Source organism: Jatrophihabitans sp., assembly GCA_036399055.1.
Classification (GTDB): domain Bacteria; phylum Actinomycetota; class Actinomycetes; order Mycobacteriales; family Jatrophihabitantaceae; genus Jatrophihabitans_A.
The window spans coordinates 115,344-297,237 of the sequence record DASWNX010000030.1 but is presented as its reverse complement, the minus strand read 5'-3'; the positions used below and the strand labels follow the sequence as shown (position 1 = coordinate 297,237).

Below are 181,894 nucleotides of genomic sequence, written 5' to 3'. Positions count from 1 at the left end.
GCGGCCGATCGACCTTGACCAGTCGATCGGCCGCGGTTCCCATCTCAGGGGCCCGTTCGTCGCCATGACAGACCGCCGGGCCACATGAACAGCAGTCAGAACTACTATCGTGTTTGCGTGAGAGGTTGGTGCCGTCGGCGCCGAAGCGGCCACCACCGGCGTCGGGCGGTGGCTCTCGTTGCTGGCTGTGGCTGAGGGCGGATGCTTGACTCATCAAGGGTCTGATCGCTGGGGCCGCTGGCGTCGGGATGCGCGTAGTCGGCGGCGTAGGCGTTGGAGCCGTAGAGCAGCCGCGCGAACTGCTCGTTTTGTTTCCGCTCGGCCTGCGAGGTGGGAGGCAGGGGCAGATGTAGCGCCGTGTACAACGTGAATCTGTTGAGGTCAGTGACCGCCATGACGGCGGCCCCCAGGCTCGCAGCGGACGTGACCGCGCCCCGGTAGGCCAAGTACGCGGCGCTGTAGGGCACAAGCGCGACCAGCAGCCACAGCCCATAGGGCCACAACAGCACGGCAGATACGAGGGTAGCGATCACAGAACTCACCGAGACACGTGCAGCAAGCTCCATTCCCTGCCGTTGGTCTCGCAGATAGACGACATGCGCTGGGTCCGCGACCAAGCCGATGTGAGTGGCCAGCTCAAGACCCGATAGGCCGTACGCGGCACCAGCGGCGAGCTCGTGCCGGCGAAGGATGTTGCCCAGGCGGGTCGGCATCACCGCTGCTGGCTCGGACGGGTATTGGTTACGGACACGCTGGTGCCCGGCCAACTCAAGCGCACTCCGAACCAGCACTGCGCGTTCGCGCTGCGGTCCGTACAGCAGCGTGTTGTTACGCACTACCGGCTCGGCCGACGTTTTGCGAAGGATCACAGTAGCTGCGTCGACCGCCTTACCATACCTAGCCAGTTCGCCGGAGATCTTTCGAGCCGCGAGCGCACGCCCGAGGCGCGTTCCCGTCCAGTAGCCCTCCATCACTTGGATCATCGAAAACTGCAGGGGATGCAGCAGCAACGCCAGTACGATTGCAGCTGCGGCGACCGCCGCCGCGTGACCGGGGTGGTCGACGAAGCTGTCAGCGGCCATTGACATGCTGGGAGCGCGCCCCGGGAGGCCGCTGACCAGCAGCCCGTACACCCACGCCGCCAGTACCAGTGACGGGACGACGCTTACCAGCCCGAAGTACCGGCCGATACTCTGGCCGGTTCCGAGCGTCAGGTCTGACGGGACAACGCTCGCCATGCTGTCACCATCCGGGATTCGCCGGCGGGAGGACTACGTGCAGCCCTACGACGCACTCCCAGTCACCGGCGACATTGCGCGTGGCCTGCTCCGTGGGGTGAAGTGAGCACATCAGCTTCTCGCCGGCCCAGTAACCATCGACCGGCTTGGCGGTCTCGGCGAGCGGGCGGTCACCAGGCAGCTTGAGCGAGGGATCTTGAGTCACTGAGCAACCCCTCCCCGTATCAAGGCCTAGTCAAGGTTCAGAGTAGGCGCGCCGAAGGTGCTCGTCGATACCCGGCGAGCCGTCCCGCGCCCTCCAGCGCGGTGGACCACGATGTGACGCATGAGTGACGAGCGGCATGGCGCGCGACCGCCTCGCCGCTTGCCCACATGGGCGCTTCCGGCAGTTGCGGTGGTGCTCGTGGCAGCAATCGGTCAAGCCGCTGGCCCGCGTGCCGCCGCCGCAGTGGTCGCCGTAGGGATGACGGTCGCGGCTTCGACGGCGTTGCGGATTTCGCTCTCGGGCTCGAAGTGGGCGCCAGTCGCACCGTTCGGCGGTGCAGCGGTCGGTGTGCTATTGCTCGCCGGTTTGTGGTGGCAAGCGTCCGAGAGCAACAGCAAGACACCCGCGTCTGCTCCCTCGCGCTCTGGTTCGGCCAGTGCGAAGGCGAGCGCCTCATCCGAGTCGGCATTACCGTCCGCCACCCCGGTCACCTCCCAGCCCACTAGGTCCGGCGCATTGCCGGTGTCATTCCGTGGACAGCGCGTCAGCGAGCAGGCGCTCGCTAATCAGGTACTACGGGGCGCTGACTTTGTCGACGCTGACCTGTCCGGACGTGATCTGACCGGACTCGATCTGCGAGCTGCTGACCTCACTGGAGCGCTGCTTATCAATGCCAACCTGACCGGTGCGCAGCTGTACGGGGCGACCTTGCGCGGTGCGGACCTCACGCACAGCTGCCTGGACCGAACCGATCTCACCGGTGCCGATCTAGCTGGAGTCGACGCGACTAACGCCTGGACGGCAACGGCCATCACGACTCCCACCGAAGTCACTCAAGCGAAGCACTGGCCTGCGCGCGGTGACCGGTCTGCATGTCCGTAACTTTTATGTGGCTAACCAATCGTTATATACCTGCACTGGTGCTTGCAGTTCGGCATTTAGACAATGCCGGGACGGAGCCTTGGCTCCAGGCATTACACGCAAGTCCCGCCCGCGTTTACAGGATAGATAGACGGGTTTGATCCGAATCGGAGAAGTTATGCTTTCCTGGAGAACATCAGCCGTTACGGGCTTCGCCACGTTCAGCTTTTTGGCTCTCGGAGCGAGCTTACTGGCGTCCCCAGCGGGAGCGGACGAGCCACAGTCCATCAGTTCCGACCCAACGGTGGTGACCGCATCGACACAGACGATCATCGTCGGTGAACCTAATCTCGTCGTAGTCGTAAACGGTAAAAGGATTTCTGCGATGCCGTTTCGGATACGGTTGATAGGTCAGGCTTCGCCGTTCGCCTACAGCCTCGACATCACCCGCCAGGTCCAATACGGCGACACGTGGACCGGCTTGTCACTCGGACGCCCAGCCAATAACGCCGACCGGTCGCTGTCGGCCATTGGCGTCAACGACCCCCTCATCGCCGGACTCATCGCGCGAGGCAACCGAGGCTCCGACCAGCAAGTGCTGTACGCCGAGACAAACTTTGAACTTGCTGCCAGGCAGATAGCCATCTGGAAATACACTAATAACCTGCCACTTGTCCCGCAGGTCGTCCCCAACGCCAGCTTGCTCGCCCGAGCGCAGCAACTCGCCGACGGCGCCTCCAACACCAACCTTCGCATACCACTCCAACCGGCGCACTACTCGATCGGAGTCTTCGTCCGCGAGACCACCGGTAACACGGTGCGCCTGGCGATCACTCTCGGCGTCGATCAGAACACGTCTCTCTCCACGCCGGCAACAATCGACCTCGAGATCGATGGCAAGCCCTGCGCTCCCAAGCCCGGCCGCCAACAGAACAAGACACATACCGACCTCTGCGAGGTCAGGACTCGAGGTCACACCCGACTCGAGCAACTCCAGGACGGCACCTACCGCATCGCCGAACAGACGGACTACGCCGAAGCCACTCACTCAACCCAGATCGCCGACGTAGATCTGCCTCGCAACACCAAGGTGGTTTCCCTGTCTGCGAACTGGGTCAACGTCACCTCCCAACCCGGTCTGGTAATGGCAGGCAACGGAGCCGCACCACCCCTGGTCACGGCAGAGAAGGCCACCATGAACTTCACAGTCAGGACTGAGCTCGACCCGGACACCTTCACTGGACCGACACAGTTGCTAAATAAGGCAGGCACTTCAGCGCTCACCCACGTCCCCACCTGGGCCATCCTCCCCGTGTTGGTCGCCGCCCTATACCTCCTCGCCCGGGCCGGCCGAGGCGTCGACCGCCTACTCATCAGCACCTGGAGGAAAATTCGGAGAAGCCGAACGCCGCCATCGTCAGGCCCACGACGATCATCGTCGAAGCCGCAACTGACCACGCCGCCCTCGCTACCCTCGACCTACCGGCGTAAGCGCCGGTCAGCATCGACGTCCTACAGTCGGCAGCTCCAGCGCAACCGAATCCCGCCGCTGTGATAGCTGCTGTGAGCTCACCCAGCCCTGACTCACCGCGGCAGCGACCGCCGGGTGGCGGGCTAGGTGATGTCGAGGTATTCCTCGTAAGCCGTACGGGTCTGAGTGCCCGGACCGGGTACAGCCCGCCAGCGCTCGGTGCCGTTGCGGCGGCCGTGTACGCCCGGTCACGAGGATGGATGTGAGAGCGCGGAAACGGCTGATCTGCTCTATAGCCTGCAGGGCACAGACCGGGTGGCAGCTCGGCAAGTCGGCCCGGCCGGGTCACCATCTGGCTGAGGGATAGGCCATCAGTGTCAGCAGAAGAATAGCTCGGCGGTCGCGGCTGGATCACCGGTGAGGAGCAGTTCAGCGCGGTTGATGACGAGACGCTGCCCTGCTCTGACGCCGGACTCACGGGCCTGCTCGGCCAGTCGGCGTTGAACAGTGGTGTCGCCGGCCGTCAGGGCCAGGCCGAGCTGGCCAAAGGCTGCCTGCAGCGGATAAGCCGACGAGGCCAGCATGGTGAAAAGTTCCCTGGCCCGCGCAGTGTCGCGGGTATGGATCCGCGCGAACTCCGCCTCCTCAAGCATGAGCAGTTGATCGGTGAACGGGTGTCCGCGGGTGTAATAGGTGACGTCAGCCGCAGAGGTCATCTGCTCACGAACCGCTCGGACGGCGGCGGCGAAGCCGGCGTCATCACCGGCGCGACGAGCCACGGTCGGCAGCACCATGTGGGCGCTGACGATGCCATCGACGAGAGCCTCGGCTGCGAAGCCGCGGACGGCGCGCTCGACGTAGCGGCGACTCTGGTCGACGTCCCCGCGCCTGACGAGCAGCGCCGACTGGATGAAATCGGCCCAGGCCACCCATCGGCTGGCCGCAAGCGGAGCATGGGGTCGCAGGTGGTTTTCCAGCGCCTCCCAGGCCTCGTCGGCGCGGTCGGCCCAGGTGAGGGCCTGGCACTCCTGGTAGGCCGCGTGGGCGATGCGAACGAGGTGATGCTCGGTGAGGGCGCGCTCGTAGGCACGCCGGGCGGTGGCCGCGGCGGCGTCGAGGGAGCCCGCCACCCGCAGCGATTCGGCGCGCAGGATGGCGTAGGTCGACACGGCGTCGCCCGATAGTGAGGAGGTTGCCTTGATGACGCGGGCGTGGTCCCCGACACGCGACAGCACAGTGAGCCGCTTGCGCTCGGCCCGCTCGCGAGCGCCCCGCGACCGCCCGGTCAGCGGCGGGATGAGCACGCCGGCCCGCAGGACACGGGCGACGGGTCGGCCGCCGTGGTTGAGCAGGTGATTGCCGAGAGCCAGGGCTGCGGCACGCGCTTGCCTGGGCGAGCGCAGCAGCTCTTCGTACTGCTGGCGTCCCCGGCGATAGGCCCCGAGCGTTCCCAAGACCGCGGTCCGCGCCCAGCGCAGATCTCCGGGCAGTCGGGTGTGCGGGAGGGCGTCGACGCGATCGGCGAAAAGGCCCCGCGCGCCAGCAGCATCCGGTTCGCCGAGCAAGCCCGTGTCGCGACACCAGACGAGGAAGTCCCAACACGGATTCGGCCAGGCAGCTGAATCGACGCTCGGCGGAGGCGCCGCAGGCCCCGGCAGCTCGAGGGCGCCCCGCGCGACGGTCTGCGGGATCAGTGATTCCTTGAAAGCGCGGTCGGCGCCCGGCAGGTCGAACCAGACCAGGCGCCGGACCCCACCGAGGATGCCGTCCCAATACGGGTGAAAGTCGAGGTCCCGACCGCTGTAGCCGAGGAAGACGGCAGTGTCGATGTCGTCGAGATCGCGACGCAGCTGCGCGAGCCAGCCCTCGTCCAGGCCGCGGACGACCTGCTCGGTGGTCGCGATCAGGTCGCCGCCGAGAGAACCGTGCGGCTTCATGACCTGGGCGCGTCCCGGCGCTGCCGGCCAGGCGCAGGCGCTCAGCGCGGGATCCACCGCGCGCTCGATGTTGTGGTCGTAGTTGACGGTCCAGACTCGCGCTCCTGCCAGCGCTAGTTCGGCGAGCGCGGTGTGCGCGGCGTTCGGCCGCACCGCGCCGAGGATGTCGGCCAGCCACGACGTCAGCGGAAAGCCGGCCGCTGAAAGCGCGTGGAGGAACGGTTCCGGGAAAAGCCCTTCGGCTGTTGCGACCTCGATCGTGACATCGTCGTTGGCGGTGTTCGGCGGCCGGACGAACTCTGCCAGATCGAGGCCGATCAGGATCTCATCCCGGATTTGATTGAAGGTCGGCAGGCTGGTCGGGGCCGGGAACGACAAGCCCGCGCCAGCGAAGACGAAGAGCCGCTCGGGATCCACCAATCACCCCCTCCTGCGGACGCCGTACGTGCCGCATAGCGTCATCACCAGGATCTCATCCAGTTAACGCCAACGAGCCCATCGGCGGAGAGCGGTGCCTGAACCTAGCTCGCCACGGATCACCTCTGACTGTGCCCCCGGCCGGGCGCCTAGCGTCTGGCACTCGCGGGTAGCGGGGGCGTCGCGGTGCGGTGCGGTGGGCGGAGCCTCAAGCGGTAGGAGGCTGCTGTTGGCCACCTCGCACGGGAGAGCTACAGGTATGGCCTCAGGCGGCGAGCAGGACACATGATGTGGGGCCCGAAAACCAACGGAGGACGACTACATGTTGTGCTGAAGATGGGTGGAGCTGAGGGGACTCGAACCCCTGACCCCCACACTGCCAGTGTGGTGCGCTACCAGCTGCGCCACAGCCCCTAACCAAACGACCCGCCCTGGTACGGCGAGCCGAGAAGTGAGTTTACACAGGGCCTAAGGCCGCCCAGCGCCGGCCCTTGAGAGGCGCGCCGCCAGCCCACAGGCGCCGACGCCCCCTTCTGACTCAGACATTCACACGCCTGCGCTGGCCAAGGCCTATGGCTCACGACGACAACCACGCCGGAAGCCAGCCGACGATCTTGAAAGCGACCCATCCGCCACGCCGAGAACCCCCGGATTTCCTGACTTGCAGCCCTCTCGGCCATACTTGGGGCGAGCCGCACCGGCCTCGCGCCGCCAACGCAAGCAACACCGCGCGGCGAGGACACTCATAAGGGAGACATTCGTGAACCGCAAGGAACTGGTGACCGCGGTCGCCGAGCACGCCGATCTCGAGCAGAAGACCGTCGACGCAGTGCTGCGCAGCCTGCAGTCCACCCTGGAAGGCGCCGTCGCCAAGGGCGACAAGGTCAGCGTCCCCGGCTTCTTCGCCGTCTCGGTCGGCAAGCGCGCCGCCCGCGAAGGACGCAACCCGGCCACCGGCGAGACCATCCAGATCGCCGCCGCCAACACGGTCAAGTTCACCGCCGGCAGCGCTCTGAAGGACGCCGCCAACAAGTAAGCATCCGGCCCACCAGTCAGCCACGCGGACTAACGCCGAACGGCTCAACAGCGCCCTGGTGGGCCACCCGAAAGCTCACGAAGAGGGCCGGCGCCCACAGGCGCCGGCCCTCTTCGCTGTCCCTGCCCAAACTGTCCCAGACCAGCAGCCCAGCCAGCAGACCAGCCCGGACAGAAGCCCCGCTAGTTGCTCGACGTCGGGCTGGCCGACCCGGTGGGAACCGGCGCCGACCTGCTGGGCGTCACCGTCGCGCTGCGGCTCGGAACCGGACTGCTCGAAGAACCGCTCGACGGCGCCCGTGACGAGCCGCTGGGCGTGGCGGTCGGCGACGGCGCCGCGGTGGACTTGGCCTTGGCCAGCGCCGAGGCGATCGCGGAGTCGACCTCGGCCACCGTCACCGATGTGTCGCCGTTGTCGTTGAGCCGCTTGCCGTCGACGAACACCGTCGGGAAGGTGTTGACGCCCCGCTTGGACGCCGCGTCGGTGACGCCTGCCACCAGCTCCTTGTGCTGGTTGGAGGTCACGCAGGTGGAGAAGGTGGCGCTGGTGATGCCCGCTTCCTTGCCCCAGGCGACCAGCTGGGAGTCCGGCTTGCCCTTGCCCGGGGCCGGCTGGTTGCCCTGCCCCGAGGCGTTCTTGCCGAACAGGATGTCGTGGAACTTCCCGAAGGCTTCGGGGCTCTGGTCGGCGGCGCAGTAACCGGCGTTGGCCGCCCGCGAGGAGTAGTCGCCGTTGGACTCGGAGTCCAGGAACGACACCATGTGGTAGTTGACCTTGACCGTGGTGGCCTTGACCTTGGCGGCGAGGTCCTTGGCCAGCCCGCTCTGCTGCACGTCGGCGCAGTCCGGGCACCCGAAGTCCTCGTAGAGGTCGACCAGCACCGGCGCCTGCTGGTTGCCGACCCGCACCCCGGTCGCGCTGGTGGCGTTGGCCGTATTGGCCTCAGAGCTGACCTCGGCGCGGCTGCCCTGCACGCCGGCCCCGATGATGGTGATCAGCAGCAGCAGCGCCAGGGTCCCGGCGGCGGTGTAGCGCTGCTTGTAGCGCAGCTCGGCCTCGGCGGCGGCCACCGCGGACCGGTGCCTGCGGATGTTCTTCTCGCTCCTGCGCTGCTTGGGGCTGAGGTCGGGCACCCGCTCGGAGTCGATGATCGCCTTGTCCAGGGACCACCTGGTCAGCGGCCACCGGATCAGGTACGCCGACAGCGCCAGCATCCCCAGGGCGCGCAGGATGTCCAGGGTGTAGGACGTCGAGGCCGAGGGCCCGCCGCCGCCGCCGAAGCAGTTGCACTCGACGTCCAGGCCCCGAGCGGCCGCCTGGAGGGTGACGATCAGGAACAGCGTCAGCAGCGTCGCGCTGAGGATCGCGGCGTAGCGGGTGAGCAGTCCGATCAGCAACAGGGCCGCCAGCACCAGCTCCAGCGTCGGCAGGCCGTAGCCGATCCCCCGGCTCAGCCACTCCGGGGTGGCGTCGTAGGCCCGCACCACCTGGACGAAGCGGCGCGGGTCACCGATCTTTGCCAGCGCGGCCCACGCCCAGAGCGCCGCGAGCAGCACCCGGACCACCAGGCCGGCCACGCTGGATTGATCTCGCCGGGTGGACAGCGCTGGGAACCTCACGTCGTAGAACCCCTTACTTGGCTTCAGCCACCAATGGCAGGTCATGGGCTAGCTGCGCGGCCCCGTTGGTGCTCTGCAGGAACGCCACTCGCGCGTAGTCGTCCGTACCATAGAGCAGCACTTGGGCGGAATGCGTCTGACCCTCGTCTTCGGCGAGCGTCACCCGGGCAGCCACCTGCGCGGCGTCGATCGCCGACTGCGTCCCCCGCAGGCCGATGAACTTGTTCGGCAGGCCGACGTCGAACTTGGTCAGGTAGTTCCTGATCACCGCCGCGCTGTCGCGCTTGACGTCGGTCGTCACGAACACCATCTGGGTCTGGGCCCGGACCGCCGCCGGCACCTGGCGCAGCCCGTTGGCGATGTCGGCCAAGGTGGTCGGGCAGACGTCGGGGCAGTGAGTGAAGCCGAAGAACAGCAGGGTCGGCTTGCCGGCCGTCTCGGCGCCGAACTTGAACTCCCGTCCCGCGGTGTCGGTGAGGGTGAACTGCGGGCGCGGGCGCGGCGGCGTCAGCTCAAGGCCCTGATAGGCGCCGCCGGTGTGGCCGATGAGCTCGCTGGGCGCCGGCTTGGCGGCGCTGCTGGAACCTCCCGGCCCGCTCGATCCGCAGCCCGCCGTCAGCAGGACGGCAAGCAGGGCGCTGACCAGGACGCCCCCAGCGCCGCTCCCTCGGGCGCCGCTCCCTCGGGTGCCGCTCCATCGGGCGCCGCTCCACCGGGCGCCGCGCGAGCGGCTCATCGAGGCGCCTGCGCGGTCGGCGCCGGCGCGGTCACCGCGATGACCGGGGCGGTCAGCAGCAGTTGCCCCGACTTGGCGAAAGTCAGCTGGAAATTGACGCTCTGACCGGCCTTGAGCGGGCCGTAGAGCTTTTCGATCATGACGTGTCCCTTACCGGGTGAGAGGGTGACGCTGCCACGCGCCGGAATGGTCAACGCGGCGCTCTGCCGCATCGAGTCGGTGTGCAGGGTGGTCAGCGCGCCGGCGCCGGACGTGACCGCCGTCAGCGACTCCGCGGCGTCCGTGGTGTTGGAGAGCGTGAAGTACGCCGCCGCGTTGATCCCGTTGGCCGGCTCTCGGACGTAGGCGCCGCTGACCACGATCGGCCCCTGCGACCCCTGCGACGCGGCGGCGTCAGCGGCGGTCGCCGTCGGCTCGGTGCCGCGAGCCAGCCCGGCCAGCCCGGTCACGGTCAGCAGGATCGCCGCGATCAACGACAACGGAAAACGCTTCACAAGAACCATGATCCCTCAGCCCGGGCAACGCCGTGCCATCGGAGCCGTCCGGCCATCAGGACACCTCGACCTTGGCCACCGCGACGGTCGAGTCGAACTCGGAGGTGCGGATGGTCAGGCTCAGCTCCCAGACGCCGGCGGCCGGAAGCAGCACGGCGGTCGAGGTGTAGTTGCCGGCTCCGGCCGCCTGCAATCGCACCGGGATCGGCCCGAGCTGCTTGGCCGGCAGGCTGGCGGTGGCGGTGACGCCGGTCGCGGGCGGGCCCCCGTTGAGCCGCACCGTGATTCGGACGTTGCCGTGCACTCCCGGCTCGACGTCGACCAGCGCCTGGGTCTGGGCGCTCACCTGGACGGTGGCGTGCCGCGGCTTGCTCTGCTCGGCTGCCAACGCCACCTTCCCCGGCGGCTGCGAGATCAGCACCGCGGTCGCGGCGAGCACCAGGGCGCCGATCGCCACCTCGCTCAGCAGCGTCCGTCTCAACCCCCGCAGCGACCCCGGCCCTGCCTCGGACGGCTCGAACGCCGGCCTCACCTCGGACGCCGGCTCAGACGCCGGCCCTGCCTCGGACGGCGACCCCGGCCCTGCCTCGGACGCCGCCCTTCGCTGGACCGCCCGCCGGGCCAGGTAACCCAGCCCGAGCACTCCCCCGAACAGCGCCACCTTGACCAGCACCAGCTGGCCGTACCGGGTGCCGGTGATCGCCTCGATCGCCCCCACCTCTCGCCACGCCTGAAGCGTGCCGGTCACCGCCAGGGTGGCGATGCAGACCAGCGCGACCTTGGAGAAGACCGGCAGAGCGGCCGACAGCTGCGCCCGATCGGCGTCGCGGTCGGCCTGCTCGCCACCGCCGCGACCGAGCCCGGCCACCAGTAGCGCCACCACGCCGCCCAGCCAGACGATCATGGCACTCAAGTGCAGGGCGTCCACCAGCACCCACAGCTCGTGCGGGCTGGACGACTGGGCGTGCCCGGTCGCGGCGAACGTGATCAGAACGCCGAACCCGAGACCGACCGCTGCCCCGGGGCTCCAGCTGGGCACTTCCCACGCACCGCCGCCGGCCAGCGCACCGCCACCGGCCAGCGCACCGCCGCCGACCAGCGCATCGTCAGGCCCCAGGTCATCGTCAGGCCCCAGGTCATCGGCCGGCACGTCGCCGCCGGCCCGCTCCTTCTCACTGAACAGCACCGTGAGCACTATCCCCAGGATGCCCAGCAGCAGCACCCGCAGCGACAGGAATTGGCCGACTTCACTGTGCAGGCTGGCGTCGAGCAGGGTGAGGTCGCCCACGCTGGCCAGCCCGGTCCCGGCGGCGTAGGGCCCCTCCAACAGGTACTCGGTGATCGCGCCGAGGCCGGCCAGGCTCCAGCCCGTCCACACCAGCGCGCGGATCGAGCGGCGGCGCCGGCCGGCCGGCCACAGCGAGAACACCAGCCAGCTGCCGCCGGCCATCCCCACCCCGGCGAAGCTGAGCCAGTGGCTGAGCGCCCGGCCGGTCTGCACCGCCGGGTCGACCGGGGCCGAAGCGGACGCCTCACCGCCGGCGCCCAGCGGGCCGTCGCCCACCACGTACCGGATGACACCCGCCACCGGGTGCGAGTCGGCCGAGGTCACCCGGTAGCTGGCCAGGTAGCTGCCCTCGCCCAGACCGGGCTGCAGCGGCGCCGAGACCGAGCTGCCCACCCCGCCGGGATGGCCGGCGGAGCCGCTGTCGACCCGCCGCCCGGTCGAGTCGGTCACCCTCAGGTAGCCCAACTCCAACCCGACCTGCTCGTTGAACCGCAGCGTCACCGCCGTCGGCGACTGGGTGAGCCTGCTGCCGTTGGCCGGATCAGAGCTCACCAGCACGGTGTGCGCCGAGGCGGGCGCGGCCCACAGCGCGCTCAGGACTGCCAGGGCCAGCACTGCCAGCAGAGCGGGCAGCAGACGCCTCACGCGGCCCCCCGGTGCCGCCACGGCAGCGAGCGGGACGAGCTGTGGCCATCGGCGCGGGTCGCCGGCCGGCCAGGGCCGGGCACTCGTTCGGCACGCGCCAGCGCGGCCACCAGCAGCAGGCCGAGCACCACCCCGGCATGGCTGCCCAGCCGGGCGCCGGTGACCGCCCCGCTCAGCAGGTCCGGCACCGACAGCACCGCCAGCACCGTCACGAACACCAGCAGGATCGGAGTGGTGCCGCCTGCCCGGGCCGGGCGCAGCGCCACCGCCAGCAGCGCGGCGCCGACCGCGACGTTCCAGGCCGCGCTCTCGTGCGCCTGGTGCGCGCCGCCCAGGTGCATCGCGGCCATGCCGATGCTCTCGCCCCACACCGCCGGCGCCGAGAGCGCCAGTTGCAGGCCGGCCAGCAGCACCAGCCCGACCTGAAGCGCGCGCCGGCGACGCCACAGCCGGGCGGCCGGCAGCCTGGCGTCGGGCAGGATCAGCTCGCTCAGATCCGGTGGGGTGTCGCCGGACACGCGCAGCAACCGCCCCGCGCGGGTAGCGGCCTCCAGCCAGGTAGAGCACTCCTGGCAACGCGCCAGATGCTCGTCCAGCACTACGCTCGGCATGTCGGTGACCTCACCGTCCAGTCGTGCCGAGGCGGCTTCTCGGTAAGGCGCACAGCTCATGCCCACCTCAGTCGGGTGCAATGGCTGTTCAGTTCCCTGCCTGTGGCCCCGGTCACGCGCGCAGGACGTCAGCGTCGACAGAGTTCACTGCCAGCGCGTCGGGTCACGCACGCAGAAGGAGAGCCGGTGCCACCGCCAGAGCAGGACCTCGACGCGATCACGCTGTCAGCGCTGCGGGCTCGCGCCGGTGACTCCGAGGCCGCCACCGCGTTCGTGCGGGCCTGCCAGGGCGATGTCTGGCGGCTTTGCGCGCATCTGGGCAGCCCCCGCGACGCCGAGGACCTGACCCAGGAGACCTTCGCCCGCGCGTTCAGCTCGCTGCACCGCTTCGCCGGCCGGTCCTCAGCACGCACCTGGTTGCTCTCGATCGCCCGGCGGGTCTGCGCCGACGCCATCCGCACTCGCCGGCCATGCACCCCGGTCGCTGAGTTGGAGCCGCCCGGACGCGGCGCTGACCCGGCCGAGACGGTGAGCCTGCGCATGCTGCTCGACAGCCTCGACCCACCGTTCCGCGAGGCCTTCACGCTGACCCAGGTGCTCGGGCTGAGCTACGCCGAGGCTGCCGAGGTGGTCGGCTGCCCGGTGGGCACAATCAGGTCCCGGGTGGCCCGCGCCCGCGACGCGCTGGTGGCCGGCCTGGGTGAGAGCGGCAGCCGGGCCGCCCGCGGCGCCGGCTGAGCGGCTCAGCCCAGGCGTGCGCGGACCTCGGCATGGGCCCGGCGTTCGGCGACGAACGAGGCGAACGGGACCGTGCCGGCCAGCATCACCAGGCCCAGCTTGAGCCAGGCCCAGCGCAGCCGGATGCCGAGGTCCAGAGCCGTCACCAGATACGCCATGAACAGAAAGCCGTGCGCGGTGCCGATCAGCGAGACCGGTCCCTCGTTGTCGGCCAGGTACTTCATCGGCAGGGCCAGGAAGACCAGCAGGATGAGCAGCACGCCGGTGAGGAAGGCCAGGATCCGGTAACGCAGGAACGCCCCGGACAGACCGCGCTGGCCGGCGGTCGTAGTGGTGCTGGTGCCCGTCACTCGGCAGCCTCTCGGTCGGCGGCGCTCAGTCGCGCCAGGTAGGCGTTGAGTCTGCGCCGCTCCGGATCGGTCTCAAGCTCGGGGCTGGGCAGCGACGGCGGGGTGTAGGCCCGATACCGGGTGGCCGGCTCGGCGGCCCGCGGCTGCTGAGCCCCGGCTGCACCGCCGTCTGCGTCCTGAGCGCCGCCGCTCTGAACCTCGCCGCTTTGAGCCTCGCCGCTTTGAGCCCCGCCGCCCTGAGCGCCGCCGTCGGGCGTCCGGGCGTCGCGCGCCTTGGCGTGCCGGTCCGGCCGCAGGTGGTCGTTGACGATGCGGAACCACATCAGCACGGTGAAGCCGACGAAGGCCCACCACTGCAGGGCGTAGGCGTAGTTGCGCAGGTCGTCGCCGCGCCGGACGGCGGCGCGCCATTGCCAGAGCCCGAGCCAGATCATCCCGGCGCACACCGCGATCGTGACGGCGTGCAGCAGCAGCCACTTGGCGTGCAGCAGCGTCAACTTGCTCGGGCGTCCGGACACGCCATCACGGTACGTGCTGGCGAAGCAGGCGAGCCAGGGCGCTCGGCAGGCTTCAGCGGTCTTGATCGGACCGGGGTCCTCGGGGCTTCCAGGCATACAGCTCCAGGGCGATGTTGTCCGGGTCGCGGAACTCCAGGATGTGGGCTACCCCGATGTCCTTGACTCCGGCGTGCGCCACCCCCATCTCCTCCAGCGACCGGGCAAAGCCCTCCAGGTCGCTGAGGCCCTCCACCAGAAAGCTGAGGTGGTCCAGCCCCACCCGGCTCTCGTCGAACCGGTCGCCGGCCGGCGCGCCCGGACGGAGTCCGAACAGGGCCGTTCCGACCCGGTAGATCACGCCGCCGTAGAGGAAGCTCAGCCGCTCGAGGGTCGCCTCGTCGGCGCCTTCGGGCGCCTCCAGGGCGACCGGCATCCCGAACACCTGCTCGTAGAAGGCCCGGGACCGTCCGATGTCAGTCACGGTCAGACGGACGTGGGAGTAGGCGGTCGTGATGGACATCTGGTGATCATGTCATCGCCGCGACGGCACGGGGGCTGGATCACGCGGGCTGGATTCAGCCCTGGCGGGCGCCGGCAGACGTGCGCTGCCGGGCGGGCGGCTGGCAGGCTTGTCGAATGGACCCGGTGATCGTGATCGGCGCGGGAATCGCCGGCATCTCGTGCGCCCGGGCGCTTGCCGACGCCGGCCTGGCGACGCTGGTGCTCGAGCGCGATCAGCGCCCGGGCGGGCGGATGGCCAGCGCTGAGTGCGCCGGGCGCCCGGTCGACACCGGCGCCTCGTACTTCACGGTCTCCGACGACCGATTCGAGGCGGTGGTGCGGGACTGGCAGCGGCGCGGCCTGGCCCGGCCCTGGACCGACACCTTCGAGGTCTACGCCGACCGGACCTGGCGTCGCAGCAGCGGCCCGCTGCGCTGGGCCGCCGACGCCGGTCTGCAGACGCTGGTGCAGGACCTGGCTGACACCGCGGACGTGCGGGTCGAGCGGACCGAGGCCCGGCTGGTGTCCCCCGGTGGCTCGGGACGGCTGGCGGTGGACGGCCGGCCAGCGGCCGCGGTGGTGCTGGCGATGCCTGACGCGCAGGCCAGGGCGATCCTGCACCCGGATCTGGCCGCCGAGCGGGCCGGGCTGCACGCGCGGTTCGAGCCGGTGCTGGCGCTCAGCGCGGGCTGGCCGGAGCGGAGCTGGGCCCAGCTGGACGGCGTCTTCGTCAACGGCGACGAGCGGCTGTCCTGGATCGCCGACGACGGCAGCCGGCGCGGTGACGGGGCGCCGGTGCTGGTCGCCCATTCCACCCCGTCCTGGGCGGCGAGTCAGCTCGAGCAGCCAGGCCGGCCCGCGCAGTCCGACCAGTCCGCCGAACCAGCCGGGGCCGCCGAGGCCGCCGAGGCCGCCGAGGCCGCCGAGGCCGCCGGGGCCGCCGGGGCCGCCGAGGCGATGCTGCAGGCGCTGAGCGAGGTGCTCGGAATCACCACGCCCCCGTCCTGGACGCGCCTGGACCAGTGGCTGCACGGCAAACCAGCCGCTGGACGGGCGGCCTGCTTTCAGCTGTGGCCGAGCCTGGTCGGCGTCTGCGGCGACAGCTGGTCGCAGCGGCCGCGGGTGGAGGCTGCGTTCCTGTCCGGCCTGCGGCTCGGCGAGGCGTTGGCAGCCCGGCTGCCACGGTGAGGCGCCGGGCGCTGAGGCTGGGAACCGGGGGTGAGGTGACACTCCTTGTCCGGAGTTGGCATGATGGTCACATGCTTCTGGTACGCGCGCTCGCCCGTCCTCTGCTCGCCGCCTCCTTCGTCACCGGTGGCGTCAGCACCCTGCGTAAGCCGGCCCGAGGGGTGGCCGCCGCCGACCGGGTGGTGGCTCCTCTGATCAGCCGGGTGCCGCAGCTGTCCAACACCGAGCAGGTGGTCAAGATCGACGCCGCCGCCAAGGTGGTCGCCGGCGCCATGTTCGCCACCGGCAGGCTCCCTCGCCTGTCGGCTGCCGTGCTGGCCGCCAGCCTGGTGCCGACCACGATCGCCGATCACCCGTTCTGGGAGGAGCGCGACCCGATCCGGCGCACCCAGCAGAGACACCAGTTCATGAAGAGCGCCGGGCTGCTCGGTGGGCTGCTGCTCGCTGCCGTCGACACCGAAGGCCGGCCCTCGCTGGGTTGGTGGGCCCGACGCACCCCGCAGGTTCTCGGCCACGCCGCCACCGGCCTGCGTCGCGACACCGAGCTCGCCCTGCAGTCGGCGAGCCACACGCTGCGGGACAAACTGCCGGTCTGAGGTCGCGCTAGCCGCGGCACGCCTCTCCGCTTTGTCGGTTCACCGGCGGAGTAAGGTGACCACTAGGTTAAAAAAACCTACCCTTCTCGGCAGTACATTCCAGTGAATCCTCCTGGGCCGTGCCAAATGAATGAGGATCCGTGACCAACACTGCCGTCCCACCTGTCGTCAGCGCGATCTCATGACCGCGGGACAGACACTGCAGGACCTCGTCGAGGCGTTCACCAGCCTTGAGCCGCACCTGCTGGAACCGGGCCCCACCGACGACGTGCTGCAGACCATCACCAGCAAGGGCGTGCGAGTGGTCCCAGGCGCGGAGCATTCGGCGATCACCCGCGGCCGGCCAGGGAACTTCAAGACGGTGGCGGCGACCAGCGACCTGCCTTTGAAGGTTGACTCCATCCAGTACGAGTTCGGCTACGGTCCCTGCGTCGACGCGATCATCGACAACACCACCTACGTCACCGGCGACCTCCCCAGCGAGGAACGCTGGCCCGGCTTCGGCAAACGTGCCGCCGAGGAACTCGGTGTGATCAGCATGCTGTCGTTCCGGATGTTCCTGGAAGACGACGACCTGATCGCGGGCCTCAATTTCTATTCCAGCAAGCCGGACGCCTTCGATGAGCACGCCCAGACGATCGGTTTGCTGCTGGCCACCCACGGCGCGCTGGCCCTGTCTGCGCTGCGCCGCGGCGAGACGGCCGCCCACCTGGCCCGGGCCCTGTCCAGCAACCGCGAGATCGGCGTGGCGATGGGCGTGTTGATGGCACAGCACAAGATCAGCCGGGACCAGGCCTTCGACCTGCTGCGCATCACCAGCCAGCACACCCACCGCAAACTATCCGACATCGCCACCGACGTCGCCGACACCGGCACCCTGGAACTGCCCCGACTCCAGTAAGCCGCCCCCCGGCTGCAGTAGGCCGCCCCCCGGCTGCCCGACGTCGGCTGGGTCCCGGTCTCAGGAAGTGCGGCGGCGCAGGGTCGCCGCGCCGAGGGCCAGCGCGGCCAGGACGCAGCCGATCACCACGGCGATATCGCGCAACAGCACGAAGTCCACGACGCCTTGCCGGACCCGGGTCATCCCCTCGACCGCGTAGGACAGCGGCATCGCGTTGCTGATCCAGCGCAGCACGTCCAGCATGTGCGAGCGGGGTGTCAGCAGCCCGCACAGCAAGAACTGCGGCAGGACCACGGCCGGCAGGAATTGCACGGCCTGGAACTCGGTCGCGGCGAAAGCGCTGACCAGCAGTCCCAGCGCCATGCCCAGCAGCGCGCTGGCCAACGCCAGCGCCAGGACCCAACCGAGCCCGGCGGGGGCGTCCAGGCCCAGCCAGCCGAAGGCGATCAGCGAGACGACCCCGACTTGGACGACGGTGGCCACCGCGAAGGCAGCCGCGTAGCGATCAACAGGTCCAGCTTGGCCAACCGGGTGGTGAACAGCCGCTCCAGGGTTCCGCTGGTCCGTTCGCGCAGCATCGCCACCGAGGTCACCAGGAACATCGTCGTGAACGGGAAGATGCCCAGCAGCGACAGGCCGATGCTGTCGAAGGTGCGCGGTGAGCCGTCGTAGACGTAGCGCAGCAGGATCATCAGGACGCTGGGCGCCACGACCAGCAGGGCGAGGGTGCGGTGGTCACCCCGCAACTGCCGTAGCACCCGGCGGGCGGTGGCCGCGGCCACTGCCGGGTTCATGAGAGCTGCCCAGGTTGGGACACCAGCCGCAGAAATGCCTCTTCGAGGTCCTGCGCACCGGTCTGGCGCCGAACGGCGGCCGGTGTGTCGTCGGCGTAGAGGCGCCCGTCGCGCAACAGCAGCAACCGATCGCATCTGGCCGCCTCGTCCATCACATGGCTGCTCACCAGGACGGTGCTGCCGCTGCCGGCCAGGTCGTGGAACAGCTTCCACAGATCCCGTCGAAGCGCCGGGTCCAAGCCCACGGTCGGCTCGTCGAGCACCAGCAACGCCGGTGACCCGACCAGCGCGCACGCCAGCGACACCCGGGCCCGCTGACCGCCGGACAGCTGATCCACCCGGTCGCCGGCCCGATCGGTGAGATCGACCGAGGCCAGCACCTCATCGATCCGGTCCGCGCCCGCGGTCAGCGCGGCGAAGTAGCGAAGGTTGTCGTGCACCGACAGGTCGGCGTACACCGACGGCGCCTGCGTCATGTACCCGATCCTGGTGCGCAAACCCCGATCGCGGCCGGCATTCCCAGCACCGTCACCCTGCCGGAGCGCACCTTCTGCACGCCCACGATGCTGCGCAGCAGGGTGGTCTTGCCGCCACCGCTGGGTCCGAGCAGGCCGCTGACCTGACCGGCCGGCACGGCGCAACTCAGTCCGAAGAGCACCTGACGCCGGCCCCGGAACACGACCAGGTCCTCGACGGCGACCGCGGCCTCAGCCATGCGCGGTTCCCGGACTCGACACGGACTCGCCCCTTGCACGCCGTAGGTCAGGCCCTGGTCAGCCGGTCCAGCACCGCGGCGGTGACGACCCCGTAGGCCAGATGCGGCACGGCGTCGGCTGCCCAGTCCGCGGCCGACCAGGACCGTGGATCGGTGACTCCCAGGATGGTCATCGGAGCGTTTCCCGCGACCAGGGCGCCGGCCGCGGCGGCGGCCGTGCCGGCGACCAGGCTCGGCCGCCAGCCTGCCGCTCGGGCCAGGCCGAGCAGCGCGCCCACTCCCACGCCGGCGGCGAGTCCCAGCAGCGGGCCCAGCCCTGCCACCCGGTTGGCGCGGGCGTCGCCGTCTCCGGGAATGCTCACGTGCGCCCGCGTCGCCAGCGCCTGGACGCTGTCCTCGGGAGTGCTGCTGGTCGGACGTCCGCGGATCGCCATGTCGAGATAGGTGACGGTGTTCAAAGTGGTGGTCCCAGCGGCGCCAGCGGCAGCGCCGAGGAGCAGACCGGTCGGCAGCTTCATGCATTGACGCTATCCACCGACGTGGACGGCGGCAACCAGCCGCGACCCCGGCGTCGAGCAGGCGGGCGCGGGCAAGGTTGCGCTCGCCCACCGTGGGGAGTAAGCCTAGAGGCCTGTTTCGGCGATAAGAGCCCAAGAAGCGTTCTCGCGTCCGCCGAGTGCACTCGCCGAGAAGCCGCGAGCTGACCTGAGTCCGGACGTCCGCGCACGTTCTGGACCACGCCCTCCGCCGGAGAACCCCATGGCGCTGTCGGAAGAAGAGAACTCCCAGCTGGCCGAAACAGAGCAGGAGCTGGCCGCCGACCGGATGCTGAGCTGGCTGTTCACAGCGGCGTTCACACCGCTCACGCCGGACCAGCCCGCACCGGGCCCGGCGCGGCGGATGCTGTGCTCTCGACCACCGCGTCGACGCCGCTGACCCCGGGGCACACCGCAGCCGTCGGCGACCGGCCGCGGCGGCCGGCGCCGATGGTGCTTGAGGTGGCCCGGCTCTGCTCGCCGAGGACCGGCTCTGGCGGTTCAGCCCGTGTAGTGGTGGCCGACCGCGGTCAGCGCCTTGTCGACGGCGGCCAGTCCCTCGCGCATCTCCGTGTCGGTGATGGTGCACGGCGGCACCACGTGCAGCCGGTGGTAGTTGGTGAAGGGCAGCACGCCATTGGCCTTGAGGGCACCGACCAGCTCTGACATCGCCGGCGAGCTGCCGCCGTAGGGGGCCAGCGGCTCGCGGGTGGCCCGGTCGGTGACCAGGTCCAGCGCCCAGAACACCCCGAGCCCGCGCACCTCACCGATCATCGGATGCCGCTCGGCCAGCTCACGCAGTCCCGGGCCGAGCACCTGCTCGCCGATCCGGGCCGCGTTCTCGACGATGCGCTCCTCGGTCATCGCGGCCATGCTGGCCACCGCGGCCGCGCACGCCAGCGGATGCCCTGAGTAGGTCAGACCGCCGGGAAAGGCCCGCTCGTCGAAGGTCCGGCAGATCTCGGAGGAGATGATCACGCCGCCCAGCGGGACGTAGCCGGAGTTCACACCCTTGGCGAAGGTGATCAGATCCGGCGTGACGTCGTAGTTGTCGACGGCGAACCACCTGCCGGTCCGGCCGAAGCCGCACATCACCTCGTCGGCGATGTAGACGATGCCGAACCGGTCGCACAGCTCGCGCACGCCCTGCAGGTAGCCCGGCGGCGGCGGCATGATGCCCGCGGTGCCGGGGACGGTCTCCAGGATGATCGCGGCGATGGTGGCCGGCCCCTCGAAGCCGATCACCTGCTCCAGGTGCTCCAGCGCGCGCTCGCACTCCTCGGCCTCGGTGCTGGCGTGGAAGGCCGAGCGGTACAGGAACGGGCCGAAGAAGTGCACCGCGCCGCTGGCGCCGAGGTCGTTGGGCCAGCGCCGCGGGTCACCGGTCAGGTTCACCGCGGTCTGGGTGCCGCCGTGATAGCTGCGATAGGTCGAGAGCACCTTGTTGCGTCCGGTGTGCAGCCGGGCCATCCGCACGGCGTACTCCACCGCTTCGGCGCCGGCGTTGGTGAAGAACACCTTCGCCATGTTCTGCGGCGCCCGCTCGATGATCATCTTGGCTGCCTCGCCGCGAGCGGCGTTGGCGTGCTGCGGAGCGACCGTGCACAGCAGGTCGGCCTGCTCCTTGATCGCGGCGACCACCTTGGGGTGCTGATGGCCGATGTTGGTGTTCACCAGTTGCGAGCTCAGGTCCAGCAACCGGTTGCCGTCGCCGTCGGTGACGTAACTGCCGGCCGCCTCGGTGATCACCAGCGGCTTCAGGGCTGCCTGCGCTGACCAGGAGTGGAAAACGTACTGTCGATCGAGTGCGAAGGTGGTCTCGGCGGTCATGTCGGATTCCTGTCTGGCGCTACGCCTTATAGGTTGCGGCGGCGATCGTCTGACTGCAGCGGACGCGCCACCCCACGTTCGGTGATCGTAGAGAGTTTGCCGGCGGTGGCGTCAAGGAGGCAGCCGCGCCACCGCGCTGCCACTGCCCTGATCGCGACGACTGAGCACCTGAACGCGACGACTAAGCACCTGAACGCAACGACTGAGCACCTGATCGGAACGGCTGAACCCCTTGATCGCGACGACTCCACAGCGGCCCGGCCGGCTCCGCCGGGCTCGGACAGCCACCTCGCTGGTCTTCGCCTTCAACGGCCTGCTGTTCGCCGCCTGGGTGCCGCACATCCCCGAGGTCAAGCACCAGCTGGGCCTGAGCGACGCCTCCCTGGGCCTGGCGCTGCTGGGCCCGGCCGTCGGCTCGGTCATCTCGATGCCGGTGATCGGGCGGGCCACCACCCGGTACGGCAGCGGCAAGGTCACCGCGGTGCTGGCCTTCGCCACCTACCTGGCCATCAGCGGCCCCGGGCTGGCGCGCGACCTGCCCGAGCTGTTCGCGGCGCTGGTGCTCTGGGGAGTCGTCACCGGCGGACTGGACGTGGCGATGAACTCCCAGGCCGTCCAGATCGAGACCAGCTACCAGCGCCCGATCATGTCCAGCTTCCACGCCTACTGGAGCATCGGCACGGTGCTGGGCACGGTGCTGGGCAGCCTCGGCGCCGGCATCGGGCTGTCGCTGGCCGGCCAGCAGGCGGGGCTGGCGGTGCTGCTGGCGCTGGTCACCGGCTGGTGCGTGCGCCAGTTCATCGGCGATCACCCGCCGCAGGAGTACCAGGGCGGCAAGCGGGTCTTCCAGTGGCGGTTGGTGCTGCTGGGCCTGGCCGGGGTCTGCGCGCTGCTGGCCGAGGGCAGCGCCGCGGACTGGTCGCCGGTGTACCTGCGCGATGACCTGCAGGTCTCGCCGGGCCAGGCCGGCATCGCCTTCGGCGCGTTCACGGTGATGATGACCGTCGGCCGGCTGACCGGGGACCGGCTGGTGCTGGCGCTGGGCCGGTCCAGGAGCCTCAGCCTGCTGGCCGGCATCGGCGCGGCGGGCATGAGCGCCGGCCTGATCAGCGACACCCTGATCGGCTCGTCCATCGGCTTCGCCTGCCTGGGGCTGGGCCTGTCGGTGATGGTCCCGGTGATCTTCTCCACCGCCGCCGACGGGCCGGGAGCGGCCGGGCCGAAGCTGGCGCTGGTGTCCAGCTTCAGCTACCTCGGCTTCTTGCTCGGACCGGCCTCGCTGGGTCCGCTGGCCCACGCCACCTCGGTGCATGTGGCGCTCTGGGTGCTGCCGAGCTTCGCCGCGCTGGCGGGCGTGCTGGGCGTGATCGCGGTCCGGATGACGGCCCGCCTCTCCGCTGCCGCCGCCTCGGAGGCATTGTGCGGCCCGAATCCGCGCTCGTGAGTGCTTGAACCGCGGATTCAGGCCGCACAATGCCGACCTGGGCACAATGCCAACCCGGGCACAATGCCAACCCGGGCCGGCGGGCCAGCTCAGGCCCGGTACTCCTTGAGCAGGCCGCGGCTGATGATGGTCTTCTGGATCTCTGAGGTGCCCTCGCCGATCAACAGGAACGGCGCCTCGCGCATCAGCCGCTCGATCTCGTACTCCTTGGAGTAGCCGTAGCCGCCGTGGATCCGGAAGGACTCCTGGGTCACCTCGGCGCAGTACTCGCTCGCCAGCAGCTTGGCCATACCGGCCTCGACGTCGTTGCGCTGGCCGGCGTCCTTCAGCCTGGCCGCGTTGACCATCAGCAGGTGGGCGGCCTCGACCTTGGTGCCCATCTCGGCCAGCTTGAAGGCGATCGCCTGGTGCTCGGCGATCTTCTTGCCGAAGCTCTTGCGCTGCTGGGCGTAGTCGATGGCCAGCTCGAAGGCCCGGATCGAGATGCCGCAGGCCCGGGCGGCGACGTTGACCCGGCCGACCTCGACGCCGTCCATCATCTGGTAGAAGCCCTGGCCCCGCTTGTCCGGCCCGCCCAGCACGTCCTCGGCGGCCACCGCGACGTTGTCCATGATCATCTCGGTGGTCTCGACGCCCTTGTAGCCCATCTTCTCCAGCTTGCCGGGGATCCGCAGGCCAGGCCGGGTCTCACCGAAGCCCGGCTCCTTCTCGATGAGGAAGGTGGTCATGTTGCGGTAGACCGAGCTCTCCGGGTCCCCCGCCGAGACGTCGTCCTTGACCAGCGTCGCCACCACCCTGGACCGGGCGCCGTTGGTCAGCCACATCTTCTGCCCGTTCAGGCGGAAGCCGTCCCCCTCGGCAGTGGCCCGGGACTTGATGGCGGCCACGTCGGACCCGACGTCCGGCTCGGACATCGAGAACGCGCCGCGCACCTCGCCGGCGGCCATCTTGGGCAGCAGCCGCTGCTTCTGCTCGTCGGTGCCGTGCCGCATCAGCATGTAGGCCACGATGAAGTGGGTGTTGATGACGCCCGAGACACTCATCCAGCCGCGGGCGATCTGCTCCACGACCAGGGCGTAGGTGAGCAGCGACTCGCCCAGGCCGCCGTACTCCTCGGGGATCGTCAGCCCGAACAGCCCCATCTCAGCCATTCCCTTGACGATCTGCTCGGGGTACTCGTCGGCGTGCTCGAGGTCGTGGACGTTGGGCAGGATCTCCTTGTCGACGAAGCCGCGGACGGTCGACAGGATCTCCTTCTGGAGGTCGCTGAGACCGGCGGTCTGAGCAAGACGAGCCATGGCGATACCTCTTTCGACGACAAGCACGGGTCCAGCGGGCGGAACTGCTTCGGGTGGCTCAGCTCTGCGGCGGGGTGAAGGCCGAGGTCCGCGACATCCCGGCGGCCCGGCCCTTGGCCGCGATCACCAGGGCCATCTTGCGCGAGGCCTCATCGATCATCTCGTCCCCGATCATGGCCGAGCCCTTCAGGCCCCCGGCTTCGGAGGTGTAGTAGTCGTAGGCGTCCAGGATCAGCTCGGCGTGGTCGTAGTCGTCCTGGCTGGGCGCGAAGATCTCGTTGGCGGCGTCGATCTGACCCGGGTGCAGCACCCACTTGCCGTCGAAGCCGAGGGCGGCCGAGCGTCCTGCCACCCGCCGGAACCCCTCGACATCGCGGATCTGCAGGTACGGGCCGTCGATGGCCTGCAGGTCATGGGCCCGGGCCGCCATCAGGATCGACATCAGGATGTGGTGGTAGGCGTCGCCCACGTCGTAGCCGGGCGGCTGCTCTCCGACCACCAGTGAGCGCATGTTGATCGAGGCCATGAAATCGGCCGGTCCGAAGATCAGCGTCTGAATCCGCGGCGAGGCCTGGGCGATCTCATCGATGGCCAGCAGGCCGCGGGCGTTCTCCAGCTGGGCCTCGATGCCGATCCGGCCGACCGGCAGGCCGACGGTCTTCTCGATCTGGGTCAGCATCACATCGAGCCACTGCACCTGGGCCGCGCTCTGCACCTTGGGCAGCATGATCGCGTCCAGGTTGGCGCCGGCGCCCTCGACCACCTCGATCACGTCGCGGTAGGTCCAGTGGGTGGTCAGGTCGTTGACCCGCACCACCCGCAGCTTGTCGCCCCAGCCGCCCTCGTTCAGGGCCGCCACGATGTTCTTGCGGGCGCCGGGCTTGGCCAGCGGCGCGCAGGCGTCCTCGAGGTCGAGGAAGACCTGGTCGGCCGGCAGGCCCTTGGCCTTCTCCAGGAAGCGCGGGTTGGAACCGGGCACTGCCAGGCAGGACCGGCGCGGGCGCAGCGGTTGAGGCTGAGTGGCAGGCGGCGAGTCGGAAGCGGTCATAGCTGCTGAGAATGCCACCGGCGGCGGCGACCGTGCCGGGCGATGTTCGCGGTGTCACACCCCTTGTGGAGTCTCGCAACAGACATCCGCTGGATATCGCTTAGTTATCGCATTATTTGTATATTAATGACGAATCATACTTTTACTCCTATAAGGAGCCACCATGAAGCTTGGCGCCCGTCCCCGGATCGCGCTCGCGACAACCGTCCTCGCCCTCAGCACTCTGATGGGGCCGGCCACCTCGGCGGGTGCGGCTTATCCGATCTGCGAACCGGATCACTGCGACATGCTGATGGAGTTTTACTCCGACGCCACCTACACCGTCCGGGTCGGTGAATACGGCTCGGAGGTGTGCGGGTACATCGAGTGGGGTTACCGCACTCAGTACGCCAAGGGCTTCCGCAGATACTGCTAGGCCAGGCCTCGCGCCGGCTTCAGTCCAGGTCGGGCACAGGCTCGGAGAGGCGATCACGAGCCCGCACCACCACGACCAAGCCGGCCAGCAACAGCACCAGCCCGGGGATCGCGCTGAGCGGCGGCCACTGGCCCAGCCAGAGCCCGGCGATCAGCGCCGCTCCGGGAACCTCGATCAGGATGCTCAGGCTGACGAACGTGGCGCTGACCGAGCGCAGCACCACGTTGAACAGGCTGTGCCCGAGCAGTTGGGCGCAACCGGTCACGGCCAGGATCAGCAGCCAGGCCTCGCCCGAGTAGCCACTGAGCGGCTGGCGGGCCGCGAGGCAGACCCCCAGCAGGACCAGCGCGCACACGCTGTAGCAGATGGTGGTGTAGGCCACGGTCGACATCTGCCGGCGGGCGCTGGCGCCGGTCGTGACGTAGGCGGCCGCGAAGACCCCGCCCAGCAACGCCAGCCCGTCGCCGGCCAGCGCCCGCGCTGAGACCCCGAAGTCCGCTCCGGCGATCAGGGCGGTGCCGGCAATCGCCAGTGCCATGCCCAGCCAGGCGATCCGGGGCAGCCGGCGGCCGGCCATCGCGGCTATCAGCCCGGTGAACACCGCCTGGGTGGCGCCCAGGGCGGTGGCCGAGGCGACCGAGGTCAACTTCACCGACGGCACCCAGGCGCCGAAGTGCAGCGCCAGGAACACCCCGGCGAGCGAGGCCTCGGCCCAGCCCCGCCGGCCCAGGGCGGCGAACTCGGCCCGGTGCGCCACGGCGAGGTAGGCGCCGGTGCTGCCGGCGCCGAGGGCGTTGCGCCAGAACGCGATGGCCAGCGCGGGCGCCGCGGTGGCGGCCATGATCGGCCCGGATGCCGACACCCCCGCCAGCGCTATCGCCAGCAGCCCGGCGTCGCGGGCCGGCGGCAGTGTCAGCGACTCCGAAGACTGCTCGATTCGCGACACCCGACCATCCTGTCAGTGAGGGATATGGCGGCCTGCTGGCCACTAAGCTTTGCCGCGTGAGCACCGCGACCCGCGTCTTCGTGGCCAGGCTGGCCGGCCTGGGGGTCTATGACCCCAACGGCGACCAGCTCGGCCGGGTCCGCGACGCGGTGGCGACCCTGCGGGTCGGGCGTCAGCCGCCGCGCATCCTCGGCCTGGTGGTCGAGGTGCAGCACCGGCGCCGGATCTTCGTGCCGATGGGCCGGGTCACCAGGATCGAGCCGGAGGCGGTGGTGCTGACCACCGGCAGCGTCAACATCAAGCGCTTCGAGCAGCGGCCGAACGAGCTGCTGGTGCTGGGCGAGGTGCTGGACCGGACCGTCGTGCGGATCGAGGACGGCGCCCGGATGGTGGTGGTCGACGCGGCCATGGAGCAGAACCGCCCCAAGGACTGGGTGATCACCAGGCTGGCGGTCCGCTCGGTCACCAGCAAGCTCGGACGGCGCCGAGCGGTGCTGCAGCAGATCGACTGGAACGACGTGGACGGGCTGTCGGCGACCGAGAAGGGCCAGGGCGCGGACTCGCTGCTGGCGGTGCTGGCCGGGCTGCGACCGGCCGACCTGGCCGCCCAGCTGCAGGGCATGCCGGACAAGCGGCAACAGGAAGTGGCCGAAGCCCTCAATGACGAGCGGCTGGCCGACGTGATGGAGGAGCTGCCCGAAGAGGACCAGATCAACATCATCAGCGGGCTGAGCGACGAGCGCGCCGCCGACGTCCTGGAGAAGATGAACGACGACGACGCCGCCGACCTGCTGCGCGAGTTGCCCACCGACGAGCAGGAACGCCTGCTGGAGATCATGGAGCCGGAAGAGGCCGCTCCGGTCCGCCGGTTGATGACCTACGGCGAGTACACCGCCGGCGGCATGATGACCTCGGAGCCGGTGGTGCTGCTGCCCGACGCCACCGTCGCCGAGGCGCTGGCCAGGTTGCGCAATCCCGATCTCTCGCCGGCGCTGGCAGCCCAGGTGTATGTGGTCCGCCCGCCCCAGGCCACCCCGACCGGCCGCTTCCTCGGTGTGGCGCATTTTCAGCGGCTGCTGCGCGAGCCGCCGTCCTCGCTGGTGTCGGGAATGCTCGATGACGTCATCGACCCGCTGACGCCGGAGTCCACGCTGCAGGAGGTGACCCGGCACCTGGCGACCTACAACCTGGTCGCGGTGCCGGTGGTCGATGAGAACGACCGGCTGCTGGGCGCGGTCAGCGTCGACGACGTGATCGACCACCTGCTGCCCGAGGACTGGCGTGATCGCGACGAGCTGCCCGCTGACGCGGCCGTCACCCGCCGGAGGGCTGAGTGAGCGCCAGCGTGAGCGCTCACGCCCAGGGCGGCTCGCTGCCGGGTGAGAGTCGCCGCCAGCGTCGGCGCGAGTCCCGGTGACCGAGCCTCGTCGCCGGCTGGATCAGCCGAAGACACCTCGCGGCCTGCGCGCGCCCAAGTTCAGCGCCGACGCGGTGGGCACGGCGGCCGAAGGCATCGCCCGGTTCTTCGGCACCGCCCGCTACCTCGCCATCCAGACGTTCCTGGTGATCTGCTGGATCATCTTCAACGTCCTCGCGATGGGGGTCTGGAAGTTCGACCCGTACCCCTTCATCCTGCTGAACCTGGCCTTCTCCACCCAGGCCGCCTACGCCGCGCCGCTGATCCTGCTGGCCCAGAACCGGCAGGCTGACCGGGACCGGATTCAGGCCGACGCCGACCGCAGGCGCGACCAGCGCGCGATCGCCGACGCCGAGTACCTCGCGCGCGAGATCGCCGCGATCCGGATCGCGCTCGGCGACGTGGCCACCCGCGACTACCTGCGCTCAGAGCTGACCCGGCTCGAACGCGGCCTGGCTGAGGACCGGGACGGCTGAGCCGGCCCGGCAGGCGCGGCCACGAGCTAGCGTCCGCTCCTGGAGGGCATCGGGTCGAGCTTGACCATGAGGGCGTGCAGCTGCCGCAGCTCGAGGTCGGACAGCCGATCCAGCACCAGCTCCGCCACCCCGGCCAGATGCACCTTCGACGCGTCGCGCAGCGCGTCGCGGCCCTTGCCGGTCAGCACCGTGTACATGCCCCGGGCGTCCTCGGGATCGGGCTGGCGCTGCACCAGGCCTTCTTTCTGCAGCCGGTCGACCAACCGGGTCAGGCCGCTGCGCGAGAGCAGCACCGCCTCGGCCAGCTCCGACATCCGCAACCTGTTGCCAGGGGCCTCGGCAAGCTGGAGCAGCACGTCATAACTGCCCATTGCGATCTTGCCGTGGACGTGCAGCTGATGCTCGAGCTCGCGCCACAGGTGGTTGTGGGTCCGTAGGAGACTGCGCCACGCCGCCAACCGCCAGTCGTCTGCGCGCGGCGGCGCGGGAGCGGTCACCGGCGCCTCGGCGCCGTCATCGGAAGCGGACATCACCACACACATCGTAGTGACGCCGAGCACCGCCGTAGGATCTTTGGTGTGTCTATTAATGAGGTAGGGCCGGACCCGAGCACCTTGCAAGCGGCGATCACAGCGGCGCTGGCCGGCGTGGAGGATCCCGAGATCCACAAGCCGATCACCGAGCTGGGCATGGTGGAGCGGGTCAGCGTCGCCGCGGACGGCTCGACCAGCGTCCGGGTGCTGCTGACGGTCGCCGGCTGCCCGATGCGCGAGAAGCTCACGACCGATGTCACCGCCGCGGTGTCGGCGGTGCCCGGGGTGTCCTCGGTGGCCGTGGAGCTGGGCGTCATGAACGACGCGCAGCGCACCGACCTGCGCACCAAGCTGCGCGGCGACAACCCGGTGAACGAGATCCCGTTCGCCCAGCCCGGCTCGCGCACCCGGGTGTACGCCGTCGCCTCGGGCAAGGGCGGGGTCGGCAAGAGCTCTGTCACGGTGAACCTGGCGGTGGCGCTGACCCAACGAGGCCTCCGGGTGGGCGTGCTCGACGCCGACATCTACGGCTTCTCGGTGCCCCGGATGCTGGGCGTGACGGGCAAGCCGACCCAGGTCGAGAAGATGATCATGCCGCCGCAGGCGCACGGGGTGAAGGTGATCTCGATCGGCATGTTCACCCCTGGCAACACCGCGGTGGTGTGGCGCGGGCCGATGCTGCACCGGGCCCTGCAGCAGTTCCTGGCCGACGTGTACTGGGGCGAGCTGGACGTGCTGCTGATGGACCTGCCGCCCGGGACCGGTGACATCGCGATCTCGCTGGCTCAGCTGGTGCCCTCCGCCGAGCTGCTGGTGGTCACCACTCCGCAGCTGGCCGCCCGGGAGGTGGCCGAGCGGGCCGGCTCGATCGCCCTGCAGACCCACCAGCAGATCGTCGGCGTGGTGGAGAACATGAGCTGGCTGGACCTGCCCGACGGCAGCCGGCTGGAGCTGTTCGGCGCCGGCGGCGGCCAGGCCGTCGCCGATTCGCTGACCGAGTCGACCGGCACCAAAGTCGGCCTGCTTGGCCAGGTGCCGATCGAGGTGGCCATCCGCGAGGGTGGCGATGACGGCACTCCGATCGTGCTCTCGCAGCCGGACTCGGCGTCGAGTCGGGCTTTCGGCATGATCGCCGACACCCTGGCCGGCCGGCAGCTCAGTTTGGTGGGACGCCCGCTCGGGCTGTCGGTGGCCGCTCGCTGAAGCCTCGGCGCCGACTCCCGTCGCGGTCCGGCGAAGCGCTCAGGTGGCTTCGGGGTCGACCGGAGGCCGCTCGCCCAGGGCCAGCGGCTGGTCCGCCGGCAGCGCCTGCGGTGGCGCGGGCTTGCTGAGGTCGATCATGGGCGACGGCCTGACCGGCTCGTCCTCGCCGCGCAGCGCCCGCTGGATCGACTCCCGTGGGTTGAGCGAGCTGAAGTCCTCGTCACCGAGCAGGGCGTTCTTGATCGCGGTGCGGGGGTTCAGCGATGACAGGTCGAAGTCGGCGAAGTCCGGCCCGAGTTCGGAGTTCAGCTGCGTGCGCGCGCCCTGGGCGACGTCGCGCAGGCTCCGCAGCATGCGCGCGGCGTCCCTGGCCAACTCGGGCAGCCGATCAGGCCCGAACACGATCAGCGCGATAGCCGCGAGCACCACGAACTCGAGCGGGCCGATGTTGAACACAAACCCAGCGTAGCCGGGCTCAGCTGCTACCGAGGATTACCTTGGCCTGACCGGTCACGCCGTCGCGCACATAACGCAGCGTCACGGTGGCCCCCGGCTTGGACTCGGCGACCGCGACCGTCAGCGCGTCGCCGGAGTCGATCAGGTTGTCTCCGAACAAGGTCACCACGTCACCCTCCTTCAGCCCGGCCTTGGCGGCCGGGCCGTCGGGGACGACCTGCACGAGGTAGGCGCCGTCCCGGGTGCCGTCGGTGACGCTGCGGCTGCTGGCCCCGAGGTCGGCGTGACGGACCTTGCCGGTCTGGATCAGCTCCTCGGCGATCGAGCGGGCGGTGTTCACCGGAATCGCGAAGCCGACCCCGATATTGCCGCTCTGGCTGCTGGATTGGCCCACTGAGGCGATGGCGGTGTTGATGCCGACGACCGCCCCGGCGGCGTCGACCAGCGCGCCGCCGGAGTTGCCCGGGTTGATGGAGGCGTCGGTCTGCACCGCGTCGATCACCGCGTCGGGCTCGCCGTTCTCACCGGGCAGCCGGAGCGGCCGGTTCAGGGCCGAGACGATTCCGGCGGTGACCGTGCCTCGCAGCCCCAGCGGATCGCCGATGGCGACCACCGGATCGCCGACCGCCAGGCTGTCCGAGTCGCCCAGGGTCGCCACCGTGAGGTCGGTCTTGGCGACCTTGATCACGGCCAGATCGTTGCGAGGATCGGTTCCGACCACCTTGGCCGGGCTTGAGGAACGGTCGGCGAACACCACCCGGATCGTCGGAGTGGCGGCAAAGGCGATCACGTGGTTGTTGGTGAGGATGTAGCCGCCCTTGTCGATGATCACCCCCGACCCGGAGCCGGCGGCGTCGGCGGAGCGGACGTCGATGGACACCACGGCCGGGCTCACCCGCTTGGCGATGTCAGCCACCGAGCCGGCCGGACGGTTGGCGGGCTGGTCGGTCTTGGCCAGCTTGACGTTGGGATCGGTCAGCACGGCATTGGCCCGGTCAGACAGCCAGTACCCCACCCCGCCGCCGATCAGCCCGGCGACCAGCCCGGCCACCAGCACCATCGCCAACGCTGACAACCCGAACCGGGCGCGCTTGCCCGGCGACGCCGAGGCGGCCGCGGTCGGTTCGGGGTCCTCGACGGCATCGGACATGCCGATGACCTCGTCATCGGCGTACACCGGCGGCCCGGCGATCCAGTACGGCGACTGCGGGTCACGCCAGGGATCGGTCGCGGCATCGGGCTTCCACCAGGGTGAGCCCGGCCCAGGCATGGAGGGAGCGAGCCGGTCACCGGGCGCCGGTGCGAACGACCCGGCGCCCGCGAAGGCCTGCGCGAGCTCGGCGGGAACCGGTCGGCGCGCCGGGTTGTCGTGCCGGGCCGGCAACCGGTCCCCCGGCGCCGGGGCGAAGGCCGCGCCCGAGCCCGCCGGCGCGCTGAAGGCCTCACGGTCAGTCGCCGACACCTGCGGCCCGGGGGTGGGCTGCTCAGCCGTCTCCGGCGCGGGCGGTTGGAACGATCCCTGGGCGCCGGCGGGGCGGGCGAAAGGCGACGAGTCGGCTTTCTCGCTTCTAGAGTCGCTCACATGCCCTCCCTCCGTCTGGCGCTGCCCGGTGACCTCGCCGCACCGGAAAGTGGATTGAACGTCTGAGTCTGCCTGAGCGGCGCGGTCCGGGCCAAGCGCAGGGCGCCCGCGCCTGGATTCGGCCGGGCCCGCCGGGCAGCCTGGGCTCGCGGCCACAACCGGTGAGCCCTTAGGGCGTCGCCACCGGCGCACCGGCCATCGTCGGCGCGAAGGCTGCCGAAGGCCGCTCGTCGCTCGACCACGCCGCGGACCGGTTCGGCCCGGCAGCAGCCGAGGCCGAGGGCGAGGGCGCAACGGCGGACGGCGGCGCCACAGTCACCGAAGTCACCCGCTGCGGGCCCGGACGAGCCGGTCGATCGGCGATCGGGCTGGCCGTGCTTGCTGTGCTTGCTGTGCTTGCCGTGCTTGCTGTGCTTGCTGTGCTCGCTGTGGGTCGGCTGCGGACGCCGCCCAGCGCCGCCACGCCGCCCAGCGGGCTGGACGCCGCTTTCTGGCCAGTCAACGAGCCGGCCACATTGGCCGCGCCGGCCGGCGCCTGCCGGTCAGCGACGGCGGCCAGCGTCGAGACCTGCCCGCCGAAGGTGCCTGCCGCGACCACCGCGGCGGCCGAGGCCAGCACGGTCACCGGCAGCGCGCCTCGGCGGCGCGGGTGCCGGACCGGCTGGTGGGCAGCCGTGTCGGCCTGCTCACCCGAGAAGGGCGCGCCGGCTTGAGCGTCACGGGCCTGCGCGTCACGGGCCTGAGCGTCCCGGGCCTGGGCGTCCCGGGCTTTGCGCATGTCGTAGGCGATGAACATCGCGGTGCCGTCAGCGTCAAGCACCGTCGGCAACCCACCGCGCGACGGCGGTGGCAGCGGGGTGGACATCGGCAGCCCCGCCAGCCGATCGAGCAGGCCGGACGGCAACGCCGGAGCCTGGGCGGCTCGCAGCATCATCGCCGTCTCCCGCTGGCCCCGAACGGCGTCGGCGCACTCGACGCACTCGGCGCAATGCCGCTGCGCCCGGCTCGCCGCCGCCGCCGACAGCACGCCGTCGGCGAAAGCCGCGACAGCGTCCTCGGACAGGTGCGGCAGGCGAAACACCGGGCTGGTCATTTACGCGTTCACCACTGCCTTTTCCAGACCGGGCTCATCCGGCCGGCCGGCCGGCGCGCGGTGGGCCAGAGCCTCACGCAGCAGCACCCGGCCGCGGTGAATGCGGGAACGGACCGTCCCGACCTTGATGTCGAGGGTGAGGGCGATCTCTTCGTAGGTCAGGCCCTCAAGGTCGCAGAGCACCACGGCGGCCCGGAAGTCGGCCGGCAACGCGTCGAGCGCGCGCTGGATCTCAGGGTCGAGGTTGTTCTGCTCGTAGGCTCGCTCTGGCCCGGGCTCGTCGGAGGCCAGCCGTTCAGAGGCGTCCTCGGCCAGGGCGTCGAACCGGATCTTCTGCCGGCGGCGCACCATGTCCAGGAACAGGTTGGTGGTGATCCGGTGCAGCCAGCCCTCGAACGTGCCGGGGGTGTAGTCGGCCAGCGAGCGGAACACCCGGACGAAGGTCTCCTGGGTCAGGTCCTCGGCATCGGAGCGGTTGCCCGAGAGCCGGTAGGCCAATCGGTACACCCGGTCGGCGTGCTGGCGCACGATGTCGTCCCAGGACGGCGCGATCCAGTCTGACGGTTGCACGGCATGCGAGGATTCCGTGGTCGCCGGCGGCGTGACCGCCCGCTGCCCACCCATCGAACTAGCCACACCGAGGTTCAGCGTGGACATCGAGCGATCACCCATTTCCAAGTGGCGTCCCGCGGTTCTGGCGGGAACCACATAAGCCTTGCAGCCGTGGCTGTGTATTGCCTAAACGTCTCACTGAGCTTTGACGTTCCCGACGCCCGGCAAGCCTTTGCCCGCTCCGATGTCTAGGCTCCAGCCGTGCACACCTATACCGACCTGAGCGCGGCCCTGTCCCGATCACTGGCCGATCTGTGCCTGGCGCGGTTGGCGATGCAGGCGCCGCTGGACCTCTCGCTCACCCCTGACCAGCTGGGCGAGGCCGCCGGAGTGACCGTCACCGAGACCGGCCTTGGCGCCGAGGAGGCGCTGCGGCTCTGGGAGCACGTGCTGGCCCCGGCCTGCCTGTCGGTGGACCATCCGCGCTACCTGTCCTTCATTCCCGGCGCGCCGACCAAGGCTGCCGCCGCCTTCGACATGCTGGTCGGCGCCTCCAGCGTCTACGCCGGCACGTGGCTGGAGGGCTCGGGCGCGGTGTACGTGGAGAACCAGGCGCTGCGCTGGATCGCTGACCTGGTGGGCCTGCCCGAAGGCGCCGGCGGGGTGTTCGTGCAGGGCGGCACGATCGGCAACCTGTCTGCCCTGGTGGCCGCCCGCGAGGCCGCCAAGCACAAGCGGCAGGGCCCGCCCCCGGCCCGGTGGTCAGTGCTGGTCAGTGACGAGACGCACTCCTCGGTCAAGCACTCGCTGCAGGTGGTGATGGACGTCGGCGTCGTCAAGGTGCCCGGTGACGAGCGCGGACGGATGACCGGGGCCGCCATCAGGGCCCGGCTGGCCGAGCTGTCCGAGGCCGAGATCGACGGGATCTTCGCCGTCGTGGGCACCGCCGGCACCACCAACGCCGGCGTCGTGGACGACCTGGCCGGAATCGCCGACGTCGCCCGGGAACAGGACTGGTGGTTTCACATCGACGGCGCCTACGGCGGCGCCGGGCTGGCCGCGCCGTCGGTGCGGGGGCTGTTCGCCGGCGCCGAGCACGCCGACTCCTTCATCGTCGATCCGCACAAGTGGCTGTTCGCCCCGTATGACTGCTGCGCGCTGATCTACCGGGACCCGGTGCTCGCCCGCGCCGCGCACACCCAGAAGGCCGGCTACCTCGACCCGGTCACGGTGGAGGGCGAATGGAATCCCAGTGACTTCTCGGTGCAGCTGACCCGGCGAGCCCGCGGCCTGCCGTTCTGGTTCTCGCTGGCCGTGCACGGCACGGCCGCCTACACCGAGGCCGTCGAGCAGACGCTGCGGGTGGCCCGGGCCGGTCAGGCGCTGATCGAGGCGGCCGAGCACGTCCGGCTGCTGGTGGAGCCGGACCTGACGGTGCTGATCTTCGAGCGGATCGGCTGGCAGGCCGAGGACTACACCCTCTGGACGGCGCGCATGCTCGCCGCCGGCTTCGCCTTCGTGACCCCGACCCGGCACGAGGGACAGGTCTGCACCCGGTTTGCCATCGTCAACCCCGAGACCACGGTCAACGACCTGGTCATGATCCTCGATTCGATGAAATAGCCGCACGGGCCGAATAGCCCTGCCCCGCCCGGCCCGGTCGGGTAAGCAGCGGGTCCGGTGCTCGGTAGAGTCTGAAGCCATGGCCGACGCGTATCTCAACTCATCCAGCCTCGCCTACGCCGAGAACTTCCTGGCCGAGGACGAAGTCACCGCGGCTGCCCGCGCCCGGGGCGCGGAAATGGGCTGCACCCCGATCGGCCGGGCCGGCGGGGCGACCCTGCGGCTGCTGGCCACCCTGGTCAGCGCCAAGTCGGTGGTCGAGGTCGGCACCGGCGCCGGCGTCTCGGGGCTGTGGCTGCTCGCCGGAATGCGCCCGGACGGGGTGCTCACCACGGTTGACACCGAGCCCGAGCACCAGCGGGCCGCCCGGCAGGCCTTCGGCGAGGCAGGCATCGGCACCACCCGGTACCGGCTGATCAACGGCGCGGCGGCCGAGGTGCTGCCCCGGCTCAATGACAGCTCCTACGACCTGGTGTTCGTAGACGCCGACAAGACCGGCTACAGCGAGTATTTCGAGCAGGGCGTCCGGCTGCTGCGCAGCGGCGGCGTGCTGGCCTTCGACAACGCGCTCTGGGGTGACCGGGTGGCCGATCCGAACGCCCGCGACGCCGAGACGGTCGCGCTGCGCGAGCTCGGCCGGACGCTACGGGAGGACACCCGGCTGGTGCCGGCGCTGCTGCCGGTGGGCGACGGGCTGCTGGTGGCCGCCAAGCGCTGACCGCGCCCTCGCTGGCTGGCCGCCTCGTCGGGCTCAGCCGGTGGACTTGACCAGCTCGTCCAACGCCGCCCGGATGATCGGCCGGTCCTGGCTCGAGCTACGGGTCAGCGCCAGCAGCCGCCGGCTCATGCTCGGCTGGGCCAGGGGCCTGATCTGGACCTCGGCCACCTTGTCAGCCACCGCCAGCCGAGGCAGCACGGCGATGCCATGCCCAGCCGCGACCGCCCGCACCAGCAGCAGCATGTCATCGGTCTCCCAGCGGACCCGAGGCTCGAAGCCTTCGGCGCGGCAGGCGAAGCGGACCGCCTGACCACAGGCTGCGTCCAGTGGCGGCATCACCCAGTTCGCGTCCGACAGCTCCGAGAGCTTCAGCTCTGCCTGCCCCGGCAACGCGCCTGCCGCGGTGACCACCACCAACGGCTCGGTGCACAGATCGGTGGCCATCAGGTAGTCGGGCACCGCGACCGGCACCCCGTCGTAGAAGTCCACCACGGCGATGTCGAAGTCGCCGTTGAGCAGCTGGTCGATGCTGCGTGCCGGCTCGGTCACGGTGACGGTCAGCTCCAGGGCGGCATGCTCGGTCGTCAGCCGAATCGCGGCCTCGCTGACCAGAGCGGCCGCGGCCGAGGCCACGGTGCCTATCCGCACGTGCCCGGACAGCTCGCCGGTCAGCCGGTCCAGGTCCGCCCGGGCCTCCTCCAGCACCTGCAGGATCGACCGGGCCCGCACCACCAGCGTCTGCCCCGCCCCGGTGAGCAGCACCCCGCGCGGCGAGCGGTCCAGCAGGGCCGTGCCGGCCTCCCGCTCGAGGATGCTCAGCTGCTGGGACACCGCCGACGGCGTCAGCCCGACCTCCCGGGCCGCGGCGGCGATGGAACCGCGTAGGGCGACCTCGTGCAGCAGGCGCAACCTGCCGACGTCCAGGGGTGTGTCCACCTTCGCCGGCCATCCTCTACGCTGGAGCCATCATCATTTTCTCTAATGACGATTCTGAGACTAACGTAAGCATAGCTGCGGTGCTGTAGACGCCCGCCTCAGATCACCCGCCCTGGTCGGCGAACCCGGACCGGCGCCGACGGAAGGATGTGCACATGCAACGCTCGATCAACGAGGTTCGAGTGGTCGGACTCGGCAAGGTCGGCGAACTGGTCGCCATCCTGCTGTCGGACGCCGGCTTCACCGTCACCGCCTATGACACCCGGCCCCGCAGTGACCTGCCCTTCACCTGCAAGGAGCTCGACGTCCGCGACGGCGCCGGGTTGCGGGCCGCGCTGACCGGCGCCGACGCCGTGGTGTCCTGCCTGCCGTACAGCCTCAACCTCGGAGTCGCCGAGGCGGCCCACGACACCGGCGTGCACTACTTCGACCTCACCGAGGACGTTCCGACCACCAACCGGGTGATGGAGCTGTCCACCCAGGCGCCGCGCGCGGTCTACGCCCCCCAGTGCGGCCTGGCCCCCGGCCTGATCGGCATCGTCGGCTCCTGGCTGGCCAAGCAGTTCGACGACATCCGATCCATCGAGCTGAAGGTCGGCGCGCTGCCCCGGCACCCGGCCGGCCTGCTCGGCTACGCCTTCAACTGGTCCCCCGAGGGCGTGGTGAACGAGTACCTCAACGACTGCGAGGTGCTGCGCGCCGGCCACCGTCAGATGGTGCCGGCGATGACCGAGAACGAGCGGGTGGTGATCGGCGGCATCGAGCTGGAGGCCTCGCTGACCTCGGGCGGGCTGGGCACCATGTGCGACACCTACGCCGGCCGGGTGCAACGGCTGGACTACAAGACCATGCGCTACCCAGGCCACTTCGAGCTCATGCGCTTTTTCTTCGACGAGCTGGGGCTGCGCCAGCGCCGTGAGCTGGCCGGCCAGATCCTGGTCGAGGCCAAGCCGCCGGTCGATGACGACGTGGTCTACCTGCATGCCGCCGTCGAGGGCCGGGCCGAGACCGCCGGCGGCCAGCTGTACCGCAAGCAGTACGTCCGGGCATACCAGCCGCTGACCATCGACGGCCGGACCTGGCGCGCCATCTCCTGGACCACGGCCGCCTCGGCGGCCGCGGTCGTCGAGCTGGTCGCCGACGGCCGGCTCCGGCAGACCGGCTTCGTGAAACAGGAAGACATCTCTTTCGCCGACCTGCTGTCCACCAAGAGCGGCGCCCTGTTCGGCGACCTCGGAAAGGTCTGACAATGACTGCCATGATCTCCCACGACGACCTGGTCCAGCGCACCGCCGGCATCCTGTCCCGGCTGGGCGTCGGCGATCCCTTCACCGCCGACGGCGATCTCAGCTGCCGCTCGCCGATCACCGGTGGCGAGCTGGGCCGGCTGCGCTCGCACAGCGTCGACGAGGTCGACGGCATCGTCGGCCAGGCCCAGCAGGCCTTCGAGCAGTGGCGGGTGACGCCGGCGCCGGTCCGCGGCCGGCTGGTCCGCGAGCTGGGCGAGCTGCTGCGCGAGCACAAGCAGGACCTCGGCGCGCTGGTGTCCATCGAAGCCGGCAAGATCGTCTCCGAAGGCCTCGGCGAGGTCCAGGAGATGATCGACATCTGTGACCTGGCCCTCGGGTTGTCCAGGCAGCTGTTCGGCAACACCATCGCCACCGAGCGCCCGGGCCACCGGATGATGGAGCAGTGGCACCCGCTCGGCGTGGTCGGCGTCGTCTCGGCGTTCAACTTCCCGGTCGCGGTGTGGTCGTGGAACTCGGCCCTGGCGCTGGTCTGCGGCGACCCGGTGGTCTGGAAGCCGTCGGAAAAGACCCCGCTCACCGCGCTGGCCTGCCTCGCTCTGGCCACCGAAGCCGCCCGCCGGGTCGGCGCTCCGCAGGCTCTGTGCCAGCTGCTCCTGGGCGGTCCGGACATCGGCCAGGCGCTGGTGGACGACTCTCGGGTGGCGCTGGTCTCAGTGACAGGCTCGACCCGGATGGGCCGGGCCGTCGCGCCCCGGGTGGCCAGCCGCTTCGGCCGGCTGCTGCTCGAACTCGGTGGCAACAACGCCGCCATCGTGGCCCCCAGCGCCGACCTCGACATGGCCGTCCGGGCCATCGTGTTCTCGGCCGCGGGCACCGCCGGGCAGCGCTGCACCAGCCTGCGCCGGGTGATCGCGCACTCCTCGATCGCCGATCAGCTGGTGGAGGCCCTCAAGAAGGCCTACGCCACCCTGCCGATCGGCTCGCCGCTGGAGGACGCCACCCTGGTGGGCCCGCTGATCGACGGCGCGGCCTACGAGGGCTTTGACAAGGCCATCGCCGCGGCGCAGGCCGACGGCGGCGAGCTGCTCGTCGGCGGTGAGCGGGTGAGCCTGGGCGAGGGTGAGCAGGCCCAGCAGTCCTTCTACGTGCGACCTGCGATCATGAGAATGCCCCGGCAGAGCGACATCGTGAAGCACGAGACGTTCGCACCGCTGCTGTACGTGCTCAGCTACGACAGCTTCGACGAGGCGATCGCGATGCAGAACGACGTCGCTCAGGGGCTGTCCTCCTCGGTGTTCACCCTCGACGTCCGCGAGGCCGAGCTCTTCCTCGCCGCGGCCGGTTCTGACTGCGGCATCGCCAATGTCAACATCGGCCCGTCCGGCGCCGAGATCGGCGGCGCGTTCGGGGGCGAGAAGGAGACCGGGGGCGGTCGGGAGTCCGGCTCGGACTCCTGGAAGGCTTACATGCGCCGCGCCACCAACACCATCAACTACTCAACCGAATTGCCGCTGGCACAAGGCGTCCAATTCGGCTGAGTCCGCGCAGCCGGGCCGGCTGGTCACCGCCCGGTTGCTGTCGAGGGCCGGTATGCCCCTTGAGCTGTACCAGCTCAGGGGCATACCGGTCTGGACAGGCCACGCTGTCAGGCCAGCCCGACCCGGCGGGCCGCAAGCTCGATCCGGTCATCCGGCGCCACCGCGGCCAGCCTGAGGTAGCCGGTGGACGCCGATCCGTAGAACTCCCCCGGCGAGGCGACGATGCCGGCCCGCTCGGCCAGCATCCTGGTCGCCGCCCAGGCGTCTCCGTCCGGCGCCTCCAGCCAGAGGTAGAACCCGCCGTCCGGCATCTTGGCCGGTAGCCCGAGGGCGGCCAGCACCTGGCACAGACGCGTCATCCGCCGCCAGTACCGCTGGCGCTGCGCCTCGACGTGCTCGTCGTCGGCCAGGGCGACCGTGGCGGCGTGCTGCACCGGACCTGGCGCCATCAGGCCGGCGTGCTTGCGCGCCTCGCGCAGGTAGTGCACCAGCTCGGGGTCACCGGCGTAGAAGCCGATCCGGGCGCCGGCGAAGTTGTCCCGCTTGGACAGCGAGTGCAACGCCAGCACCCCGGCGGTTCCGCTGGTGAGGATCGTGCTGGGCGGCTGGCTGTAGCTGAACTCGGCGTAGCACTCATCCGACAGGACCGGGACTTCCCGGTCGCGCCCCCAGCCGGCGACCTCGGCCAGGTCCGACAGCTCACCGGTCGGGTTGTTGGGCGAGTTCACCCACAGGCACAGCGCCCGGGCGGCGTCGGCGTCGGCGATCTCACCCAGGTGCTGGTAGGGCACCGCCCGCACGCCGGACAGGATGGCGCCCATCTCATAGGTCGGGTAGCTGATCGCCGGATACAGCACGGTGTCCTTGTCCGGCGTGCGCAGCTTGAGGAACTGCGGCGCCGAGGCGACGAACTCCTTGGTCCCCACACAGGCCGCCACCTCGGCGTCAGGGTCCACCGTCGCCCCCAGCCGGCGTGAGATCCAGTCTGCGGCGGCACTGCGCAGCGCCGCGGTGCCGATCGAGGGCGGGTAGCCCTCGGCGCGGCCGGGCGCGGCCAGCGCGGCGATCACCTCCGGCGGCGGCGAGTCGCACGGGGTGCCGACGGACAGGTCGATCTGGCCGCCCTCGAGCCGGTCGGCGATCGCCTTGATCTCGCCGAGGCGCTCATAGGGGTAGGGCGGTGGGACGAAACCACTCGTCATCGCTGTGTCCTATCGGGGGTCGGCTGTCAGGGCGGGTTCTCGCGGGGCTGTCAGGGGACGGGCTCGGTGTGCGGGCTGTCGGTGTGCGGGCTGTCGGTGTGCGGGCTGTCAGGGGACGGGCTCGGTGTGCGGGCTGTCGGTGCGCGGGCTGTCGGGCAACTCGCGGGCCAGCAGCTGCGCCAGGTGCAGGCCGCTGCGCTGGCTGAGCTGGTCGAGCTGGGTGCGGCAGGAGAACCCGTCGGCCAGCACCACGGTATCGGGCCCGGCGCCGCGCACCGCGGGCAACAGCGCCTGCTCAGCGACCGCCACCGACACCTCGTAATGGCCGCGCTCGACGCCGAAGTTACCGGCCAGGCCACAGCAGCCGCCGACCGTCTGCAGCTGGGCGCCGGCCCCGGTCAACAACGCGGAGTCGGCGCCGAAGCCCAGCACGGCGTGCTGATGGCAGTGCGGCTGCACGACGGCCTCGACACCCGCCAGCGACGGCGGGCGCCAGCCGCGCTCGGTGAGCAACTCAGCCAGCGTCCGGGTCTGGGCCCGCACTTGCCGGGCCCGGTCATCGTCGGGCAACAGCTCGAGGGCATCCGCCCGCAGCACCGCGGTGCAGGAGGGCTCCAGGCCCACCACCGGCATGCCCTGCGCCAGAGCGGGCGCCAGCGCGTCGAAGGTCCGGCGCAGCTGCTTGCGCGCCCCGTCGAGCTGGCCGGTCGAGATCCAGGTGAGGCCGCAGCAGACCTGAGAGTCCGCGATCCGCACCGAACAGCCGGCGGCCTCCAGCACCTCGACAGCGGCTTGGCCGACCTCTGGTGAGAACGCGTTGGTGAAGGTGTCGACGAAGAGCAGCACCGGATCACCCGGCGCCACCGGATGCTCGGCGAACCAGTCGCGAAACGACCGCGGTGCGAAGGCCGGCAGTGGCCGGCGCTGGTCGATGCCGCCGACCCGCTTGGCCAGCGCCGCCAGCGCTCGGGGTCGCAGCGCGGCGTTGGCCAGCCTCGGGGCACGGGTGGCCAGCCGGCTCCAGCGCGGCAGCTGTCCCAGCAGGTAGTGCGCGGCCGGCCGGAGCCGGCGGCGGTAGCGCTGAAACAGCAGCTCGGCCTTGTAGGTGGCCATGTCCACCCCGGCCGGGCAGTCCGAGCTGCAGCCCTTGCACGCCAGGCACAGATCCAGCGCCTGCAGCAGCTCAGGCGACTGCCAGCCTTCGGTGAGCAGCTCGCCGTTGGCCAGCTCCTGCAGCACCCGGGCCCGCCCCCGGGTCGAGTGGGTCTCATCCAGCGTCGCCAGGTAGGACGGGCACATCACGCCGCCGGCGCCGGTCAGGTCGGCACGGCACTTGCCGACCCCGACGCAGCGGTGCACCGCTGTGCTGAACGAGCCCCCGTCGTGCGGGTAGCTGAACCCGAGCGCCCGGCCGCCCGAGCCGGTCAGCGCGCGGGCCAGCGGCAGCCGCAGGTCCGCCTCGACCGGCGCCGGGTCCACGATCACGCCCGGGTTGAGGACGTTGGCCGGGTCGAAGATCGCCTTGACCGAGGCGAACAGCCCGATCGCCTCGGCGGAGTACATCGCCGGCAACAGCTCGCCGCGGGCCCGGCCGTCACCGTGCTCCCCCGACATCGAGCCGCCGTGCGCAGCCACCAGGGTGGCCGCCTCCAGCAGGAACTGCCGGAACGCGGGCGGCCGGTCGGCCAGCGGGAAGTCCAGCCGGACGTGCACGCAGCCGTCGCCGAAGTGGCCGTAGGCCAAGCCGTCGATCCGGTGCCGCTCCAGCAGGGCGAAGAACTCTCGCAGGTAGGCGCCGAGGCGTTCCGGCGGCACCGCCGCGTCCTCCCAGCCCGGCCAGGCCGGCGCGTTGTCCGGGGTCCGCCCGCCCAATCCGGCGCCGTCCTCACGGATGCGCCAGAGCCGGCGGGCGTGCTCGCCGGTCACCACCGCCGACGCCGCCGGGTCCGCGGCCCGCACGACCTGCTCGGCCGCGGCGACCGCCTCAGCCAGGCTCTGGCCGCCGGTCTCGACGAACAGCCAGCCACCGCCCTCGGGCAGCGGCGGGACCGCGCCCGGGCCTCGCCGGCTGCGCAGCACCTCGACCAGCCGGGCGTCCATGCCTTCCAGCGCCAATGGCCGATGCGGCAGCACCGTCGGCACCGCGTCGGCGGCGGCCGCCATGTCGGGATAGGCCAGCACGGCCAGCGCGGTGGCCGGGGCCAGCTCGACCAGGCTGACGGTCGCCGACGTGCTGATCGCCAGGGTGCCCTCGGTGCCGGCCAGGAACCGGGCCAGGCTGCCGCCGTTTTCAGGCAGCAGGTGCTCCATGGAGTAACCCGAGATCTGGCGCCCGAACCGGCCGAACTCGGTGCGGATGACGCCCAGGTTCGCCTGGACCAGGGCCGCCAGCCGGGCGCCGAGCGGGTCGGCCATCGCGGCCAGCGAGCCGGTCCGCAGGCTGCGCCCGTCGGCCAGCAGCAGCGACAGCGATTCGACGTTGTCGGCGGTGCGGCCGTAGGCCAGCGCGCGCGGCCCGCAGGCGTTGTTGGCGATCATCCCCCCGATCGTGCAGCGGGCCTGGGTGGAGGGGTCGGGGCCGAAGCGCAGCCGGTGCGTGGCCGCGGCCCGCTGCAGCTCGGACAGGATCAGGCCGGGTTCCACGGTGGCGGTGCGGGCCTCGGGGTCCAGGGAGATCAGCCGGTTGAGGTGCCTGGAGAAGTCCAGCACCATGCCCGCCCCGACGGCGTTGCCGGCGCAGGAGGTGCCACCGCCGCGAGCAGTCAGCGGCGTGCCGGTGCGCCCGGCCACCTGCAGCGCCAGCGCCACCTCGTCGGCGTGCCTGGGAAACACCACCACCTGGGGAACCACCCGGTAGTTGGAGGCGTCGGTGGAGTACTCCGCGCGCCGACGGCTACCGGCGTCGACCTCGCCGACACCGGCTCGGCGTAGCTCGGCTGCCAGCGTCTCGGGGTTCACGCCGTCAATCTTGTCTTACCGCCGGGCAGGTTGGCGCCTGGCGGGGCCACCGGCGCCGAAAGCGGGGCGGCCTCGCTCACCGGCGGTACTCGCGCGGATCGGTGGCGGCCATGGTGGCCGAGACGTTGGCCTGGTTGAAACCCTTGAAGCCCGACCGTCGTGCCAGGTTCTCCAGATGCGAGCCGGCGGCGCCGTTTTCGGCGATCTCGGCCGCCCGCCGCGGTTCCAGCTGGCCGGCGGTCACCAGCGCGTCCAGCCGCGCGGCCGGCACCGGCCACCAGTCCGCCTCGGTGAACGCCTGTCGCAGGTAGGGGTAGTCGGAGAACGGCCGCATCGAGGGCTGGCCCAGCTCGGCCAGCGACGTGGTCAGCTCATCGAAGGAGAACTGGCCCTCCAGGTGGTGCATGCCCGCCGCCAGCAGCGACTCACCATGCAGCGCGCACCACATCCCCACCGTGCCGTGCCGGCCGGTCTCGGCGAGCTCGACCTGCGAGAAGTCGAGGTCGACCTCGCCGGCCAGCAGGTCCACGTCGGCGAAGATCACCCCGCCGCAACCGGGGTGCTCCAGCACCTGGGCGCCCCACCCGGCCTGCGCGCCGGCGTAGAACCGCTCGCGCGAGCCGAATCCGAGCAGGGTCAGAAACTCGATCAGCGGCGCGAAGGCCGCCCGGGACGAACGGAAGGTGTGGTGGTCGTTGTTGCCCCAGCCGAGGCCGAGCCGGTCCTGGCGGGCGTGCTGCAGGGCGCCGGCGGTGTTGTGCCGCTGCCAGTAGCCGCGCTCCTGTTGCAGGAAGTAGGACGCCGCCAGGTCTAGCCCGACCAGCTCGACCGCCGCCCTGGCCGCCGGCAACTGGGCGCGTACCCCGGCCGGGCCGCTCAGCGTCCGGGGGCGCTCGGCGAGCAGCTGCCAGGCCTGGCTGGCGGCGCTGGCCTGGCTCGGCTGAAAGGTCTGCGGCCTGTTGCCGGCTGCCCACGAGCGCCGTTCCACACCGGCCAGCACCACCCCGTTCTGCTCGGCGAGCACCACCCGGCGAAAACCGGCCAGCGGCGACCCCTCGAGCTGCGCGGCGCTGGCGCCGGTCTCGCGGGCGTGACTGGCGGCCAGGGCTGCGATGTCATCGACGCGCAGCGCCAGCTCGTAGTGCTCGGCCGGGACAACGGCGGGCAACTGCGCCCCGGCGTGGCGCCACAGCCCGGCGTGGTCGGTGGGCTGGTAACCGACTGCGGCCAGCTCATCGACCGTCACCGGCCCGGTGACCGAGTCCAGCCAGTCCTGCGCTCGGGTGGCCGTCTGGGCGGCCAGTCGCCTGGTGAACGCGGCCAACTCGGCGCTCTTGCCGATCGCCTCGGCGACCAGCCTGTCGACCAGCGCCTCGGCCTGCGGATGCAACTGCCACTCGTACTCGCTCATAAGGCCATTCTCGCCGAATCGAAGCGTGCAGCCCAGGTAAGCACTACGAATGATTGTCGGCCTTAGCTTAAGAAGAAGTTAGGGTGTTCGCCCGCGACTGGGGCGGGCGCGCGCCGGCTCTGCAAGCCCTTCGGGCCATCGGCGGCTGCCTCCTGCCGGCGAGCCGAGACAGAGCATGTGGCGAGAAGGCCCTGACGGCCCGGCGACGGAGACTTCCGGGGTCGCCACAGGCCACCGCGGTGGCTCGTCGCCGAAGAACGGAGTGAGGCATGTACCGCCAGGTGCTGGACCCGGTCGCCGGGTCACTGAGCTGGAGCGCGCTGCTGGCCAGCCTGCCGATCCTCGCGCTGTTCACGCTGCTCGGCCTCGTGCGTGCCAAGGCCTGGGTGGCCGCCGCCGGCGGGCTCGCGGTGGCCCTGCTGGTGGCGATCGCGGCGTATGAGATGCCGGTCGACCAGGCGTTGCTGACCGCCACGCAGGGCGGCGCCTTCGGTCTGTTCCCACTCGCGTGGACGTTCACCACCGCGATCTGGATCTACACGATGACCGTCGGCACCGGCCACTTCGACGTGCTGCGGCGATCGTTCGCGCAGGTCAGCGATGACCGGCGGATCCAGGCGATCGTCATCGCGTTCTGCTTCGGCTCGCTGCTTGAGGCGCTCGCCGGGCAAGGCACGCCGGTCGCGATCACCAGCGTCATGCTGCTCGCGGTGGGGTTCCGGCCGGTGCTGGCGGCAAGCACGGCCCTGGTGGCCAACACCGTGCCCGCCGCGTTCGGCCCGCTCGGGCTGCCGATCACCACGCTGGCGAAGGTGACCGGCCTGCCGGCAGACGACCTCGGGGCGATGGCCGGGCGGCAGGTGCCCATCCTCGCCGTGGCGATCCCGCTGCTGGTGGTCCTGATCGTGGACGGCCGCCGGGGCGTGCGCGAGCAGTGGTGGCCGGCCCTGGCCTGTGGGCTGTCCTTCGGGTTCGCGCAGTTCGCCACCTCCAACTACCTGGCGGTCGCGCTGGCCGACATCGTCGCCGCCCTGGTCAGCGTGGGCGTGGTGACGCTGCTGGTGCGCCGGCGACCGGCGATCAGGCACGCCGCGGCGCCGGCCCTGGTCGGCCGGGGCGGCTCTGTCGGCGGCTCTGTCGGCGGCTCCGTCGGCGACTCAGCGGTCGACGGCTTAGGGATCGGCGGCCCGGCGGTCGACGCGGCAGCTCCCGACAGCCGTGCCGACGTCCTGCGCGCCTACGCGCCGTACGCGGCGATTGTCGCGATCTTCACCTTGTCGCAATGGGGGCCCGTCACCCGGGCCCTGGACTCGGCCACCGCGACGTTCGGCTGGCCGGGCCTGCACCTGCTGACTCTGGCGGGCAAGCCGTCGTCGCTGTCCACCTACAAGCTCAACCTGCTCTTGGCGCCCGGCTCGCTGCTGTTCCTGGCGGGGCTGATCACGATGGCGGTGCTGCGGGTCAGCCCCGCGCAGGCCGTGCGGGCCTACGGCCGAGCCGTGCTGCAGCTGCGCTGGGCGATTCTCACGGTGACCGGCCTGCTGGCGCTGTCCTTTGTGATGAACGCCAGTGGCCAGGCCGCGACCCTGGGCCATTGGATGTCCGGCGCGGGCGGGTTGTTCGCGGTGCTGTCACCGATCCTCGGCTGGCTCGGCGTGGCCCTGACCGGCTCGGACACCTCGTCGAACTCGCTGTTCGGCGCGCTGCAGGTCTCGGCTGCCGGGCAGACCGGGCTCGACCCGACGCTGCTGGCGGCCGCGAACGCCTCAGGCGGCGTGGTCGGCAAGATGATCTCGCTGCAGAACCTGACCATCTCCGCCGGCGCCGTCGGGCTCGTGGGGCGCGAAGGCGACCTGTTCCGTCGGATGTTCGGCTGGAGCCTGGTGCTGCTGTCAGGGATGTGCCTGATCGTGGGGCTGCAGGCGACGCCGGTGCTGTCCTGGATGACGCCGTGACCCAGCGGCGCCGATGCGCCAGCCGTCCGATAGCCCGCCGCCGATAAGCCCGCCGCCGATAAGCTCGCCGTCCGATAAGCCCGCCGTCCGATAGCCCGCCGTCCGATAGCCCGCCGCAGCCTAAGCTTCGCTGATGCTCGCTCCGCATCAGCTGCACACCCTGCGCACCGTGCTGGCCACTGGCTCCTACGCCGGCGCGGCCGCCGAGTTGCGTTACACGCCCTCCGCGGTCTCCCAGCAGATGTCGGCGCTGGAGAAGGCCACCGGCCTGGTCCTGTTCGAGCGCGGCGCGCAGAGCGTCCGGCCGACCGCGCACGCCCACCTGCTGGCCGAGCGGGCCGCCGACGTGCTGGCGATGCTGGCCGGCCTGGACCGCGAGGTGGCCGCGATCGCCCGGGGCGAGGCCGGCCAGTTGCGGATCGGCAGTTTTCCGACCGCCTCGGCCAGGCTGCTGCCGGCCGCGTTGGCCGCCCTGCGACAGCAGCGTCCAGGTGTCGAGATCGAGGTGGACGAGGGCGAGCTGGACGCGCTGCTGCCCCGGTTGCTGTCCGGCGAGCTCGACCTGGCGTTGGCCTATCGCTATGACACCGTGCCGCCCGGCTGGCCCGCCCGGCTGGCCGAGACCGAGGTGCTGCGCGAGCCGCTGTACCTGCTGCTGCCGGCCGGGCATCGGCTGGCCGGCGCTCCGTTGCGGTTGGCCGCGTTGGCGGCCGAGCGCTGGGTGGCCCCGCTGGCCGGCTCACCGGGCGCGCTGAACCTGGACCGGTTGGCGGCCCGAGCCGGCTTCGTGCCGCGAGTCAGCTTTCGCAGCAACGACTACTCGGTGGTGCGGGGCCTGGTCGGGGCAGGCCTGGGGGTCGCCCTGGTTCCGGGCCTGGGCGTCAGCGACACCGACGGCGTGCTGCCGACCCCGCTGCTGGGACGCTCACCGCGGCGTGCCGTGCTGGCCTTGCACCGGCCGGCGGCGCACAACAGCTTGATCGCCGCGGCTCTGAGCGCGATCCGGGCCACCGCCCGGACGCTGGACTGAGCGCGCCCAGCCAGCTCCGCCGGCGCGGCAGCGTCTCAGCTGCTGAAGCAGGCCGGCGGCGGAACGCCGTCCAGGCCCAGCGCCACCGCCGCCCGGGCGGCGACCGGCCCGACGAGGTTGCCGGTGCCGTTGTAGCCACCGCAGGCGATGACTCCGGGTCGGGCCTCGGTCACCAGCGGGCGGGCGTCTTCGGTGTAGCCGACCGAGGCGGCCCACCGGTGGCTGACCCGGACCGGGGCGCCGGCGAACCGGGCCGCGGCCTGCTCGATCCAGGCCTGCACCCCGGCTGTCGGGCTCGTCCGCGTCGTCCACTCCTGATCGAGGAACCGGTCCCGGCCACCGCCGACGAACAGCCGGCCGGCCTGGTCCTGCTGGGCGTAGTCATAACCCCACCGGCCGTACACCGGGCAGGGCAACCGCCCCGGCGCCACCGGCTCGGTGGCCAGCATCTGCAGCCGCGCGGTCCGCACCCGGCCGGCCAGCTCGGGCAGCAGCACCTCCAGCCGGCCGTCGACGGCGACCACCACCAACCCCGCTGACACCGCGCCGGCGGCGGTCTGCACCCGGCCGGCGCTGATCGCGGTGACCGGGCTGTTCTCGAACAGCCGGGCTCGGCCGGGATCGCCGCCGTACAGCGTGGCCAGCCCCAACGCCCGGCGGGCCGGGTTCATCGCCGCGTCGTCGGGCAGGAACAACCCGGCGCCGAGTTCGCCGTCATAGCGGCGCACCGCGATGCCGTGCTCGCGCAGCACCTCGTGCTGCTCGTGGCAATCGGCCAGCTCCGCCTGCCGGTCAGCCTCTTCGAGCTCGTCCGCCGGCTCGCCCGGCAACCCGGCGATCCGCAGCGAACCGACCTGGCGGACCACCTCCGGACCCAGCAGCCGGGCCAGCTCGGCGATCTCGTCGAGGGTCTGGCGGTAGAGCTCCAGGGCGGCGGCCAGGCCCCAGCCGGCGCCGGCGTGGTGAACGCTGATGGCCGGGCCGCCGAGCAGGAACCCGCCGTTGCGCCCGGCCGCGCCCGCGGCCACCCGGCCGGCGTCCACGCCCACCACCGACAGCCCCCGGCGCAGCACCTCGCCGACCGCGGCCAACCCGCTGCCGCCGAGCCCCACCACGCACACGTCGGCCCGCAGGTCACCGCTCAGCGCCGGCAGTCCCGGCCAGCCGGCGACCCCGGGGTCAGCGTCCCAACCCACCTCGCTCATGGACGCAAAGCCCGGCCCAACCGGCGGGCAGGCGTGCTCACAGCACCTTGGACAGGAACGCCTTGGTCCGGTCGTGCTGCGGATTGGCCAGCACCTCGCGGGGGTTGCCCGACTCGACCACGACTCCAGCGTCCATGAACACCAGCTGGTCGGCGACCTCCCGGGCGAAGCCCATCTCGTGGGTGACCACGATCATGGTCATGCCGCCGCGGGCCAGCTCCTTCATCACGTCCAGGACCTCGCCGACCAGCTCCGGGTCCAGCGCCGAGGTCGGCTCGTCGAACAGCATGAGCTTCGGGTCCATCGCCAGCGCCCGGGCGATGGCGACCCGTTGCTGCTGCCCGCCGGACAGCTGGGCGGGGTAGGCCTTCTCCTTCTCCGAGAGCCCGACCTGGGCCAGCAACTCCCGAGCCCGCTCGACGGCCACCGCCTTCTTCTGCTTCTTCACCCGGATCGGCGCCTCGGTGATGTTCTCCAGCGCCGTCAGGTGCGGAAAGAGGTTGAACCGCTGAAAGACCATTCCGATGTCGCGGCGCTGACGGGCCGCGTCCCTGGCCGGCATCTCATGCAGCTTGCCGCCGCGTTCGTGGTAGCCGACCAGCTCACCGTCGACCCAGAGCCGGCCGGCAGTGACCTGCTCCAGGTGGTTGATGCAGCGCAGAAAGGTGGACTTGCCCGAGCCCGACGGCCCGACCAGGCACATCACCTCGCCCCGCTCGACGGTCAAGGAGATGCCCTTGAGCACCTGCAGCGCGCCGAAGGACTTGCACACCGACTCGCTGCGCACCATGGGCCGGCTCATCCGAGGCGCCCGTGCTGGTCGCCGACGCCCTGGGCGTTGGCCAGCGCTTGCAGTTGCCTGACCGACATCTTGCGCGAGGCCCCCCGGGCGAAGTGACGCTCCAGATAGAACTGACCGACCATCAGGATCGAGGTGAAGAACAGGTACCAGATCGAGGCCACCAGCAGCATCGGGATCGGGTTGAAGGTCTCCACCGACAGGTCGCGGGTGCGGCTGTAGAGCTCCTTGGTGTAGGGCACCGCGGTGACCAGCGAGGTGGTCTTGAGCATCGAGATCAGCTCGTTGCCGGTCGGCGGGATGATCACCCGCATCGCCTGCGGCAGCACGATCCGCCTCGTCGACTGCCCCCACGACATGCCCAACGCCCGGGCTGCCTCGTCCTGCCCCTCGTCCACGCTGGTGATGCCGGCCCGGACGATCTCGGCCATGTAGGCCGCCTCGTTGAGAGCCAGCCCGATCACGGCCAGCCAGTAGTAGGTGAAGAAGCTCTGGGTCTGGACGTGGGCGAACTGGTGCACGAACGGGATGCCGAGGTCGATCTCGGGGTAGATGACGACCAACAGCCCCCAGAACACCAGCTGCACGTACACCGGGGTGCCCCGGAAGACCCAGAGATAGCCGAAGCTCACCCACTTCAGGATCGGGTTCGGCGACAGCCGCATCACCGCGAGCACGACTCCGAGCAGGATCGCGAAGAACATCGCCAGCGCGGTCAGCGACAGCGTGATCATCGCCGCCTGGCTGACCCGCTCGTCGAACAGGTACTGCCCGACGGTCGACCAGTCATAGGCCGAGTTGGTCGCCGCGCCGTAGAGGAACAGGCCCAGCAGCAGGACCACCAGCACGGCCGCGACCCACCGGCCCGGTCGCCGCAGCGGCACCGCCTGGATCAACTCAGGGCTGCTCCCAGCGGCGCCGGCGGCCTTCCCGGCGTCAGGGTGTGAGACAGACACGGCTCAGCTCTGGGCGCCGTTGACGGTCGCCTGTGTGAGACCACCGGCGCCGACCCCCCACTTGTCCAGGACCTGCTTGTAGGTGCCGTCGTCGATCATCGACTGGACGGCCTTCTGCAGCGCCTGCTTCAGGGTGCCGGCGTCCTTGGCCACCACGAAGCCGTACGGCGCGGCGCCGTAGATCTCGCCGGCCAACGCCAGCTTGCCGTTGGACTGCTTGACCGCGTACTGGGTGATCGGCGAGTCGGCGGCGAAGGCCTCGGCCTGGCCGAGGATCACTGCCTGGTTCACCGCGTCCTGGCTGTCGATCTTGACGATCGTGATCGCCTTCTTGCCCGCCGCGGTGCAGGCCTTGCTCCTGGCCGGCAGGTCGTCGGTCTCCTGGGTGGTGCTGGTCTGCACGGCGATCTTCATGCCACAGGCGTTGTCCGGGTCGACGGTCTTGCCCGCCGGTGCGGCCCACTGGGTGCCGGCGCTGTAGTAGTTGACGAAGTCGACCTGGGCCTCGCGGGTCTTGTTGTCGGTGAAGGAGGACATCCCGATGTTGAACTTGCCGCCCTTGACCGAGGGGATGATGTTGTCGAAGCCAGACTCCTGCAGGACCGGCGTCACGCCGAGCTTGGTCGCCATCGCGTTGAGCAGGTCGACCTCCCAGCCGACGATCTTGCCGGACGGGTCCTTGTACTCGTTCGGCGCGTAGGGCACGTTGATGCCGACGATGAGCTTGCCCGAGGACTTGAGCGAGGCAGGCAGCAGATCTGCCGCGGCCTGGTCCTTGCTGACGGCGCCGACAGTCGCCGACGTGGTCGGCGTGCTGGACTTGGGCTCATTCTTCGCGCACCCGGCCAGGGCCAGCGAGCCGGTGACGGCGAGTCCGGCGAAGACGACGATGGAACGACGCATTCTCACTTCTCTCTTCGATACGCATTCACGGGCATGGTTGGCGCGACTCTAAGGCAGCGCTCTGGCACGCCAGAGGGAACCCTCTGCTACGAAACTCAAACGTGACCGGGCTCGCGTCATTTATCGTCTAAGCCGGTTTTGCCGCCGGCTCAGGCGCTCCGCATTCAGAAGCCCGCCCGCTCAGCCTTGCCGAGCACCACCACGCCGCTTTCGGACACGTGGTAACGGCTGCGGTCGGATTCGAGGTCGACACCGATGTGGGCGCCGGGAGCGATCACCACGTTCTTGTCCAGGATCGCCCGGCGCACCACGGCACCCTCGCCGATCACCACGTTGTCCATGATCACCGACCCCTCGACGTAGGCGCCGTTGCGGATCTTGACGTTGGGCGACACCACGCTGCTGCGCACCGTGGAGCCGGAGATGATCGCCCCGGCGCCGACGATCGACTCCTGGGCCAGGCCGCCGTCGACGAACTTGGCCGGCGGCAACTGCTCGTGAAAGGTGTAGATCGGCCAGGCCGAGTTGTAGAGGTTGAAGATCGGGTGGACGCTGACCAGGTCCATGTTCGCGTCGTAGTAGGCGTCCATGGTCCCGACGTCGCGCCAGTAGCCGCGGTCGCGCTCCTCCGAGCCCGGGATGTCGTTGTCGTCGAAGTCATAGACCGACGCCCGGCCGCGTTCGACCATCCACGGCATGATCGAGCCGCCCATGTCGTGCACCGAGGTCGGGTCCTCGGCGTCGGCCCGCAGCGCCTCGACCAGCGCCTCGGTGGTGAAGATGTAGTTGCCCATCGAGGCGTAGCTGACGTCGGGGTCGTTGGGCAGGCCCGGCGGGTCGGCCGGCTTCTCCAGGAACTGCAGCACCTTGCCGTTGACGTCGGCGTCGATCACGCCGAACTGGTCGGCCTGGTCGCGCGGCACCCGGATGCCGGCCACGGTGACCCCGCAGCCGGAGTCGATGTGCCGCTCCAGCATCTGCTTGGGATCCATCCGGTACACGTGGTCGGCGCCGAACACCGCGATGTGCGTGGGCTTGTCGTCGGTGATCAGGTTCATCGACTGCAGGATCGCGTCGGCGCTGCCGGTGTACCAGCGCGGGCCCAGCCGCTGCTGAGCCGGCACCGGAGTCACGTAGTTACCGAGTAACTGCGACATCCGCCAGGTCTGGGTGATGTGCCGGTCCAGCGAGTGCGACTTGTACTGGGTCAACACGCAGATCCGCAGGAAGCCCGCGTTCACCATGTTGGACAGCACGAAGTCGACCAGCCGGTAATTACCCCCGAAGGGCACTGCCGGCTTTGCCCGGTCCGCGGTGAGGGGCCACAGCCGCTTTCCCTCACCACCAGCCAGGACGATGCCGAGTACCCGGACGCCAGCAGCCATATCGTCACCCTAGCGGGATTGACAGCCGTGTCACACCTGCTGTTCCGGGGGGCTGTCCGCGGCGATAGCGTGCTAAGCATGCGCGCAGCACTGATCAGCCGGGAGTACCCGCCCGAGGTCTACGGCGGGGCAGGGGTCCACATCGAGTTCCTGGCGCGCGAGTTGCGCAAGCTGATCGAGGTGGAGGTGCACTGCTTCGGCGCCGAGCGCGACGAGCCCGGCGTGCACGCCTATCGGACGCCGCCCGGCCTGGCCGCGGCCAACCCGGCGCTGGCCACCCTGGGCGTCGACCTCGAGATCGCGGCGGGTCTGATGTCTGACGGCGCGCCAGTCGCGGACCTGGTGCACTCGCACACCTGGTACGCCAACCTCGCCGGTCACCTGGCCTCGATGATGTACGACATCCCCCACGTGGTGACCGCGCACTCGCTGGAGCCGCTGCGGCCGTGGAAGGCCGAGCAGCTCGGCGGCGGTTACCGCATCTCATCCTGGGCCGAGCGCAGCGCCTATGAAGCGGCCGCGGCGGTGGTGGCGGTCAGCAACGGGATGCGCGCTGACATCCTCGCCGCCTACCCCGCGCTGGAGTCCTCACGGGTGCACGTGATCCCGAACGGAATCGACACCGAGCTCTACGCGCCGGTGCCCGCGCGCGACGTGCTACGGCACTACGGGCTGGACCCCGACCGCCCGATCGCGCTGTTCGTCGGCCGGATCACCCGGCAGAAGGGCGTCGGGCATCTGGTCGCGGCCGCCGCCGACTTCACCCCGGGCGTGCAGCTCGCGCTGTGCGCCGGCGCCCCGGACACCCCTGAGCTCGCCGCCGAGATCACCGAGGCCGTCCACCGGTTGCAGGCCGGCCGCAAGGGCGTCGTCTGGATCCAGGAGATGCTGCCGCGCGAGCAACTGCTGCAACTGCTCAGCGCCGCCGACCTGTTCCTGTGCCCGTCGATCTACGAGCCGCAGGGCATCGTCAACCTCGAGGCGATGGCGTGCGAGACCGCGGTGGTGGCCTCCCGGGTCGGCGGCATCCCCGACGTGGTGGTCGAGGGCGAGACCGGCCTGCTGGTGGACTACGCCGCGGACCCGAAGGAGTTCGAGGCCGGCTTCGCCGCGGCCGTCAACGAGCTGCTCGCCGACTCAGGGCGGTTGCAGTCGATGGGACTGGCCGGCCGGGAGCGCGCGGTCACCCAGTACGGCTGGGACGCCATCGCCGCCCGCACGGTGCGGTTGTACCAGTCGTTGCGCTGAGCTCCTCGGCTGGCCTGGCTCAGCCGGGTGAGCCGGCCGCGGTCCCTAAGCCGGCCATGGTGTCTGAGCCGGCCATGGTGTCCAGGTAGTGAGCCAGCAGCCGGGCGCCGAACCCGGTGGCGCCGTGGGACAGCACCGGCCCGTCAGCGGCGGCCCTCGCCGGCCCGGCGATGTCCAGGTGCGCCCAGGCGACGTCACCGACGAACGGCTGCAGGAACAGCGCCGCCGTGATCGCCCCCGGGGTGCCGGGATCGTTGCGCGCGTCGGCCACCGGGGACTCCAGCTGCTTGACGTAGTGATGCTCCAGCGGCATCCGCCAGATCGGCTCTCCGGAGTCCGCGCTGGCCTGTTCCAGCTGGGCGGCGAGGGCGTCGTCGTTGGCGAAGTAGGCGCCGATCTCCATTCCGAGCGCCACTCTGGCGGCGCCGGTCAGGGTGGCGACGTCGATCAGCACGTCCGGCTTGAGCCGCTTGACCGCATAACCGAGCGCGTCGGCCAGGATCAACCGGCCCTCGGCGTCGGTGTTGCCGACCTCGGTGGTGCGTCCACCGAAGTGGGTGATCACGTCCGAAGGCCGCGTCGCGGTCCCCGACACGGCGTTCTCGGCGGCCGGCACCAGGACGGTCACCGAGATCGCCAGCTTGCGCATCGCCGCGTACTGGACCGCGGCGAGCACCGCCGCTCCCCCGCACATGTCGGTGTGCATGGTGCGCATGCCGTCGCCCAGTTTGAGGTTCAGGCCGCCGGTGTCGAAGGTGATCCCCTTGCCGACGAGCACCACGTGCGGCAACCGGGCGGCGCCGCTCTTTCGCCGCGGCCGGTAGGTCACCTCGATCAGTCGCGGGCCGGCTGCCGAGCCGCCGCCGACGGCGAGAACGCCGCCGAAGCCCTGCGCGGTCAACCACGCCTCGTCGTGCACGCTCACCTTGCAGCCGGCGGGGGTCAGCTGCTGCTCGGCCAGCTCGCCCATCCGGGCGGGGGTCAGTTCGTTGGGCGGGGCGTTGCCCAGGTCGCGAGCCCAACCGGCGGCGTCAGCGGCCTCGTCACCGGCGTCCAGGCCGGCCCGGTCCAGCGTGCCGACCAGATTCAGCTGATGCAGGGCGTCCTCTGCGTCGGAGGCCTTGCTGTACTGGTAGCCGCCGAGCACCAGCCCCTCAGCCAGCGCCCGGCTCTGCCGCCGGCTCGGGGCGTGGATGGCCACCGCCACGCTGCGCGACTCGGGCAGTCGCTCGATCCGCCGGCCCAGCGCGACCGCCGCCACCCGCAGGTCTTCGGGGCTGGCGTCACCGAGGCCGACGATCAGGACGGTGGCCGGGACCGCCCCGGGCAGGGTCACCGTGTGCAAGGCGCCGGCCTCAGCGTCGGGCTCCTCGGCCGAGACGTACAGCGCGCAGGCCTCGGCGGCGGCCACCGGCAGCACCTCGGTGGAAATCTCCTCCAGCTGCAGCTCTGATCCGATCAAGCCGAGGGCCACCACGTCAGCAGCCGTGTGACGCTCGGGTATCTGCAGCAGGATCACAGCGGACCTTCTTCAAGCTCAGGACTGGCGCGAGAGTCACGCGCCAGCCGACAGACGGGCTTACCGGGTGTTCGGGCTTGCGGGGTGTTCGGGCTTGCGGGGTGTTCGGGCCTGCAGGGTGTTCGGCGAGGCATAGCGCGGCCCCAGCCACGGCCCGTGCGGGTGTGCGCACAGGACTGGACTGGGGCCGATAGGCGCCCGCTAACCTACGGCCGCTGACAACGCCTGTGACAGCGCGCTTGCCTCATCAGCAGAAAGCTCGACGACGAGACGACCGCCGCCTTCCAGCGGGACGCGCATCACCAAGCCACGACCCTCCTTGGTGACTTCCAGCGGACCATCACCCGTCCGCGGCTTCATCGCCGCCATCCGTGCCTCCTATGCGATAAGAACTGCACCATCACGTCAGCCGATCAGCGTTCGACCGGGCAGTGTGCTCCCATTGTCTCGCATCGCCGGTGATGCGACCAAAGCGGCCCGGTTCAAAGCCGCGCCGGGCACCGATGTCCTAGGCTGCTGCCATGGCTGACGTGCTGCTGATCGACCGCGCCGACGGTGTGGCGACCCTGACGATGAACCGCCCCGAGTCGATGAACTCGCTGTCGACCGAGCTCAAGGACGCGCTGGTCCAAGCGCTGGCAGATGTCGGAACAGACGACACCGTGCGGGCCGTGGTGCTGACCGGGAGCGGTCGCGGATTCTGCGTCGGCCAGGACCTCAGTGAGCACATCCAGCTGCTGGAGGCCGGAGACCCGGCTCCGCTGCGCACCGTGGTGGAGCACTACAACCCGATCGCGCTGTCACTGGCTCAGATGCCCAAGCCGGTCATCGCGGCAGTGAACGGCACGGCCGCCGGCGCCGGCGCCTCGTTCAGCTTCGCCTGCGACTTCCGCATCGTCGCCGAAGAGGCCAAGTTCCTGCTGGCCTTCGCCAATGTCGGGCTGGCCCTAGACAGCGGCGCCTCCTGGACGCTGCCCCGGCTGATCGGCGCGGGCCGGGCCCTGGAGCTGGCCCTGCTGGCACAGCCCATCACCGCCGAGACGGCTCAGCGCTACGGGCTGGTGACCCAGCTGGTGCCCGCTGAGCAGGTGCTGCCCACCGCCCAGGAGCTGGCCGCCCGGCTGGCTGCCGGGCCGACCGTGGCCTACGCCGGCATCAAGAACGCCATCCACCACGCCGCGACAGCCACGCTGGAGCAGGCGCTGGAGAACGAGGCCATCCTGCAGACCGCCGCCGGCGCCACTGCCGATCACCGGGCGGCCGTGGCGGCCTTCGTCAAGAAGGAGAAGCCGGTCTTCCGCGGTCGCTGAGCCCGCGAGCCGCACGGCTGGGGCCCGATTCCTCAGGTGGTCGCTCGCCAGCAGTAGGCCACGTGGTCATCGACCATGCCGGTGGCCTGCATCAGCGCGTAGGCGGTGGTCGGCCCGACGAAGGCGAACCCGCGTCGCTTGAGCTCCTTGGCCATCGCCTTGGACTCCGGCGTCCACGCCAGCACGTCGGTGAGCAACGCCGGACGCTGATGCTCGGCCGGGGCGAAGGACCACAGCAGCTCGGTCAGGCCCTCGGGGACGCTGTCGAGAATGGCCCGGGCGTTGTTCATCGCCGCGTCGACCTTGGCCCGGTTGCGGACGATGCCCGCGTCGGCCAGCAGCCGCTGCCGGTCGGCCTCGCCGAAACCGGCCACGGTGGTGATGTCGAAGCCGGCGAAGGCGGCGCGGAAGTTCTCGCGCTTGCGCAGGATCGTCAGCCAGGACAGCCCGGACTGGAACGCCTCCAGGGTCATCCGCTCGAACAGCGCGTTGTCACCGCGCACCGGCACGCCCCACTCGGTGTCGTGATAGATCGCGTAGTCCGGCGTGCTGTCGCCCCACTCGCACCGGCGTAAGCCGGCCGCGCCCGGGTCACCGTCGATCCGGTGAGGTTCGGTCATTCGGGCCCTTGCGAGCGCTCGGGTTCGGGGCGGTCCTCTACGGGTCGGGCCTCGACCGGTCGCGACTCGGGTCGGACGCCTACGGGTCGGGCCTCGACAGGTCGCGATTCAGGCCGGGCCTCGACGGGTCGGGCCTCGACGGGCCGCGACTCGGGCTGGGCCTCGACGGCCGGCCGGCCGGCGCCGCCGGCGGCCTGGGAGCGCAGCCGGGCGATCTCCTCATCGCGCACCACGATCTCGGCGGCCAGCCGGTCGATCAGGTCGTCGGTCTCGGCGAAGCGGTAGCCGCGCACCCCGACCGGGATGCGCACCCGATCCAGGTCGGATCGAACCATCCGCCGGTCGGCCGGCAGCTCGAAGGGCCGGTTGTCACGCTGCGGGGGCAGTGACAGCCCGCGGGGCAGCAGCGCCACCACGCCGTAGAACAGCAGCGCCGCCACCACCAGGGCCAGCAACAGGTAGCCGAGCAGCAACATGGTCAAATCCTGGCACGCCGGGCTGACAACCGTCGACACGCCCCTGGCGCCGCGGCGCCCGGGCCACCGGGCGTCGCGCGCTCAGATCAGCGCGAAGGCCGCGTCCACCCGACTCACCCGGTGCAGCCGCTGCCAGGCGGCCGGACGGACGAAGCCGCGCTCGGTCATCGATTCGAGGAACTGCCAGAGCGGGGCGTAGAAGCCGTCCGGGTCCAGCACGATCACCGGTTTCGGATGCATGCCCAGCGAGCCCGCCGTCCAGACCTCGAAGAACTCCTCCAGGGTGCCGATGCCTCCGGGCAGCACCAGGAAGGCGTCGGCGTGGGCGTCCATCAGTGCCTTGCGCTCGCGCATGGTGTCGACCACCAGCAACTCGTCGGAGTCGGTGTCGGCCACCTCGTAGTCGACCAGGTGCTGCGGAATGACTCCCAACGTGCGAGCGCCGTGCGCCCGCGCCTGGGCGGCCACCTGGCCCATCATCGAGACCCGGCCACCGCCTGAGACCAGCCGGTGCCCGCCGTCGCCGATCCGGGCGCCCACCTCGGCCGCCAGCCGCAGGTAGGACTGGTCGATGCCGTCGGCGGAGGCGCAGAAGACGCAGATCGAGGCCATCGGCTACCGCGGCCCGGCGGCTGGGCCCATAGCGCCGCCGGAGCCGCTACTGGGCATCGCCTGCGCCGGCAGAGCGCGACTCGGCGTGCGCGGCGTCCTCGGTCAGCTCCTGCGCCGAGCGGTGCGCGTCGGCCTCGACGATGATCGACACCGCCTCCTCGACGTCGGAGGTGACCCGGATCAGCTCCAGGTCCGCGGCCCCGATCTTGGCCTCGGGCAGCATCGTGCCCCTGATCCAGTCCAGCAGCCCGGACCAGTACTGCTCGCCGAACAGGATCACCGGAAACCGGGTCACCTTGCGGGTCTGCACCAGGGTCAGCGCCTCGAACAGCTCGTCCAGGGTGCCGAACCCGCCCGGCAGGATCACGAACGCCTGCGCGTACTTGACGAACATCGTCTTGCGCGCGAAGAAGTACCGGAAGGTCAGCCCGATGTCGACCCAGTCGTTGAGCCGCTGCTCGAAGGGCAGCTCGATGCCCAGGCCCACCGAGGTGCCGCCGGCCTCGGAGGCGCCGCGGTTGGCGGCCTCCATGGCGCCCGGGCCGCCGCCGGTGATCACCGCGTAGCCGGCCCGGCTCAGCGCCGCGCCCAGCTGCCGGGCCTGCTGGTACTCCGGGTGCTCGGCGTCGGTGCGGGCCGAGCCGAACACCGAGACCGCCGGTCCGAGCTCGGCGAGCAGGCCGAAGCCCTCGACGAACTCAGACTGGATGCGCAGCACCCGCCACGGGTCGGTGTGCAGCCAGTCGGTCGGTCCGCCGGAGTCCAACAGCCGCTGGTCGGTGGTCGCGGCGTCGGCCTCGACCTGGCGGCGTCGGAACACCACCGGTCCGCGGTGCCGCTCGGCCGGCAGCTTGCCCTCAGGACGTCCATTGGTCATGGCGTCACCCTAGTTCGTGGCCGCGGCAGGCGGACCGCCCAGAAAGCCCACCAGCAGTCGCTCGCAGCGCTCCAGCTGCGCCAGCTCCACCGACTCATCGGCCCGGTGCGCGAGGTTGGGGTCACCGGGGCTGAAGTTCAGCGCCGGAATGCCCAGCGCGCTGAACCGGGCGACGTCGGTCCAGCCGAGCTTGGCGGCCACCTCGCCGCCCAACGCGGCCACCGCCCGCCGCGCCAGTGGCTGGTCCAGCCCTGGGCGGGCGGCCGGCGCCGAGTCCAGCACGCTCAGCTCGAAGCCCTCGAACACCGAACGCAGGTGCTGCTCGGCCTCGGCTTCGGACCGGTCCGGCGCGAAACGGTAGTTGACGGTTACCAGGCAGCTGTCCGGGATCACGTTGCTGGCCACCCCGCCCTCGATGAGCACCGCGTTCAGCCCCTCCCGGTAGGTCAGCCCCTCGACCTCGACCTCCCGGGCGCGGTAGTCGGCCAGCCGCTGCAGGATCGGCGTCACCAGGTGAATGGCGTTGACTCCCAGCCAGGACCGCGCGCTGTGCGCCCGCCGGCCGGCGGTGCTCAGCTGGACGCGCATGGTGCCCTGGCAGCCGCCTTCGACGGTCCCGTTCGTCGGCTCCAGCAGGATGGCCAGGTCGGCTTGCAGCAGCTCCGGGTGCTCGGCGGCGACCCGGTTCAAGCCGTTGCGGGCAGCCGCCACCTCCTCGCAGTCATAGAACAGCCAGGTCAGGTCGACGGCCGGCTCCAGCGCCCCGACGCCGACGAGTTCGAGCACCCGCAGCTGCAGCGCCACGCCGGACTTCATATCCGAGGCGCCGCAGCCGTGCAGCCTGCCCTCGGCCAGCCGCGAGGGCAGGTTGCCCGCGATCGGCACCGTGTCCAGGTGCCCGGCCAGCACCACCCGCTCGGCAAGCCCCAGCTCGGTCCGCACGATCACCACATTGCCCAGCCGCAGCACCGACAGCCGGTCATGGCGGCGGACCGCGGCCTCCACCGCGTCGGCGATCCGGGCCTCGTCACCGGACACCGACTCGATGTCGACCAGGTCGGCGGTGAGCTGGGCCGCCGTCCGGCTCAGTTCCAAGACGGCGGGCCCGGGTGGCTGGATCGGAGTTGTCGTCACGGCCAGCAGGTTAGTCGCCAGGAAGGATCGGTGAAGGTTGACTAGGGTGTCGGCGTGACCCCCAGCTCTGAGAGCCAGCTCAGCGACCCCTCCGACACCGGCCTCGCCCACGGCTTCGGCCTGGCCAGCATCGCCGCCGACGGCGCCGTCCTCGACGTCTACTACCCCAGCCCGGCCCTCGGGCCTGCGGCGCCTGACGCAGTCGCCCCCGCCGAGCTGTCGGCGTTGACCGGGGTCGACGAGCTGCGCGGGGTGCGGACGGAGGTGCTGTCCAGGGTGCTGGAACTGGCGGCCGAGCCGGTTGACGCGGCCGACGTCTACCTGCGCCTGCACCTGCTCTCGCACCGCCTGGTCGCCCCCCACGGGGTGAACCTCAGCGGTGTCTTCGGGGTGCTGAACAACGTGGTGTGGACCAACCACGGGCCGTGCGCGGTCGCCGGCTTCGAGCAGGTGCGGACCAGGCTGCGCGCCCGCGGCCCGGTCACCGTCTACGGCGTCGACAAGTTCCCGCGGATGGTGGACTACGTCGTGCCCGCCGGAGTGCGGATCGCCGACGCCGACCGGGTGCGCCTGGGCGCGCACCTGGCCGCCGGCACCACCGTGATGCACGAAGGCTTCGTCAACTACAACGCCGGCACGCTCGGCGCCTCGATGGTCGAAGGCCGGATCTCGGCCGGGGTGGTCGTCGGGGACGGCTCGGACGTCGGCGGCGGCGCCTCGATCATGGGCACCCTGTCCGGCGGCGGCAAGGAGGTGGTCTCGGTCGGCCGGCGCTGCCTGATCGGGGCCAACGCCGGCATCGGGATCTCCCTGGGCGACGACTGCGTGGTGGCCGCCGGAACCTATGTCACGGCCGGCTCCAAAGTGGTGCTGCCGGACGGAACTGTTCGCAAGGCCGCGGAGTTGTCTGGGCAGGCCGGGCTGCAGTTCTGGCAGAACACGGTGACAGGGGCCCTGGAGGTGCGCCAGCGCACCGGCGCCGGGGTCGCGCTGAACACCGACCTGCACGCCAACTGAGCCGGGGACGAGATCGGACGGGACGTAAGCGGTGGCGGGTCGAACGCGGCGCGGCGGCATCGCCCTGCTGGTGGTGGTGATCGTGCTGGGCGCGTTGGCCTTCGGCGCCCGGACGCTCTGGCGAGCCGCTCAGTCGGTGGTCAAGCCTGACGGCTGCGACGTGGGCAGCTACTTCCTGGAGCTGGAGCAGGCCCAGGTCGCCTCGGCCATCGTCGGGGTGGTGCTCAAGCGTGAGTTGCCCAAACGCGCGGCGGTGCTGACCATCGGCGGCGCCTTGCAGGAGTCCAAGCTGCGCAACATCCCGGCCGGGCAGGGTGACCGCGATTCGGTGGGCATCCTGCAGCAACGGCCCTCACAGGGCTGGGGCACCGCTGAGCAGATCGCCGACGTCCGCTACGCGACCGGGAAATTCCTGGACGCTTTGGTGCGGGTGCCTGGCTGGCAGGACGGCTCGCTGGCCACCGTGGTGCAGACCGTGCAGATCTCGGCCGACGGCTCGGCCTACGCCCGGCACGAGGACCAGGCGCAGGCGATCACCGACGCGCTGGTCGGCGACACCCCGGCCGGGGTGTCATGCCGCTTCGACAAGCCCGACCGCTCGGCGAAGCCCGCCGCTGTCGCGGCCGCGCTGACTCGCGACCTCCCGGTCAGCGCCCCCACGGTGGCGGGCAAGACCGTCACCGTCACCGACGCCGGGTGGGCCACCGTGGCATGGTTCGTCTGCAACGCCGACCGGCTGGGCGTGGAGTCGGTGCGCCACGAGGGCAAGCGGTGGAGCTATTCCGAGGGCTGGAAGGACGACGCCGCGGCGAGCGGCTCAGCCGTGGTCGCCACGCTGGCGCACTGAGGCGCCGCCGCGGCTGCGGCCAGCGGTCCTAGTGGTCGCCGGCCTGAGGTGGCAGAGCCATGATGAAGGCCGGGTCCGCTGCGGTCTTGCCGACCTTGGACGCGCCGCCCGGCGAGCCGAGCTCGTCGAAGAAGTCGACATTGGCCTGGGTGTACTGACGCCACTTCTCGGGCACGTCGTCCTCGTAGAAGATCGCCTCGACCGGGCACACCGGCTCGCACGCGCCGCAGTCGACGCACTCGTCCGGATGGATGTAGAGCATCCGGCTGCCTTCATAGATGCAGTCGACCGGGCATTCTTCGATGCACGCCTTGTCCAGCACATCAACGCAGGGTTCGGCGATCACGTAGGTCACTGGAGGGTCCTCCCGGTACGGGTTAGCGCTGGTCCAAAGGGGTGCATCGTCACCACCGGTGCATAGTATGCCGGTCATGCTGTCTACCGAGCTCGTGGGGCGGCGGATTGTCCTGCGTTATCGGCGTCATGACGGAATACTCCCCCCGCTTTCAGACGTGGTCGGCGAGTTGACGTCCCTGACGCCCACCACCGCCGTCGTGGCAGGCCCGAACGGCCCGGTCACCGTTGATCGAGCCGCGATCGTGGCCGCCCGGCCGGTGGCCCCGCACCGGCGCCAGATCCTGGAGCTCGAACGCATCGCGCGCCGGGGCTGGCGAGCGGCTGAGGTGGAGGAGTTTGACGGCTGGCTGCTGCACGCCGACCAGGGTTGGACCAGCCGGGCGAACTCGGTGCTGCCGCTGACCACCCCACGCCGGCCGCTTTCGGAGCTGCTGGCCGCGGCGGACCGGTTCTACGCCGAGCGCGGGCTGCCGGTGCAGATCCAGTTGCCGCTGCCGGCGCGGGGGCTGCTCGACGCCGAGCTGGCGGGCCGGTGCTGGAGTCTGCGACGGCCTGCGGTGATGCTGAGCTCGCCGATCAGCGGCTTGCCCGAGGTCCTGGTCAGCGACGAGCCGGTGCGGCTGGACCCGGTCCCGTCCACGGCCTGGCTGGACGGTTATCACCATCGCGGCGACCCGCTGCCCGAGCACGCGGTGCGGCTGCTGACCCGCCACGACCAGGTCCGGTTCGCCTCGCTCAGCCGGAACGGCTCGGTGGTCGGGGTCGCCCGGGCGACGGTGGACGAAGGCTGGCTGGGGGTGAGCGCCGTCGAGGTGGCCGCCGGCCACCGCCGCTCGGGCGTGGCCAGCACGCTGATGCGGGCACTGGCGGACTGGGGCCGCGGCCAGGCAGCGACCCGGTGCTATCTGCAGGTCGAGGCCGACAACTCAGGGGCGCTGGCGTTCTACCAGCGGTTGGGCTTCATCTCCCACCATCGTTATCACTACCGGATCGCGCCAGCCGCGAGCTGAGCCAGCGACCGGTCCAGGCCCCGGGCCGGTTGGCCAGCCAGATGGTGGCCAGGCCGGCAAGCGTGCCCAAGCCGAGCAGCGAGTACGAGGTGATCGCCGTGTCGCCGGCCGGCAGCAGCACGTCACCCTCCGGTGTGGCGCTGGCCAGCAGGAAGGTGGTCACCAACCAGCCGGCCACCGGCGGCACCGCGGACACCATCGTGTCGGTCAGGCCGCGTGAGATCGCCGGCAACGCCACGTTGCTGAGCACCGCCAGCGCCGGCGCCAACGGGATCAGCGTCTGCCCGAGCCGGCTGGGCACCAGCAACACCTCGATGGTGGCGGTCATCGCGCCGGCCGCGGCGAACAGCAGGTATCCCAACGCCAGGAGGCCGGGGTGCGGCCGGGCTTGCGCCGAGCCAGTCGCGCCACCTGTCACGCCGACCCGGTCGCCGCGACTCACGCGGCGACCCGACATGCGGCGGCCCGGCTCACGCGGCGACCCCGGCTCATCCGGCGACCGGGCCGGAGGGCTCATCGAGGTCACGGCGAGCCCGGCTCATCCGGCGACCGGGCCCGAGGGCTCGTCGTGGTCTGCGGCGACCCCGGCGAAGAGGTCGGTCTCGCGGCCCTGGGCATCGCGCTGGCCGGCCGGGCTGCCATAGGCCAGCCGGAAGTACTCGGTGCTCATCGACACCTGGCCCAGGTTGTTCGACAGCGCGAAGAACGGCCCGCGCACCGTGACCTGGGTCCGATGGGCTGCCAGTGCCCGGAGCTTGGCGTCGGCCTGCTTCTCGGCGGCGACAGCGGTGGTGACCAGTTCGTCGTCGCAGACGAAAGACAGGTCCTCCGCCGAGTCGGCGGCGGCGAATCCGACCTCCGCGCCGGCCGCCCGCAAGGCCCGCAGCCCGGCGGCCATCTCCGACCGGGGCAGCGCCGTCCAGTACAGCTTCGAGAGCTGCCAGGTGGCTCCCCGGGCGGCGAAGCCAGGATCGGCGGCCGCGGCCGCCGCGGCGGTGGCAACCCGGTGGGCCATGATGTGGTCGGGATGGCCGTAGCCGCCGAAGTCGTCATAGGTGATCAGCACCTGCGGCCGCACCTGGCGGATCACCTCGACCAGCGCCGTGAGCGCCGCCGCGAACACCGTGGGGTCGGTGTCGGCTCGCCAGAACGCCCGGGGCTTGCCGTTGGCCGGATCCCCCATCATGCCGCTGTCACGAAAGCGGCCGGCGCCGCCCAGGAACCGGTGGTCTGTGACCCCCAGCTCAGCCATGGCGGCGGACAGCTCAGCGATGCGCCAGCCGCCGAGCTGGTCGGCATGACCGGCTGCCAGCAGTGCCAGCTCGGGCGTCAGCACCTCGCCCTCCTCGCCGAGAGTGCAGGTCACCAGCGTGACCTGCGCCCCTGACGCGGCGTAGTGGGCCATGGTGGCCCCGGTGGTGATGGTCTCGTCGTCGGGGTGAGCGTGCACCAGCAGCAACCGGCGAGCGGGCAGCCGCCGGTCGATGGACTGCTCGGACTCTTCGATCACCACTCCCAACCTAGCGACACCGCCCGGACCGGCTCAGCACCCGCCGGTCGCGCGTCAGAGCGCGGTGGCGCCGCCGGCCTCGGGCTGCTCGCCGGCGCTGATCCCCAGATCCTCGCCGGAGGCGATATCGGCCCGCGCCTCCGGGAAGTGGCAGGCCACGAACTGCATGGGCGCCTTGGCCTCCAGCGCCGGGACATCGGTGCGGCAGCGCTCCCGGTCGGTCTCGGACAGGACCGCGCGGTACTTGGGGCAGCGGGTGTGGAACACGCAGCCTGAGGGCGGGTTGATCGGGCTGGGCAGGTCGCCGACCAGCAGGATCCGCTCGCGCCGGCCCTCCTTCTTCGGGTCCGGCACCGGCACCGCCGACATCAGCGAGTGCGTGTACGGGTGCATCGGAGTGGAGTAGAGGGTGTCGCGCGGGGCCAGCTCCATGACCTTGCCCAGGTACATCACCGCGACCCGGTCAGCGATGTGGCGCACCACCGACAGATCGTGGGCGACGAAGATGTAGGCCAGCTTGTACTCGTTCTGCAGGTCCTCGAGCAGGTTGACCACCTGCGCCTGGATTGAGACGTCGAGTGCCGAGACCGGCTCGTCGCAGACGATCAGCTTCGGACGCAGGGCCACCGCCCGGGCGATGCCGATGCGTTGCCGCTGGCCGCCGGAGAACTCGTGCGGATAGCGGTTGTAGTGCTCGGGGTTCAGGCCGACCCGTTCCATCAGGCTCTGGACCTCGGCCTTGACGCCCCGCTCGGTCTTGGTTTTCTGGATCAGGAAGGGCGCCCCGACGATCGTGCCGATGGTGTGGCGGGGATTGAGCGAGGAGTAGGGGTCCTGAAAGATCATCTGGATGTCGGTCCGCAGAGTGCGCATCTCACCACGCTTGAGCTTGGCGATGTCGCGACCGCCGAAGTAGATCTCACCCGCCGTGGGGTCCAGCAGCTTGGTCACGACCCGGCCGGTGGTGGACTTGCCGCAGCCGGATTCGCCGACCAGGCCCAGCGTCTCACCAGCCCGAACCGCGAAAGACACCCCGTCCACGGCCTTGACCGCGCCGACCTGACGCTGGATCAAGATGCCCTGCTTGATCGGAAAGTGCTTGGTCAGGTTGTTGACCCGCAGTAGGGCGTCGGAGTCATCGGCCGCAGGCTCGAGAGGGCCGCCGGTCGCGGTGTCGGAACTGGTAGCTGTGCTCATGTGTTGTGAGGTCTCCTCGTCGGCTTACAGCGTGGGCTGAATCTCGTCGGCCCACAGCCGACGGCGCTCGTCCGGCTCGATGTGGCAGCGCAACGCGTGTCCCGGCGAGCCACCCGAGGTGGGCAGCAACTCCGGGCGGTCGGTGAAGCAGCGGCGGCCCGGCACGTGATCGGTGTATCCGCAGCGGGGGTTGAACACGCACCCCTTGGGCACCTGGATCAGCGAGGGCGGCTGGCCGGGAATCGGCTGCAGGCGCTCCTGCCGGGTGCGGTCCATCCGAGGCATCGAGGTCAGCAGGCCCCACGCGTAGGGCATCTCCGGCTCGTAGAACAAGTCGTTCACCGACCCGGTCTCCACGCACTGGCCGCCGTACATCACCACGACCTGGTCACAGGTCTCAGCCACCACCCCGAGGTCGTGGGTGATCAGGATGATCGCGGAGTTGAACTCCTTCTGCAGGTCCTTCATCAGATCCAGGATCTGGGCCTGCACCGTGACGTCCAGCGCGGTGGTCGGCTCGTCTGCGATCAGCAGTTTCGGATCGCACACCAGGGCCATCGCGATCATGGCCCGCTGCCGCATGCCGCCGGAGAACTGGTGCGGGTAGTCGCTGAAGCGCTTGTCGGGGTTGGGAATGCCCACCCGGTCGAGCATCTCGATGGTGCGCTTCTTCGCCAAGGCCTTGGACACCTTGTTGTGCACCAGGTAGGCCTCGGCGATCTGGGAGCCGACCCGGTAGAAGGGGTGCATCGCCGACAGCGGGTCCTGGAAGATCATCGCCATCTTGTCGCCGCGCAGCGAGCGCATCTGCTCCTCGGAGGCGCCTACCAACTCGGTGCCGTCCAGCCAGATCTCTCCGGTGACGCGGGCTTGCGATCCCTTGTGCAGCCCCAGGATCGCCTGCGAGGTGACCGACTTGCCGGAGCCGGACTCACCGACGATGCCCATGATCTCGCCGCGTCGGACGTCGAAGGACAGGCCGTCGACGCCCTTGACCAGGCCGTCCGCGGTGGGGAAGTGAACCCGGAGGTCGCGAACGGAGAGAAACGCGTCACCGACCCCGGGCTTTTCAAGTCGGACGGCAGCGGGCTGGGCAGTCACTGAGTGGGTCTCCGGTCTCTAGCTGTAACTCACGCGCGGATCGACGAAGGCGTAGCCGATGTCGACGAGGATGTTGGCCACCACGACAGCGAACGTGGCGACGATGGTCACCCCGAGGATCACCGGCAGATCCTGGCTGTTGATCGCCCGGATGCTGATCAGGCCGAGGCCGGGAAGGTTGAACACCGATTCGGTGATCACCGCGTTGCCGATGAGCTGGCCGAGGTCGAGGCCGAAGATCGTCACGATGGGGGTCAACGCAGCGCGCAGGCCGTGCTTGACGACCACGGTGCGCCGGGCCAGACCCTTGGCCCGGGCGGTGCGGATGTAGTCCTCGCTCATCGTCTCGAGCATGTTGGCCCGGGTCAGCCTGGCGTAGAGCGCGGCGAAGATGAAGGCCAGCGCGAGCCAGGGCAGGATCATCGACCGCAGCCACTGTTCAGGGTCGGAGGTGATCGAGGCGTAGTTGGTGTTGGGAAGCAGGGCCAGCTTGTACTTGAAGACCAGCAGCAGGATCGGCCCGGTGAAGAAGATCGGCAGCGACACCGCCGCCAGCGCCAGCGTCATCGCGCTGCGGTCGAACAACGATCCCCGCTTGAGGGCCGAGATCGAGCCGATGGTCAGGCCGCCGACCAGCCAGAGGACAGCAGCGCCGCCGGCGATGCTGAGCTCGACCGGCAAGGCCCTCATGATCATCGTGGTGACCGGCAGCTGTTGCCGGAAGGAGTAACCCAGGCAGGGGGCCGCGCACTCCACGGTCGCGCCGGTGTCATCTCCGAGGGTGCGGCCGAACAGGATGCCGCCGCCCCAGTTGAAGTACTGCTTCCAGAGCGGAAGGTCGAACCCGAAGCGATGTTCGATCAGCTTCTGGCCCGCCTCCGTGGGTGGGATCTTGCCGACGTAGAAGAGCGCGGGTGACACGTTGGCGATCTTGGGGCCCACCTGGAAGATGAAGAACGTGACGAAGCTCGTCACCAGGAGAACCAAGACGCCGCCGAGCGAACGGCGAATGATGTATCTGATCATCGTGTTTGCGTGTCCGTGGCCGGCCCGGATTCACCCGGGCCGGCCACAGACACTGCCACCTCTCTAGTCAGCTGAGGAACTCACCAGTACTGCGCTTACTTGCCGTCGTTGACACCGATGTTGACGAAGTCGTAGTACGAGCCAAGCGCGAAGTTGTTACGCACGTTGGTCAACCGCGGGTTGCGGTAGTACAGCGTCTTGTCGTAGATGAACGGCAGGTCGACAGCGTTGGCCATGACCTGAGCGTCGAGCTGCTTGAACAGGTCGTCGTGCCGGCCGGTGGTCTTTGACGCCTCAGCGAGCAGGGCGTCGATCTTCGGGTCCTTCAGCACGGTGTAGTTGCCACCACCGGGCGGGGCGTAGCTGGCCACGATCGAGGTCCAGAAGCCGCCACCGGTCGGGTAGTCAGCACCCCAGCCTGCCTGCGCCATGCCGATGCCGACGCTCTTGACCGTCTCGGGCTTGCCGATGTAGCCACCGTAGTAACCGGACTGAGCGTGCACAGCCGCGGCCAACTTGATGCCGACCCGGGCCAAGGCGGACTGGGCTGCGGTGAAGACCGCCGGGCCCTTGCCTGCGTTGACGTAGGCCATCTTGGTGCTGAAGCCGTTCGGCTTGCCGCACGCCGTCAGCTCTTCCTTGGCCTTGACGAGGTCACCGGTGTTGTCCGGGCCGGTGGGGTACGGGTTGGCCTTCGGGTCGTGACCGGGAACGGTCGGCTGCGCCATCGTGTGAGCGATGTCGCCACCGTATGTGCCACCACGGGCACGCTGAAGGTCGACCTTGTTGATCGCGTAGAAGATCGCCCGGCGGCAGTGGACGTCGGGGATCGTGGCCGGGAAGACCGAGAAGTAACGGACGTAGGAGGACACCGGGTTGTCGGCGTTCTTCTTCAGATCCGGGTTGTTGATGTTGTTGGTCTGGAACGCGGTCTGCACGCCACCGTCAGTCTGGGCGTCGGCGGTGCCGGCTTCCAGCTGCTTGTCGTTGTCATCGGCGTTGGTGCTGATGTTCAACGTGATCTTGTCGACGAGCGGGGTGCGGATCTTGTCCGTGGCCTGGTCGAACTGGTCGTTGCGGACCCAGACGATCTTCTGCTCCGGGGTGTAGGAGGAGAACTTGTACGGGCCGTTGGACAGCGGCTTGAGGGTGTACTTCGAGCCGGCGTTGGCGCCGTTCTCCGTCAGCGGAACCGGGGCAGAGGCCGGCAGCGACATCAGGAAGTCGAAGTCCGGAGTCGACGTCTGGAGCTTGAAGCTGATGGTGTTGTCGTCCGGGGTGGTGATGCTCGCCAGGTCCTTGCCCTTGTCCTTGTACGGACCGGCGTACTCCGGGTTGCCTTCCTTGTCGCACTTGGAGAGCAGGCACAGGTAGTAGGAGGCCGGACCAAAGCTGAAGAGGTCCGTCGCGAAGACGCGCTGGATGCCGTACTTGACCTGCTTGCTGGTGACGGGGGTGCCGTCTTCCCACTTGACGCCGGTCTTGAGCTTGTAGGTCCACTCGGTGAAGTCGGCGTTGTGCTCGCCGAGCCCAGCCGCCAGGTCAGGCTCGATCTTGACGTTGTTCGCGCCCGGCGTGGAGGCGTAACCCACCAGGGTCCGGGTGAACAGCCGCTGCATGTTCCAGCACCAGCCGTAGTAGGTGTTCGCCGGGTCCCATGAGTCACAGTCGCCGGTGGCGACCAGGTTCAGGCTGCCGCCCTTCTTGTCCGACATGTTGACAAAGCCGATGGTCGCCGCGTTGAACGCCGGCGCCAACGACTGGTTGCTGCCGTCGGCGTTACTGGCACTCGCTTGAGGCGACTTGTCGTCGCTGCTGCTGCCACCGCTTCCACACGCGGTCAGCACCATTGTCGCGGCGGCGGTCAGCCCGACCGCCGTCGCGACTTTTCTGTTTCGTTGCATTGGTTCTCTCACCCTCCTAGGCGATCGGAACTACCTGCCGGCCCAGACCGCGGCCGACCCGGCTGATGCCGGTTAAAACCCCCCGCTCGCACGAGGGCCACTTGGGTGTTGACGTCAAGGGTCAACGGGTCGACTTCGGGTCCAGCGCGTCGCGCAACCCGTCGCCGAAAAGATTGAAGGACAGCACGGTCAGGAACAGCGCCATACCGGGCCACACCAAGAACATCGGGTCATTCTGGAAGAAGATGCCGGCGGTGTTGAGCGTGTTGCCCCAGGACGGTGTCGGCGGCTGGACGCCGACGCCGAGGTAGGACAGACCGGCCTCACCCAGGATGTAGCTGGGAATGGTCAGCGTCACCCAGACCAGCACCGGGCCCATCAGGTTGGGCAGGATCTCGCGGGTGATGATCCGCCAGTCACTGGCGCCCAGGCTGCGGGCGGCGTCGACGAACTCCTTCTCGCGCAGTGACAGCACCTGGCCGCGCACGATCCGGGCCAGGTAGGCGAAGCCGAAGAAGCCCAGCACGAAGATCAGCACCGCGAAGTTCAGGGTCTGGCCCTTCATGCCCAGGAACGACGGTGACATGGCGAAGATCGACATCAACGCGATGGCGAACAGCAGGACCGGAAAGGCCAGCAGCACGTCGAGGAGCCGGGACACCACCGCGTCGACCGAACCGCGGTAGTAGCCGGAGACGATGCCCACGGTCAGGCCGATGAGCAGCGACACCGCCATGGCCGACACCGAGATCATCAGCGAGGTGCGCGCGCCGGCGATGAGGCGGGCCAGGATGTCCAGGCCGTCGACCGGCTGGATGCCCAGCCAGTGGTCGGCGGAGGCGCCGCTGAAGCGGCCGTACGGCATGGTCGTGTCGCCGCTGGTCAGGTTGGTGTTGCGCTCACTGGGCTGGTTGCCCAACAGGTTGTTGAGCTGGGAGGCGAAGACGGCCACCAGGGTGACGAGGATGATGCCGAAGCCGCCGGCCATGGCGACCTTGTCGTGCTTGAGCCGGCGCCAGGCGATCTGGCGCAGCGAGCGGCCCTGGATGGCCTGCTCGTCCGCTGGGGTCTCTAAGGAGGTAGCGGCGACTTCGAGCTCACCGGATTGGGGCATCGACATCGGGCGGCAGACCTCCTTCAAGTCGCGAGGCCTGCGGTTTGCAGATCTCGCCAGCCGGGAACGTTAGGCGTTCCGGATAACGCGCGAGCAACAAGTGCAACCCGTCGGACAGATCGTGACCTAAGGGTGACCCACGGTTGGGGACCTTAGCCGACTGCTCAGGGCCGTCACGGACCAAGGCGGAGGTCTGCGTCAATCGTTATCGCAGACCCCCGCCTGTGGGCCTGACTCGCGCGCGGCCGGGCCGGCGCGAGCCATGTACGCCTACTTCTGGTGTCGCTTCACTTCTGGTGTCGCTTCACTACTGGTGTCGCTGTGGGACTTACTTCTTGAAACCGATGTTCTCGTAGACCGGGTCGGCGAAGCCGAAGGACCCGAAGTTCACCAGGGTGGACTTCGTGGCGACCAGGCCCGGACGCTGGTAGAGCGGCACCGAGTGCCCGACCTTCCAGATCTCCTCGTCGATCTTGTAGGTCAGGTCGATGGCCTTCTGCGGGTCGAGCTCGGAGACGGCCTGCTTGTAGAGCGCGTCGATCTCCGGGCTACCGATCTTGGCGTAGTTCTGGTCGCCGGTGGAGGTGTAGATCGACTGTGCCGAGGACACCGGGAACGGGGTGCCGATCCAGCTGAAGATCGTCAGGTCGAACTTGCCCACCAGGACGTAGTCGGAGAAGAACGGATCCGAGGGCACCGACTTGATGGTGACCTTGATACCGGCGTTCTTCAGCGCCTTCTGCTGCAGGGCGGCCTCGTCGGCCGAGGTCTTGATGCCGTTCGGAATGACGAAGCTCAGGTTCAGCGGCTTGCCGCTCTTGGCGTAGATGCCGTCCGCGCCCTTGGTGAAGCCGGCCGACTCGAGCAGCGAGCCTGCCTTGGCGATGTCCTGCTTGCAGAACTCACCGCAGGTCGCCTTGTACTGCGCCTGGTTGTTCATCCAGATGTGGCTGTCCAGCACGGTGGCCGGCCAGTCGAGCGGGCTCAGCATGGTCTTGGCGTCACCGGCCCGGTCGATCGCCAGCTGCACGGCCTGGCGAACCTTGACGTCGGCCAGCGGGCCGCTGCTGCCGATGTCGATGTGGCGCCAGTTGGGACCGCCGGCCTTGTGGATGGTCACGCCGGGAGTCGCCTTGACGGTGGCGTAGGTCGCCACGCTGGAGGCGATGTCGACGAAGTCGATCTGGTCGGACTGCAGCGCCTTGGCCTCTGCGGCCTGGTCCAGGGCGATGAACTGCATCTTGTCAAGCTTCGGGGCCTTGCCCCACCACTTGTCATTGTGGACGAGGGTGATCGTCTTGGCGGTCTTGTCCAGCGAGCTGACCTTGAACGGGCCGCCCGAGACGGTCGGGCCGTTGACCCACGAGGTGTTGAACGACGCGGGGCTGGCGGTCAAGGGGGCCGGCAGCAAGGGGCTGAACAGGGCCTTCCAGTCCGGGTACGGGGTCTTGTAGACCACCTTGACGTCCTGGTCGGTCGCGCCCTTCTCTACGCTGGCGATCTGCTCCATGCCGTTGCTGGAGGCGATCTTGTAAGCCTTGTTGGTCGCGTTGGTGGCGGCCCAGAGGCCGGCGAACTCCTTGTAGGTGATGGGGGTGCCGTCGCTCCACACAGCCTTGGGGTTGATGTGGTACTCGATGGTCTGCGGGTTGGTCGAGGTCTGCTCGGCCTTGTCGACCACGTCGGTGTTCAGGATCGGCTTGCCGCCGGCGTCGAAGTGCCAGACGATCGGCAGGGTCGCGTCCATGAGGTCGTTGGTGTCGGCCTCGTTGCCGTCGAGGTGGCTGACGTTGAAGTTGGCGGGGTAGGAGTTGATCGGCCAGCGCAAGGTGCCGCCGGCGGGCACCTCGTCGTAGGGCATCGGGTTGATGTCGTTGAGGTTCGCAGCCGCTTGGGCCTTCTTGTCTGAGCCGTTGTTGTTGTTGCTATCGCCGCCCGAATCGTTCGAGCCGCCGCAGGCCGTTAGGGCGAGGGACGCCGCGACTACCGTCGCGAGCCCTACCTTGCCAAACACCCTCACACTGTCCTCCTCAGGAGTATGTAGAACTTGCTGCACGGGGGATTACTAAGCAGCCAAAAATGACGCGTTGACATGTACTTGCTACGCACTCGCAGCGCTCGCGGCTAGAGTCGTTGCCGAATCGGTACCGATCGGATAGGAAACCGAACCCTGGAAAACACTGCTGACACGCGGCAGTGGTGTCACACGACCTGGCGGACCTTGGCGAAATGACAGGCCGCCCGATGGTCGCCGCCAAGCTCGTAGAGCCCAGGGTCCACGCCCTTGCAGGTGGCGCGTTCCTCGGCGTTGAGCTGCTCGGCGAAGACGAAGCAGCGGCTTGAGAACCGGCATCCGCTGGGCACGTCGGCGGGGCTCGGCAGGTCGCCGGTGAGCAGGATTCGCTTGCGGCCCCGCTCCTTGACCGGGTCCGGCAACGGGATCGCCGACAGCAGCGCCTGGGTGTAGGGGTGCGAGGGCGCGGCGAAGATCTCGCGGGTGACGCCGATCTCGACGATCCGGCCCAGGTACATCACCGCCACCCGGTCGGCGATATGGCGAACCACCGACAGGTCGTGGGCCACGAACAGGTAGCTCAACCCCATCTTGACCTTGAGCTCGTCCAGCAGGTTGATGACGCCGGCCTGGATCGAGACGTCCAGCGCCGAGACCGGCTCGTCCAGCACGATCACCTTGGGGTCCAGGGCCAGCGCCCGGGCGATGCCGATCCGTTGCCGCTGGCCACCGGAGAACTCGGCCGGGTACCGGCTGGCATGCTCGGGCGAGAGCCCGACCATCTTCAGCAGCTCCGCGCTGCGGGCCTTGATCTTGTCCTCGGGGACCTTCTGCACCCACATCGGCTCGGCGAGGATGTCACCGATCGGCATCCGCGGATCCAACGAGGCCATCGGGTCCTGGAAGACGATGGACAGCTCGGCGCGCATCTTGCGGCGTTCAGCGCCCTTGAGGTTGTCGGTCTGCTTGCCCAGCACCACGATCTTGCCCTGCTGCGGCTTGAGCAGGTTCATGATCTCCATGATGGTGGTGGTCTTGCCGCACCCTGACTCGCCCACCAGACCCAGGGTCTCCCCCTGCCTGATCTCCAGGGACACCCCGTCCACCGCCCGCACGCTGCCGATCGTCCGGCGGATCACCGCGCCCTTGCGGATCGGGAATGCCCGGTGCAGGTCATCCAGCGTCAGCACCACCTCCCGGTCCTCGCGCGCCGAGGGCAGGGAGGCGTCCTCGACCGGCAGCTCCGGGCGCTCGAACACGTCAGCGGCGCTCCACTGGCGTTGGGCGATCTCCAGGCTTCGGTGGCAGGCGGCCTGATGGACCGGCCGGTCGGTCTCGGCCAGCGGCGGCTCGGTGGTACGGCACAGCTCGACCGAGATGGGGCACCGTGGCTCGAACGGGCACCCGGTGGGCAGGTTCACCAGCGAGGGCGGAGTGCCCTCGATCGGGATCAGCGGCTCCTTCTCCTCCACGTCCATCCGCGGGATGGAGCCCAGCAGGCCCATGGTGTAGGGCATCCGCGGGTGGTAGAAGACGTCATCGACACTGGCCAGCTCGACTGCCTTGCCGGCGTACATCACCATCACCCGGTCGGCGAAGCCGGCGACCACTCCGAGGTCGTGGGTGATCAGCACGGTGGCCGCGTTGGTGACCTCCTTGGCCTTGCGCAGCACGTCGAGGATCTGGGCCTGGATCGTGACGTCCAGCGCGGTCGTCGGCTCGTCGGCGATGATGAGGTCGGGGTCGTTGGCGATGGCCATCGCGATCATCGCGCGCTGGCGCATGCCGCCGGAGAACTCGTGCGGAAACGAGCTCGCCCGCAGCCGCGCGTTCGGGATGCCCACCAGGTCCAGCAGCTCCACGGCCCGCGCGTGGGCCTGGGACTTGGACACGTCCTGGTGGATGCGCACCGCCTCGGCGATCTGGTCACCGATCGTGTAGACCGGCGTCAAAGCCGACAGCGGGTCCTGGAACACCATCGAGATGCCCGAGCCACGAAGCTTGGACAGCCTCTTGTCGCCGAGGCCGAGCAGCTCGGTGCCCTGGAACTTGATCGAGCCGGTGACGGCGGCGTTGGCCGGGAGCAGGCCCATCACGGCCAGCGAGCTGACCGACTTGCCGGAGCCGGACTCTCCCACGATCGCCAGCGTCTCACCCGCCTGCACCGTGTAGGAGACGCCGCGGACGGCCCGGACCGGGCCGGCCTCGCTGCCGAAGCTGACGGTGAGGTCTGAGACCTGCAAGAGGGGGGCTTTGGCGAGAGTCACAGTCTGCTCGATCCTGATGATGGGTCGATGGCGTCGCGAAGGGCATCACCGATGACGCTCACGCAGAGCACCGTGAGCACCAGCAGTCCGGCGCCGAACATGAACACGTGGGGGTAGGTGGTGGCCAGCGGCTGGGCGTCGCTGAGCACGGTCCCGAGCGAGACGTCCGGCGGCTGCACGCCGAAGCCGAAGAAGCTCAGGCCGGTCTCGGCCAGGATGGTGCCGCCGACGTTGATGGTGACGTCGACGATGAGCAGGGAGGCCATGTTGGGCAGCAGGTGCCGGCGGATGATGGTCAGCGGCGGCACCCCCATGAACCTGGCGGCGTGCACGTAGTCGCGTTCGCGCAGGCTCATCGCCATGCCCCGGACCACCCGGCCGGTGACCATCCAGCCGAAGAGCGAGAGCAGCAGCACCAGCCACAGCCAGCTCTTGCCGGACAGCACCGGGCTCAGGATCGCCAGGATCAGGAACCCGGGCAACACCAGCAGCAGGTCGATGATCCACACCACTGTCATATCGATGTACTTGCCGAAGTAACCGGCCAGCGAGCCGGCGATGGCGGCGATGGTGGTGGTCACCAGGGCTGCCACCAGGCCGATCACCAACGACTTCTGCAGGCCCTTCAGGGTGCGGGCGTAGACGTCGCGCCCGACCTCGTCGACGCCGAAGAAGTGGGTGCCGCCCGGGCTGGCGAGGATGCCGGCCTGGTCGAAGTCGTCGAACTTCCACTGCGTGAAGTAGGGGCCGACGTAGGCCAGCAGGAAGATGAGCACGAGCACCAGCAACGCTGCCAGCCCCGACTTCTGCCGGAGGAACCTCTTCAGGATCAGCCGGCCACGGGTCAGGGACTCGTTGCCCTCCACATGCTGGTTGGTGGCGTCAGGGTCTGAGGACGCCGGTGGGGCGACCTCGAAGATCTCCTGCGGTGACATCGACATCTACGCACCTCCTACTTGGACCGGACGCGCGGATCGAGGGCCGCGTAGAGGATGTCGGCCAGCAGGCCGGAGAACAGCACGAGCACCGCCGTGAAGCAGGCGACCGCCGCGACCGCGTTCACGTCGTGCGACTGCACCGAGCTGATCAGGTACTCCCCCATCCCGTGCCAGCCGAACAGCTTCTCGGTGAAGGTCGCGCCGGTGAGCAGCAGCCCGAAGGAGTACGCGAAGAAGGTCACGATCGGGATCAGGGCGGTCCGCACGCCGTGCTTGAACAGCGCCTGTTGCCGGGTGAGCCCCTTGGCCCGGGCGGTTCGCAGGAAGTCGCTGCCCAGCACGTCGAGCATCGCGCTGCGCTGGTACCTGCTGAAGAAGGAGATGCCGAAGCCAGCCAGCACCATGGTCGGCATCACCAGGCGTCTGGCGCGGTCGGTCCAGTACTCCAGCCCCTCGAGGTTGGAGTTGTACTCGCCGGTGGCGGGGAACAGCGGACCGCCCTGGTGGTAGATCCACACGAAGATGGTCTGGACGACGACGATCACCACGACGGTCGGCGAGGCCAGCAAAATGTAAGAGGCCACCGTCGAGCCGATGTCCACCGGTTTTCGTTGCCGGACCGCGCCCAGCACCCCGACCAGGACCCCGCCGACCGCCCCGAAGACGGTGCCCAGCAGCAACAGCCGCAGGCTCACCCCTGCTCTGCGCTTGATCTCGTCGACGACCTGGGTCTCACCGACGATCTGCTTGCCGAAGTCGCCCTGCACCACACCGCTGATCCAGGTGCCGTAACGCTTGAGCACCGGCGTGGTGGGGTCGGCGTTGCGCTCCTGCAGGGTCGAGCGCAGCGACGCCTCCGAGATGGGCGGGTTGCGGCCCTCGTAACGCGCCCGTGGATCCAGGGTGAGTGAACCGAGGATGTAGGCCAGGCTAGTCGCGATGAACACCAGCACCAGGTAGTTCACGAACCGGCGAGCAATGAACTTCAACATCTGTCCACCCCTGAGCGGGTATCAATTCCATCTAGGGCACGCACGGCGCGCACCGCCGCACTGCAAGCGCCGCCGACTGTAGTCGACATCTATAACCGTCCTGTCACGTCAGTCACGTATCTACGGTTTGTCGTGACCCACTCCAAGTCGGCCAGCTCAGCGGCTTCGGCCCAGCGAACCTGGCGGTGCTCCAGAGCCGTCGGTTGCGGCGACCCCGGCGCGAGGGCGGCTTCAAAGAGGATGAACAAGGCGCCGTCGTCCAGCGACTGCCGCCCGATCTCCTGGCCGATCACAACCTGGCAGCCTAACTCTTCTCCGCATTCGCGGACCAAGGCGGCTCGGGCCGTCTCACCCCGCTCGACCTTGCCTCCTGGGAACTCCCACTGCCCGGCAAGAGCCGGCGGGTGCGCACGCTGAGCGATGAGCAGCCTGGACCCGCAGATCAGCGCCGCCGCCACCACCGTCCGCCGGTGCGCCTGCTGTTCGATGGCGCGCAGCGTCCGCTCCAGGGCGTCCAGCACTCCGGCACGGCGCCGGCGGTCCCACCACGGCAACCGGGCCTCCAAGGTGAGCAGGGTGCCCGCTGACAGCTCGGCGATCGAGGCGCTGACCCGGGCGGGCAGTCGTGCCGTCAGCCGGCGCACCTCGTCAGCGTCAGCGTCGATAAGCTCGGCCACCCGCAGGACCCGGCCCGCGGCCGGAGCCCGGCGCCGTCTCACCAAGCGCGCGCCGCCGCTGCGCTCGACGGCGCCTGAGCCCTCGCCTGCCTGGTCACCGGCGGTCGGCCAGGAACGGAAAGCGCTCGCGGACCTGCCGCACCTGCGCCGGGTCCACGTCGACCATCAGCACGGTCTCGGCGCGGCTGGCCTCGACGAGGGCCTGGCCCATCGGATCGATGATCGCCGAGTCACCCAGGTAATTCAGCTTGTCGGCCTGACCCACCCGGTTGCAGCCCAGCACGTAGGCCTGGTTCTCGATGGCCCGGGCCCGCAGCAGCGTCCGCCAGTGCTCGCGGCGCGGCTCCGGCCAGTTCGCCAGCACGATGTAGAGATCGGTGTCATCGGCCACTGCCCAGAACTCGTCGGCGAACCGGAGGTCGTAGCAGATGAAGACGCTGACACGCAGTCCTTCGACGTCGACGGTCAGGAAATCCTTGCCGGCCCGGTAGTGCTCGTGCTCGCCGGCATAGGTGAACGGATGCATCTTGTCGTAGCGAAAGACCTCGCCCTCAGGCCCGGCGAGGACCGCGACGTTGGCAGCCAGAGTGTCACCCTCAGGCCCGGCCCACTGGGCGATCGAGCCGATCAGCCACGTGTTGTGCCGCTGGGCCTGCTCGATGAGAAAGCGCTCGTTGGGCCCACCGGGCTGCTCAGCGACACGCTCCTGCCGCATCGAGAAGCCGGTGGCATACATCTCCGACACCGCGATCAGCCGGGCGCCGCCGGAGGCGGCCTGCGCGATCAGCGGTTCGAGCCGGGCCTGGGTGGCTGGGCCGTCTTCCCAGACGATGTCGTGTTGGATCGCGGCAACCATCATCGGACCATCATCCCCGATCCTGTCCCTGACAGCCGAGCCAATCTGGCGACGGCTTTCACCACCCGCTAGGGGTAGAACGAATCGTATATAAGGGAATCGAAGCCGGGTAGGCAGAGGTCATTTCGACGTGCCTTGCCGTGCCCAGAAATTACATGTAATCATGTAATTCCAGATGGGCGGTAATCAGGAGGCGTCATGAGTTCAGATGAAGAAGAGGCTCGCAGGACAGGATTTGAGGGCGCGGGACCCGAGGCCGGGGGGCCGGGGTTCGGCCGCGGCCGGCGCGGGCCACGGCGTGGCGGCGGTGGCTCCGCCCGGCCCGGGGGATGGCAGCAAGCCGAGTTGCCGCCTGCCGATGACGCGGCAGGCTGGTTCACCGGCCGGTTGCCCTCGGACTGGTTCGTCGGCGCGGCCTCGGTCAGCGTGGACCGTGAGGAGATCATCGTGACCGGCGAGCTGCCGCCGGTCAGCGCCGAGGCGTCGCAGGCCCAGAGCGCCGCCGCAGCGGCCGGCCGGATCAGCCGGTTCCGGGAGGACACCCGAGCCGAACGGATGAAGATCGCGGCTGAGGCAGAGGCCCGCTATGGCCGCAAGGTCGCGTGGGGGGCTCAGCTCGGTGACACCCGGGTGCTGTTCACCCATCTGTCGATTCCGGTGATGACCCGATTGCGCCAGCCTGAACGCCAGGTGCTCGACACCCTGGTCGACGCCGGCGTCGCCCGGTCGAGATCAGAGGCGTTGTCCTGGGCGGTGAGCCTGGTCGGCCAGCACGCCGACGAATGGCTCGCCAGTCTGCGCCAGGCGATGTCCGAGGTGGACAAGCTCCGCGCTCAAGGCCCTGACCTCTAGCCTGCCAGCCCGGCGACTGATCGAACTCGCCGACGGCAGCAGCGAGTCCCCGCTGGAGACGATCAGCCGGCTGGGGATGAGCGCATGGGGCGAGTTGCCGCGCACTCAGGCCGAGTTGTTCTCCACCGACGGCCGCTTTCTGACCCGCGTCGACTTCTACTGGCCGGACCTCGGGGTAGTGGGCGAGGCGGACGGTCGCGAGAAGTACACCGATCAGGAGCTCTGGCGAGAGAAACGCCGGCAGGAGGCTCTGACTGATCGCGGAGTGGTCCTCGCCCGCTGGGGATGGTCTGAAGCCCGTCGTCCGGCTCTCTTACGGGCGACTCTGCTCAGGGCCTTTCACCGGGCCGGCCAGCTCCGGTCAGCCGGTATCCCCGCGAACGTTTGTGCGGCCTGAATCCGCGGCGTTGAGCACGGGATCCGCGGTTTCAGGCCGCACAATGGCCAACAGCGGCGGCTACTGGCCGGCTTTGAAGCGGTTGCCGCGCTGACGCTGGCGTTCCTGCTGGGACAGGATCACCTTTCGTATCCGCACCGTCTCCGGGGTGACCTCGACGCACTCGTCCTCGCGGCAGAACTCCAGGGACTGCTCCAGCGACAGCCGGCGCGGCGGCACCAGGTGCTGGAACTCATCCGAGGACGACTGGCGCATGTTGGTGAGCTTCTTCTCCTTGGTGATGTTGACGTCCATGTCGTCGGAGCGGGAGTTCTCCCCGACCAGCATGCCCTCGTACACCTCAGTGGTCGGCTCGACGAACAGCGTGCCGCGCTCCTGCAGGTTGATCATGGCGAACGGGGTGGCGACCCCGGCCCGGTCGGCCACCAGCGAGCCCGAGCCGCGAGTGCGCAGCTCACCGAACCACGGCTCGTACTTCTCGAAGACGTGGTGCACTATGCCGGTGCCGCGGGTGTCGGTGAGGAACTCGGTGCGGAAGCCGATCAGCCCCCGCGAGGGCACCAGGAACTCCATCCGCACCCAGCCGGTGCCGTGGTTGGTCATGGTCTCCATGCGGCCCTTGCGCACCGCCAGCAGCTGGGTGATGGCGCCCAGGTACTCCTCCGGAGCGTCCACCGTCAGCCGCTCGACCGGCTCGTGCACCTTGCCGTTGATGACCTTGGTGACCACCTGGGGCTTGCCGACGGTCAGCTCGAAGCCCTCCCGGCGCATCTGCTCCACCAGGATGGCCAGCGCCAGCTCGCCGCGTCCCTGCACCTCCCAGGCGTCCGGGCGCTCGGTCGGCAGGATCCGCAGCGAGACGTTGCCGACCAGCTCGCGGTCCAGCCGGTCCTTGACCAGCCGGGCGGTGACCTTCGACCCCTTGACCCGGCCGGCCAGCGGCGAGGTGTTGGTGCCGATGGTCATCGAGATGGCGGGCTCGTCGACGGTGATCAGCGGCAGCGGAACCGGGTCCTCCAGATCCGCCAGGGTGTCACCGATCATGATCTCGGGAATGCCGGCGATCGCGATGATGTCCCCGGGCCCCGCGCTCTCGGCCGGCTTGCGCTCCAGCGCCTCGGTCATCAGCAACTCGGTGATCTTGACCTGCTGGATGGTGCCGTCATGGCGGCACCAGGCCACCTGCTGACCCTTGCGGATGGTGCCCTGGAACACCCGGCACAGCGCGATCCGGCCCAGGAACGGCGAGGCGTCGAGGTTGGTGACGTGCGCCTGCAGCGGGGCCCCGGCCCGGTAGGCCGGGGCGGGGATGGTGTTGAGGATGGTGGAGAACAGCGGCTGGAGGTCGTCGGACTTGGGCACCGTGCCGTCCTCCGGCCGGTCCAGTGAAGCCTTGCCGTCCCGAGCGCAGGCGTAGACGATCGGAAAGTCGATCTGGTCCTCGGTCGCGTCGAGATCCAGGAACAGCTCGTAGGTCTCGTCGATCACCTCGGCGATCCGGCTGTCCGGACGGTCCACCTTGTTGATCACCAGGATCACCGGCAGCTTGGCGTCCAGTGCCTTGCGCAGCACGAACCGGGTCTGCGGCAACGGGCCCTCGGAGGCGTCGACCAGCAGCACGATGCCGTCCACCATGGACAGGCCGCGCTCCACCTCGCCACCGAAGTCGGCGTGGCCAGGGGTGTCGATGATGTTGATGATCATCTTCTCGCCCTCGGGCGAGACGTAGTTCACCGCGGTGTTCTTCGCGAGGATCGTGATGCCCTTCTCGCGCTCGAGGTCGTTGGAGTCCATCGCCCGCTCGTCGATGTGCTCGTGCGCCCCGAAGGCGCCGGACTGCCACAACATCGCATCGACCAGAGTGGTCTTGCCGTGGTCGACGTGGGCGACGATCGCGACGTTGCGGATCGAGGAACGGATGGTGTCGTTGCCGATTTGGGCAGCGCTGTGGTCGGACATGACTCTTCTCTCGTCAGCAGCGATTGCTCCGCGCGGCGGGCTTGTCCCGATCCGCGACCGCGATCGCGGCGCCTTGCGCGGCGGCACCGCTCGTGCCGCCGTCCAGTCGTGCAGGGTGCAGGTGTGTCAGGGTGCGTTGTCTCTAGTGTCGCCGATCCCGTCGGGCCCCGCGTACCAAGGAGGCCACCAGACCCAGATAGGTCACAGCTCCTAGAGCCGCGATCACCGACGGCGTCGGATCCCAGTGGCCGGGCAGGGCCGTCACCTCGACACTGTTGCGGTCGTGCACCACCCGGTGGACATCCTCGGAGTGCCAGCGCGGGTCGCCGAGCAGCGGCAGGTTCTTGATGCTGCCGTCGTCACTGGTGAACAGCCCGCCAAAGGAGCAGATTCCCTGGCTGCAGGTACGCGGGCTGACCACGAAACTGCCCCTGATCCCGGTGGGCCGGTCTCCGACATGGCTGGCGACATTGAACGCGGCCAGCGCGATGGCGGCCAGGCACACCGCCGGGAACACCACCCAGAACAGCCAACCGGCGATCCGCCGCGCGCCGGGAAACGACATGGCCACCAGCTCGCCGGAGGCCTCGGCGAGTTGGCTGGCGGTCCCGGGTGGCCTGCTCGGGTCGAGGGACTGGTCGGCGGACATCAACGCTCATCATCACATCTGTTCCGGCGCGGCAGTCACCGCAGTCACCGGAGACATCGGTGACTAGCTGTGCGAACCGCGGCCGGCAGCCGGTGATGAGCCGGTGCGGCCCGCGGACCGGGCAGGCCTGGCGTCGGGACGGCCGGACTCGAAACGGGGCTTGCCGTGCGGTGAACGCTCCCGGCCGGACCCCGAGGCGCCGGGCCGATCGCGCCAGGGCCGGTCAGACCGCTCGGACCGGTTGACCTCGCGGCGGCTGGGCGCAGGCGGGACCACCGGCACTCCGGACGGCTCACGGGCGCCGGTCAGGGCCCGCATCGCGGAGTCGCCAGGCAGCATGTCGCGCTGCTCAGGCTGCACGCCGGCGCCGGCCATCAGCGACCGGACAGCGCGCTCGTCGCTCGGCGTGGCAATGCTCACCACCAGGCCTGACTCACCGGCCCGGGCGGTCCGTCCGGAGCGGTGCAGGTAGTCCTTGGAGTCCGCCGGCGGGTCGACGTGCAGCACCAGCGACACACCGTCGACGTGGATGCCCCGGGCTGCCACGTCGGTGGCCACCAGCGCGCTCACCGAGCCGTTCTTGAAGCCGTTCAAAGCCTGGGTGCGCTGGATCTGGCTACGGCCGCCGTGCAGCGCGTTGGCCGCGACACCGGCCCGGTTCAGGTTGTCGGCCAGCCGCTCAGCGCCGAACTTGGTGCGCACGAACAGGATGGTGCGCCCCTCACGGGCTGCGATCTGGGTGATCAGCTGCCACTTGTGACCAGCCGGGACGCGGAACACGTGGTGATCCATGGTGTCGATAGTGGCGTGCGGTGAGGCAAGGGCCTTGATCGCCGGATCGGTCAGGTACTCGGTGACCAGGCTGGCGACGTCGCCGTCCAGGGTGGCCGAGAACAGCAGCCGCTGGCCACCGGCCGGAGTCTGGTCCAGCAGTTGCCGCACGACCGGCAGGAAGCCCAGGTCAGCCATGTGGTCGGCCTCGTCCAGCACGGTCACCTGCACGTCGGACAGGTCGCACGCCCGGCGCTCGATCAGGTCGACCAGCCGGCCCGGGGTGGCCACCACGATGTCGGTGCCGCGAATCAGGCCCTGCATCTGCTTCTGGATCGGCAGGCCGCCGGCGACCAGCCGCAGCGACAGGTCACGAGCCTGGGCCAGCGGCGCCAGGCTGTCGCAGACCTGCATGGCCAACTCGCGGGTGGGGACGAGCACCAGACCGCGCGGGCGGCGCGGGCGGGCCTTCTCGCCTTCCAGCCGGGCGATCATGGGCAGCCCGAAGGCCAGGGTCTTGCCTGCGCCGGTGGCGGCCCGGCCGAGCACGTCACGGCCGGTCAGCGCGTCCGGGATGGTGGCGGCCTGAACCGGGAACGGGGTGGTGATGCCGGCCCGGCCCAGCGCCTGGGTCAGCGAGGCGGGCAGGCCGAGTTCGGCGAAGCTGGGCAGGTTGTCGAGATCCAGAACCGTCAGCGGCAGATCGTCGAAGGGGCCGCGCCGGGGGGACTTGGCCGAGCTGGCGCGGTTCTTGGAGCTGCTGTAGGAACGGCCACGCGAGCTGGAGTTGGCGTCGCGGTAGCCGCCGCTGGCGCCGGTCGAACGGTAGGAGGAATTGCGGGAGGCAGCGGCAGGCCGCTGGGCATACGAGGTCACGAAGAATTTCCCGTCGAGACTTATAGCACGTCTCGGCGATATACCTGGCGCGGGAGAAACCTGCGCGGCCATCCGTGAAACGAGCCCAGCGCGCTTCTCTTAGGCGAAGCCGCGCCGACATGAATAGTGCCAGTCTAGCCGCCCGCAAGCGTTTGCCTTACCACCTGGCTACGGCCGCGGCGGCAGCTCCGGCGCTCGGCGGGAGGGACGCTGGGCCAGGTCCGGTCGCGGCGGGGCAGGCCGGCGCTCGAGTTCTGCCAGCAGGTACTCGATGCCGGCCTCCAGCTGCGGGTCCACCCCCTGAGCCCAGGCGTGCGGTGGCAGCTCCACCACCATGTCGGGGTCCACGCCGTGGTTCTCCACGCCCCAGCCGTAGTTCTCAAACCAGAAGGCGGCGCGCGGCTGGGTCACCTCGGTTCCGTCGACCAGCCGGTAACGGCCGTCCATGCCGATTACCCCGCCCCAGGTACGGGTACCGATCACCGGCCCGAGCTTCATGGCCTGGAAGGCGGCGTTGACGATGTCGCCGTCGGAGCCGGCCACCTGGTTGGCCAACGACGCCAGCGGCCCGCGAGGCGCACTGGAGGGATAGGAGCCGGTGGGATAGTGCCGCACGGTGACCCAAGCCATCACTCGCCGGGCCAATTTCTCGATGACCAGCTCGGAGGTATGGCCGCCGCTGTTGTCGCGGGTGTCGACCAGGAGCGCGTCCCGGGCCATCTCGACCTGGAGATCCCGGTGGAAGGCAGCCCAGCCGCTGGACATCATGTCCGGAACGTGCACGTAACCGATCCGGCCGTCACTGGCCCGGTGCACCGCGGCCCGCCGGCTGGCGACCCAGTCCAGGTAGCGCAGTTCGACGTCGCCGGCCAGCGGTCGCAGCACCACCGACCGCTCGAGGCCATCGCGGGACAGCCGCAACTCCACCGGCTTGTCGGCCGTGCCGCGCAGCAACTCGGCCGGGCCGGCGGGACCGACCGGCCGGCCGTTGACGGCAAGGATCAGCTCCCCGGCCCGGGCAGCCACGCCGGGTGCGCTCAGCGGTGAGCGTGCCGCGCGCGAGGAGTTGTCCCCGGCGATGATCCGGGCGATCCGCCAGCGGCCCCGCTCATCGCGGTCGAGGTCCGCGCCGAGAAACGCCGGAGCCAGCATGGGGTCGGGGAGACTGGCCGCCGGCCGTTCATAGGCGTGCGACGCGCCGGTCTCGCCGTTGATCTCCCACAGCAGGTCCGACAGGTCGTCGCGGCTGCCAAGCCGATCCACCAATGGCCGGTACTTCTGGACTTGGGCGTCCCAGTCGACGCCGGCCATGTCCTCGACCCAGTAGTGATCGCGCATCAAGCGGGCGGTCTCGTCCACCATCTGACGCCACTCGGCCGGCGGGTCGACGCTCAGCCGGATCCGGTCCAGGTCGATCGACACCGTGTCCTCACCGCCCTCGGCGGGTTTGCGATCGGCGGGGACCAGGTTGAGGGCCTGGCCGTCGCGCACGACGAGTTTGGCGCCGTTCGCCGAGACCGCGAAGTCGTCGATCCGGGCGGCCAGTTCGATCCGCTTGCGCTTGCCGAAGTCCCAGCGCTGCAGCGACGGGCGGATGTCGTCCTCGGGGTTGCGCGACTCGCCGAGTTCGCCGGCGACCGGGCTGTCGGTCCAGATCAGACCATCCTTGGCCGGCCGCAGGTCGGCCAACCGCCCGGCCGCGACCGGAAACGCCACGATGCGCTCGGCGAGGCCGTCCAGTTCGACAGTGATCGGTGCGACGGCGCTGCCGGGGTCGGCGCCGTTCTCGGGGGCGCCGTTCTCGGCGGCGCCGTTCTGGGGGGCCGGCGCCTCGCCCGCCTCGTCGGGGGCCTGACCCTGCAACTCGGGGTCAAACGGCGACGGGGTGGCCGCGGCAAGCGTGAGCAGGTACGGCCTGATGGCCAGCGGAAACGCCAGGTCGAAGACGTGGGCGTCATAGACTGGGTCGAATGTGCGTGCCGACAGGAAGGCCAGGTACTTGCCGTCCAGGCTGAAGACTGGATCGGTGTCACGGAACCGGTTCGAGGTGACGGCGGTGATCTGCCCACTGGCCAGTTCGACCAGCCGGATGCTGCGCAACTTCTCACCGTCACCGGTCGGCCCGGCCGCGGAGTAGGCCAACCAGCGGGAGTCCGGTGAGAATGCCAGATGGCTGGGGTCGCCGTCGGGGTTGGCCTCGAGTTCGGTGATCGTGCCCTCAGCCGTCGTGATCGCCAGCAGCCGGCCGTCGTGAGTGGCGGCCGCCAGGGTGGCGCCGCTGGGGCTGGCCACCAGTTCCAGCACCCGGCCCAGCCTGCCCGCTCCGAACCGGCGGGTCTGGCCTTCGAGGGTGGCGATCTCGATCGCGTCCTCGCCCTCGGCGTCGCTGATGTAGGCCACCGAAGGCTGGCCGCCGTCCTGGGCTGCCAGCACCACCGGCAGCCGGTGCCGGACGCCGGGTTCGGCGGCCAGTGCCCTCGCGGGCCCGTTGCGGTGGGTCAGCCAGACGATATTGCCCCGGATCTCGATCGCGCTGGCCCGGCCGGTGACATCGACGTCGAGGTCACCGAGATGCTCGGCGGCTTTGACCGCAGTGACGGCTCGCAGTGCCCGGCTGCTGGCCAGCGCGATATCGAGCCGGCGGGGTTGGGAGTCGGGCGCCAGCGAATCGAGCAGCCAGACCTGGCCGGCGTGCTGGTAGACCAGCCGGCTGCCGTCGCCGCTGAGCTGCCTGGCGTAATAGCTGTCGTGGTCGGTGTGCCGGCGCAGGTCCGAGCCGTCAGCGGCCACCGAGTACACGTTGCCGTGGCCCTCGAAGTCGGCCAGAAAGGCCAGCCGGTCCCCGGTCCAGGTGGGCGCGGTCTTGGGACCGGCCAGTTCGGCCAGCAGCTCGGCGAACTGGCCGTCGCCGCGGGCGTCGAGCCAGAACCGGCCGGCCATGCCGCCTCGATAGCGTTTCCAGTGCGCGGGTTCGCGCATGTGCGCCGACCCCACCACCACTGCCGGATCACCGATGGCCACCGAACTCACGGGGCCGTACGGCAGCCGCTGCGGCGCCGGGTCGGCGCCATCGGTGACGTCGATGGCGTAAGCCCAGGTGAAACTGCGAAACGGCTGCGAGCCGGCGGAGGAGACCAGCACCCGGCCGTCCGGGCCGAAGCCGAGCAGGGTGGTGCTGGAGTGGCCGAAGAAAGTCAGCTGCCGGGACGCGCCTCCGGCCACCGGCATCAGGAAGACCTCGGGCTCGCCGTGGCGGCGTGAGGTCCAGGCCAGCATCGTGCCGTCGGCCGACAGCCTCGGCCGTGCCACCGGCTTGGCCTCGGCGGTCAGGCGCCGGGCCTGGCCACCGTCGGCGCCCGCCAACCAGACGTCGTTCTCGGCGACGAAGGCGAGCTGATCACCGCTGATGTGCGGAAAGCGCAGGTACCCCGGGGTGGCAGTCATGATGCTGACCCTAATGAGGACCGGTGACAGGACGCCAGGCAATCGGACCCCGCTCCGTCTGGCATCGGCAGAGCACGCGAAGTAGGGCACGGGCCCGGGAGGAACTACGGTCGCAAGGGTGAGGAACTTCGATCCGCAGTCGTGGCTGGCAGTCGCGTTGGAGGAGGCCAGACTCGGCCTGGCCGAGGGCGGCATCCCCATCGGCGCCGCCCTGTACGGCGCCGAGGGCCAATTGCTCGGGCGCGGGCGCAACCGCCGGGTGCAGGACGATGACCCGTCGACGCACGGTGAGACGGCGGCCTTTCGCAACGCCGGGCGGCAGCCGTCCTATCGCGGCGCGACGATGGTCAGCACCCTGTCGCCATGCTGGTACTGCAGCGGGCTGATCCGCCAGTTCGGCATATCCCGGCTGGTGATCGGCGAGGCCCGGACGTTCTACGGAGGCCACGACTGGCTTGCTGAGCACGGGGTCGGAGTGCTGGTGCTCGACAATGCAGACTGCGTCGAGCTGATGACCGAGTTCATCGCCGCCCGGCCGGAGCTCTGGCACGAAGACATCGGCCTCGACTCGGCCCGTTGAACGGGGGCCAGCGATCAGTGGCCCAGTAGCATGCTGGCAGGGGGCGCCGGTCGTGAATGAGGCAGAGTTGGAAGCGGTGAATGACAAGCGACCGCGCACACCCCAGATCTCGGCGATCCGGCTGATCCTCGGAGTCTTCATCGCGCTGGCCACCCTGACCGGGCGGCTGCCGCCACGCCCGCTGGTGGTGCTCGTGGCCTTCATCGTCGTGGGCGCGTGGTTCTGGAAGGCCCCGCCCTTTGATGTCGGTCCCCGGGTCGGGCTGGTCAACGGCTTCGTGCCGGCCACCATGGTCCGGACGATGACCGCCGTCCGCGAAGTCGGCGCCTGGTCGGCCGGTTTCGGCGTGTGGGGAGTCATCTCAGGCGCGCTGGTGGCGCTGATGCGCACCGGCGAGCCGGTCGTCGAGAATTGCCGGATGGGCGCGCTGTGGGGCCTGCTCGGCGGCGCCCTGGTCGGGGCGATCGTCTGGGCCGGGCAGCAGGCCGCTCGCGACGTGGAGACCCTGCGGGCGGCTCAGGACCCGCGGGTCGGGCCAGACCCGCGGGCGGCTCAAGACCCGCGGGCGGCTCAGGACCCGCGGGTCGGGCAGGGCCAGCGGGCCGGCCAGGACTTCTGGGCCGGGCAGGACCCCCGGGCCGGCCAGGACTTCTGGGCCAGTCAGGACCCTCGGGCCAACCAGGACGACTGAGCATCAGCCATCCCTGACAGCGCAAGCTAGTCCGCGGCCTCGTCCTGGAACGGCCTGACCTCGACCGGCGACTGACAGGCCTTGGTCGCGCCGGCCGCCCAGGCCAACGCCGCGTCGAGGTCGGGAGCCTTGATGACCCAGAAGCCACCGAGCTGCTCCTTGGCCTCGGCGAACGGGCCGTCGGTGGTCAGCAACTCACCGTCCTGCATCCGCACCACGGTGGCGGTGTCGGCAGGGTGCAGACCCCCGCCGAATACCCACGCGCCCTCGGCCTGCATCTTGGCGTTGAACGCGTCGACATCGGCGTACATCTGCTCGATGGTCTCCGAGGACGGCATCTCCGCGCCCTCGACCATGTGCACCGACAACATGTACTGCTTCATCGCATTCTCCTCTGAGCAGGGATCGAACCCTTATCCGATCCTCCACCTAGACAACGAACGCGCCAAGACCGAATCGACACCCGAGGACGACATTTTCCGTGGCTGCTCGCAGAGCAGCCTCGGCTACTGCTCAGGCCGCTGAGCGGTCGGTCAGCGAGCGGTTGAGTCGGTTAGCGAATGGGGTGTGAGAAGTCGGTCACTGAGCGGCTTGGTACTGCTCCAGAACGCTGGCGCTGATGCGCCCGCGGTCAGACACCGCAATCCCATTCTCAGCTGCCCAGGCGCGCACCGCGGCCAGGTCGACCGAGCCTGACCTGCGGCCGCGGCCACGGCTGGTCGCAGCGTTGCGGGTGCTGCGACTGCCGACCGTTCTACCTGCGTCGATATACGGCTTCAACGCCTTTTCCAGCGCCGTCCGGCTCTTCTTGCTCAAATCAATCTCGAAGCTGCGCCCGTCAAAGCTGAAGGTCACCGTCTCAGCGTTGGGTGAGCCGTCAAGGTCGTCTGTGGTTACTACTGTCTTTGCCATGGACGCATCGTCCATCATGATCAAGTGCGCAGTCAAACCAGAGAAGCGACTTTCTTTAAACCCCTGGGGCTATTTGGGCGTTTAACCCAAAAACAACAGCTATTAAAGATAGTTCGTCCATGCTTCTCCCCCGTGCACTTCCCGCTGAGCCGCCAGGCACGAGCGAGGATCACCCTCGCTCACCACGGGAAACGACGTCAGCCATCGCCTAAGATCGCTACCGCCTCGCTGGAAGCGACATACCCCCGCCTAGCCAGGACCTCGACACGATGTTGTATACAGCGTGCGTCGCTGACGAAAACGACGGGACTCAGTGCGCCACTTCGGGGTCCCAGGACACAGAGAAAAGTGGCCGGACATCCTGCAAAGCCGACGGCCGCGGCATCGTTGAGCGCGCGATTATCCGGTCCCAGCTAACAGCGCGCCGGTGCGTCAAACCGGCGGTGTCGCGCGGCGCGAAAGTATAAGGGCCCATCACCTGACCGATGAGCAGCGACTGGCCGCCTGATATCAGCACACCGATGTCATCACCGGTGTGAACGGCTTCGACGAAATCGGCAAGCGCTCGCAACGCCCGGGACGGGCGCCGTGACGGGTTGGTCTGCAATTCACGCAGCGCGGCCAGGTCACCTGCCGAGGCGTCAGCCGGCACGTCGGCGGCCGGTCCGAATCCGATCGCGCCGGTGAGCACCGCTCTGCCCAGAGCGTTCTCTGACTCCGGACGCAGCACCCAAAGAAAGCGGTGAGAATGCGGGTTGGAGACGGTGGTGATCGAATCCTGCTCAGGCCAGAAGTAATCCAAACCCTCAGGGCTATCAGGAAACAACGGCCGGTAGAACTCCGGGTCTTTGGCGATGAGCTGACTGCGGTGTGAGCGATGCAATCGCTCGTCACCCAACCAGCTCGGCAGCAGTGAGTCCCGCTGCAGGTCCGCCTGGCTGAGCTCGCGAACCCACGGCGCGAACTCCGCTATCTGATCAGCGGTCGAGTCACCGTGGCCGCGGCCGGTCCACACCCGCACGCAGTCCAGGCCGTAGCGCACCAGAGCCGGAGTGCGCCCGCGCCACATCCGCACCACCGGATGGCTCTGCCAGCCGTAGTCGGGCAGTTCCAAGGCTCGCAGGATCTGCAAGGTCTCGACCCGCTGCTTGCCCAATCGCTGCCTGTCCAGCACCTGGGCCGAGGCGAGAAAGCTCGGATAGGGCAAGAACGTCTGCATCTATCCAGGGTGCCTGATCCGCTGTGCGGCGTCCGCCTCGCCGAGGCCGGGCTGGCGTCGGTGGACGAGCGGGGCAGTACCTGCTGCTACGCCAAGAAGAACAAGTTCGCGCGACCTCCTGCGGAGCAGGGACCGGCGCGTTGGGTCCCGACCGGGCAGCTGTGGGGATCGGGGTGTCGTGAGATGTCACAGGGGCGAGCGCATCACAGTGGGCTGCTGCGCCAATGTGGTCGCTGCCGCTGTGACGCGGCACATCTCGTGCTCTACTGTGACCGCCGTCTCAAACCGAGGCGTCGCAGGCTCGACTGACCAGGAGACATCGTGAATGACTCGGCGCTCATCTCCATCGGGCTGCCGGTGGCCCTGGCCATCATCATGTTCGGGCTGGGCCTGTCCCTGACGCTCGGTGATTTCGCGCGGATAGCACGAAGCCCCCGCGCGGTTGTGGTGGCGCTAGCCCTCCAGATGCTCGTCCTCCCGTCGATCGCCTTCGCCCTCATCACCGTGTTCGACCTCGAGCCGCTGCTCGCCGTAGGCATCATGCTTCTGGCCGCCTCGCCTGGCGGCACCACCGCCAACCTGTTGAGCCACCTATTTCGAGGTGACGTCGCGCTCAACGTCACCTTGACCGCCATCAACTCCGTCCTGGCGGCTGTCACCATCCCGCTGATCACCAACTTCGCGATCGACCACTTCGGCGCCGAAGGCACGCTCGGCCTCCAGGTCGGCAAGGTTGTCCAGGTCATCGCCATCGTCTTGGTCCCCGTAGCACTCGGGATGCTGGTCCGGCGTCGGTCGGCTGCCTTCGCCGCCCGCGCCGACCGACCCGTGCGCGTGTTCTCCATCACCGTGCTCGCCATCGTCTCCGTCGGCGCGATCCTCGGAGAGCGGGACAACCTCCTCGACTACCTGCGCGACGTCGGCATCGTCGTCGCCATCTTCTGCCTGTGCAGCCTCACCTTGGGCTACGCCGGCGCACGACTCTTCCGGCTCACCCGCGCCCAAGCCATCGCAACCTCCATGGAGGTCGGTGTCCACAACACCACCGTGGCTCTCACCATCGCACTCAGCGTCCTGGACAACACCCAGGTCGCGATCCCCAGCGCCGTCTACAGCATCGTCATGTACGTTCTGGCTGGCAGCTTTGGCTACGCGATCACTCGTTCCTGGCCCCAGGAGAAGGCGGAGTCTCCGGCGCACGCCACCGTCTGATCCGTCGCCGGCGCCTGCTCCGGGCAGCAGCAGGCCGCCGAACGTGAGGGCGTACGCCGTGTGCACCCACGAGGCCGCGCCGATCGACATGTCGAGGTCGTCCCGGATCGACGACACGCCGGTGAAGACGATTGAATTGTCAATGATGATCATGGCGTAGGCGACAAGCACGATCGCGAGCAGCGCGTTCGGGGCGAGGGACCTTCGCTGTCTTGAGGGGCAAGGTGCTACTGACGGTGGTCACGAGGTCGCCCGCGGGCCGGCCGTGCGCTCGACGCGAAAGCCGGCGCCGTACATGAGTGCTGCGAGCACGATATGCCTTTCGCAGATTGGGGTAGCCAGGAGTTCCACCCGTTGGGCGGCGTACGACGTCCGCTTCCACCGCACCGGCCGTAAGCAGCTTCACCACCCCGTGGTCTCCGATGTGGACCTGTCCTACGAGGCATTCGAGTTGCCCGCCGAGCCCGGTCTCACCATGCTCGTCTACACAGGCTCGTCTACACAGGCTCGTCTACACAGCCGAGCCCGCCTCTGCCACCCAGGGCGCCCTCAACCTGCTAGCCAGCTGGGCCGCCAAACACGAGCAGTCCGCCGCGGCCGAGCCGGCGTCCGAAGTCCGCACCACCTGACACCGCAGCACTGACCGGTAGGCACGCCCCGATCTGCGCACCGGGACGCGGCGTGATGACGGCATCGAGGGCGCCGCGCTCATCGGCCGGTCCCTAGTCAGTCGGGAGGCGCCAGCACGTGCCGCACCGTAGCCGCGAGTCGTTTCGCCTTGGCCTTGCGTGCAGCCACCGCGGGCACCTCTATCGTCCTGTCGGGCGTCTTGATGGCCAACATGCGGAAGATCCGCGACTCCATTCCCCCGTAAAGCAGGCCGGTGTAAGGCGCCGTCATCACTCCGAGCACCTGATCCCGTTGCAATCGACGGGTTCTCACCCAACCTCGAAGCAGCACCTCAGAGTCCGTCACGACGACGCCGACCCTGACACCGCGGATAGCCAGGAGGATGGGGGCCAGGACAACGCCGAACTCCTGCCATGCCGGTTCGTCGACAGTCCCTATTGAGTCCAGGATTGCGCCGAGGGAAATCGCCGCGAGCACGAGTAGATATGCGATATTCCAGTACACGAGCACGGGGTTGTAGACCCGCACACGCGGGGACGCTGTCGGCTTACCTGGACGAAACCTCAACACGACGGCAAAGTATCGCACTGGCCACAGAGTGCGCCCGCTGACAGTAGAGCGCCGCACGCGCCTAGACGTTGAAGCGGAACTCCACCACGTCGCCGTCGGCCATCACGTAGTCCTTGCCCTCGATGCGCACCTTGCCCCGCGCCTTTGCCTCGGCCATCGAGCCGGCCGAGACCAGCTCGTCGAAGGACACCACCTCGGCCTTGATGAACCCTCTCTCGAAGTCAGTGTGAATGACCCCGGCAGCCTGCGGCGCGGTCGCGCCCTTGGGAATCGTCCAGGCGCGCGACTCTTTCGGCCCGGCTGTCAGATAGGTCTGCAGGCCGAGGGTGGCAAAGCCCAGCCGGGCCAGCTGGTCCAGGCCGGACTCCTCCACGCCCATCGACTGCAGCAGCTCCAGCGCCTCGTCAGGCTCCAACTCGGTGAACTCGGCCTCGGTCTTGGCGTCGAGGAACACCGCGTCGGCCGGCGCCACCAGCTCGCGAAGGGAGGTGAGGAACTCGGTGTTGGCCAGCTCGCCCGGATCGACGTTGAACACGTACAGGAATGGCTTGGCGGTCATCAGGTGCAGCTCGCGCAGCGGCTGCAGGTCAAGGCCGGCGGCGAACACCGTGCGGCCGGCGTCGAGCACCGCCTGCGCCTCTTTCACCGCCGCCACCACGGGCAGCTTGTCCTTGGCGGTCCGGGCCTCCTTCTCCAGCCGCGGCAACGCCTTCTCCAGGGTCTGCAGGTCGGCCAGGATCAGCTCGGTGTTGATCGTCTCGATGTCGTCGGCGGGCGAGACCTTGCCGTCGACGTGCACCACGTCGGGATCGGTGAAAGCCCGGATCACCTGGCAGATCGCGTCGGCCTCGCGGATGTTGGCCAGGAACTTGTTGCCCAGCCCCGCGCCTTCGGAGGCGCCCCGGACAATGCCGGCGATGTCGACGAAACTCACGGTGGCAGGCAGGATCTTGGCCGAGCCGTGGATCTTGGCCAGCACCTCCAGCCGCTCGTCGGGCACGCCGACCACGCCGACGTTCGGCTCGATGGTGGCGAACGGGTAGTTCGCGGCCAGCACGTTGTTGCGGGTCAGCGCGTTGAACAGGGTGGACTTGCCGACGTTGGGAAGTCCGACGATGCCGATAGTGAGGGCCACGGACGCGCAGTCTACGGCGTGTCGCTCCCCCGCCCGGACGCCGCCGGAGGGCATCAGCCGGCATCGGCGGCGACCGGCGACCGGCTTCGGTCTGCTGGAGCCGTCCGGCGCGTCCTTGGGCGGAACTGTCAGAGGCAGGGATCAGCATGAGCCCATGACCGCACTCGCCTTCCTGCTGCTCGGCCTGCTGCTCGGGTCGGTGTCCGGCGCGGCCGCCGGCTTCTGGTACGGCCGGGCCCGAGGAGCCATGTCGGAGTTGTCACAGGCCCGCCTGGACGCCGACCGCGGCGCGGCGGCCGGTGACCTCGCCGAGCGCCAGCGCTCGATCGAGACGCTGGTCAGCCCGATCAGGGACGCCCTGGAACGGGTGCAGGCCCAATTGCACAGCGCCGAGCGTGACCGGCTCAGCGCCACCTCCGCGCTTGACGAGCACCTGTCCGCGATGCGGTTGTCCGCTGACGGCCTGCGCACCGAGACCACCCAGTTGGTGAACGCTCTTCGAGCGCCGCAGGTCCGCGGCCGGTGGGGTGAGCTGCAGCTGGAACGGGCGGTCGAGATCGCCGGGCTGGTCGAGCACGTCGACTACCTGGTCCAACCGACCTCGCCCGGCACGCCGGACAACGACGGCGCGCTGCGGCCTGACCTGGTCGTCAAACTGGTCGGCGGCAAGCACATCGTGGTCGACTCCAAGGTCGCCTTCGCCGGCTACCTCGAAGCGATGGAGGCCCGCGATGAGTTCACCAGGGCGGCTCGGCTCAAAGCCCATGCCCGGCAGCTGCGCCGGCACATCGACGACCTGGGCGCCAAGGCCTACTGGAGCCGGTTCAGCCCCTCGCCCGAGTTCGTGGTGTGCTTCGTGCCGGCGGACGCCTTTCTGGACGCCGCGCTGCGGGAGGACCCGGCGCTGCTGGAGCACGCTTTCAGCCGCAACGTCATCCTCGCCACGCCGACCACCCTGGTCGCCCTGCTGCGCACCGTCGGTCACACCTGGCGCCAGCAGTCGCTGGCCCGCAACACCGCCGAGGTCAGCCAGCTCGGTCGCGAGCTCTACCAGCGGCTGGCCGGCATGGGCTCGCACCTGGACAAGCTGGGGCGCTCACTCAACGCCGCGGTGGGCAGCTTCAACGCCACCGTCGGAGCCTTGGAGGGCCGGGTGCTGGTGAGCGCCCGCCGGCTGGCGGACTTATCGGTCATAGATCCCGCGGCTGACGGCGAGCTCCTTGAGACCGAGCAGATCCTGGCCGTGACCCGAACGCTGAGCGCGGAGGAGTTGATAAGCCGGAGTTCATGAGCGCGGTACCGTAAGTCCCCGTGCCATCTGCGAACGGAGCCACTTACGTGCCGGACCAGCCAGAGGCGTCTTCCCGCGTCGCCGGCCAGCGTCCGTATCACGAGGCTTCACATGCCTCCTCGCTGACCGGCGGGTCCGCTGCTAAGAGCCGGCTGCCTCAGCGCGGCCGGCGCGAGTCCGGCCTGCCAGGGTGGCTCGCGGTCCTGCTGCTGATCGGCATCGCCGGGGTCGGCGGGCTGATCGACTCGGTCAGCGGCACCGCCATCAGGGGCGCGTTCAACTACAGCCTGGTACTCGCCTCGCTGGTCGCGATAGTGCTGGTGCGGCGCAGCAAGATGTTCAACGTCGTGATCGCGCCGCCGCTGGTGTACTTCGTCGCCTCGGCCGGATTGCTCTACGTGCGCACTGGCGGCCTGCAGAACCGGGGCAAGCTGATCGACGCGGCCACCAACTGGGTCGTCTACGGATTTCCGGCCATCGCCGGGGCCACCGCGGTCGTGCTGGTGGTCGCCGGCATCCGGTTGATGGTCCGGCGCTAGTCCAGGCTCCGGCGCCAGCCCCGGGCGTGCCCAGCTACTTCTTGGCGGCCAGCTTCAGGTCCCGGCGCAACTCCTGGGGCAGGGCGAACACCAGCCGTTCCTCGGTGTGGGCGACCTCCTCCAGATCGCTCCAGCCTCGCGCCGCCAGCCACTGGGCCACCTCGCGCACCAGCACCTCGGGCACCGACGCCCCAGAGGACAGCCCCACGTTGTTCACACCCACCAGCCACTCAGGGCGGATCTCCTCCGCGCTGTCGACCAGGTAGGCCTGCCGGGCGCCCGCCGCCAGGGCGACCTCGACCATCCGCACCGAGTTCGACGAGTTGGCCGAGCCGACCACCAGGAACAGCTCCACCTGCGGCGCGATCACCTTCACCGCGGCCTGCCGGTTCTGGGTGGCGTAGCAGATGTCGTCACTGGGCGGCGCCTGCAGCAGCGGGAACTTCTCCTGCAGGGCTGCCACCGTCTCCAGCGTCTCATCCACCGACAGCGTGGTCTGAGAAAGCCAGACCACCCGCTCCGGGTCGCGCACCTCGACGCCGGCGACGTCCGCCGGACCGTCCACCAGGGTGATGTTCTCCGGCGCCTGACCGGTGGTTCCGACCACCTCTTCGTGGCCCTCGTGCCCGATCAGCACGATGTCGTAGTCCTCGGCGGCGAAGCGGCGAGCCTCGTGATGGACCTTGGTCACCAGCGGACAGGTGGCGTCTATGGCCCGCAGGTTTCGGCTGGCCGCCTCGGCGTGCACTTCGGGCGCCACCCCGTGGGCGGAGAACACCACGACCGAGCCCTCGGGAACCTCGTCTGTCTCCTCGACGAAGACCGCCCCGCGAGCTTCCAGCGAGCGCACCACGTACAGGTTGTGCACGATCTGCTTGCGGACGTACACCGGCGCGCCGTAGTGGTCCAGGGCCTGCTCCACCGTCTGAACCGCCCGGTCGACCCCCGCGCAGTACCCACGCGGTTTGGCCAGCAGGACCCGCTTGGCGGGCACGGACGCGGAGTCAGCCTCAGACATGGGGGCAATCTTACGTGCCGGCGGCGCCGTTTCTTCTCCGTTCGGCGGAGCTCGGCCAGAGAGTCGGGTGGGCACGCTCGCATACCGTCGGGCGTTGGTGGCAGGCTGGGGGCATGCCGAATATCCCGACTCCGATCAGAGCCGCCCTTGGCCTCGCCGCCACCGCCGTGGACGAGGCTCGCAAACTCCCTGAGACGCTGCCGCAGGCTGTCACCTCAGTCCCGTTGATGGCGGTGTCGACCGCTATGCAGGCGTCGATGAAGGTGCAGCAGCACCTGGCCATGCTGGCCGCCCGCGGAGACGAAGTCCTCAGCCAGCTTCGGGGCAGCTCTGCCGAACCGCCCAGTTGGGCCACCTTCGACGACTCCCCCGCCGACAGCGTCGGCGGCCCGGCCGGCGACGCGCAGTCGGCAAAGGCCGCCTTCGACCTGATCGACTACGACAACACCGGCTTCGCCGAGGGCTCGGAGGACGACGCGGGCCAGGGTCGCTGGGATGCCGTCGGAGTGGGCGGCGCCCAGACGCTGCCCGACCTGGTGGCCGACACCGGTGTGGCGTCGCCAGGCGGCGCAGGCGACGTCTCGGCCACACCGCCGAGCGCTGCCGGGCCCACCCCGCCGGCCGCTGGCCTGGCCGAGGCAGTGTCCGCGCCTGAGCCGTCGCCGGCCAAGGCGGGCGGCGTCTCTGCCCCAGCCAAGGCAGGCGCTAAAAAGACCGCGGCCAAGGCGGGTCCGACCCAGGCCAGCCCGGCCAAGGCGGGCCCGGCAAAGGCGGGTCCGGCCAAGGCGGGCCCGGCCAAGGCGGGCCCGGCCAAGGCGGGTCCGGCCAAGGCGGGCCCGGCCAAGGCCACCAAGCGGGCAGCGCGCAAGGAGCCTGACCACGAGCCGCTCGAAGTGGCGGCGAAGAAGGCCAAACCGTCCGCGACGCCGAATCCGGCGACGATGGCTGCTGAGATCTTGCAGGCGCACGAAGCCGCTGCCGACGACGAGTGAGCAAGCTGGAGTCCAGCCCTGAGGCGCCGTTGCCGTTACGGCGGGTCAGCCAGGCCATCTCGGACTGGGTCGGCCGGCTGGGCGAGGTATGGGTCGAGGGCCAGGTCGCTCAGTTCGTCCGCCGGCCCGGGGTGGCCACCTACTTCCTGACGCTGCGCGATGTCGATGCCAACATCTCCATCCAGGTGACCTGTCACCGTTCGGTGCTGGTGGAGCCGCTGGCCGAGGGCACCCGGGTGGTCATGCGGGCCCGGCCGGACTTCTACGCAGAGCGCGGCGCGTTGAGCCTGCGGGCGACCGAGGTCCGGCAGGTCGGCCTGGGTGAGCTGCTGGCCCGCATCGAGCGGTTGAAGCAGCTGCTGGCGGCCGAAGGCCTGTTCGCGGCGAGCCGCAAGCAGCGGTTGCCGTTCCTGCCCCGGACGATCGGGCTGATCACCGGACGGGCCAGCGCCGCCGAACGTGACGTGGTGGAGAACACCCTGCGCCGGTTGCCGGGCGCGGTGTTCGCCATCGAGAACACCGCCACCCAAGGCAGCACCGCGGTCTCGGAGATCATCGCCGCCCTGCGGCGCCTGGACGCCCGTCCCGATGTGGACGTGATCGTGATCGCCCGGGGCGGGGGCAGCGTGGAGGACCTGCTGCCGTTCTCCAACGAGGGCCTGCTGCGGGCGGTGTCGCAGCTGCGCACACCGGTGGTCAGCGCCATCGGCCACGAGACCGACCAGCCGTTGCTGGACCTGGTCGCTGACCTCGCGGTCTCGACGCCGACGGACGCCGCCAAGCGGATCGTGCCCGACCTGCTGGCCGAGCTTCATCAGATCGCCGACGCGCGGGCCCGGTTGCGGGCCAGCGTGCACCGCCGGCTCGACACCGAGGGCCAGTTGATGGCCGGCCTGCCGCAACGGCTGCGTCAGGGGCTGAGCCGGCGGATCTCGACCGGCGTCGAGGAGTGCGAGCGTGCCGTGCACCGCAACCGCAGCGCGCTGTCCGGACTGCTGCAGCTGGCCGAGGCAGACACCGCGCAGTTGCTGGCCCGGGTGGTGAGCCTGTCACCGCAAGCGGTGCTCAACCGCGGCTACGCCGTGCTGTGGAACTCCGGCGGTGAGCTGGTGCGGGCCGCCAGCCAGACCTCGCCTGGGGAGCTGCTGCAGGTCCGGGTCGCTGACGGCGAGTTCTCGGTCTCGGTCACCAGCGGCGGCTAGCCTTGCCTGCGATGAGCGAGAACCCCGAACCAGAGATCAGCTACGAGACGGCCCGCGCCGAGCTGCGCGACATCGTGCAGGCGCTGGAGAGCGGCGGGCAGCCGCTGGAGGAGTCGTTGTCGTTATGGCAGCGCGGCGAGGAGCTCGCCGGCATCTGCCAGCGCTGGCTCGACGGCGCCCGGGCCCGGCTGGACGCGGCCATCGCGGCCAGCGACGACCACGGCTGATCCCTGCCTGCCAGCAGGGTGTGACGCGCGACCGGCCAGCAGGGTGTGACGCGCGACCGGCCGGCAGGGTCTCATCCCCACGGCTGACGCGCCGGGTCAGCGCAGCGAGCCGGCCAACTCGGCCAGTTCCGGCTGCTCGGCGCTGCCCGTGACGATCACGGTCACCTTGCCGAAGGTGTGCCGCAGCACTCGCCGTCCGTTGGCGGTCCGGTACTGCTGCCAGCTGGCGCCCTCGATGGTGCTCGCGCCGTCAGCGGTCAGCGGTCCGTAGTGAGCAGCCACCGCGTCGGGGGCGTCGGCGCTCTGGAACAGCTCGGCGTACCGGCCGGCCGGGCTGACATAGCCGATCCGAAAGCTCGCGGGCTTGGCCGGGCCGGCCGGCGTCAACTCTGTCGACGTCGGTCGCCAGCGCTCGCCCAGCCCGCTGGGCGCCAGCACCTGCGCGCCCGTCTGCTGCCGAGCCGCCGCGATCGCCGGCGCGGGGTCGATGACGCGCACCCCGTCCGAGCCCTGCTCCTGCGGCCAGTTGACCACCACCAGCAGGCCGGCGATCACCAGCAGCGGGATCAGCGCCCGCCAGAGGTTGGCCGTGGTGCGCAGTCGTTGCCGTTCGGCCGAGTTCAGCGGGCGGGTCACCCCTCCATGGTCACCGGTGCTCTGATCGGGGCGCCAACCGGGTCGCCCACCTCACCCCGCCCGGGCCGGGTGGGCGCCTGTCGAGCCGAGCCGCGCCGCCGTCTCAGATGGGGCGGGCATCCGATGCCGGGTACTAAGGTCTGCATCAGTGAGCCCACCGCTGCCGCGGACGTCGAGAAAGGCCAGCCGAATGACTGCCCCCGCACCGTCCGAGCCCGCATCGTCTGAGTCCAGGCCCGACTCTGCCGGCATGGTCCCGCCCGAACTGGCCGTCAGCCGCCAGGCGCCGGACCGCAACCTCGCGCTGGAGTTGGTCCGGGTCACCGAGGCCGCCGCGATGGCCGCGGCTCGCTGGGTCGGGCGCGGGGACAAGAACGGTGGGGACGGCGCGGCCGTCGACGCGATGCGCACCCTGATCGGCACCGTCTCGATGGACGGCGTGGTCGTCATCGGCGAGGGTGAGAAGGACCAGGCCCCGATGCTCTACAACGGCGAGCGGGTGGGCAACGGCGCCGGCCCGGAGTGCGACGTGGCGGTCGACCCGATCGATGGGACGACCCTGATGGCCAAGGGGATGCCGAACGCGATCGCGGTGATCGCGGTGGCCGAGCGCGGCTCGATGTTCGACCCGTCCGCGGTGTTCTACATGGAGAAGATCGCCACCGGCCCCGAGGCCGCTGACGTCATCGACATCACCGCGCCGGTGGAGGTGAACATCGCCCGGGTCGCCAAGGCCAAGGGCGGCAAGCCCGAGGACGTCACGGTGGTGATCCTGGACCGGCCCCGGCACGCGGACCTGGTGGCAGCCGTGCGGGCCGCCGGCGCCCGGATCAAGTTCATCACCGACGGCGACGTGGCCGGCGCCATCATGGCGGCCCGGGCGGGCACCGGCGTGGACCTGCTGCTGGGCATCGGCGGCACCCCCGAGGGCATCATCGCCGCTGCCGCGATCAGCTGCATGGGCGGCGCGATCCAGGGCCGGCTCTGGCCGCAGAGCCCTGAGGAGCGCGAGAAGGCCCAGGACGCCGGCCATGACCTGTCCCGGGTGCTCACCACCACCGACCTGGTGGCCGGCGAGGACGTCTTCTTCTGCGCCACCGGCATCACCGACGGCGATCTGGTGGCCGGGGTGCGCTATGACCGCGGCGCGGTGGCCACCTCGTCGATCGTGATGCGCTCGAAGTCCGGCACCATCCGGGTGGTGGAGTCGCTGCACCAGCTGTCCAAGCTCCGCGCCTACGCCTCGGTGGACTTCGACCGCAACTAAGCCGCCCACCCCTCTTTCGGCGTCCAGCGGCTCACAGAAAGAAGGAATCATGCTCTGCGTCACCATGAACGACATTCCCGGCTGGGAGATCCAGCGCGTCTGCGGCGAGGTGTTCGGGGTGACCGTGCGCTCGCGCAACGCCTTCTCCCAGATGGGCGCCGGCTTCAAGTCCCTGGTGGGCGGGGAGTTGCAGGGCATGACCCGCAACGTGCTGCAGAGCCGCAACGAGGCGATGACCCGGCTCTTCGCCGAAGCGCAGGCTCGCGGCGGCAACGCCCTGGTCGCGATGCGCTTTGACACCACCGAGCTCGGTGGCAACTGGAGTGAGATCTGCGCCTACGCGACTGCCGTGGTGGCGGTTCCGGTGACCGAGGCCGCCAAGCAGACCGCCTTGCAGCTGGGCTACGGGCAGCCGGGCGGCAACGCCCCCGGTCAGCCGGGGGGCCCGGGTCAGGCAGGACCCGGCCAGGCAGGACCCGGCCAGGCAGGACCCGGCCAGGCCCAGCCGGCCGGTCAGCCGCCGGCGCAGCAGGGCTGGGGTCAGCCTCCGGCCGGTCCGTGACCGCCGAAGAGGGTTAGTCCTGCCACAGCCACCGGCTTGCTGTCGGCCCGGCTGGATAGGCTCTGCGCAAGAGAAGCTGTCACCGCAGTGACGCCCACACCGCAGGGGAGCATCGCCGAAGATGTCCGAGCAGCCCAACCCGAAATCGAGCCCGCAGCCCGCGGCCGCCGCCACCGCGAACCCGCCACCGCAATCCCAGGACTCCTACCGGATCGAGAAGGACTCGATGGGCGAGGTCCGGGTGCCGGCCCAGGCCAGGTGGCGCGCCCAGACCCAGCGGGCGGTGCAGAACTTCCCGATCTCAGGCCAGCCGATCGAGCGTGAGCTGATCGCCGGGCTGGCGTTGATCAAGGGGGCCGGCGCCCGGGTGCGAGCCACCCGAGGCCTGCTTGACCCGGCCAAGGCCGAGGCCATCGCCGCTGCCGCCGCCGAGGTGGCCCGGGGCGACTGGGACGCCGAGTTCCCGATCGACGTCTTTCAGACCGGGTCCGGCACCTCCTCGAACATGAACGCCAACGAGGTGCTGGCCTCGCTGGCCGCTGAGAAGCTCGGTCAGGGCGCGAGCGTGCACCCCAATGACGACGTCAACGACCCGCTGTCCTCCAACGACCAGTTCCCCTCCGCGATCCACGTCGCCGCGACCAAGGGCGTGGTCGGGGACCTGATCCCGGCGCTGGAGCACCTCGCTGCCGCGCTCGAGGCCAAGGCCGCCGAGTTCGCCACCGTGGTCAAGTCCGGCCGGACCCACCTGATGGACGCCACCCCGGTGACGCTGGGCCAGGAGTTCGCCGGTTACGCCGCGCAGGTCCGCTACGGCATCGAGCGGTCGCGGGCGTGCCTGCCCCGCGTCGCCGAGCTGCCGTTGGGCGGCACCGCGGTGGGCACCGGCATCAACGCCCCCGCCGGTTTCGCCGCCGAGGTCATCGCCCTGATCGCCGCCGAGACCGGCTTGCCGCTGACCGAGGCGCGCGACCACTTCGAGGCCCAGGGCGCGCGGGACGGGTTGGTCGAGCTGTCCGGCGCGCTGCGCACCATCGCGGTCAGCCTGAACAAGGTCAGCAACGACATCCGGTGGATGGGCTCGGGCCCCCGGACCGGGCTCACCGAGCTGTTCCTGCCCGACCTGCAGCCCGGCTCCTCGATCATGCCCGGCAAGGTCAACCCGGTGCTGTGCGAGGCGGTCTGCCAGGTCGCGGCCCAGGTCATCGGCAACGACGCGGCGGTGGCCTTCGCAGGCGCGTCGGGCAACTTCGAGCTGAACGTGATGCTGCCGGTGATGGCACGCAACGTGCTCGAGTCGATCCGGCTGATCGCCAACGTCAGCACGGTGTTCGCCGACAAGTGCGTGGCCGGCATCGAGGCCAACGTCGAGCGCTGCCGTGAGTACGCCGAGTCCTCCCCCTCCATCGTCACGCCGCTCAACCACTACGTCGGCTACGACGAGGCGGCCAAGATCGCCAAGCAGTCCCTCGCCGAGCGCAAGACCATTCGCCAGGTCGTGATCGAGCGTGGTCATGTCGAGTCGGGGGCGATCACCGAGGACAAGCTCGACGAGGTGCTCGACGTGCTGTCGATGACCCGCCCCGCCGGCTAGTCCGCAGCGGTCAGGCAGGAGCCCGCATGCACGTCTACGACGGCATCGATGACCGGCTGGCGCAGTGGCTGACGAGCCAGCCGGTCTTCTTCGTGGGCACCGCGCCCTTGGGCGGCGACGGGCACGTCAACGTCTCACCCAAGGGCATGGCCGGCACCTTCGCCGTCTTCGACCGGCGTCGGGTCGGCTACCTGGATTACTACGGCTCGGGCTCAGAGACCATCGCCCACCTGCGTGAGAACGGCCGGATCACGCTGATGTTCGCTGCCTTCGACGGCCGGCCCACCATCGTCCGCCTCTACGGCAAGGGCCGGATCGTGCTGACCCAGGATGAGGAATTCCAGTCGCTGCGGACGGCCTTTCCCAAGCAGCGGGTGGTCGCCCAACGCGCCATCGTGATGGTGGAGCTGGACCGGGTCAGCGACTCCTGCGGTTACGCGGTGCCCCGGATGGACTTCGTCGCCGACCGCACGGTGCTGGATCTGCGCCAGGAGAAGAAAGGCCCCGTGCCCTACCGGGCCTATCCCGAGACCAAGAACGCGCAGTCGATCGACGGCCTGCCCGCGCTGGAAGACCTCGTCGAACGGACCCGACCGCCAGGCTGAGTGGCCCGTCCGCACAGCGGCTGAGACCTAGAGGCTGACGTCCTCCAGCAGCTCGGTTACCAGCGCGGCGATCGGCGAGCGCTCGGACCGGGTCAGCGTGACGTGGGCGAACAGCGGGTGCCCGCGCAGCGCCTCGATCACCGCCGCCACCCCGTCGTGCCGGCCGACCCGCAGGTTGTCCCGCTGCGCGACGTCGTGGGTGAGCACCACCCGCGAGCCCTGCCCGATCCGCGACAGCACCGTCAGCAGCACGTTGCGCTCCAGCGACTGCGCCTCGTCGACGATCACGAAGGAGTCGTGCAGGGAACGGCCGCGGATGTGGGTCAACGGCAGCACCTCGATCATGGCGCGGTCCAGCACCTCTTCCAGGACGTCCTTGCTGACCAGCGCGCCCAGGGTGTCGAACACCGCCTGCGCCCACGGCGCCATCTTCTCGTTCTCGCTGCCTGGCAGGTAGCCCAGATCCTGGCCGCCGACGGCGTACAGCGGCCGGAACACGACCACCTTCTTGTGCGCCCGCCGCTCCATCACCGCGTCCAGCCCCGCGCACAGCGCCAGCGCCGACTTGCCGGTGCCGGCCCGGCCACCGAGGGACACGATGCCGATCTCGGGGTCGAGCAGCAGGTCCAGCGCGATCCGCTGCTCGGCCGAGCGGCCCCGCAGCCCGAAGGCCTCCCGGTCACCGCGCACCAGCTTCAGCTGCTTGTCAGCGGTGACCCGGGCCAGCGCCGAGCCCCGCGCCGAGTGCAGCACCAGGCCGGTGTGGCAGGGCAGCTCGGCGACCCGCAGCAGCTCGTCATTCTCAGCCGCGTCGACCGGGTCGGCGCTGTAGAGCGAGTCGATGACGGCAGTGGACACCTCGATCTCGGCCATTCCGGTCCAGCCCGAGTCCACACCCGGATGCACCCGGTACTCATCGGCCGGCAACCCCACGGCGGCGGCCTTGACCCGCAACGGCATGTCCTTGGACACCAGCACGACGTCGCGGCCCTCCTTGGCCAGGTTCAACGCCACTGCCAGGATCCGCGAGTCGTTGCTCTCCACCCGGAATCCGGCCGGTAGCAGGCCCAGGTCGGAGTGGTTCAGCTCGACGTGCAGGGTGCCGCCGTCCTCGCCGACGGGCACCGGGGCATCGAGTCGGCCGTGCTTGATCCGTAGGTCGTCCAGGGCGCGCAGCGTCTCACGGGCGAACCAGCCCAGCTCCGGATGGTGGCGCTTGCCCTCGAGCTCGCCGATCACCACCAGCGGCAGGACGACCTCGTGCTCGGCGAAGCGGGCCAGCGCTCCGGGATCCGACAGCAGCACCGAGGTGTCCAGGACGAAGGTCTTGACGGCGGGGCCGGCCGGCCCGGTGGCGGTGGTGGCGCGAGCGTGGGTCACATGGGGCTCCTGGGCGCTGCGGCGTCGTAACGAACGCGACACCGTGGACAGGCGTGGCACCAGCGCCTGCCGCTGACGAGGGTTCCGGTCATCCCCCATGATACGGGGGTGATGCCGGCCCCCCGCTGGCTTTTCACCACCTTCAAGGGACCTCCCGGGCGCCGGCCCGAAGGGCCGAACACCTGCTGCGGACGCTACGGCCGCCACTGGCCCCGGGCCTCGCGCCACGCCGTAGCTAGCTGGGCTTCGGGTTGGCCAGCTGAGCATGGGGGGCGGCGCTGCCTCAATTGCCGAGGCGGCGCTGCCTCAATTGCCGAAGCGGCGCTGCCGTTCGGAGAAGTCGCGCAGCGCGCGAAGGAAGTCGGTCTTGCGGAAGTCGGGCCAGAGGGCGTCGCAGAAGTAGAACTCAGAATGCGCCGACTGCCACAGCAGGAATCCGGACAGCCGCTGCTCCCCCGAGGTCCTGATCACCAGGTCGGGGTCGGGCTGGCCCTTGGTGTAGAGGTGCTCGGCGATGTGCTCGACGTCGATGATCTCGGCCAACTCCTCGATGGAGGTGCCGGCCTGCGCCTGGGAGTGCAGCAGCGAGCGGACCGCGTCGGCGATCTCGCGCCGGCCGCCGTAGCCGACTGCCAGGTTGACCATCATGCCGGTCTTGCCGGCCGAGCGTTCGGCGGCGGTCTTGAGCGCCTGCGCGGTGCTGGCCGGCAGGGTGTCCAGAGCGCCCACGACGTTGAGCTGCCAGGGCTGGTCGGCGGCGGCCAACTCGTCGGCGACGTTGGCGATGATGCGCAGCAGCGGGCCGACCTCGGCCGGGTCGCGGTGCAGGTTGTCGGTGGACAGCAGCCACAGCGTGACGTGCTTGACCCCGGCCTCGGCGCACCAGGTCAGCAGGTTGTCGATGTGGCTGGCGCCCACCACGTGGCCGGCGTTGTCCTCGAGCCCGGCGGCCCGAGCCCAGCGCCGGTTGCCGTCGAGCATCACCGCCACGTGGCGAGGAACCGGACGTCCGGCCAGCGCTTTCAGCAGCCGTCGCTCGTAGATCGAGTAGAGGCCGCCACGGACATTCACGACTTGGAAGCCTAGCCCTGTACATGCGGCATGGGTCACCAACTCGCGCGCGCTTCAGACTGCGGCCCGCCTCCGCCTCGCACGCCCGTTCCCAGGTGCGGAGCATGTGCCAGTCAGAATTCCGACCACGTTCTGTAATCGACTAATGACTAGATTGCGTCTTGTGTGGTTTTCGTGAGATGTCCATACTTAACGCACGGGGGAAGCACGAAAGCACGAAAGCACGGGGGAAGCAGTACCAGCAGGGGACGCAGTACCAGCAGGGGGACGCAGTAAAGGCAGTACCAGCAGGGGACGCAGTAAAGGCAGTACCAGCAGGGGACGCAGTACCAGCAAGAACGCAGTAGCACGGGGGCTTGGGATGCTCCGCAGGTGCCGGACGGGACTCCGGCATCTGCGGAGCACCTTTGTATGTGGGGCCCTTTCTCGAGATGGGAGCGCCTTCTCTCCAACACCCGGGTGAGCGGCTAGCGGCTGATCTCCGGGCCATGGTGATCGGGACGCTGATCCACCACCGATTTCCCATCCACTGATAAGTGGTCACCGACCGCGTGATCGTCAGCCAGATAATCGTCGGCCACCTCATCGCCGCCGGAGTCATCGCCGCCGGAGTCATCGGCAGCCGGCTCCCGGTCGAAGATCAACCAGTAGCCGGCGACGACCAGGCACAGCACGCCGAGGATCAGATCGGTCGGCTCGTCGGTCGAGCGGTACTGAAACCCGAAGGCCACCGTGGCGGCCAGGGCGAAGCCGCCTACCAGCCACCGAAAACCGGGCGGCTGGTTTCTCATCATGGGTTCAGGTTAGGCGCTGGACCGGACTGCTCATTCCAGTGCCGCCAGCAGCTCTGCCACGGTGGTGACCGGACGGTCGCACACGAAGCCACGGCACACGTAGGCAGCCGGCTCGCCGGCGACCAGCGGGCGGTTGGCCAGCAGCGGCAGGCCCGGCGCGTCGGGCTTGCCGAAGGCCAGCACCAGCCCCGGCGAGGTGCTGTTGCGGGCGGCCGTCAGCAGGCCGTGGGCGACTGGGCCCGATCCCACGATCGCCACCTGCGACGGCCCGGCGCAAGCCGCCTCAGCCACTGCCAGACTCCAGCCTGCGAACCGGGGCTCGCGCACCGCCAGCTCACCGGCAGCGGCCAGCGCAGTCTCGGCGGCCTCCCGGTGCCGGGTCGAACCGGTGAGGGCGGCGTAGCTGAGCAGGGCGCCGGCCAATGCCGACTGGCCGGACGGCGAGGCGTTGTCAGAGGCGTCCCGGGGCCGGCTGAACAGCGCCTCGGCGTCGTCGGCGGTGTCGTAGAACCCGCCTTCTGCGTCAACGAACCGGGTCAGCGCCACTTCCAGCAACTCCCCGGCCGACTCCAGCCAGCGAGGATCGGCGGTTGCCTGATGCAGGGCCAGCAGCCCCTCGGCCAGGTCGCCGTAGTCCTCAGCGACTCCCATCGCGGCGCTGATCACACCGTCCCTCGACGATCGGTGCAACCGGCCCTCGACCAGGTGGCGTCGCAGCAGGAAATCCGCGCACTCCTGGGCCGCGCCCAGGTAGGCAGGCTGTTCCAGCAACACCCCTGCCTCGGCCAGCGCGGCGATGGCCAGGCCGTTCCAGGCGGTGATCGCCTTGTCGTCGCGGGCCGGTTGCGGGCGCTGATCGCGAGCTGCCAGCAGCCGGGCGCGGATTCCGGACCACCAGGCGCGGTCGCGCGGATCAGCCCGCAGCCGCAGCGTCGAACTACCCAACTCGAAGGTGCCCTGAGCGGTGACGCCGAGCAGGCTGGCAGCGGCCGCGCCGTCGGCCTCACCGAGCACCTCGGTCAGCTGCTCGGGCGTCCAGGCGTAGGTCAGGCCCTCGACGCCCTCGGTGTCGGCGTCCAGCGCCGAGGCGAAGGCGCCCTCGGAGGTGCGCAGGTCGCGCAGCAGGAACTGCGCGGTCTCATGGACGACCCGCTCAGCCAGCGGTGACCGGGTGGCTCGCCACAGGTGCAGGTAGACCCGCAGCAGCTGGGCGTTGTCGTACAGCATCTTCTCAAAGTGCGGCACGATCCATTCGGCGTCGACGGAGTAGCGGGCGAAGCCGCCGGCCAGCTGGTCATAGATGCCCCCGCGCGCCATCGCCTCGCAGGTGCCCGTGACCTGCTCCAGCGACTGCGCCTCGCCGGTGCGGGCGTGATGGCGTAGCAGGAACTCCAGGACCATCGACGGCGGGAACTTCGGCGCCGAGCCGTACCCGCCGTTGGCGTGGTCATAGTGCTGGGCCAGCCGGGACGCGGCCTGATCCAGCTCCGCCGGCCCCAAGGTCTGCGGAGCGCCGGACACCAGCGCCGTCTGCAGCGCCTGCACGATCCGGCCGCTGGTCGCCAGCACCTCGTCCTGCCGCTCGGTCCAGGCCTCGGTGACCGCGTCCAGCAGCCGCAGGAAGCCCTCCTTGGGGAAGTAGGTCCCGCAGAAGAACGGCTCGCCGGACGGGGTCAGCAGGCAGGTCATCGGCCAGCCGCCGTGCCCGGTCATCGCCGCCGTGGCGGCCATGTAGATGGCATCGATGTCCGGCCGCTCCTCGCGGTCGACCTTGATCGACACGAACCGCTCGTTGAGCGCCCCCGCCACCTCGGCGTCCTCGAAGGACTCGTGCGCCATCACATGGCACCAATGGCACGCGGCGTAGCCGACGCTCAGCAGCACCGGGACGTTGCGGCGGCGAGCTTCGGCGAAGGCCTCCTCGCACCAGGGCCACCAGTCGACCGGGTTGCCGGCGTGTTGAGCGAGATATGGGCTTGTGGCATCAGCCAGCCGGTTGGTCACGTCTACTCCCTTGGCGCCGGTTGATACGGGGCCCGCTCCACGCTATGCCAGCCGAGGGCCAGTCCCAACCCGACAGCCCGTCGGATCAGCGCGCGGCAGGCGATCAGCGGGCGCTGTTCAGCCCAACCGCGCCTGGGCGCCCCAGCTGCCGGACCACGCCACTCCCGGTTCCAGCACGATCAGATCCGCGCCGGAGTTGAACGCGTCGGGGGCGCAGGTCATCGCCTCGACGGCGAGGCTGCGGCGAAGGCGGTCCGAGCCAGGCTCGAAGTAGTCCGAGGTGTAGACCTGCCACCAGGTGAAGTCCGCCTCGGCCCAGATCGTCAGAGCGGCCCCTTGGCTGGACAGCACGGCCCTGCTGGTCGCCTCGAAGTCCGGGCTCACCGCGGTGAACGCGGTGTCCAGGCGCAGCCCGCGCAGGGACCGCGGCTCGGTGAAGTCCCACTGCGTCCCGCTCGTCTGGCGCAGCGCCACCGGCGCCAGGTTCGAGTCGGTCTCCAGCCACTGCCCGGCCGGGAGCTGCAGCTCGAGGTCGTCCACCCGGGCGTCGGGCAGCCGGAAGAACGGGTGGGTCGCCACCCCGAACGGAGCAGGCTCGTCACCGGTGTTCAGCGCGCCGAGCCGGCACCGCAGGCCCTCAGCCGACAGCGACCAGGTCACGGTGACCCGCAGCTGGAAGGGGTAACCGGCGCTGGGCGCGATCGGCACGCTGAGCGTGACCGCGTCGGCCTGAACCTCCTCCGGCTGCCACAGCACGTCACTGACCAGGCCGTGCAGTGCCGAGCCGGTGGCCGGCTCGCTGATCGGCAGCTGGTGCTGCCGGCCCCGCCAGGTCCACCGGCCGTTCGGGATCCGGTTGGGCCAGGGCGCCAGGACGGCGCCGTTGAAGGCCGGCGGCCGCTCGTCGTCGGCGAACCCGTCCACCAGGTCGAGGCCGTCCACCAAGTAGCTCTGCAACGCGCCGCCCCGCTGGACGACCGAGGCTCGTTGGGCGCCGTGCTCGAGGTCCCATCGCTGACCGTTGACCGTCATGGCGCGGCGTTTCCTCTCATCGGATGGAGCCAGCTCATCAGGTGGAGTCCTCGAAGGGACTCCACTGACGTCAAACCTAGGCGACGCAGGCGATCGCGCCGCCGGTGACCGTGGCATCGGTGACCGTGGCGCCGGTGACCATGGCGCCGGCGGCCACGACGCCGGTGACCGTGACGCCGGCGGCCCGCGACGTCGGCGGCCTGCTTTGACAGGATGGGCCGGTGCCGCACCCGCTCGAGTCCGCCGACGGGCTGCTGGCCGAGCTGCGCCGCCGGGGCCAGGCCCGGGGCGGGCCTCTCGCGCTCAGCCTGGCGCCCGAGCGAGGCGTGGGAATCGCCGAGCCGACCGGCGGGCAGTGGGCGGTGGCGACCCCGGCGCCGGCCGCCGTGGTGGCCAGGCTGGAGCAGGAGTTCCGGCCGCGCTGGGTGTGGTGGTCCCAGCAGACCCCGATCGAGCTCACCCGCGCCGGCGTCCGGGTGGCGACCTGCTGGGACCTGGTCGCGGTGCACCGGCTGATCTTCGGCGGCTGGGACAGCGACCCGGCGCTGATCTGGGCCGCCCTGCATGATCTGGACCCGGCCTCGACGCCGGGCACCGGCCAGCTCGACCTGTTCGGCGACGCCGGCGACGAGGGTGATGACCCGGAGGAGCCGGTGCGGCCCGATGAGCACCTGCGACCTGAGTGGTCAGGCGGCGGCTGGGCGCGCAGCCCGGCCCGGCTGGCCCGGTGGGCCCAGACAGCGCTGCGGGCCAGCGAGCTGCAACGCCAACGGCTGGCCGCGGCGCCGGCCGCCGGAGACGTGCTGGCCACCGCGCGCTCGGAGTCCGCCGCCGAGCTGCTGTGCGCCGAGCTGACCGTCGACGGCCTGCCGATCGACCTCGCCCGCGCCGAGCAGATCATCGCCTCGTTCGCCGGCCCTCGACCGCGCGACGCCGCCGAGGCCGGCTTGCTGCGCGAGCGCCGGGACAGCGCGGTGCTGCGGCTGCTGCCCAACCCCGACGGGATCGACCTGCGCAACCCGGCGCAGGTCCGCCTCATGCTGGCCCGGGTCGGCATCGACGTTCCCGACACCCGGTCCTGGCGGCTGGAGAGATTCCTGGGCGCCCATCCGGTGGTCGAGGCCCTGCTGGCCTGGCGCAAGGCAGAGCGGATCACCACCACCTTCGGTTACGACTGGCTGGCCCGCAACGTCGGCTCGGACGCCCGGCTGCGGGGCGCCTGGAGCGGTTCGGACGGCGCCGCCGGGCGGATGACGGCTCAGGCGGGGCTGCACAACATGCCTGCCGACCTGCGGCCGGCGGTGGCCGCGACCACCGGCCAGATCTTCGTCCGGGCCGATCTCGGTCAGATCGAGCCCCGGGTGCTCGCCGCGGTCTCCGGTGACCGGGCACTGGCCAAGGCGACCCAGGACGACGACCTGTACGCGCCGGTGGCCAGCCGGCTGGGCGTGGACCGGCCGGTCGCCAAGGTGGCCGTGCTGGCGGCGATGTACGGCCAGACCTCCGGCGCCGCCGGCCAGGCGCTGCGGGGCCTGGAGTCGGCGTACCCGGTGGCGATGCGCTACCTGCGCGAGGCCTATGACGCCGGACGCGCCGGGCGAGCGGTGCGCACCTACGGCGGCCGGCTGGTGCGGATGTGGCCGACCCCGCCTGACCTCGACCCCGACCAGGAGCGGGCCGCCGTCGCCAGCCGTGGACGCTACGCCCGCAACGCGGTGATCCAGGGCGCGGCGGCTGAGCTCTTCAAGGCCTGGGCGGTCACCGTCCGGGCTCGCGGGCTGCCCTGGCAGGCCCAGGTGGTGCTCTGCCTGCACGACGAGTTGCTGGTGCAGGCGCCTGCCGAGCACGGGCCGGCGGTGCGGGGGTTGCTCACCGACTGCCTGCAGGAGGCGGCGGCGCGGTGGGCGCCGGATGACTCGGTGCGCTTCGTCGCCGACGTCAGCGTGATCGGTCGCTGGTCCGAGGCCAAGGACTGACCGACCCTCACCGCATTGTGCGGCCTGAATCCGCGGACTTGTCGCTTCCGATCGCGGATTCAGGCCGCACAAAGCCAATGGAGGCAGGGGCCTGCTCAGGTGGCGGCGATGAAGTCCGACACCACTTGCGTGAACCGCTGCGCCGAGTGGTGGTGCGGCTGGTGGCTGGCGCCGGGAAAGACCTCCAGCGTGCTGTTGCGCAGGTGCGCGTGGGTCTCGTGCGCGTGCGCCACCGGCACCACCGGGTCCCGCTCGGACCAGATGATCAGAGTCGGCAGGTCCAGCCGGACGTCCTCGGACTCCAGCAGCGAACCGCGTTGCCCGAACGGGTCGATCGCCATCTTCAGGGTCTGGAAGAACGCCGTCCGGGCCGGCGGTGAGGCCAGCCCGCGGCCGGCCCGGCCGAGGTTGGCGACCACATCGGGGCTCAGCCGCAGCGAGCGGTGCAGCCGTGGCCGGCGGTAGAGGGCCGCGGTGCGCTGGTTGACCACGAATCGCACCAGGCTGTGCGCGCCGGGCAGCGTGGCGGCCCGCAGCACCGGATGCACCCGGCGTCCCAGGCCGCCGGCTGAGACCAGCACCAGCCGCCGGACCAGCTCGGGCCGCTCATGAGCCAGCTGCATCGCCACCGCGCCGCCGAACGAGTGCCCCACCACGGTCACCTCCCGCGCGTCCAACTCGGTCAGCAGGGCCGCCATGCTGTCGGCGAAGTCGGCGAGCTGATAGCCGTCCTCGGGCTTGTCGGAGTCGCCATGGCCGAGCAGGTCCGGCGCCAGCACCCGGTGGCCACGCTCGGCCAGCTGCTGGGCGGCGCGGGAGAAGGTGGTGCTGTCGGAGACCATTCCGTGGATCAGCAGCACCACCGGCGCGTCGAGGGGGCCCAGATCCTGGTAGGACAGCAGCCTGCCCTGGTGCTCGATCACACCACGGGGGGCCACCGGCTCATGATGCCTCATCCCGCCCTACCCTGAGCCCATGCCCAGCCAGTCGAATCCAGCCACCGCAGCCGCCCCAGCCCGAGCCGGGTACGCCGGGATGCTGGCCCGCGCGTTCCGGGTGACGGCGATCGCCGAGGCGATGTCCTGGCTGCTGCTGATCGTGGCGACGATTGTGAAGTACAGCGCCGACGCCCCGCAGGGCGTGCACGTGCTGGGACCGATCCACGGGGCGCTGTTCACCGGCTACGTGCTGCTGGCCCTGGTGGTGGCCTACCAGGTGCGCTGGAAGGCCCGGACGCTGCTGATCGTGCTGGCCGAGTCGGTGTTGCCGGGCGGCGGCTTCCTGGCGGCCCGCCGGCCGGAGCTGAACCCGCCGCGAGCTCGCTGACCAGCAGCCTGAGCGGCAGGCGCGGTTCAGGGGTGGATCAGCAGGTCGACTGCCAGGAACTGCTCCGGGGTGGCCTGCAGCACCCTGAGGCGCGGGTCTCCGACGGCCAGGAAGGGCGGAGTGCGCAACGGCGCCAGCGGCGCCAGCCGGGGATCGGACAGGGCGGCCTCGACCGCGGCCTTGTCGCCGCCGCAGATCAGCGCGGCCAGCCGGCCGGCCTCGGGCAGCAGGATCCGCACGGCCACCTCGGCCGCTTCGGCGAAGGCATGCCGGGCCTGATTGGCCCGCCGCCGGGCATAGCGCTGCTGTGACCAGCCACCGGCTTTGGTGGTCCCCTGGACGTAGCCCGAACCGACCTTGGACGACACCAGCGTGGTCCCGTCGAACACGCCGGCCGCGTAACCGCCCCGGCGCACCAGCAGCACGCCGATCCGGCGAGGCTGGTTCAGGTGCAGCTGCAGCGAGGTCAGCGGCCGTGACGCGGTGGGCAGCCAGGGCCGAAACGGCACTCCGATCCACACTGTCGAGCCGTCGGCGGCGCTGACCACCACCTGCTCCGGCGAGACGTCGTCGGGGGTCAGCCGGGTCTGCAGGCCGCCGTGCCGGTCGGCGAAGTTGTCCAGCCACTTCGGCAGTCGGGCGGCCGGCACCGTCAGCCGGCGGGCGTCCCGCGGCGCCGGGACCTCTCCAGCGGCCGGCTCAGGCGGTGACACGCTCGATCACCAGCGGCCCGGCGACGAGGTCGGCGGCGTCGCCGATGTCGAAGCCGCCCTCCAGCGCCTGCAGGGCCCGCTCGAACCGGGTCGGGTCGTCGGTGTGCAGCTCCAGCAGCGGTTGCCCGGCCCGCACCGGGTCCCCGGGCTTGGCCAGCAGCACCACGCCCGCCCCGGCCGACACCGGGTCCTCCTTGCGGGCGCGGCCGGCGCCCAGCCGCCAGGCCGCGACACCGACCGCGTAGGCGTCCAGCCGGGTGAGCACCCCGGTGGCCGGGGCGGTGAGCACCTGCTTCTCAGCGGCCACCGGCAGCTCGGCGTCCGGGTCACCGCCCTGAGCGGCGATCATCGCCCGCCACACGTCCATCGCCCGGCCGTCGGCCAGCGCCTCGGCAGGATCGACGCCGGTGATGCCGGCGCCGGCGAGCATCTCCAGCGCCAGTGCCACCGTCAGCTCCACCACGTCGGCAGGTCCGCCACCGGCGAGGACCTCTACCGACTCCCGCACCTCCAGGGCGTTACCGGCGGTCAGCCCGAGCGGCGTGCTCATGTCGGTGAGCAGGGCGACGGTGTGGGTGCCGGCCGCCGTGCCCAGCGCCACCATTGTCTCGGCGAGCCTGCGGGCGTCCTGCGCGTTCTTCATGAACGCCCCGGTGCCGACCTTGACATCGAGCACCAGAGCCGCGGACCCCTCGGCGATCTTCTTGCTCATGATCGAGCTGGCGATCAGCGGAATCGCCTCGACGGTGCCGGTCACGTCGCGCAGGGCGTAGAGCTTCTTGTCAGCCGGCGCCAGCTCATCACCGGCCGCGCAGATCACCGCGCCGACCGAGTCGAGCTGGGCCATGAACTCGGCGTTGGACAGCTTGGCCCGCCAGCCGGGGATCGACTCCAGCTTGTCCAGGGTGCCGCCGGTGTGACCGAGGCCGCGCCCGGACAGCTGTGGCACCGCCGCGCCCAGCGATGCCACCAGCGGCGCCAGCGGCAGGGTGATCTTGTCGCCGACGCCGCCGGTCGAGTGCTTGTCGGTGGTCGGGCGCCGCACCGCCGACAGGTCCAGCCGCTGGCCGGAGGCGATCATCGCCTCGGTCCAGCGGGCCAGCTCGTCTGCCTCCATGCCGTTGAGCAGGATCGCCATCGCCAGCGCCGCCATCTGCTCCTCGGCCACCACGCCCCGGGTGTAGGCGTCGATCACCCAGTCGATCTCAGCGTCGGGAATCCGGCCCCGATCGCGTTTGGCGCGGATCACGCTGACGGCGTCGAAAGGCTCGGGGTGGCTCGATGACATGGCAAGAGCCTCTCACGCAAGAAGCACCGGCAGTGACGTCACTCCGCGGATCACGAACTCCTCGCGACGCAGGCCCCCGAGGTCCCCGGTGGCCGGGCGCAGTCCGGGAAACCGCCGCAGCAGCGTGCGCAACGAGGTCTGCAGCTCGACCCGGGCCAGCGGCGCGCCGACGCAGAAATGGATGCCGGCGCCGAAGCCCAGGTGCGGGTTGTCGACCCGGCCGACGTCCAGGCGGTCGGGCTGGTCGAACACCGCCGGGTCCCGATTCGCCGAGCCGAGCAGGGCCGCGATCTTCTCACCGGCCCGGACCGTGACCTCGCCGATCGGGGTGTCGCTGACCGCGGTGCGCTCGAACAGCTGCAGCGGCGAGTCGAAGCGGATCAGCTCCTCCACTCCCCTGCCCACCAGCGACGCGCCGGCGGTCTCGGCGGCCACCAGCCGCTGCCACTGGTCGGGATTGCCGAACAGCGCCAGCACGCCGTTGCCGACCACGTTCACGCTGGCCTCGTGCCCGGCGTTGAGCAGCAGCGTGCAGGTGGTGACCAGCTCGTCCTCGCTCAGCCGGCCCCCGGCCGCATCGGTCTCGGCGATCAGCGAGCTGATCAGGTCGGCCGCGGGCCGGCGACGGCGCTGTCGCACCAGCTCGCGCAGATAGGCCGTGAAGTCGCTGGCCGCCGCCTCGGCGGCCTCGCGCTGCGCGGGGCTGACCTGGTACTCGTACATCTTCACGATCGCGTTGGACCAGGGCCGCAGCAGCTGCCGGTCGGGCTCGGGAACGCCCAGCAGCTCGGCGATCACCTCAACCGGCAGCGGCTCGGCGAAGCCGGCGATCAGATCGACGGCCGAGCCGTCCCGGCCGGCCTGGGCGAGCCGATCGGCCAGGCCGTCGGCCAGCGCCGCCACCCTCGGGCGCAACCGCTCGACGTGGCCGCGCGCGAAGGCGGCCGCCACCAGCCTGCGCAGCCTGGTGTGCGTCGGCGGCTCGTTCTCCAGCATCGAGTGGCGGTGGATCAGCTCGAAGCCGGGCATCGGCTGCTCTGGCCAGCGCGGCGTCCAGATCCGGCCCAGGCTGCGGCTGCGCAGCACCGCGTTGGCCTGGGCGTGCCCGAAGGCGAGCCACATGCCGGTCTGCTCATGCCACTGGACGCCGGCCCTGGCGCGCGCCGCGGCGAAGTGCGGGTAGGGGTCCTCGATGACCTCGGCCGAGCTGAACGCCAGCCGGCTGATCACCGTCGGGCTGCTCATCCTCAGCCTGACTCGGGGGCGGCCGCCTTGTTCGCCGTCGCGGCGAGGTCGTTCGGGCCGAAGGCGTCGGGCAGCAGGCCGGCCACCGGAATCGGCCCGCCGTCGGCGGCGACCAGCATCTCCGGGCCGCCGTGCTCGAACAGCAACTGCCGGCAGCGCCCGCACGGCATCAGCAGGGCGCCCTGGCCGTCGACGCACACCATCGCGACCAACCGGCCGCCGCCACTGGCGGTCAGGGCCGACACCAGGCCGCACTCGGCGCACAGCCCCAGCCCGTAGGAGGCGTTCTCGACATTGCAACCGGTCACCAGCCGGCCGTCGTCGACCAGCGCGGCGGCGCCGACCGGAAACCGCGAGTACGGCGCGTAGGCCCGGCCCATCACGGCCACCGCCTCGCGGCGCAGGGCGTCCCAGTCGATCTCGGGCGTCTGTCCGACGGCCTGCGGCGAAGTCATGACTCCTCGCCCTTGCGGTAGACCTTGCCGTCGGCCTTGGGCATTCGCAGCCGTTGGGATGCCAGGCCCAGCACCAGGATGGTCACCACGTAAGGGGTGGCGCCGACGAGTTCCTCGGGCACCTGCTCGGTGTCGAGGTACCACAGCACCGCCAGCGCGGCGATCACCACGGCGACCGCCGCGATGGCCCGCTGGCCGCTGCGCCATTGCCAGAGGGCCACCAGCGCCAGCGCGATCGCCATCAGCAGCAGCAGCGGGTGCACCGCCGCGGAGCTGCGCAACTGGATCGCGTCGGTGTAGCCGAACAGACCGGCGCCGCCTGCCAGCGCGCCGGGCCGCCAGTTGCCGAAGATCAGCGCGGCCAGGCCGATGAAGCCGCGGCCGCCGGTCTGGCCCTCGCGGAACTGGTGGGCCGAGATGGCCAGCGCCGCCCCGCCCAACCCCGCCATCGCGCCGGAGACGATCACCGCGATGTACTTGTACTTGTAGACGTTGACCCCCAGGGACTCCGCCGCGTACGGCGCCTCGCCACACGAGCGCAGCCGCAGGCCGAAGGCGGTTCGCCACAGGATCCAGGCCGAGGCCGCCACCACCAGCACGGCCAGCACGGTGATCAGCGACAGCCCGGTGGTCAGCCCACGCAGCACCCCGGCCAGGTCCGACACCGCGAACCAGCGGTTGTCCTCGACGGTGCGCAGCCAGTCCGAGGAGGGCAGGGTGATCGACGGGGCGTCGCCCAGCGGCGGCGACTGCTTCTGGCCGCCGCCGGGGTAGTTGGCGAAGGTGACCTTGGTCAGGTACAGCGTGAGCCCCGGAGCGATGATGTTGATCGCGACCCCGGAGATGATGTGGTCGACGCCGAAGGTCACGGTGGCCACCGCGTGCACCAGGCCGCCGACCGCGCCGAGCAGGGTGCCGAACAGCAGGCCGGCCCAGACGCCGTGGTTCCAGCCGAGGTAGGCGCACCCCCAGGTGCCCAGGATCATCATGCCTTCCAGGCCGATGTTCACCACGCCGGCACGTTCGGCCCACAGGCCGCCGAGGCCGGCCAGGCCGATCGGCACCGCGGCCGCCAAGCCCGCGGCGACGGTGCCGCTGCTGGTCAGGTCATAGCCGTCGGTGAGGGTGCGCACCGCCGACAGCACCAGGAAGGCGCCCAGGGCGAAGACGATCAGCAGCGCCGGCGACAGCCGGGAGGCCCGCCTGCGCGCCTCGGGAGTGGCGGTCAACGCCGTCGCCGCGCTCATGTCGACACCGTGTGGGCGGCCGGGGCGGCCGCCAGCTGGGCGGCGACGTCCTTCTGCTGAAGCACCAGCCGGTACCTGCGCACCAACTCGTAGGCGATGACGACCGACAGCAGGATCACCCCTTGCATGATCGCGGCGATCTCACGTGGCACGCCGATGAAGTCCAACTGGTTGGCGGACTTGCCGAGGAAGGACCACAGCACCGCGGCCAGCGCCATCCCGACTGGTGAGTTGCGGCCCAGCAACGCGATCGCGATGCCGGCGAAGCCCAGCCCGGACTGCGCGGTCTGACTGAAGGTGTGGGTCTGGCCGAGTATCTCCGGCAGGCCGACCAGGCCGGCCACGCCGCCTGACATCAGCATCGCCACCAGCGTCATCCGCTTGACGTTGACCCCGCTGGCCACCGCTGCCTGCTCGTTCAGGCCGGTCGCCTTGATCCGGAAGCCGAACCGGGTGCGGCTGGCGATGAACCAGTACGCCACCCCCACCACCACGACCACGAAGATGAACCCGAAGATCTTGGCCTGGGTCCCGGCGTAGCTGATGCCGGGCACCTGGCCGGACGCTCCGATCGGCTTGGTCCGGATGTTGTTGCCGCTGGTCTCACCCAGCTTGTGCAGCAGATAGGAGCCCAGGAACACCGCGATGGCGTTCAGCATGATCGTCGAGATCACCTCGCTGACCCCGCGGGTCACCTTCAGCACCCCGGCGATGCCGGCCCAGGCGGCGCCGACCAGCACCGCGACCAGCACCTCTACCACCAGGTGGAACGGCCCCCCGCCGCTCATCTGGCCGCCGACGTAGGCCGCCCCCAGCGCCGCCAGGCTGTACTGGCCTTCGACGCCGATGTTGAACAGGTTCATCCGGAACCCGATCGAGACCGCCAGCGCCGACAGGTAGTAGACCATCGCCTGGTTCACCATGTCGACGAACGAGGTGGGCCGACCGGCCTGCTTGAGCATGGTCTGGAACACCGTCGACGGGCTGTGATCGCCCAGGCTCAGGATCACCGAGCTGGCCAGCACCGCGAACAGCACCGCTCCGACCGGCGCGGCCAGGGCGAGCAGCACCGAGCGCAGCGGATAACGCTGCCGCAGCCGGTCGAGCAGGCTGACCGAGGCGAGTGGGGTGCTCATGCGGCGCCGGCTCCGGTCATCGCCGCGCCGAGGTCCTCGGCGGTGACGGTCGCCGGGTCAGCGGCGCCGACAAAGGCGCCGCGCAGGATCACTTGGATCGAGTCGGACATGCCGATCAGCTCCTCCAGGTCTGCCGAGATGAGCAGGACGGCCAATCCCGCCGCGCGGGCCTTGCGGACGTGCTCCCAGATCGCGGCCTGCGCTCCGACGTCCACGCCGCGGGTGGGTTGAGAGGCGATCAGCAGCGCGGGGTTGCCCGACAGCTCCCGGCCCACGATCAGCTTCTGCTGGTTGCCCCCGGACAGGGCCAGCGCCGGAACGTCGATGCCGGGCGTCCGGACGTCGAACTCGGCGACGATCCGCTCGGTGTCCCGGCGGGCCCCGGCCCGGTCGATGAGCGGGCCTTTGATGTTGGGCGGCGAGTCCGAGTGGCCCAGCACCCGGTTCTCCCAGAGCGGCGCCTCGAGCAGCAGGCCCTGCCGGTGCCGGTCCTCGGGGATGTAGCTGATGCCGGCCACCCGGCGGGCCCGGGTGGAGGCCGAGGTGATGTCCTGGCCCTTGAGGGTGACGGCTCCGGCGCTGATCGAGCGGATCCCCATCAGCGCCTGGACCAGCTCGCTCTGGCCGTTGCCCTCGACTCCGGCGATGCCGTAGATCTCACCGGCGTGGATGTCGAAGGAGACGTCGTCGAGCACCTTGCGCCCGCCGTCGTCGGTCACGGTCAGGCCCCTGACCGAGAGCACCGTCTGCTCCGAGACGGTGTCTGAGCGGGTCTCGGGGCTGGGCAGCTCCGAGCCGACCATCAGCTGGGCCAGTTGCCGCGGGGTGATCGAGCGCGGGTTGGCGGTGCCCACGGTGCGGCCCCGCCGGATCACGGTGATGTCGTCGGCGACCTGGATCACCTCGTCCAATTTGTGCGAGATGAACAGGATGGTCAGCCCCTCGCTCTTGAGCTCGCGCAGGTTCTCAAAGAGCTCCTCGACCTCGTGGGGCACCAGCACCGCGGTCGGCTCGTCCAGGATCAGCAGCCGGGCGCCGCGGTAGAGCACCTTGGCGATCTCCACGCGCTGGCGGTCGCCGACGCCGAGGTGCTCCACCAGCATGTCCGGCTCGAGGTCCAGGCCGTAGGTCTGGCTCAGCTCGGTGATGCGACGGCGGGCGGCGCCGAAGTTCAGCGCGCCGCGCGCGGTCGGCTCGCTGCCCAGCACGATGTTCTCCAGGACGGTGAAGTTGTCGGCGAGCATGAAGTGCTGGTGCACCATGCCGATGCCGGCGGCGATCGCGTCCGAGGGCGAGGAGAAAGCCACCGGCTTGCCGTTGATCCGGATCTCGCCCTCGTCCGGGCGCTGCATGCCGTAGAGCATCTTCATCAGGGTGGACTTGCCGGCGCCGTTCTCACCGACGATCGCGTGCACCGTGCCACGCCGCACCGCGATGTTGACGTCGGCGTTGGCGACCACGCCGGGAAAGCGCTTGGTGATGCCCACCACTTCGATGGCGAGCTCAGAGCCTGCCTCGGGCTCAGCGGTCACCGACTGGACTGGCTGGGGCATCTCCGACCTCCTGGCGCTGGACCGCTGCCCGTGATGGGTCAAGCCTGACGGCGACGGGCCCGAGGTGACGTTAGCGAGTCACCTCGGGCCCGGGACAACCGCGGGAGTCCGGTTCGCTGTTACGCGGCCTGGACGCCCGACTGCGGAGCTGGCTACTTGGTGGGAACCGTGATGCTGCCGTCGATGATCTTGGCCTTGAACTCGTCGACCTTGGCCTTGATGTCATCGATCTTGCCGCCCGAGAGCGAGTAGTCCACGCCGCCGGCCTTCAGGTCGAAGACGGTGTTGCCGGCCTTGAAGCTGCCGTCGGCCACGGACTCGATGAACTTGCTGACGGACACGTCCACCCGCTTGAGCATCGAGGAGATGACGACGTCCTTCACATCGTCGGCTGCCGACTGGTACTGGTCGGAGTCGGTGCCGATGGCCAGCGCGTTCTTGGCCTTGGCGGCCTTGAACACGCCGCTGCCCGAACCGCCGGCCGCGGCGAAGATGACGTCGGCGCCCGCGTCGTAGATGCCGTTGGCGGCGGTCTCACCCTTGGTCGGGTCGTTGAAGCCGCCGAAGTCCGGCGGCTGCGTCAGGTACTTGCTCTCAAGCTTGACCGACGGGTCCGCGGCCTTTGCCCCGGCCTCGAAGCCGACCTGGAACTTCTGGATCAGCGAGACGTTCACGCCGCCGATGAAGCCGACGTGGTGCTTCTTGCTCTTGAGCGCGGCGATGGCGCCGACGAGGAACGAGCCCTGCTCCTCGGCGAAGGTCAGGTTGGCCAGGTTGGGAGCTTGAACCGACTGGTCGTCAACGATGGCGAACTTGACGTTCGGGTACTTGGGCACCACGGCCTTGATGGCGTTGGCGTAGGCGAAGCCCACCGCGAGGATGGTGTTGAAACCGTTGTCGGCGAGCTGGGACAGCCGGGCTTCCTTGTCGGCCTCGGCCTCACCCTGCGTGGCCTCGATCTCCTTGACGTCGCTGTCGTCGAGGTTGTACTTCTTCTTGGCCTCGTCCAGGCCGGCCGCGGCGGAGTCGTTGAAGGACTTGTCGCCCCGACCGCCGATGTCGTACGCCAGGCCGATCTTGAGATCGCTGCCGGCTGCGGAGCTCGAGCTGGGCGAACCCGCTGAACCCGACGCCTGGGGCGGGGTGGTCTCGGTATCGCTGCCACACGCGGTCAGCAGCATCGCAGACGCGGCGACGCCGGCGATCGCGGCCACCCGATATGAACTGAGTCGGCGCAAGACACTCTCCTCAATGAAATGATGGGACGGCAGGCACAGCGCCTCCGACCGGCGCAACGGTAGCCGGTCGTGATATCGACGCCGGACCTGCCGAGCTTGTTGTCACCACATTGTTGTGCGGTGCGGCCTAGCGACGCTGCGCCACGGCCGCGGAAGGCGTGCGACGGGGCCTGTCGGACCTGCCCTCGCCCGGCGCTGGGGACGCTGTCCGGCGGGTCACAAACGGCCCGGAAAAGTCGGCGGTGACTGCCGCCGCGACTACGCTCGATCATGTCGATCGGCTGGAAGTCGCGGCACGCGCCACGCCGCGGCCCAGGTCAGGCCAGCGCCAGAGCCAGGCAGCGGTGAGCTGCCGGCGAGTCAGTGAGGAGACCGGGTGTCGACTGGGACCACCGCCCGCCCCACGAGCAACAGGATCAAACTCGGCGGCACGCTCTACCGCGGCCGAGAGGGCATGTGGTCGTGGGTGGCGCACCGGATCAGCGGCGTTCTGACGTTTTTCTTCCTATTCGCCCACGTCCTGGACACCGCGCTGATCCGGGTGTCGCCCGAGTCATACGACACCGTCATCGACACCTACAAGAACCCGTTCGTCAACCTCATGGAGATCGGGCTGGTCGGCGCGGTGCTCTTTCACGCGCTCAACGGCCTGCGCGTCATCGCAGTCGACTTCTGGAGCCGGGGCCCTCGGCTGCAGCGTCAGATGCTGTGGGCCATCGTCGGAGTGTGGATCGCCGTGATGGCGCCCGGCGCGTTCTTCATGTTCAAGCACTCCTTCCAGGCCCTGTTCGGAGCGAGCTGATGAGCGCCGCCGGGCAGCTGCGCATCGACTCGCCCCGCACTCCCCAGCGCCGGCTGCGCGGGCGTGCCAACACCGAGCTGTACGCCTGGCTGTTCATGCGGGTGTCCGGGGTCCTGCTGGTGGTGCTGGTGCTGGGGCACCTGTTCATCATGAACATCCTCGACGGCGGGGTGCAGCGGATCAACTTCGCTTTCGTGGCCGGCCGCTGGGCTTCGCCGTTCTGGCAGGTGTGGGACCTGCTGATGCTCTGGCTGGCGCAGCTGCACGGCGCCAACGGCCTGCGCACGGTGATCAACGACTACACCCGTAAGGACGCGACCCGGTTGGGGTTGAAGATTGCGCTCTACACCGCTTCGGCGCTGGTCATCGCGCTGGGCACGCTGGTGATCTTCACCTTCGACCCGAACATCACCTAGCCGAGCGCTCGCGCGAAGAGCAGAGGGACTGCGAGTGAGGATCGCAGTGAGCGCAGCGAACGAGGACCGGAGCGAGCGCGGCGATGAGCGCTCGCGCGAAGAGCAGAGGATTAGACAGTGCAGACGCACAAGTACGACGTGGTGATCGTGGGCGCCGGCGGCGCCGGCATGCGGGCTGCGCTGGAGTCCTCCAACCGGACCCGGACCGCCGTCCTGACCAAGCTGTACCCCACCCGGTCGCACACCGGGGCGGCTCAGGGCGGGATGTGCGCCGCGCTGGCCAACGTCGAGGAGGACAACTGGGAATGGCACACCTTCGACACCGTCAAGGGCGGTGACTACCTCGTCGACCAGGACGCCGCCGAGGTGATGTGCCGCGAGGCGATCGACGCCGTGCTGGACCTGGAGAAGATGGGCCTACCTTTCAACCGGACTCCGGCTGGGCGGATAGACCAGCGCCGATTCGGCGGGCACACCCGCAATCACGGCGAGGCGCCCGTCCGGCGCTCGTGTTACGCCGCCGACCGGACCGGTCACATGATCCTGCAGACGCTGTACCAGAACTGCGTCAAGCAGGGTGTCGAGTTCTTCAACGAGTTCTACGTCCTGGACCTGCTGCTGAGCAAGCGCGCCAACGGCGTCGAGGTGGCCTCGGGAGTGGTCGCCTACGAGCTGGCCACCGGCGAGATCCACGTGTTCAACGCCAAGTCGGTGGTGCTTGCCACCGGCGGCTTCGGCAAGGTCTTCAAGACCACCTCGAACGCCCACACCCTGACCGGCGACGGCATGGGCGTGGTGTGGCGTAAGGGATTGCCTTTGGAAGACATGGAGTTCTTCCAGTTCCACCCGACCGGCCTGGCCGGACTGGGCATCCTGCTGTCCGAGGCGGCCCGAGGCGAAGGCGCGATCCTGCGCAACAGCGAGGGCGAACGGTTCATGGAGCGCTACGCGCCCACCATCAAGGACCTGGCCCCGCGTGACATCGTGGCCCGTTCGATGGCCAACGAGGTGCGCGAGGGCCGGGGCGCCGGGCCGCACAAGGACTACGTGCTGCTCGACCTGACCCACCTGCCGCGGGAGCAGATCGACGCCAAGCTGCCCGACATCACCGAGTTCGCCCGCACCTACCTCGGCGTCGAGCCCTACACCGAGCCGGTTCCGGTTTATCCGACAGCTCATTACGCGATGGGCGGAGTGCCGACCAACGTCGAGGCCGAGGTGCTGCGCAACAACACCGACGTGGTGCCGGGCCTCTACGCCGCCGGCGAGGTGGCCTGCGTGTCGGTGCACGGCTCGAACCGGCTGGGCACGAACTCGCTGCTGGACATCAACGTCTTCGGCCGCCGGGCCGGCATCGCGGCCGCTGAGCACGCGCTCGGCGCCGAGCTGCCCGACCTGCCGGCAGGCGCCCACACGCACGTCACCACGCTGGTGCAGCGGTTGCTGACCTCCTCCGGAAGCGAGCGGGTCAGCGTCATCCGTGGCGAGCTGCAGGCCACCATGGACCGCAACGCCCAGGTGTTTCGCACCGAGGAGTCCCTCGCCGAGGCGCAGGCCGACATCGTCAAGCTCAAGGAGCGCTACGCCGACGTCGCCATCTCCGACAAGGGCAAACGCTACAACTCCGACCTGCTGGAAGCGGTCGAGCTGGGTTTCCTGCTCGACCTGGCCGAGGTCCTGGTGGTCAGCGCCCGCAACCGCAAGGAGTCCCGTGGCGGCCATGCCCGTGAGGACTACCTGGAGCGCGACGATGAGAACTACATGCGGCACACCATGGCCTACCGCCAGGACGACGGCTCCATCACGCTGGACTGGAAGCCGGTGGTGCAAACCCGGTACCAGCCGATGGCCCGCAAGTACTGACTCACCCCGCTGCCGAGAGAGCTGATCCCTTATGACCCCTGTAACCGAACGCCGCTCCGCCGCCGTCGAGGCGCCGCAGGCGCGCACCGTCGAGGTCAAGATCCGCCGGTACAACCCAGAGGTCTCTGACGAGGTCAGCTGGGTGACCTACCAGGTGCAGGCGTACCCCACTGACCGGGTGCTCAACCTGCTGATGAAGATCAAGGACGAGCAGGACGGCACGCTGACCTTCCGCCGGTCCTGTGCGCACGGGGTGTGCGGCTCGGACGCGATGCGGATCAACGGCGTCAACCGGCTGGCCTGCAAGGTGCTGATGAAGGACATGCCGGCCAAGATCACCATCGAGCCGATCAAGGGGCTGCCGGTCGAGAAGGACCTGGTCGTCGACATGGAGCCGTTCTTCGAGGCTTATCGCGCGGTCAAGCCGTTCCTGATCACCGGCGGCAACCCGCCGACCAAGGAGTGGTTGCAGTCCCAGGCCGACCGCGACCGCTACGACGACACCACCAAGTGCATCCTGTGCGCCGCCTGCACGACGTCCTGCCCGGTGTTCTGGACCGACGGCTCGTACTTCGGGCCGGCCGCGATCGTGAACGCGCACCGGTTCATCTTCGACTCCCGGGACCAGGGCGCTGAGGAACGGCTGGAGATCCTCAACGACCGCGAAGGCGTCTGGCGCTGCCGGACCACCTTCAACTGCACCGAGGCCTGCCCCCGCGGCATCCAGATCACCAAGGCGATCTCCGAAGTCAAGCAGGCGCTGCTGTTCCGCCGCGTCTGAGCCCTCACGCGTCCGGTCGCCTCACCGCGAGGCTGGGTCTCGCGCGGCGGCTGACACCCGCGCGTCATGCCCCTCGCGTCATGCTGACAGGTGGCTATCACGACCGCAGGGCATGACGCGCGGCGGCTTATAGCCACAACGCTCGTCGGAGCTGGCGGGCGACAGTCGCTTCCTCCGTTCGTAGGACGAAGCTAGGGAAGCGCAGGATCATGGTGTCATCAAGCACCAGCTCGTTCTGCCGCTGTTGATCTGCCCACCAGTGCTGAGGACGCAGATGCAGCGCGCCGTCAACCTCGACTCCGATCAGCCTGCCGTCCCGCCGCCGCCACGAGGCGTCCAGGTATCGCCGCCTGCCCATGCCGTCCAGGCGTACCGCCTGCTTGATCGGAGCAGGTAACCGGTGTCGGCGGCAGAGTGCGGCGAAGTCGAGCTCACTCAATGCCTGCGATCCGCCGGCGATGTCGCCCAGCGCTGCCCTCAGGCTCGGTCGGTGCCTGGTGCAATGCGGTGACTGAACCGCCCGCAGCAGCGCCGGCGCGTCAGCCAGCCGCTGCTGCACGGCTGCGGCCATCAGTCCACAGGCAGGCCTCGGACTGTCGAAGTCGCGAGCCGCGATGACCAGAGCCAACGGAAGGGCTTGACATCGATAGGCCGTCGCATCTCCGGCGACCTGCCACAACCTCGTCCGGTGCAGCCGGATGGGCAGGCCCGCGACGTCCGGCGCGGTGGCGCCAGCCGGGGCAAGCACGTCGACCCAGTTCCTCACCCACCCGCGCAGACCCAGGTGCTCGGCCGCCGTGAAGCCGGTCAGCATCGCCCGTGGGCCGACGTTGATCAATGCCGCATCCCACAGTTGGCGTCTGGGCAACGGACCGTTGTGCAGCACCACCGCCCGACCGCACAGCTGCCAGCGGCCCGCCGCCAGCTGGGCCCGTAACCGGTTCTGGCTCACGCCGGAGGCGTACAGCGCCGAACGGGACATGACGGCCCTCGGTGTCCAAACGCCAGGGTTGGTCTCCGCACGGCTTGGCATGGCAGCAGCATGCGGCTCCGTGCCGCCCTAGACACCGGTTCGGCGCTCTTCTGTGGACGGGCTTGGCCGCTGTGGACGGACTGCCCTCGGCGTCAAGCGTCATGCTCTGCGGTGGTCATCACCACCGCAGAGCATGACGCGCGGTGATGCTCGACCTCGGCGGACGTCATGACCGGCATGCCGCAGGAGGCGGGCCAGGACGCCCGGGTCCCTCGCCTCGATGTCACCGGCACGACCGCGGAGCCAGGCGCCATCACCGTCACGACCGCGGCGCCAGACGCCAGGCGCCATCACCGTCACGACCGCGGCGCCAGGCGCCATTGCGCTACCACGCCATCGCGCGACAATCCATTCACGGGTCAGCAAAGACACGCGCAATTCGGGTCACACGCGAGGAAGGATATCCAGATGTCTGACACCGAGCAGGTTCAAGCGGTCCGCGACTACTACCTGCACGACAACGACGGTGAACCCAGCATTTATCACATCTGGGAGAAGGGCGCGGGACGGGGCGACGTGACCACCCCGGCCACGTCCAGCGCTCCTTACCAGCAGTTCATGGCCGAAACGCTCCGCCGGTTGCTCGCTGAGAGCCCGGACCCCGGGCTCCTGAGCGTCGGGTGCGGGAACGCGATGATCGAGGCCGGGATCGCGGCCGACGGCTTCCGGGTGCTCGGGGTGGACGCGCTGGAGCAGGCGGTCGAACTGGCAACGGCCAAGGGCGTCGACGCGGTGTGCGCCGACGTCCTCGACTGGACGCCGCCCCCCGGCCCGTGGACCGTGCTCTACGCCGACGGCAGCCCTGGCCACCTCTACGATCCTGGGACCGGCTTGCAGTCCCTTCTCGAGCGCTTCAAGTCCTGGCTGCCCGAGGGTGGCGCGCTGGTCCTGTCCAATGACCCGCCGCGCACCGACGCCGAGGTGCAGGAGAATCCAAAGGTGCCGGGGTACTTCTGGTTCTCTCAGGCCTACCTGCGCCAGCAGGTCCAGACGTGCGGGTTCCGCGACGTCACCAGCACCGCCTTCACCTACCAGAAGCCGCTGTCGGGCCCGCGCGACCGCATCATCGTCACGGCCCACGCCTGACCCGGCCAGCCTGGCGTCCTGGGGCTCACTGAGCCAGCGTCATGCTCTGCGGTGGTCATGACCACCGCAGAGCATGACGCGCGGGGAAGGACGCGCGGGAAGGACGCGCGCGGAAGGACGCGCGCGGAAGGACGCGCGGGAAAGGACGCGCGGGAAAGGACGCGCGCGGAAGGACGCGCGCGGGGAAGGACGCGCGCGAGAAGGCTCAGGAGGCGCGGGGGGTCAGCGGCGTCAGCGGGACGATGTCGACCGCGCCGAGCCGGGCGGCGTCGGCGGTGGCGTCGTCGGGCTGCTCCTGGGACTCCCGCTCAGCGGCGACCCTGGCCAGGTAATGCTCGACCTCGGTGGCGATGTGCGCCTTGTCCCAGCCGAGGTGGGCGGCCATCAGCTTGGCCGCCACCGGCGCGGCCGACACCCCCCGGTCCCAGGCCTCGATCGAAGCCCGGGTTCGCCGGGCCAGCACGTCGTCCAGGTGCCGGGCGCCCTCGTGCGTCACGGCGTAGACCACCTCGGCGCGCAGGTAGTCATCGACTCCGGGCAGCGGCTCGGCCAGCGACGGGTCCGCGGCGATCAGGTCGAGCACCTCGTGTATCAGGCTGCCGTAGCGTCCGAGCAGGTGGTCGATGCGCACCACGTGCAGGCCGGATCGGGCGGCCAGTTGATGACGCTGGTTACGCACCCCCTCCCAGCCTTCGGCGCCGACCAGCGGGATCTTCTCGGTGACCGAGTCCGGCACTCTGCCGTCCATCCCACGGACCGCCTCGTCGACGGCGTCGCGGCCCATCACCCGGTAGGTGGTGTACTTGCCGCCGGCGATCACCACCAGCCCGGGCACCGGATGCCCGACCACGTGCTCACGGGACAGCTTCGAGGTTGACTCCGACTCGCCGGACAGCAGCGGTCGCAGCCCGGCGTAGACGCCCTCGACGTCGGCCCGCGACAGCGGTGAGGACAGCACCGAGTTGACCTGGTCCAGCAAGTAGTCGATGTCACGCGCGCTGGCCGCCGGGTGCGCCAGGTCGAGGTTCCAATCCGTGTCGGTGGTGCCGATGATCCAGTGCCGGCCCCACGGGATCACGAACAGCACGCTGGTCTCGGTGCGCAGGATGATCCCGGTGCTCGACTGCAGCCGGTCCCTGGGCACCACCAGGTGCACGCCCTTGGAGGCCCTGACCTGGAACTGGCCGCGGGTGTCGGCCAGCTGCTGGGTCTCATCGGTCCAGACCCCGGTGGCGTTGATCACCTGCTTGGCCCGGACGTCGAACTCCTCACCGGTCTCCAGGTCCACCACCCGGGCGCCGGTGACCCGCCCGCCCTGGTGGCAGAAGTCCAGGACCCGGGTGCGGTTGGCCGCCAGCGCGCCGAAGGCCACCGCCGTCCGCACCACCGTCATGGTGTGCCGAGCGTCGTCGACCTGGGCGTCCCAGTACTGCACCGCCCCGGTGAGCGAGTCCGGCGACAGGCAGGGCGCCTCCCGCAGCGCCCGGCGCTTGCTCAGATGCCGGTGGTGCGGCAGCCCGCGGGAGCTGCCGCCGGCGGTGCCCATCGTGTCGTAGAGCAGCACGCCCGCCCCGACGTAGGGCCGTTCCCACACCCGGTGAGTGAGCGGGTAGAGGAACGGCACCGGCCGGATCAGGTGCGGCGCGATGTGCTGGGTGAGCAGGCCGCGTTCATGCAACGCCTCGCGCACCAGGCCGAAGTCCAGCATCTCCAGGTAGCGGAGGCCGCCGTGAATCAGCTTGCTGGAGCGGCTGGACGTGCCGCTGGCCCAGTCGCGCGCCTCCACGATCGCCGTCGACAGGCCACGGGTCACCGCGTCCAGGGCGGCGCCGGCGCCCACCACACCGCCTCCGACGATCAGCACGTCGAGCTCGGGAGCCTCGCGCATGGCGGCCAGGGCCTCGTCGCGATTGGCCGGTGACATGGCGTTGGCGGTCATTGACTGCCTTTCTTTGCAACGTCCGGGACAGGGCCTTCAGTCGACGTCGACCCAGTCCAGTGTGCGCTCGATGGCTTTCTTCCAGCCGGCGTAGCCGCCGGCGCGCTGCTCGTCGGTCCACTCCGGGGACCAGCGCTGGGACTCATTCCAGTTCTCCCGAAGTTCATCGGTGTCCTTCCAGAATCCGACGGCCAGCCCCGCCGCGTAGGCGGCGCCGAGCGCGGTCGTCTCGGCCACTACCGGACGGCTGACCGGAACCCCGAGGATGTCAGCCTGCATCTGCATGCACAGGTTGTTGGCCGTCACTCCCCCGTCCACCTTCAGCACCTCGAGGGTGACGCCGGAATCCTGCGCCATCGCTTCGATCACGTCTCGGCTCTGGTAGCAGATCGATTCCAGGGTAGCTCGCGCCAGATGGGCGTTGGTGTTGAAGCGCGACAGCCCGACGATCGCGCCCCGGGCGTCGGAGCGCCAGTACGGCGCGAACAGCCCTGAGAAGGCCGGGACGAAGTACATGCCGCCGTTGTCGGTGACCTGGCGGGCCAGGGCCTCGACCTCGCTGGCGCCGGAGATAATGCCGAGCTGGTCGCGCAGCCACTGCACGGCCGAACCGGTGACCGCGATGGAGCCTTCCAGGGCGTAGACCGGCTTGTCTTGGCCGAACTGGTAACACACCGTGGTGAGCAGGCCGTTCTCGCTGCGGACCAGCTCCTCACCGGTGTTGAGCAGCATGAAGTTGCCGGTGCCGTAGGTGTTCTTGGCCTCGCCGGGAGCGAAGCAGACCTGGCCGACGGTGGCGGCCTGCTGGTCGCCGAGGTCACCGGTCAGCGCAATGCCCGCCGCGCCGGGAACGCTGATCTCGCCGTAGCCGGCCGGGTCCGAGGACGGCCGGATCTCGGGCAGCATCGAGCGCGGTATGTCGAAGAACGACAGCAGCTCATCGTCCCAGTCCAGCGTCTGCAGATTCATCAGCATCGTCCGGCTGGCGTTGGTGACGTCGGTGACGTGCACCCCGCCGCGGGTTCCACCGGTCAGGTTCCATATCAGCCAGCTGTCGGTGTTGCCGAACACCGCGTCACCTGCCTCGGCGGCAGCCCGGACACCGTCGACGTTCTCCAGAATCCACTGCACCTTGCCTGCCGAGAAGTAGGTCGCCGGCGGCAGGCCGGCCTTGGCCCGGATCACCTCGCCCTTGCCTTCGCGTTCCAGGGCCGAGGCGATCCGGTCGGTGCGGGTGTCCTGCCAGACGATGGCGTTGTAGTAGGGCCGTCCGGTCTTGCGGTTCCAGACCACCGCGGTCTCGCGCTGGTTGGTGATCCCCAGCGCGGCGAAGTCCGAGGTCGACAGTCCCGCCGCGTTGATCGCGGTCTGCAACACCGCGCTGCTGCGCTCCCAGATCTCGACCGGGTTGTGCTCCACCCAGCCGGCCTGCGGCAGGATCTGGGAGTGCTCGAGCTGGTGCTTGCCTCGCTCGTTGCCGTCATGGTCGAAGATCATGAAGCGGGTGCTGGTGGTTCCCTGGTCGATAGCTCCGACGAAGTCGGCCATGTGGATCTCCTTTGGACGGGACGAATCCTGCTGGGCTGCGGCTGGCAGGCTGCTCTGCTGAGCGGGCTGCGGGGAAAGTGGTTCAGGACTCGTTGGCGGCGATCTGCTCCTCGGTCGGCAGGTGCTTGGCGATCAGGGCGCGGTACATGCCGCCGCCCACCACCGCGCCGATAAGCGGCCCGACTATCGGCACACAGAAGAACAAGTTGCCGTACTGGTCCCTGAACGCGGTGCCGTAACCGGTGACGAACGAGGCCAGCCGCGGTCCGAAGTCGCGGGCCGGGTTGATCGCGTAGCCGGCGTTGGTTCCCCAGGCCATGCCGATCCCGACCACCAGCAACCCGATCAGAAACGGCGCCAGGTTGGCCAGCGGGGACTGGTTGCGGGCATCGGTGAGCGCGAAGACGACGAACACCAGGATTGCGGTGCCGATGATCTGATCACGCAGCGCGCCGTACTCGCTGACAGGCAGGACGCCGTTGCCGGGCAGCGTGGAGAAGACCCCCTGGGTCTTGAGAGTGTGCCCGGGGTCGGCCTTGGCCAGCACCTCGGTGTAGTTCCACCGCACCAGGATCGCGGCCGCGAAGGCGCCGGCGGTCTGGGCCAGCGAGTAGGGCAGCACCTTGCGCCAGGAGAAGCCGGAAAACACCGCCAGCGCGACCGAGATCGCCGGATTGAGGTGCGCACCGCTGACCTTGCCCGCGACGTAGATGCCCAGCGTCACGCCCAGCCCCCAGGCCCAGGCGATGCTGTCGTGATCGCCGATTCCAGCGCCGGCGACCTGGGCCACCACACCGAGTCCGAACAGGATCAGGATGAAGGTGCCGCAGAACTCGGCCAGCAGCTCACCTTGCAGCCCGGGCACGAACGGCTTGATGGCGCCCCGGGCGTCATCGGTGCGACCCGCCCGCACCTCGTCGGCTCGGGTTTGCCTCCTGCCATCGGTGGTCTCGGCCATGGATGGACTCCTTGTCCCAGTCGCCTTGATAAGCCGGTGAGTCAAATGGTGCAACTAGGATAATCTTCTCAGGCCGGTCGGCTCGGCGATAGGGCTACTCGATGACTGCGCCCGACCAGTGCCGGCCGCCGGCCAGGCCTCGCCGCGGCGCGGCGCGACGGTTTCGGCTCACCGGGAAGTTCGGCTGGAGTCAGGGCGGCCCGCCGCCTCGGTGACCGGTCGGCGAGCCGCCTGCCAGCCGCGGACTCCCAGCCACCCGATGGCCGCGCCCAGCGCCAGCGACACCACGGTCAGCGCCAGGTGCACCAGGAAGAACCCGGTGGGACCGTCCTGCCAGGAACGCTCGTCCTGCCAGACGTTCTTCAGAAAGGTGGGCCAGATGATCCAGGACCACACTCCGAAGCCGATCAGCAATCCCGACACCCGCCTGCTCAGCCGCATACCGCCATTATCTTCCCCGCCCTGGCCGGGTTGAGCTCGGCTCGTCGTTGACTGGTAGGGGCCTGGGCTGGGTAGCCTGAGCCGGTGCCAGCTCAGCAGGTCCCGAGCCGCCGAGCGGCCGGACTGGCGCTCGCGGTGATCACCTCGCTGGCGCTGCTGACCGGCCCCAGCGACGCCCTGGCCGCCTCACCGGCGGCGCCCAAGCCCACCTCGGGCGGTAGCTCCCCGAGCACTCCGGACCCGCACCCGCCGGCCGGCGGCTGGGCGCCCGACGGCGTGGCGCCGGGCGGGCCGCACCTGACCAGCCGCGGTCTGGTGGCGCCGCCCGGCGCGCCCGCGTTGCCCAGAGGCATCCGGGCGCGCGGCTGGATCCTGGCCGACCTGGACTCCGGCGCCGTGCTGGCCGCCCGCGACCCGCACGGGCGTTACCAGCCGGCCAGCATCCTCAAGGTGCTGACCGCGCTCAGCGTCGCCCCGAACCTGCCGGGCCGGCGGGTGGTGACAGTCTCACCGCAAGCCGCTGTGGCCGAGGGCTCGGCGGTCGGTCTGCTGGCCGGCGCCAGGTACTCGGTCGACCAGCTGTTCTCCGCGCTGTTCCTGATCTCGGCCAACGACGCCGCCATCGCCCTGGCCCAGGCCAATGGCGGGGTGGCTCGCACCGTGGCCAGCATGAACGCCTACGCGGCCAAGCTGGGCGCCTACGACACCGTCGTCCAGACCCCCTCGGGCCTTGACGGCTGGCAGCAGCTCACCTCTGCCTATGACATGGCGCTGGTGTTGCGCGCCTTCGTCAACCAGCCTCGGCTGGTGGCCTACAGCCGGCTGCCCAGCGCCGGCTTTCCGCCGCGAGCCAGCAAGCACGGCCGGGTAGGGCCCTACCAGTTCGACAACCACTCCCAGGACTTTCTGAGCACGGTGCCCGGCGCCCTGGTCGTGAAGACCGGGTACACCGACGCCGCCCGGCACACCTACCTCGCCGCCGCCCAGCGGCACGGCCGCCGACTCGGGGTGATCCTGCTGCGCAGCGAGCGGCATCCGGTGGAGCAGTTCCGCCAGGCCGGGGCGCTGCTGGACTGGGGTTATGCGTTGAAGTCGACGGTGGAGCCGGTGGGCATGCTGGCCGGACCGGTTCGGGCCGGACCGCCGGCCCGCGATGCCGCTTCGACCGTCTCGACCCCGGTCACCTCCCAGGCTCTGGCCGAGCCCGCGGCGCCACGCGGCGGCCTGCGCTGGGCACTCGCCGCGCTGGCGCCCGTCAGCGCGCTGATCGGCGCCGTGCTGTGGCTCGGTGGCGCCACCTCTGCACGGCGGCGAGCGATCCGGCGCCAAGCGCGGCGCCGGCGCTGAGCAGGCCTGCCGCCACGGCCCCCGGTGACACCGCCCCGCCCGGTGACACCGCCCCGCCCGGGAGCACCGCCCCAGCCGGGAGCACCGCCCCAGCCGACGCTGGCCGGGTGACGGCGCCCGCGCTGGGCAGTCCGGGGCCCTGCACCGGGGCGGTCAGCGACTGCTCGGTGATCGCCGGACCGGGCTGGATGACCGCCGCCCAGGCCACGCAGTACAGCAGGTAGCGCGACACCAGGTCGATCCAGACCAGCACTCCGACCACCGGGCCGATCACAGCGGCGGCCGGTGACTGGGTGATCCGGGCGATGTAGAACGTGCCGAGGAGTTTCAGCGCCTCGAAGCCCACCGCGGCAAGCAGGGTGGCTCGGACCGCGGTCCGTCGCGAGACCTTGATGTCGGGCAGCCGGATCATCAGCCAACCGAAGATCACCACGCTCCCGGCGATGCCGAGCACGATGCCCAGCAGCCAGCTCGCGGTGCCCGCGCCGGTCACATCGTCAAGTCCGAGGACGCGCAGCACGAGGCCGCTGGCAGCGGTGCCGCCGGCGGTCAGACCGACCGAGATCACGACGCCGAGGCCGAGGCCGAGCAGCACCAGCGCGTCGGCGGCCTTGCTGGCCAGGAAGGAGCGCTTGCGGATCGGGATGCCCCAGACGGTGTCGATGGCGCCCCGCAGGTTGTCGATCCAGCCGAGGCCGGTCAGCGCCACGCCGGCCAGGCCCAGGATCCCGACCCCGGCCCGCTTGTCGATGGCGCCCTGGATGACCTGGCCGACGGTCTCGCCGAAACTGCCCGGCAGGCTCGTGCTGATCTGGTCGAACAGCTCTTTCTGCAGCTGCGGCTGGGAGGCCAGCACGAACGCGGCGACCGACACCCCGAGCAGGACCAGCGGGAACAGCGCCAGGAAGCTGAAGTAGGTGATCGCCGCGGCGAGGTGGTCGCCGCGGTGGCCCTTGTAGTGCTGGTAGGCCTGCGCCACGTGCGCCACCGCGGGCCTGGCCTGTGTGAGCGCCTGCCAGCGCATGGCAGCGCCTGAGCGGAGCCGGCCCCACGCCGCCTTGAGCGGCACGGCTCAGAAGCCTGTCAGGACATACTCACGATGCGGGCGCCAGGTGCCGTCGGAGTCCTGGGCGTACAGCGTGAAGCCCTCGATCTTGAACTGGGCGACGAAGTCACGCAAACCCTCGTAGGCCTGGTCCAGGTCCTCATCGGCGACGTCGTGTCCCACCGTGACATGCGGGTGGTAGGGAAACTCCACCTCGCGCATGATCGGGTCCCGGCGCACCGCTCGTTCCAGAAGCTCGCACTGGCCGATGCCGGCAGAGACCTGGACGAACACCACCTGGGACACCGGCCGGAACGTGCCGGTGCCCGAAAGCCTCATCGTGAACGGCGCCACCGCGTTGGCGGCCTCGGCCAGGTGCTTCTCGACCAGATCGAGCTGGTCGGCCTCGACCTCGGTGGGCGGGAGCAGGGTCACGTGCGGCGGGATCTTGTCGGCTTCAGGGTCGCCGATGCGGCGGCGCCAGCCGCCCAGCACGGCGGCGTGCGGCTCGGGTATCGCCAGCGCGACGCCCACCTTGATTCGGTTTCCCATTGGGCTCAGCCTACGACAGCCGGCAGGAACCCGACCTTGGCATAGGCGTCGGCCACAGTCGCGCCGGCCACCGACTGCGCCTTCTCCGCGCCTCGGGCCAGAATCCGATCCAATTCGGCCACGTCGCCCAGCAGTTCTCTGGTCCGGAGACCGAACGGCTGGGCGAAAGCGATCACCGCCTCGGTCACGGCGGTCTTGAGATGGCCGTAGCCCTGACCGGAGAACTCCAGCGCGACCTGCTCGGCCGTCCGGTCGGTGAACGCGCCGAGGATGCCGAGCAAGTTCGAGACGCCGGGCTTAGCCTCCGGGTCGTACCGGATCTCGTTGTCCAGGTCGGTCACGGCGCGCTTGATCTTCTTCGTGATCGTGGCCGTGTCGTCGGAAAGGTAGATGGTGCCGGCTTCCGGCCGAGACTTCGACATCTTCGCGCTCGGGTCCTGCAGGTCCAGGATCTTGGCCGCCGCCTTCGGGATGAAGGCCTCGGGCACCACGAAGGTCTGGCCGTAGCGGGTGTTGAACCGCTGGGCGAGGTTGCGGGTGAGCTCCAGGTGCTGGCGCTGGTCCTCGCCGATCGGCACCTGGTCGGCCTGGTAGAGCAGGATGTCGGCGGCCTGCAGGATCGGGTAGGTGAACAGCCCGACTCCCTGCCGGTCGGCGCCGGCCTTGGCCGACTTGTCCTTGAACTGCGTCATCCGGCTGGCCTCGCCGAAGCCGGTCAGGCACTCCAGCACCCAGGACAGCTGCGGATGCGCCGGGACGTGGGACTGGACGAACAGCGCGCATCGATCAGGGTCCAGCCCGGCGGCCAGCAGCTGGGCGGCCACGATCCGGGTCCGCTGGCGCAGCGCGGCGGGCTCGGGCGGGTCCAGGGTGATCGCGTGCAGGTCCACCACGCAGTAGTAGGCGTCGAAGCCGTCCTGCATCTGAACCCAGTTCTGCACCGCGCCGAGGTAGTTGCCCAGCTGCATGGACTCGCCGGTCGGCTGGATGCCGGACAGGACCCGCGGTTGGTTGCTCACGAAATCAGATCATTCCACTCGGGCGGGCACGCTCAGCACCCGGCTGGCCGACCGGTCACGGCGCGCAGCTGCTGAGGCTCGGTGAGGCGGTCGGACCGGACGATGTCGAGCCGGACGTTGTCGAGCCGGACGATGTCGAGCCGGACGTTGTCGAGCCGGACGTTGTCGAGCCGGAGGCCACCGCCTGGGCGGTGGCGGACTGCGTCCTGCTGCCGGTCGCTGAGCCGCTGGGCGCGGCGTCACTGGGCGTGGCGCTGGGCGTGGACGTGGACGTGCCGGTCCGAGGCTTAGCCGTCTGGGGGCTGGCTGCGGCCCTCGCCGAGGACTCAGTGGCGCTGCTGGAGGAGCCGCTCGGCGACGGGCTGGCCGACGGGCAACTGGAGGCGGTGGGGGTGGCGGTGACCGGCGCCGAGGACTCAGCCGCGCTGGAGCTGGCCGAGGACGAGGGGGCCGGCCGCGAAGTCGACGAGGCCGCCGTCGGGCCGGCGCTGGGCAGCTTGCTGGGCTTGGCCGCCGGCTTCGGCGGCCGGCTCGACAGCGGCGGGCGCACCCGGTTGACGTCGCTGATCACCGGCAGCGGGCTGTCGGGCAGCGCCGAGACGCCGTCGCGGTAGGCCGCGCCCCAGGCCAGCACGGTCGCCAGGTAGGGCGCGGAGTAGTTGTAGCTCAGCACCGCGGCCCGCATACCGGCGGCAGTGGCCAGATCGCGGCCGTCGGCGCAGAGATAGCGGCCGGCGGCCAGGGTCGCGTCGAAGATGTTGTTGGGGTCTGTCTTGGCGTCGGCGTTGCCGTCGGCGCCCCAGCGCGCCCAGGTGGTGGGGATGAACTGCATCGGCCCGACCGCCCGGTCATAGACGGTGTCGCCGTCGTGCTTGCCGTGATCGGTGTCGGTGATGATCGCGTCGCCGACGATCCCGCCGTTCAGGCGCGGCCCCAGGATCCGGCCGCGCGTGGTGCCGTCGGCGATCACCCGGCCGGACTCGGCGTGACCGGACTCGGTGCGCCCGATGCCCGCCAGCAGCCACCAGGGCAGCTTGCAGGACGGCTGCTCGACCTTGAGCCGGTCGGCAGCCAGGTGATAGGCCCGCAGCACCATCACCGGGATGCCGAGTGCCCCGACCGCTCCGGCCGGGCCGGCCGCGCTCGCCTCGACCGACAGCGGGCTGACTTCGCCGCCGGCCGGCGTGGCTTTGGCGATCCGGGACGGCCGGATCGGCAGCGGCCCGCTCCACAGAGCCGGCGCCGCCGGCTCGGGCGCGCTGATGGCTTCGGCCGGGCCGGGTGTGCTCACAGCCGCCATCGCGACTGCCCCCGCGCTGTCCCTGGAGGGGTCCAGCGTCGGCCCGCAGACCATGGCCAGGGCCGCAAGCGCGGCCGCACTGGTGACGGCTCGGGTGAGGGACAGCTTCAGACGCGCCCGGCGAGGGGCGTACCGCGGTTGTGACACAGAAAAATCCTCATCAAGGACGCTGGCTTAGCTGCTTTTTCAGACTATCCAGTACTCATCATCGGCCGGGTCGGGCCAGTTCACCAGCGAAAACGACCTGTCAATTTCTATGCTAGTGACCGATTTCAGCGCCGCGCCGCTCAGCCGGCCGCCGCCGCGGCCGCTTCGGACTCGGGCAACGGCTCGACCCGCAGCCGCGACGCGCGCCGGCCCTCGATCTCGAGCACCTCGACCAGGTGCTCGTGGATCTCGACCCGGTCACCGACCTGGGGCAGCTTGCCCAGCCGCGCCATCAGGAATCCGCCGGCCGTCTCGTAGGGCCCTTCGGGCAGCTCGAAGCCGGCGTACTCGGCGAACTCGTCGAGGTTGCACCGGCCATCGACCTCGACGACCCCGCCGGTCAGCTGTCGGGATGTGGAGTCCTCGGAGTCGTACTCGTCACGGATGTCGCCGATGATCTCCTCGATCAGATCCTCCAGCGTGACGATGCCGTCGGTGCCGCCGTACTCGTCGACCACGATCGCCATGTGGTGGCCCTCGCGACGCATCTCGCTCAGCGCGGCCAGCACCTTCTTGGAGCCGGGCAGCACCTTGACCTCGCGGACCAGGTCACCGACCACCAGCGACCGGTCGGTCGAGGGGTCCACGCCCGGGGCCCCCATGATCAGGTCCCTGATGTGGACGAAGCCGAGCACGTCGTCGTTGCTCTCACCGATCACCGGGTAGCGCGAGTGCGGCGAGTCACCGGCCAGCTTGACGGCCCGGCTGACGGTCAGGCCGGCCTCCAGGAAGAGCACCTCGGTGCGCGAGATCATCACCTCGCTCACCGAGCGCTCGCCGGCGGCGAAGACGTCGTCGATCAGCCGCCGCTCGTCGGTGGACAGCGACTCGTGCGCGGCCACCAGGCCACGCAACTCCTCCTCGCTGATGCTCTCGCGATTGGCGTGCGGGTCACCGCCCAGCACCCGGACCACCAGGTCGGTGGACTTGGACAGCAGCCAGATCAGCGGTCGGAACACGCTGGCCATCCGGTCCAGGGTGGGCCCGAACAGCAGCGCGGCGCCCTCGGGACGCTGCAGCGCCAGCCGCTTGGGCGCCAGCTCGCCGATGACCAGGGTGACGAACGTGATGATCATGGTGACCCCGACGATGCCCACGAACCCGGCCAGCGTCTCGCCGACGCCGTTGCGGGTCAGGCTGTCCTTGACCGACTCCGACAGCGTCACCGCGCCGAAGGCCGAGGACAGCAGCGCGGTCGAGGTGACCCCGATCTGGACGGAGGCCAGGAACCGGTTCGGGTCAGCCAGCAGCTTGGCGACCGCCTGGCCCCGACGGCCGCTCTCGGCCATCGTGCGGGCCTGGCCCTCGCGCAGCGACACCAGCGCAATCTCGGCGGCCACGAACAGGGCCTCGATCACGATCAGGGCCAGCACTATGCAGACATTGAGCACGGTGCCGTTCATGACGTGGTCCGCTCCTCTTGTTCCACCTGCGCATCGCCGCGGGCGAGCGCTTCTCGCCCGGCAACTTCTGCGAGTGTAAGGTCGACCGCCACGGCGCCAGACAACGGCGACCAGACAACCGAACATGAGAGCCCAGCCACCATGCGCGTACTCGTGACCGGCGGTGCCGGCTACATCGGAAGCGTCGTCACCGCCGAGCTGCTCGAGGCCGGCCATCAGGTCACCGTGCTGGACGACCTCTCCACCGGCCATGCCGACGCGGTCCCGGCCGGGGCCGATTTCGTCCAAGCGAGCATCACCGAAGCCGACCCGGTGCTGGCGGCTGGGCGGTTCGACGCGGTGGTGCACTTCGCGGCCAAGTCGCTGGTGCCCGAGTCGATGACCGCCCCGCAGCTGTACTGGCAGAACAACACCGTCGGCAGCCTCGCGCTGCTGGAGTCGATGCGCCGCCACGACGTCCGGAGGATCGTGTTCTCCTCCACCGCGGCCACCTACGGCGAGCCGGACACGGTGCCGATCCTGGAGTCCTCCCCCACCCGGCCGACCAACCCCTACGGCGCCAGCAAGCTCGCGGTGGACCACCTGCTGACCAGCTACGCCCGAGCGCACCGGTTCTCCGCGGTCAGCCTGCGCTACTTCAACGTCGCCGGAGCCAGGATCACCCCGCAGGGCTCGCTCGGCGAGCGGCATGCCACCGAGACCCACCTGATCCCGATCGCGCTGCAGGTCGCGGCCGGCCAGCGGGAGCAGCTGCTGGTCAACGGGGTGCACTACCCGACCGCGGACGGCTCCTGCGTCCGCGACTACATCCACGTCCTGGACCTGGCCGACGCCCACCTGCGCGCGCTGGAGCTCGCCAGTCGCGAGCCGGCCGGCGACGGCGGCGGCGGCGGCAGTCATCTGATCTGCAACCTCGGCTCGGGCTCGGGCTCCTCGGTGCGCGAGGTGATCGAGTCGGTGCGACGGATCACCGGGCGCCCGACGCCGGCGGTGGACGCGCCCAACCGCCCCGGCGACCCTGCGGTGCTGATCGCCTCCAACGACAAGGCCGCGGCAGTCCTGGGCTGGCGGCCCACCCGGGACCTGGACCAGATGGTCTCCGACGCCTGGGACTTCTTCCAGCAGCTGCGCCCCGAGCTCACCGATCCGAGAGGTGATGGCGATGTCTAGCACGTCCGAGTCCCCTGCTGTCGAGCAGACAGCCGAGCTGGTCGAGTGCGCCTGGCGCGCGCCCGGCCGGGTCAACCTGATCGGCGAGCACACCGATTACAACGAGGGCTTCTGCCTGCCGATGGCGATTCCGCAGGGCTGCACCGCCACGGTGTCCCCGCTGGCCGAACCGGTGCTGGAGATCATCTCCGTCCAGCGCGAGGCCCCGGTGGAGCTCGCCCTGGACGAGCTGGCGCCGGGCGCGCTGGCCGAAGAGGACCAGTGGGCCGGCTATGCCGCCGGGGTGGCCTGGGCGCTGCGCGAGCGCGGCCACCAGGTGCCGGGGTTGTCGATCACGGTCGACGGCGACGTTCCCTCCGGGGCAGGGTTGTCCTCCTCGGCGGCGCTGGAGTGCTCGGTCGCCGGGGCGCTCAACGACCACCTGGGGCTGGGCCTGGAGCCCTCGGAGCTGGTGGCGGTGGCCAGGCAGGCCGAGAACGACTTCGTCGGCGCCCCGACGGGTGGCATGGACCAACTCGCCTCGATCTTCGGCGAGCGCGGCCGGGTGCTGCTGTGCGACATGCGGACCCTGGCCGTCGAGCCGGTGCCCTTCGACCTGGAGGCGGCTGGGCTCACCCTGCTGGTGATCGACACCAAAGCCCCGCATCAGCTCACCGACGGCCCGTACGGCGAGCGCCGCGAGGCCTGCGCGCAGGCCGCCCGGCTGCTCGGCGTGCCCGCCCTGCGGGATCTGAGCTTAGAAGAGCTCAGCGACGCGATGGACCGGTTGTCGGATGAGACGCTGCGCAAGCGGGCCCGGCACGTGATCACCGAGAACGACCGGACGCTGGCCTGCGCCGACCTGCTGCGCACCGGTCAGCTACGCCAGATCGGGCCGTTGCTGACCGCCTCGCACGCCAGCATGCGCGACGACTTCGAGATCACGGTGCCCGAGGTGGATCTGGCGGTGGAGGTGCTGCTGGCCTTCGGCGCCTTCGGCGCCCGGATGACCGGCGGCGGCTTCGGCGGTTGCGTGATCGGGCTGATGGAGCCGGCTCAGGCCCGGGCGGCCTCGCTGGCGGTGGTGGCCGCGTTCGCGGGGCGCGATTACCCCGAACCCGTCAGCTTCACGGTGACGGCGGCGGTCGGGGCGCATCGGCTCGATTAGTGGCGCTCGTGTGATTTTATCCGCCGCACCGGCAGCGTGCTTGACAGCGGCGGTTACGTTCCGCTGAATGGCGGGTACCGGTGAGTAGCTGACCAGCCTCACGCGAAACCCTCAGCCAGGAGGCACCATGCCAGCGACCCCTTTCCCTTTCCTTCAGCATTCAGGCGAAGGAGGTCCGAGCCGGCGGACGTTGCTCAAGGGCTTCGGCGTGGCGACCGCGGGGATCGCGGCCGCGCCGCTGCTGGCAGCCTGCACCGGTGGGGACAAGCCGTCCTCGGGCGGCAGCGGGGCGACGGCGTCGAAGTCGACCAGCGTCGGCTCCGGCAGCTCCGACGATGTCCCCAAGCGGGCCTACCAGGCGGTCTTCGACGCCTTCAGCAAGCAGTCCGGCGCCACGGTCAAGGTCAACACCGTGCCGCACAACGACTTCCAGAACAACATCAACTCCTACCTCAACGGCAGCCCTGACGACACCTTCACCTGGTTCGCCGGCTATCGGATGCGCTACTACGCGGGCAAGGGCCTGGCCGCGCCGATCGACGACGTCTGGGAGAAGATCGGCGGCAACTTCTCCGAGGCGCTGGCCAACGCCTCGACCGGCGAGGACGGCAAGAAGTACTTCGTCCCCAACTACAACTACCCGTGGGGTTTCTTCTACCGCAAGAGCCTCTGGGACGCCAAGGGCTACCAGGTTCCGGCCACCTTCGACGAGCTCAAGGCGCTCTGCGTCCGGATGCAGAAGGACGGCTTGATTCCGATCGGCTTCGCCGACAAGGACGGCTGGCCGGCGATGGGCACCTTCGACTACCTCAACATGCGCACCAATGGCTACCAGTTCCACATGGACCTGTGCGCCCACAAGGAGTCCTGGGACCAGCCGAAGGTCAAGGACGTCTTCGACTACTGGAAGGCGCTGCTGCCCTATCAGGACAAGGCGGCGCTCGGCGCCACCTGGCAGGAGGCGGCCACCGCGCTGGGCAAGAAGAAGTCCGGCATGTACCTGCTCGGCTCGTTCGTGACCCAGCAGTTCACCGACAAGGCCGTGCTCGCCGACATCGACTTCTTTCCGTTCCCCAGCATGGCGGTCGAGGGCACCGACGCCATCGAGGCGCCGATCGACGGCCTGATGCTGACCAAGCGGGGCGGGGGCAACCAGACCGCCAAGGACCTGCTGGCCTACCTCGGAACCGCCGAAGGCCAGGACGTCTACGCCTCGATCGACACCTCCAACCTGCAGACCGCCAAGGGCGCCGACACCTCCAAGTACACCCCGTTGAACAAGAAATGCGCCGACGCGATCGCCAACGCCAAGCACATCAGCCAGTTCTTCGACCGGGACGCGCTGCCGGCGATGGCCAACAACGTGCTGCTGCCGGCCCTGCAGGGCTTTCTGAAGAACGGCGACATCGACATCAAGGGTCTTGAGGCGCAGGCCAAGAGTCTGTACGCGGCCCAGTAGCCGTGACCGATCTGCCGCTGGTCGCCGCGCCGCCCACGACCGCTCCGGCGCCCTCGCCGACGGTCGCGGGCCGGCGCCGTCGGGTGCGCCGGCTGTCGGGCCGGGACAAACTGGTGCTCGGCGTCATGGTCGGCGTGCCGACCTTGCTGCAGGCGGTGCTGATCTGGATTCCCACGCTGCTGTCGGTCTATCTGTCCTTCACCCGATGGGACGGCCTGGCGCTGTCTGACATCCGTCCCGCCGGCCTGGCGAACTACCGCTACGTCACCCAGGACTACCCGCCGTTCTGGCTGGCCGTGCGGCACAACGTCATCTGGCTGCTGTTCCTGGCAGTGGTGGCCACTCCGCTGGGCCTGCTGCTGGCGGTGCTGCTGGACCAGCGGATCCGCGGCAGCCGGCTCTACCAGAGCATCTTCTTCACGCCGGTGATGCTCTCGCTGGTGCTGGTCGGGATCATCTGGCAGTTGATGTACCAGCGCAATGACGGCCTGGTCAATCACCTGCTGGGCACCGCCGGGACCTCGGGCGCGGTGGACTGGTTCGGCGATTCCAGCGTCAACCTGTGGGCGGCGCTGGTGGCCGCCACCTGGCGGCATGCCGGCTACATCATGGTGCTCTACCTGGCCGGGCTCAAAGGGGTCGACCCGTCGTTGAAGGAGGCCGCCGCCATCGACGGCGCCTCGGCCAGGCAAACCTTCTTCCAGGTGGTGTTCCCGGCGATGCGCCCCATCAACATCGTGGTGGTGGTCATCACCGTCATCGAGGCGCTGCGGGCCTTCGACATCGTCTACGTCATCAACCGAGGCACCAACGGCCTGGAGCTGATCAGCGCGCTGGTCATCCAGAACCTGGTCGGCGAGGGCCAGGTGATCGGGGTCGGCTCGGCGCTGGCGGTCCTGTTGCTGGTGATCTCGCTGGCGCCGATCGTCTTCTACCTGGTCCGGACGTTCCGCGGGGCGCAGCGGTGAGCGCCGCCGTCAACGAGCCCGCTCTGGACGCGGGCCGGACCCGGCGGGCCCGGGGCCCGCGCCACCCCGGCACTCACCTGTTCCTCATCGCGATGTCGGTGCTGTGGCTGATCCCCCTGTTGTGGACGGTCTTCACCGCGCTGCGGCCCAAGGCGGCCGTCGACGCGCACGGCTACTGGAGCCTGCGGGGCAGCTTCAACCTCGACAACTTCAGCACCGCCTGGGAGCGGGCCGGCCTGCAGACCTACTTCGTGAACTCCCTGATCATCACGGTGCCGGCGGTGCTGCTGACGATCATGCTCGCCTCGATGATGGCCTTCGCCGTGAGCCGGTTCCGGTGGCGCTTCAACGTCACCCTGCTGATCATGTTCACCGCCGGCAACCTGCTGCCGCCGCAGGTGCTGGCCGCTCCGCTCTACGCGATGTTCAAGCACACCACGCTGCCCTACTCGATCAGTGACTCGGGCAGCCTGCTCAACACCTACTACGGCGTGATCGCCGTGGACGTGGCGTTCCAGGTCGGCTTCTGCACCTTCGTGCTGTCCAACTACATGAAGGCGCTGCCGGAGGACCTCACCGAGGCGGCGCTGGTCGACGGCGCCAGTGTCTGGCGGCAGTACCGCGCCATCATCCTGCCGCTGTGCCGGCCGGCGCTGGCGGCGCTTGGCACTCTGGAAGTCATCTGGATCTACAACGACTTCTTCTGGCCACTGCTGTTCATCCAGAGCGGCGACCGGCTGCCGATCACCACCGGCATCAAGAACCTGCAGGGTGACTTCCTCTCCGACTACAACCTGATCGCCGCCGGCGCCACGATCACTGTCATACCGACCCTGGTGGTGTATCTGTTGTTGCAACGGCAGTTCATCGCCGGACTGACGCTCGGCGCGAGCAAGGGCTGAGAAGCTGCCCGCTTCGCCTCGTGCCTGGTGGAAAGGATTGCCCTGTGGCGCTCAACGGCATCGGACAGGTCACGGCGGGGCTGTCGGCTGACGGCCGTCCGGCGCTGGCCTTCGGCGGTGACTACAACCCGGAGCAGTGGCCCGAAGCGATGTGGGCTGAGGACGTCGCCCTGATGCGCGAAGCCGGTGTGAACCTGGTCAGCGTCGCGATCTTCAGCTGGGCGCTGCTGGAACCGGCCGAGGGCCGCTACGAGTTCGGGTGGCTGGACCGCGTGCTGGAGCTGCTGCACAGCAACGGGATCCGGGTGGACCTGGCCAATGCCAGCGCCTCGCCACCGCCCTGGTTCTCCCACCGCTATCCCCAGTCGTTGCCGGTGACCGCCGAGGGGGTGCGGCTCAGCTACGGCTCCCGGCAGGCGTTCTGCCCGTCCAGCCCGGACTACCGGCGGGCTGCCGGCGCGCTGACCCGTGCGCTGGCAGAGCGCTACGGCCAGCACCCGGCGGTGCTGATGTGGCACGTGCACAACGAGTACGGCTGCCACAACGCCCACTGCTACTGCGACGTCTCAGCCGTGGCGTTCCGGGACTGGCTGCGGCAGCGCTACAGCACCCTGGACGAGCTCAACGACGCCTGGGGCACCGCCTTCTGGTCCCAGCGCTATTCGGACTGGAACCAGATCCTGCCGCCGCGGCGGTCGGGAACCTGGGTCAACCCCACCCAGCAGCTGGACTTCTGGCGCTTCTCCTCCGACGAGCTGCTGGAGTGCTTCAAGGCCGAGGCGGCCATCCTGCGAGCGCACTCCGACCGGCCCGTCACCACCAACTTCATGTCCTTCTTCAAGCCGCTGGACTACTTCCAGTGGGCGCGCGAGCTGGACCTGGTCTCCAACGACCACTACCTGATCGTCGATGACCCCGATCCGGCCGAGGAGCTGTCGATGGCCGCGGACCTGATGCGAGGCCTGGCCGGCGGCTCGCCCTGGCTGCTGATGGAGCACTCCACCTCGGCGGTCAACTGGCAACCCCGCAACCGGGCCAAGGCGCCGGGTGAGATGACGCGCAACTCGCTGCAGCACATCGCCCGGGGCTCGGACGGGGCGCTGTTCTTCCAGTGGCGGGCCTCGGCGGCAGGCGCGGAGAAATACCACTCCGCCCTCGTGCCGCACGCCGGCCGGGACTCCCGGCGCTGGGCTGAGGTCCTCGAGCTCGGCGGCGTCCTGGCCCGCCTGGGCGAGCTGGCCGGCAGCGTGGTGGAGCCGGCCGAGGTGGCGATCCTGCACGACTGGCAGTCGCGCTGGGCCGCCGAGCTCGACTCCCACCCGTCGGTGGACCTCAGCCCGATGGCCGGCGCCCGGCAGCTGTACTCAGCGCTGTGGCGATCAGGGGTGCGCTGTGACTTCACGCACCCCCGCGCGGACTTCAGTGGCTACCGGGTGCTGCTGGCGCCGCACCTGTACCTGCTCTCAGCCGAGCACGCGCGGGCGTTGACCGCCTTCGTCGAGGCCGGCGGCACCGTGCTGGTCACCTACTTCTCCGGCATCGTCGACGAGCGTGACCACCTTCACCTGGGCGGTTACCCCGGCGCGCTGCGCGAGCTGCTCGGCATCCGGATGGAGGAGTTCTACCCGTTGCTGGCGGGGGAATCAGCGCCGCTGACCGAGTACGGCAGCGGCGCGATCTGGTCTGAGCTCGGCCGGACCGAAGGCGCTGAGCAGCTGGCCGGCTACGCCGAGGGCCCGGTGGCCGGCTCGCCGGCGATCACCCGTCACAGCGTCGGCGCGGGTCAGGCCTGGTACCTGGGCACCACGCTGTCCGACGACCACCTCGGCGACCTGCTGTCGGAGATACTGGCCCAGGCCGGCGTGCGAGCGCTGCTGCCGGGCCTGCCGCCGGGAGTCGAGGTGGTGGTGCGCCGGGCGGCCACGGGCGCCCGGTTCACCTTCGTGCTCAACCACACCGGCGAACCGGTGTCGGTCGAGCTCGACGGGACCGAACTGGTGACAGGCGAGGAGGCGAGCCGGGCGTTGCTGGTGCCGGCCGGAGCTGTGCGGGTCGTCCGTGGCGGCTGAGTCGTTGCGCGATTCTGTCGGTGACCGCTTGTAACTTTCTTCGTATGCGGTTCCTGCACACCTCCGACTGGCATCTGGGCCGCACGCTGCACGGCGTCGACCTGCTCGATGCCCAGGCAGACGTGCTGAACCAGATCTGCCGGCTGGTGGCCGAGCCACCCGACGGCGTGCCGGTCGAGGCGGTGCTGATCGCCGGAGACGTCTATGACCGAGCGGTGCCGCCGGTCGAGGCGGTCGCGTTGTTCGCCAGCACGCTGGCCGAGTTGATCAAGCACAGCACGGTGATCGTCACGGCCGGCAACCACGACTCGGCGATCCGGCTGGGTTTCGGCGCCGAGCTGTTCACCGAGCGGCTGCGGGTGCGCACCGACCTGGCGTCGATCGGCTCGCCGGTGCTGCTGTCCGACCAGGATGGCGAGGTGGCCGTCTACCCGCTGCCCTACCTTGATCCCGACGCCGCCCGGGTGGCGCTGGCGCCGCCGGGCCACCCGCTGGAGCGCTCACACCAGGCCGTCATGACGGCCGCGATGCGACGGGTCCGCAACGACCTGGCCAGCCGGCCGTCGACCACCCGGTCGGTCGTCCTCGCGCACGCTTTCGTGGTCGGTGGCCAGCCGAGTGAGAGCGAGCGCTCGATCGTGGTCGGCGGCGTCGACAGCGTCGCGGCCGGCGCCTTCGACGGCGTGGACTACGTCGCGCTCGGTCATCTGCACGGCGCCCAGCAGCCGCGCGGCTCCTCCGGCGTCCTGCTGCGCTACTCCGGCTCGCCGTTGCGGTACTCCTTCTCCGAGGCCGGCCACACCAAGTCGGTCTCGTTGGTGGACCTGCGACCGGGCGAGCCGGTCCGGGTCACCGCGGCGCCGCTGCGCCAACCCCGCGCGATGGCGGAGCTGGCCGGCGAGCTGGCCGAATTGCTGGACGATGACCGCCATGTCGAGGACTGGGTGCAGGTGACGGTCACCGACCGGTCCCGGCCTGACCGGTTGTTCGACCGGGTGAAGTCCCACTTCCCGCATGTCCTGCAGGTGCTGCACTCCCCGGCCGGCGCCCGGCCGGGCAGCGACCACGCCCCGGCGACCGCGCTCGCCGTGACCCCCCGCCAGCTCGGCGCGGACTTCATCTCCCACGTCACCGGGCTCGAGGCGTCAGCCGGCGAACTCGAGCTGTTCGAGCTGGCCTACCAGAGCGCCCACGCTGGCCAGTCGCACTCGGGCGGTGGGTGATGCGACTGCACCGGCTCGCCATGACCGCGATCGGCCCGTTCAACACCCGGGTCGAGATCGACTTCAGCCGGTTCGGCGACAGCGGGCTGTTCCTGCTCGAAGGCCCGACCGGCTCGGGCAAGACCACCGTGCTCGACGGGATCAGCTTCGCCCTGTACGGCAAGCTCGCCCAGAGGTCAGCGACCGCCGAGCGGTTGAAGTCCCATCACGCGCCGGCCGACGCCGAGCCGGTGGTGGAGTTGATCTTCGAGACCCAGAGCGGGCTGTACCGCATCCGGCGCACTCCGAGTCATCAGCGCCCGAAGAAGCGCGGCGCCGGCAGCACCCCGGTGCACATGAGCGTCAAACTCTGGCGGCTGGGCTCACTGGACCAACCTGACGGCGGCGTGCTGCTGTCGGCCAACCTCGGCGACGCCGAAGACGAGATCACCCGCGCGGTGGGCCTGACCCATGCCCAGTTCGTGCAGACCGTGCTGCTGCCGCAGGGCGAGTTCGCGAACTTCCTGCAGGCCAGCACCAACGACAAACGCGCCTTGCTGCAAAGGCTGTTCGGAACCGAGTCGCTGGCCCGCGCCCAGGACGCGCTGGTCGAGGGCCGTCGTGCGGCCGAGCAGCGCCGCGCGGCGGCTGCCGCGACGATGGACAAGGCAGTCCACGCGCTCGCTGGCGCCACCGGCCTGGCCGAGGACCTGCTGGGCGAGCTGGCCGGTCACTGCCAGGGCGGTGACTGCGCTGCTGTCACCAGCCTGCTGGACGGGGTGCGCGAGAGTCTGCGAGAGACCGTGTCAGCCGCCACCGAACGGCAGGCCGACGCGACCGCGGCGCGGTCGCGGTCCTCGGCCAGGCTTCAGCAGGCTCAGGACCTGGCTGCCCGGCGAGCGCTGCGCGAGCGGCTGCGGGCCGAGCAGCAGCGGCTGCTGGCCGGCGGCGGTGAGCACCAGGCCGCTTGCGCCGAGCTGGCCGCGGCCGAACGCGCGCTGCTGGTGCTGCCCGCCGCCGAGGCGCTGGCCATCGCCGGCAACCGGTTCGAGCAGGCCGAGCAGGCGGTCACCGCCGCGCGGGCCAAGCTCGCGCCAGCCCTGCGCCAGCTGCCGGAGTCCGGCCTGCGCGCCGCCGCCGCCAGCGCTCAGACCAGGTTGGGCGAGCTGGCCGAGGGGCTTCGCCGCGAACGCCGGCTGGCAGCCTCGCGAGCCGACTACTCCCGGCTCGAGCAGCAGCTCGCAGCGCAGCTCGAACACCGCCAGCAGACAGCGGCACGGCTGGGCGACCTGCCCGCCCGGCAGGCCCGGCTGACCGAGGACCGCAACCAGGCCGCGGTGGCGGCCAACCGGCTGGCCGACCTGAGCGCCGAGCGCGACCGGGCCCAGACCCGGTTGCTCGCCGCCCGGCAGGCGGTGGCCGCGGCGAAGCTGGCGGCTGAGAACCAGCAGCTGGCTCAGGAGCTCTTCGACGCCGCCGAGGGCCAGCGCGCGCGGCTGGACACCCTGCAGGTCAGCTGGCGGGCCAGCATCGCCAGCGAGCTGGGAATGGCTCTGCAGAGCGGTCAGGAGTGCGTCGTGTGCGGCTCGGTCGAGCACCCCCGACCGGCGCGCCCCGCCCACGGCCATGTCAGTCGGGAGCAGGTCAACTCCGCCGAGGACGAGCTGCGCCGGTTGAACACCGAGGTCGAGACCCGCCGCGCCGAACTGGCCGAGCAGCGAGCCGAGCTGGTCGAGCTGCAGATCAGGGCAGAGCAACTCAGCCCAGAGCGCGCGAAGGCCAAACTCGACCAGGCCACCGCGGGGCTGGCAGCAGCCCAGGCCGCCGCTGATCGGCAGCGGGGCCTGCATCAGGAGCTGGCCGAGATCGCCGCCCAGCTCACCGCGCTGACCGAGCAGCTTCAGCAGGCGGCGGTGGCCGAGACCAAGCTCACCGAGCGCCGCGACGCGCTGTCGGCCAGCATCGCCGAGGACGACCTGGCAGTCGCCGAGGCCCGGAACGGCCATCCCAGCGTGGCCGACCAGGTCGCGGCGCTGAGCGCCGAGGTGGCGCTGCTCGACGACGCGGCCGCCGCCAGCTCGGCCGCGGCCACCGCCCTGGACGTTGAGGCCGAGGCCCGTGAGCGATTTCAGACCGCGCTGGCCGCCGCCGAGTTCGACGAGCTGGCCGCCTGGGAACGGGCCCGGCGCAGCAGCTCCGAGCTGGCCGAGCTGCGAGCGCGGATCCGCGGCTACCAGCAGCGGCTCGACGAGGTCGGCGGGCAGCTGTCCGCCGCTGAGCTCATCGACCCGCGGCTCGACGAGCCGCCGGCTGACCTCAGCGAGCTCAGTGAGCAAGCACGGTTGGCAGAGGCGGCCGAGACAGCAGCCGCCGCCGAGCACGGCGCCGCCGCCAGCAGGCTCGCCGAGGCCCTCAGACACGCCGAACGGCTCGAGGCCTCGGTCCGGCGCGGCGCCCGGGTGCTGGCTGAGACCGCCGCGGCCATCCGGGTCGGCAACCTCGTGGCCGGGCTCGGCGACAACCAGCTGAAGATGGAGCTCACGACCTACGTGCTGGTGCGCCGGTTCGCCGAGATCGTCAGCGCCGCCAACTCGCAGTTACACCGGATCTCCGGCGGCCGCTACGAGCTGGAGCACACCACGGCACGCACCGGAAACTCCCGCTCGGGCCTGGGCCTGCGAATCCTGGACCTGCACACCGGGCGGGCCCGCGACCCCGGCACCCTGTCCGGCGGCGAGACGTTCTACGTGTCGCTGGCGCTGGCGCTGGGGCTGGCCGACATCGTGCGTGCCGAGTCCGGCGGCGTGGACCTGGGGACGCTCCTGATCGACGAGGGTTTCGGCAGCCTGGACCCGGACGTGCTGGACCAGGTGCTGGCAGTGCTCGACAGCTTGCGTGAGGGCGGCCGCGCGGTGGGGGTGGTCAGCCACGTCGAAGAAGTCAAGCGCCGGATCGCCGACCAGATCCAGGTGCGGCCCAACCCCGACGGCTCATCCCGGCTGCTCAGCACTGTCGGCTGAGCGGCCGCCTCAGCGCGTGTCGGGCTCGGCCGGTCCAGGGCGCCAGCCGAAGACCGGCTGCCGGCGGGCCAGGAACGCCCGCGGCCCCTCGACGCCGTCGGGACTGAGCCGCCAACTAGCCGCCCAGCGGTCGAACGCGGCGTCGGCGTCGCCGCCGTCGGCGATCAGGTTGACCAGCTCCTTGCCGGCGAACTGCGTCATCGGCGCCAGCGGCAGGATCGCGGTCACCAGCTCGGCCACCGCCGCGTCGAGCTCGCCCGGTTCGACCACCTGCTCGACCAGCCCGATCCGCAGCGCCTGCGCCGCGTCGATCGCCTGCGCGGTGAAGATCAGCCGCTTGGCCGCCGCCGGGCCGACCAGTTCGACCAGCGCGCGGGTGGAGCCGACCGAATAGATCACCCCCAGCCTGGCCGGCGGCACGGCGAAGCTGGCGCTGCTGTCGGCGACCCGCAGGTCGCACGCCACCGCGATCTGGTTGCCTCCCCCGAAGCAGTGCCCGCTGATCTTGGCGATGCTCGGCATCGCCAGGTCGCGCAGCGCGCGCTCGGCCGTCTCCACGACCTGCTTCAACACCGCCTCGTCCTCAGACAGCGAGCTGATGTCGGCGCCGGCGCAGAAGGACGGCCCGACGCCGGTCACCACCAGCACCCGCAGCCGAGGGTCGGCGTCCAGCTCGGCGCAGATCTCGGCCAGCTCTCGCCACATCGCCACCGTCAGAGCGTTGCGCTTGGCCGGCCGGTTGATGCTCAGCGTCGCGACCGGCCCGTCGATGGACACCAGCAGATCCTGACCCGGCCGGCTCATCTGGCTCCTCGGCGTCTTCGGCGGCCTCTCAGCCCGCTCATCTCAACCGGCCCGCCGCACCTCAAGCAGGGGCCGGCTCGCGGTGCTGGCTAGGCCATCGCCTTCTTGAGGTTCTCGTCGATCGCGGCGAGGAAGTCCTCGGTGGTCAGCCACGGGGTGTCCTTGGAGATCAGCAGCGCGAGGTCCTTGGTCATCTGGCCGGACTCGACAGTCTCGACGCAGACCCGCTCCAGCGTCTCGGCGAAGGCGGTCACCTCAGGGGTGTTGTCCAGCTTGCCGCGGTGGGCCAAGCCCCGCGTCCAGGCGAAGATCGAGGCGATCGGGTTGGTCGAGGTGGGCTGGCCCTTCTGGTGCTGGCGGTAGTGCCGGGTCACCGTGCCGTGCGCCGCCTCGGCCTCGACGGTCTTGCCGTCCGGAGTGGCCAGCACCGAGGTCATCAGGCCGAGCGAGCCGAAGCCCTGCGCGACGATGTCGGACTGCACGTCGCCGTCGTAGTTCTTGCACGCCCAGACATAGCCGCCCTCCCACTTCAGCGCGGCCGCGACCATGTCGTCGATGAGCCGGTGCTCGTAGGTCAGGCCCGCGGCCTCGAAGTCGGCCTTGAACTCGGACTCGAAGATCTCGGCGAAGATGTCCTTGAACCGGCCGTCGTACTTCTTCAGGATGGTGTTCTTGGTCGACAGGTACACCGGGTAGTTGCGCTGCAGGCCGTAGTTCAGCGAGGCCCGCGCGAAGTCGCGGATGGACTCGTCCAGGTTGTACATCGCCAGCGCGACGCCGCCGCCGGGGAACTCGAAGACGTTCAGCTCGGTCGGCTCACCGCCGTCCTTGGGCGTGAAGGTCAGCGTCAGGGTGCCCTCGCCGGGAACGACCAGGTCAGTGGCCCGGTACTGGTCTCCGAAGGCGTGGCGGCCGACCACGATGGGCTTGGTCCAGCCCGGCACCAGCCGGGGCACGTTGGACATGATGATCGGCTCGCGGAAGATCACGCCGCCCAGGATGTTGCGGATGGTGCCGTTGGGCGAGCGCCACATCTGCTTGAGGCCGAACTCCTCGACCCGGGCCTCGTCGGGGGTGATGGTGGCGCACTTGACGCCGACCCCGTGCCGCTTGATCGCCTCGGCCGCTTCGATGGTGACCTGGTCGTCGGTGGCGTCGCGGTGCTCGATGCCGAGGTCGTAGTAATCGAGGTTGACATCCAGGTACGGATGGATCAGCCGGTCCTTGATGAACTGCCAGATGATCCTGGTCATCTCATCGCCGTCCAGCTCGACGACGGTACCTACCACCTTGATCTTCGACATCGATCGCCTCTCGAGTGTGCGGGCGCCCGCACCGGGAGACCCCGGTGGCGCTGCTTGTGACCGAAGTTTAGGCGATCGGCCCGCTCCTCAATCCGGCCACCGGCCCTGAGGCGGCGCCGGGCAGCTTGGCCACCGTCCGAACCGGGCACTAGGTTGCCAATCATGACTTCCCCCTCCGCGACCGGCGCTCCGACCGCCGACGGTAAAGCTCGTGCCCGCACTGACGTGGACGCACTCGCCGAACGTCACCTCGACGCCCAACTCGAGCTCGACCCGCTGGCGGCCACCTTCATCGGCGCGCCGGGCTTCGACGACCGGATGCCCGACCTGTCCCCAGCGGGGCTGCAGGCCAGGGCCGAGCTGAACCAGCGGACCCTGCGCGAGCTGAGCCAGGCCAGCCCGGTGGACGACACCGACAAGGTGACCATCGCCGCGATGACCGAACGGCTGGAGGTCGAGAAGGACCTGCACGAGCTCGGGATGCCTTTGTGGGAGCTGAACAACATCGCCAGCCCGGTGCAGAACCTGCGCGACGTCTTCGACCTCATGCCGACCGGCTCTGCCGAGGAATGGTCACAGATCGCCACCCGGCTCAGTGCCCTGCCGGCCGCGATCGAGGGTTACCTGGAGTCGCTGCGGCTGGCCGCCAGCCGCGGTGACGTCGCGCCGCGCCGGCAGGTCCAGGCCTGCATCACCCAATGCGAAGGCAACCTCGGCGCCGACAGCTTCTTCACCGGCTTCGTCGCCGGCGCGGCAGAGGGCCCGACGCCCATTCCGCAGGCGCTGCAGGCCGACCTGGACCGGGGCGCGCACGCCGCCCAGGCCGGTTACCAGCGGCTGCGCGACTTTCTCGCCGACGAGCTGCTCGAGCAGGCGCCGACCGCCGACGCCATCGGCGCGGAGCGTTACGCGGTGCTCTCACGCCAGTTCCTGGGCGCGTCGGTCGACCTGGAGGAGACCTACGCCTGGGGTCTGGCGGAGGTGGCCCGGATCCAAGGGCTGATGGTCGAGACCGCCGACCAGATCAAGTCCGGCGCCACGGTGGCCGAGGCGATCGCCATCCTGGACGCCGACCCGGTCCGCAAGCTGCGCGGCACCGACCAGCTGCAGGCCTGGATGCAGGAACGCTCCGACGCCGCGATCGAGGCCCTGGCCGGCAGCCACTTCGAGATCTCCGAGCAGCTGCGCCGGCTGGAATGCCGGATCGCGCCCACCCACACCGGCGTCATCTACTACTCCGGTCCCTCCGAGGACTTCTCCCGTCCCGGCCGGATGTGGTGGTCGGTGCCGCCCGGCGTCACCGAGTTCGCCACCTGGCGGGAGCTGACCACCGTCTATCACGAGGGGGTGCCGGGCCATCATCTGCAGATCGCCCGGGCGGTGGAGGTCAAGGACCTGCTCAACCGCTGGCGCCGGCTGGCGTCCTGGGTGTCCGGGCACGGCGAGGGCTGGGCGCTGTACGCCGAGTGGCTGATGGCTGACCTGGGCTTCATGGACGACCCTGGCAACCGGTTGGGGCTGCTGGACGGCCAGTCACTGCGGGCGGCCCGGGTGGTGATCGACATCGGCGTGCACTGCGACCTGCCGGCGCCGGCAGAGGTCGGTGGCGGTTCGTGGACCTATGACAAGGCGTGGCAGTTCCTGAACAGTCACGCCAACATGGCGCCGGAGTTCCTGCGCTACGAGCTGGAGCGTTACCTGGGCTGGCCGGGACAGGCGCCGTCGTACAAGATCGGCGAGCGGCTCTGGCTGCAGCTGCGCGATGAGACCCGCGCCCGTGAAGGCGCGGACTTCGACCTCAAGGCCTTCCACCGCCGGGCGCTGGATCTGGGCGGCCTGGGCCTGGACATCCTGCGCCAGGCGGTGCTCAAGGAGCTGTGAGCTAGTTTCCGGCCGTTGTGGCAGCTGCTGTCGGCCGGCGAATGGACACCACAAACGAAGAGGCCCGCCGGAGGAATTCCTCCGGCGGGCCTCTTCGGTCAGGCTAGGCGGCGGGGACTCAGATCAGGCCCAGTTCGGTGACGGCGTCGCGCTCACTGACCAGCTCGGCGACCGAGGCGTCGATCCGTGACCGGGAGAACTCGTCGATCTCGATGCCCTGCACGATCTGCCAGCTGCCGTTCACCGAGACAGCGGGGAAGCCGGCGATCAGGCCTTCGGGAATGCCGTACGAGCCGTCGGAGACCATGCCCACCGAGGTCCAGTCTCCCTCGGCGGTGCCGTTGACCCAGTCATAGACGTGGTCGATCGCCGCGTTGGCAGCCGAGGCGGCCGAGCTGGCGCCGCGGGCTTCGATGATCGCCGCGCCGCGCTTGGCGACCGTCGGGATGAACTGGCTCTCTATCCAGGCCTGGTCTGCCACCAATTCGGCGGCGTTCTTTCCGGCCACCTCGGCCTGCCGGATGTCGGGGTACTGGGTCGCCGAGTGGTTGCCCCAGACCGTGAGCTTGCGGATCTCGCCCACCGAGCTGCCGGTCTTCTTCGCCAGCTGGCTCAGCGCCCGGTTGTGATCCAGGCGCATCATCGCGGTGAAGCGGTCCTTGCCGACGTCCGGCGCGTGCGAGGCGGCGATCAGGGCGTTGGTGTTCGCGGGGTTTCCCACCACCAGCACCCGGACGTCGGAGGCGGCGCCGGCGTTGATGGCCTCACCCTGGGGCTTGAAGATCCCACCGTTGGCCGTGAGCAGGTCGCCGCGCTCCATGCCGGCGGTGCGCGGCCGCGCGCCGACCAGCAGGGCCACGTTCACGCCGTCGAAAGCGGTGCGGGGGTCATCGGTGATGTCGATGCCGGCCAGCAGCGGAAAGGCGCAGTCATCGAGCTCCATCGCGGTGCCCTCGGCAGCCTTGAGCGCCGGGGCGATCTCGAGCAGGCGGAGCCGCACCGGCACGTCAGGACCGAGCAGTTGCCCGGCCGCGATCCGGAACAGCAGGCTGTAGCCGATCTGACCGGCGGCGCCGGTGACGGTCACATTCACGGGAGTTTTCGTCATGGCCGCGACCTTACCGCGCGAGCTGTGGGCGGTTGTCGCGAGCCGTCGGCGCCACGTCAGCGCTGGGGCAGCGCCACCGCGACCGCGAAGGTGAACACGGCCAGACCCCAGTAACACGCGACGTCGAAGGCCCTTCGGCGCACCCGAAGCAGGCCGGCCTGCTCGTTGGTCAGGATCAGCCGGAAGAAGCCGGCCACCAGCATTCCGACGGTCAGGCCGCCGACCGCGCGCAGCCAGTGCTGGGGCGCCAGCGCCACCGACAGCACGGCGATCAGCTCGATGAGCAGCACCAGCGCGAACGGGATCTCTTTGAGATCCCGGCCGGTGAACCAACTTCTCAGCACCCCGGCGCTCAGCTCGCGGCCAGCCGCTCGGCGGCAGTCACCACATTGCCCAGCAGCATCGCCCGGGTCATCGGACCGACCCCACCCGGGTTCGGGGCCAGATAGCCGGCCACCTCGGCCACCTCGGCTGCCACGTCACCGGCGATCTTGCCGTCCACCCGGCTGACGCCGACGTCCAGGACGGCAGCCCCGGGCTTGACCATCTCAGCGGTGATCAGGCCGGGCACCCCAGCGGCTGCGACGACGATGTCGGCCTGGCGCACCTGCGCGGCGAGATCGGTGGTGCCGGTGTGGCACAGCGTCACTGTGGCGTTCTCCGAGCGGCGGGTCAGCAGCAGGCCCAACGGCCGGCCCACCGTCAGGCCCCGGCCGATGACCACCGCGTGCGCGCCTGCGATCGGCACGTCATAGCGGCGCAGCAGCTCGATGACGCCCAGCGGGGTGCACGGCAACGGGCCCGGCTGGCCGAGCACCAGCGAGCCGAGGTTGAGCGGGTGCAACCCGTCCACGTCCTTGTCCGGATCGACCCGGCTGAGGATCGCGAACTCGTCGAGCCCGGTGGGCTGCTGGATCAGGAACGCGGTGCAGGACGGATCGGCGTTGAGCTCATCCACCACGGCCAGCACCTCGGCCAGGCCGGCAGTCGCGGGCAGCTCGCGCTGGATGCTGGCGATCCCGATCTCGGCGCAGTCGCGGTGCTTGGCTGAGACGTACCACCTGCTGCCCGGATTATCGCCGACCAGCACCGTCCCCAGGCCCGGCACGACGCCACGCTCGGCGAGCGCGGCGATGCGTTGCTGGAGCTCGGCCTTGATGCTCGCCAGGGTCGCCTTGCCGTCCAGGATCGTCGCCGTCACCTGGCACATCTTGCCAGCCCGCCAGGCGGGAGGGTCTCAGCCGATCCGGACTCCGAGGTACTGGGCGAAGGCCAGGGCCTGCTCGACCTCGACCCGGGCGCCGGTGAGGTCGACGATCCTGGGGTCCAGCCCCTCGATCATCGCCCCGCGCAGATCGGCGTCACGCAACGACGCCTGCCCCCAGCGCAGGCCGCGCAGGTCGGCCCGGCGCAGCACGCAGCGGTCCAGCTTGGCGCCGGTGAGGTTGGCGTCCACCAGCTTGACGTCGCTGAAGTCGAGCTCGCGCAGGTCCGCGCCACCCAGTGACACCGCGGTCCAGTCGCCGCCGGCGACGGTGGCCGAGCGCAGCGGCGCGTCGGCGAAGACCGAACCGGTCAGCTTGCACTCGATCAGGCTGGCGCCGTTGAACCGGGTCCGGTCGAACGAGCACGCCACGAAGGCGGTGCGCAGGTGCGAGGAGCCGTTGAGCTCGGCCCGGTCGAAGCTGCAGTCGGTGAAGCTGCAGGCCTCGGTGCTGAGCTCGTCCAGAGACGCCTCGTCGAACCGGCACCGGGTGAACCGCAGTCGCCGCAGCGACAGCTCCCGCAGGTCGGTGCCGACGAAGTCCTCGTCGGCGATCTCCGGCCCGCCGGCCAGCACCTCGGCGAACCAGGCCGGCAGCGGGTGATCGCCACGCTCACTCATCGCCATCAGTGCGCGAAGTGCCGGGTGCCGGTGAAGTACATGGTCAGGCCGGCGGCCTCGGCGGCGGCGATCACCTCGGCGTCCCGGATGGAGCCGCCGGGCTGCGCCACCGCCCGGACGCCGGCGTCGATCAGCACCTGCAAGCCGTCGGGAAACGGGAAGAAGGCGTCCGAGGCGCCATAGCTGCCAGCGGCCCGCTCAGCCGCTCGGGCCACCGCCAGCCGAGCGGAGTCCACCCGGTTGACCTGACCCATCCCCACCCCCACCGTGGCGCGGTTGCTGGCCAGCAGGATGGCGTTGGACTTCACGGCGCGCACCGCGCGCCAGGCGAACTCCAGCTCAGCCAGCTCGGCCTGCTCTAACGCCGTCCCGCAGGCCAGGGTCCAGCCGGCCGGCTCGTCGCCGGGGGCGTCCAGGGCGTCGGCGTCCTGCATCAGCACCCCGCCGGAGATGGGCCGGGGCTCGACGCCGCGTGGCCGCGGGCCGGGCACCATCAGCAGCCGCAGGCTCTTCTTGGCCGTGAGCACCTCCAGCGCCTCCGGCTCGAAGGCCGGCGCCAGGATCACCTCGGTGAAGACGTCGGCGACCTGCGCGGCCAGCGCCGCGGTGACCGGGCGGTTGACGGCGATCACCCCGCCATAGGCCGACACCGGGTCACAGGCGTGCGCCAGCGCGTGCGCCTCGGCGATGTCAGCCCCGAGGGCGATGCCGCACGGGTTGGCGTGCTTGACGATCGCCGCGCAGGGCTCGTCGAAGTCGAAGGCTGCCCGGTAGGCGGCGTCACCGTCGACGTAGTTGTTGAAGCTCATCGCCTTGCCGTGCAACTGCTCGGCCTGCGCGATGCCCGGCTCGGCGCCCTGCTGGATGTAGAGCGCGGCCCGCTGGTGCGGGTTCTCGCCATAGCGCAGCACCTCGGCTCGCTCCAGGGCCACCCCGACGTAGGGCGACCAGCAGGACGACTCGGCGTGCGGCGACTCGGCGGCGGCCTCGGCCAGCACGGCCTGCCCGCCGAACCAGTTGGCGACCGCGGCGTCGTAGGCGGCGGTGTGGGCGTAGGCGCGCCCGGCCAGCCGCTGCCGACTCGCCTGGTCGAAGCCGCCCGCCGCCACCGCGGCCAGCACGTCGGGGTAGCCGGTCGGGTCGACCACCACCGCGACCGAGCCGTGGTTCTTCGCCGCGGCTCGCACCATCGCCGGGCCGCCGATGTCGATCTGCTCGACGATCTCAGCCGCGGACGCCCCCGAGGCGACCGTCTCGCGGAACGGATAGAGGTTCACCACCACCAGCTGAAAAGTGTCGATGCCCAGTTCTCGCACGGTGGACAGGTGCTCAGGGTTGCCCTGGTCGGCCAGCAGGCCGGCGTGCACGTGCGGGTGCAGCGTCTTCACCCGGCCACCGAGGATCTCGGGAAAGCCGGTCACCGAGTCGACCGTGGTCACCGGTATGCCCAGCTCGGCGACCCGGGCGGCTGTCGAGCCGGTCGAGACGATCTCGACGCCGGAGGAGTGCAGTCCCCGCGCCAGCTCGGCCAAACCGGCCTTGTCATACACGCTGACCAGCGCGCGGCGAACGGGAATTCGGGTCATGACTTCGGCTCCTCGGTGCTCTTCGGTACGCCTCGATCAAGGCACAGCTGGCGGATCGTGTCCAGGAACAAGGGCTTCTCGGCGAGCTGGATGCGTTGTCGCAAGGTGTCTACGGTGTCCCCGTCGCACACCGGCACCGCCGCCTGAGCCAGGATCGGGCCGGTGTCGAGGCCCGCGTCGACCCGGTGCACGGTGACGCCGGTGATCTTGACCCCGTGCGCCAGCGCGTCGGCGACCGCGTGCCCGCCCGGAAAGGAGGGCAGCAGCGACGGATGGGTGTTGATCACCTCGAACCGGTTGACGATGGCCGGGGCCAGCACCCGCATGAAGCCGGCCAGCAGCACCAGGTCGGGCTGGTGAGCGGCGATCGCCTCAGCGAGGGCGGCGTTCCAGTCGTCGCGGTCGGCGTAGTCGGCAAGCGGCGCCGCGAAGGTCGGCACCCCGGCCTCAGCCGCGCGCCGCATCGCCGGGCAGCCGGGCCGGTCGGTGCCGGCGGCCACCACCCGAGCGCCGAAACCGGGGTCGGCGGCAGCGTCGAGCACCGCCTGCAGAGTGCTTCCCGAGCCGGATGCGAGAACGACTAGCCGGACGGTCACGCGGCTACCCTACTGGGACCGCCAGCCCGCTCCGCGCGCTGCTAGCTGGCGTTGCGCGAGCGCGCCGCCGGCTGAGCGGCCGCCCCCGGCTGCTGCGTGCGAGCCTGCTCGGCGTCCTCGGCCGGCTCGGTGTCCGGCGCGGATCTCAGCAGGTAGAGGCCCGGGCCACCCTGCTCGGCGAACCGGTCGCGCAGCGCCTGCACTCCGCACCAGAACGCGGCCGCCAGCAGCACCAGCGACGCGACGGACAGGCCGACGGCCCACCACGCCGCTCCCACGCCCCGCAGGGCGCCGCGGCCCAGGTCACCGGCGGCCAGCCCGGTCAGCGCCGCCAGCAGCGCGCCGACCAGCCCCGCCACTGCCGCGCAGTCGATCAGCCGGTGACGCCACGCAGTCCCCGGCTGGGCTGCCTGCGCTTGCGGCACGGTGCGCAGCACCGCCCAGCCGGCCAGCAGGGCCATTGCCAGGATCGCCAGCGAGCCGGCCAGCGCCGCCGACCGCTCGAGCGGCAGGCCGGCCAGCAACGGGAACACCGGCAACCGGCCGGAGCTGACCTCGAAGGCGGACACCGACGTGTGGGCGCCGAGGTCGAAGCCGGGGCCGGTCAGGTAGCTGACGCCGGCCAGCGTCGCATTCGGCGTGGCCGAGATCGCCAGCAGCGCGACCGGCAGACCCGCCGCTCCCGGCGCGAGCTGGCGTTGCAGTGCCACAGCCTCGGAGAAGTGCACGAGCAGCATGCCGGCCGACAACAGCGCGCCGGCCAGCAGGTAACCGGCTGCCACCAGGGCCGCCGCCCGCGACACCTGCTGCCATCGAGTCGGGAGCCGGGACCACAGGTGCTCAGCAGACCGGGCGCCACCGCCGACGACCAGCGTGAACAGCAGCGCCGCGATCGTGCTGCGCGAGACCGGCGCGTAGGTGCTGCCCAGCCGCGACCAGCCGGCCAGCACCGCCGAGGCCAGCGTGTAGCCGAGTGCCAGGCCGGCGAACCCGGACCAGGAGTCCTGGCGTCGGGCGTGGACGGCCACCAGCCAGCCCAGCAACCCGGTCACCAGCAGCGGCGCCAGCGTGACCTGGGCGCCCGCCAGCACCACGCCGCCGTGCGCGCCCGCCAGCACCGTCAACGCCGCGGCCTTCAACGCCGAGATCGCCGGAGTGGTGTCAGCGCCCGGCATCAACCAGGCCGCGAACGTGGCCAGGGAGCAGGAGCCCACGGCGATCAGCAGCAGGCCCACCCCGGCGACCACGCCATGGCGAAATCGGGTCAGCCAGCCAGGCGGGTGCTGCCGATCGGTGGAGCTCACCCCTGCAGGCTCGCAAAGCGGGTCCCGATGTCAGACCAGGCGCGCCGGGTGTGGCGACTATCGCCCGTCCAGCCGGCTGGAACTGACTGCACGGTGACTGCAGCTGCGGGCCACGGCTAACGGCACGCGGTCACCGTGGTGACTGCGGCCACTGCCCTGATTGATCTGACGGTGGCTGACCGGGCTGCTGGCCCCACTGGCCCGGCTGCGGCTGACCCGGCTGGCCCTGCTGCGGCTGGCCCGGCCGACCTTGCGGACCCGACTGCGGCTGACCCGGCTGGCCCTGCTGCGGCTGACCCTGCTGCGGACTCTGCTGCGGCTGACCCGAGGGCGGCTGGCCCCATCCGGGCTGACCGTAGGGCGTCGGCGGACCGTATGCGGGTTGGCCGGGCGCCGGCTGGGCATACCCGGCGCGACCGTAGCTGGGTTGGCCATAACCCGGCCGGCCGTAACCGGGTTGCCCGTAGGCCGGCTGCCCATAGGCCGGCTGCCCATAAGCCGGTTGGCCGTAAGCGGGCTGGCCGTAAGCCGGTTGCCCATACGGCAGCTGCCCATAACCGGGCTGGCCGTAACCGGGTTGGGCGTACACCGGCTGGCCGTAGCCCGGGTTCGCCTGACCGGCTGCCACGTAGTCCGCGGCCGCCTGCTGGGCCTGCAGGGCCCGCACCCGATCGGCGCGCACCGACTTGCCGCTGCCGCGCACCCAACCGAACACCAGCGCGACCCCCTGAGCGGCCGCGGTCAACAGGCCTGCCACCGCACCTGCCTGAACTGTGGCGCTGTCAGGTTTGGCGATGATGCCGCCGAGCACGATGATCGCGGCGGCGCCGGCCAGCATCGCGGCCACCGGCGGCGTCTCCGGCTGGTGCGCCCGGCCCGCCAGCATCTGGTTCACGCTCAAGGCGCTGGCTGCCAGCACCAGGGCGATACCTGCCGCACCGGCGCCGCAGTAGAAGCCCGACAGCCCGCCGGCAGAGTCACCGACGGTCCCAAACCAGCTCAGAAACCCCCAGAGCACCATCGGGGCGCCGAGCGCCGCGCCCACCACGTCCCAGGGCCGGGCCCGCACCAGGGCGCCGGCGGCGAGCTGATCGAGGGAGTTCATGTCCTGAATCTAGGCGATGACGCGCCGCGGCGGCCGGGAGCTCTGGCGTCGGCTCAGGAGCCGAGCAGCTCCCGCATCAGCCGCGCGGCCTCGCTCGGGGTCTTGCCGACCCGGACGCCGGCTGCTTCCAGCGCGTCCTTCTTGGCAAGAGCGGTGCCCGACGAACCGGAGACGATCGCTCCGGCGTGGCCCATCGTCTTGCCCTCGGGCGCGGTGAAGCCGGCGACGTAGCCCACCACCGGCTTGGTGATGTGCTCGGAGATGTAGGCGGCCGCCCGCTCCTCGGCGTCGCCGCCGATCTCGCCGATCATCACGATGGCTTCGGTGTCGGGGTCGTCCTGGAACGCCTGCAGGCAGTCGATGTGGGTGGTGCCGATCACCGGGTCGCCACCGATGCCGACCGCCGAGGAGAAGCCGATGTCGCGCAGCTCGAACATCATCTGGTAGGTCAGCGTGCCGGACTTGGACACCAGGCCGATCCGTCCCGGACCGGTGATGTTGGCGGGGATGATGCCGGCGTTGGACTTGCCGGGGCTGATCAGGCCCGGGCAGTTCGGGCCGATGATCCGGGTCTTCTGACCCTTGCTGACGTTGTAGGCCCACGCCGAGGTGGAATCGTGCACCGGCACGCCCTCGGTGATCACCACGCACAGGCCGATGCCCGCGTCGATGGCCTCGATGATGGCGTCCTTGGTGAAGGCCGGAGGCACGAACAGCACCGTGACGTCGGCGCCGGTCTTGGCCATCGCGTCGGCGACCGAGCCGAACACCGGCACGTCGGCGCCGTCGACGTCCACGGTCGAGCCGGCCTTGCGGGGGTTCACCCCGCCGACGATGTCGGTGCCCGAGGCGAGCATCCGGCGGGTGTGCTTCATCCCCTCCGAGCCGGTCATGCCCTGGACGATGACCTTGGAATCCGCGGTGAGAAAGATGGCCATGACTCAGGCTCCTCTACTTGGCACTGTGTGCGAGCTGGGCGGCCTTGTCAGCGCCGTCGTCCATGGTGTCTGCCAGCGTGACCAGCGGGTGGGCGGCCTGGGCCAGGATCCGCCGGCCCTCCTCCACGTTGTTGCCGTCCAGCCGGACGACCAGCGGCTTGGTCGCCGAGCCGCCCAGCATGCCCAGCGCCGCCACGATGCCGTTGGCGACCGCGTCGCAGGAGGTGATGCCGCCGAAGACGTTGACGAACACCGACCGGACCGCCTGGTCGCCCAGGATGATCTCCAGCCCGTTGGCCATCACCTCGGCCGACGCGCCGCCGCCGATGTCGAGGAAGTTGGCGGGCTTGACGCCGCCGTGCGACTCGCCCGCATAGGCCACCACGTCCAGGGTGGACATCACCAGGCCGGCGCCGTTGCCGATGATGCCGACCTCGCCGTCGAGCTTGACGTAGTTGAGGCCCTTCTCCTTGGCCTTGGCCTCCAGCGGGTCGGCGGCCGTGACGTCCTCGAGGTCGGCGTTGCCGGCCTGCCTGAAGTCGGCGTTCTCGTCGAGGGAGACCTTGCCGTCCAGCGCCACCACCTCGCGCTCGCCAGAGGCAGCCTTCACCAGGGCCAACGGGTTGATCTCCACCAGCGTCGCGTCCCGGGCCACGAAGGTCTGCCAGAGCTTCACCACGGTGTCGGCGGTGGAATCGATCACCTCGGCCGGAAAGTTCGCCTGGGTCAGGATCTCGGTGGCCTTGGCCTGGTCGACTCCGACCATCGCGTCGATCGGCACCCGGGCCAGCGCCTCGGGCCGCTCGACGGCCAGCTCCTCGATGTCCATGCCGCCCTCGGCCGAGGCCATCGCCAGGAAGGTGCGGTTGGACCGGTCGAGCAGGAAGGAGAAGTAGTACTCGGCTTCGATCTGCGCGCCGGGGTCGATCAGCACCCGGTGCACGGTGTGGCCCTTGATGTCCATGCCGAGAATCGCCCGGGCAGCCTCTTCGGCCTCATCCGGGGTCTTGGCCAGCTTCACGCCGCCGGCCTTGCCGCGGCCACCGGTCTTGACCTGGGCCTTGACCACCACCACGCCGCCGATTCGCTCGGCTACCTCACGGGCCTGCTCAGGGGTGTCAGCGGTCTCACCCAGACCGACCGGCACACCGTGCGCGGCGAACAGCTGCTTCGCCTGGTACTCGAACAGATCCACGAGATCTTTTCCGTCCTCTTCGACGTGCGGGCCCGGTTCCGGCGCCTTAGCCAGGCTAGACCGTCAGCCGGAGCGCCCCTAACGTCGCGGACGTGATCTTCGCCAACTACCCGACGCCGGCGCCGACGTTCTCGCGGACCCAGTTGACGATCTCCTCCATGGTCGCGCCCGGAGTGAACACCTTCGCCACCCCGAGCCGGTCCAGCTCGGGCAGGTCGGCTTCGGGGATGATGCCGCCGCCGAAGACCACTACGTCGGTGACCTCGCGCTCGGCCAGCAGCTCGGTCAGCCGGCGGAACAGCGTCATGTGCGCGCCGGAGAGCACCGACAACCCGACGCAGTCGGCGTCTTCCTGGATCACCGTCTCCACGATCTGCTCCGGCGTCTGGTGCAGACCGGTGTAAATGACCTCCATACCGGCGTCGCGCAACGCCCGGGCCACCACTTTGGCGCCTCGGTCGTGTCCGTCCAGGCCTGGCTTGGCCACGACTACCCGGATCCGCTCACCCATGTCCCACTCCTGATCTCGTCCGCGCCCCTGCACCGCTTCTTCTTACGACCTCTTCGCGTTCTTCCGTGCGACCTCTTCGCGCGCGCTCTTTCTCGCGCGCCCCTCTTCTGAGCGTGGCTTCCCGCGGCCAACCCTTACGGAGGGTATGCCCACCACCGCACGGCCAGCGCCACGCCGGACATTTCTTCTCGCAACTCTCATCGCGACGACTCGAACGTTGTGTAAGACTCGTTAACAACCAGTACTCAGTGTGCCTTGAGAGCGGTCTTTTTCAGAGCGGGTTGCCTCCAGAGCAGGATTATGCCGATGTCGGTCCGGGGTTGGGTGTCGCGGAGCCCTGCGCTGCTCCGGCGGACTCCGGTGACCCTGGCCAACGGCGCGTTGGCCGCCGGCCAGGAGCTGGTCTGGATGGCCGCGCACGCGCTGACCTACCCAGTGGGGCTGCTGGCCGAGCAGGCCGCGATGGAGGACTCCCGCTACCGGATCGACACCCTGTCGCCGCTCACCCGGGGCCTGATCCTGGCCGACATCACCGCCTCCGGGCGTCCGGTGCTGCTGGTGCACGGCATCGGCGACAACCGCTCGGCCTTCACCATCTTGCGGCGGACCCTGCGCAGGCGCGGGTTCGGCAGGATCGTCACCGTCAACTACTCGCCGCTGACCTCCGATGTCCGCAAGGCGGCCGCGGACCTGGCCCGGCACGTGGAGCGGGTCTGCCAGCAGTCCGGCTATGAGCAGGTGTTCCTGGTCGGGCACTCCCTCGGCGGCATCATCGCCCGTTACTACGTGCAATGCCTGGCTGGTGACGCCCGGGTCAGCACCCTGGTCACCCTCGGCTCGCCGCACGCCGGCAGCCAGCTGGCGCGGATCGCCCCCCTGCTGGTCGGCCGGCAGCTGCGGCCCAACAGCGAGCTGATGCGTGAGCTCGCCGGCCCGGCACGCTGCAGCACCAGGTTCGTGGCGATCTACTCCGACCGGGACGAGGTGGTGGTGCCCAACCGCAGCGCCCGGCTGGAGCACCCGGATCTGCTCGTCACCGCGCTGCAGGTGCACGGGGTGGGGCACCTGTCGCTGTTGGTGAACAGCACGGTGGCGCACGCCGTGGCAGCCGCCCTGACCACCGAGGCAGGGTTGGCGCCCGAGCGGGCGCCCCAACCCGCGGACGGCTCGCCGGTGCCTGCCGGCTGAGTTGCTAGGGGCAGGAGCGGTAGGTTACGGTCGTTCGCATCCCCTTAACATCACGTCGCGTGCACACCACTTCGACTGTGGGATGACATATGCGTATGCGCATTCGTGCGCACACTAGGCAGAACGACTGAAAGGCGCGGGAGAAGCTCAGTGGGACGGCACAGCGCGCCCCGCTCGACCGCACCGCTGACCTCCGCAGAACCACCAGTCAGGACCGGTCCGCGGCATGCCCGGCAGGTGACGCCGCGCCAGCCCGTGGCCCGCCTGCTGCGCACCGGCCTGGGCGGCTCCGCGCTCGCCCGCACGGTCCCCCACCGCGCCGCCCATCACCGCCCCGCCCACCACCAGGCCGGGCTCACCCGCCAGACGCCGCCTGACCGGGCGCCTCTGTGGCGGCGCTCTCCGGCAGTGCCGGCCGCGGTGGCAGTGCTCGCGGTGTGGAGCGGCGCCAACCTCCCGCACATGCTGAGCCCCGGGCCCACCGCAACGCAGGCCGCCCAGGCGGCCAGCTCCGAGACCGACCACAGCATCCTGGCCGCCGGCGGGGCCCTCGGCGTCGGTGGCGCCCTGGCCGCCGCGAGCGTGCCCGACACCAGCGTCCCCGAGGCCTCTGACGCCACCACGGCGACCGCGGCCAGGCTGGCCGCCGACAGCCGGGTCTCCCGCTCCGCCCGGACGCTGCCGAGGGCAGGCAGCGCCGCTTCCAAAGCCCCGGCACGCCGGGCCGCCGTGGTGAAGCCCGCTCCCAAACCCGTCAAGCCCGCCATCAGCCGTTGGGTGCGGCCCAGCGCCGGCGGGCAGTCCTCCTGTTTCTGCATGCGCTGGGGCAGGATGCACAACGGCATCGACCTGGCCGGCCCGAACGGCTCACCGATCGTGGCGGTGGGCGACGGCGTGGTGGCCGAAGCCGGCCCGGCTGCCGGCTACGGGATGTGGGTGGCGATCAGGCACTCCAACGGTGACTACAGCATCTACGGCCACATGTACCAGGTCTACGTCACGGTAGGCCAGCACGTCCGGGCCGGCCATCACATCGCCGACATCGGGTCCAACGGCCACTCCACCGGCCCGCACCTGCATTTCGAGATCACCAGAGGCAGCCCCACCGGCGTCCACCTCGATCCAGCCGCCTGGCTCAGGGACCGAGGGGTCGAGGTCGGCCCGTACAACCCGAACGCCTGAGAGTCGCACTCAGCTGCATCGGCGATACTGCCAAGGCAGCAGCCGGTGACACCTGCCGAGCACGACACAGAGGGGCCAGGCGATGACCAGTTCCAGCGTGGTCCGGCGCCGGCCGCTACGCCAGCTCGAGCTGCCCGAGGCCATCGTCGCGCAGGGTCGGCGCGCGATCGCGATGCGGTGGATGCTCTCGCGCGCGATGACGATGGCGATCCTGGTGTTCGGGCACGAGAGCGACGTCACCGGCGACGTGAAGTACTACGCGCGCAGCCTGCACCAGCTTTTCCAGGGCGGTGGCCTGCGCGACACCCTGCAGGAGTACCCGCTGCCGGTGTTCCTGGTGATCCTTCCCCAGTTCCTGCTGGGATTTCTCAATCAGGTCGCCTTCAGCATCCTGTTCGCGCTGTCCATGCTGGCCGTGGACGCGGTGTTCACCGGTTTCCTGTGGCGCGGTGACGGCCGGCGGCGCGGTGACGCGACCAACCTGTGGCTGTGGTTCGTTCCGGCGATCGGGCCGCTGGCCTACTTCCGCTTCGACCTGGTGCCCGCCGTGCTGGCCGGCGGCGCGGTGCTGGCCGCGATCCGCCGGCCCGCGGTGGCCGGCGCGCTGACCGCGTTCGGCGCCGCCCTGAAGCTGTGGCCGGTGGTGATGCTGCCGACCTTCCTGATCCGGCGAGGAGACCGGCGGCAGGTGCTGGCCGGCTTCTTCGGCACGGCGGTGCTGATCGGCGGCCTGGCCCTGGCGCTCGGCGGCCTCAGCCGGACCCTGTCGCCGCTGCGCTGGCAGTCCGCTCGCGGCCTGCAGATCGAGTCGGTCGCCGCCACCCCCCTGATGCTGGCCAGGATGGTGGACCCGGTCGGCACCTGGGACGTGCGGCTGTCGCCGTACAAGGCCTTCGAGATCTTCGGCCCCGGCGTGCACCTGGCCAGCCAGCTGACCAACGTGCTGACGGTGCTGGGCGGGCTGTTGCTGATGACGCTCTGGTGGCGGGCGCTCTCGGCCGCGGCGCCCTCGGCTGAGACGCTGGGCTGGATCTTCCTGGCGACCACGCTGATCGTCACGGTCACCAACAAGACCCTGAGCCCGCAGTACCTGCTGTGGCTGGGCGGGCCGGCGGCCGCGCTGGCTGTCCGGTCGCCGGCCAACCCGGCGGTGCGCACCTTCGCCCGGGTGCTGCTGGTCACCGCGGTGGCCACCCAGCTGGTCTTTCCGGTCGGCTACAACGCGCTGCTCAAGACCCATTCGAATATGTGGCTGGTGACACTGGACCTGGCGCTGCGCAACCTGCTGCTGCTGTGGCTGACCTGGTACGCGGTGCGCCAGGTGTGGACGCAGACCCGGCGGCGGCGGTGACCTCACTCGCTGAGGCGGCCCGGTCGGCGCGATCCCGGCTGGCCACGCACTGGCCGGTCACGCTGCTGACCGCAGTGCTGTTCGTGGCCTACAGCGGATACGCGCTGACCCGGCAGGCCACGTACCTGACCGCCGGCTATGACCTGGGGATCTTCGACCAGGCGGTGCGCGACTACGCCCGCTTCCAGGCGCCAGAGGTGCCGCTCAAGGGCGCCGACTACAACATCCTGGCCGACCACTTCCACCCGATCATCGCCCTGGCCGCGCCGCTGTACTGGATCTGGGACAGCCCGAACGTCCTGCTGCTGCTGCAGGTGGCGCTGATCGCCGCCTCGGTTCCGGTGGTCTACTCCTTCGCCTTGCGCCGGATGTCGCGGGGCGGGGCGCTGGTCGTCGCGGTGGCCTACTCCTTCGGCTGGGCGATCCAGGCGATGGTCGACTTCGATTTTCACGAGGTCGCCTGGGGGGTGCCGATCCTGGCGGTGGCCATCGACGCCCTGGACCGCCGGAATGACCGCACGCTGCTGATCTCGGCCGGGCTGTTGCTGCTGGTGCGCGAGGACATGGGCGCGGTGCTGGTGATGCTCGGGCTGCTGCGGGCGCTGCAGCGACCGCGACGCACTGGCTACCTGCTCATCGGGGCAGGCGCGGCCGGCTACCTGCTGGTGACCTCGGTGATCATCCCGGCCTTCGCCCCGACCGGGCAGTTCGCCTACTGGACCTTCGACGCCCTCGGGGAGGACCTACCGCACGCGCTGCTCAACATCGTCATCCACCCGGTGCGCACCCTGGAGCTGCTGTTCACCCCAGCTGTCAAAGCCCAGACGCTGGCCTATTTCTTCCTGCCGCTGGCGCTGCTGCCACTGCGCTCGCGTTACAGCCTGATCGCCGCGCCGCTGCTGGCCCAGCGGTTCTTCAACTCCCGCGATCACCTGTGGACCACCCACTTTCACTACAACGCCCTGCCCTGGCTGGTGCTGGTGCTGGCGATGGTCGACGGCGGCGCCCGGCTCGGCATCTGGAGCAGGCCCCGGCTCAACCGCCTGATGCTGGCCTGGCTGCTCGTCGTCCCCATCTACCTGAGCACGGTCGCCAACATCACCGCGCCGGTGGTCCGCCGGATGCTGATCGGCTCGGCGTGGCGGATGGATGACCACCTGCGCGCCCAGCAGGCGGCGGTGCGCCAGGTGCCGCGTTCTGTCTGCGTGTCTGTCGATGACCGCCTGGCCACCCATCTGACTAATTCCAACCGGGTGACGCTCCCCGGCATCCCCACCCCCAGGACCGACTTCGTGGTGCTGGACATGTCGCAGGAGCAGGTGGGCTTTCCGCTGGACTCGCCGCAGAAGGTGCTGGCCGACTCGCGGGCGGCCGGCTTCACGCAGGTGTTCGCCCAGGGCGACCTGCTGGTGTTGCGCTCCCCCGACTACACCGGCCCTTCCAGCCTGTGCCGGCCCTGACGGCCAGCGCCTGCCCGGCCGTCAGGCCCCAAATTCGGCCGTCAGGACTGGAAGCCGGCCGTCAGGCCTGGAAGCCGGCCGTCAGGCTCGGAAGTCGCGACTCACAGCTTGACCAGCGGCGCGAACCTCAGCACCAGCCACTTGCTGCCCAGCGAGCCGAAGTCCACCTCGGCCTGAGCCTTCTCGGCGGCTCCACGCAACGCGACCACCGTGCCCATTCCGAAGCCGTCGTGGCTGACCCGGTCACCGACCTGCAGGCTGGGCATCGGCTTGGTGAGCTTGCCGGCGCCGAAGGTCGAGGGCGCGGTGGGGGTGAACCGCCGGGTCTGGGTGCGCTGGGACCGGTAGCCGTGGTCGGAGTACTGCCCCCCGCCGGCGTCCTCCGGGTATCCGGTGAAGGGCTGCCGGTCGACAGCGCCGCTCCACTGCACGTGCTCGATCGGCACCTCGTCAAGAAAGCGGGACGGCGGGTTGAAGGCCGGCTGGCCCCACGCGGTGCGCGCCACCGCCCGGCTCAGGTACAGCCGCTGCCGGGCCCGGGTGATGCCGACGTAGGCCAGCCGTCGCTCCTCGGCCAGCTCGCCGGGCTCGCCGAGAGTGCGCAGATGCGGGAAGATGCCGTCTTCCATCCCGGCCAGGAACACCACCGGAAACTCCAGCCCCTTGGCGGTGTGCAGCGTCATCAGCGTGACCACGCCGCCACTGGCGTCCGGGATCGAGTCGGCGTCGGCGACCAGTGAGACGTGCTCCAGAAAGGCGTCCAGGCCTGCCGGCTCGTCCAGTTGGGCGCGCTGCTCCTCGAACTCGGCGGCCACGCTGACCAGTTCGCGCAGGTTGTCGACCCGGCTCTCGTCCTGCGGGTCATGGCTGGCTTCGAGCTCAGAGAGGTAGCCGGTGCGGCTCAGCGTCTCTTCGATGATGTTGCTGGGCGTGCCATGCTCCTCGCTGGCCGCCAACTGCCTCAGCTCACCGAGCAGCCTGACGAACTCGGCGATCGCGTTCGCCGAGCGCGAGGCCAGCCCCGGGATGTGATCGGCCCGCATCAGGGCTTCGGCGAACGGGATCTGCTCCTGGCTGGCGAAGGTCTCGACGAACAGCTCGGCCCGCTCGCCGATGCCGCGGCGCGGGGTGTTCAGGATCCGGCGCATGCTCACCAGGTCGGTCGGATTGGCGATCACCCGCAGGTAGGCCAGCGCGTCGCGGATCTCTTTGCGCTCGTAGAACCGGACGCCGCCGACGACCTTGTAGGGCAGGCCCAGCCTGATGAAGATGTCTTCGAACACCCGGGACTGGGCGTTGGTTCGGTAGAAGACCGCCACGTCGGAGGGCAAGGCCTGCCCGGCGTCGCTGAGCTCGTCGATCTTCTGCGCGACCCAGCGGGCCTCGTCATGCTCGTTCTCGGCGACGAAGCCCTCGATCTGCTCGCCGGCGCCCGCGTCGGACCACAGGTTCTTGGGCCGCCGGTCCGGGTTGCGCGCGATCACCGCGTTGGCGGCGCCGAGGATCGTCTGAGTCGAGCGGTAGTTCTGCTCGAGCAGGATGGTGGTGGCGTCGGGGTAGTCGCGCTCGAACTCGTCGATGTTGCGGATCGTGGCGCCGCGGAAGGCGTAGATCGACTGGTCGGCGTCACCGACCACGCACAACTCGGCCGCCGGCAGGCCGCCGACGCCGTCCGGCCCGGGCGGGACCGGCTTGCACAGCTCTGCGACCAGGACGTACTGGGCGTGGTTGGTGTCCTGGTACTCATCGACCAGGACGTGGCGGAACCGGCGGCGGTAGTGCTCGGCGACGTCGGGCAAGCCCTGCAGCAGGTTCACGGTGCGCATGATCAGGTCGTCGAAGTCCAGCGCCTGGGATTCGACAAGCCGGCTCTGGTAGCGCTGATAGACCTCGGCGAGCACCTTCTCAGGCGCCGTGCCGGCCCGCTCTGCGAACTCCTCGGCTGAGATCAGCTCGTTCTTGAGGTTGGAGATCTGGACCGCCAGCGAGCGTGCCGGGTACCGCTTGGGGTCCAGGCTCAGCTCGCGCACCACCATCGTCAGCAGCCGGCGGGAGTCATCGGCGTCGTAGATGGTGAAGGAGGACTTCAGGCCGATCTGCTTGGCCTGCGCACGCAGGATGCGCACGCACATCGAGTGAAAGGTCGACACCCACATGGCGTTGGCGCGGGCGCCGATCAACTCGGCGACCCGGGCCTTCATCTCACCGGCCGCCTTGTTGGTGAAGGTGATGGCCAGGATGTCGCCGGGCTTGGCGGCGCGCGCGGTCAGCAGGTAGCCGATGCGCTGGGTGAGCACCCGGGTCTTGCCCGAACCGGCGCCGGCCACGATCAACAGCGGCGAGCCGGCGTGCTCGACCGCCCGGCGCTGCTGGGGGTTCAGGCCGGCCAGCAGGCTCTCGACCGACAGCGCCGGACGCCGGACCGGCGGGCTGGGCGCCTGCTCGTCCCGCGCCTGTTCCGGGGAGAGCGTGGGCACGTCGAACAGGCCTGCGTCGGCGGCGACCGGCGCGGGTCGGCGGCGGGGCAGGCCGGTGGCGGCGGAGCGGGCGGCATCGGCGGTCATCGGGTCCCAGCCTACGACGGGCCACTGTCAGTTCCGTGCTCGATCCGCCCGCGGCGGCGTCGCTCAGACGATCCGCCGGTCGGCCGCCCATCGGGTCAGCTGGTGGCGGGAGGACAGCTGGAGTTTGCGCAGCACGTTGGAGGCGTGGGTCTCCACCGTCTTGACCGAGATGAACAGCTCCGCGCCGATCTCGCGGTAGGAGTAGCCGCGGGCCAGCAACCGCATCACCTCCTGCTCCCTGGGGGTGAGCTGGTCGAGCTCCGGGTCGGTCACGGTCACCGGGCTGCCCGGCACGCCGCCATCGCGAAAGGCGTCCAGGACGAAGCCCGCCAGCCGAGGTGAGAACACCACGTCCCCGTCGGCCACCCGGCGGATCGCGTCGGTCAGGTCCGCGCCGGAGATGGTCTTGGTGACATAGCCGCGCGCGCCGGCCCGGATCACCGTGATCACGTCCTCGGCTGCGTCGGAGACCGACAGGGCGAGGAACTTGGTCGCGGGCAGCTCGGGCAGCACCGCGGCGATGACCGCCGGGCCGCCGCCGTCGGGCAGGTGCACGTCGAGCAGCACCACGTCGGGCGCGGTGTGCCGGATGACGGCGATGGCCTCGGCCACGCTGGCGGCCTCTCCCACGATGTCCAGCGCGGCGCCGATCTCGGCGCGGACGCCGGAGCGGAACATGGCGTGGTCATCGACCAGCACCACCCTGGGCCTGCCGGGGCTGTCGGCGCCGGGGTCACCCGTCGCGCGGCCCGCTCCTGAGTCTTGGCTCATGTCCCTCATTCCAATTCCACCCGCAGTCGCACTTCGGTTCCCTGGCCCGGACTGGACCTGATCGTCGCCGAGCCGTGCTGGCGCTGCAGCCGGCCCACGATAGAGCCACGGATGCCCTGCCTGCTCGGATCCGTCCTCGCCGGGTCAAAGCCGGCGCCGCGATCGCGCACGAAGACCGAGGCGCTGTCGGAGGCGAGTTCGGCGTACACCGACACGCTCGTCACCTGAGCGTGCTTGGCGGCGTTGACCAGGGCCTCGCGGCTGGCCGCCACCAGCGCCTCCAGCCGGGCGTTCATCGGGTGATCGCCGACCACCACCACATCCACGGCGATCGCGTAGGTGTCCTCGACCTCGGCGGCGGCGGCCTGCAGGGCGGCCGCGAACTGGCCGTTGGGCGCCCCGCTGCCGTAGAGCTTGGTGCGCAGCTCGCGTTCCTGGCTGCGAGCCAGCCGGGCCACCTCGCGTGGCTGGTCGGCGCTGCGCTGGATCAGCGCCAGGGTCTGCAGCACCGAGTCGTGCAGGTGCGCGGCGATGTCGGCCCGCTCCTCGTTGCGGATCCGCTCCCGGCGCTCGGTGGACAGGTCCCGCATCAGCTTCAGCCACCACGGGCCGGTGATCAGGGCCAGTCCGCCGGCGGTGACCAGCACCGCGGCCAGGCCGGCGCCCGCCGCCGAGATGCCCGCCCGGGCGAGGATGAACACCGCCCCGCTGAGCACCAGCGTGACGCCGGCGATGATCCGCAACCAGCCCATCCGGTCGGCGGCCCCGGCGGCCAGCGACGAGCTCGACAACCGGCGCCAGCGCTCCCGCTCGGTCTCCGAGGCCTGCCGCCAGAGCAACGCCCCACCGAAGCAGGCCAGCAACGAGGGCACGAACCACCAGCCCAGCGGCAGCGTGTGCAGGTTGATCAACAACACCACCACGCCCACCGCCGCGATCAGGTACTGCGCCGCGTAGCGCGCCGAGCCCTCGGCCCCGTCCTCGGGCCGGGTCCGCAGCACGATCCAGAACGCCCCGTAGAGCAGCACGCCCAGCCCGGCGCTGCCGGCCAGCAGGACGAAGGCCAGCCGGACGTAGCCGCGCCGCACGCCCAGGTGGTCGGCCAGCGCCCCGGCCACCCCGCCGAGCACCCGGCCGTGCGCGTTGCGGTAGAGCCGCGGGGCTGGCTGCGGCTCCAGGGAGGTGGGCGTTGCGGACACAGGCGTCGTCATCGTGTCCCCATTCTGGCTGTCGCCGGCCCCGGGCGGCATCAGGTGAAGGCCCGAGTTCTGGGGGCGGCGGCTGAGCGCGGCTCAGGGGCGGTTGGGGGTGGTTCCCGATACCGTGACGGTGGCCCATTCAGCAGGCTGAACGGCATGACGATGACTGATCCCAGCTCGGCCGGCCAACCGCCCGGCTCGGGGGACGTTCCTTCCACCCCGCCGCCGCCGACCTGGCCTGCCCGACCGCCCTCCTACGGGCCGGGCCCGGGTGAGCCCGGCCCCCGCCGGTGGCTACGGCGCAGCCGCTCCGACCGGATGATCTCCGGCGTCGCGGGCGGGCTCGGCGAGTACTTCGGCGTCGACCCGGTGATCTTCCGGGTGCTGTTCGCGGTGCTGTCGTTCTTCGGCGGGGTCGGCCTGGTGATGTACGGCCTGGCCTGGCTGCTGGTGCCCGAGCCTGAGGTCGACGCCTCGGCGCTGGACAGGGCCATCCTCGCGCTGCGGGTGCGACGGGTGCCGCCGTGGCTGGTGCTGATCGGCGGCGCGGTGGTGCTGTGGGCGGGCTGGTTCTCCTGGTGGTCGCCGGGGCCGACCTTTCCGGCGATCATGCTGCTGGCGGTGCTGATGCTGGTGCTCATCCGCCGGCTGGAGCGCTTGGAGCCACCGACGCCGGGGGCCGGCCCTGCTGCCGCTGCCGCTGCCGCTCAGCCTGCCGCCGGGACCGGGGCCCCCAGGGTGGACCTGCGCAAGCCGGGCACGCCGCAGGAGCAGACCCCGCAGTGGTCACCGCCGGCGCCCGCCGAGGGCCTCGGGCCCCATGCCGGGCAGGCTCCCTTGATCCCGCCGCTGAACGACACCCGGCGATCGATGCAGGCCTGGCTGAGCGAGGCCGGGGCCGCACACCGCCAGCGGGTCCGCCGCCGGCGTCCGATCAAGGTCGGGGTGACGCTGTGCCTGGCCATCGCCTGGACCGTGGTGGCGCTGCTGGACGGGTTCAGCCGGGTGCCCTTTCCCGTCTATGTCTGGGTCGGCCTGGCAGTGCTCGGAACCGGCCTGCTGATCAGCCTGCTGACCCGGCGCGTGACGGCGTCGCTGCTGGTTCCGATCGCGCTGTTGACGCTGGTGGCGTTCGTCCTGGGCGGCACCCGGACCAGCCTCACCGACGACTCGGGCAAGCTCGGCTGGAAGCCGACCTCGGCAGAGCAGCTGGTGGACCATCGCCAGTTCGCCGGATCGGCCACCCTGGACCTGACGGCGCTGGGCCCGATTGCGCAAGCCCGGACCGTGCGCCTTCAGCAGGCTGCCGGCGAGGTGCGGGTGCTGCTGCCGGCCGGCCTGAACGCCACGGTGATCGCCGACGTCCACCTGGGCCAGATCAGCGACGGCAGCGGGTTCGACTCCGGCGAGAGCGTCGACGGCGCGAACGTCCATGCCGAGTTGGCGCCGCCGGCCGGCGTGACCGGGCCGCCGATCACCGTCTACGTGGACCTGGAGGCCGGTCACGTCCAGGTGGATCGCGCCACCAGTTGAGGTGTCGTCCTGCTGCGTTCAGCGGTAGATTACGGCGCTCAGGTCACGGGGTCGGCCCCCAGAGGCTCGACTCCAGTAGCGGTTCGGATTGCCGTGCGCAGCCGTCGAAGTATCGCCGGGAGTCGACCGCCTCGAACACCGGAACCCTCTTCAGACTCATTCCTGCTCAAGGCGTCAACACGCCGTGACATGGCGCAGATAACGCCCCACCGGATTTCTGTCAGCGGCCGGTGCCGCCGCCAGCCAGCCGGCGCCACCGTCAGCCCTGCCACACACAACAGCAGGGGACCAAACACCGTCGACCAAGCAAACGCAGCAGCGACAATTGACGGCATGCCTGCGCCTTGCTTCAGGTCCGAGATCAAGTTGAGCACCAAATCGACGTCGACCAACAAGACGATCAGGCTGAGCAAGCTAACAAACACCAACGGCAACCAGTTGCGCCGCACGAAGCACACCGCAACGTGGTGAACCATAAGCTGCCCCACGGCGAGAGACCAGACAACGCAGCCCACTGCGAGGCCCAGCGACAGCGCCACATCCCTGCTATCCCGCCACGCAAGCAGAGCAAGGCATTGCAGTACGGCTATCGCCACCACGCAGCCAAGGTTCTGCCTGAGCCTAGCCAGCCAGCGGCGTTGCGGACGGCGTAGGCCGATCAGGCTATTGCGCTTCAGCCAGCACCGTCGCGCGTTGCGCATCCGGTTCACTTCACTGTGTCGGGCCAGTTGGGACAGGGTCTGGCTAAAGCGCTGATCACGTTTGATGAACTCGCTGATTTCGGCGGCCACGTAGGCAAGTGCCACGCCCGAGCCGACAACGGCAATCGACACGATCACATTGAATTCCTTGCCCCGACTGTCCAGCGCTCCAGCGAGCGCGACGCACACACTGCTCCCACCGGTGAAGGCAATGACATCGACAAGAGCCAACCGTTGCCCGCCGCTGCGGGCGGGCTCCCCGGCCTCGGCGGATTGAGCAGACGTCCACAGACTGGCGACGAAAGCTATCAACACCGTTGCCGCCACCCCCAACAGGGCGAGCGTCGTGTCGGTAGGGATTGTCATAATCAGCCGTCCATCAAGGACTCCCAGCGCATGCAGGTAAACAAACAGCACGGTGATCACGAGGTAGACGAATACGCCGAAGGCCATGATGAGTCCAGCCATCCGATGCGTACTACGCGAGCCTGCCCGAATCTTGTCCGGATCAAATTCCTGGGACGGTTGGTCTTCGGTCATTGGCAGAGATTACGACTAGCGTGCCGTGGCGTTCTCACGCGTCGAGGGAACTCAGCTTGGAAGCCGGCTGGTCAGGCCTTGAGGGCCAGCGCGACCAGCACGCCGCCCGGCTCGCTGCGCCCGATCCTCATCAAGCCGCCGGAGGCCTCGGCGCAGCGGCGGGCGATGTCCAGGCCCAAGCCGCTGGAGCCTCGGTCGCTGCGGCCCCGGCTGGGCATCGGGTGGGTCAGCCCGGGGCCCTCGTCCGCGACCTGCAGCAGCGCGCCGTCGGGCCCAGCTGCCAGCGACACCGAGAAGGCGGTGCCCTCAGGTGTGTGGGCGATGATGTTCTCCAGCAGCGCGTCCACCGCGGCGGCCAGGTCCTCACCGGCGGCCCGGACCAGCACCGGCTCCGTGGGCAGGTCAAGGGCCACTGGCCGTCGTTGATCCTCCGCCAGCGCCGACCAGAACCGCACCCGGTCGCCGACGATCTCGGTGGCGTCGCAACGGGGGACGCGCCCCTCCCGCTGTGGCCTGCGAGCCGCCCGGATGACCGCGGTCAACGTCCGCTCCAACTCGCTCACATGGGCGCCGATCCGTTCGGCCTCGACCGGCTCGGTCAGGGCCTCGGCGTCCAGGCGCAGCGCGGTCAGCGGGGTGCGCAGCCGATGGGACAGATCGGCCGCGGTCTCACGCGCCTCCGCGATCAGCTCGTCGGTCCGATCGGCCAGCGCGTTGAGGGCAGTGCCGACCGCGGCGATCTCGCGGGGCCCATCGACGGGCGCGCGCGCCGTGGTGTCGCCCTCGCTGAGCAGCCGGGCCGTCTCAGCGCTGGAGGTCAGCGGGCGCGTGATGCGGCGGGTCAGCAGCTCGCCGGCCAGCCCGCCGATCAGCAGCAGGGCCAGACTGCCTGAGATCAGCAGCAGGAACCACCGGCCCTGGCCGGCGTGCAGCACCTCATCGGAGGCGAACACGCTGACCAGGTAGCTGCCCTGGCCGGTGGCCACGGCGACCTCGGCGACCTGGCCGCCGGAACCGGCAGACAGGACCGCCCGCGGGTTCGGGCTCAGGTCCGGGCTCCGGCC

General features: G+C 70.1%; 167 protein-coding genes and 1 tRNA gene (1 of these 168 running past the window's edge). 59 read left to right on the top strand and 109 right to left on the bottom strand.

Annotation, left to right across the window (positions count from 1 at the left end; all coding sequences use genetic code 11):
- Window positions 1-104 precede the first annotated feature (104 nt).
- Window positions 105-1,238 (bottom strand): hypothetical protein, encoded by a 1,134-nt coding sequence (locus VGB75_14195; protein ID HEY0168189.1) that lies wholly within the window; start codon window positions 1,236-1,238, stop codon window positions 105-107.
- 4 nt (window positions 1,239-1,242) lie between these two features.
- Window positions 1,243-1,443: a hypothetical protein gene (locus tag VGB75_14190; GenBank protein ID HEY0168188.1), complete on the bottom strand. Its 201-nt coding sequence runs from the start codon at window positions 1,441-1,443 to the stop codon at window positions 1,243-1,245.
- 1,039 nt (window positions 1,444-2,482) lie between these two features.
- Here VGB75_14190 and VGB75_14185 point away from each other — a divergent pair.
- On the top strand, window positions 2,483-3,859 hold the full coding sequence (locus tag VGB75_14185) for a hypothetical protein (protein ID HEY0168187.1): 1,377 nt from the start codon (window positions 2,483-2,485) through the stop codon (window positions 3,857-3,859).
- Window positions 3,860-4,152: 293 nt separating this feature from the next.
- On the opposite strand, the gene VGB75_14180 is transcribed toward VGB75_14185, so the two are convergent.
- Entirely contained in the window at window positions 4,153-6,129 is a 1,977-nt protein-coding gene (locus tag VGB75_14180) for an SIR2 family protein (GenBank protein ID HEY0168186.1), read from the bottom strand.
- A 341-nt stretch (window positions 6,130-6,470) separates the two neighbouring features.
- Window positions 6,471-6,543: transfer RNA gene (locus VGB75_14175), tRNA-Ala, on the bottom strand.
- Window positions 6,544-6,790: 247 nt separating this feature from the next.
- On the opposite strand from VGB75_14175, the gene VGB75_14170 reads away from it, so the two are divergent.
- Window positions 6,791-7,165 carry an HU family DNA-binding protein gene (locus VGB75_14170; GenBank protein HEY0168185.1) on the top strand — a complete coding sequence of 125 codons (375 nt, stop codon included), beginning with the start codon at window positions 6,791-6,793 and terminating at the stop codon, window positions 7,163-7,165.
- Window positions 7,166-7,347: 182 nt separating this feature from the next.
- On the opposite strand, the gene VGB75_14165 is transcribed toward VGB75_14170, so the two are convergent.
- Genes VGB75_14165 through VGB75_14145 form a run of 5 tightly spaced genes read right to left on the bottom strand, consistent with a single transcriptional unit; the run spans window position 7,348 to window position 12,618 of the window.
- The gene (locus VGB75_14165; GenBank protein HEY0168184.1) at window positions 7,348-8,784 is read right to left on the bottom strand and encodes a MauE/DoxX family redox-associated membrane protein; all 1,437 of its coding nucleotides are present in this window, start codon (window positions 8,782-8,784) and stop codon (window positions 7,348-7,350) included.
- A gap of 13 nt (window positions 8,785-8,797) precedes the next feature.
- On the bottom strand, window positions 8,798-9,520 hold the full coding sequence (locus VGB75_14160) for an SCO family protein (protein HEY0168183.1): 723 nt from the start codon (window positions 9,518-9,520) through the stop codon (window positions 8,798-8,800).
- Window positions 9,517-10,023: a copper chaperone PCu(A)C gene (locus VGB75_14155; protein HEY0168182.1), complete on the bottom strand. Its 507-nt coding sequence runs from the start codon at window positions 10,021-10,023 to the stop codon at window positions 9,517-9,519. The genes VGB75_14160 and VGB75_14155 overlap by 4 nt, the downstream gene beginning before the upstream one ends.
- 46 nt (window positions 10,024-10,069) lie before the next feature.
- Window positions 10,070-11,947: a copper resistance protein CopC gene (locus tag VGB75_14150; protein ID HEY0168181.1), complete on the bottom strand. Its 1,878-nt coding sequence runs from the start codon at window positions 11,945-11,947 to the stop codon at window positions 10,070-10,072.
- Window positions 11,944-12,618, bottom strand: a complete 675-nt coding sequence (locus VGB75_14145) for a zf-HC2 domain-containing protein (protein HEY0168180.1) — start codon at window positions 12,616-12,618, stop codon at window positions 11,944-11,946. Before VGB75_14145 ends, VGB75_14150 begins: the two co-directional genes overlap by 4 nt.
- A gap of 126 nt (window positions 12,619-12,744) precedes the next feature.
- On the opposite strand from VGB75_14145, the gene VGB75_14140 reads away from it, so the two are divergent.
- The gene (locus VGB75_14140) at window positions 12,745-13,296 is read left to right on the top strand and encodes a sigma-70 family RNA polymerase sigma factor (protein ID HEY0168179.1); all 552 of its coding nucleotides are present in this window, start codon (window positions 12,745-12,747) and stop codon (window positions 13,294-13,296) included.
- A 5-nt stretch (window positions 13,297-13,301) separates the two neighbouring features.
- Here the strand turns inward: VGB75_14140 and VGB75_14135 are convergent, their stop codons facing one another.
- From VGB75_14135 to VGB75_14125, 3 genes are read right to left on the bottom strand one after another with little or no spacing between them, the layout of a single operon-like run.
- Entirely contained in the window at window positions 13,302-13,646 is a 345-nt protein-coding gene (locus VGB75_14135; GenBank protein HEY0168178.1) for a DUF3817 domain-containing protein, read from the bottom strand.
- Complete coding sequence (locus VGB75_14130; protein HEY0168177.1) at window positions 13,643-14,164, bottom strand: hypothetical protein; 522 nt, start codon at window positions 14,162-14,164, stop codon at window positions 13,643-13,645. The genes VGB75_14135 and VGB75_14130 overlap by 4 nt, the downstream gene beginning before the upstream one ends.
- Before the next feature lie 52 nt (window positions 14,165-14,216).
- Entirely contained in the window at window positions 14,217-14,663 is a 447-nt protein-coding gene (locus VGB75_14125) for a VOC family protein (GenBank protein ID HEY0168176.1), read from the bottom strand.
- 116 nt (window positions 14,664-14,779) lie between these two features.
- Here VGB75_14125 and VGB75_14120 point away from each other — a divergent pair, with 116 nt between their 5' ends.
- From VGB75_14120 to VGB75_14110, 3 genes are all read left to right on the top strand, one after another.
- Window positions 14,780-15,832 carry an FAD-dependent oxidoreductase gene (locus VGB75_14120; protein ID HEY0168175.1) on the top strand — a complete coding sequence of 351 codons (1,053 nt, stop codon included), beginning with the start codon at window positions 14,780-14,782 and terminating at the stop codon, window positions 15,830-15,832.
- A 71-nt stretch (window positions 15,833-15,903) separates the two neighbouring features.
- Entirely contained in the window at window positions 15,904-16,428 is a 525-nt protein-coding gene (locus VGB75_14115; GenBank protein HEY0168174.1) for a DoxX family protein, read from the top strand.
- A gap of 181 nt (window positions 16,429-16,609) precedes the next feature.
- Window positions 16,610-17,329: a GAF and ANTAR domain-containing protein gene (locus VGB75_14110; GenBank protein HEY0168173.1), complete on the top strand. Its 720-nt coding sequence runs from the start codon at window positions 16,610-16,612 to the stop codon at window positions 17,327-17,329.
- A 60-nt stretch (window positions 17,330-17,389) separates the two neighbouring features.
- Here VGB75_14110 and VGB75_14105 read toward each other — a convergent pair whose 3' ends face one another.
- From VGB75_14105 to VGB75_14085, 5 genes are read right to left on the bottom strand one after another with little or no spacing between them, the layout of a single operon-like run.
- Entirely contained in the window at window positions 17,390-17,812 is a 423-nt protein-coding gene (locus VGB75_14105) for an ABC transporter permease (GenBank protein HEY0168172.1), read from the bottom strand.
- Window positions 17,776-18,123 (bottom strand): hypothetical protein, encoded by a 348-nt coding sequence (locus VGB75_14100; protein HEY0168171.1) that lies wholly within the window; start codon window positions 18,121-18,123, stop codon window positions 17,776-17,778. Before VGB75_14100 ends, VGB75_14105 begins: the two co-directional genes overlap by 37 nt.
- Entirely contained in the window at window positions 18,120-18,599 is a 480-nt protein-coding gene (locus VGB75_14095; protein HEY0168170.1) for an ABC transporter ATP-binding protein, read from the bottom strand. Before VGB75_14095 ends, VGB75_14100 begins: the two co-directional genes overlap by 4 nt.
- A complete protein-coding gene (locus VGB75_14090) occupies window positions 18,596-18,838 on the bottom strand; it encodes an ATP-binding cassette domain-containing protein (protein ID HEY0168169.1) in 243 nt (80 codons plus the stop codon). The genes VGB75_14095 and VGB75_14090 overlap by 4 nt, the downstream gene beginning before the upstream one ends.
- A 47-nt stretch (window positions 18,839-18,885) precedes the next feature.
- Window positions 18,886-19,356, bottom strand: coding sequence for a hypothetical protein (locus VGB75_14085; GenBank protein ID HEY0168168.1), 471 nt, complete (start codon window positions 19,354-19,356; stop codon window positions 18,886-18,888).
- A gap of 241 nt (window positions 19,357-19,597) precedes the next feature.
- Here VGB75_14085 and VGB75_14080 point away from each other — a divergent pair, with 241 nt between their 5' ends.
- A complete protein-coding gene (locus VGB75_14080; GenBank protein HEY0168167.1) occupies window positions 19,598-19,774 on the top strand; it encodes a hypothetical protein in 177 nt (58 codons plus the stop codon).
- Between the two features lie 101 nt (window positions 19,775-19,875).
- On the opposite strand, the gene VGB75_14075 is transcribed toward VGB75_14080, so the two are convergent.
- Entirely contained in the window at window positions 19,876-21,234 is a 1,359-nt protein-coding gene (locus VGB75_14075) for an aspartate aminotransferase family protein (GenBank protein HEY0168166.1), read from the bottom strand.
- Between the two features lie 202 nt (window positions 21,235-21,436).
- Between VGB75_14075 and VGB75_14070 the strand changes: the two genes are divergently transcribed.
- Entirely contained in the window at window positions 21,437-22,648 is a 1,212-nt protein-coding gene (locus VGB75_14070) for an MFS transporter (protein ID HEY0168165.1), read from the top strand.
- Between the two features lie 89 nt (window positions 22,649-22,737).
- On the opposite strand, the gene VGB75_14065 is transcribed toward VGB75_14070, so the two are convergent.
- Window positions 22,738-23,946 (bottom strand): acyl-CoA dehydrogenase family protein, encoded by a 1,209-nt coding sequence (locus VGB75_14065; protein HEY0168164.1) that lies wholly within the window; start codon window positions 23,944-23,946, stop codon window positions 22,738-22,740.
- Between the two features lie 58 nt (window positions 23,947-24,004).
- The gene (locus VGB75_14060; protein ID HEY0168163.1) at window positions 24,005-24,994 is read right to left on the bottom strand and encodes a CoA ester lyase; all 990 of its coding nucleotides are present in this window, start codon (window positions 24,992-24,994) and stop codon (window positions 24,005-24,007) included.
- 163 nt (window positions 24,995-25,157) lie between these two features.
- On the opposite strand from VGB75_14060, the gene VGB75_14055 reads away from it, so the two are divergent.
- Complete coding sequence (locus VGB75_14055; GenBank protein ID HEY0168162.1) at window positions 25,158-25,409, top strand: hypothetical protein; 252 nt, start codon at window positions 25,158-25,160, stop codon at window positions 25,407-25,409.
- 19 nt (window positions 25,410-25,428) lie between these two features.
- Here VGB75_14055 and VGB75_14050 read toward each other — a convergent pair whose 3' ends face one another.
- Window positions 25,429-26,355, bottom strand: a complete 927-nt coding sequence (locus VGB75_14050; protein HEY0168161.1) for a DMT family transporter — start codon at window positions 26,353-26,355, stop codon at window positions 25,429-25,431.
- 56 nt (window positions 26,356-26,411) lie between these two features.
- Between VGB75_14050 and VGB75_14045 the strand changes: the two genes are divergently transcribed.
- Both VGB75_14045 and VGB75_14040 read left to right on the top strand, forming a co-directional pair.
- Window positions 26,412-27,692: a CBS domain-containing protein gene (locus tag VGB75_14045; protein HEY0168160.1), complete on the top strand. Its 1,281-nt coding sequence runs from the start codon at window positions 26,412-26,414 to the stop codon at window positions 27,690-27,692.
- Window positions 27,693-27,768: 76 nt separating this feature from the next.
- Window positions 27,769-28,248 (top strand): DUF1003 domain-containing protein, encoded by a 480-nt coding sequence (locus VGB75_14040; protein HEY0168159.1) that lies wholly within the window; start codon window positions 27,769-27,771, stop codon window positions 28,246-28,248.
- A gap of 26 nt (window positions 28,249-28,274) precedes the next feature.
- Here the strand turns inward: VGB75_14040 and VGB75_14035 are convergent, their stop codons facing one another.
- Window positions 28,275-28,778, bottom strand: a complete 504-nt coding sequence (locus tag VGB75_14035) for a MarR family transcriptional regulator (protein HEY0168158.1) — start codon at window positions 28,776-28,778, stop codon at window positions 28,275-28,277.
- A gap of 48 nt (window positions 28,779-28,826) precedes the next feature.
- Here VGB75_14035 and VGB75_14030 point away from each other — a divergent pair, with 48 nt between their 5' ends.
- Entirely contained in the window at window positions 28,827-29,984 is a 1,158-nt protein-coding gene (locus VGB75_14030; protein ID HEY0168157.1) for an Mrp/NBP35 family ATP-binding protein, read from the top strand.
- A 39-nt stretch (window positions 29,985-30,023) separates the two neighbouring features.
- On the opposite strand, the gene VGB75_14025 is transcribed toward VGB75_14030, so the two are convergent.
- The 4 genes from VGB75_14025 to sigE form a co-directional block, all read right to left on the bottom strand.
- Window positions 30,024-30,440 carry a sec-independent translocase gene (locus tag VGB75_14025; GenBank protein ID HEY0168156.1) on the bottom strand — a complete coding sequence of 139 codons (417 nt, stop codon included), beginning with the start codon at window positions 30,438-30,440 and terminating at the stop codon, window positions 30,024-30,026.
- A 19-nt stretch (window positions 30,441-30,459) separates the two neighbouring features.
- The gene (locus tag VGB75_14020; GenBank protein HEY0168155.1) at window positions 30,460-32,022 is read right to left on the bottom strand and encodes a trypsin-like peptidase domain-containing protein; all 1,563 of its coding nucleotides are present in this window, start codon (window positions 32,020-32,022) and stop codon (window positions 30,460-30,462) included.
- A 169-nt stretch (window positions 32,023-32,191) separates the two neighbouring features.
- On the bottom strand, window positions 32,192-33,115 hold the full coding sequence (locus VGB75_14015; protein HEY0168154.1) for a hypothetical protein: 924 nt from the start codon (window positions 33,113-33,115) through the stop codon (window positions 32,192-32,194).
- Window positions 33,116-33,772: an RNA polymerase sigma factor SigE gene (gene sigE / locus VGB75_14010; protein ID HEY0168153.1), complete on the bottom strand. Its 657-nt coding sequence runs from the start codon at window positions 33,770-33,772 to the stop codon at window positions 33,116-33,118.
- A 156-nt stretch (window positions 33,773-33,928) separates the two neighbouring features.
- On the opposite strand from sigE, the gene VGB75_14005 reads away from it, so the two are divergent.
- On the top strand, window positions 33,929-35,290 hold the full coding sequence (locus VGB75_14005; protein HEY0168152.1) for a pyridoxal-dependent decarboxylase: 1,362 nt from the start codon (window positions 33,929-33,931) through the stop codon (window positions 35,288-35,290).
- Between the two features lie 79 nt (window positions 35,291-35,369).
- Complete coding sequence (locus VGB75_14000; protein ID HEY0168151.1) at window positions 35,370-36,008, top strand: O-methyltransferase; 639 nt, start codon at window positions 35,370-35,372, stop codon at window positions 36,006-36,008.
- Window positions 36,009-36,041: 33 nt separating this feature from the next.
- Here VGB75_14000 and VGB75_13995 read toward each other — a convergent pair whose 3' ends face one another.
- A complete protein-coding gene (locus tag VGB75_13995; protein ID HEY0168150.1) occupies window positions 36,042-36,944 on the bottom strand; it encodes a LysR family transcriptional regulator in 903 nt (300 codons plus the stop codon).
- Window positions 36,945-37,099: 155 nt separating this feature from the next.
- Here VGB75_13995 and VGB75_13990 point away from each other — a divergent pair, with 155 nt between their 5' ends.
- Window positions 37,100-38,191: a saccharopine dehydrogenase C-terminal domain-containing protein gene (locus VGB75_13990; GenBank protein ID HEY0168149.1), complete on the top strand. Its 1,092-nt coding sequence runs from the start codon at window positions 37,100-37,102 to the stop codon at window positions 38,189-38,191.
- An 11-nt stretch (window positions 38,192-38,202) separates the two neighbouring features.
- Window positions 38,203-39,732 carry an aldehyde dehydrogenase family protein gene (locus VGB75_13985; GenBank protein HEY0168148.1) on the top strand — a complete coding sequence of 510 codons (1,530 nt, stop codon included), beginning with the start codon at window positions 38,203-38,205 and terminating at the stop codon, window positions 39,730-39,732.
- 107 nt (window positions 39,733-39,839) lie between these two features.
- Here the strand turns inward: VGB75_13985 and VGB75_13980 are convergent, their stop codons facing one another.
- From VGB75_13980 to VGB75_13970, 3 genes are all read right to left on the bottom strand, one after another.
- Window positions 39,840-40,934, bottom strand: a complete 1,095-nt coding sequence (locus VGB75_13980; protein HEY0168147.1) for an aminotransferase class I/II-fold pyridoxal phosphate-dependent enzyme — start codon at window positions 40,932-40,934, stop codon at window positions 39,840-39,842.
- 108 nt (window positions 40,935-41,042) lie between these two features.
- The gene (locus VGB75_13975; protein HEY0168146.1) at window positions 41,043-43,892 is read right to left on the bottom strand and encodes an FAD-linked oxidase C-terminal domain-containing protein; all 2,850 of its coding nucleotides are present in this window, start codon (window positions 43,890-43,892) and stop codon (window positions 41,043-41,045) included.
- Between the two features lie 76 nt (window positions 43,893-43,968).
- Window positions 43,969-45,303 (bottom strand): hypothetical protein, encoded by a 1,335-nt coding sequence (locus tag VGB75_13970; protein ID HEY0168145.1) that lies wholly within the window; start codon window positions 45,301-45,303, stop codon window positions 43,969-43,971.
- 269 nt (window positions 45,304-45,572) lie between these two features.
- Between VGB75_13970 and VGB75_13965 the strand changes: the two genes are divergently transcribed.
- Window positions 45,573-47,258, top strand: coding sequence for an L-lactate permease (locus tag VGB75_13965; GenBank protein ID HEY0168144.1), 1,686 nt, complete (start codon window positions 45,573-45,575; stop codon window positions 47,256-47,258).
- Between the two features lie 133 nt (window positions 47,259-47,391).
- The gene (locus VGB75_13960) at window positions 47,392-48,288 is read left to right on the top strand and encodes a LysR family transcriptional regulator (GenBank protein HEY0168143.1); all 897 of its coding nucleotides are present in this window, start codon (window positions 47,392-47,394) and stop codon (window positions 48,286-48,288) included.
- Window positions 48,289-48,323: 35 nt separating this feature from the next.
- Here VGB75_13960 and VGB75_13955 read toward each other — a convergent pair whose 3' ends face one another.
- The 5 genes from VGB75_13955 to glgC form a co-directional block, all read right to left on the bottom strand.
- On the bottom strand, window positions 48,324-49,493 hold the full coding sequence (locus tag VGB75_13955) for an FAD-dependent oxidoreductase (GenBank protein ID HEY0168142.1): 1,170 nt from the start codon (window positions 49,491-49,493) through the stop codon (window positions 48,324-48,326).
- 37 nt (window positions 49,494-49,530) lie between these two features.
- On the bottom strand, window positions 49,531-50,295 hold the full coding sequence (locus VGB75_13950) for an amino acid ABC transporter ATP-binding protein (GenBank protein HEY0168141.1): 765 nt from the start codon (window positions 50,293-50,295) through the stop codon (window positions 49,531-49,533).
- On the bottom strand, window positions 50,292-51,248 hold the full coding sequence (locus tag VGB75_13945) for an amino acid ABC transporter permease (protein HEY0168140.1): 957 nt from the start codon (window positions 51,246-51,248) through the stop codon (window positions 50,292-50,294). Before VGB75_13945 ends, VGB75_13950 begins: the two co-directional genes overlap by 4 nt.
- 3 nt (window positions 51,249-51,251) lie before the next feature.
- Window positions 51,252-52,151, bottom strand: a complete 900-nt coding sequence (locus tag VGB75_13940) for an ABC transporter substrate-binding protein (GenBank protein ID HEY0168139.1) — start codon at window positions 52,149-52,151, stop codon at window positions 51,252-51,254.
- Between the two features lie 164 nt (window positions 52,152-52,315).
- Entirely contained in the window at window positions 52,316-53,536 is a 1,221-nt protein-coding gene (gene glgC / locus VGB75_13935) for a glucose-1-phosphate adenylyltransferase (GenBank protein HEY0168138.1), read from the bottom strand.
- A 78-nt stretch (window positions 53,537-53,614) separates the two neighbouring features.
- Here glgC and glgA point away from each other — a divergent pair, with 78 nt between their 5' ends.
- Window positions 53,615-54,784, top strand: a complete 1,170-nt coding sequence (glgA, locus tag VGB75_13930) for a glycogen synthase (GenBank protein HEY0168137.1) — start codon at window positions 53,615-53,617, stop codon at window positions 54,782-54,784.
- A 19-nt stretch (window positions 54,785-54,803) separates the two neighbouring features.
- On the opposite strand, the gene VGB75_13925 is transcribed toward glgA, so the two are convergent.
- Entirely contained in the window at window positions 54,804-56,303 is a 1,500-nt protein-coding gene (locus VGB75_13925) for a leucyl aminopeptidase family protein (protein HEY0168136.1), read from the bottom strand.
- Between the two features lie 201 nt (window positions 56,304-56,504).
- Window positions 56,505-56,672, bottom strand: a complete 168-nt coding sequence (locus VGB75_13920; GenBank protein HEY0168135.1) for a DUF3117 domain-containing protein — start codon at window positions 56,670-56,672, stop codon at window positions 56,505-56,507.
- 152 nt (window positions 56,673-56,824) lie between these two features.
- Between VGB75_13920 and VGB75_13915 the strand changes: the two genes are divergently transcribed.
- The gene (locus tag VGB75_13915) at window positions 56,825-57,613 is read left to right on the top strand and encodes an enoyl-CoA hydratase-related protein (protein ID HEY0168134.1); all 789 of its coding nucleotides are present in this window, start codon (window positions 56,825-56,827) and stop codon (window positions 57,611-57,613) included.
- Window positions 57,614-57,645: 32 nt separating this feature from the next.
- Here the strand turns inward: VGB75_13915 and VGB75_13910 are convergent, their stop codons facing one another.
- The 5 genes from VGB75_13910 to dapE form a co-directional block, all read right to left on the bottom strand.
- A complete protein-coding gene (locus VGB75_13910) occupies window positions 57,646-58,233 on the bottom strand; it encodes a DNA-3-methyladenine glycosylase I (GenBank protein HEY0168133.1) in 588 nt (195 codons plus the stop codon).
- Window positions 58,230-58,709 (bottom strand): hypothetical protein, encoded by a 480-nt coding sequence (locus VGB75_13905; protein ID HEY0168132.1) that lies wholly within the window; start codon window positions 58,707-58,709, stop codon window positions 58,230-58,232. The genes VGB75_13910 and VGB75_13905 overlap by 4 nt, the downstream gene beginning before the upstream one ends.
- Window positions 58,710-58,790: 81 nt before the next feature.
- A complete protein-coding gene (locus VGB75_13900) occupies window positions 58,791-59,321 on the bottom strand; it encodes a TIGR00730 family Rossman fold protein (GenBank protein ID HEY0168131.1) in 531 nt (176 codons plus the stop codon).
- Between the two features lie 46 nt (window positions 59,322-59,367).
- Window positions 59,368-60,198 (bottom strand): TIGR00730 family Rossman fold protein, encoded by an 831-nt coding sequence (locus tag VGB75_13895; GenBank protein HEY0168130.1) that lies wholly within the window; start codon window positions 60,196-60,198, stop codon window positions 59,368-59,370.
- A gap of 9 nt (window positions 60,199-60,207) precedes the next feature.
- Window positions 60,208-61,332: a succinyl-diaminopimelate desuccinylase gene (gene dapE / locus VGB75_13890; protein HEY0168129.1), complete on the bottom strand. Its 1,125-nt coding sequence runs from the start codon at window positions 61,330-61,332 to the stop codon at window positions 60,208-60,210.
- 54 nt (window positions 61,333-61,386) lie between these two features.
- Between dapE and dapD the strand changes: the two genes are divergently transcribed.
- The gene (gene dapD, locus VGB75_13885; protein HEY0168128.1) at window positions 61,387-62,349 is read left to right on the top strand and encodes a 2,3,4,5-tetrahydropyridine-2,6-dicarboxylate N-succinyltransferase; all 963 of its coding nucleotides are present in this window, start codon (window positions 61,387-61,389) and stop codon (window positions 62,347-62,349) included.
- Window positions 62,350-62,380: 31 nt separating this feature from the next.
- On the top strand, window positions 62,381-63,196 hold the full coding sequence (locus VGB75_13880; GenBank protein HEY0168127.1) for a hypothetical protein: 816 nt from the start codon (window positions 62,381-62,383) through the stop codon (window positions 63,194-63,196).
- Window positions 63,197-63,224: 28 nt separating this feature from the next.
- On the opposite strand, the gene fdxA is transcribed toward VGB75_13880, so the two are convergent.
- On the bottom strand, window positions 63,225-63,551 hold the full coding sequence (gene fdxA / locus VGB75_13875) for a ferredoxin (protein HEY0168126.1): 327 nt from the start codon (window positions 63,549-63,551) through the stop codon (window positions 63,225-63,227).
- Between the two features lie 76 nt (window positions 63,552-63,627).
- On the opposite strand from fdxA, the gene VGB75_13870 reads away from it, so the two are divergent.
- The gene (locus tag VGB75_13870) at window positions 63,628-64,563 is read left to right on the top strand and encodes a GNAT family N-acetyltransferase (protein ID HEY0168125.1); all 936 of its coding nucleotides are present in this window, start codon (window positions 63,628-63,630) and stop codon (window positions 64,561-64,563) included.
- On the opposite strand, the gene VGB75_13865 is transcribed toward VGB75_13870, so the two are convergent.
- The 13 genes from VGB75_13865 to VGB75_13805 all read right to left on the bottom strand — a co-directional run bounded on the left by VGB75_13865 (window position 64,514) and on the right by VGB75_13805 (window position 80,162).
- The gene (locus VGB75_13865) at window positions 64,514-65,005 is read right to left on the bottom strand and encodes a hypothetical protein (GenBank protein ID HEY0168124.1); all 492 of its coding nucleotides are present in this window, start codon (window positions 65,003-65,005) and stop codon (window positions 64,514-64,516) included. The genes VGB75_13870 and VGB75_13865 overlap by 50 nt on opposite strands.
- 96 nt (window positions 65,006-65,101) lie before the next feature.
- Window positions 65,102-66,073, bottom strand: coding sequence for an N-acetyl-1-D-myo-inositol-2-amino-2-deoxy-alpha-D-glucopyranoside deacetylase (gene mshB / locus VGB75_13860; protein HEY0168123.1), 972 nt, complete (start codon window positions 66,071-66,073; stop codon window positions 65,102-65,104).
- Between the two features lie 54 nt (window positions 66,074-66,127).
- On the bottom strand, window positions 66,128-67,270 hold the full coding sequence (locus VGB75_13855) for a dipeptide ABC transporter ATP-binding protein (GenBank protein ID HEY0168122.1): 1,143 nt from the start codon (window positions 67,268-67,270) through the stop codon (window positions 66,128-66,130).
- A gap of 24 nt (window positions 67,271-67,294) precedes the next feature.
- Window positions 67,295-68,371: an ABC transporter ATP-binding protein gene (locus VGB75_13850; protein HEY0168121.1), complete on the bottom strand. Its 1,077-nt coding sequence runs from the start codon at window positions 68,369-68,371 to the stop codon at window positions 67,295-67,297.
- Between the two features lie 18 nt (window positions 68,372-68,389).
- Entirely contained in the window at window positions 68,390-69,397 is a 1,008-nt protein-coding gene (locus VGB75_13845) for an ABC transporter permease (GenBank protein HEY0168120.1), read from the bottom strand.
- A 95-nt stretch (window positions 69,398-69,492) separates the two neighbouring features.
- Window positions 69,493-71,301, bottom strand: coding sequence for an ABC transporter substrate-binding protein (locus tag VGB75_13840; protein ID HEY0168119.1), 1,809 nt, complete (start codon window positions 71,299-71,301; stop codon window positions 69,493-69,495).
- A 121-nt stretch (window positions 71,302-71,422) separates the two neighbouring features.
- Window positions 71,423-72,421 carry an ABC transporter permease gene (locus tag VGB75_13835; GenBank protein HEY0168118.1) on the bottom strand — a complete coding sequence of 333 codons (999 nt, stop codon included), beginning with the start codon at window positions 72,419-72,421 and terminating at the stop codon, window positions 71,423-71,425.
- Between the two features lie 322 nt (window positions 72,422-72,743).
- Window positions 72,744-74,435, bottom strand: a complete 1,692-nt coding sequence (locus VGB75_13830; protein ID HEY0168117.1) for an ABC transporter family substrate-binding protein — start codon at window positions 74,433-74,435, stop codon at window positions 72,744-72,746.
- 182 nt (window positions 74,436-74,617) lie between these two features.
- Window positions 74,618-76,696 carry an ABC transporter ATP-binding protein gene (locus VGB75_13825; protein HEY0168116.1) on the bottom strand — a complete coding sequence of 693 codons (2,079 nt, stop codon included), beginning with the start codon at window positions 76,694-76,696 and terminating at the stop codon, window positions 74,618-74,620.
- On the bottom strand, window positions 76,693-77,637 hold the full coding sequence (locus VGB75_13820) for an ABC transporter permease (protein HEY0168115.1): 945 nt from the start codon (window positions 77,635-77,637) through the stop codon (window positions 76,693-76,695). Before VGB75_13820 ends, VGB75_13825 begins: the two co-directional genes overlap by 4 nt.
- An 11-nt stretch (window positions 77,638-77,648) precedes the next feature.
- Entirely contained in the window at window positions 77,649-78,626 is a 978-nt protein-coding gene (locus tag VGB75_13815) for an ABC transporter permease (GenBank protein HEY0168114.1), read from the bottom strand.
- 89 nt (window positions 78,627-78,715) lie between these two features.
- Window positions 78,716-79,303 carry an NUDIX domain-containing protein gene (locus tag VGB75_13810; GenBank protein HEY0168113.1) on the bottom strand — a complete coding sequence of 196 codons (588 nt, stop codon included), beginning with the start codon at window positions 79,301-79,303 and terminating at the stop codon, window positions 78,716-78,718.
- A gap of 94 nt (window positions 79,304-79,397) precedes the next feature.
- Complete coding sequence (locus VGB75_13805) at window positions 79,398-80,162, bottom strand: nitrilase-related carbon-nitrogen hydrolase (GenBank protein ID HEY0168112.1); 765 nt, start codon at window positions 80,160-80,162, stop codon at window positions 79,398-79,400.
- A 195-nt stretch (window positions 80,163-80,357) separates the two neighbouring features.
- Between VGB75_13805 and VGB75_13800 the strand changes: the two genes are divergently transcribed.
- Window positions 80,358-81,011 (top strand): hypothetical protein, encoded by a 654-nt coding sequence (locus VGB75_13800; protein HEY0168111.1) that lies wholly within the window; start codon window positions 80,358-80,360, stop codon window positions 81,009-81,011.
- Window positions 81,012-81,087: 76 nt separating this feature from the next.
- Window positions 81,088-81,408: a hypothetical protein gene (locus VGB75_13795; GenBank protein ID HEY0168110.1), complete on the top strand. Its 321-nt coding sequence runs from the start codon at window positions 81,088-81,090 to the stop codon at window positions 81,406-81,408.
- A 60-nt stretch (window positions 81,409-81,468) separates the two neighbouring features.
- Here the strand turns inward: VGB75_13795 and typA are convergent, their stop codons facing one another.
- The 4 genes from typA to VGB75_13775 all read right to left on the bottom strand — a co-directional run bounded on the left by typA (window position 81,469) and on the right by VGB75_13775 (window position 89,107).
- The gene (gene typA, locus VGB75_13790; protein ID HEY0168109.1) at window positions 81,469-83,367 is read right to left on the bottom strand and encodes a translational GTPase TypA; all 1,899 of its coding nucleotides are present in this window, start codon (window positions 83,365-83,367) and stop codon (window positions 81,469-81,471) included.
- 142 nt (window positions 83,368-83,509) lie between these two features.
- Entirely contained in the window at window positions 83,510-84,016 is a 507-nt protein-coding gene (locus VGB75_13785; GenBank protein ID HEY0168108.1) for a hypothetical protein, read from the bottom strand.
- Window positions 84,017-84,079: 63 nt separating this feature from the next.
- Window positions 84,080-85,663, bottom strand: a complete 1,584-nt coding sequence (locus VGB75_13780; GenBank protein HEY0168107.1) for a DEAD/DEAH box helicase — start codon at window positions 85,661-85,663, stop codon at window positions 84,080-84,082.
- A 168-nt stretch (window positions 85,664-85,831) separates the two neighbouring features.
- Window positions 85,832-89,107, bottom strand: a complete 3,276-nt coding sequence (locus VGB75_13775) for a S41 family peptidase (GenBank protein ID HEY0168106.1) — start codon at window positions 89,105-89,107, stop codon at window positions 85,832-85,834.
- Between the two features lie 118 nt (window positions 89,108-89,225).
- Here VGB75_13775 and VGB75_13770 point away from each other — a divergent pair, with 118 nt between their 5' ends.
- Window positions 89,226-89,687 (top strand): nucleoside deaminase, encoded by a 462-nt coding sequence (locus tag VGB75_13770; GenBank protein ID HEY0168105.1) that lies wholly within the window; start codon window positions 89,226-89,228, stop codon window positions 89,685-89,687.
- Window positions 89,688-89,763: 76 nt separating this feature from the next.
- Window positions 89,764-90,378 (top strand): hypothetical protein, encoded by a 615-nt coding sequence (locus VGB75_13765; protein ID HEY0168104.1) that lies wholly within the window; start codon window positions 89,764-89,766, stop codon window positions 90,376-90,378.
- A gap of 26 nt (window positions 90,379-90,404) precedes the next feature.
- On the opposite strand, the gene VGB75_13760 is transcribed toward VGB75_13765, so the two are convergent.
- The 3 genes from VGB75_13760 to VGB75_13750 all read right to left on the bottom strand — a co-directional run bounded on the left by VGB75_13760 (window position 90,405) and on the right by VGB75_13750 (window position 92,509).
- Window positions 90,405-90,761 (bottom strand): YciI family protein, encoded by a 357-nt coding sequence (locus tag VGB75_13760; protein ID HEY0168103.1) that lies wholly within the window; start codon window positions 90,759-90,761, stop codon window positions 90,405-90,407.
- Between the two features lie 196 nt (window positions 90,762-90,957).
- Complete coding sequence (locus VGB75_13755) at window positions 90,958-91,308, bottom strand: Lsr2 family protein (protein HEY0168102.1); 351 nt, start codon at window positions 91,306-91,308, stop codon at window positions 90,958-90,960.
- A 292-nt stretch (window positions 91,309-91,600) separates the two neighbouring features.
- On the bottom strand, window positions 91,601-92,509 hold the full coding sequence (locus VGB75_13750; protein HEY0168101.1) for an MSMEG_6728 family protein: 909 nt from the start codon (window positions 92,507-92,509) through the stop codon (window positions 91,601-91,603).
- A gap of 357 nt (window positions 92,510-92,866) precedes the next feature.
- Here VGB75_13750 and VGB75_13745 point away from each other — a divergent pair, with 357 nt between their 5' ends.
- Complete coding sequence (locus tag VGB75_13745; GenBank protein HEY0168100.1) at window positions 92,867-93,721, top strand: bile acid:sodium symporter family protein; 855 nt, start codon at window positions 92,867-92,869, stop codon at window positions 93,719-93,721.
- A 726-nt stretch (window positions 93,722-94,447) separates the two neighbouring features.
- Here VGB75_13745 and VGB75_13740 read toward each other — a convergent pair.
- Both VGB75_13740 and ychF read right to left on the bottom strand, forming a co-directional pair.
- Window positions 94,448-94,879 (bottom strand): hypothetical protein, encoded by a 432-nt coding sequence (locus VGB75_13740; GenBank protein ID HEY0168099.1) that lies wholly within the window; start codon window positions 94,877-94,879, stop codon window positions 94,448-94,450.
- Between the two features lie 103 nt (window positions 94,880-94,982).
- Window positions 94,983-96,056, bottom strand: coding sequence for a redox-regulated ATPase YchF (gene ychF, locus VGB75_13735; GenBank protein HEY0168098.1), 1,074 nt, complete (start codon window positions 96,054-96,056; stop codon window positions 94,983-94,985).
- A gap of 154 nt (window positions 96,057-96,210) precedes the next feature.
- Between ychF and VGB75_13730 the strand changes: the two genes are divergently transcribed.
- Window positions 96,211-97,347 carry a DNA recombination protein RmuC gene (locus VGB75_13730; GenBank protein HEY0168097.1) on the top strand — a complete coding sequence of 379 codons (1,137 nt, stop codon included), beginning with the start codon at window positions 96,211-96,213 and terminating at the stop codon, window positions 97,345-97,347.
- Between the two features lie 47 nt (window positions 97,348-97,394).
- Entirely contained in the window at window positions 97,395-97,886 is a 492-nt protein-coding gene (locus tag VGB75_13725; protein HEY0168096.1) for a DUF6542 domain-containing protein, read from the top strand.
- A 34-nt stretch (window positions 97,887-97,920) separates the two neighbouring features.
- Here the strand turns inward: VGB75_13725 and VGB75_13720 are convergent, their stop codons facing one another.
- Window positions 97,921-98,904, bottom strand: a complete 984-nt coding sequence (locus VGB75_13720; protein ID HEY0168095.1) for a 4-hydroxy-3-methylbut-2-enyl diphosphate reductase — start codon at window positions 98,902-98,904, stop codon at window positions 97,921-97,923.
- Window positions 98,905-99,017: 113 nt separating this feature from the next.
- Between VGB75_13720 and VGB75_13715 the strand changes: the two genes are divergently transcribed.
- From VGB75_13715 to VGB75_13705, 3 genes are read left to right on the top strand one after another with little or no spacing between them, the layout of a single operon-like run.
- Window positions 99,018-99,896 (top strand): hypothetical protein, encoded by an 879-nt coding sequence (locus VGB75_13715; protein ID HEY0168094.1) that lies wholly within the window; start codon window positions 99,018-99,020, stop codon window positions 99,894-99,896.
- The gene (gene xseA, locus VGB75_13710) at window positions 99,893-101,098 is read left to right on the top strand and encodes an exodeoxyribonuclease VII large subunit (GenBank protein ID HEY0168093.1); all 1,206 of its coding nucleotides are present in this window, start codon (window positions 99,893-99,895) and stop codon (window positions 101,096-101,098) included. The genes VGB75_13715 and xseA overlap by 4 nt, the downstream gene beginning before the upstream one ends.
- An 11-nt stretch (window positions 101,099-101,109) precedes the next feature.
- Window positions 101,110-101,325: an exodeoxyribonuclease VII small subunit gene (locus VGB75_13705; GenBank protein ID HEY0168092.1), complete on the top strand. Its 216-nt coding sequence runs from the start codon at window positions 101,110-101,112 to the stop codon at window positions 101,323-101,325.
- Between the two features lie 96 nt (window positions 101,326-101,421).
- Here VGB75_13705 and VGB75_13700 read toward each other — a convergent pair whose 3' ends face one another.
- Window positions 101,422-101,961 (bottom strand): DUF4245 domain-containing protein, encoded by a 540-nt coding sequence (locus VGB75_13700; protein HEY0168091.1) that lies wholly within the window; start codon window positions 101,959-101,961, stop codon window positions 101,422-101,424.
- A gap of 250 nt (window positions 101,962-102,211) precedes the next feature.
- On the opposite strand from VGB75_13700, the gene glpX reads away from it, so the two are divergent.
- The 4 genes from glpX (at window position 102,212) to VGB75_13680 (ending at window position 105,989) form a co-directional block, all read left to right on the top strand.
- Window positions 102,212-103,228 (top strand): class II fructose-bisphosphatase, encoded by a 1,017-nt coding sequence (glpX, locus tag VGB75_13695; protein ID HEY0168090.1) that lies wholly within the window; start codon window positions 102,212-102,214, stop codon window positions 103,226-103,228.
- 49 nt (window positions 103,229-103,277) lie between these two features.
- On the top strand, window positions 103,278-103,790 hold the full coding sequence (locus VGB75_13690; protein ID HEY0168089.1) for a YbjQ family protein: 513 nt from the start codon (window positions 103,278-103,280) through the stop codon (window positions 103,788-103,790).
- A gap of 121 nt (window positions 103,791-103,911) precedes the next feature.
- A complete protein-coding gene (locus tag VGB75_13685) occupies window positions 103,912-105,384 on the top strand; it encodes a class II fumarate hydratase (GenBank protein HEY0168088.1) in 1,473 nt (490 codons plus the stop codon).
- A 26-nt stretch (window positions 105,385-105,410) separates the two neighbouring features.
- Window positions 105,411-105,989, top strand: a complete 579-nt coding sequence (locus tag VGB75_13680; protein ID HEY0168087.1) for a pyridoxamine 5'-phosphate oxidase family protein — start codon at window positions 105,411-105,413, stop codon at window positions 105,987-105,989.
- Window positions 105,990-106,016: 27 nt separating this feature from the next.
- Here VGB75_13680 and VGB75_13675 read toward each other — a convergent pair whose 3' ends face one another.
- The 5 genes from VGB75_13675 to VGB75_13655 all read right to left on the bottom strand — a co-directional run bounded on the left by VGB75_13675 (window position 106,017) and on the right by VGB75_13655 (window position 112,270).
- Complete coding sequence (locus VGB75_13675) at window positions 106,017-107,369, bottom strand: PhoH family protein (GenBank protein HEY0168086.1); 1,353 nt, start codon at window positions 107,367-107,369, stop codon at window positions 106,017-106,019.
- Between the two features lie 306 nt (window positions 107,370-107,675).
- Window positions 107,676-108,440 carry an isoprenyl transferase gene (locus tag VGB75_13670; GenBank protein HEY0168085.1) on the bottom strand — a complete coding sequence of 255 codons (765 nt, stop codon included), beginning with the start codon at window positions 108,438-108,440 and terminating at the stop codon, window positions 107,676-107,678.
- A gap of 467 nt (window positions 108,441-108,907) precedes the next feature.
- Entirely contained in the window at window positions 108,908-109,234 is a 327-nt protein-coding gene (locus VGB75_13665; protein ID HEY0168084.1) for a hypothetical protein, read from the bottom strand.
- A gap of 30 nt (window positions 109,235-109,264) precedes the next feature.
- Window positions 109,265-111,238 (bottom strand): thioredoxin domain-containing protein, encoded by a 1,974-nt coding sequence (locus VGB75_13660; protein ID HEY0168083.1) that lies wholly within the window; start codon window positions 111,236-111,238, stop codon window positions 109,265-109,267.
- A gap of 117 nt (window positions 111,239-111,355) precedes the next feature.
- On the bottom strand, window positions 111,356-112,270 hold the full coding sequence (locus VGB75_13655; GenBank protein HEY0168082.1) for an aldose 1-epimerase family protein: 915 nt from the start codon (window positions 112,268-112,270) through the stop codon (window positions 111,356-111,358).
- A 221-nt stretch (window positions 112,271-112,491) separates the two neighbouring features.
- On the opposite strand from VGB75_13655, the gene VGB75_13650 reads away from it, so the two are divergent.
- Window positions 112,492-114,246 (top strand): DNA polymerase, encoded by a 1,755-nt coding sequence (locus VGB75_13650; protein ID HEY0168081.1) that lies wholly within the window; start codon window positions 112,492-112,494, stop codon window positions 114,244-114,246.
- 95 nt (window positions 114,247-114,341) lie between these two features.
- Here VGB75_13650 and VGB75_13645 read toward each other — a convergent pair whose 3' ends face one another.
- Window positions 114,342-115,184, bottom strand: coding sequence for an alpha/beta hydrolase (locus VGB75_13645; GenBank protein ID HEY0168080.1), 843 nt, complete (start codon window positions 115,182-115,184; stop codon window positions 114,342-114,344).
- A 37-nt stretch (window positions 115,185-115,221) separates the two neighbouring features.
- On the opposite strand from VGB75_13645, the gene VGB75_13640 reads away from it, so the two are divergent.
- Complete coding sequence (locus VGB75_13640; protein ID HEY0168079.1) at window positions 115,222-115,572, top strand: DUF3817 domain-containing protein; 351 nt, start codon at window positions 115,222-115,224, stop codon at window positions 115,570-115,572.
- Window positions 115,573-115,598: 26 nt separating this feature from the next.
- Here VGB75_13640 and VGB75_13635 read toward each other — a convergent pair whose 3' ends face one another.
- The 8 genes from VGB75_13635 to VGB75_13600 all read right to left on the bottom strand — a co-directional run bounded on the left by VGB75_13635 (window position 115,599) and on the right by VGB75_13600 (window position 124,447).
- Window positions 115,599-116,285, bottom strand: a complete 687-nt coding sequence (locus VGB75_13635; protein ID HEY0168078.1) for an acVLRF1 family peptidyl-tRNA hydrolase — start codon at window positions 116,283-116,285, stop codon at window positions 115,599-115,601.
- On the bottom strand, window positions 116,272-117,573 hold the full coding sequence (locus VGB75_13630) for a thymidine phosphorylase (GenBank protein HEY0168077.1): 1,302 nt from the start codon (window positions 117,571-117,573) through the stop codon (window positions 116,272-116,274). Before VGB75_13630 ends, VGB75_13635 begins: the two co-directional genes overlap by 14 nt.
- 12 nt (window positions 117,574-117,585) lie before the next feature.
- Window positions 117,586-118,818 carry a cytochrome P450 gene (locus VGB75_13625; protein HEY0168076.1) on the bottom strand — a complete coding sequence of 411 codons (1,233 nt, stop codon included), beginning with the start codon at window positions 118,816-118,818 and terminating at the stop codon, window positions 117,586-117,588.
- A gap of 2 nt (window positions 118,819-118,820) precedes the next feature.
- The gene (locus VGB75_13620) at window positions 118,821-119,273 is read right to left on the bottom strand and encodes a cytidine deaminase (protein HEY0168075.1); all 453 of its coding nucleotides are present in this window, start codon (window positions 119,271-119,273) and stop codon (window positions 118,821-118,823) included.
- Complete coding sequence (locus VGB75_13615; protein ID HEY0168074.1) at window positions 119,270-120,520, bottom strand: ABC transporter permease; 1,251 nt, start codon at window positions 120,518-120,520, stop codon at window positions 119,270-119,272. The genes VGB75_13620 and VGB75_13615 overlap by 4 nt, the downstream gene beginning before the upstream one ends.
- On the bottom strand, window positions 120,517-121,656 hold the full coding sequence (locus VGB75_13610; protein ID HEY0168073.1) for an ABC transporter permease: 1,140 nt from the start codon (window positions 121,654-121,656) through the stop codon (window positions 120,517-120,519). Before VGB75_13610 ends, VGB75_13615 begins: the two co-directional genes overlap by 4 nt.
- Window positions 121,653-123,209, bottom strand: a complete 1,557-nt coding sequence (locus VGB75_13605; GenBank protein ID HEY0168072.1) for an ABC transporter ATP-binding protein — start codon at window positions 123,207-123,209, stop codon at window positions 121,653-121,655. The genes VGB75_13610 and VGB75_13605 overlap by 4 nt, the downstream gene beginning before the upstream one ends.
- A 152-nt stretch (window positions 123,210-123,361) precedes the next feature.
- The gene (locus VGB75_13600; protein HEY0168071.1) at window positions 123,362-124,447 is read right to left on the bottom strand and encodes a BMP family ABC transporter substrate-binding protein; all 1,086 of its coding nucleotides are present in this window, start codon (window positions 124,445-124,447) and stop codon (window positions 123,362-123,364) included.
- 376 nt (window positions 124,448-124,823) lie between these two features.
- Here VGB75_13600 and sdhC point away from each other — a divergent pair, with 376 nt between their 5' ends.
- The 4 genes from sdhC (at window position 124,824) to VGB75_13580 (ending at window position 128,309) form a co-directional block, all read left to right on the top strand.
- A complete protein-coding gene (sdhC, locus tag VGB75_13595; protein ID HEY0168070.1) occupies window positions 124,824-125,249 on the top strand; it encodes a succinate dehydrogenase, cytochrome b556 subunit in 426 nt (141 codons plus the stop codon).
- Entirely contained in the window at window positions 125,249-125,665 is a 417-nt protein-coding gene (locus tag VGB75_13590) for a succinate dehydrogenase hydrophobic membrane anchor subunit (GenBank protein HEY0168069.1), read from the top strand. Before sdhC ends, VGB75_13590 begins: the two co-directional genes overlap by 1 nt.
- 117 nt (window positions 125,666-125,782) lie before the next feature.
- On the top strand, window positions 125,783-127,528 hold the full coding sequence (gene sdhA, locus VGB75_13585; GenBank protein HEY0168068.1) for a succinate dehydrogenase flavoprotein subunit: 1,746 nt from the start codon (window positions 125,783-125,785) through the stop codon (window positions 127,526-127,528).
- A gap of 31 nt (window positions 127,529-127,559) precedes the next feature.
- Window positions 127,560-128,309 (top strand): succinate dehydrogenase iron-sulfur subunit, encoded by a 750-nt coding sequence (locus VGB75_13580; protein ID HEY0168067.1) that lies wholly within the window; start codon window positions 127,560-127,562, stop codon window positions 128,307-128,309.
- Between the two features lie 127 nt (window positions 128,310-128,436).
- On the opposite strand, the gene VGB75_13575 is transcribed toward VGB75_13580, so the two are convergent.
- Window positions 128,437-129,291 (bottom strand): hypothetical protein, encoded by an 855-nt coding sequence (locus tag VGB75_13575; GenBank protein HEY0168066.1) that lies wholly within the window; start codon window positions 129,289-129,291, stop codon window positions 128,437-128,439.
- Between the two features lie 459 nt (window positions 129,292-129,750).
- Here VGB75_13575 and VGB75_13570 point away from each other — a divergent pair, with 459 nt between their 5' ends.
- Window positions 129,751-130,428 (top strand): class I SAM-dependent methyltransferase, encoded by a 678-nt coding sequence (locus tag VGB75_13570; GenBank protein HEY0168065.1) that lies wholly within the window; start codon window positions 129,751-129,753, stop codon window positions 130,426-130,428.
- A gap of 205 nt (window positions 130,429-130,633) precedes the next feature.
- Here VGB75_13570 and VGB75_13565 read toward each other — a convergent pair whose 3' ends face one another.
- The 4 genes from VGB75_13565 to VGB75_13550 form a co-directional block, all read right to left on the bottom strand.
- The gene (locus tag VGB75_13565; GenBank protein HEY0168064.1) at window positions 130,634-132,367 is read right to left on the bottom strand and encodes a glycerol-3-phosphate dehydrogenase/oxidase; all 1,734 of its coding nucleotides are present in this window, start codon (window positions 132,365-132,367) and stop codon (window positions 130,634-130,636) included.
- A 36-nt stretch (window positions 132,368-132,403) separates the two neighbouring features.
- Window positions 132,404-133,915: a glycerol kinase GlpK gene (glpK, locus tag VGB75_13560; protein ID HEY0168063.1), complete on the bottom strand. Its 1,512-nt coding sequence runs from the start codon at window positions 133,913-133,915 to the stop codon at window positions 132,404-132,406.
- Window positions 133,916-133,997: 82 nt separating this feature from the next.
- Complete coding sequence (locus VGB75_13555; GenBank protein HEY0168062.1) at window positions 133,998-134,873, bottom strand: MIP/aquaporin family protein; 876 nt, start codon at window positions 134,871-134,873, stop codon at window positions 133,998-134,000.
- A 168-nt stretch (window positions 134,874-135,041) separates the two neighbouring features.
- Window positions 135,042-135,314 carry a hypothetical protein gene (locus tag VGB75_13550; protein ID HEY0168061.1) on the bottom strand — a complete coding sequence of 91 codons (273 nt, stop codon included), beginning with the start codon at window positions 135,312-135,314 and terminating at the stop codon, window positions 135,042-135,044.
- 84 nt (window positions 135,315-135,398) lie between these two features.
- On the opposite strand from VGB75_13550, the gene VGB75_13545 reads away from it, so the two are divergent.
- Entirely contained in the window at window positions 135,399-136,661 is a 1,263-nt protein-coding gene (locus VGB75_13545) for a hypothetical protein (GenBank protein ID HEY0168060.1), read from the top strand.
- On the opposite strand, the gene VGB75_13540 is transcribed toward VGB75_13545, so the two are convergent.
- The 5 genes from VGB75_13540 to VGB75_13520 all read right to left on the bottom strand — a co-directional run bounded on the left by VGB75_13540 (window position 136,570) and on the right by VGB75_13520 (window position 142,187).
- A complete protein-coding gene (locus tag VGB75_13540; GenBank protein ID HEY0168059.1) occupies window positions 136,570-137,730 on the bottom strand; it encodes a YhjD/YihY/BrkB family envelope integrity protein in 1,161 nt (386 codons plus the stop codon). The two genes, VGB75_13545 and VGB75_13540, sit on opposite strands and share 92 nt — an antisense overlap.
- Window positions 137,731-137,733: 3 nt before the next feature.
- Entirely contained in the window at window positions 137,734-138,258 is a 525-nt protein-coding gene (locus VGB75_13535) for a 2'-5' RNA ligase family protein (GenBank protein ID HEY0168058.1), read from the bottom strand.
- A 5-nt stretch (window positions 138,259-138,263) separates the two neighbouring features.
- A complete protein-coding gene (trpS, locus tag VGB75_13530; protein HEY0168057.1) occupies window positions 138,264-139,277 on the bottom strand; it encodes a tryptophan--tRNA ligase in 1,014 nt (337 codons plus the stop codon).
- Between the two features lie 55 nt (window positions 139,278-139,332).
- Window positions 139,333-140,724 carry a hypothetical protein gene (locus VGB75_13525; GenBank protein ID HEY0168056.1) on the bottom strand — a complete coding sequence of 464 codons (1,392 nt, stop codon included), beginning with the start codon at window positions 140,722-140,724 and terminating at the stop codon, window positions 139,333-139,335.
- A 140-nt stretch (window positions 140,725-140,864) separates the two neighbouring features.
- Window positions 140,865-142,187, bottom strand: coding sequence for a hemolysin family protein (locus VGB75_13520; protein HEY0168055.1), 1,323 nt, complete (start codon window positions 142,185-142,187; stop codon window positions 140,865-140,867).
- A gap of 153 nt (window positions 142,188-142,340) precedes the next feature.
- Here VGB75_13520 and galE point away from each other — a divergent pair, with 153 nt between their 5' ends.
- The 8 genes from galE to VGB75_13480 all read left to right on the top strand — a co-directional run bounded on the left by galE (window position 142,341) and on the right by VGB75_13480 (window position 154,124).
- A complete protein-coding gene (gene galE, locus VGB75_13515) occupies window positions 142,341-143,357 on the top strand; it encodes a UDP-glucose 4-epimerase GalE (protein HEY0168054.1) in 1,017 nt (338 codons plus the stop codon).
- Window positions 143,350-144,504, top strand: a complete 1,155-nt coding sequence (gene galK, locus VGB75_13510; GenBank protein HEY0168053.1) for a galactokinase — start codon at window positions 143,350-143,352, stop codon at window positions 144,502-144,504. Before galE ends, galK begins: the two co-directional genes overlap by 8 nt.
- 127 nt (window positions 144,505-144,631) lie before the next feature.
- Complete coding sequence (locus tag VGB75_13505; GenBank protein HEY0168052.1) at window positions 144,632-145,963, top strand: ABC transporter substrate-binding protein; 1,332 nt, start codon at window positions 144,632-144,634, stop codon at window positions 145,961-145,963.
- 2 nt (window positions 145,964-145,965) lie between these two features.
- Window positions 145,966-146,931, top strand: a complete 966-nt coding sequence (locus VGB75_13500; protein HEY0168051.1) for a sugar ABC transporter permease — start codon at window positions 145,966-145,968, stop codon at window positions 146,929-146,931.
- Complete coding sequence (locus VGB75_13495; protein ID HEY0168050.1) at window positions 146,928-147,833, top strand: carbohydrate ABC transporter permease; 906 nt, start codon at window positions 146,928-146,930, stop codon at window positions 147,831-147,833. Before VGB75_13500 ends, VGB75_13495 begins: the two co-directional genes overlap by 4 nt.
- Before the next feature lie 44 nt (window positions 147,834-147,877).
- Window positions 147,878-149,902 carry a beta-galactosidase gene (locus tag VGB75_13490; protein ID HEY0168049.1) on the top strand — a complete coding sequence of 675 codons (2,025 nt, stop codon included), beginning with the start codon at window positions 147,878-147,880 and terminating at the stop codon, window positions 149,900-149,902.
- Window positions 149,903-149,946: 44 nt separating this feature from the next.
- On the top strand, window positions 149,947-151,125 hold the full coding sequence (locus VGB75_13485; protein HEY0168048.1) for an exonuclease SbcCD subunit D: 1,179 nt from the start codon (window positions 149,947-149,949) through the stop codon (window positions 151,123-151,125).
- Between the two features lie 20 nt (window positions 151,126-151,145).
- Complete coding sequence (locus VGB75_13480) at window positions 151,146-154,124, top strand: SMC family ATPase (GenBank protein HEY0168047.1); 2,979 nt, start codon at window positions 151,146-151,148, stop codon at window positions 154,122-154,124.
- A gap of 9 nt (window positions 154,125-154,133) precedes the next feature.
- On the opposite strand, the gene VGB75_13475 is transcribed toward VGB75_13480, so the two are convergent.
- Both VGB75_13475 and VGB75_13470 read right to left on the bottom strand, forming a co-directional pair.
- A complete protein-coding gene (locus VGB75_13475; GenBank protein ID HEY0168046.1) occupies window positions 154,134-154,928 on the bottom strand; it encodes an enoyl-CoA hydratase/isomerase family protein in 795 nt (264 codons plus the stop codon).
- Window positions 154,929-155,017: 89 nt separating this feature from the next.
- On the bottom strand, window positions 155,018-156,232 hold the full coding sequence (locus tag VGB75_13470; protein HEY0168045.1) for an NADP-dependent isocitrate dehydrogenase: 1,215 nt from the start codon (window positions 156,230-156,232) through the stop codon (window positions 155,018-155,020).
- 162 nt (window positions 156,233-156,394) lie between these two features.
- Between VGB75_13470 and VGB75_13465 the strand changes: the two genes are divergently transcribed.
- Window positions 156,395-158,113 carry a DUF885 domain-containing protein gene (locus VGB75_13465; protein HEY0168044.1) on the top strand — a complete coding sequence of 573 codons (1,719 nt, stop codon included), beginning with the start codon at window positions 156,395-156,397 and terminating at the stop codon, window positions 158,111-158,113.
- Between the two features lie 118 nt (window positions 158,114-158,231).
- On the opposite strand, the gene VGB75_13460 is transcribed toward VGB75_13465, so the two are convergent.
- The 11 genes from VGB75_13460 to VGB75_13410 form a co-directional block, all read right to left on the bottom strand.
- The gene (locus VGB75_13460; GenBank protein HEY0168043.1) at window positions 158,232-159,221 is read right to left on the bottom strand and encodes a malate dehydrogenase; all 990 of its coding nucleotides are present in this window, start codon (window positions 159,219-159,221) and stop codon (window positions 158,232-158,234) included.
- A 56-nt stretch (window positions 159,222-159,277) separates the two neighbouring features.
- The gene (locus VGB75_13455; GenBank protein HEY0168042.1) at window positions 159,278-159,565 is read right to left on the bottom strand and encodes a DUF3017 domain-containing protein; all 288 of its coding nucleotides are present in this window, start codon (window positions 159,563-159,565) and stop codon (window positions 159,278-159,280) included.
- Between the two features lie 8 nt (window positions 159,566-159,573).
- Entirely contained in the window at window positions 159,574-160,422 is an 849-nt protein-coding gene (locus tag VGB75_13450; protein ID HEY0168041.1) for a bifunctional methylenetetrahydrofolate dehydrogenase/methenyltetrahydrofolate cyclohydrolase, read from the bottom strand.
- Window positions 160,423-160,458: 36 nt separating this feature from the next.
- A complete protein-coding gene (locus VGB75_13445) occupies window positions 160,459-161,106 on the bottom strand; it encodes a pentapeptide repeat-containing protein (GenBank protein HEY0168040.1) in 648 nt (215 codons plus the stop codon).
- Window positions 161,107-161,111: 5 nt separating this feature from the next.
- Entirely contained in the window at window positions 161,112-162,692 is a 1,581-nt protein-coding gene (gene purH, locus VGB75_13440; GenBank protein ID HEY0168039.1) for a bifunctional phosphoribosylaminoimidazolecarboxamide formyltransferase/IMP cyclohydrolase, read from the bottom strand.
- Window positions 162,689-163,288: a phosphoribosylglycinamide formyltransferase gene (gene purN, locus VGB75_13435; GenBank protein ID HEY0168038.1), complete on the bottom strand. Its 600-nt coding sequence runs from the start codon at window positions 163,286-163,288 to the stop codon at window positions 162,689-162,691. Before purN ends, purH begins: the two co-directional genes overlap by 4 nt.
- Before the next feature lie 41 nt (window positions 163,289-163,329).
- Complete coding sequence (locus VGB75_13430; protein HEY0168037.1) at window positions 163,330-164,592, bottom strand: DUF6350 family protein; 1,263 nt, start codon at window positions 164,590-164,592, stop codon at window positions 163,330-163,332.
- A 130-nt stretch (window positions 164,593-164,722) separates the two neighbouring features.
- Window positions 164,723-165,697 carry a hypothetical protein gene (locus VGB75_13425; GenBank protein ID HEY0168036.1) on the bottom strand — a complete coding sequence of 325 codons (975 nt, stop codon included), beginning with the start codon at window positions 165,695-165,697 and terminating at the stop codon, window positions 164,723-164,725.
- Window positions 165,698-165,750: 53 nt separating this feature from the next.
- Window positions 165,751-166,635, bottom strand: a complete 885-nt coding sequence (sucD, locus tag VGB75_13420; GenBank protein ID HEY0168035.1) for a succinate--CoA ligase subunit alpha — start codon at window positions 166,633-166,635, stop codon at window positions 165,751-165,753.
- Between the two features lie 13 nt (window positions 166,636-166,648).
- Entirely contained in the window at window positions 166,649-167,830 is a 1,182-nt protein-coding gene (sucC, locus tag VGB75_13415) for an ADP-forming succinate--CoA ligase subunit beta (protein HEY0168034.1), read from the bottom strand.
- Window positions 167,831-167,936: 106 nt separating this feature from the next.
- Window positions 167,937-168,341: a cobalamin B12-binding domain-containing protein gene (locus VGB75_13410; GenBank protein HEY0168033.1), complete on the bottom strand. Its 405-nt coding sequence runs from the start codon at window positions 168,339-168,341 to the stop codon at window positions 167,937-167,939.
- Window positions 168,342-168,647: 306 nt separating this feature from the next.
- On the opposite strand from VGB75_13410, the gene VGB75_13405 reads away from it, so the two are divergent.
- From VGB75_13405 to VGB75_13390, 4 genes are all read left to right on the top strand, one after another.
- Window positions 168,648-169,529 carry an alpha/beta fold hydrolase gene (locus tag VGB75_13405; GenBank protein HEY0168032.1) on the top strand — a complete coding sequence of 294 codons (882 nt, stop codon included), beginning with the start codon at window positions 168,648-168,650 and terminating at the stop codon, window positions 169,527-169,529.
- 237 nt (window positions 169,530-169,766) lie between these two features.
- On the top strand, window positions 169,767-170,711 hold the full coding sequence (locus tag VGB75_13400; protein ID HEY0168031.1) for a M23 family metallopeptidase: 945 nt from the start codon (window positions 169,767-169,769) through the stop codon (window positions 170,709-170,711).
- An 82-nt stretch (window positions 170,712-170,793) separates the two neighbouring features.
- The gene (locus tag VGB75_13395; protein HEY0168030.1) at window positions 170,794-172,062 is read left to right on the top strand and encodes a glycosyltransferase family 87 protein; all 1,269 of its coding nucleotides are present in this window, start codon (window positions 170,794-170,796) and stop codon (window positions 172,060-172,062) included.
- Window positions 172,005-173,522: a DUF2079 domain-containing protein gene (locus tag VGB75_13390; GenBank protein ID HEY0168029.1), complete on the top strand. Its 1,518-nt coding sequence runs from the start codon at window positions 172,005-172,007 to the stop codon at window positions 173,520-173,522. The genes VGB75_13395 and VGB75_13390 overlap by 58 nt, the downstream gene beginning before the upstream one ends.
- A 101-nt stretch (window positions 173,523-173,623) precedes the next feature.
- Here the strand turns inward: VGB75_13390 and pcrA are convergent, their stop codons facing one another.
- From pcrA to VGB75_13375, 3 genes are all read right to left on the bottom strand, one after another.
- Window positions 173,624-176,086: a DNA helicase PcrA gene (gene pcrA / locus VGB75_13385; GenBank protein ID HEY0168028.1), complete on the bottom strand. Its 2,463-nt coding sequence runs from the start codon at window positions 176,084-176,086 to the stop codon at window positions 173,624-173,626.
- A gap of 63 nt (window positions 176,087-176,149) precedes the next feature.
- On the bottom strand, window positions 176,150-176,857 hold the full coding sequence (locus VGB75_13380; protein ID HEY0168027.1) for a response regulator transcription factor: 708 nt from the start codon (window positions 176,855-176,857) through the stop codon (window positions 176,150-176,152).
- A 5-nt stretch (window positions 176,858-176,862) separates the two neighbouring features.
- A complete protein-coding gene (locus VGB75_13375) occupies window positions 176,863-178,068 on the bottom strand; it encodes a PspC domain-containing protein (GenBank protein HEY0168026.1) in 1,206 nt (401 codons plus the stop codon).
- Between the two features lie 144 nt (window positions 178,069-178,212).
- On the opposite strand from VGB75_13375, the gene VGB75_13370 reads away from it, so the two are divergent.
- Entirely contained in the window at window positions 178,213-179,589 is a 1,377-nt protein-coding gene (locus tag VGB75_13370) for a PspC domain-containing protein (GenBank protein HEY0168025.1), read from the top strand.
- A 38-nt stretch (window positions 179,590-179,627) separates the two neighbouring features.
- Here the strand turns inward: VGB75_13370 and VGB75_13365 are convergent, their stop codons facing one another.
- Window positions 179,628-180,830 (bottom strand): hypothetical protein, encoded by a 1,203-nt coding sequence (locus VGB75_13365; GenBank protein HEY0168024.1) that lies wholly within the window; start codon window positions 180,828-180,830, stop codon window positions 179,628-179,630.
- Window positions 180,831-180,901: 71 nt separating this feature from the next.
- A protein-coding gene (locus VGB75_13360; GenBank protein ID HEY0168023.1) for a HAMP domain-containing sensor histidine kinase crosses the window boundary here: on the bottom strand, window positions 180,902-181,894 show its 3' portion. The gene runs 405 nt beyond the window's last position; the window shows 993 of its 1,398 coding nt (coding positions 406-1,398); the start codon falls outside the window, past its right edge; it ends in the stop codon at window positions 180,902-180,904.

Excerpts from the sequence above, each read along its gene's own strand:
- VGB75_14100 (HEY0168171.1), bottom strand. The coding sequence starts at position 18,123 with ATGAACCCGGCAGTGGCCGCGGCCACCGCCCGCCGGGTGCTACGGCAG.
- VGB75_13720 (HEY0168095.1), bottom strand. The coding sequence starts at position 98,904 with ATGTCTGAGGCTGACTCCGCGTCCGTGCCCGCCAAGCGGGTCCTGCTG.
- VGB75_13855 (HEY0168122.1), bottom strand. The coding sequence starts at position 67,270 with ATGAGCACAGCTACCAGTTCCGACACCGCGACCGGCGGCCCTCTCGAG.
- VGB75_13410 (HEY0168033.1), bottom strand. The coding sequence starts at position 168,341 with ATGGGTGAGCGGATCCGGGTAGTCGTGGCCAAGCCAGGCCTGGACGGA.
- VGB75_13965 (HEY0168144.1), top strand. The coding sequence starts at position 45,573 with ATGTACCGCCAGGTGCTGGACCCGGTCGCCGGGTCACTGAGCTGGAGC.
- VGB75_13395 (HEY0168030.1), top strand. The coding sequence starts at position 170,794 with ATGACCAGTTCCAGCGTGGTCCGGCGCCGGCCGCTACGCCAGCTCGAG.
- VGB75_13990 (HEY0168149.1), top strand. The coding sequence starts at position 37,100 with ATGCAACGCTCGATCAACGAGGTTCGAGTGGTCGGACTCGGCAAGGTC.
- VGB75_13610 (HEY0168073.1), bottom strand. The coding sequence starts at position 121,656 with ATGAGCACCCCACTCGCCTCGGTCAGCCTGCTCGACCGGCTGCGGCAG.
- VGB75_13715 (HEY0168094.1), top strand. The coding sequence starts at position 99,018 with ATGCCGAATATCCCGACTCCGATCAGAGCCGCCCTTGGCCTCGCCGCC.
- VGB75_14195 (HEY0168189.1), bottom strand. The coding sequence starts at position 1,238 with ATGGCGAGCGTTGTCCCGTCAGACCTGACGCTCGGAACCGGCCAGAGT.
- VGB75_13550 (HEY0168061.1), bottom strand. The coding sequence starts at position 135,314 with ATGCGGCTGAGCAGGCGGGTGTCGGGATTGCTGATCGGCTTCGGAGTG.
- VGB75_14090 (HEY0168169.1), bottom strand. The coding sequence starts at position 18,838 with ATGGCTGAGGCCGCGGTCGCCGTCGAGGACCTGGTCGTGTTCCGGGGC.
- galK (HEY0168053.1), top strand. The coding sequence starts at position 143,350 with ATGTCTAGCACGTCCGAGTCCCCTGCTGTCGAGCAGACAGCCGAGCTG.
- VGB75_14120 (HEY0168175.1), top strand. The coding sequence starts at position 14,780 with ATGGACCCGGTGATCGTGATCGGCGCGGGAATCGCCGGCATCTCGTGC.
- VGB75_14185 (HEY0168187.1), top strand. The coding sequence starts at position 2,483 with ATGCTTTCCTGGAGAACATCAGCCGTTACGGGCTTCGCCACGTTCAGC.
- VGB75_13690 (HEY0168089.1), top strand. The coding sequence starts at position 103,278 with ATGCTCTGCGTCACCATGAACGACATTCCCGGCTGGGAGATCCAGCGC.
- VGB75_13590 (HEY0168069.1), top strand. The coding sequence starts at position 125,249 with ATGAGCGCCGCCGGGCAGCTGCGCATCGACTCGCCCCGCACTCCCCAG.
- VGB75_13520 (HEY0168055.1), bottom strand. The coding sequence starts at position 142,187 with ATGAACGGCACCGTGCTCAATGTCTGCATAGTGCTGGCCCTGATCGTG.
- VGB75_13730 (HEY0168097.1), top strand. The coding sequence starts at position 96,211 with ATGACCGCACTCGCCTTCCTGCTGCTCGGCCTGCTGCTCGGGTCGGTG.
- VGB75_14065 (HEY0168164.1), bottom strand. The coding sequence starts at position 23,946 with ATGGCTCGTCTTGCTCAGACCGCCGGTCTCAGCGACCTCCAGAAGGAG.
- VGB75_13485 (HEY0168048.1), top strand. The coding sequence starts at position 149,947 with ATGCGGTTCCTGCACACCTCCGACTGGCATCTGGGCCGCACGCTGCAC.
- VGB75_13425 (HEY0168036.1), bottom strand. The coding sequence starts at position 165,697 with ATGAACTCCCTCGATCAGCTCGCCGCCGGCGCCCTGGTGCGGGCCCGG.
- VGB75_14125 (HEY0168176.1), bottom strand. The coding sequence starts at position 14,663 with ATGTCCATCACGACCGCCTACTCCCACGTCCGTCTGACCGTGACTGAC.
- VGB75_13760 (HEY0168103.1), bottom strand. The coding sequence starts at position 90,761 with ATGAAGCAGTACATGTTGTCGGTGCACATGGTCGAGGGCGCGGAGATG.
- VGB75_14115 (HEY0168174.1), top strand. The coding sequence starts at position 15,904 with ATGCTTCTGGTACGCGCGCTCGCCCGTCCTCTGCTCGCCGCCTCCTTC.
- VGB75_13795 (HEY0168110.1), top strand. The coding sequence starts at position 81,088 with ATGAGCGCATGGGGCGAGTTGCCGCGCACTCAGGCCGAGTTGTTCTCC.
- VGB75_13470 (HEY0168045.1), bottom strand. The coding sequence starts at position 156,232 with ATGTCGAAGATCAAGGTGGTAGGTACCGTCGTCGAGCTGGACGGCGAT.
- VGB75_13960 (HEY0168143.1), top strand. The coding sequence starts at position 47,392 with ATGCTCGCTCCGCATCAGCTGCACACCCTGCGCACCGTGCTGGCCACT.
- VGB75_13375 (HEY0168026.1), bottom strand. The coding sequence starts at position 178,068 with ATGACGACGCCTGTGTCCGCAACGCCCACCTCCCTGGAGCCGCAGCCA.
- VGB75_13920 (HEY0168135.1), bottom strand. The coding sequence starts at position 56,672 with ATGGCGGCGATGAAGCCGCGGACGGGTGATGGTCCGCTGGAAGTCACC.
- VGB75_13480 (HEY0168047.1), top strand. The coding sequence starts at position 151,146 with ATGACCGCGATCGGCCCGTTCAACACCCGGGTCGAGATCGACTTCAGC.
- VGB75_13620 (HEY0168075.1), bottom strand. The coding sequence starts at position 119,273 with ATGACTTCGCCGCAGGCCGTCGGACAGACGCCCGAGATCGACTGGGAC.
- VGB75_14085 (HEY0168168.1), bottom strand. The coding sequence starts at position 19,356 with ATGAAGCTGCCGACCGGTCTGCTCCTCGGCGCTGCCGCTGGCGCCGCT.
- VGB75_13840 (HEY0168119.1), bottom strand. The coding sequence starts at position 71,301 with ATGCAACGAAACAGAAAAGTCGCGACGGCGGTCGGGCTGACCGCCGCC.
- VGB75_13405 (HEY0168032.1), top strand. The coding sequence starts at position 168,648 with ATGTCGGTCCGGGGTTGGGTGTCGCGGAGCCCTGCGCTGCTCCGGCGG.
- VGB75_13785 (HEY0168108.1), bottom strand. The coding sequence starts at position 84,016 with ATGTCCGCCGACCAGTCCCTCGACCCGAGCAGGCCACCCGGGACCGCC.
- VGB75_13460 (HEY0168043.1), bottom strand. The coding sequence starts at position 159,221 with ATGACGAAAACTCCCGTGAATGTGACCGTCACCGGCGCCGCCGGTCAG.
- VGB75_14060 (HEY0168163.1), bottom strand. The coding sequence starts at position 24,994 with ATGACCGCTTCCGACTCGCCGCCTGCCACTCAGCCTCAACCGCTGCGC.
- VGB75_13370 (HEY0168025.1), top strand. The coding sequence starts at position 178,213 with ATGACGATGACTGATCCCAGCTCGGCCGGCCAACCGCCCGGCTCGGGG.
- VGB75_14145 (HEY0168180.1), bottom strand. The coding sequence starts at position 12,618 with ATGAGCTGTGCGCCTTACCGAGAAGCCGCCTCGGCACGACTGGACGGT.
- VGB75_13980 (HEY0168147.1), bottom strand. The coding sequence starts at position 40,934 with ATGACGAGTGGTTTCGTCCCACCGCCCTACCCCTATGAGCGCCTCGGC.
- VGB75_13640 (HEY0168079.1), top strand. The coding sequence starts at position 115,222 with ATGCCCAGCCAGTCGAATCCAGCCACCGCAGCCGCCCCAGCCCGAGCC.
- VGB75_13775 (HEY0168106.1), bottom strand. The coding sequence starts at position 89,107 with ATGACTGCCACCCCGGGGTACCTGCGCTTTCCGCACATCAGCGGTGAT.
- VGB75_13535 (HEY0168058.1), bottom strand. The coding sequence starts at position 138,258 with ATGGGAAACCGAATCAAGGTGGGCGTCGCGCTGGCGATACCCGAGCCG.
- VGB75_14080 (HEY0168167.1), top strand. The coding sequence starts at position 19,598 with ATGGCGCTGTCGGAAGAAGAGAACTCCCAGCTGGCCGAAACAGAGCAG.
- purH (HEY0168039.1), bottom strand. The coding sequence starts at position 162,692 with ATGACCCGAATTCCCGTTCGCCGCGCGCTGGTCAGCGTGTATGACAAG.
- VGB75_13835 (HEY0168118.1), bottom strand. The coding sequence starts at position 72,421 with ATGTCGATGCCCCAATCCGGTGAGCTCGAAGTCGCCGCTACCTCCTTA.
- typA (HEY0168109.1), bottom strand. The coding sequence starts at position 83,367 with ATGTCCGACCACAGCGCTGCCCAAATCGGCAACGACACCATCCGTTCC.
- VGB75_13655 (HEY0168082.1), bottom strand. The coding sequence starts at position 112,270 with ATGACGGTCAACGGTCAGCGATGGGACCTCGAGCACGGCGCCCAACGA.
- VGB75_13915 (HEY0168134.1), top strand. The coding sequence starts at position 56,825 with ATGGCTGACGTGCTGCTGATCGACCGCGCCGACGGTGTGGCGACCCTG.
- VGB75_13505 (HEY0168052.1), top strand. The coding sequence starts at position 144,632 with ATGCCAGCGACCCCTTTCCCTTTCCTTCAGCATTCAGGCGAAGGAGGT.
- VGB75_13820 (HEY0168115.1), bottom strand. The coding sequence starts at position 77,637 with ATGTCGATGTCACCGCAGGAGATCTTCGAGGTCGCCCCACCGGCGTCC.
- pcrA (HEY0168028.1), bottom strand. The coding sequence starts at position 176,086 with ATGACCGCCGATGCCGCCCGCTCCGCCGCCACCGGCCTGCCCCGCCGC.
- VGB75_13630 (HEY0168077.1), bottom strand. The coding sequence starts at position 117,573 with ATGTCATCGAGCCACCCCGAGCCTTTCGACGCCGTCAGCGTGATCCGC.
- VGB75_14000 (HEY0168151.1), top strand. The coding sequence starts at position 35,370 with ATGGCCGACGCGTATCTCAACTCATCCAGCCTCGCCTACGCCGAGAAC.
- VGB75_13870 (HEY0168125.1), top strand. The coding sequence starts at position 63,628 with ATGCTGTCTACCGAGCTCGTGGGGCGGCGGATTGTCCTGCGTTATCGG.
- VGB75_13895 (HEY0168130.1), bottom strand. The coding sequence starts at position 60,198 with ATGACCAATGGACGTCCTGAGGGCAAGCTGCCGGCCGAGCGGCACCGC.
- VGB75_13365 (HEY0168024.1), bottom strand. The coding sequence starts at position 180,830 with ATGACCGAAGACCAACCGTCCCAGGAATTTGATCCGGACAAGATTCGG.
- VGB75_13555 (HEY0168062.1), bottom strand. The coding sequence starts at position 134,873 with ATGGCCGAGACCACCGATGGCAGGAGGCAAACCCGAGCCGACGAGGTG.
- glgC (HEY0168138.1), bottom strand. The coding sequence starts at position 53,536 with ATGGCTGCTGGCGTCCGGGTACTCGGCATCGTCCTGGCTGGTGGTGAG.
- VGB75_13580 (HEY0168067.1), top strand. The coding sequence starts at position 127,560 with ATGACCCCTGTAACCGAACGCCGCTCCGCCGCCGTCGAGGCGCCGCAG.
- VGB75_13575 (HEY0168066.1), bottom strand. The coding sequence starts at position 129,291 with ATGTCCCGTTCGGCGCTGTACGCCTCCGGCGTGAGCCAGAACCGGTTA.
- VGB75_13750 (HEY0168101.1), bottom strand. The coding sequence starts at position 92,509 with ATGCAGACGTTCTTGCCCTATCCGAGCTTTCTCGCCTCGGCCCAGGTG.
- VGB75_13910 (HEY0168133.1), bottom strand. The coding sequence starts at position 58,233 with ATGACCGAACCTCACCGGATCGACGGTGACCCGGGCGCGGCCGGCTTA.
- VGB75_13955 (HEY0168142.1), bottom strand. The coding sequence starts at position 49,493 with ATGAGCGAGGTGGGTTGGGACGCTGACCCCGGGGTCGCCGGCTGGCCG.
- VGB75_13800 (HEY0168111.1), top strand. The coding sequence starts at position 80,358 with ATGAGTTCAGATGAAGAAGAGGCTCGCAGGACAGGATTTGAGGGCGCG.
- VGB75_13680 (HEY0168087.1), top strand. The coding sequence starts at position 105,411 with ATGCACGTCTACGACGGCATCGATGACCGGCTGGCGCAGTGGCTGACG.
- VGB75_14055 (HEY0168162.1), top strand. The coding sequence starts at position 25,158 with ATGAAGCTTGGCGCCCGTCCCCGGATCGCGCTCGCGACAACCGTCCTC.
- VGB75_13380 (HEY0168027.1), bottom strand. The coding sequence starts at position 176,857 with ATGAGCCAAGACTCAGGAGCGGGCCGCGCGACGGGTGACCCCGGCGCC.
- VGB75_13985 (HEY0168148.1), top strand. The coding sequence starts at position 38,203 with ATGATCTCCCACGACGACCTGGTCCAGCGCACCGCCGGCATCCTGTCC.
- VGB75_14035 (HEY0168158.1), bottom strand. The coding sequence starts at position 28,778 with ATGTCCGCTTCCGATGACGGCGCCGAGGCGCCGGTGACCGCTCCCGCG.
- VGB75_14155 (HEY0168182.1), bottom strand. The coding sequence starts at position 10,023 with ATGGTTCTTGTGAAGCGTTTTCCGTTGTCGTTGATCGCGGCGATCCTG.
- VGB75_13445 (HEY0168040.1), bottom strand. The coding sequence starts at position 161,106 with ATGAGTGAGCGTGGCGATCACCCGCTGCCGGCCTGGTTCGCCGAGGTG.
- VGB75_13685 (HEY0168088.1), top strand. The coding sequence starts at position 103,912 with ATGTCCGAGCAGCCCAACCCGAAATCGAGCCCGCAGCCCGCGGCCGCC.
- VGB75_13940 (HEY0168139.1), bottom strand. The coding sequence starts at position 52,151 with ATGCGTCGTTCCATCGTCGTCTTCGCCGGACTCGCCGTCACCGGCTCG.
- VGB75_13845 (HEY0168120.1), bottom strand. The coding sequence starts at position 69,397 with ATGATCAGATACATCATTCGCCGTTCGCTCGGCGGCGTCTTGGTTCTC.
- VGB75_13570 (HEY0168065.1), top strand. The coding sequence starts at position 129,751 with ATGTCTGACACCGAGCAGGTTCAAGCGGTCCGCGACTACTACCTGCAC.
- VGB75_13705 (HEY0168092.1), top strand. The coding sequence starts at position 101,110 with ATGAGCGAGAACCCCGAACCAGAGATCAGCTACGAGACGGCCCGCGCC.
- sucD (HEY0168035.1), bottom strand. The coding sequence starts at position 166,635 with ATGGCCATCTTTCTCACCGCGGATTCCAAGGTCATCGTCCAGGGCATG.
- glpK (HEY0168063.1), bottom strand. The coding sequence starts at position 133,915 with ATGGCCGACTTCGTCGGAGCTATCGACCAGGGAACCACCAGCACCCGC.
- VGB75_13475 (HEY0168046.1), bottom strand. The coding sequence starts at position 154,928 with ATGAGCCGGCCGGGTCAGGATCTGCTGGTGTCCATCGACGGGCCGGTC.
- VGB75_13815 (HEY0168114.1), bottom strand. The coding sequence starts at position 78,626 with ATGTTGAAGTTCATTGCTCGCCGGTTCGTGAACTACCTGGTGCTGGTG.
- VGB75_13970 (HEY0168145.1), bottom strand. The coding sequence starts at position 45,303 with ATGAGCGAGTACGAGTGGCAGTTGCATCCGCAGGCCGAGGCGCTGGTC.
- sigE (HEY0168153.1), bottom strand. The coding sequence starts at position 33,772 with ATGTCCACGCTGAACCTCGGTGTGGCTAGTTCGATGGGTGGGCAGCGG.
- VGB75_13465 (HEY0168044.1), top strand. The coding sequence starts at position 156,395 with ATGACTTCCCCCTCCGCGACCGGCGCTCCGACCGCCGACGGTAAAGCT.
- VGB75_13905 (HEY0168132.1), bottom strand. The coding sequence starts at position 58,709 with ATGTTGCTGCTCGGCTACCTGTTGCTGGCCCTGGTGGTGGCGGCGCTG.
- VGB75_13665 (HEY0168084.1), bottom strand. The coding sequence starts at position 109,234 with ATGATGAGAAACCAGCCGCCCGGTTTTCGGTGGCTGGTAGGCGGCTTC.
- glgA (HEY0168137.1), top strand. The coding sequence starts at position 53,615 with ATGCGCGCAGCACTGATCAGCCGGGAGTACCCGCCCGAGGTCTACGGC.
- VGB75_13605 (HEY0168072.1), bottom strand. The coding sequence starts at position 123,209 with ATGCCCCAGCCAGTCCAGTCGGTGACCGCTGAGCCCGAGGCAGGCTCT.
- VGB75_14160 (HEY0168183.1), bottom strand. The coding sequence starts at position 9,520 with ATGAGCCGCTCGCGCGGCGCCCGGTGGAGCGGCGCCCGATGGAGCGGC.
- VGB75_13950 (HEY0168141.1), bottom strand. The coding sequence starts at position 50,295 with ATGAGCCGGCCCATGGTGCGCAGCGAGTCGGTGTGCAAGTCCTTCGGC.
- VGB75_13625 (HEY0168076.1), bottom strand. The coding sequence starts at position 118,818 with ATGAGCAGCCCGACGGTGATCAGCCGGCTGGCGTTCAGCTCGGCCGAG.
- VGB75_13615 (HEY0168074.1), bottom strand. The coding sequence starts at position 120,520 with ATGAGCGCGGCGACGGCGTTGACCGCCACTCCCGAGGCGCGCAGGCGG.
- VGB75_14110 (HEY0168173.1), top strand. The coding sequence starts at position 16,610 with ATGACCGCGGGACAGACACTGCAGGACCTCGTCGAGGCGTTCACCAGC.
- VGB75_14095 (HEY0168170.1), bottom strand. The coding sequence starts at position 18,599 with ATGACGCAGGCGCCGTCGGTGTACGCCGACCTGTCGGTGCACGACAAC.
- glpX (HEY0168090.1), top strand. The coding sequence starts at position 102,212 with ATGGTCCCGCCCGAACTGGCCGTCAGCCGCCAGGCGCCGGACCGCAAC.
- VGB75_14015 (HEY0168154.1), bottom strand. The coding sequence starts at position 33,115 with ATGACCAGCCCGGTGTTTCGCCTGCCGCACCTGTCCGAGGACGCTGTC.
- VGB75_13565 (HEY0168064.1), bottom strand. The coding sequence starts at position 132,367 with ATGACCGCCAACGCCATGTCACCGGCCAATCGCGACGAGGCCCTGGCC.
- VGB75_13805 (HEY0168112.1), bottom strand. The coding sequence starts at position 80,162 with ATGATGGTTGCCGCGATCCAACACGACATCGTCTGGGAAGACGGCCCA.
- VGB75_13755 (HEY0168102.1), bottom strand. The coding sequence starts at position 91,308 with ATGATGGACGATGCGTCCATGGCAAAGACAGTAGTAACCACAGACGAC.
- VGB75_13900 (HEY0168131.1), bottom strand. The coding sequence starts at position 59,321 with ATGGCCTCGATCTGCGTCTTCTGCGCCTCCGCCGACGGCATCGACCAG.